The sequence below is a fragment of the Methylobacterium sp. TK31 genome (genome assembly GCF_055361545.1).
In genome coordinates this window covers 3610230-3832007 of record NZ_CM143964.1, presented here as the reverse complement: position 1 = coordinate 3832007, position 221778 = coordinate 3610230, and the positions used below count along the sequence as shown (strand labels likewise).

General features: G+C 70.9%; 198 protein-coding genes, 1 tRNA gene, 3 pseudogenes and 1 riboswitch (2 of these 203 running past the window's edge). Of the genes and pseudogenes, 101 read left to right on the top strand and 101 right to left on the bottom strand.

The features are described 5' to 3' along the window. From ACXJY8_RS17760 to ssuD, 4 genes are all read left to right on the top strand, one after another. Nucleotides 1–724, top strand: the 3' portion of a protein-coding gene (locus ACXJY8_RS17760) for an aliphatic sulfonate ABC transporter substrate-binding protein (RefSeq protein WP_463771439.1). It extends 245 nt beyond the left edge of the window; the window shows 724 of its 969 coding nt (coding positions 246–969); its start codon lies beyond the left edge, outside the window; its stop codon occupies nucleotides 722–724. Between the two features lie 5 nt (nucleotides 725–729). After that, entirely contained in the window at nucleotides 730–1512 is a 783-nt protein-coding gene (gene ssuC / locus ACXJY8_RS17755) for an aliphatic sulfonate ABC transporter permease SsuC (protein WP_463771436.1), read from the top strand. A 101-nt stretch (nucleotides 1513–1613) separates the two neighbouring features. Further along, the gene (locus ACXJY8_RS17750) at nucleotides 1614–2459 is read left to right on the top strand and encodes an ATP-binding cassette domain-containing protein (RefSeq protein WP_463771432.1); all 846 of its coding nucleotides are present in this window, start codon (nucleotides 1614–1616) and stop codon (nucleotides 2457–2459) included. Nucleotides 2460–2490: 31 nt separating this feature from the next. After that, nucleotides 2491–3654: an FMNH2-dependent alkanesulfonate monooxygenase gene (gene ssuD / locus ACXJY8_RS17745; RefSeq protein ID WP_463771429.1), complete on the top strand. Its 1164-nt coding sequence runs from the start codon at nucleotides 2491–2493 to the stop codon at nucleotides 3652–3654. A gap of 57 nt (nucleotides 3655–3711) precedes the next feature. Here ssuD and ACXJY8_RS17740 read toward each other — a convergent pair whose 3' ends face one another. Further along, on the bottom strand, nucleotides 3712–3894 hold the full coding sequence (locus ACXJY8_RS17740) for a hypothetical protein (RefSeq protein ID WP_463771426.1): 183 nt from the start codon (nucleotides 3892–3894) through the stop codon (nucleotides 3712–3714). Between the two features lie 34 nt (nucleotides 3895–3928). Between ACXJY8_RS17740 and ACXJY8_RS17735 the strand changes: the two genes are divergently transcribed. Further along, nucleotides 3929–4909 (top strand): sulfonate ABC transporter substrate-binding protein, encoded by a 981-nt coding sequence (locus ACXJY8_RS17735; RefSeq protein WP_463771422.1) that lies wholly within the window; start codon nucleotides 3929–3931, stop codon nucleotides 4907–4909. Between the two features lie 141 nt (nucleotides 4910–5050). Continuing rightward, nucleotides 5051–5455 (top strand): hypothetical protein, encoded by a 405-nt coding sequence (locus tag ACXJY8_RS17730; RefSeq protein ID WP_463771419.1) that lies wholly within the window; start codon nucleotides 5051–5053, stop codon nucleotides 5453–5455. 160 nt (nucleotides 5456–5615) lie between these two features. On the opposite strand, the gene ACXJY8_RS17725 is transcribed toward ACXJY8_RS17730, so the two are convergent. The 4 genes from ACXJY8_RS17725 to ACXJY8_RS17710 form a co-directional block, all read right to left on the bottom strand. Then, nucleotides 5616–6845 (bottom strand): oxalate decarboxylase family bicupin, encoded by a 1230-nt coding sequence (locus tag ACXJY8_RS17725; protein ID WP_463771416.1) that lies wholly within the window; start codon nucleotides 6843–6845, stop codon nucleotides 5616–5618. 112 nt (nucleotides 6846–6957) lie between these two features. After that, nucleotides 6958–10173, bottom strand: coding sequence for a helicase-related protein (locus ACXJY8_RS17720; protein WP_463780760.1), 3216 nt, complete (start codon nucleotides 10171–10173; stop codon nucleotides 6958–6960). A 513-nt stretch (nucleotides 10174–10686) separates the two neighbouring features. Further along, nucleotides 10687–12195 carry a DUF2252 domain-containing protein gene (locus ACXJY8_RS17715; RefSeq protein WP_463771413.1) on the bottom strand — a complete coding sequence of 503 codons (1509 nt, stop codon included), beginning with the start codon at nucleotides 12193–12195 and terminating at the stop codon, nucleotides 10687–10689. A gap of 238 nt (nucleotides 12196–12433) precedes the next feature. Next, nucleotides 12434–12510: transfer RNA gene (locus ACXJY8_RS17710), tRNA-OTHER, on the bottom strand. Nucleotides 12511–12782: 272 nt separating this feature from the next. On the opposite strand from ACXJY8_RS17710, the gene ACXJY8_RS17705 reads away from it, so the two are divergent. Both ACXJY8_RS17705 and ACXJY8_RS17700 read left to right on the top strand, forming a co-directional pair. Continuing rightward, nucleotides 12783–14414 carry an alpha-D-glucose phosphate-specific phosphoglucomutase gene (locus ACXJY8_RS17705; protein WP_463771409.1) on the top strand — a complete coding sequence of 544 codons (1632 nt, stop codon included), beginning with the start codon at nucleotides 12783–12785 and terminating at the stop codon, nucleotides 14412–14414. Between the two features lie 130 nt (nucleotides 14415–14544). Continuing rightward, nucleotides 14545–15333 (top strand): SDR family NAD(P)-dependent oxidoreductase, encoded by a 789-nt coding sequence (locus ACXJY8_RS17700; protein ID WP_463771406.1) that lies wholly within the window; start codon nucleotides 14545–14547, stop codon nucleotides 15331–15333. Between the two features lie 109 nt (nucleotides 15334–15442). Here ACXJY8_RS17700 and ACXJY8_RS17695 read toward each other — a convergent pair whose 3' ends face one another. Then, nucleotides 15443–16309, bottom strand: coding sequence for an SDR family oxidoreductase (locus ACXJY8_RS17695; protein WP_463771403.1), 867 nt, complete (start codon nucleotides 16307–16309; stop codon nucleotides 15443–15445). 117 nt (nucleotides 16310–16426) lie between these two features. Here ACXJY8_RS17695 and ACXJY8_RS17690 point away from each other — a divergent pair, with 117 nt between their 5' ends. Further along, a complete protein-coding gene (locus ACXJY8_RS17690) occupies nucleotides 16427–17317 on the top strand; it encodes a LysR family transcriptional regulator (protein WP_463780755.1) in 891 nt (296 codons plus the stop codon). A 34-nt stretch (nucleotides 17318–17351) separates the two neighbouring features. On the opposite strand, the gene ACXJY8_RS17685 is transcribed toward ACXJY8_RS17690, so the two are convergent. The 3 genes from ACXJY8_RS17685 to ACXJY8_RS17675 all read right to left on the bottom strand — a co-directional run bounded on the left by ACXJY8_RS17685 (nucleotide 17352) and on the right by ACXJY8_RS17675 (nucleotide 20244). Next, a complete protein-coding gene (locus ACXJY8_RS17685; RefSeq protein ID WP_463771399.1) occupies nucleotides 17352–17714 on the bottom strand; it encodes a hypothetical protein in 363 nt (120 codons plus the stop codon). 132 nt (nucleotides 17715–17846) lie between these two features. Next, complete coding sequence (locus ACXJY8_RS17680) at nucleotides 17847–19163, bottom strand: leucine-rich repeat-containing protein kinase family protein (RefSeq protein WP_463771396.1); 1317 nt, start codon at nucleotides 19161–19163, stop codon at nucleotides 17847–17849. 22 nt (nucleotides 19164–19185) lie between these two features. Further along, a complete protein-coding gene (locus ACXJY8_RS17675; protein ID WP_463771393.1) occupies nucleotides 19186–20244 on the bottom strand; it encodes a tyrosine recombinase XerC in 1059 nt (352 codons plus the stop codon). Between the two features lie 558 nt (nucleotides 20245–20802). Here ACXJY8_RS17675 and ACXJY8_RS17670 point away from each other — a divergent pair. From ACXJY8_RS17670 to ACXJY8_RS17660, 3 genes are all read left to right on the top strand, one after another. Further along, complete coding sequence (locus ACXJY8_RS17670; protein WP_463771390.1) at nucleotides 20803–22224, top strand: MBOAT family O-acyltransferase; 1422 nt, start codon at nucleotides 20803–20805, stop codon at nucleotides 22222–22224. Nucleotides 22225–22282: 58 nt separating this feature from the next. Continuing rightward, nucleotides 22283–23416 carry an SGNH/GDSL hydrolase family protein gene (locus tag ACXJY8_RS17665; protein WP_463771387.1) on the top strand — a complete coding sequence of 378 codons (1134 nt, stop codon included), beginning with the start codon at nucleotides 22283–22285 and terminating at the stop codon, nucleotides 23414–23416. A 101-nt stretch (nucleotides 23417–23517) separates the two neighbouring features. Beyond that, entirely contained in the window at nucleotides 23518–24891 is a 1374-nt protein-coding gene (locus ACXJY8_RS17660; protein WP_463780751.1) for an O-antigen ligase family protein, read from the top strand. 42 nt (nucleotides 24892–24933) lie between these two features. Here ACXJY8_RS17660 and ACXJY8_RS17655 read toward each other — a convergent pair whose 3' ends face one another. The 5 genes and pseudogenes from ACXJY8_RS17655 to ACXJY8_RS17635 all read right to left on the bottom strand — a co-directional run. After that, entirely contained in the window at nucleotides 24934–26304 is a 1371-nt protein-coding gene (locus tag ACXJY8_RS17655; protein ID WP_463771384.1) for an SGNH/GDSL hydrolase family protein, read from the bottom strand. A gap of 96 nt (nucleotides 26305–26400) precedes the next feature. Continuing rightward, nucleotides 26401–27093 carry an SGNH/GDSL hydrolase family protein gene (locus ACXJY8_RS17650; RefSeq protein WP_463771380.1) on the bottom strand — a complete coding sequence of 231 codons (693 nt, stop codon included), beginning with the start codon at nucleotides 27091–27093 and terminating at the stop codon, nucleotides 26401–26403. A 29-nt stretch (nucleotides 27094–27122) separates the two neighbouring features. Beyond that, nucleotides 27123–27827, bottom strand: a pseudogene (locus tag ACXJY8_RS17645) (transposase); the annotation flags it as partial. 605 nt (nucleotides 27828–28432) lie between these two features. Continuing rightward, nucleotides 28433–28891, bottom strand: a complete 459-nt coding sequence (locus ACXJY8_RS17640; RefSeq protein WP_463771376.1) for a beta-barrel domain-containing protein — start codon at nucleotides 28889–28891, stop codon at nucleotides 28433–28435. After that, nucleotides 28860–29160 (bottom strand): annotated as a pseudogene (locus tag ACXJY8_RS17635) (transposase family protein); the annotation flags it as partial. The gene ACXJY8_RS17640 and the pseudogene ACXJY8_RS17635, both read right to left, overlap by 32 nt. Between ACXJY8_RS17635 and ACXJY8_RS17630 the strand changes: the two are divergent. Both ACXJY8_RS17630 and dnaE read left to right on the top strand, forming a co-directional pair. After that, entirely contained in the window at nucleotides 29111–29275 is a 165-nt protein-coding gene (locus ACXJY8_RS17630; protein ID WP_463771373.1) for a hypothetical protein, read from the top strand. The pseudogene ACXJY8_RS17635 and the gene ACXJY8_RS17630 sit on opposite strands and share 50 nt — an antisense overlap. A 346-nt stretch (nucleotides 29276–29621) precedes the next feature. Next, nucleotides 29622–33119, top strand: a complete 3498-nt coding sequence (gene dnaE / locus ACXJY8_RS17625; protein WP_463771370.1) for a DNA polymerase III subunit alpha — start codon at nucleotides 29622–29624, stop codon at nucleotides 33117–33119. Nucleotides 33120–33191: 72 nt separating this feature from the next. Here dnaE and ACXJY8_RS17620 read toward each other — a convergent pair whose 3' ends face one another. The 3 genes from ACXJY8_RS17620 to ACXJY8_RS17610 form a co-directional block, all read right to left on the bottom strand. Beyond that, nucleotides 33192–35189, bottom strand: coding sequence for a methyl-accepting chemotaxis protein (locus ACXJY8_RS17620; RefSeq protein ID WP_463771367.1), 1998 nt, complete (start codon nucleotides 35187–35189; stop codon nucleotides 33192–33194). 244 nt (nucleotides 35190–35433) lie between these two features. Beyond that, nucleotides 35434–36147, bottom strand: a complete 714-nt coding sequence (locus tag ACXJY8_RS17615; protein WP_463771363.1) for a gamma-glutamylcyclotransferase — start codon at nucleotides 36145–36147, stop codon at nucleotides 35434–35436. A gap of 120 nt (nucleotides 36148–36267) precedes the next feature. Beyond that, nucleotides 36268–36684, bottom strand: a complete 417-nt coding sequence (locus ACXJY8_RS17610; protein WP_463771358.1) for a hypothetical protein — start codon at nucleotides 36682–36684, stop codon at nucleotides 36268–36270. 133 nt (nucleotides 36685–36817) lie between these two features. Between ACXJY8_RS17610 and recO the strand changes: the two genes are divergently transcribed. From recO to ACXJY8_RS17595, 3 genes are all read left to right on the top strand, one after another. After that, on the top strand, nucleotides 36818–37558 hold the full coding sequence (gene recO, locus ACXJY8_RS17605; protein WP_463771355.1) for a DNA repair protein RecO: 741 nt from the start codon (nucleotides 36818–36820) through the stop codon (nucleotides 37556–37558). Between the two features lie 53 nt (nucleotides 37559–37611). Next, nucleotides 37612–39861: a DNA topoisomerase IV subunit A gene (parC, locus tag ACXJY8_RS17600; RefSeq protein ID WP_463771352.1), complete on the top strand. Its 2250-nt coding sequence runs from the start codon at nucleotides 37612–37614 to the stop codon at nucleotides 39859–39861. Between the two features lie 149 nt (nucleotides 39862–40010). After that, complete coding sequence (locus tag ACXJY8_RS17595) at nucleotides 40011–40247, top strand: hypothetical protein (protein WP_463771350.1); 237 nt, start codon at nucleotides 40011–40013, stop codon at nucleotides 40245–40247. Between the two features lie 123 nt (nucleotides 40248–40370). Here the strand turns inward: ACXJY8_RS17595 and infA are convergent, their stop codons facing one another. Continuing rightward, nucleotides 40371–40643, bottom strand: a complete 273-nt coding sequence (infA, locus tag ACXJY8_RS17590; protein WP_055947419.1) for a translation initiation factor IF-1 — start codon at nucleotides 40641–40643, stop codon at nucleotides 40371–40373. A gap of 305 nt (nucleotides 40644–40948) precedes the next feature. Beyond that, a complete protein-coding gene (locus ACXJY8_RS17585; RefSeq protein WP_463771345.1) occupies nucleotides 40949–42106 on the bottom strand; it encodes a branched-chain amino acid ABC transporter substrate-binding protein in 1158 nt (385 codons plus the stop codon). A gap of 207 nt (nucleotides 42107–42313) precedes the next feature. Here ACXJY8_RS17585 and ACXJY8_RS17580 point away from each other — a divergent pair, with 207 nt between their 5' ends. The 4 genes from ACXJY8_RS17580 to ACXJY8_RS17565 are packed head-to-tail and all read left to right on the top strand — an operon-like array spanning nucleotide 42314 to nucleotide 44963. Further along, on the top strand, nucleotides 42314–42637 hold the full coding sequence (locus ACXJY8_RS17580; protein ID WP_463771340.1) for an XdhC family protein: 324 nt from the start codon (nucleotides 42314–42316) through the stop codon (nucleotides 42635–42637). A gap of 9 nt (nucleotides 42638–42646) precedes the next feature. After that, a complete protein-coding gene (locus tag ACXJY8_RS17575; RefSeq protein WP_463771338.1) occupies nucleotides 42647–43348 on the top strand; it encodes an XdhC family protein in 702 nt (233 codons plus the stop codon). Next, nucleotides 43345–44370: a molybdopterin-binding protein gene (locus ACXJY8_RS17570; RefSeq protein ID WP_463771336.1), complete on the top strand. Its 1026-nt coding sequence runs from the start codon at nucleotides 43345–43347 to the stop codon at nucleotides 44368–44370. The genes ACXJY8_RS17575 and ACXJY8_RS17570 overlap by 4 nt, the downstream gene beginning before the upstream one ends. Before the next feature lie 5 nt (nucleotides 44371–44375). Further along, complete coding sequence (locus ACXJY8_RS17565; protein ID WP_463771334.1) at nucleotides 44376–44963, top strand: nucleotidyltransferase family protein; 588 nt, start codon at nucleotides 44376–44378, stop codon at nucleotides 44961–44963. A gap of 6 nt (nucleotides 44964–44969) precedes the next feature. On the opposite strand, the gene ACXJY8_RS17560 is transcribed toward ACXJY8_RS17565, so the two are convergent. After that, complete coding sequence (locus ACXJY8_RS17560; RefSeq protein WP_463771330.1) at nucleotides 44970–45143, bottom strand: DUF2256 domain-containing protein; 174 nt, start codon at nucleotides 45141–45143, stop codon at nucleotides 44970–44972. A 50-nt stretch (nucleotides 45144–45193) separates the two neighbouring features. Continuing rightward, nucleotides 45194–46060, bottom strand: coding sequence for a formyltransferase family protein (locus tag ACXJY8_RS17555; protein WP_463771326.1), 867 nt, complete (start codon nucleotides 46058–46060; stop codon nucleotides 45194–45196). Nucleotides 46061–46243: 183 nt separating this feature from the next. Between ACXJY8_RS17555 and ACXJY8_RS17550 the strand changes: the two genes are divergently transcribed. Then, entirely contained in the window at nucleotides 46244–47992 is a 1749-nt protein-coding gene (locus tag ACXJY8_RS17550; protein ID WP_463771322.1) for a cryptochrome/photolyase family protein, read from the top strand. Here the strand turns inward: ACXJY8_RS17550 and bcsS are convergent. Next, nucleotides 47970–48647, bottom strand: a complete 678-nt coding sequence (gene bcsS / locus ACXJY8_RS17545; RefSeq protein WP_463771315.1) for a cellulose biosynthesis protein BcsS — start codon at nucleotides 48645–48647, stop codon at nucleotides 47970–47972. The genes ACXJY8_RS17550 and bcsS overlap by 23 nt on opposite strands. Nucleotides 48648–49026: 379 nt before the next feature. Between bcsS and ACXJY8_RS17540 the strand changes: the two genes are divergently transcribed. Then, nucleotides 49027–49629, top strand: coding sequence for an exopolysaccharide biosynthesis protein (locus ACXJY8_RS17540; RefSeq protein ID WP_463771313.1), 603 nt, complete (start codon nucleotides 49027–49029; stop codon nucleotides 49627–49629). Nucleotides 49630–49674: 45 nt separating this feature from the next. On the opposite strand, the gene ACXJY8_RS17535 is transcribed toward ACXJY8_RS17540, so the two are convergent. The 3 genes from ACXJY8_RS17535 to ACXJY8_RS17525 are packed head-to-tail and all read right to left on the bottom strand — an operon-like array spanning nucleotide 49675 to nucleotide 51568. Beyond that, nucleotides 49675–50499: a metal ABC transporter permease gene (locus tag ACXJY8_RS17535; protein ID WP_463780748.1), complete on the bottom strand. Its 825-nt coding sequence runs from the start codon at nucleotides 50497–50499 to the stop codon at nucleotides 49675–49677. A gap of 38 nt (nucleotides 50500–50537) precedes the next feature. Beyond that, nucleotides 50538–51440 carry a metal ABC transporter ATP-binding protein gene (locus ACXJY8_RS17530; protein WP_463771309.1) on the bottom strand — a complete coding sequence of 301 codons (903 nt, stop codon included), beginning with the start codon at nucleotides 51438–51440 and terminating at the stop codon, nucleotides 50538–50540. Continuing rightward, nucleotides 51437–51568, bottom strand: a complete 132-nt coding sequence (locus tag ACXJY8_RS17525; protein WP_463771306.1) for a hypothetical protein — start codon at nucleotides 51566–51568, stop codon at nucleotides 51437–51439. The genes ACXJY8_RS17530 and ACXJY8_RS17525 overlap by 4 nt, the downstream gene beginning before the upstream one ends. A 116-nt stretch (nucleotides 51569–51684) precedes the next feature. Between ACXJY8_RS17525 and ACXJY8_RS17520 the strand changes: the two genes are divergently transcribed. Further along, the gene (locus ACXJY8_RS17520; protein ID WP_463771303.1) at nucleotides 51685–52173 is read left to right on the top strand and encodes a Fur family transcriptional regulator; all 489 of its coding nucleotides are present in this window, start codon (nucleotides 51685–51687) and stop codon (nucleotides 52171–52173) included. Between the two features lie 25 nt (nucleotides 52174–52198). Here ACXJY8_RS17520 and ACXJY8_RS17515 read toward each other — a convergent pair whose 3' ends face one another. Together ACXJY8_RS17515 and hmuQ are read right to left on the bottom strand one after the other, a co-directional pair. Further along, nucleotides 52199–53701 carry an exopolysaccharide biosynthesis polyprenyl glycosylphosphotransferase gene (locus ACXJY8_RS17515; RefSeq protein WP_463771300.1) on the bottom strand — a complete coding sequence of 501 codons (1503 nt, stop codon included), beginning with the start codon at nucleotides 53699–53701 and terminating at the stop codon, nucleotides 52199–52201. A 489-nt stretch (nucleotides 53702–54190) separates the two neighbouring features. Continuing rightward, nucleotides 54191–54526: a heme-degrading protein HmuQ gene (gene hmuQ, locus ACXJY8_RS17510; protein ID WP_463780746.1), complete on the bottom strand. Its 336-nt coding sequence runs from the start codon at nucleotides 54524–54526 to the stop codon at nucleotides 54191–54193. A 468-nt stretch (nucleotides 54527–54994) separates the two neighbouring features. Here hmuQ and ACXJY8_RS17505 point away from each other — a divergent pair, with 468 nt between their 5' ends. Next, nucleotides 54995–55420: a helix-turn-helix domain-containing protein gene (locus ACXJY8_RS17505; RefSeq protein WP_463771296.1), complete on the top strand. Its 426-nt coding sequence runs from the start codon at nucleotides 54995–54997 to the stop codon at nucleotides 55418–55420. A gap of 17 nt (nucleotides 55421–55437) precedes the next feature. On the opposite strand, the gene ACXJY8_RS17500 is transcribed toward ACXJY8_RS17505, so the two are convergent. The 4 genes from ACXJY8_RS17500 to cbiE are packed head-to-tail and all read right to left on the bottom strand — an operon-like array spanning nucleotide 55438 to nucleotide 59199. Then, entirely contained in the window at nucleotides 55438–56748 is a 1311-nt protein-coding gene (locus ACXJY8_RS17500; RefSeq protein WP_463771294.1) for a cobyrinic acid a,c-diamide synthase CobB, read from the bottom strand. Continuing rightward, nucleotides 56745–57542 (bottom strand): precorrin-4 C(11)-methyltransferase, encoded by a 798-nt coding sequence (gene cobM, locus ACXJY8_RS17495; RefSeq protein WP_463771292.1) that lies wholly within the window; start codon nucleotides 57540–57542, stop codon nucleotides 56745–56747. Before cobM ends, ACXJY8_RS17500 begins: the two co-directional genes overlap by 4 nt. Continuing rightward, nucleotides 57539–57982: a cobalamin biosynthesis protein gene (locus ACXJY8_RS17490; RefSeq protein ID WP_463771290.1), complete on the bottom strand. Its 444-nt coding sequence runs from the start codon at nucleotides 57980–57982 to the stop codon at nucleotides 57539–57541. Before ACXJY8_RS17490 ends, cobM begins: the two co-directional genes overlap by 4 nt. Next, complete coding sequence (gene cbiE, locus ACXJY8_RS17485; RefSeq protein ID WP_463780743.1) at nucleotides 57961–59199, bottom strand: precorrin-6y C5,15-methyltransferase (decarboxylating) subunit CbiE; 1239 nt, start codon at nucleotides 59197–59199, stop codon at nucleotides 57961–57963. Before cbiE ends, ACXJY8_RS17490 begins: the two co-directional genes overlap by 22 nt. Before the next feature lie 28 nt (nucleotides 59200–59227). Between cbiE and ACXJY8_RS17480 the strand changes: the two genes are divergently transcribed. Further along, the gene (locus ACXJY8_RS17480; RefSeq protein ID WP_463771288.1) at nucleotides 59228–59959 is read left to right on the top strand and encodes a cobalt-precorrin-6A reductase; all 732 of its coding nucleotides are present in this window, start codon (nucleotides 59228–59230) and stop codon (nucleotides 59957–59959) included. Nucleotides 59960–59979: 20 nt separating this feature from the next. Here ACXJY8_RS17480 and cobJ read toward each other — a convergent pair whose 3' ends face one another. The 9 genes from cobJ to ACXJY8_RS17435 all read right to left on the bottom strand — a co-directional run bounded on the left by cobJ (nucleotide 59980) and on the right by ACXJY8_RS17435 (nucleotide 69619). Then, complete coding sequence (cobJ, locus tag ACXJY8_RS17475; RefSeq protein WP_463771284.1) at nucleotides 59980–60756, bottom strand: precorrin-3B C(17)-methyltransferase; 777 nt, start codon at nucleotides 60754–60756, stop codon at nucleotides 59980–59982. Next, nucleotides 60753–61544 (bottom strand): precorrin-2 C(20)-methyltransferase, encoded by a 792-nt coding sequence (locus ACXJY8_RS17470; protein WP_463771282.1) that lies wholly within the window; start codon nucleotides 61542–61544, stop codon nucleotides 60753–60755. The genes cobJ and ACXJY8_RS17470 overlap by 4 nt, the downstream gene beginning before the upstream one ends. Beyond that, complete coding sequence (locus ACXJY8_RS17465) at nucleotides 61544–62176, bottom strand: precorrin-8X methylmutase (RefSeq protein ID WP_463771279.1); 633 nt, start codon at nucleotides 62174–62176, stop codon at nucleotides 61544–61546. The genes ACXJY8_RS17470 and ACXJY8_RS17465 overlap by 1 nt, the downstream gene beginning before the upstream one ends. Continuing rightward, nucleotides 62173–63777: a ferredoxin-like domain-containing protein gene (locus ACXJY8_RS17460; protein WP_463771276.1), complete on the bottom strand. Its 1605-nt coding sequence runs from the start codon at nucleotides 63775–63777 to the stop codon at nucleotides 62173–62175. Before ACXJY8_RS17460 ends, ACXJY8_RS17465 begins: the two co-directional genes overlap by 4 nt. Before the next feature lie 68 nt (nucleotides 63778–63845). Beyond that, entirely contained in the window at nucleotides 63846–67199 is a 3354-nt protein-coding gene (gene cobN, locus ACXJY8_RS17455; protein WP_463771274.1) for a cobaltochelatase subunit CobN, read from the bottom strand. An 8-nt stretch (nucleotides 67200–67207) separates the two neighbouring features. Beyond that, entirely contained in the window at nucleotides 67208–68242 is a 1035-nt protein-coding gene (gene cobW / locus ACXJY8_RS17450) for a cobalamin biosynthesis protein CobW (RefSeq protein ID WP_463771270.1), read from the bottom strand. Then, nucleotides 68239–68667, bottom strand: a complete 429-nt coding sequence (locus ACXJY8_RS17445; RefSeq protein WP_463771268.1) for a DUF1636 family protein — start codon at nucleotides 68665–68667, stop codon at nucleotides 68239–68241. Before ACXJY8_RS17445 ends, cobW begins: the two co-directional genes overlap by 4 nt. Beyond that, nucleotides 68660–69415: a CbtA family protein gene (locus ACXJY8_RS17440; RefSeq protein ID WP_463771266.1), complete on the bottom strand. Its 756-nt coding sequence runs from the start codon at nucleotides 69413–69415 to the stop codon at nucleotides 68660–68662. Before ACXJY8_RS17440 ends, ACXJY8_RS17445 begins: the two co-directional genes overlap by 8 nt. A 27-nt stretch (nucleotides 69416–69442) precedes the next feature. Then, nucleotides 69443–69619 (bottom strand): CbtB domain-containing protein, encoded by a 177-nt coding sequence (locus ACXJY8_RS17435; protein ID WP_055947494.1) that lies wholly within the window; start codon nucleotides 69617–69619, stop codon nucleotides 69443–69445. Nucleotides 69620–69675: 56 nt separating this feature from the next. Beyond that, nucleotides 69676–69868: riboswitch (cobalamin riboswitch) on the bottom strand. Nucleotides 69869–69974: 106 nt separating this feature from the next. Here ACXJY8_RS17435 and cobU point away from each other — a divergent pair. The 5 genes from cobU to ACXJY8_RS17410 all read left to right on the top strand — a co-directional run bounded on the left by cobU (nucleotide 69975) and on the right by ACXJY8_RS17410 (nucleotide 74672). Continuing rightward, nucleotides 69975–70487 carry a bifunctional adenosylcobinamide kinase/adenosylcobinamide-phosphate guanylyltransferase gene (gene cobU, locus ACXJY8_RS17430; protein WP_463771261.1) on the top strand — a complete coding sequence of 171 codons (513 nt, stop codon included), beginning with the start codon at nucleotides 69975–69977 and terminating at the stop codon, nucleotides 70485–70487. Next, on the top strand, nucleotides 70484–71095 hold the full coding sequence (gene cobO, locus ACXJY8_RS17425; RefSeq protein WP_463771259.1) for a cob(I)yrinic acid a,c-diamide adenosyltransferase: 612 nt from the start codon (nucleotides 70484–70486) through the stop codon (nucleotides 71093–71095). The genes cobU and cobO overlap by 4 nt, the downstream gene beginning before the upstream one ends. Then, nucleotides 71095–71811, top strand: a complete 717-nt coding sequence (locus tag ACXJY8_RS17420) for a hypothetical protein (protein WP_463771255.1) — start codon at nucleotides 71095–71097, stop codon at nucleotides 71809–71811. Before cobO ends, ACXJY8_RS17420 begins: the two co-directional genes overlap by 1 nt. Next, nucleotides 71808–73262, top strand: coding sequence for a cobyric acid synthase (locus ACXJY8_RS17415; protein ID WP_463771252.1), 1455 nt, complete (start codon nucleotides 71808–71810; stop codon nucleotides 73260–73262). Before ACXJY8_RS17420 ends, ACXJY8_RS17415 begins: the two co-directional genes overlap by 4 nt. A 66-nt stretch (nucleotides 73263–73328) precedes the next feature. After that, the gene (locus ACXJY8_RS17410; RefSeq protein WP_463771250.1) at nucleotides 73329–74672 is read left to right on the top strand and encodes an MFS transporter; all 1344 of its coding nucleotides are present in this window, start codon (nucleotides 73329–73331) and stop codon (nucleotides 74670–74672) included. Here the strand turns inward: ACXJY8_RS17410 and ACXJY8_RS17405 are convergent. Then, on the bottom strand, nucleotides 74659–75801 hold the full coding sequence (locus tag ACXJY8_RS17405; RefSeq protein ID WP_463771247.1) for a DUF3616 domain-containing protein: 1143 nt from the start codon (nucleotides 75799–75801) through the stop codon (nucleotides 74659–74661). The two genes, ACXJY8_RS17410 and ACXJY8_RS17405, sit on opposite strands and share 14 nt — an antisense overlap. Further along, the gene (cbiB, locus tag ACXJY8_RS17400) at nucleotides 75798–76799 is read right to left on the bottom strand and encodes an adenosylcobinamide-phosphate synthase CbiB (RefSeq protein WP_463771245.1); all 1002 of its coding nucleotides are present in this window, start codon (nucleotides 76797–76799) and stop codon (nucleotides 75798–75800) included. Before cbiB ends, ACXJY8_RS17405 begins: the two co-directional genes overlap by 4 nt. Nucleotides 76800–76811: 12 nt before the next feature. Between cbiB and cobD the strand changes: the two genes are divergently transcribed. After that, nucleotides 76812–77816, top strand: coding sequence for a threonine-phosphate decarboxylase CobD (cobD, locus tag ACXJY8_RS17395; RefSeq protein WP_463771241.1), 1005 nt, complete (start codon nucleotides 76812–76814; stop codon nucleotides 77814–77816). A 7-nt stretch (nucleotides 77817–77823) separates the two neighbouring features. Here cobD and ACXJY8_RS17390 read toward each other — a convergent pair whose 3' ends face one another. After that, on the bottom strand, nucleotides 77824–79014 hold the full coding sequence (locus ACXJY8_RS17390) for an MFS transporter (protein ID WP_463771239.1): 1191 nt from the start codon (nucleotides 79012–79014) through the stop codon (nucleotides 77824–77826). A gap of 542 nt (nucleotides 79015–79556) precedes the next feature. Between ACXJY8_RS17390 and ACXJY8_RS17385 the strand changes: the two genes are divergently transcribed. The 3 genes from ACXJY8_RS17385 (at nucleotide 79557) to ACXJY8_RS17375 (ending at nucleotide 82956) form a co-directional block, all read left to right on the top strand. Further along, nucleotides 79557–79754, top strand: coding sequence for a hypothetical protein (locus ACXJY8_RS17385; RefSeq protein ID WP_463771237.1), 198 nt, complete (start codon nucleotides 79557–79559; stop codon nucleotides 79752–79754). Between the two features lie 147 nt (nucleotides 79755–79901). Beyond that, entirely contained in the window at nucleotides 79902–81308 is a 1407-nt protein-coding gene (locus ACXJY8_RS17380) for a malonyl-CoA decarboxylase (RefSeq protein ID WP_463771234.1), read from the top strand. Between the two features lie 118 nt (nucleotides 81309–81426). Continuing rightward, complete coding sequence (locus ACXJY8_RS17375) at nucleotides 81427–82956, top strand: malonate--CoA ligase (RefSeq protein ID WP_463771232.1); 1530 nt, start codon at nucleotides 81427–81429, stop codon at nucleotides 82954–82956. 94 nt (nucleotides 82957–83050) lie between these two features. On the opposite strand, the gene ACXJY8_RS17370 is transcribed toward ACXJY8_RS17375, so the two are convergent. Continuing rightward, entirely contained in the window at nucleotides 83051–84748 is a 1698-nt protein-coding gene (locus tag ACXJY8_RS17370; protein WP_463771229.1) for a methyl-accepting chemotaxis protein, read from the bottom strand. A 586-nt stretch (nucleotides 84749–85334) separates the two neighbouring features. Between ACXJY8_RS17370 and ACXJY8_RS17365 the strand changes: the two genes are divergently transcribed. From ACXJY8_RS17365 to ACXJY8_RS17325, 9 genes are all read left to right on the top strand, one after another. Beyond that, the gene (locus tag ACXJY8_RS17365) at nucleotides 85335–86420 is read left to right on the top strand and encodes a YihY/virulence factor BrkB family protein (protein ID WP_463780737.1); all 1086 of its coding nucleotides are present in this window, start codon (nucleotides 85335–85337) and stop codon (nucleotides 86418–86420) included. 115 nt (nucleotides 86421–86535) lie between these two features. Continuing rightward, nucleotides 86536–86937, top strand: a complete 402-nt coding sequence (msrB, locus tag ACXJY8_RS17360) for a peptide-methionine (R)-S-oxide reductase MsrB (protein WP_463771224.1) — start codon at nucleotides 86536–86538, stop codon at nucleotides 86935–86937. A 308-nt stretch (nucleotides 86938–87245) separates the two neighbouring features. Continuing rightward, entirely contained in the window at nucleotides 87246–88181 is a 936-nt protein-coding gene (locus ACXJY8_RS17355; RefSeq protein ID WP_463771222.1) for a hypothetical protein, read from the top strand. A 401-nt stretch (nucleotides 88182–88582) separates the two neighbouring features. Continuing rightward, complete coding sequence (locus ACXJY8_RS17350) at nucleotides 88583–89986, top strand: dicarboxylate/amino acid:cation symporter (protein WP_463771219.1); 1404 nt, start codon at nucleotides 88583–88585, stop codon at nucleotides 89984–89986. Nucleotides 89987–90010: 24 nt separating this feature from the next. Next, nucleotides 90011–90910, top strand: coding sequence for an ROK family protein (locus tag ACXJY8_RS17345; RefSeq protein ID WP_463780735.1), 900 nt, complete (start codon nucleotides 90011–90013; stop codon nucleotides 90908–90910). A 77-nt stretch (nucleotides 90911–90987) separates the two neighbouring features. Next, a complete protein-coding gene (locus tag ACXJY8_RS17340) occupies nucleotides 90988–92007 on the top strand; it encodes an ArsR/SmtB family transcription factor (protein WP_463771217.1) in 1020 nt (339 codons plus the stop codon). An 84-nt stretch (nucleotides 92008–92091) separates the two neighbouring features. After that, a complete protein-coding gene (metF, locus tag ACXJY8_RS17335; RefSeq protein WP_463771214.1) occupies nucleotides 92092–93009 on the top strand; it encodes a methylenetetrahydrofolate reductase [NAD(P)H] in 918 nt (305 codons plus the stop codon). A 138-nt stretch (nucleotides 93010–93147) separates the two neighbouring features. Then, nucleotides 93148–96900, top strand: a complete 3753-nt coding sequence (gene metH, locus ACXJY8_RS17330) for a methionine synthase (RefSeq protein ID WP_463771211.1) — start codon at nucleotides 93148–93150, stop codon at nucleotides 96898–96900. Between the two features lie 150 nt (nucleotides 96901–97050). Beyond that, nucleotides 97051–97497, top strand: a complete 447-nt coding sequence (locus ACXJY8_RS17325; protein WP_463771208.1) for a hypothetical protein — start codon at nucleotides 97051–97053, stop codon at nucleotides 97495–97497. A 48-nt stretch (nucleotides 97498–97545) separates the two neighbouring features. Here the strand turns inward: ACXJY8_RS17325 and ACXJY8_RS17320 are convergent, their stop codons facing one another. Continuing rightward, complete coding sequence (locus ACXJY8_RS17320) at nucleotides 97546–97761, bottom strand: hypothetical protein (RefSeq protein ID WP_463771204.1); 216 nt, start codon at nucleotides 97759–97761, stop codon at nucleotides 97546–97548. Between the two features lie 221 nt (nucleotides 97762–97982). On the opposite strand from ACXJY8_RS17320, the gene fae reads away from it, so the two are divergent. After that, nucleotides 97983–98522 (top strand): formaldehyde-activating enzyme, encoded by a 540-nt coding sequence (fae, locus tag ACXJY8_RS17315; RefSeq protein ID WP_463771200.1) that lies wholly within the window; start codon nucleotides 97983–97985, stop codon nucleotides 98520–98522. A 55-nt stretch (nucleotides 98523–98577) separates the two neighbouring features. Here fae and ACXJY8_RS17310 read toward each other — a convergent pair whose 3' ends face one another. From ACXJY8_RS17310 to ACXJY8_RS17300, 3 genes are all read right to left on the bottom strand, one after another. Further along, nucleotides 98578–99033 carry a hypothetical protein gene (locus ACXJY8_RS17310; RefSeq protein WP_463771196.1) on the bottom strand — a complete coding sequence of 152 codons (456 nt, stop codon included), beginning with the start codon at nucleotides 99031–99033 and terminating at the stop codon, nucleotides 98578–98580. Nucleotides 99034–99062: 29 nt separating this feature from the next. Beyond that, nucleotides 99063–100052 carry a sensor histidine kinase gene (locus ACXJY8_RS17305; protein ID WP_463780733.1) on the bottom strand — a complete coding sequence of 330 codons (990 nt, stop codon included), beginning with the start codon at nucleotides 100050–100052 and terminating at the stop codon, nucleotides 99063–99065. Between the two features lie 132 nt (nucleotides 100053–100184). After that, a complete protein-coding gene (locus tag ACXJY8_RS17300; RefSeq protein ID WP_463771191.1) occupies nucleotides 100185–103499 on the bottom strand; it encodes an error-prone DNA polymerase in 3315 nt (1104 codons plus the stop codon). A 204-nt stretch (nucleotides 103500–103703) separates the two neighbouring features. Here ACXJY8_RS17300 and ACXJY8_RS17295 point away from each other — a divergent pair, with 204 nt between their 5' ends. Next, complete coding sequence (locus ACXJY8_RS17295) at nucleotides 103704–104660, top strand: D-2-hydroxyacid dehydrogenase family protein (RefSeq protein ID WP_463771189.1); 957 nt, start codon at nucleotides 103704–103706, stop codon at nucleotides 104658–104660. 52 nt (nucleotides 104661–104712) lie between these two features. Here the strand turns inward: ACXJY8_RS17295 and nudC are convergent, their stop codons facing one another. The 6 genes from nudC to ACXJY8_RS17265 all read right to left on the bottom strand — a co-directional run bounded on the left by nudC (nucleotide 104713) and on the right by ACXJY8_RS17265 (nucleotide 109374). After that, the gene (nudC, locus tag ACXJY8_RS17290) at nucleotides 104713–105618 is read right to left on the bottom strand and encodes an NAD(+) diphosphatase (RefSeq protein WP_463771185.1); all 906 of its coding nucleotides are present in this window, start codon (nucleotides 105616–105618) and stop codon (nucleotides 104713–104715) included. Nucleotides 105619–105622: 4 nt separating this feature from the next. Then, on the bottom strand, nucleotides 105623–106039 hold the full coding sequence (locus ACXJY8_RS17285) for an HIT domain-containing protein (RefSeq protein ID WP_463771181.1): 417 nt from the start codon (nucleotides 106037–106039) through the stop codon (nucleotides 105623–105625). Nucleotides 106040–106088: 49 nt separating this feature from the next. Further along, nucleotides 106089–106865 carry a molybdopterin-dependent oxidoreductase gene (locus tag ACXJY8_RS17280; RefSeq protein ID WP_463771176.1) on the bottom strand — a complete coding sequence of 259 codons (777 nt, stop codon included), beginning with the start codon at nucleotides 106863–106865 and terminating at the stop codon, nucleotides 106089–106091. Continuing rightward, nucleotides 106865–107503 carry a cytochrome b/b6 domain-containing protein gene (locus tag ACXJY8_RS17275; protein WP_463771172.1) on the bottom strand — a complete coding sequence of 213 codons (639 nt, stop codon included), beginning with the start codon at nucleotides 107501–107503 and terminating at the stop codon, nucleotides 106865–106867. Before ACXJY8_RS17275 ends, ACXJY8_RS17280 begins: the two co-directional genes overlap by 1 nt. 67 nt (nucleotides 107504–107570) lie before the next feature. Then, nucleotides 107571–108176: a hypothetical protein gene (locus ACXJY8_RS17270; RefSeq protein WP_463771168.1), complete on the bottom strand. Its 606-nt coding sequence runs from the start codon at nucleotides 108174–108176 to the stop codon at nucleotides 107571–107573. A 340-nt stretch (nucleotides 108177–108516) separates the two neighbouring features. Next, complete coding sequence (locus ACXJY8_RS17265) at nucleotides 108517–109374, bottom strand: universal stress protein (protein WP_463771164.1); 858 nt, start codon at nucleotides 109372–109374, stop codon at nucleotides 108517–108519. Nucleotides 109375–109702: 328 nt separating this feature from the next. Between ACXJY8_RS17265 and ACXJY8_RS17260 the strand changes: the two genes are divergently transcribed. Next, on the top strand, nucleotides 109703–110413 hold the full coding sequence (locus ACXJY8_RS17260) for a DUF4142 domain-containing protein (RefSeq protein ID WP_463771161.1): 711 nt from the start codon (nucleotides 109703–109705) through the stop codon (nucleotides 110411–110413). Nucleotides 110414–110512: 99 nt separating this feature from the next. Here the strand turns inward: ACXJY8_RS17260 and ACXJY8_RS17255 are convergent, their stop codons facing one another. From ACXJY8_RS17255 to ACXJY8_RS17245, 3 genes are read right to left on the bottom strand one after another with little or no spacing between them, the layout of a single operon-like run. Then, complete coding sequence (locus ACXJY8_RS17255) at nucleotides 110513–111184, bottom strand: carbonic anhydrase (RefSeq protein WP_463771158.1); 672 nt, start codon at nucleotides 111182–111184, stop codon at nucleotides 110513–110515. Nucleotides 111185–111243: 59 nt separating this feature from the next. Then, nucleotides 111244–111759: an NUDIX hydrolase gene (locus ACXJY8_RS17250; RefSeq protein ID WP_463771156.1), complete on the bottom strand. Its 516-nt coding sequence runs from the start codon at nucleotides 111757–111759 to the stop codon at nucleotides 111244–111246. A gap of 7 nt (nucleotides 111760–111766) precedes the next feature. Then, nucleotides 111767–112561 carry a DUF429 domain-containing protein gene (locus ACXJY8_RS17245; protein ID WP_463771152.1) on the bottom strand — a complete coding sequence of 265 codons (795 nt, stop codon included), beginning with the start codon at nucleotides 112559–112561 and terminating at the stop codon, nucleotides 111767–111769. Between the two features lie 102 nt (nucleotides 112562–112663). Here ACXJY8_RS17245 and ACXJY8_RS17240 point away from each other — a divergent pair, with 102 nt between their 5' ends. Next, nucleotides 112664–113062 carry a DUF3775 domain-containing protein gene (locus ACXJY8_RS17240; protein ID WP_463771149.1) on the top strand — a complete coding sequence of 133 codons (399 nt, stop codon included), beginning with the start codon at nucleotides 112664–112666 and terminating at the stop codon, nucleotides 113060–113062. Between the two features lie 51 nt (nucleotides 113063–113113). Here the strand turns inward: ACXJY8_RS17240 and ACXJY8_RS17235 are convergent, their stop codons facing one another. Beyond that, complete coding sequence (locus ACXJY8_RS17235) at nucleotides 113114–113500, bottom strand: phospholipase A2 family protein (RefSeq protein WP_463771147.1); 387 nt, start codon at nucleotides 113498–113500, stop codon at nucleotides 113114–113116. A gap of 395 nt (nucleotides 113501–113895) precedes the next feature. On the opposite strand from ACXJY8_RS17235, the gene ACXJY8_RS17230 reads away from it, so the two are divergent. Further along, nucleotides 113896–114555, top strand: a complete 660-nt coding sequence (locus tag ACXJY8_RS17230) for a transglutaminase-like cysteine peptidase (protein ID WP_463771145.1) — start codon at nucleotides 113896–113898, stop codon at nucleotides 114553–114555. A gap of 92 nt (nucleotides 114556–114647) precedes the next feature. Continuing rightward, entirely contained in the window at nucleotides 114648–114986 is a 339-nt protein-coding gene (locus tag ACXJY8_RS17225) for a hypothetical protein (protein WP_463771141.1), read from the top strand. 53 nt (nucleotides 114987–115039) lie between these two features. On the opposite strand, the gene ACXJY8_RS17220 is transcribed toward ACXJY8_RS17225, so the two are convergent. The 3 genes from ACXJY8_RS17220 to ACXJY8_RS17210 form a co-directional block, all read right to left on the bottom strand. After that, nucleotides 115040–116173: an ABC transporter permease gene (locus tag ACXJY8_RS17220; RefSeq protein ID WP_463771137.1), complete on the bottom strand. Its 1134-nt coding sequence runs from the start codon at nucleotides 116171–116173 to the stop codon at nucleotides 115040–115042. 25 nt (nucleotides 116174–116198) lie between these two features. Continuing rightward, a complete protein-coding gene (locus tag ACXJY8_RS17215; protein WP_463771133.1) occupies nucleotides 116199–116639 on the bottom strand; it encodes a DUF4112 domain-containing protein in 441 nt (146 codons plus the stop codon). Nucleotides 116640–116750: 111 nt separating this feature from the next. Continuing rightward, nucleotides 116751–117905, bottom strand: a complete 1155-nt coding sequence (locus ACXJY8_RS17210; RefSeq protein ID WP_463771128.1) for an aminotransferase — start codon at nucleotides 117903–117905, stop codon at nucleotides 116751–116753. Nucleotides 117906–118654: 749 nt separating this feature from the next. Here ACXJY8_RS17210 and ACXJY8_RS17205 point away from each other — a divergent pair. From ACXJY8_RS17205 to zwf, 5 genes are all read left to right on the top strand, one after another. Then, on the top strand, nucleotides 118655–120139 hold the full coding sequence (locus ACXJY8_RS17205) for an MdtA/MuxA family multidrug efflux RND transporter periplasmic adaptor subunit (RefSeq protein WP_463771124.1): 1485 nt from the start codon (nucleotides 118655–118657) through the stop codon (nucleotides 120137–120139). Between the two features lie 4 nt (nucleotides 120140–120143). Beyond that, the gene (locus tag ACXJY8_RS17200) at nucleotides 120144–123269 is read left to right on the top strand and encodes an MdtB/MuxB family multidrug efflux RND transporter permease subunit (protein ID WP_463771120.1); all 3126 of its coding nucleotides are present in this window, start codon (nucleotides 120144–120146) and stop codon (nucleotides 123267–123269) included. Further along, a complete protein-coding gene (locus tag ACXJY8_RS17195) occupies nucleotides 123266–126571 on the top strand; it encodes an efflux RND transporter permease subunit (RefSeq protein WP_463771118.1) in 3306 nt (1101 codons plus the stop codon). Before ACXJY8_RS17200 ends, ACXJY8_RS17195 begins: the two co-directional genes overlap by 4 nt. Before the next feature lie 23 nt (nucleotides 126572–126594). Next, nucleotides 126595–128064 carry an efflux transporter outer membrane subunit gene (locus ACXJY8_RS17190; RefSeq protein ID WP_463771115.1) on the top strand — a complete coding sequence of 490 codons (1470 nt, stop codon included), beginning with the start codon at nucleotides 126595–126597 and terminating at the stop codon, nucleotides 128062–128064. Between the two features lie 137 nt (nucleotides 128065–128201). Next, entirely contained in the window at nucleotides 128202–129728 is a 1527-nt protein-coding gene (gene zwf, locus ACXJY8_RS17185) for a glucose-6-phosphate dehydrogenase (RefSeq protein WP_463771112.1), read from the top strand. Here zwf and ACXJY8_RS17180 read toward each other — a convergent pair. From ACXJY8_RS17180 to ACXJY8_RS17170, 3 genes are all read right to left on the bottom strand, one after another. After that, nucleotides 129708–130526, bottom strand: coding sequence for a restriction endonuclease (locus ACXJY8_RS17180; RefSeq protein WP_463771110.1), 819 nt, complete (start codon nucleotides 130524–130526; stop codon nucleotides 129708–129710). The two genes, zwf and ACXJY8_RS17180, sit on opposite strands and share 21 nt — an antisense overlap. 341 nt (nucleotides 130527–130867) lie before the next feature. Then, nucleotides 130868–131365, bottom strand: a complete 498-nt coding sequence (locus tag ACXJY8_RS17175) for a Ros/MucR family transcriptional regulator (RefSeq protein ID WP_463771108.1) — start codon at nucleotides 131363–131365, stop codon at nucleotides 130868–130870. 574 nt (nucleotides 131366–131939) lie between these two features. Then, complete coding sequence (locus tag ACXJY8_RS17170) at nucleotides 131940–132617, bottom strand: class II aldolase/adducin family protein (RefSeq protein WP_463771106.1); 678 nt, start codon at nucleotides 132615–132617, stop codon at nucleotides 131940–131942. Between the two features lie 167 nt (nucleotides 132618–132784). Between ACXJY8_RS17170 and ACXJY8_RS17165 the strand changes: the two genes are divergently transcribed. Both ACXJY8_RS17165 and ACXJY8_RS17160 read left to right on the top strand, forming a co-directional pair. Further along, nucleotides 132785–135415: a bifunctional acetate--CoA ligase family protein/GNAT family N-acetyltransferase gene (locus ACXJY8_RS17165; RefSeq protein WP_463771104.1), complete on the top strand. Its 2631-nt coding sequence runs from the start codon at nucleotides 132785–132787 to the stop codon at nucleotides 135413–135415. A gap of 591 nt (nucleotides 135416–136006) precedes the next feature. Then, complete coding sequence (locus tag ACXJY8_RS17160) at nucleotides 136007–137395, top strand: AAA family ATPase (protein ID WP_463771102.1); 1389 nt, start codon at nucleotides 136007–136009, stop codon at nucleotides 137393–137395. Nucleotides 137396–137613: 218 nt separating this feature from the next. On the opposite strand, the gene ACXJY8_RS17155 is transcribed toward ACXJY8_RS17160, so the two are convergent. Further along, complete coding sequence (locus ACXJY8_RS17155; RefSeq protein ID WP_463771100.1) at nucleotides 137614–138540, bottom strand: helix-turn-helix domain-containing protein; 927 nt, start codon at nucleotides 138538–138540, stop codon at nucleotides 137614–137616. A 514-nt stretch (nucleotides 138541–139054) separates the two neighbouring features. On the opposite strand from ACXJY8_RS17155, the gene ACXJY8_RS17150 reads away from it, so the two are divergent. From ACXJY8_RS17150 to ACXJY8_RS17140, 3 genes are all read left to right on the top strand, one after another. Then, on the top strand, nucleotides 139055–139264 hold the full coding sequence (locus tag ACXJY8_RS17150; protein ID WP_055947623.1) for a cold-shock protein: 210 nt from the start codon (nucleotides 139055–139057) through the stop codon (nucleotides 139262–139264). Between the two features lie 134 nt (nucleotides 139265–139398). Continuing rightward, a complete protein-coding gene (locus tag ACXJY8_RS17145) occupies nucleotides 139399–139761 on the top strand; it encodes a DUF6481 family protein (RefSeq protein WP_463771097.1) in 363 nt (120 codons plus the stop codon). A gap of 182 nt (nucleotides 139762–139943) precedes the next feature. Beyond that, complete coding sequence (locus ACXJY8_RS17140; RefSeq protein ID WP_463771095.1) at nucleotides 139944–140138, top strand: hypothetical protein; 195 nt, start codon at nucleotides 139944–139946, stop codon at nucleotides 140136–140138. Between the two features lie 99 nt (nucleotides 140139–140237). On the opposite strand, the gene ACXJY8_RS17135 is transcribed toward ACXJY8_RS17140, so the two are convergent. After that, nucleotides 140238–141161 carry a L,D-transpeptidase gene (locus tag ACXJY8_RS17135; protein WP_463771093.1) on the bottom strand — a complete coding sequence of 308 codons (924 nt, stop codon included), beginning with the start codon at nucleotides 141159–141161 and terminating at the stop codon, nucleotides 140238–140240. Between the two features lie 336 nt (nucleotides 141162–141497). On the opposite strand from ACXJY8_RS17135, the gene ACXJY8_RS17130 reads away from it, so the two are divergent. From ACXJY8_RS17130 to ACXJY8_RS17120, 3 genes are all read left to right on the top strand, one after another. After that, nucleotides 141498–141746, top strand: coding sequence for a hypothetical protein (locus tag ACXJY8_RS17130; RefSeq protein ID WP_463771090.1), 249 nt, complete (start codon nucleotides 141498–141500; stop codon nucleotides 141744–141746). A gap of 194 nt (nucleotides 141747–141940) precedes the next feature. Continuing rightward, on the top strand, nucleotides 141941–144691 hold the full coding sequence (locus tag ACXJY8_RS17125) for a PAS domain S-box protein (RefSeq protein WP_463771088.1): 2751 nt from the start codon (nucleotides 141941–141943) through the stop codon (nucleotides 144689–144691). Between the two features lie 275 nt (nucleotides 144692–144966). Beyond that, complete coding sequence (locus ACXJY8_RS17120; protein WP_463771086.1) at nucleotides 144967–146223, top strand: MFS transporter; 1257 nt, start codon at nucleotides 144967–144969, stop codon at nucleotides 146221–146223. A gap of 12 nt (nucleotides 146224–146235) precedes the next feature. On the opposite strand, the gene ACXJY8_RS17115 is transcribed toward ACXJY8_RS17120, so the two are convergent. Then, a complete protein-coding gene (locus ACXJY8_RS17115) occupies nucleotides 146236–147000 on the bottom strand; it encodes a ComF family protein (RefSeq protein ID WP_463771082.1) in 765 nt (254 codons plus the stop codon). A gap of 49 nt (nucleotides 147001–147049) precedes the next feature. Next, nucleotides 147050–147274: a hypothetical protein gene (locus ACXJY8_RS17110; protein WP_463771079.1), complete on the bottom strand. Its 225-nt coding sequence runs from the start codon at nucleotides 147272–147274 to the stop codon at nucleotides 147050–147052. 118 nt (nucleotides 147275–147392) lie between these two features. Between ACXJY8_RS17110 and ACXJY8_RS17105 the strand changes: the two genes are divergently transcribed. Then, nucleotides 147393–148271 (top strand): methyltransferase domain-containing protein, encoded by an 879-nt coding sequence (locus tag ACXJY8_RS17105; RefSeq protein WP_463771077.1) that lies wholly within the window; start codon nucleotides 147393–147395, stop codon nucleotides 148269–148271. Then, nucleotides 148268–148627: a DUF427 domain-containing protein gene (locus tag ACXJY8_RS17100; RefSeq protein WP_463771075.1), complete on the top strand. Its 360-nt coding sequence runs from the start codon at nucleotides 148268–148270 to the stop codon at nucleotides 148625–148627. Before ACXJY8_RS17105 ends, ACXJY8_RS17100 begins: the two co-directional genes overlap by 4 nt. Before the next feature lie 13 nt (nucleotides 148628–148640). On the opposite strand, the gene ACXJY8_RS17095 is transcribed toward ACXJY8_RS17100, so the two are convergent. The 4 genes from ACXJY8_RS17095 to argJ all read right to left on the bottom strand — a co-directional run bounded on the left by ACXJY8_RS17095 (nucleotide 148641) and on the right by argJ (nucleotide 152824). Then, entirely contained in the window at nucleotides 148641–150224 is a 1584-nt protein-coding gene (locus ACXJY8_RS17095; RefSeq protein ID WP_463771073.1) for a DUF6880 family protein, read from the bottom strand. Nucleotides 150225–150417: 193 nt separating this feature from the next. Beyond that, nucleotides 150418–150846 (bottom strand): 8-oxo-dGTP diphosphatase MutT, encoded by a 429-nt coding sequence (gene mutT, locus ACXJY8_RS17090; RefSeq protein ID WP_463771070.1) that lies wholly within the window; start codon nucleotides 150844–150846, stop codon nucleotides 150418–150420. Further along, nucleotides 150843–151577, bottom strand: a complete 735-nt coding sequence (locus ACXJY8_RS17085) for an SIMPL domain-containing protein (protein ID WP_463771066.1) — start codon at nucleotides 151575–151577, stop codon at nucleotides 150843–150845. The genes mutT and ACXJY8_RS17085 overlap by 4 nt, the downstream gene beginning before the upstream one ends. Continuing rightward, nucleotides 151574–152824 carry a bifunctional glutamate N-acetyltransferase/amino-acid acetyltransferase ArgJ gene (argJ, locus tag ACXJY8_RS17080; protein ID WP_463771064.1) on the bottom strand — a complete coding sequence of 417 codons (1251 nt, stop codon included), beginning with the start codon at nucleotides 152822–152824 and terminating at the stop codon, nucleotides 151574–151576. Before argJ ends, ACXJY8_RS17085 begins: the two co-directional genes overlap by 4 nt. A 435-nt stretch (nucleotides 152825–153259) precedes the next feature. Between argJ and ACXJY8_RS17075 the strand changes: the two genes are divergently transcribed. Beyond that, entirely contained in the window at nucleotides 153260–153694 is a 435-nt protein-coding gene (locus ACXJY8_RS17075) for a response regulator (protein ID WP_463771062.1), read from the top strand. 241 nt (nucleotides 153695–153935) lie between these two features. On the opposite strand, the gene ACXJY8_RS17070 is transcribed toward ACXJY8_RS17075, so the two are convergent. Next, a complete protein-coding gene (locus tag ACXJY8_RS17070; RefSeq protein ID WP_463771060.1) occupies nucleotides 153936–154448 on the bottom strand; it encodes a PRC-barrel domain-containing protein in 513 nt (170 codons plus the stop codon). 192 nt (nucleotides 154449–154640) lie between these two features. Here ACXJY8_RS17070 and ACXJY8_RS17065 point away from each other — a divergent pair, with 192 nt between their 5' ends. Beyond that, a complete protein-coding gene (locus ACXJY8_RS17065; RefSeq protein ID WP_463771058.1) occupies nucleotides 154641–155243 on the top strand; it encodes a glutathione peroxidase in 603 nt (200 codons plus the stop codon). Between the two features lie 4 nt (nucleotides 155244–155247). Here ACXJY8_RS17065 and ACXJY8_RS17060 read toward each other — a convergent pair whose 3' ends face one another. Next, the gene (locus ACXJY8_RS17060) at nucleotides 155248–155469 is read right to left on the bottom strand and encodes a hypothetical protein (RefSeq protein WP_463771056.1); all 222 of its coding nucleotides are present in this window, start codon (nucleotides 155467–155469) and stop codon (nucleotides 155248–155250) included. Nucleotides 155470–155599: 130 nt separating this feature from the next. Between ACXJY8_RS17060 and ACXJY8_RS17055 the strand changes: the two genes are divergently transcribed. Both ACXJY8_RS17055 and ACXJY8_RS17050 read left to right on the top strand, forming a co-directional pair. Next, nucleotides 155600–155830: a hypothetical protein gene (locus tag ACXJY8_RS17055; RefSeq protein WP_463771052.1), complete on the top strand. Its 231-nt coding sequence runs from the start codon at nucleotides 155600–155602 to the stop codon at nucleotides 155828–155830. 85 nt (nucleotides 155831–155915) lie between these two features. Continuing rightward, complete coding sequence (locus ACXJY8_RS17050) at nucleotides 155916–156155, top strand: hypothetical protein (protein WP_463771050.1); 240 nt, start codon at nucleotides 155916–155918, stop codon at nucleotides 156153–156155. 24 nt (nucleotides 156156–156179) lie between these two features. Here ACXJY8_RS17050 and ACXJY8_RS17045 read toward each other — a convergent pair whose 3' ends face one another. Continuing rightward, entirely contained in the window at nucleotides 156180–157517 is a 1338-nt protein-coding gene (locus ACXJY8_RS17045; RefSeq protein WP_463771048.1) for a GGDEF domain-containing protein, read from the bottom strand. Between the two features lie 271 nt (nucleotides 157518–157788). Here ACXJY8_RS17045 and ACXJY8_RS17040 point away from each other — a divergent pair, with 271 nt between their 5' ends. Together ACXJY8_RS17040 and ACXJY8_RS17035 are read left to right on the top strand one after the other, a co-directional pair. Continuing rightward, nucleotides 157789–158388 (top strand): nitroreductase family protein, encoded by a 600-nt coding sequence (locus ACXJY8_RS17040; RefSeq protein ID WP_463771047.1) that lies wholly within the window; start codon nucleotides 157789–157791, stop codon nucleotides 158386–158388. A gap of 10 nt (nucleotides 158389–158398) precedes the next feature. Continuing rightward, the gene (locus ACXJY8_RS17035; protein ID WP_463771045.1) at nucleotides 158399–160015 is read left to right on the top strand and encodes an AMP-binding protein; all 1617 of its coding nucleotides are present in this window, start codon (nucleotides 158399–158401) and stop codon (nucleotides 160013–160015) included. Nucleotides 160016–160018: 3 nt separating this feature from the next. Here the strand turns inward: ACXJY8_RS17035 and ACXJY8_RS17030 are convergent, their stop codons facing one another. Continuing rightward, nucleotides 160019–160426, bottom strand: coding sequence for a hypothetical protein (locus tag ACXJY8_RS17030; RefSeq protein WP_463771043.1), 408 nt, complete (start codon nucleotides 160424–160426; stop codon nucleotides 160019–160021). A gap of 242 nt (nucleotides 160427–160668) precedes the next feature. On the opposite strand from ACXJY8_RS17030, the gene ahcY reads away from it, so the two are divergent. From ahcY to addA, 6 genes are all read left to right on the top strand, one after another. Further along, on the top strand, nucleotides 160669–162069 hold the full coding sequence (gene ahcY / locus ACXJY8_RS17025; RefSeq protein WP_463771041.1) for an adenosylhomocysteinase: 1401 nt from the start codon (nucleotides 160669–160671) through the stop codon (nucleotides 162067–162069). Between the two features lie 326 nt (nucleotides 162070–162395). Continuing rightward, nucleotides 162396–164894: a sensor histidine kinase gene (locus ACXJY8_RS17020; protein ID WP_463771038.1), complete on the top strand. Its 2499-nt coding sequence runs from the start codon at nucleotides 162396–162398 to the stop codon at nucleotides 164892–164894. Between the two features lie 193 nt (nucleotides 164895–165087). After that, on the top strand, nucleotides 165088–166614 hold the full coding sequence (gene tsaE, locus ACXJY8_RS17015) for a tRNA (adenosine(37)-N6)-threonylcarbamoyltransferase complex ATPase subunit type 1 TsaE (RefSeq protein WP_463780730.1): 1527 nt from the start codon (nucleotides 165088–165090) through the stop codon (nucleotides 166612–166614). Nucleotides 166615–166705: 91 nt separating this feature from the next. Beyond that, entirely contained in the window at nucleotides 166706–167443 is a 738-nt protein-coding gene (locus ACXJY8_RS17010) for a nucleotidyltransferase family protein (protein ID WP_463771035.1), read from the top strand. A 67-nt stretch (nucleotides 167444–167510) separates the two neighbouring features. Beyond that, nucleotides 167511–170645 (top strand): double-strand break repair protein AddB, encoded by a 3135-nt coding sequence (addB, locus tag ACXJY8_RS17005; protein ID WP_463771029.1) that lies wholly within the window; start codon nucleotides 167511–167513, stop codon nucleotides 170643–170645. Beyond that, nucleotides 170642–174127, top strand: coding sequence for a double-strand break repair helicase AddA (gene addA, locus ACXJY8_RS17000; RefSeq protein WP_463771026.1), 3486 nt, complete (start codon nucleotides 170642–170644; stop codon nucleotides 174125–174127). Before addB ends, addA begins: the two co-directional genes overlap by 4 nt. 104 nt (nucleotides 174128–174231) lie before the next feature. Here addA and cobT read toward each other — a convergent pair whose 3' ends face one another. The 4 genes from cobT to ACXJY8_RS16980 form a co-directional block, all read right to left on the bottom strand. Further along, complete coding sequence (cobT, locus tag ACXJY8_RS16995; RefSeq protein WP_463771021.1) at nucleotides 174232–176133, bottom strand: cobaltochelatase subunit CobT; 1902 nt, start codon at nucleotides 176131–176133, stop codon at nucleotides 174232–174234. A 4-nt stretch (nucleotides 176134–176137) separates the two neighbouring features. After that, nucleotides 176138–176635, bottom strand: a complete 498-nt coding sequence (locus ACXJY8_RS16990) for a DUF29 domain-containing protein (protein ID WP_463771019.1) — start codon at nucleotides 176633–176635, stop codon at nucleotides 176138–176140. A 22-nt stretch (nucleotides 176636–176657) separates the two neighbouring features. Further along, a complete protein-coding gene (gene cobS, locus ACXJY8_RS16985) occupies nucleotides 176658–177641 on the bottom strand; it encodes a cobaltochelatase subunit CobS (RefSeq protein ID WP_056214992.1) in 984 nt (327 codons plus the stop codon). Nucleotides 177642–177896: 255 nt separating this feature from the next. Then, a complete protein-coding gene (locus tag ACXJY8_RS16980; RefSeq protein ID WP_055947709.1) occupies nucleotides 177897–178523 on the bottom strand; it encodes a J domain-containing protein in 627 nt (208 codons plus the stop codon). 133 nt (nucleotides 178524–178656) lie between these two features. Between ACXJY8_RS16980 and ACXJY8_RS16975 the strand changes: the two genes are divergently transcribed. Together ACXJY8_RS16975 and arfB are read left to right on the top strand one after the other, a co-directional pair. Then, nucleotides 178657–178941: a BolA family protein gene (locus tag ACXJY8_RS16975; RefSeq protein WP_463771010.1), complete on the top strand. Its 285-nt coding sequence runs from the start codon at nucleotides 178657–178659 to the stop codon at nucleotides 178939–178941. Between the two features lie 25 nt (nucleotides 178942–178966). After that, a complete protein-coding gene (arfB, locus tag ACXJY8_RS16970; protein ID WP_463771007.1) occupies nucleotides 178967–179386 on the top strand; it encodes an alternative ribosome rescue aminoacyl-tRNA hydrolase ArfB in 420 nt (139 codons plus the stop codon). Nucleotides 179387–179397: 11 nt separating this feature from the next. On the opposite strand, the gene ACXJY8_RS16965 is transcribed toward arfB, so the two are convergent. Together ACXJY8_RS16965 and ACXJY8_RS16960 are read right to left on the bottom strand one after the other, a co-directional pair. Continuing rightward, nucleotides 179398–180135, bottom strand: a complete 738-nt coding sequence (locus tag ACXJY8_RS16965) for a YoaK family protein (RefSeq protein ID WP_463771003.1) — start codon at nucleotides 180133–180135, stop codon at nucleotides 179398–179400. 194 nt (nucleotides 180136–180329) lie between these two features. Next, nucleotides 180330–181265: a class I SAM-dependent DNA methyltransferase gene (locus tag ACXJY8_RS16960; RefSeq protein ID WP_463771000.1), complete on the bottom strand. Its 936-nt coding sequence runs from the start codon at nucleotides 181263–181265 to the stop codon at nucleotides 180330–180332. 41 nt (nucleotides 181266–181306) lie between these two features. Here ACXJY8_RS16960 and ACXJY8_RS16955 point away from each other — a divergent pair, with 41 nt between their 5' ends. Genes ACXJY8_RS16955 through ACXJY8_RS16945 form a run of 3 tightly spaced genes read left to right on the top strand, consistent with a single transcriptional unit; the run spans nucleotide 181307 to nucleotide 184643 of the window. Then, a complete protein-coding gene (locus tag ACXJY8_RS16955; RefSeq protein WP_463770997.1) occupies nucleotides 181307–182350 on the top strand; it encodes a ligase-associated DNA damage response exonuclease in 1044 nt (347 codons plus the stop codon). Further along, nucleotides 182347–184176: a cisplatin damage response ATP-dependent DNA ligase gene (locus tag ACXJY8_RS16950; protein WP_463770994.1), complete on the top strand. Its 1830-nt coding sequence runs from the start codon at nucleotides 182347–182349 to the stop codon at nucleotides 184174–184176. Before ACXJY8_RS16955 ends, ACXJY8_RS16950 begins: the two co-directional genes overlap by 4 nt. After that, complete coding sequence (locus ACXJY8_RS16945; RefSeq protein WP_463770991.1) at nucleotides 184173–184643, top strand: secondary thiamine-phosphate synthase enzyme YjbQ; 471 nt, start codon at nucleotides 184173–184175, stop codon at nucleotides 184641–184643. Before ACXJY8_RS16950 ends, ACXJY8_RS16945 begins: the two co-directional genes overlap by 4 nt. 5 nt (nucleotides 184644–184648) lie before the next feature. Here the strand turns inward: ACXJY8_RS16945 and ACXJY8_RS16940 are convergent, their stop codons facing one another. Beyond that, nucleotides 184649–185095 (bottom strand): DMT family transporter, encoded by a 447-nt coding sequence (locus ACXJY8_RS16940; protein WP_463770987.1) that lies wholly within the window; start codon nucleotides 185093–185095, stop codon nucleotides 184649–184651. 96 nt (nucleotides 185096–185191) lie between these two features. Here ACXJY8_RS16940 and ACXJY8_RS16935 point away from each other — a divergent pair, with 96 nt between their 5' ends. The 3 genes from ACXJY8_RS16935 to ACXJY8_RS16925 all read left to right on the top strand — a co-directional run bounded on the left by ACXJY8_RS16935 (nucleotide 185192) and on the right by ACXJY8_RS16925 (nucleotide 187957). Beyond that, the gene (locus ACXJY8_RS16935; RefSeq protein ID WP_463770983.1) at nucleotides 185192–186103 is read left to right on the top strand and encodes a LysR family transcriptional regulator; all 912 of its coding nucleotides are present in this window, start codon (nucleotides 185192–185194) and stop codon (nucleotides 186101–186103) included. 84 nt (nucleotides 186104–186187) lie between these two features. Beyond that, nucleotides 186188–187360, top strand: coding sequence for a zinc-dependent alcohol dehydrogenase (locus tag ACXJY8_RS16930; protein ID WP_463770980.1), 1173 nt, complete (start codon nucleotides 186188–186190; stop codon nucleotides 187358–187360). A gap of 33 nt (nucleotides 187361–187393) precedes the next feature. Further along, on the top strand, nucleotides 187394–187957 hold the full coding sequence (locus ACXJY8_RS16925; RefSeq protein WP_463770976.1) for a cyclase dehydrase: 564 nt from the start codon (nucleotides 187394–187396) through the stop codon (nucleotides 187955–187957). A 67-nt stretch (nucleotides 187958–188024) separates the two neighbouring features. On the opposite strand, the gene ACXJY8_RS16920 is transcribed toward ACXJY8_RS16925, so the two are convergent. Then, complete coding sequence (locus ACXJY8_RS16920; RefSeq protein ID WP_463770972.1) at nucleotides 188025–189017, bottom strand: catalase family peroxidase; 993 nt, start codon at nucleotides 189015–189017, stop codon at nucleotides 188025–188027. Nucleotides 189018–189107: 90 nt separating this feature from the next. Further along, complete coding sequence (locus ACXJY8_RS16915) at nucleotides 189108–189950, bottom strand: outer membrane protein (RefSeq protein ID WP_463770969.1); 843 nt, start codon at nucleotides 189948–189950, stop codon at nucleotides 189108–189110. A gap of 534 nt (nucleotides 189951–190484) precedes the next feature. On the opposite strand from ACXJY8_RS16915, the gene ACXJY8_RS16910 reads away from it, so the two are divergent. Continuing rightward, complete coding sequence (locus ACXJY8_RS16910) at nucleotides 190485–191237, top strand: bacteriorhodopsin (RefSeq protein ID WP_463770966.1); 753 nt, start codon at nucleotides 190485–190487, stop codon at nucleotides 191235–191237. Between the two features lie 5 nt (nucleotides 191238–191242). After that, nucleotides 191243–192217: a Brp/Blh family beta-carotene 15,15'-dioxygenase gene (locus tag ACXJY8_RS16905; protein ID WP_463770961.1), complete on the top strand. Its 975-nt coding sequence runs from the start codon at nucleotides 191243–191245 to the stop codon at nucleotides 192215–192217. Here the strand turns inward: ACXJY8_RS16905 and queC are convergent. Genes queC through queE form a run of 3 tightly spaced genes read right to left on the bottom strand, consistent with a single transcriptional unit; the run spans nucleotide 192172 to nucleotide 193945 of the window. Beyond that, on the bottom strand, nucleotides 192172–192906 hold the full coding sequence (queC, locus tag ACXJY8_RS16900) for a 7-cyano-7-deazaguanine synthase QueC (RefSeq protein WP_463770958.1): 735 nt from the start codon (nucleotides 192904–192906) through the stop codon (nucleotides 192172–192174). The genes ACXJY8_RS16905 and queC overlap by 46 nt on opposite strands. Further along, nucleotides 192903–193268, bottom strand: a complete 366-nt coding sequence (queD, locus tag ACXJY8_RS16895) for a 6-carboxytetrahydropterin synthase QueD (protein ID WP_463770955.1) — start codon at nucleotides 193266–193268, stop codon at nucleotides 192903–192905. The genes queC and queD overlap by 4 nt, the downstream gene beginning before the upstream one ends. A 44-nt stretch (nucleotides 193269–193312) precedes the next feature. Beyond that, nucleotides 193313–193945, bottom strand: coding sequence for a 7-carboxy-7-deazaguanine synthase (gene queE, locus ACXJY8_RS16890; protein WP_463770951.1), 633 nt, complete (start codon nucleotides 193943–193945; stop codon nucleotides 193313–193315). A 383-nt stretch (nucleotides 193946–194328) separates the two neighbouring features. Here queE and ACXJY8_RS16885 point away from each other — a divergent pair, with 383 nt between their 5' ends. The 3 genes from ACXJY8_RS16885 (at nucleotide 194329) to ACXJY8_RS16875 (ending at nucleotide 198336) form a co-directional block, all read left to right on the top strand. Beyond that, entirely contained in the window at nucleotides 194329–195861 is a 1533-nt protein-coding gene (locus tag ACXJY8_RS16885; protein ID WP_463770948.1) for a D-alanyl-D-alanine carboxypeptidase family protein, read from the top strand. Between the two features lie 283 nt (nucleotides 195862–196144). After that, the gene (locus ACXJY8_RS16880; protein ID WP_463770945.1) at nucleotides 196145–197269 is read left to right on the top strand and encodes a CobW family GTP-binding protein; all 1125 of its coding nucleotides are present in this window, start codon (nucleotides 196145–196147) and stop codon (nucleotides 197267–197269) included. 113 nt (nucleotides 197270–197382) lie between these two features. Continuing rightward, nucleotides 197383–198336: a GNAT family N-acetyltransferase gene (locus tag ACXJY8_RS16875; protein ID WP_463770943.1), complete on the top strand. Its 954-nt coding sequence runs from the start codon at nucleotides 197383–197385 to the stop codon at nucleotides 198334–198336. A 16-nt stretch (nucleotides 198337–198352) separates the two neighbouring features. Here ACXJY8_RS16875 and ACXJY8_RS16870 read toward each other — a convergent pair whose 3' ends face one another. From ACXJY8_RS16870 to ACXJY8_RS16850, 5 genes are all read right to left on the bottom strand, one after another. After that, nucleotides 198353–198676: an HPr family phosphocarrier protein gene (locus tag ACXJY8_RS16870; RefSeq protein ID WP_463770941.1), complete on the bottom strand. Its 324-nt coding sequence runs from the start codon at nucleotides 198674–198676 to the stop codon at nucleotides 198353–198355. 107 nt (nucleotides 198677–198783) lie between these two features. After that, nucleotides 198784–199185: a PTS sugar transporter subunit IIA gene (locus tag ACXJY8_RS16865; RefSeq protein WP_463770938.1), complete on the bottom strand. Its 402-nt coding sequence runs from the start codon at nucleotides 199183–199185 to the stop codon at nucleotides 198784–198786. 125 nt (nucleotides 199186–199310) lie between these two features. After that, nucleotides 199311–199832: an HPr kinase/phosphorylase gene (locus ACXJY8_RS16860; RefSeq protein WP_463770936.1), complete on the bottom strand. Its 522-nt coding sequence runs from the start codon at nucleotides 199830–199832 to the stop codon at nucleotides 199311–199313. 19 nt (nucleotides 199833–199851) lie between these two features. Further along, nucleotides 199852–201576 (bottom strand): sensor histidine kinase, encoded by a 1725-nt coding sequence (locus ACXJY8_RS16855; RefSeq protein ID WP_463780727.1) that lies wholly within the window; start codon nucleotides 201574–201576, stop codon nucleotides 199852–199854. A gap of 100 nt (nucleotides 201577–201676) precedes the next feature. Then, nucleotides 201677–202387 carry a response regulator transcription factor gene (locus tag ACXJY8_RS16850; protein WP_055947774.1) on the bottom strand — a complete coding sequence of 237 codons (711 nt, stop codon included), beginning with the start codon at nucleotides 202385–202387 and terminating at the stop codon, nucleotides 201677–201679. Nucleotides 202388–202728: 341 nt separating this feature from the next. On the opposite strand from ACXJY8_RS16850, the gene ACXJY8_RS16845 reads away from it, so the two are divergent. From ACXJY8_RS16845 to ACXJY8_RS16830, 4 genes are all read left to right on the top strand, one after another. Further along, nucleotides 202729–203520, top strand: a complete 792-nt coding sequence (locus ACXJY8_RS16845; protein ID WP_463770932.1) for a HugZ family pyridoxamine 5'-phosphate oxidase — start codon at nucleotides 202729–202731, stop codon at nucleotides 203518–203520. A 201-nt stretch (nucleotides 203521–203721) separates the two neighbouring features. Continuing rightward, nucleotides 203722–205527 carry a translation elongation factor 4 gene (gene lepA, locus ACXJY8_RS16840; RefSeq protein ID WP_055948858.1) on the top strand — a complete coding sequence of 602 codons (1806 nt, stop codon included), beginning with the start codon at nucleotides 203722–203724 and terminating at the stop codon, nucleotides 205525–205527. A gap of 16 nt (nucleotides 205528–205543) precedes the next feature. Next, entirely contained in the window at nucleotides 205544–206398 is an 855-nt protein-coding gene (locus ACXJY8_RS16835; RefSeq protein WP_463770928.1) for a glycosyltransferase family 2 protein, read from the top strand. A 233-nt stretch (nucleotides 206399–206631) separates the two neighbouring features. Beyond that, entirely contained in the window at nucleotides 206632–207324 is a 693-nt protein-coding gene (locus ACXJY8_RS16830) for a L,D-transpeptidase (RefSeq protein ID WP_463770925.1), read from the top strand. A 10-nt stretch (nucleotides 207325–207334) separates the two neighbouring features. Here ACXJY8_RS16830 and ACXJY8_RS16825 read toward each other — a convergent pair whose 3' ends face one another. The 6 genes from ACXJY8_RS16825 to ACXJY8_RS16800 form a co-directional block, all read right to left on the bottom strand. Continuing rightward, a complete protein-coding gene (locus ACXJY8_RS16825) occupies nucleotides 207335–208771 on the bottom strand; it encodes a methyl-accepting chemotaxis protein (protein WP_463770921.1) in 1437 nt (478 codons plus the stop codon). 170 nt (nucleotides 208772–208941) lie between these two features. Next, nucleotides 208942–210036: a diguanylate cyclase domain-containing protein gene (locus tag ACXJY8_RS16820; RefSeq protein ID WP_463770918.1), complete on the bottom strand. Its 1095-nt coding sequence runs from the start codon at nucleotides 210034–210036 to the stop codon at nucleotides 208942–208944. A gap of 250 nt (nucleotides 210037–210286) precedes the next feature. After that, nucleotides 210287–210718 (bottom strand): hypothetical protein, encoded by a 432-nt coding sequence (locus ACXJY8_RS16815; protein ID WP_463770916.1) that lies wholly within the window; start codon nucleotides 210716–210718, stop codon nucleotides 210287–210289. Between the two features lie 147 nt (nucleotides 210719–210865). Beyond that, nucleotides 210866–211252, bottom strand: a complete 387-nt coding sequence (locus ACXJY8_RS16810; RefSeq protein WP_108038419.1) for a hypothetical protein — start codon at nucleotides 211250–211252, stop codon at nucleotides 210866–210868. 66 nt (nucleotides 211253–211318) lie between these two features. Next, nucleotides 211319–213178: a methylmalonyl-CoA mutase family protein gene (locus ACXJY8_RS16805; RefSeq protein WP_463770913.1), complete on the bottom strand. Its 1860-nt coding sequence runs from the start codon at nucleotides 213176–213178 to the stop codon at nucleotides 211319–211321. Nucleotides 213179–213368: 190 nt separating this feature from the next. Next, on the bottom strand, nucleotides 213369–214172 hold the full coding sequence (locus ACXJY8_RS16800; protein ID WP_463780725.1) for an undecaprenyl-diphosphate phosphatase: 804 nt from the start codon (nucleotides 214170–214172) through the stop codon (nucleotides 213369–213371). A 253-nt stretch (nucleotides 214173–214425) separates the two neighbouring features. On the opposite strand from ACXJY8_RS16800, the gene ACXJY8_RS16795 reads away from it, so the two are divergent. Genes ACXJY8_RS16795 through ACXJY8_RS16785 form a run of 3 tightly spaced genes read left to right on the top strand, consistent with a single transcriptional unit; the run spans nucleotide 214426 to nucleotide 217171 of the window. Further along, nucleotides 214426–215118, top strand: coding sequence for a glutathione S-transferase family protein (locus ACXJY8_RS16795; RefSeq protein ID WP_463770911.1), 693 nt, complete (start codon nucleotides 214426–214428; stop codon nucleotides 215116–215118). 50 nt (nucleotides 215119–215168) lie between these two features. After that, nucleotides 215169–216314, top strand: coding sequence for a tRNA epoxyqueuosine(34) reductase QueG (gene queG, locus ACXJY8_RS16790; protein ID WP_463780722.1), 1146 nt, complete (start codon nucleotides 215169–215171; stop codon nucleotides 216312–216314). Beyond that, entirely contained in the window at nucleotides 216311–217171 is an 861-nt protein-coding gene (locus tag ACXJY8_RS16785; protein ID WP_463770908.1) for an SDR family oxidoreductase, read from the top strand. Before queG ends, ACXJY8_RS16785 begins: the two co-directional genes overlap by 4 nt. Nucleotides 217172–217178: 7 nt before the next feature. On the opposite strand, the gene olsB is transcribed toward ACXJY8_RS16785, so the two are convergent. Further along, nucleotides 217179–218225, bottom strand: a complete 1047-nt coding sequence (gene olsB, locus ACXJY8_RS16780) for a l-ornithine N(alpha)-acyltransferase (RefSeq protein WP_463770905.1) — start codon at nucleotides 218223–218225, stop codon at nucleotides 217179–217181. 202 nt (nucleotides 218226–218427) lie between these two features. Next, nucleotides 218428–218892 (bottom strand): annotated as a pseudogene (locus ACXJY8_RS16775) (DUF2780 domain-containing protein); the annotation flags it as partial. Nucleotides 218893–219010: 118 nt separating this feature from the next. On the opposite strand from ACXJY8_RS16775, the gene ACXJY8_RS16770 reads away from it, so the two are divergent. From ACXJY8_RS16770 to obgE, 4 genes are all read left to right on the top strand, one after another. Beyond that, a complete protein-coding gene (locus ACXJY8_RS16770; protein WP_463770902.1) occupies nucleotides 219011–220546 on the top strand; it encodes a helicase HerA-like domain-containing protein in 1536 nt (511 codons plus the stop codon). A 223-nt stretch (nucleotides 220547–220769) separates the two neighbouring features. Further along, nucleotides 220770–221084 carry a 50S ribosomal protein L21 gene (gene rplU, locus ACXJY8_RS16765; protein WP_055947814.1) on the top strand — a complete coding sequence of 105 codons (315 nt, stop codon included), beginning with the start codon at nucleotides 220770–220772 and terminating at the stop codon, nucleotides 221082–221084. A 39-nt stretch (nucleotides 221085–221123) separates the two neighbouring features. Further along, nucleotides 221124–221390 (top strand): 50S ribosomal protein L27, encoded by a 267-nt coding sequence (gene rpmA / locus ACXJY8_RS16760; protein ID WP_463770897.1) that lies wholly within the window; start codon nucleotides 221124–221126, stop codon nucleotides 221388–221390. Nucleotides 221391–221539: 149 nt separating this feature from the next. Next, on the top strand, nucleotides 221540–221778 hold the start of the coding sequence (gene obgE / locus ACXJY8_RS16755) for a GTPase ObgE (RefSeq protein ID WP_463780718.1). It continues 796 nt past the right edge of the window; the window shows 239 of its 1035 coding nt (coding positions 1–239); it begins with the start codon at nucleotides 221540–221542; the stop codon falls past the right edge of the window.

The following is a 221778-nucleotide window of genomic DNA, read 5'->3' as shown; positions in this document are numbered from 1 at the left end:
CGATTTCGGCCAGACCGGCGCGCCGCCCCCGGTCTTCGCCCAGTCCGCCGGCAACACCCTGCTCTATGTCGCGGCCCAGGATTCCGGCGGCTCGGGCGAGGCGATCCTCGTGCCGCAGGGCTCGCCCCTGAAGACGCTCGCCGATCTCAAGGGCCGGCGCGTCGCCTTCGCCAAGGGCTCGAGCTCGCATTACCTCGTGGTCCGCGCCCTGGAGACGGCCGGTCTGACCTATGCCGACATCGAGCCCGTCACCCTGGCGCCGGCGGATGCGGCCGCCGCCTTCGCGCGGGGCGCCGTCGACGCCTGGGCGATCTGGGACCCGTACTTCGCCATCGCCGAGCGCCAGCCCGGCACCCGCATCCTGGCCAGCGCCGCCGAGATCGAGAAGCCCACCAACTTCTTCCTCGGCAACCGGGACTTCACCCAGGGCAACGCCCCCGTGGTCCAGGCGGCGGTCGGCGCCCTCGGCGCGGTCGCGGCCTGGTGCGAGGCGCATCGCCCGGAGGTCGCCGCGCTGCTCTCGAAGGGCACCGGCGTACCCCTCGACGCGACCCAGCGCGCCGTCGACCGCAGCGTCTACGTGATCGCGCCGCTCAGCGAGGCGGTCATCGCCGGCCAGCAGCGCGTGGCCGACCGCTTCCAGGCGCTGGGCCTGATCCCCAACCCCATCCGCGTCCGCGATGCCGTGTGGACGCCGCCGGCTCCCCCGGCGAGCAAGGGCTGAACCCCATGACGACCTCGTTCCACACCCGCACCCTGGAGCGCCTGACGCCCTGGCTCGTGCCCGCCGCGATCCTGCTCGGCTGGCAGGTCGCCGCCTCCACCGGCCTCGTCTCCACCCGCTTCATGCCGGCGCCCTCGGGCGTCGTCGCGGCGGGCTGGCAGGCGGCCCGCAGCGGCGAGCTCTGGACCAACCTCTCGATCAGCTTCGCCCGCGCGGCTGTCGGCTTTCTGATCGGCGGCGGCATCGGCTTCGCGCTCGGCCTCGCCAACGGCCTGTCGCGGCTCTCCGAGCGCCTCACCGACACGACGCTGCAGATGATCCGCAACATCCCGCACCTGTCGCTGATCCCCCTGGTGATCCTGTGGTTCGGCATCGACGAGGAGGCCAAGCTCTTCCTGGTGGCCATCGGGGTGTTCTTCCCCGTTTATGCCAACACCCTGCACGGCATCCGCTCGGTGGACCCGCAGCTCGTCGAGATGGGCCGGGTCTACGGCATGTCGCCCACCACCCTGTTCCTGCGCGTGGTGCTGCCCGGCGCGCTGCCCTCGATCTTCGTGGGCCTGCGCTATGCGCTCGGCATCATGTGGCTGACGCTCATCGTCGCCGAGACGATCTCGGCCTCCTCCGGCCTCGGCTACATGGCGATGCAGGCGCGCGAGTTCATGCTCGTCGACGTCGTGGTGCTGGCGATCGTGATCTATGCCGGCCTCGGCAAGGCCGCCGACGCCGTGACCCGGCTGCTGGAGCGCCGGTTCCTTGCCTGGAACCCGGCCTACCGGAACACCTGACGGAACGTGGGTTTCCTTCCCCGCAAGGGGGAGGGAGTGCCCGAATCTCGATGCCCCACGGCTTCTTTCCCAGACACTTCTCCCCTTCGACGGTCCGTCCCATGCTCGCCACCGCCCTTCGCGTCCCCGAGGACAGCCAGATCCGCGATCCGAAACCCCGCGAGGTCGCCGCCCCGAAGGCGTCGGCCCGGACTGCGCCCGCGCCCTCCGCCGCGGGCATCGGCGTCACCCTGCGCGACCTGCGCAAGGCGTTCGACGGCCACACCGTGATCGAGGGGCTCGACCTGCACATCCCGGCCGGGCAGTTCGTGGCCGTAGTCGGGCGCTCGGGCTGCGGCAAGAGCACCCTGCTGCGCCTGATCCTCGGCCTGGAGCAGCCGAGCGCCGGCCGGATCACCCTCGAATCGCAGGCCCTGCGCACCCCGCCCAAGCGGATCATGTTCCAGGAGCCGCGCCTGCTGCCCTGGGCCCGGGTCGTCGACAACGTGGCGGTGGGCCTCGGCGAGGACGGCCGCAAGGCGGAGCGCCGCGCCAAGGCGCAGGCCGCCCTGGGGGAGGTCGGCCTCTCCGAGAAGGCCGGCAACTGGCCCGCGACCCTGTCGGGCGGCCAGCGCCAGCGGGTGGCGCTCGCCCGCGCCCTCGTCAGCCGCCCGGGGCTGCTCGCCCTTGACGAGCCGCTGGGCGCCCTCGACGCCCTGACCCGCATCGACATGCAGGCGATGATCGAGCGGATCTGGCGGGCGCAGGGCTTCACCGCGATCCTCGTCACCCACGACGTCGCCGAAGCCGTGGCGATGGCCGACCGCATCCTGGTGGTGGAGGCCGGCCGCATCGCCCTCGACGTCGCCGTGGACGTGCCGCGCCCGCGCCGCCGGGGCGACGCCGACCTCGCGGCCCTGGAAGGCCGCATCCTCGACCACCTGTTGTCCGAGCGCGCGCCCGCCTGAGCGCTGCCGCCAACCGCGAGAAAGAACCCCCATGACCGGACAGACCGACGTTCTCTGGTTCCTCCCCACCCACGGCGACGGCCGCTACCTCGGCGCCCAGGAAGGTGCCCGCGACGTCTCGATCGCGTATCTGCGCCAGATCGCCCAGGCCGCCGACGAGCTCGGCTATTACGGCGTGCTCCTGCCCACCGGCCGCTCCTGCGAGGATTCCTGGGTGGTGGCCTCGGCGCTGGCGCCGCTCACGAAGCGCCTGCGCTTCCTCGTGGCCGTCCGGCCCGGCCTGCAGGAGCCGTCCATGGCCGCCCGCATGGCCGCGACCCTCGACCGGGTCTCGGACGGGCGCCTGCTCATCAACGTCGTCACGGGCGGCGACCCCGTCGAGCTGCGCGGCGACGGCGTCTTCCTCGACCACGACGAGCGCTACGTCGTGACGGACGAGTTCCTGCACATCTGGCGCGGGCTGATGTCGGGCGAGACGGTCAGCTACGAAGGCAAGCACCTCCGGGTGGAGGAGGGACGGGTGATCTTCCAGCCCGTGCAGAAGCCCTATCCGCCGCTGTATTTCGGCGGCTCCTCGCCGGCCGGCATCGAGGTCGCGGCCGAGCATTGCGAGGTCTACCTGACCTGGGGCGAGCCCCCGGCCGGCGTCGCCGAGAAGATCGCCCGGGCCCGGGAGGCCGCCGACCGCAAGGGCAAGACCTTCTCCTACGGCATCCGCCTGCACGTCATCGTGCGCGAGACGGAAGGGGAGGCTTGGGCGGCCGCCGAGAACCTGATCTCGCGCCTCGACGACGAGACTATCGCCAAGGCCCAGGCCACCCTGAAGCGCCAGGATTCCGTGGGCCAGAGCCGCATGATGGCCCTGCACGGGGGCGACCGCACCAAGCTCGAGGTCTCACCGAACCTCTGGGCCGGCGTCGGCCTGGTGCGCGGCGGCGCCGGCACCGCCCTGGTCGGCTCGGCCGATCAGGTGGCCGACCGGATGAAGGAATACATCGACCTCGGCATCGACCGCTTCATTCTCTCGGGCTACCCGCACCTGGAGGAGGCCTACCGCTTCGCCGAGCTGGTCTTCCCCAAGCTCCCCCTGCGCGCCACCACCGGCGTCGCGCCCTCGAACGCCCGCAACAACGGCCCGTTCGGCGAGGTCATCGCCAACGACATCGTGCCCGGCCGCCGCATCGCGGCGCATTGAGGGGGGGCTCGGGCGAAAGCCTTGCCGCCAAAAGCCTTGCCGCCGGGAGAGCGGGTGTCATTCCGGGGCGCCGCAGGCGAGCCCGGACCCGAAGGGGCGCGCCAGCGGCGTGCAATCCAGAGCCGCCGACAGCGTCAGGTTCGGCACCACCTGCGGATCTGTATCCCGGGCTCCGCCGCGCGGCCCCGGGATGACGGCCTGCAGGGGGAAGCCGATCGAGCTGGATGATCCATCGAACATCAAGTCCCATCACCCCAGCCCAGAGGACATCCCCATGCCCGCCGCCACCCGCGCGCTCGCGCTCCGCTCCGACGGCACCCGCCGCGCCTGGATCCTGCTCACCGCCCTGGCGCTCCTGACCCTCGGCGTCGTGCACGCCCGCGCGGACGAGCGGGTGATCCGGATCGGCTACCAGAAATACGGCACGCTGGTCCTCCTCAAGGGCAAGGGCCTGCTGGAGCAGCGCCTGAAGCCGCTCGGCTACCGCGTCACCTGGGCCGAGTTCCCCTCGGGCCCGCCCCTGATGGAGGCGCTGAACGCCGGGGCCGTCGATCTCGGCTCGGCTGGCGAGGCGCCCCCGATCTTCGCCCAGGCCGCCAACCCGGACCTGCTCTATGTCGGACACGAGCCGGCCGCCCCCAAGGGCGAGGCGATCCTGGTGGCGAAGGACAGCCCGATCCGGACGGTCGCGGACCTGCGCGGCAGGAAGATCGCCCTGAACAAGGGCTCGAACGTCCACTACTTCCTGGTCCGGGCCCTCGAGCAGGCGGGCGTGCCCTACGAGGCGGTGACGCCGACCTTCTTGGCGCCGGCCGACGGGGCCGCCGCCTTCGCGCGGGGCGCCGTCGACGCCTGGGCGATCTGGGACCCCTACCTCGCCTCGGGCGAGCGCAGCACCGGCGGGCGCATCCTCGTCGACGGCACCGACCTCGTGCCGAACCGCCAGTTCTACCTCTCGACCCGCGCCTTCGCCGCCGCCCACGGCCCGGCCCTCGACGCGACGCTCGCCGCCATCGGCGAGATCGACGCCTGGGCCAAGGAGAACACCGACGCGGTGGCGGCCGAGCTCGCCCCCTCCGTCGGCATCCCGGCGCCGATCCTCACGGTGGCCCTGCGCCGCCTCACCTACGGGGTCACGCCGCTGAACGCCGAGACCACCGCCGACCAGCAGAAGGTCGCCGACACCTTCCACCGCCTCGGCCTGCTGCCCAAGCCCCTCGACGTCGCCTCGGCGGTGCGGAAGCCCGGGAGCTAGATTCCCAATCCGGGCGTTCGGCGAGAGGCGGAGCGGCCGAGCCTGTCGAAAGCACACCTTTTGATTGAATAGGAGCGAATCGAGCGCTACCGTGAGGTCGTGTCGGACGTGGGCCGACGGTCCTCGATCCGAGGTGGCACGATGAGAGGCCGGTCGTTCGTCCACCTGTTCGTCGGAGCGATCCTGCTCGCCTTCGCCGCCCTGGTCGCGGTGCCGGTCTGGATCCTTCGGACTGCTTCGCCGGTGGTCGCGACGCCCTCCCTCGTCCGGGACCTTCCGCCCGGGCCCGCCGAGGCCGGCCTCGCCTTCCAGGCTCGCGTCGCGGATGCCTTCCCGCCCGGCTCTTCGGAGGCCGACCTGCTCGAGCGCCTGCGGGCCGAAGGCTTCACGCGGCGCATCTACGGGGAGGCGAACCCGCCGAAGACGCCGTGGGCGTTCTTCGAGGTTCCCCTGTCGGGATGCGTCGTGACCTGGCGCGTGCACTGGCAGGCACGGGGCGGCAGCATCGTCTCGGCCGCCGGAGATCAGGACGCCGTCTGCCTGTGAAGCGCGGCCGATCCGATTGGCTGACGACGGCCGCCATCATGGCCGTGACCGTCGCGCGCGCCGTCGTCCTGGTCCTGCACCGGCGCGATCCGAGTCCGCCCGGCTCGCTGCTCCACGGCCGCGCGGCATGCCGAACCTTGCCGCGGGCAGCGGCCCCGGATCAAGACCCCGGCAGCACCGGCGCCTTGACCCCCGGCAGGCGGTCGAGATCCGCTGCGCTGAGATGGGTGTGCGCCGCCACCAGGGTGTGCGGGGTGAGGGCGAGCCACTGGCGCAGGGAGATGTCGGCGTAGGTCGGGCTGCGGAACATCTCCAGGAAGGTCAGGGGCGTCGTGCCGGTGTTCTCGATGTAGTGGCCCATGGCGAAGGGCACGTAGCCGACGTCGCCGGCCTGGTAGTCGAAGGTGCGGGCCTTCGATTCCGAGCCGAACACGGTCATGCGGCCCTGGCCGGCGATGTAGAACTGCCACTCGTCGCCGTTCGGGTGCCAGTGCAGCTCGCGGATCGCACCCGGCTCCAGCTCCACCAGGGTGGCCGCGATGGTCTTCGAGGCCTTGAACACCGAGGAATCGGTGATGCGCACGGTGCCGCCCGGCAGGCTCAGGGGCGCCTGGGCCAGCATCCGGTGGCTGAAGGGCTCCGGCACCGGGCCGGCGCCGCCCATCCGGTCGGCGTCGAGGGGGCCGGGGGTCGGCCCGGGGAAGATGTAGAGCTCCTTCTCCGGCACGCCCGCGAAGGCGCTCTCCGGCAGGTCGAAGTTCTTGGCGAGGATGTCCCTCGGCGTATGCGCCAGCCAGTCCGTCAGGAGGAAGGTGGAATCCTCCGAGAAGCCGCCGTCGTCGAAGACCAGCAGGAACTCGCAACCGTCGACGCCGTCGGCGGCCAGGCCTTGGATCGAGTGCGGGATGCCCGAGGGGAAGTACCAGAGGTCGCCCTCGCCGACATCGTCCGCGAAGGTCCGGCCCTGCGCATCCACCGCGGTGATCCGGGCCCGGCCCTTCAGCATGTAGGCCCACTCGGCTTCCTTGTGCCAGTGCATCTCGCGCACCACCCCGGCGCCGAGCCGCATGTTCACCCCCGCCATCGCCTTCGACACCGGCAGTTCGCGGATCGTCGTCTGCCGGGCCCAGCCCCCCTCCTCGAGGCGCATGTGGCTGTCGGCGAAGGACCATTTCAGGTTCGGCATCGTGCCGTGGTCGGTCGCGGGCGGGCGCAGGGTGAAGGGGTCCTCGGCCTCCCGGGCGGGGTTGCGCGGCCCGAGGATCGAGGCGCCGTCCTTGCCCCGGATCGGGCTCTGCGCCGCGGGCTGGCCCTGCGCCCCGGCCACGGTGAGCAGCGATCCCCCGGCGGCGGTGGCGGCCAGCAGGCTTCGGCGGGACAGGTCGGTCATGGGCATCGGGTCTCGCGTGGCGTCGGGGGCGCCCCCCCGGGCGCCCCTCACCGTCGTCAATCGGCCCCCGCCGACGGCCGTTCCGTCCCTCACGGCCTCGTGCGGACCCCCGTCACGCCGCCGCCTCGACCACGGGCGGCGCCGGGCGCGCGCCCTGGGCCCGCAGGCGCTCCAGGAAGGCGGCGGCGAGGCGCCCGCGCGTCGCCGGGTCCTCGCTGCCCTGACGCAGCAGCACGCGGTTGTCCTTGCGCACGATGTGGGCGTGGACGGGGACCTGCAGCGGCGGCGCGTTCGGCCGCAGGTCGGCGGCCAGCCCCTGGGGCCCGCCGCTGAGGCGGTGGATGCCGAGCCCGAGGCAGCCGACCCGGAGCCGGGCCAGGGCGATCAGGTCCTCGAAGGGCGCAGGTGGCGGGCCGAAGCGGTCGACCACCTCGCTGCGCAGGGCCTCCACCTCCTCCGGGTTCGCGAGGCGCAGGAGGCGGGTGTAGAGGCTGAGGCGCACCTCCGGCTCGGGCACGTAGTCGGCCGGCACGGCGCCCGAGAGGCCCAGCCGGATCTCCGGGTTCCAGTCCTCGGCGGGCTCGCCCTTGGCGGCGCGCAGCGCCAGGTGCAGCAGGTGCTGGTAGAGCCCGAGGCCGATGAGCTTGACGTGGCCGGCCTGGTTCTCGCCCACGAGGTCGCCCGCTCCGCGCAGGTCCAGGTCCCGGGCGCTGATGGCGAAGCCCGCGCCGAGGCGGTCGAGGGCCTCCAGCGTCCGCAGGCGCTTCTCGGTGGCCGGCGTCAGCGGCCGGTCGGGGCGGCTGAGGAGGTAGACTACGCCGCGGCGCTGGCCGCGCCCAACCCGGCCGCGCAGCTGGTGGAGCTGCGACAGGCCGAAGCGCTCGGCGTCCCAGACCAGCATGGTGTTGGCGCGCGGCACGTCGAGCCCGCTCTCGATGATGCTGGTGGCGAGCAGCACGTCGCCCTCGCCGTCGGCGAAGCGCACCATCACGTCGTCCATCTCGGCGGCGTTGAGCCCGCCATGCGCCACCCGTGTCTGCAGGTCCGGCACCAGCTTGGCGAGGCGCGCCGCCATGGGAGCGATGTCCTCGATGCGTGGGCAGACCACGAAGCTCTGGCCGCCGCGCCGGTGCTCGCGCGTGAGGGCGTCGCGCATCGCCTCGTCCTCGAAGGGGGCGATCACGGTGCGGATGGGCTGGCGCACGGAGGGCGGCGTGGCGATGACGCTGAGGCTCTGGAGCCCCACCAGGGCACTCTGCAGGGTGCGGGGGATCGGGGTCGCGGTGAGCGTGAGCACGTGGCCCTCGCCCGCCGCCTCCCGCAGACCCTGCTTGATCTTGGCCCCGAAGCGCTGCTCCTCGTCGATGACCATCAGGCCGAGATCGGCGAAGCCCACGCCCTTGGCGGCAAGGCAGTGGGTGCCGACCACGAGGCGGATGGTGCCGTTGGCCAGCCCCGCCTTGACCCGCTTGGCCTCGGCCGGAGAGACGAGGCGGGACAGGTGGGCGACCTCGACGCCGAAGCGGGCGAAGCGCCGGGTGAAGGTCTGCACGTGCTGGCGCGCCAGCACCGTGGTGGGGGCGACGATCGCCACCTGCTTGCCGGCGAACACCGCCGCGGCGGCGGCGCGCAGGGCCACCTCGGTCTTGCCGAAGCCGACGTCGCCGCAGACGAGGCGGTCCATCGGCCGGCCCGAGGCGAGGTCCGCCATCACGCCGGTGACGGCGCTCGCCTGGTCGGCGGTCAGCGCGAAGCCGAAGCCGGCCGCGAAGCGCTCCATCTCCCGGTCGGGCGGCACCAGCACCGGCGCCCGGATCGACCGGCGCTTCTCGGCATCGGCCAGCATCACCCGGGCGGCCCGGGCCATGCAGGCCTCCGCCTCCAGGCGCCGGCGTCCCCAAGATCCCTTTGCCCAGCTTCCGCCTTCCAGCTTGTCAAGGGTCACGGCCTCGACCTCGGAGCCGTAGCGCCAGATCCGGTCGGCCTGCGAGACCGGCACCATCAGGATGCCGTCGCCGGCGAAGCGCAGGCGCAGGGCGTCCTCGCTGCCGCCGTCGCCGGTCCCGACCGGCTCCAGCCCCTCGAACACGCAGAGCCCGTTGTCGCGGTCGACGGCGACGTCGCCGATGCGCAGCTCGACCTCGCCGATGGGCAGGATGGCGCTCGGGCCCCCGGCCGCCACGGCGGCGGCACGGGCGCCGAAGAGGTCGGCGGCGGCGATCACCGCCACGCCCGCGCCCGGCACCCGGAAGCCCGCCTCGATCGGAGCCTCCAGCTGGAGGAGCGCGCCGGATTTCGCCGCCACGGCCTCGGCCCAGTCCCGCACCGTCCGAGCCTTGCGGCCGAGCGCCCGCTCGGCGACGCGCACCAGCCGCGCCAGGGGCTCGGCCGGCCCCGTCAGGAGGATGCGGTCGCCCGCCTTCAGGTGCTCGCGCAGGGTCTCGGCCAGGGCCGTGTTCGGCCGGGCCCTGCGCACGAAGACCGGCATGGTCAGGTCCTCGGCGCCGTCCGCCTCGGCCTCGGCGACGCGGCGCGCATCGAGCTGGGCCGCCCAATCCTCGGGGCTCAGGTAGAGGCCGCTGTCGTCGGCGCCGCCGCGCCGGGACCGGGCCGCGGCCTCGCGCCCTTCCGCGATCTGCTCGAAGAAGGCCTGCGCCCGCTCCTCGGCCCCACCCTCGACCACGAGGCGGGCGTCGGGCACCTGGTCGAGGACGGTGACCAGGGACGGGTAGTACCGGGCGAGGCCGTGCTCCTGGCCCGTGAAGGGCGCGAGCCGGCTCTCCGAGCCCTCGGGCAGGACGATCTCGGTGGCAGGGTCGATCACCAGCACTGCGGCATCGGCGAGCGAGCGCTGCGAGACCGGGTCGTAGGAGCGGATCGCGGTGACGCGGCCCTCCTCGTACTCGATGCGGCAGGGGCGGTCGGCGGCGGCCGGGAAGACGTCCACGGTCCGGCCCCAGACCGCGACCTCGCCGGGCTCATCGACCCGGTCGTCGAGGATGTAGCCGAGGCGCTGCAGGAAGGCCGAGACGGCCGTCGGGTCGAGGGCGTCGCCGACCCGGACCTCCAGGCGCGCCTGCGCCCAGGTCTCGGCCGGCGGCACGCGCTGGATCAGGGCCGGGCCGGTGGTGAGGACGATGTCGGGCAGGCTGGCGGTGTCGGTGAGCCAGCGCAGCACGCCGGTGCGCGCGCCCATCACCCCGCGCGAGGGCGAGGCACGGTCGTAGGGCAGGCAGTCCCATTCCGGGTAGATCGCCACGCTGCGCTCGGGCGAGAGCGCCCGCAGGATGCCCGCGATGGCCTCGAGCCGGTGGCTCTCGCGGGCCATGTGGACCAGCGGCTTCCCGGTTTTCGTCAGGTCCAGGAGGGCGACCGCCAGGGCGCCGGTGGGCACCAGCGGCGCCACGATCTCCGGGGCGGGCGCCGCCCCGGCCGCCGGCGCCGCTCCCTGGCCGGAGGCCGGCTTCGACGCCGATTTCGGGCCGGGCGTCTTGCTGCTCGATGCCTTGCTGCTCGATGTCTTGCTGCTCGATGCCTTGCTGCTCGATGACTTGGCGCCGGATACCTTGGTCACCGCAGGCTCGGTCCCCGCCGTCTTGCTCCCCGCAGTCTTGGCGGACGTCCGGGCCTTCGCCCGGACCGGCCCCTCCGCGGGCCGCTGGGCCGAATCTTTGGCCGATCCTCTTGCTGTCTCGGCCGGAGCGGGAGACGACGCGGTCCTGCGTTTTGCCATCTGGGGTGTGCGCTGCCCGGCTTGGAGGATGGGAGTCTGGAAACGCGGCCGGCGGGCGCGGGCTCCGCGCTTTCGGCGTCCGTCCCCAGTTTGTCGCAGGCCTGTGGATCACATCTCCGGGTCGGGCGCCGCCTCCAGGCGCCCCTGCGCGATGGCCGCCTGGAAGGCCGCGTAGTCGGCCTCGTTCTGGTCGCCGTAAGCGAGCGCCCAGGCGGCCAGGGCCTCGCGCAGGTCGCAGTGCCGGTCGCGGCCGCAATAGCCCGCGATGGCGGCGGCGTCCCCGGTGCGGGCATGCGCCCGTGCCAGCAGGGCGCCGTAGGCCCAGGAGAAGTAGATCAGCGGCTGGCCCGTCAGGCCGGCCACGGGGATGTCGCCCTTCATGTTCTTCATCTGGCGCACGTAGAACGGGCGGCCGTCGATGCTGGTCCAGCCCAGCAGCGGGTCGCCCACCGCCTGGAGCAGGCGCTGGCCGTAGATCACCCGCTCGCCCTCGTGGTCGCCATAGGCTTCGGGCATGCCCGCGAGGTAGGGGGCATGGGCCGGCGTCACCGCCTCCTTGACCTGGAGGAAGAGGACGTCCTGGTCCGAATTCCCGCACAGGAGCGCGACGTAGGCGCGGGTGCCGACGCTGCCGACCCCGACGACCCGGTGGGCCACGTCCACCACGTGGTAGCGGCTCAGCATGAACCGGCGCTCGCGCGGCAGGGTCTCGGCATAGTGCTCCAGCCCGACGATCACCGCCTCGCGGGTCTCCGCATCGACACCGGTGAGGATCGGGGGCTGCTCCTTGAAGCGCCAGCCGCCGTCGGTGCGGCGCTCGCCGACCCGGGCGAGCAGGCTCTTGTTGTGCTTCTTGCGCGCCTTCTCCACCGCCTTGGCGATGACCGCCTCGGAATGGGCGTCGATGGTGAGGCCGGCGAAATCGAGCTGGTCGGCCCGGGCGGCCTGGTGCCAGACGTCGAGGGGTCCCTGCGGCGCCAGCTCGGTCATGGTGTGCTGGTAGCCGGCCACCGCCGCGAGGGCGGCCTCGCGGCGCTCGGCCTTGGCGACCCCGTCGGTGCGCGCCGCCACCTCGATGCTGGCGACGAGGCGCTTCAGGTCCCATTCCCAAGGGCCGATCGTGACCTCGTCGAAGTCGTTGAGGTCGAGGACGATGTCGCGCTGGGGCGTGCCGAACAGGCCGAAATTGGCCAGGTGCGCGTCGCCGTTCATCACCACCGCGATGCCGCTGCGCGGGGTGTGGGCGAGGTCCCAGGCCATGACGTGGGCGGCCCCGCGCAGGAAGGCGAAGGGCGAGCTCGCCATGCGGGCGACCCGCAGGGGAATCAGGTGCTCCTGGCGGCCGGCATGGGCGGTCTCGATCAGAGAGACGGGGTCCGGCCGGCCGGCGGGCGGGTGCCACGGCGCGTGCGCCGCATGGGGCACGACCTCGCGCAGGGCCTTGCCGGCGTGCCGACGCTTGTCCCAGGGCTCGCCGGCCTCGCGCAGGTCGATGCGGGGGATGTCGGCCAGGGGCGCCAGGAGGATGTCGTCGGCCTCCTGCTGGATGGCCTCCTGCTGGGTCTCGGGCGTGTTCGAGCCGTCGGCGCGCAGGCCGACATCCTGGGGAATTTCCATGCACGGTCCTCACACGCGAATTCGTGAAGGACAAATCTTGACCGTTTCCGATCGTTCCCGGGGCAACACGTCTCATCCCGGGGTTTCATCCCAAGAAAAACCAAGGTGAACGATCTGGAAAGGGGCGTGCAAGTGGACGTTGCGCTGGCGGCCGTGACGGTCCAGTCGATCGTCCGTACACGACGAAGAGCGCTCACGTCCAATCCGCAAGACCTGGTAAAGACCTGGCGATGCGGCGTGGAGGCCGGGGTCCGGATTTGAACCGGACGTGCGAATCCTTGCGGGGATCCTGGCTGAACACTCACCCACCTGGCCGAGATCCACCAACCACGGATCTGTCGACGTGGCAAGCGGACTATAGTGTCGAGGCGACCGTTCCGTTAGCGATCTCTTAAGATCAGGCCCGTCGTCGCCGCATCCTTGAGCTGTGAGACCCTGCCTCGGATCGGCGCGATGCTTGCCTTACGGCCCGGCCGCGACGGGATGATCCCGGCCGCCGCCCCGCGCGGGCGCCCGGCGGGCGCCGCCGATTGACCCGCGGGGACAAACCGCGTTCTTGAGCGCGGCGATTCAGGAGTGCTTGAACGATGTCCGTAACGACCGTCCCGACGACGCCCTATGACGACCAGAAGCCGGGCACGTCCGGCCTGCGCAAGAAGGTGCCGGTGTTCCAGCAGGCGCGCTACGTCGAGAACTTCGTCCAGGCGATCATCGACTGCATCCCCGACCGGGCCGGCACCACCCTGGTGCTCGGCGGCGATGGCCGCTTCCTGAACCGCCAGGTGGTGCAGACCACCCTGAGAATCGCCGCCGCCAACGGCTTCGCCCGGGTGCTGGTGGGCCAGGGCGGCCTGCTCTCGACCCCGGCGGCCTCCTGCGTCATCCGCAAGCACGGCGCCATCGGCGGCATCATCCTGTCGGCGAGCCACAACCCGGGCGGCCCCGAGGGCGATTTCGGCATCAAGTTCAACACCGCCAACGGCGGCCCGGCGCCCGAGACCGTCACGGCGGCGATCTACGCGCGCACCCGGGCGCTGACCGAGTACCGCATCGTCGAGGGGCCCGACCTCGACCTCGATACCCTCGGCGAGACCCGGATCGGCGACATGACCGTCGCGGTGATCAATCCCGTGGCGGACTACCTCGCGCTGATGCGCGAGCTCATCGACTTCGACGCGATCACGCGCCTGTTCGGAGGCGGCTTCCGCATGCGCTTCGACGCCATGAGCGCGGTCACCGGCCCCTACGCCCACGCCATCCTGGAAGGCGTGTTCGGGGCCGAGCCCGGCACCGTCCTCAACGGCACACCGCGGGAGGATTTCGGCGGCCACCATCCGGACCCGAACCCGGTCCACGCCCACGACCTCTACGAACTGATGCTGAGCGACGCCGCGCCGAACCTGGGTGCTGCCTCGGACGGCGACGGCGACCGCAACATGATCGTGGCGCCCGGCCTGTTCGTGACCCCGAGCGACAGCCTGGCGATCCTAGCGGCGCATGCCCACCTCGCCCCCGGCTACGCCCGGGGCCTAGCCGGCGTCGCCCGCTCCATGCCCACGAGCCGGGCCCTCGACCGGGTGGCGGCGTCGCTCGGCATCAAGGCCTACGAGACCCCCACCGGCTGGAAATTCTTCGGCAACCTGCTCGATGCCGGCCTGATCACCCTCTGCGGCGAGGAGAGCGCCGGCACCGGCTCGAACCATGTCCGCGAGAAGGACGGGCTCTGGGCCGTGCTGATCTGGCTCAACATCCTGGCGGTCACGGGCAAGCCGGCCGACGCCGTGGTGCGGGACCACTGGGCCACGTTCGGGCGCGACTACTACACCCGGCACGATTACGAGGAGATCGACTCGGAGGCTGCCAAGCGCCTGATGGACGGGTTGCGGGCCAAGCTCGCCACGCTGCCGGGCCAGAAGCTCGGCGATCTCACCGTCTCGGCCGCGGACGACTTCCGCTACGTCGATCCCGTCGACGGCTCCGTCACCGAGCAGCAGGGCGTGCGCGTCACCTTCGCGGAGGACGCCCGGGTGGTCTACCGCCTCTCCGGCACGGGCACGGCGGGTGCGACCCTGCGGGTCTACATCGAACGCTACGAATCCGCCCCCGACCGGCTCGAACGGCCGGTGGCGGAGGTGCTGGCCCCGGTGGTGGCGGTGGCCCATGAACTGGCCGACATCGCCGCGCTCACCGGACGCTCGGAGCCGAGCGTCGTCACCTGAGTCGCGCAGGTCCGAGAAACACGAAGGTTCGCACGGGCGCCCGTGATCCGGCGTCGCGGCCCGGAACAGGGCCGGGCGCCGGGCCCTTGTCCCCGCATCGATTCGAACGGTGCGAGGAGACCGGTCCACCATGACATCGCAGGGCAACGGGACGCTGCACGGCAAGCGCGCACTCATTACGGGCGCGGATTCGGGGATCGGCCAGGCGACGGCCGAGCTGTTCGCGCGCCAGGGCGCCGATGTCGCCATCACCTACAACACCGACGCGGACGGCGCCCGCGAGACCGCGCGCCGGGTCGAGGCGACGGGCCGCCGCTGCCTCGTGATCCAGAACGACGTCGGCGACCCGGCCTCCGTGGAGGCGACCTTCGCGCGGGTCGCGCAGGAGCTCGGTGTCCTCGACATCCTGGTGAACAATGCCGGCCAGGCGATGAGCGGCATGCCGGTGGCCGAGATGGACGACGGCAAGCTCGAGCAGATCCTGCGCGTCAACCTGATGGCTCCGGTCTTCTGCGCCCGGGCCTTCATCAAGGTCCGCCGGGCCCAGGGCGGGCGCGGCAAGATCGTCATCGTCTCCTCGGTGGCCCAGCACCTGCCCACCCCGGAGAGCGCCCCCTACGGCATGTCGAAGGCGGGCGTCGGCTCCCTCTGCCGCAGCCTGGCACGGGAGCTCGCCGAGGACCGGATCAACGTCAACAACGTGGCGCCCGGCCTGATCGAGACGCCGATGACCGCCGACCGCTTCGAGAACCCGGACAAGCTCGCCCAATCCCTGGAGCGCATCCCGTGGCACCGGGCGGGCCAGCCCGACGAGATCGCCAAGGCGATCCTCTACCTCGCCTCGGACGATGCCGACTACGTCACCGGCCACACCCTGGTGGTCGATGGCGGCCTGACCATGCAATGGGGCGGCGCCTGACGGCATCGGGCGCGGGGTCCGGCCTCATCGCTGTCCGCCTGCGCGACGGCGGTCATCCGCCGGCCCCTCACGGGTCCCGACCATGGGCCGGGATCGGTGAGATCCGGGATCAGGCGGCCGCGATCTCGGCGGCGCGCTCGCGGTAGGTCCTCAAGGGGCGGCCCAGGAGCGCGGTCAGCCGCGCGACGTCGCCGGCCTCGGGGACCATGCCGTCGGAGAGGAAGCGCTCGGCCATCAGGCGCATGTCGTAGGCCATCCAGCCGGGCATGAACGCCTGCAGGTTCCGCTCGAACCCGGCGGTGTCGTCGCCGCCATAGGCGACCGGGCGGCCGAGCACCGCCGACCAGATCGCGGCCACGGCCTCGCCCGTCAGGGTCTCCGGGCCGACGACGTTGATCCGCTCGAGGGGGAGGGGTCCGTCGGACTGAGCCCCCCGGATCAGCGCCAGGGCCGCGACCTCGCCGAGATCGCGCTCGTCGACCATGGCGAGCCCCCTGGACCCGATCGGCATCGGGTAGATCCCGTGCTGGAGGACCACGTCCTTGATCGTGTGCTCGTTGCTCATGAAGTAGGCGGGCCGCAGGATGGTGGCCTCGAAGCCCATCGCCTCGATCATCCGCTCGACGGCGAACTTGCCGGCGAAGTGCGGCACGTTCACGTAGACGTCGCTGTGGATCACCGACAGGTAGACCACCCGCCTGATTCCGGCCTCGCGGGCGATGTTGAGGGCGATCAGCGCCTGGGTGACTTCGTCGGCCGCCACCGCATTCAGCAGGAACAGGGTGGAGGCGCCTGTGAAGGCCTCGCGCAAGGAGGCGACGTCGAGGAGGTCGCCCCGGACGACGGCAACGCCCGCCGGCAGGCCGGCCTTGGCCGGGTCGCGGACAAGGGCGCGGACATCGGCGCCGCGTTGCATGAGATGGTCGACGACCTGGCGGCCGAGGGTACCGGTGGCGCCTGTCACGAGGATGGTCATGGTGTCTCTCCGGGTTGCCGGGGGTGGCAGCCCGATAGGTAGTGATCCACACCTGTGCCGATAGCCGCTATATCGGGACAGTCCGTCTCACGGATGGAACACACCCGGGTGGACCCCATGGACCTCCTCGCCCTCGCGGATTTCAACCTCGTCGCCCGCCACGGCGGGTTCGGGCGCGCCGCCCGGGCGGCCGGGCGTCCGAAGGCGACCCTGTCGCGCCGGGTCTCGGAACTGGAGGCCGCCCTTGATCTGCGCCTGTTCGAGCGCGGCGCCCGCGCGCTCACCCTGACCGAGGAGGGGCGCGCCCTGCACGCGCGGACCGGGATGCTGCTAGCCGAGCTCGACGAGACGGCGGCGGCCATCGCCTCGGGCAGCGCGACGCCGCGCGGCCGGCTCCGGGTCAGCGCGCCGCTCCTGTTCTCGCAGATCGCCATGGGCAAGCTCGCGGCCACCTTCGCGCTGGCGCATCCCGAGGTCCGGCTCGAGGTCACCACGGAAGACCGGGCCGTCGACATGGTCGAGGAGGGCTACGACCTCGCGATCCGGGTCAATCCGGAACCCGATGCGAGCCTGATCGGGCGCATCGTGCTGCACGACCACCTGGTCGTGGTGGCGAGCCCGGGCCTCGCCCGGCCGGCCGCGCCCCGGGCCGCACCGGCCGTGGTGCGCGGGGCGGGCGGCGGCGGGGTCTGGACGGTGCGGAGCCCCGGCGGGGGTGCGGCCATTCCCTTCGAGCCGGTGCTGCGCCTGTCGTCGTTGATCATGGTGCGCGATGCGATCCGGGCCGGCGTCGGGGCCGGGCGTCTGCCGATCTCGCTCGTCAGCCGCGACCTGGCCGTCGGCACCCTGGTGCTCTGGGGCGACGTCGAGGGGCCGGACGTTGCGCTCTGGGCGCTCTATCCCTCGCGCCGGCTGCTCAGCGCCCGGGTCTCGGCCTTCATCGAGCACCTGAAGCGGGCCTTCCCGCACGGCACGCCGGACGAACTCGCGGCCTATGTCGGCGGGTGAGGGGCCGGGCCGGCGCCGGCCGCTCCGCGCGCCGCTAGCGCGGGTTCCGCCAGGTGGTCGCGGCGGGGGCGGTCGTCACCGGGGTGAGGCTGCCGGTGGCGACCGGGGCGACCGGGCGCATCGGCGCGGCGCGCTCCTCCGCCACACGCAGCTTGCGCGGGGCGAGGGCGGCCCGCCGGGCGGCTCGCACCCGGCGGCGGCGCGGCCGGGGGCTCTCCGAGGTGGCGCCGATATAGCCGCCGACGATGCCGCCCACGACCGCGCCCACCGGTCCGCCAACCAGGGCGCCCGCCACCGCGCCGGTGCCGACGCCGACCGTGGTCTTGCTCGCGGCCATCGCGGCCTGCGGGGCGGCGAGGGCGCCGACGAGCAGCAGCGCGGAGGTGAATGCCTTCATGATGACCGTAACCCCTTGATTCCGGCTGCGGTCCCTGGCGGTCCACCGTGACGAAATCTGGGCCGGGCCGGGCCGGGGCGTGGTTTCGATCCGTCGCGGCCTATCCCGGACGGCGCCTGTGCTTTCCGCACATCAGTCGGCGCGGCCGGTGTCGTCGGTCCCAGGCGGCAGCAGCGCGAGCAGGTCCGAAAAATCCGGCCGGCCCGCGATGTCGGGCCCCGTGCAGGTCCGCTCCAGGTCGCGCCAGGGGCCTGCTTCGAGGCCCGCCATGGTGAGGAGTTCGCCCAGGAGCAGCCCCCAGGCCCGCATCTCGACCCGGCGCAGGGCCGCGCCGGCGGGGCCTTTGGGCAGGATCGAGGCGGCGCCGAAATCGCTGACGACGGCGGCCCCCTCGGTGCCGTCCCACAGGATGTTGTGGCCGTAAAGGTCACCGTGCAGGATGCCGCGGGCGTGGAGATGGGCGCAGGCTTCCGCGGCGGCGCGGGCGAGGCGCAGGGCCGTCGCGGGCGCCAGGGTGAGGCCGGGCGCGTAGACGTCGCGGCTGCAGCTCTCCAGGCTCGGCGGGCCGGCGAGCACCCGCCACTCCGCCGGCAGCAGCGGCATCAGCAGGCCCTCCAGGCCCTCCGGGTGGTCGACGATGCGCCCGAGGGCGCCGGTGAGGTGCGGGTGCGCGCCGGCCGCGAGGCAGGCCGCCATCTCACGCTCGGGCAGGCCGTCGCTGGTCATCGCTCCCTTGAACAGTTTCAAGGCGACCGCCTCGGCCGGCGCGTCGCCCCGGCGCCAGAGCGCCCGGTGCACGCGGCCCGAGGCGCCCTCGCCGAGGAGGTCGCCCGGTTCGAGGGCGGCCCAGGATACCCCCGGCACGTCGGGGAGCCCGGGCTCGTCGCCGACGGGATTGCCCGCGAAGGAGGTCCAGGCCATGGCCGGCAGGCGGGTCAGCCAGGGCGGCAGCGCCTCCAGCCGGTTGGCGGCCAGCCGCACCAGTTCAAGGTTCGGCGCGCCCGCCAGGCTCTCGGGCAGCCGGGTCAGGGCGTTGCCGGACAGCATGAGCTTCTGCAGGCGCGGGCGCTGCCCGAGGGCGTCCGGCAGGGTCGCGATGCGGTTGTCCGTGAGGGTGAGCCAGCGCAGGGCGGGGGGCAGGGCCTCGCCCGGAACCTCCACGAGCCCGGTGCCGCGAAAGCCGACCTGACTCAGGGTCGGGCAATCCCCCAGCGCCGGCGGCAGGCGGGTGAAGCGGCTGCCCGAGCAGAACAGCACGCGCAGGTGCCGCAGGCGCCCGAAATCCGCCGGCAGCGCATCAAGGTGGCTGCCGCTCAGGTCCAGGAGTTCGAGGGTATCGGCGAGCCCGAAGATCTCGCGCGGGAATTCGGCGAGGCCGGGGGGGAAGCGCAGCGCCTTCGCTCCGGCGCAGTCACCCCGGCGCAGGGTGGCCAGCAGGTCCTGGGTCATCGCGAGGCGGCGGGAAGGCGGGTCATGCCGCCGGTCCTAGCGCGGACGGGGGGCTGGGCGCACGGCTTTTCTCGCGCAGGGCCGCCGCCCGGGCGGGGCCGGTACCGGCACGCGGATGGGCGGCGTCGAAGGCCTCCATCAGGCGGGTCGCATCGATCTTGGTGTAGAGCTGCGTCGTGGAGAGCGAGGCGTGGCCGAGCAGCTCTTGGATCGCCCGCAGTTCGCCCTGGCGCGCCAGCAGGTGGGTGGCGAAGGAGTGGCGCAGGGCGTGGGGCGTGGCGCTCTCGGGCAGGCCGAGCCCGCCCCGCATCGCCGCCACGGCGTACTGGATGACGCGCGGCGAGAGCGGGCCGCCCTTGGCGCCCACGAAGAGCGGACCCTCCGGCGCGAGGCCGTAGGGGCAGGTGGCGCGGTACGCCACCACCGCCGCCGCCACCACGGGCAGCACCGGCACCATCCGCATCTTGCCGCCCTTGCCGAGCACCGTGACGGCATCGACCCCCGGCACCGGCGCGTCCCGGGCGCTCAACCCGAGAGCCTCCGAGATGCGCAGGCCCGAGCCGTAGAGCAGGGCCAGCACGGCGGCGTCGCGGGCGAGGATCCACGGCTCGCGGGTCTCGCCGGCCCGCAGCTCCGGCCCGGTCATCGCCCGGGCGGCGGCGACGGGAATCGGGCGCGGCAGGCGCCGCTCGACCTTAGGCGAGCGCACGGCGCCCAAGGCCGCCACGCTGCCGTGGCCCTGGCGCTCAAGGTGGCGGGCGAAGGAGCGCAGACCCGCCAGCGCCCGCATCAGCGAGCGCCCGCCGACCCCATCGGCCCGGCGCGCCGCCATGAAGGCGCGCACGTCCCGGGGCTTGAGGGCGACGAGTTCTGCGATGCCGTGGGGGGCGTGCCGCCCGGCCCGATGGGCCAGGAACTGGCGCAGGTCCCGGGCATAGGCCTCGACGGTGTTGGACGAGAGGCGCCGCTCGCGGGCGAGCTCGTCCTGCCAGGCCAGGGCCTCGGCGCGAAGGTCCGCATCGCCGGGAAAGGCCAGGGCGTCGGCGGGCAGCGGGGATGGGCCGGATGCGGAGGATGCCATCCCGCCACTGAATCCTGAGAGGCGTTGACACTCCGTTGCGGCCCCCCGACAGGACCACGCCCGACAGCGTCGCGCCCGCCGCTCCGGGCGGCGTCCCGGCCACCCGGAGCGGGATCGGCGCCCCGGGCCGGAGGCCGCGTCCCTCCGGACGAGGCAGGTCTATTTCGACTGCGATCTCAACGCGTTGCTGAGCCCGGCGATCTCGCCGCCCGCACCCGCCGGGCGGCGAGATCGCCGGCTCGTCAGCATCGAGTCCGGCCTCCTGCAATATCCCGCCACGAGTTGCCGAACAGGCGCCCGATATGCTAGTCGGCACCGAAATTGCCAGAATGATCATCTCGATCATAGAAAAATCTTCCGCAGCTATAGCGGCATTCGGCAATGGAAGCGGGACTCTAGATGCTATTTAATAGCTGGACCTTCTTTGGATTCATCATAGTATTCTATCCAATATACTATGTAGTCCATAGTAAAGTCGTCTGGAGAAATATAGTATTACTGCTCGGCAGCTACCTCTTCTATGGCTGGTGGGATAGCCGTTTCCTGATACTTGTAGCAGTGTCGACCGCCGTCGACTATTGCGCCGCGCTGGGGGCGAGCGGCAAGCCTGTATTGTGGAATGATCGGCTGAAAAGTATTGGTTTTATGATCGCGACGACGGTCGCCGCACTGGCCGTCATACGATCCGATGCTTGGATTCTCTCCGTCGTCGCCGCCGGCATCGTTGCCTTCATCGTCCTCGGCGAGTTGATCGAGCGCGCGCCCGCGGCGCAGCGGCGGGCCTTCTGGCTGGCCATGTCCCTGTCGGTGAACCTGGGCATCCTGCTGTTCTTCAAATACTTCAACTTCTTCATCGACTCGGCGATCGGAGCGGCGGCGCTCTTCAGTCTCACGCTCGATTTCCCGACCCTGAAGATCCTCCTGCCGGTCGGACTGTCGTTCTACACCTTCCAGGCGATCAGCCGGACGGTCGACAGCTATCGGGGTTCGTTCGACCCGCAGCGCAGCCTGCTGAATTACGCCGCCTACCACGCGTTCTTCCCCCAGCTCGTCGCCGGACCGATCGAGCGCGCCTCCCATTTCATGCCCCAGTTCGAAGGCGCGCGCGCGATCACCCAACAGATGGTCAGCTCCGGGGTGCTGCTGTTCCTGTGGGGCATGTTCAAGAAGGTGGTCATCGCCGACAACATGGCTCCGATCGCCGATACGGTCTTCGGCAGCGGAGCCGGAAACTATACCTCGGCCGAGGCCGTGGTCGCGGTGATCGCCTTCACGTTCCAGATCTACGGGGATTTTTCGGGATACTCGGACATGGCCAGAGGTCTGGCGAGGACCTTGGGCTTCGATCTGATGAACAACTTCAACCTGCCCTACTTCTCCCGAAGCCCGCAGGAATTCTGGCGCCGCTGGCACATCAGCCTGTCGCGCTGGCTGCGCGATTACCTCTACATACCGCTCGGGGGGAATCGGCGTGGCCACCTGGCCATGTACCGCAACCTGATGCTGACCATGATCCTGGGCGGCCTCTGGCACGGCGCGGCCTGGACGTTCGTGATCTGGGGGGCGTTCCACGGGGCCATCCAGGTCGCCTACAGCGCCCTCGGGATCGACAAGGTCCTGACGCGGGTCTCGTCGCACCATCCGGCCGGTTTCGCGGTCCATCTCGCGGCCTGGGCCGTGACGATGGTCTTGGTGATGATCGGCTGGGTGTTCTTCCGGGCGCCGACGATCGGGTCGGCGGTGACGATCATCCATCGCTGCTTAGGCCTCGACGGGTATTCCTACGCGCTGCTCCAGCCTTTGCTGTTCTACATACTGCCCCTGATCATCGTCGAATTGTATCAGCGTGCATCGGGCAACATCGAGTTCATGACTTCGGGGCCGCGGATCGTGCGGTTCCACATGGTCATGATGGTCACATTGGCAGTCGTCGTGCTAGGAGCTTCCGGTGGCCAGCAATTCATTTACTTCGACTTCTAAGGCGGCGGAACCGGGCAGGACGCGGGGGCTGCCGGCACGGGCCCTGCGGTCGGGCGTCGTGGCGCTCCTGTGCGTCGCCTACGGCCTGATCTTCGCGGAAGGCTTCATCCGGCTGCTCGATCCGCAATCCCTCATGCCGCGCTACATCACCGGGACCGCCTGGGGCGTCCGCGGCAACATCCCCAACGCCCGCTACCACCACACCACGCCGGAAACCGCCGTCGATTTCCGGATCAACGCCCAAGGCATGCGCTCCGATCGCGACGCCGCGATCGCCAAGCCGCCCAACACCTGCCGGATCGAGCTGTTCGGCGACAGCTTCTTCATGGGCTACGAGCTCAACATCGAGGACACGTTCGCCCGGCGGATCGAGCAGCTGATCCAGGCCCGCGGTGTGAACGTCGAGGTGCTGAACCTGGCCGTGAGCGGATTCAGCACCGCCGAGATGCTGCGCACCTACGAGAAGTTCGGAGCCCAGTTCGAGCCCGACCTGGTTCTGTTCTCGTGGCACTCGAGTGATTTCGCCGAGAACGGGGCTTCCAATCTCTACCGGATCGCCGGCCAGACGCTCGAGGAGGACCGGGCGACCTATCTCCCGTCGGTGCAGCTGCAGGACCGGCTGATGGGCTACTCGCTCTATCGCTGGCTGGTGAACAACAGCCACCTCTACAGTTTCGCCCGCGAGACGGCGTCGCGGCTGTTCAAGGGTCTGGTGGCGACCTATCAGCGCCTGCTCCGGCCGGCGCTGGATCAACCCGCGGCGGCGGCGGCGAAAGGCTCGGACTCGATCGGGTTCCTGACCACGCCCTACAACACGGCCCTGTCCGCGGCCCTGCTCGAACAGGCCCGGGCGGAGATCGCGGCGCACCAGGCCGGGTTCGCCCTCGTGGAGATCCCGTTCCGCCTCACGAACCAGATCCTCCGGAGTTCCGCGAACCTGCTGCCTCCGGAGCTCTGGCGGACCATCCTGCGGGTGAACCCGACGGAGCCGATGCAGGCGGTCAACACGCCGTCCGACCCGATCTACTACAAGCGTGGGCAGGGTCATTTCACGCCCAAGGGCACGGACCTGCTGGCCAACGTCACGATCGACGCGCTCTGGGACTCGCAGCCCTTCGCCAGGTGCCGCGCCGTGGGGAAGCGCCAGGGGAGCAGCGCGCTGGGATCCGGGCCGCGCCACCCTTCAAATTGACGTAAACCCCGGCTCCAATGGGGATCGCGACGTCGCGCGCCTCAGCTTCCTGACGATGCTGCTCGATCCCAGGCCGATTCGATGTGTGCAGAGTGATCGACATGAACAGATACAAAGCTGGCTCCATCTCTGCTGTCGGTTCGGTCGATCAGGGCAGGGTAAATTCTAGGGTGGTGAATAAATCTACCCCCCAGGAAGAGACCTCATCGCTCGATATCTTTATCTTCTCGACCCTGTTCATCGTATTGCTGGTTTCCTACGCTTCGCTCGGCAAGAACATTTTCCTGAACGCATCGGAGGTCGAGGTCGCCAACGACCCGATCAGCGCGAATATCGGCTACGTGCGAATGCTCGTCAGCTTCACGATGCTGGTCTACGTGACGGTTCGCTTCGGCCTGTACAGCATCCTGGAGGGCGTACCCTGGAGCCTGGCACCCTTCGTCGCTTGGGCGACCGTCTCCGGGACATGGGCCGACGATGCCTGGACGACCTACCGGAATGCTTTCTTCCTGATCCTGATCTTCTTCACGCTGCCCGTCTTCCTGCGATATCTGGGCATCGTTCGCATGATCGGGCTTCTGCTGCACCTGATCGCGGTCGTCCTGATCGCCAGTACGCTGTTCGCCCTCCTGGTTCCGTCGATCGGCACGCACACCGATACGACGGTCTGGGCGGCGCATGCTGGCCGGTGGCGGGGGATCTTCGGCCACAAGAACGGTTTGGGACCCTGGGCCGCCTACGGCGCCATTCTGCTGACCTTCTATTCCTGGATGGCGCGGGGACCGCGGGTCTACTGGTGGATCGCCCGCGTCTGCGCGGTGGCCTGCCTCCTGTTCTCGGGATCGGCGACATCCGTCGTCGCGGCCGTCTTCATGGTCGTGTCCATCGCGGCGTTCCACCTGCGCCGCAAGATCTCCGACGGGCTCATTGCCGTTGGCTGCAGCGTGGTGATCGTCGTGTTCGTCGGGAGCTACGTCTCTCTTCGTCCCATCATCTTCGAGCTGCTGGGCCGCGATGAGTCGTTCACGGGCAGAACGGAGGTCTGGGCGCTGGCCGCCGACTTCATCGCGCAGCACCCGTTCCTCGGCTCAGGCTACCTGACCGTCGGCGGCCCGCAGTTCCAGGCCAGCATCTTCACCCTGCTCCAGCAGGAAATTCCCGGCGCCGAGAACGCCTATCTGACGGCCATGCTCGAGCTCGGGGTGACGGGGCTGGTGCTGTTCTTCGTGCCGCTCCTGTTCGGGATGGCGCGCGCGCTCTCGATCTGGAACGAGGTTGGGGCAAAGGAAAAAGCCGCCCTGGAGGTGATCGTGACGGTGATCGCCGCGGCTCTGTTGATGGGTTTCACCGAGTCCACGCCGTTCATCTGTACGGGATATGACGGGATCCTGACCTTCCCGGCGGTGTTCGCCCTCACGGCCCTGTCGACGTACTTTCCCGCGCATCGCCGCGTCGGCCGGGTCTCCTACGCCTGAGCGTCCGGCCCCGGGCGTCCGCGTGAGCGGGGGCCGGGGCCGCTATTCGCCGACCTCGACGACTGGATGGGTCAGGGCGACGGCGCCGGCGGGCGCATCGCCGTCACCCTTCCAGCGCAGCTGAAAACTCCAGGTCACCCGCGACGTCGTCCCGCCCACGTCCAGCCACGGCGTCAGGAACTGCAGGACGGAGGACGAGCGCGGCTCGAGCGGAAGCGTGTCCCAGCCCGTCCAGCCGTCGTAGCTTTCCGGGGCGCCGTCCCCGGCCGTGCTCACCTTGAGGCCGATCGACGTCAGGCCGACCACGTCCCGCAGGTCCAGCCTGACGCCGGCGCGCACCCGTCGGCCGGCCGGGGCGTCGAGCGGGACGGATTGCTGGACCCCGATGATGGTGTTGCGCACGCCCTGCAGCCTGGAGAGGGGGGCGATCACCAGCGCGGTGCCGGCCGGCGAGGCTTCCGTCGCGACCTGGATGCTGCCCGCCAGGTTGGCGCCGCCGTTGACGGTGACCGCGAACGGCGCGGGGAGGACGTTCCCGTTGCGGTCCGGCTGGCCCCCTGAGAAATCCGGGTTGGCGATCCGGTTGGGCCGGTCGGATCGATGCGCGACGAACGCCGTCCCGCGGTTCAGGAGGCGCGCGGCGAGGCTGTCCTTGACGGCCTCGGCGAATTTGAGGCCGGCCGGCGCGGCGAAGTGGATCTGATCCGGCGACCATTTCAGGTCCATCTCGGCGCCGCGGGAATCCTTGCGGACCAGCAGGGGAAACGGGTCGAGGACGACGAGCTTGTCGTTCCTGGCCTGCCCGGCCCAGGCGAGCAGCCGCCGGCGCAGCTCCCCGTAGCCCTCGCGTGCCTGGTCCGGGCTCTGCGCCACGCCCTGGGACACGGCCGGATTGGTGAAGTCGACCGGTTGCGGCAGGACGAGGACCACGCGCTTGCCGCGCCCGATCTGGTCCTGCGTGAAGAAGACGAGGTTCTCCGCGGCCTGGGCCGGGCTCAGCCCGTGGCGGATGTCGTTGACGCCCCCCTGCAGGAACAGGACGTCGTACTGGTCGGATCGCGCCAGAATGCCGTCCGCATAGCGCGACCGCATCTGCTGGGTATCGTTGCCGGCGATGCCGGCGTTGAAGGCGATCTCGAAGGGCGCGCCCAGCACGCGGTTGATCCAGTTGAAGTAGCCGAAGTTCGAGAGCTTCCGGCTGTCCCCGGACTGGAAGACGAAGGCCGAATTCGAATCGCCGAACAGGGCGGCCCGCAGGGGCCGGTCGGCGGCGCGGGCCGGGCTCAGGCCGGCGACACAGACCGGCAGGGCGAGGATGAGGGCCAGGGCAAGCGCAAAGGCATGGGCAAAGACATCGGCCGAGCCCCGGCCGAAGACGCGAAGCGCCGTCCTGCGTTCGACGGACCTGTTCATGCGCGCTCTCCAGACGACCGGTTGCGGAGAGGACCCATACCGCACTTCAGGCTCGGCCGCGCCACGAAGCCGCGCGATCCCCGAAAGGACGGAAGCTCATCCCTGCCCGGGCGGGCAGTCGGGCGCGATCGCCTTCAGCAGGGTCGGGACGATGATGCGCGCCGCCGCGTCCTCCCGGGGATGGACGCCGTCCGGGATGCTGGCCGAGAGCGCCTCCTTCGACAATCCGTTCCAGGCCGGCCGGTGATCGACGAACGCGACGCCGAGTTCCGCCGCGAGGGCGACGTAGCTGTCGTAGAACGTGCCGAGGCGGGGTCGAAGCCAGTGGCCGCGCAGCCCGTGCATCGGGTTCATCGCCATCAGGACGATGCGGACCGTCTTCGTGGTCTGCCGGAGCCGGTGCACCATCGCGCGGATGTTCTCCTGGCTCCGGGAGAAGGTGATCAGGTTGTGGAGCGCCGCGTCGTTGGCGGAAAACTCGATCGTGACCAGGTCCGGATTCTGCGCCGCGACCTCGTCGATGTGCCGCAGGCCCCAGTTCGAGTTCTCGCCGCTCTTGGCGAGGTTCTGCAGGGCGACGGGCCGCCCGAGGCAGGCGCCGAGACGCTCGGTGAGCGCCCTGGGCCATTCGTCGCCGGCGGTCAGGCTCGTGCCGAAGGCCACGAACCGCAGGTCCGGGGCCTGCGCGGGCGCGCCGGACCCGGTCGAGGCGGCGGCCAGCGAGCCGGCCATCGGGATGAGCAGGAGAACGGCCTTCCGGATCGTTCCTGTCGATCTCCGTGCGGTCATGGATGCAGTCCTCGCTCGGTCCGTCTGAAGCGCGCGCCGGGATCGGTCCGAGAGACCTGGCCGTTGGGGCTTGCCTCGATCTGCCGGCCCCTCGCCTGGAGAGCCTGCATTTGCTCACGCAGGCCCGCGATCTGCTCGGTGAGCCACGTCGTGCGCGTCTCGGCGATGTCGCTCGGCTCGCGGTCGGCCCGATCCCGCGCCGCGAGGTAACGGCCGATGCTCGCCTCGACCTGCGCCATGCGGGCCTCGACCTTGGCGGCGCTGAAGGTCATGTCGCGGTTGTTGACCGCCTTGAACTTGCTGCCGTCGACCGCGACGACCGCTTTGCCGAGCAGGTTCGACCGGCGGGACAGCACCACGAACTGCGCGCGGGCCGCCTGGATGGCAGAACCGTTGTCCTTGCGGAAGTTGGCCAGCGTCTCGAAGTCGGGCATTCGGCGGCCGGTCAGCCAGATCAGCTCCATGCTGCGGTGGCTCTCGCGTTCGAGGCGGCGGCTCGACGGAATGCGGTTGAGGTAGCCGGAGAGGTAAATCTTGAGCACCGTCGCCGGATGGTCGACAGGACGACCCGTTGCCTCCGGCATCGCGCCTGCGAAGCCGAGCGCGGTCAGATCCAGCTCGTCGATGAACACTTCGACGAGGCGAACCGGATTGTCCGCGGTGATGTCGTCGTCCAGGCAATCGGGAAAGAGCGTGATCTGCCGACGATCCTCGCCTGCAATGAAACGCTTCATCCCGACCCCCTCAGATCGGACTTTTCTACCAGACTAGCACGTTCTCACACAGCCTGGACCCGTTGCAGATCTTCGGCTCGGCATCAGGATATCGTAGTCCATCGTCGATGGGCCAGCGCAGGATAGCCGCTGCGGACTGGGATGGCTGCGGTGGTCTCCTGACCCTGGCTTCACGCTCACCAAGGGCCAGAGACGTTCGCGGTTCAAGCGTGCCGGTGAGCTTGGGTCGAGGGGTCGACCCCCGGGGGGAAATGGACTGGCTGATTCATTGCCGTCATCTGTGTATCGGCCGTTGGCGTGGCTCCGAAGGTTGCCATGGCGGAAACGAATTGTGATGCCTGCGTGGCGGCTTGCAGGTTCGCCGTCGCCCCCGAGTCTCCCGCCTATCCCTGGTTCGCGCTGCTTGGGGCGGTGCGGAAGTCCACGTCCGTTTCATTGAAAGAACGGCCAACATTAAATTTCTGAAGTTTATCTTGATTGGCAGGTATTTTCAAGAACTCTCCAGGAGGACATTTTGTAGGAATATCAAACGGCAAAGGAATGCTAGCATTACGAATTGCGGTAACTACAACATAAATCAATTCAATATTTTAGAAAGCATGTATTCAATGCTCATGCGCCGCTTCCATCATGTGTTTAGCAATGGGATCAAGCAAGAATTCTAACACTTGACGTCGGCCGGTGGCAACGTCGACCTGGGCGGCCATGCCGGATCGCAGCGGCACGGCGCGGCCGTCGACCTCGATGGTGGACAGGTCCAGCTGCACGGCGACCCGGTATCCGCCCTCGTCCGGTGTCGCCCCGGCCGAGGACTCGGCGGGCGCACGCCCCCGAGCAGGCGCCGTCTGCCCCGGGCCGGTCGCTTCCCGGCTCACGAGCTGCACGGTGCCCGGCACGGTGCAGTAGCGGGTGAACGGGAAGGCTTCGAGCTTGACCTCCGCATGCTGGCCCTCGTGCACGAACCCCGCCTCCCGGTGCGGCAGGAAGGCCTCGGCCTCCAGGCGCGCATCGTCCGGCACCAGCGTCAGTAGGCAGAGCGAAGGCAGCCGGTCGGCCACGACCATCGGCCAAACAATGGATTGGGCCTTCATGTGGGAAGCGTCGAGCGTCAACCCGTCTGGAACGGGGCCTGTGGCCGCGATCCTGGCAAACAACCGCTGCCAGATCCCGCGCTGGGACCGCCTGTTGTCGCAGCTGTAGATCGTCGTGTGCGGGGGGGGGGCGTAGGCGGAGGGCGTGTCCGGCCAGTGGTTGCCACCTTCGGCACGTGCAGGATGCCGCTGATGACCCATCTGTCGTCGACCCGGAGTTTGCCGGGTTGGCCATGCGGCAGGTGCGGCTCGATCCGCGCCCATGCTTCATCCGAGAACCAGAACAGCCGGGCCATCGCGATCCTCCTGCGCCCGAAACCCCAAACTCAGGAAGAAAACGCAAGCGCCAGCAATTGATTGTATGAGTTCCCTACCTAGTCATCGTCCTGCCGCCCGCCGATTGACGATCCGTTTACCCTGTCCTTCGCCCGTTTCAATCTGGGCTTTACATAGAACAAATCAGGAACAAAACTCGGGGCGACAACGAAAGGCGATGCCCATGTTCAAGCGGATGATCCTGACGGGTGCGGTCGAGTTCATGGCCTTCGGGCTCCTGGCGGTCTCCATAGCTGCCTGGGCTGTCGCACTGGCGCCCTTGCGATAGCGTTGCGGCGGAGTCACAGGGGTCGTGCGGTCCACAGGGAAATGAGTCCGACCGCCGGTTTCTCATGGATTGGAAACCCCGACTCGGGCTGTTGGTCTTATGGCGCGCATCCTCAAAGACCCGGCTTACGTCCACCTCCACGTTCACTCGTCGTTCTCCCTGCTCGAGGGCGCCCTCAAGGTCGCCGACATCGTCAAGGCGGCGCTGGCCGACCGGCAGCCGGCCCTGGCGCTCACCGATACCAACAACCTGTTCGGCGCGCTGGAATTCTCCGAGAAGGCCGCCGGCGCCGGCATCCAGCCCATTCCCGGCCTCCAGCTCACCGTGGCCTTCGAGGCGCCCGACCCGACGGCACGCGTCGGGCAGGCACAGGCCGGCTGCGCCAATATCGTGGTGCTGGCGCAAGACGAGACCGGCTACGGCAACCTGCTGCGGCTGGCGAGCCGGGCCTATTTCGACGGGGCCCTCGGCGACGCCCCCCGGGTCGGGGTCGAGGCCCTGGCCGAGTCGAGCGCCGGCCTGATCGCCCTGACCGGCGGCTCCACCGGGCCCCTCGACAGCGCCCTGCGGATGGGCCGGGCCGAGCTCGCCGCCGGCCGCCTGGCGCAGCTGCGCGCGGCCTTCGGCGAGGACAACCTCTACGTCGAGATCCTGCGCCATGGCCTGCCCGACGAGCGCATGATCGAGCGCGAATTGCTGCGGCTCGCCGACGGCCACGGCCTCTCGGTGGTGGCGGCCAACGAGCCGTTCTTCGCCCGCGAGAGCGATTACGACGCCCACGACGCGCTCCTGGCCATCGCGGACGGCCGCCTCGTCTCGGACGACCGCCGCCGCAGGCTGACTCCGCGCCACGGCTTCAAGACCCGCGCGGAGATGGCGACCCTGTTCGCCGACCTGCCCGACGCCCTCAACGGCACCGTCGAGATCGCCATGCGCTGCGCCCACCGCGTGCGCACCCGCAAGCCGATCCTGCCGAATTTCGGCGTCGTCGCCGCCCTCGACGCCGCCGCCCCCGAGGCCGAGGCGGCGCCGCCCCTCGACGAGCCGGCGGAGTTGCGCCGGCAGGCGGAGGCCGGCCTCGAATTGCGCCTCGCCCAGCACGGCACCGCGCCGGGCATGTCCGAGCAGGTCTACCGCGACCGCCTGGCCTTCGAGCTCGACGTCATCGTGGGCATGAAGTTTCCCGGCTACTTCCTCATCGTGTCGGACTTCATCAAGTGGGCCAAGGACCACGACATCCCGGTGGGGCCGGGCCGCGGCTCCGGCGCCGGCTCCCTGGTGGCCTGGTCGCTGCTCATCACCGACCTCGACCCCTTGCGCTTCGGCCTGCTGTTCGAGCGCTTCCTCAACCCCGAGCGCGTCTCGATGCCGGATTTCGACATCGATTTCTGCGTCGAGGGCCGCGAGCGCGTGATCCAGTACGTGCAGCAGCGCTACGGCGAGCGGCAGGTGGCGCAGATCATCACCTTCGGCACGCTGCTCGCCCGCGGCGTGCTGCGCGACGTCGGCCGCGTGCTGGAGATGCCCTACGGGCAGGTCGACAAGCTGACCAAGCTCGTGCCGCAGAACCCGGCCAACCCCGTCACCCTGGTCCAGGCCATCGAGGGCGAGCCCAAGCTTCAGCAGGCGATCGAGGAGGAGCCGATCGTAGCCCGCCTCATGGAGATCTCGAAGAAGCTCGAGGGCCTGCACCGGCACGCCTCGACCCACGCCGCCGGCGTCGTCATCGGCGACCGTCCCCTCGAGCAGCTGGTGCCGCTCTACCGCGACCCGAAGACCGGGATGCGGGTGACCCAGTTCAATATGAAGTGGGTCGAGGCCGCGGGCCTCGTGAAGTTCGACTTCCTCGGCCTGAAGACGCTGACGCTGCTGCGTTGCTGCACCGACTTCCTGGCCAAGCGCGGCATCATCGTCGACCTCGCCTCGCTGCCCCTCGACGACCCGGCGACCTACGCGCCGATGAAGCGCGGCGAGACGGTGGGCGTGTTCCAGGTGGAATCGGCCGGCATGCGCAAGGCGCTGGTCGAGATGCAGGCCGACCGCTTCGAGGACATCATCGCCCTGGTGGCGCTCTACCGTCCAGGCCCGATGGCCAATATCCCGGTCTATTGCGAGCGCAAGCTTGGGCGCGACGCCGGCAACGAGGCGAGCTGGTACCCGCACGAGAAGCTGGAGCCGATCCTCAAGGAGACCTTCGGCATCATCGTCTACCAGGAACAGGTGATGGAGGTGGCCAAGGTCCTGGCCGGCTACTCCCTGGGTGAAGCCGACATGCTCCGCCGCGCCATGGGCAAGAAGATCAAGGCCGAGATGGACGCCCAGCGCGACCGCTTCGTGAAGGGCTGCGTCGAGCGCAACCTGACCAAGGCCAAGGCCAACGAGATTTTCGACCTGCTCGCCAAGTTCGCTGATTACGGCTTCAACAAGTCGCACGCCGCGGCCTACGCCCTGCTGACCTACCAGACCGCCTACCTGAAGGCGAACCACCCGGTGGAGTTCCTGGCCGCCGCGATGCAGCTCGACATCGACGTCACCGACAAGCTCGCGGAGTTCCGCCAGGACGCCCAGCGCCTGAAGATCACCGTCGAGCCGCCCTCGATCAACACCTCGGGCGTCGGCTTCGAGGTGCACGAGGGCCGCATCTCCTACGCCCTGTCGGCGATCAAGGGCGTCGGGCGCGGCGCCGTCGAGAGCATCGTGCAGGCCCGCGGCGACCGGCCCTTCAAGGACCTCGCCTGCCTCGCCCGCCGCATCAACCCGCGGATGATCAACAAGCGCACCCTGGAGAACCTCGTGGCGGCCGGCGCCATGGACCCGATCGAGCCGAACCGGGCCCGGGCCTGCGCCGCCATCGAGCCGATGATGAAGCTGGCGCAAGGGGCGGCCGAGGCCGAGAGCACCGGCATCGTCGACATGTTCGGCGGGGTCACCGCCGCCGACGTCACCCTGCGGATCCCGAACTACGATCCCTGGCCGATGGCCGACAAGCTGAAGAAGGAATACGACGCGATCGGCTTCTTCCTCTCGGGCCATCCCCTGGACGAGTACGGCGACCTGCTGAGCAAGCTTCGGGTCCAGACCTGGGCCGAGTTCTGCCGGGCGGTGCGCGCCGGCACCACCAGCGTGGGCCGCGTGGCAGCCTCGGTCCTCGACCGCTCGGAGCGCCGGACCAAGACCGGCAACAAGCTCGGCATCGTCATCCTCTCGGACCAGACCGGGCATTTCGAGGCGATCATCTTCTCGGAAGGCCTCGGCCAGTACCGTGAGATCCTGGAGCCCGGACGCCCCCTGGTGCTGCAGCTCCAGGCCAACCTCGAGGGCGAGGACGTGCGCGCCCGCATCATGACCGCCGAACCCCTCGACGTGGCGGTGGCCCGCCACCAGAAGGGCATGCGCGTCTACCTGCGCGATGAGCGCCCGATCCCCAGCGTGCAGCAGCGCCTGCAGGTGCGCGGGGAGGGTGAGGTCTCCCTCATTCTCCTCCTCGACGGCGCCCGTGAGGTCGAGGTCAAGCTGCCCGGCAAGTACCAGGCGACGCCCCAGATCGCCGGAGCGCTCCGGGCCGTGCCGGGGGTGGTGCAGGTCGAGGTGAACTGAGGCGCCGGCCCGGCTTCCGGGATGGGCACCTGAGCGTCGGCCGGGCAGGAAGGGCCCGACCGAAGCCCCCTCTCACGCGGCGCGGATGGCGGCGAGGAAGCCTTCCACCTCCTGGCGCACGTTGACCGACTGGACCGAGAGTTCGCCCGCCGCCATCAGCACCTGATGGGCTGCCGAGCCAGTCTCACCCGTGGAGGCCAGGACCCGGGCGACGTTCATCGAGACGTCCTGGGTCCCGCGCGCCGCCTCGGCGGCGTTGCGCGAGATCTCGCCGGTCGCCGCGGTCTGCTCCACCACCGTCGCGGCGATGCTCTCCGTGATCGCGTTCACTGAGACGATGGTCTGGCCGATCTGGCGGATCGCCGCGACGGCCTGCGCCGTGGCCTGCTGGATCGCCGTGATCTGGCCGCCGATCTGGTCGGTGGCGCGAGCGGTCTGGCCGGCGAGTTCCTTGACCTCGGCGGCGACCACCGCGAAGCCGCGCCCGGCTTCCCCGGCGCGGGCCGCCTCGATGGTGGCGTTCAGCGCCAGCAGGTTGGTCTGGCCGGCGATGCTGGAGATCATCGTCACGGCCTCGCCGATGCGGTCGGCGGCCTGCATCAGGCTGCCCATGGCGACGTCCGTCGCCTGCGCCTCGCGGGCGGCGGTCCCAGCGGCGGCGTTGGATTGCTGAACCTGGCGCTCGATCTCGTGCAGGGAGGCGACCATCTCCTCGGCGGCGGCCGCCACGGTCTGCACGTTCGCGGAGGTCTCCTCCGCGGCGGCGCTGGAGGCGACCGCCTGGCCGTTGGTGCTCTCGGCCACCTGGCTCATCGAGCGCGCGGTCGCGTCGAGTTCGGTCGCCGCGGAGGTGACGATGCCGATCGCGCCGGAGATGGACTGCTCGAAACTCTGCACGAGCCCGTCGACCCGGTCGGCCCGGCGCTGGCGCGCCGACTGCGCCGCGACCTGCTGCGCCTCCAGTTCGAGGCGCGCGATCGCGTTCTGGCGGAACACGTCGACGGCCTTGGCCATCTCGCCCATCTCGTCCACCGCATCCTGCGACGGCACCGTGACCGCCGTCTCGCCGGCGGCCAGGCGGCTCATCGCGCCCGTCATGCCGGTGATCGGGCCGATGATGCTGCGCGCGATCAGGAAGGCGAGGGCGCCGCCGAGGGCCAGCGCCAGGGCGACGAAGGCCATCTGCAGGGTACGGGCGCGGCCGACGCTGGCCTCGGTGGCCGCACTGATCTCGGCGACCGCCGCCTCGATCTTCGTCCGGATCACCAGGCCCGCCTGCATCAGGGCCGCCGCGTGCGGCTTGAGCTTGTCGTCGTAGGCGACCCGGGTGCCGTCGATCGCGGCGGCGGCGGCGTTGAAGGCACCGACATAGGCGCCGACCGTCTCCTGCAACTGCTTGATCGGCCGCGTGAATTCGGCGGCGGTATCGAGCTCCCGCAGCACCTTGAGGGCGGCTTCGGCCTTCTGGCTGTTGGTGGCGAAGGTCGCCGGACCCTGGGGATCGCGGGTGGCGAGGAAGCGCCAGTTCGCCACCCGCATCAGCAGGACCGCGCTCTCGACCTGCGCGGCCTGGGCGACCTGCGCCGCCGATCCGCTCCGGCGGATCTCGGTGGTCAGGGCGCCGGTCACGCGGGTCAGCTCGTCGCCGGTGCGGAACAGCTTGCCCCGGCTCTCCGCCAGCGCCTCGCCGGCCTGGCCGAGGCGCTGGATGTCCTCCTTCAGCACGGCGGACTCGTCGCGCATGGCGGCATACGTCGCCCGGCGCTCCTCGGAGACGGCGATGTCGACTTGGCGCTGGAGCAGGGTCGCGATGCCCTGGCGCGTCTGCTCCATCTGGCCGACCTGCTCGGACTTCTGGTTCGCCTGGTAGTCCAGGGCCTGGCCGAACAGGCGTTCGCCGAGCCCGTTCACCGAGAAGACGTTCCGAGCGCCCTCTTCGAGGCGGGCGAGCTGGGCGTAGTCGGCGGCGACGGAGGCGAGCTGATACTGTGCGGTGGCCCCGATTCCGGCGGTGATGACGATCAGACTGCCGAAGCCGGCATAGAGGCGCGTGCGAATACCGAATTTCATCGACGTTGTCCGATCGAGGGAAAAGCTGTGCCTCCTCACTGTATACAGTGGGGGATAAATAAGTATTAAGCCTGAGGTTAGCCACTATCACAGTCGCGCTTTGAGCTGTTTTTGTTCAACTCAGTCTTCACCCCTATAGAGCCGTGATCGGATTTCGTCCGGTACGGGGATCATAGGTTGTCGTCTCTTCCGCATTGCTCGGGCGCCGGGCTGGCTCGATCCCTCGGTTTGCCGGCCCGTGAACTCAGGCGCCGAGCGGAACCGAGATTCCGGCGGCGACCCGCGCCTGCAGCCGCTGCGCCACCATCGCCTGCAGGGTCATCAGGTGCGGGCAGCGGATGCCTTCCGCGAGGCAGGCGGACACGGTGCGGAACAGGTATTCGGCACTGGGGCCGAGATGTCCGGCCCCGGCGGCGATCCGATCCGCGATCGTTTCGTCTGCGATTGGGCCGGTGTAGCGGTCGCTCTCGGGGTTCACCAGGAAGGTCAGGGCCTGGATCGTGCCGGCGGCCGTCTCCACCGGCACCCAGCGCCCGATATAGCCGTTGCCGCGCATCTCGCGGCGCCAGACCGGCAGCAGGGTCTCGGCGGCCTCGGGGCCGGTCAGCCGGAAGGCGACCCCCTCGCAACTGCCGCCCGCGTCCAGGGCCAGGACGAGGCCGGGATTGTCGGCGCTGCCGCGGAACCGGCGCTGGAGCAGGCAGAAGCGCCGGTGATAACCGTGGACCGTGCCGACCCGGCGCTCGGAATAGGTGAATTCCGGCTGCCAGATCAGCGAGCCGTAGCCGAACACCCATAGGCCCTCGGCGGGCATCGGCCGGGCGGCGAGGGCGGCGGCGAGGCCCGGTGCCAGCTCGGCATCCGTCATCAGGGCCAGGGCGGTGGCGTCGTCCGCCACCGGCATCGGATGGGCGCGGGCGATCAGGTCGAGGTTCAGGTCGAGGGGCTGGTCCGGCATGGCCCCAGCGAACCATCCCGGCGGGCGGGGTGCAAGAGTCGCGACCCTGAGAAGACTCCCGAAATGGCTCTGCTTGAAATGGCTCTGCTTGAAATGGCTTGGCTTTGAATGGCTTGGCTCTCAGGTTTTGGCGCCGGCCATCGTCTCGAGTTCGGGCAGCGGCTCGCTGCGGTGGAAGTCGCAGACCTCCTTGTCCTCGTCGATGACGCTGAGGACTCCGGCCTTCTCCTGGATGACGATCTTGAGTCGCTCGGCCCGGCCGAACGTGCGCCCCCGCATCCGGCTCGACACGCAGTAGAGGGCTCGTCCCTCGTCGAGGAAGGGTCCGGAGACCCGGCTCTGGACGAACCGGACCGGGATCAGCGAGATCGATCCGAATTCCGGCTGGCGCAAGGCGAGGGCGGCGAGGCGCTCGTGCATGGGCGCGGTGGCGGACGGCGTCGGGATCGCCGCGCGGACGCCGCAGCCGGCGAGGCCTACGCCCGCGAGGCCCGCGAGAAGGAGGCCAGGGCGCGGCAGGCGGCAGGTGCGGGGCATGGCGGGATGGCCTCGGTTCGTTTCGGATCGGATCGAGTCTAGCATGATTCGCGTCCCGCGAGAGTCGATGTGGAGATGCAACCGGATTCGTCGGCGGCATTTGCAAGGGACGGGCATCGCCGTAAGACGACGCATGCAATGGACCGACGAGGCCCTGGTGCTCGGTCTGCGCCGACAGGGCGAGACCAGCGTCATCCTCGAACTCATGACCCGGAACCACGGCCGCCATCTCGGGCTCGTGCATGGCGGGCGCTCGCGCCGGATGCAGCCGGTGCTGCAGGCCGGCAACCGGGTCCAGGCCACCTGGAGGGCGCGCCTCGACGAGAGCCTGGGCGCCTTCGCGGTCGAGCCCGTCGAATCCGTCGCCGCCCGGCTGATGGGCTCCGGGCTCGCCCTCTACGGCATGAGTTACCTCGCCGGCCTGCTGCGCCTGCTGCCCGAGCGCGATCCCCATCCCGAGCTGTTCGCGGCGGCCGGGCTCCTCGTCGCCCACCTGCACGACCCGGACATCGCCCCGCCCCTGATGGTGCGCTTCGAACTCGCCATCCTGGCCGAGCTCGGCTTCGGGCTCGATCTGGCGGCCTGCGCCGCCACGGGGGGCAACGACGCCCTGATCTACGTCTCGCCCCGCAGCGGGCGGGCGGTGAGCGCCTCGGCCGGCGAGCCCTACCGCGACAAGCTGCTGGCGCTGCCGGACTTCCTGCGCGGGCGCCCGCCCGACGCCCCGCTGCCGATGACGCCGGACGCCCGGGACGTTACCGAGGGGTTTACCTTGACGGGGTATTTCCTCGACCAGCACATATGGGGGCCGCGCGCGATCCCCGTGCCCGAGGAGCGCGCGCGCTTCGTTGCATTGGGCACGCGGAACGCCTAAATTCCGTTCGTGGTTTGTTCTGATTTGGGTCCCCTGCGGCCCGGGAGTTCGTGATGGGCCAGCCCTTCGAGCCGCCATCGGGTCCCGATGGCATCGAGAGCGTCGAACTGAAGACCGCGCTGGAGGATCGCTACCTCGCCTATGCGCTGTCGACGATCATGCACCGGGCGCTGCCCGATGCCCGCGACGGGCTCAAGCCCGTCCATCGCCGCATCCTGTTCGCCATGCGGCTCCTGAAGCTCGACCCGACCTCGGCCTTCAAGAAATGCGCCCGCATCGTCGGCGACGTCATCGGCAAGTATCACCCGCACGGCGACACGGCGGCCTACGACGCCCTGGTGCGCATGGCGCAGGACTTCGCGCAGCGCTACCCGCTCGTCGACGGGCAGGGCAATTTCGGCAACATCGACGGCGATAATGCCGCCGCCCAGCGCTACACCGAGGCCCGGATGACGGAGGTGGCGCGCCTCCTCCTCGAAGGCCTCGACGACGATTCGGTGGATTTCCGCCCGAACTACGACGGGCAGGAGGAGGAGCCGGTGGTGCTCCCCGCCGCCTTCCCGAACCTGCTCGCCAACGGCTCGCAGGGCATCGCGGTCGGCATGGCGACCTCGATCCCGCCTCACAACGCGGCCGAGCTCTGCGACGCGGCGCTCTACCTCATCACCCACCCGGAGGCGACCTCGGCTCAGCTCCTCACCTTCGTGAAGGGGCCGGACTTCCCCACCGGCGGCATCCTGATCGACAGCGCCGAATCGATCACCGAGGCCTACCGCACCGGGCGCGGCGGCTTCCGCGTGCGCGCGCGCTGGGCCAAGGAGGATCTTGGGCGCGGGACCTGGACCATCGTGGTCACGGAGATCCCCTACGGCGTGCAGAAGGCGCGCCTGATCGAGAAGCTCGCGGAGCTGCTGCAGGAGCGCAAGCTGCCGCTGCTCGCCGACGTGCGCGACGAATCGGCCGAGGACGTGCGCATCGTGCTGGAGCCGCGGGCCCGCAACGTCGACCCCGTCATCCTGATGGAATCGCTGTTCCGGCTCACCGAGCTCGAGTCGCGCATCTCGCTCAACATGAACGTACTGGTGGGCGGGCTCGTGCCCCGCGTCATCGGCCTCGCCGAGGCGCTGCGCGAGTGGCTCGACCACCGCCGCGTCGTGCTCCAGCGCCGCTCGCGCCACCGCCTCGCCCAGATCGACCGCCGCCTGGAGATCCTCGGCGGCCTGCTCATCGTCTATCTCGACCTCGACGAGGTGATCCGCATCATCCGCGAGGAGGACGAGCCGAAGCCCGCCCTGATGAAGCGCTTCGAGCTCACTGAGATTCAGGCCAACGCCATCCTCGACACGCGCCTGCGCTCCTTGCGCAAGCTCGAGGAGATGGAGATGAAGCGCGAACTCGACGCGTTGACCCAGGAGAAGGACGGCATCGAGGGCCTGCTCGGCTCCGACAAGCTGCAATGGGCCGACATCACCAAGCAGATCCGCGCGGTGAAGAAGACCTTCGGCCCCGAGACCAAGATCGGCGCCCGGCGCACCACCCTCGAGAACCCGCCCGACACCGCCGGCATCGACTTCGCCGCCGCCATGGTGGAGCGCGAGCCCGTCACCGTGATCGTCTCCAACAAGGGCTGGATCCGCGCCCTCAAGGGCCACGTCGCCGACCTGTCGGGCGTGGCCTTCAAGGGCGACGACGGCCTCAAGCTCGCCTTTCCGAGCGAGACCACGGCCAAGCTGCTGGTGCTGGCCTCGAACGGCAAGGTGTTCACCCTGGAGGCGTCCAAGCTGCCGGGCGGGCGCGGCTTCGGCGACCCGATCCGCCTGATGGTGGATTTCGACGACGGCACCGAGATCGTCGCGGCCATCCCCTACCAGCCCGGCGCGAAGGTCCTGGTCGCGGCCACCGACGGGCGTGGCTTCCTGGCGCCGGCCGACGCGCTGGTCGCCAACACCCGCAAGGGCAAGGGGATCATGGGCCTCGACGCGCCGGCGACGGCCGCCGTGCTGGTACCGGCGGCCGGCGACCACATCGCGGTGTGCAGCGCCGACCGGCTGATGCTGGTCTTCCCATTAAGCGAGCTGCCCGAGATGGTGCGCGGCAAGGGCGTGCGCCTGCAACGCTGCCGCCAGACGACGCTCACCGACGCCCACGTCTTCACCCTGGCCGAGGGCCTGCCCTGGCGCGAGGCCGGTGGCGAGGCGCGGCTCGCCCAGGCGAGCATCCTGGAGAAGTGGATGGGCCACCGTTCGGACGCGGGCACGCTGATGACCCGGAGCTTCCCGAAATTCGAGCGGTTCGGGAAGTAGGGTGGTTCGGAAAGTAGGGCCGGGTCGAGCGGAGGGCGAAGGCCGCGCAGTCCGCTCGATCCTTGCCGCTCGATCCTCGCCGCTTGATCCCTGCCGCCAGGGTTGCGATATCTCAGTGGTGTGATTCAGCGCGACGAGAGACGGCTCCGATGGCCGAGGGTGCAATACCGCTGACGCCCGACCTCGAGGAGCAGATCGGCCGCATCCGTCGTACGCGCGAGGAAAGCGAAAAATTCGTCGCCGAGCAGCGGAAGTTGATGGCTGAGGCCATGAAGCGCGAGCGCGACCGGATGCTCGCACCCTGGCAGGTTGCCCTATCCGGTATGGCAGCCGGTGCCGCCCTCTTCGGGGCGGGGGCGGCGTTCATCAAGATCATCGGTGGGTGACGCGGGATCACCTGCACGCGAATGGTTTCGGCCGAGTCACGCTCGGACGCCACCCTCTTCGTACCCATGCCTCTCAGTCAAGGGAGGCATGGAGCAGGATGCGGACTCCCCGGCGCAGGAGGGTCAGCGGCGGCGGAACTGGCCGCGCATCGGCGGGCGCGGGCCGGCGGAGCGCTCGTCCTTGTGTCGGAACACGAGACGGCCCTTCTCCAGGTCGTAGGGGGACATCTCGACGGTGACCCGGTCGCCGGCCAGAGTCTTGATGCGGTTCTTCTTCATCTTGCCGGCCGTGTAGGCCACGATCTCGTGGCCCTGATCGAGCTGCACGCGGTAGCGCGCGTCCGGCAGGATCTCGATCACGAGACCGTCGAACTGCATCAACTCTTCTTTCGCCATCCACACTCTCCAGCCGGACGGCCTGAAAGGGGCGACCCGGGACACAAAACGAAGCCGTTCGGCAAAACGCAGCGGGCGGCGGGTCCGATCCCATCGGATGCGCAACACCGGCGAGCGTTGCCCCGACATAATGTCCGGACCGGCCGGAAGCAAGCTTTTCCCGATGCAGACCGGTGATGAACCCGGCACAGGCCGCACGAAGATTCGGAAAGATCAAGATTCGGCGCGCGATTCACACCGTTCGGCCCGCGATTTCGTCGCGCGGCGCGTCCCACCCTGCCGTGCGACGGCGCTGAGGGCCGCCTTCAGGGCGTGACGTCGTTGCCGGCATAGTCGATCCGTCCGTCCGGGGTCCGCTTCCAGGCCTGCAGGATGGTGCCCGGCCGTCGGGGATCGGGCCTGAGGTCGCCCCGGGCATCGTAGGCGAGCTCGCCGAGAACCGTCCGCAGGGCGCGGCCCTGGTGCAGGTAGGCGGCGACCGCCCGACCATCCGCCACGCCGGCCCCCAGAATGCCCTGGCGCAGGACTTCGACGGCCGCATAGGCCTGGGCGGCCACCGCGTTCGCCTCCGGGTTGCGCGGCAGCCTCGCGGTTTTCGCCTCTGGCCCCTTGGCCTCGGGCAGCCGGGGCGGATCGGGGGTCAGGGTCATCACCGTGCCCTCGGCCGCGGCGCCGGCCGCCTGCGGAAAGGCCGGATCGAGGAGGCCGTCGCTGCCCACCAGGGGCGCGTTCAGCCCGGCCTCGCGCAGGCCGCGCAGGAGCACGGCCGCATCCGCCGCGAGGCCGCCGAAATACACGACCTCGACGCGGGCCCGCTTCAGGCGCGCGACCAGTCCGGAGAGGTCGCGCTCGCCGCGGGTCAGGGTCTCGAAGGCCGCCTCCGGCTGGCCCGCGGCCTTCAGGGTGCGGCTCACGCCCTCCGCGAGCCCGCGGCCGAACGGACTCTTGTCGTGCACGAGGCCGACGCGCTGGCCGCCGTGACGGCCGAGGAGGTAGGCCCCGGCGAGCGTTCCCTGCTCGGCCTCGTTCGGCACGGTGCGGAACACGTTCCACCAGCCCCGGGCCGTCAGCCCGGGATAGCCGCTGCCCGGCGTCACGGCGACGATGCCGGCCTCCTCGTAGACCGGCAGCGCCAGCCCCGCGACGCCGGCATTGAAGGGGCCGACCACGAGGCCGATACGCTCGGTGGCGAACCGCCGGGCGACGGCGAGGCCCTGCTTGCCCTCGCCGGCATCGTCGGCGATCACCAGGACGAGGCGCTGCCCGTTGACGCCGCCGGCCCGGTTCAGATCGGCCACCGCCTGCTCGGCCCCGAGGCGCAGGCCCTGTCCGAAGGCGGCGTCCGGGCCGCTCAGCGGCGCCGACAGCCCGATCCGGACCTGCGCCTCGGCGCGGCCGGACGCCGGACCGGCCAGCAAGCCGGCGAAGGTGAGGGCGCAGGCGGCGGCGCGGAGGCTGGGCATCGAGGCGCGAATCCATCGGGGCGGGTGAGCGGGGCCGCACGATAGGGCCGCTTGGTCGGTGCGGAAAGTCACGCCGGTTGGTGCGGCACGTCACGGCCCGGCATCGGCGTCCGCCGGATCGCATTGCCACGGCCGCGCGGGACCTTACCTCGTGCTCTCGGGTTCCCCATTCGCGGGTCCGATCCCGCGCCGGAGTTCGTCAGGGCCATGCTCTCCACCGACAACGACATCCTCGGGGCCGCCGAGGCCTGGCGCCGGGCGGGCCGCACGGTGGCGCTCGCCACCGTGATCGAGACCTGGGGCTCGGCCCCGCGGCCGGTGGGCAGCCATCTCGTCGTGGACGGCGAGGGCAACTTCCTCGGCTCGGTCTCGGGCGGCTGCGTCGAGGGCGCGGTGATCACTGAGGGCCTGGAGGCGATCGCGGACGGGCGCGCGCGGGTGATCGAGTTCGGCGTGGCCGACGAGACCGCCTGGCGGGTCGGCCTGTCCTGCGGCGGGCGCATCCGCGTCTTCGTCGAGCCCGTGGCCTGAGGCGCCGGCATGCAGCTCGAAACCCTCGCGATCCTCAATGCCGAGCGCGCCGCGCGCCGTGCTGCCATCCTGGTGACCGACCTCGGTGGCGGTGCCCAGCGGGTGGTGCGCGAGGCCGAGATCGCCGGCGACCCCCTTGCCGACCTCCTCGCCCGCCACCTCGCCTCCGGCAAGAGCGGCCTCGCGGAGGTGGAGGGCCGCTCCGTCTTCCTCACCGTGCAGGCGCCGCCGGTGCGGCTGGTGGTGATCGGCGCCGTGCATATCAGCCAGGCCCTGTGCCCGATGGCCCTGGCCCTCGACCTCGCCGTCACCGTCATCGATCCGCGCACCGCCTTCGCGACGCCGGAACGCTTTCCCGGCATCGACCTCGTGGCCGAATGGCCGGACGATGCCCTGGTCGGGCCGGTCCCGCCCCTCGACCGCTACTGCGCCGTGGCGGCCCTGACCCACGACCCGAAGATCGACGATCCGGCCCTGGCGGCCGCGCTCCGGGCTGGGTGCTTCTATGTCGGGGCCCTCGGCTCGCGCAAAACCCACGCGGCCCGCGTCGCCCGCCTCGCCCAGGCCGGGTTTTCCGAGGCCGAGATCGGCCGGATCGCGGCGCCGATCGGCCTTCCCATCCAGGCCGTCAGCCCGGCCGAGATCGCGGTCTCGATCCTGGCGCAGATCGTCGCCGCGCAGCGCACCCCCCGCACCGGAGCCGGCGCGTGAAGTTCGGCGCCGTCCCGACGCGCGAGGCCGCCGGGCTCATCGCCGCCCATACGGTGCGGTCCCACGACGTGACCCTGCGCAAGGGCCGGGTGATCCCGGCCGAGGACGCCGCGCGCCTCGCCGCCGCCGGGCTGTCCGAACTCGTGGCCGTCGCCCTGGAGCCGGGCGACGTGGCCGAGGACGCGGCAGCCGAGCGCCTCGCCGCGCATCTCGCCGGCCCGCACTTGCGCCGCGAGCCGCCCTTCACCGGCCGCTGCAACCTGCACGCGGCCACTGCCGGGCTCCTGCATATCGACCGGGCCGCCGTCGACGCCGTCAACGGCATCGACGAGTCGATCACGGTGGCGACGCTCGCGCCCTACAAGCCGGTGGTGGCCGGCGAGATGGTCGCCACGGTGAAGATCATCCCCTACGCGGTCCCGGGCGCTGCCCTCGACCGGGCCTGCGGCGCCGCGCCCGTCGGGGCGCTCGCGGTCGCGCCCTACCGGTTGAGCCGGGTCGCCGTCGTCTCGACCCTGCTGCCCGGCCTCAAGCCCGCGACCATCGACAAGACGCTGGCCAACCTGCGCCACCGCCTCGCCCCCACGGGCGCCGAACTCGTCACCGACGCCCGGGTGCCCCATCGGCGCGAGGCCGTGGCCGATGCGATCCGGGCGGCCGTCGCAGAGGATCGCGCCGAGCTAGTGGTGGTGTTCGGCGCCTCGGCCATCGCCGACCGGCGCGACGTGATTCCCGCCGCGATCGAGGCGGCGGACGGGCACGTGGAGCATCTCGGCATGCCGGTGGACCCGGGCAACCTCCTCCTCGTCGGACGGGTCGCCGCGGTGCCGGTCATCGGCGCACCGGGCTGCGCGCGCTCGCCCAAGGAGAACGGCTTCGACTGGGTGCTGCACCGGCTGCTCGCCGAGCTCGCCGTGACCCGGGCCGACATCGTCGCCCTCGGCGTCGGCGGCCTCCTCATGGAGATCGTGTCGCGGCCCCAGCCCCGCTCCGGCGGCGACCCCGCCGAGGAGGAGGCCTGAGGCCGATGCCCGAACTCGGACTCATCCTGCTCGCGGCGGGGCGCGGGACCCGCTTCGGCGCGGAGCCGAAGCTGCTGCAGGCCCTGGCCGGGCGGGCCCTGGTGCGCCACGCAGCCGAGGCCGCCGTCGGCTCCGGGCTCGGCCCGGTGGTGGCGGTGCTCGGCGCCCATGCCGACCGGGTCGGAGCCGCCCTCGACGGGCTCGACCTCGTCCGGGTCGTGAACCCGGCCTATGCCGACGGCCTCGCCACCTCGCTCCAGGCCGGGCTCGCGGCCCTGCCGAGGGGTTTGGACGGTGCGATCGTGCTCCTCGGCGACATGCCCCGGGTGAGCGCCCGCCACCTGACGGCCCTGGCCGACGCCTTCCGTGCGGCGGACCCTTCCCCCTCTGCCGTGGTGCCGGTCCATGCGGGCGTGCGCGGCAACCCGGTCCTGCTGAACCTGCGGCGCTTGGGGCCGGCGCTTGCCGGCCTCTCCGGCGACCAGGGGGCGGGACGCCTGCTCGCCGGACGCGACGACGTGCTGGACTGCGCGATGGACGCCGGCGTCACCCAGGACGTCGACACGCCGGACGGCCTCGCCGCCCTGGCCTGAGGCGGCTCATTCCTGCCCCGCCGCCCGTGCCGGAACCCGCTTGGCCTCCGCCCGGCACCGGTCCGAGCAGTAGCGGACCTCGTCCCAGACCCGCTCCCACTTCTTGCGCCACGCGAACGGCTTGCCGCACTGGACGCAGATCTTGGTGGGGAGATCGGCCTTCTTGCGCATCCGCGCCATGGGATCTGCTCAATCGCTCGGGTGACGATATCGCCCTGATATAGGGCAGCCTACCGCCCGAGCTGGCCGGCCTCGCTGGCCGGGACGGGGCTCCAGCGGTTGAGCTGGATGTAGCCGTCGCGGGCGGCGATGACGACGTGGCGGCGGTAGCGCTGCACCACCGTCCCGGGCGTGTGGCGATGCGCCTCCCGCCAGCCCTCCGCCGCCGCCACGTAGACCCGGGACTCGCCGACCCGGGCGATTGTCTCGATCGTGCCGAAGGCCCGGACCCGGCGCAGGATCGCCTCGACCTCGGAGCGGAAGTCGAGGGTGCGGTCCGCATCCGTCACCCGCGGCCAGTAGGAACCGGTGCCCTGGGGCGTCGGCGTCCGCCAGAGGCCGGGCAGGTCCCGGGCGATGGGGCCCGCGGCGATGCGGCGCGCCGCCATCTGGCACTTGGCGAGCAGGGTCTCGTGCGATTCCAGGGGCGAGAGCGGGAAGCGCTCCTGGGCCAGGATGTCGCCGGTGTCGAAGCCGTCCTCGGCGAGGACGTGCGCGGTGACGCCCCAGTCCGGCTGCGCGTCGCTGATCGCCTTGAAGAGCGGGTAGGGGCCGCGGCCGAGGGGCAGCGGGGAGGGGTGGAAGTTGAGCCCGTAGGCGGCTTGGCCCCGCCAGCCCCGGATCAGCCAGGGATAGCCGGCCACCACCAGGGCCCAGTCCCGGCCGTGCGCCTCCGCCAGCCCGGCAAGGTCCTCCGGCCGCATCCGCGAGATCTGCATCGGCACGCGGTAGCGGCGGGCCTGGGCCACCACCGCCTCGTTGTGGTCGTAGAGCCCGTCGCAGGGCCGGGTGAACAGTTTGATCGGCGTCCAGCCCGCCCCGAGCAGGGCCTCGAACACGCCGCCGAGGAAATCGATGCCGGCAAAAGCGAACTTCATGAGGCTCCCGACGGTCCTGCGACGTCACGGATCGGTCGATCCCGCGTGACGACGGCTCCCCGCCTCCCGCTTTCGCCATACCTATCCGATCTAGAGCGATTTGGGAGCACGCATGAGGCGGGACATCGTCGCCGGGGGAGCCGAAGGCGGAATGCCGGGCCGGGATCCGGCCGGCGCGTGCCCATGGGCCGGAGGCTGAGTCTCATCCACACGCTCCGCTTCCTCCTCGGCGACCAGCTCACCCGCCGCATCGCCACCCTGACCGACCTCGATCCAGAGCACGACGTGGTGCTGATGGTCGAGGTCCGGGCGGAGGCGACCTATGTCCGCCACCACAAGCAGAAGATCGCGTTCCTGTTCTCGGCGATGCGCCACTTCGCGGCAGAGCTGGAGGCGGAGGGCATCACCGTGGATTACGTCCGCCTCGATGCCCCGGGCAACACCGGCAGCTTCACCGGCGAGCTGGAACGCGCGGTCGCGCGCCACGCGGTCGACCGGGTCGTGGTCACCGAGCCCGGCGAGTGGCGGGTCTGGGAGATGATGCAGGGCTGGCGCGACGATCTCGGGCCGCCCGTGGAGATCCGCGACGACAACCGTTTCCTCTGCCCGCGGGCGGAGTTCGCCGCCTGGGCCGGCGACCGTCGCAGCCTGCGCATGGAGACCTTCTACCGCGGCATGCGCCGCCGCACCGGCCTGCTGATGGAGGGGGGCGAGCCCGTCGGCGGCCGCTGGAACTTCGACGCCGAGAACCGCAAGGGCCTGCCCAAGGGCCACGTCGTGCCCGAGCGCATCGGCTTTCCGCCCGATGCCATGACCCGGGAGGTCATCGCCCTGGTGGAGGCTGCGTTCGGCGACCATTTCGGCGAGACCGCGGCCTTCGCCTGGCCGGTGACGCGGACCGAGGCCGTCGCCGCCTTCAAGCACTTCCTCGCCGTCGGCCTGCCGACCTTCGGCGACTATCAGGACGCGATGCGCACGGATGCGCCGTTCCTGTACCACGCCCTGATCGGGCCGGCGTTGAACGCCGGGCTCCTGACGCCGGAGGAGGTCTGCCGGGCGGCGGAGCGGGCCTACCGCGCCGGCGACGCCCCGCTCCACTGCGCCGAGGGCTTCATCCGCCAGGTCCTCGGCTGGCGAGAATACGTGCGCGGGCTGTACTGGGCGCGGATGCCGGACTACGCGGCCTCGAACGCCCTCGAGGCAGGGCGCGACCTGCCCTGGTTCTACTGGTCCGGCGAGACCGAGATGAACTGCCTGGCGCAGTGCATCGGCGCGACCCGGACCCACGCCTACGCCCACCACATCCAGCGCCTGATGGTGACGGGCAACTTCGCGCTGCTCGCGGGCCTCGCCCCGGCGCAGGTGGAGGAATGGTACCTCGTCGTCTATGCCGACGCCTACGAGTGGGTCGAGCTGCCCAACGTCCACGGCATGGTGCTCTGGGCCGATGGCGGCGTGATGGGCTCGAAGCCCTATGCGGCCTCGGGCGCCTACATCAACCGGATGTCGGATTACTGCCGGGGCTGCAGCTACGACGTGGCGAAGAAGACCGGCGGCACGGCCTGCCCGTTTAACTACCTTTATTGGGACTTCCTCATCCGTCACGCGGAGCGGCTGGCGGACAATCCGCGCCTCGCCATGCCCTACCGCACCCTGGCGCGCATGGACCCGGCTAAGCGGGCCGCCATCGTCGACGATGCGGCCCGCTTCCTCGACGGGCTCGACGCCGCGCCCCCGATCCCCAGGGTCGAGCAGGGCAGCCTGGACCTGACGTCGCCCGGCGCGGGCGAGAGCCGCCGCCCGGCCCGGCGGCGCGAGGTCGCCGAGGACAAGGTCGCCGAGGACAGGCGTGCCAAGGGCAGGCACGCCAAGAACGAGGTCATCGAGGACAAGGTCCCGAAGGAAAAACTTACCAGGGCGTCCAGACGGTGAGGCCGAGATAGGGGCCGGGCTCCCCGTCGCCGGCGAGTTGCAGCCCGGCCGAGAGCCGCAGCCCGAACCGGCCGACGGCGAAATCGGTCGCGTGCAGCCCGAGGTTCCACTTCCGGTACCCGGTCTCGTCCAGATAGAGGGCGGCCTCGGGTCCGAGATAGGCCCCCGCGGCCCGGTAACCCCAGGCGAGGCGGCCCCAGGCGCTCATGCGGAGCGTGCCTGTAACTAGCGTCGCGGTGAGGAGGGTGTCGTCCGTGGGCCTAGCCCAGACCTCCCCGTGCAGGCGCAGGCCGAAGCGGGGCGGCAGGGCCTGCACGCAGCCGCAGCCCGACACCACCTCCATCGAGACTTCGGGACCCAAATGGGCCGCGACGACGCCCCAGTCGCGAAACCATTGATAGCCGAGCACGACCGCGGCGATCGCGGAATCACGGATGACCGGTCCCTCCCGGCGCCGTTGGCCTCCGAGGCTCGCGAGAGCGACGAACCCTTCGCGGTCGATCCGGTCCAGCGCCACCTTGGCGCCGGTGGTCACGAAGACGGAGGGGCTGGCCTCCAGGCTTCCGAACAGGAGGAGCGAGGCGGGCGAGGATGCCGGGGCGGGTGCCGCGAAGAGCGCCGTGGACCAAGCCGCCGCCCCAGCGAGGCTCGCCAATCTTCGGGATCTGCTGCGATCGCTCCCGGCCCTCGATAGCATGGGCTCCCTGCCTCGATGCCGATCAGAGCCCTAGTCTTCCGGCGGCGCGGGCAGAAATCAATCTTCGATGCGTATAATCTGAAACAGATACAAGTTTAGGTGTTAATCCTATCTCGGATGTCTCGATATTCCTAAGCTTCGACGACCTCAGCGAAACTAACCCGCCGAACGGCATCTCTAGATTGACGCGGTGTCGGTCGACATTCTTCGTATCGAGGGTCCTGTCCGCACCGCCCGTGTGATTCGACGCCGTCCGGGCGTGCGGATGCGCCGCTTGGCCTGGGCCCCCATCTCGGCTACAGCCCGGCCCAGGACCGTCGCCAATGGCCGAGCTTTCTTGTCACCTGCTGCCAGAACTTCCGAGGTTCTCACCGTGCTCGCCGAGCAGGAAGGGGAACGGCTGACCGTCGGTGACATCGTCGCCGTCCTGAAGGACCGCGCCTTCGCGCTCCTCATCGTGATCCTCGGGTTGCCGAACTGCCTGCCGATGCCGCCGCCGATCCCACTGGTCTGCGGGCTGCTACTGCTGCTGGTGGCGATCCAGATCACCGCCGGCATGGCCTCGCCCTGGCTGCCGCGGGCACTGCTGCGCCGGTCCGTCGCCCGCAGCGACGTCGAGCGGGCGGCGAACCGGGCCGTCCCGCTCCTGCGCCGCCTGGAGCATTGGTCGCGCCCGCGCATGAGCCTGTTCGAGACCGCCCTCGGCATGCGCGGCGTCGGCCTCATCCTGCTCACCCTGTCGCTGGCCCTGATCGTGGCCGCGCCGATCGTCGGGCAGATTCCCCTCGGCCTCGCCATCTGCCTCGTCGGCCTCGGCCTCGTCGAGCGCGACGGCGTCGTGGTGCTGGGCGGCCTCGCGATCGGGACGGTGGGCGTCCTGCTCAATGCCGGCTTCGTCTACGCGATCATCTCGGGCCTGATGAGCCTGTTCAATCTCTGAGGCGCCCGCTCCGAGCCTCTGATTCGAGGCTTCGGCCCCCGTCGATCACGCTTCCAGGTGGCGGGCCCGGACGAGCCGGTAGACCAGCCCGCCCCGGCGTCCCACCAGCATCGAGACGACGTAGAAGCAGCCGGCCGCGAGCACGATCGCGGGTCCGGTCGGCAGATCGGCTTGGTAGGACACGATGAGGCCGACCACGCTCGACAGCATCGCGATCAGCACCGAGACCGGGATCATGCCCGACAGGTCCGCTGCCCAGAAGCGCGCCGCGATGGCCGGGAGCAGCATCAGCCCCACCGCCAGCAGGGTGCCCAGGGCCTGGAACCCGCCGACCAGGTTCATCACCACGAGGCCGAGGAAGGCGTAGTGCACCGGTCCGCCGGCGCGGCTCACCGTGCGCAGGAACAGCGGGTCGACGCATTCCATCACCAGGGGCCGGTAGATCGCCGCCAGGCCGAACAGGGTCACGGTGGCGATGCCCCCGAGCAGCCAGAGGGCCGGATCGTCGAGGGCGAGCACGCTGCCGAACAGGATGTGCAGCAGGTCGATCTGCGATCCGCGCAGGGACACTAGGAGGACGCCGCCGGCGAGCGAGATCAGGTAGAAGGCCGCCAGGCTCGCATCCTCCTTGATCACGGTGGAGCGGGTGACGAGCCCTGCCATTAGCGCCACCGCGAGGCCGGCCGCGAGGCCGCCCAGCGTCATGGCCGGCAGCGACAGCCCCGCCACCAGGAAGCCAACGGCCGCCCCGGGTAGGATCGCGTGGCTCATAGCGTCGCTCATCAGGCTCATGCGCCGCAGCATCAGGAACACGCCCACGGGCGGCGCCGAGAGCGACAGGGCGAGGCAGCCCACCAGCGCCCGGCGCATGAAGCCGAACTCGACGAAGGGACCGAACAGGAGATCGATCACGCGGCGTGCCCCCGGTCGTGCGCAGGCCCGTGTTCATGCTCCTGATCATGCGCGGGCTCGTGATCGCGGGGATGCGCGGGCTCATGCGGGTGCGCATGACCCTGGCCGTGGTCATGGCCGTGCTCGTGATCATGGCCTTGGGACGGTCCGGTCTGCGCGTGGCGGCCGCAGACCGCCGCATCCTCGTCCCAGGCCTCCGACAGGCTCTGGGCGCGGGCGAGGTTCCGGGGCGTGAGCACCCGCTCGGTCGGTCCCCAGGCCACCGCCTCCCGCGCCAGGAGGAGGGTGTGCGGAAAGTGGCTCCGGACCTGTCCGAGATCGTGCAGGGCGGCCACGATGGTGCGTCCCTGCCCGTGCCAGGCGCGGACCAGGGCCAAGAGGTCGGAGGTGGTGCGCCCGTCGACGCCGGTGAACGGCTCGTCTAGGAGCAGCACGCGGGCATCCTGCACGATCAGGCGGGCGAACAGGGCGCGCTGGAACTGGCCGCCCGACAGGGTGCCGATCAGGCGCGTCTCGAACCCGGCGAGGCCGACAGCGGCCAAGGCCTGCAGCAAGGTCGCCCGGTGACGCCGCGCGCTCCGCCAGGGACCGAGGCGGCGCCACAGGCCCATCGCCACGAGATCGAGGACGCTGAGGGGAAAGCTGCGGTCGATCTCCGCCGCCTGGGGCAGGTAGGCGATGGCGTCGTCGAGCCCGGGCCGCGCGATCCGGCCCTCGAGGCACGGGATCTCGCCGACGATGCCCTTCAGGAGGGTCGACTTGCCGGCGCCGTTCGGCCCGACCAGGGCCAGGAGGGCGCCGGGGGCGATGATCCCGTCGAGGTGATGGACGGCCGGATGGCGGTCGTAGCCGAGGGTCAGCCCCTGGAGCGCGATGGCGCCGGGCAGGTCGCCGCTCATCGGGAGGCCCACAGGATCGCGACCCAGAGCAGCAGGGTCAGCGCCGACGCCACCGCGAAGCGCAGGGACGCACCGGCCTGAAACAGCGAGTGGCGGAGGGAGACGGGGGGACGCGGGTTTCGGGTCACGGATGGATCATTTGCCCGAACGGGAGCGCCAGCTTATGTTGGCGGTGATACACTGTAACACTCGGGCAGTTCAACGGGCCGGCTCGATCCAACATCCCGGGCTGATGGGGCAGACCATGCACGACCATGCGGCGGCGCATGACCACGGTTGCGGCGGGGCGCCGGAAGCGATCGCCCGGGCGGAGCGCCTGTGCCGCGAACGCGACCTGCAGTTCACACGCCTGCGCCGCGACGTGCTGGCGGCGGTGGCCGGGCAGACGCGGCCGATGGGCGCCTACGATATCGCCGAGGCCCTGAGCGAACCGGGGCGCCGCGTCGCGGCGGTCTCGGTCTACCGCGCCCTCGACTTCCTCACCGAGCACGGGCTCGTCCACCGGATCGCGAGCCGCAACGCCTTCGTGTCCTGCGGTCACTCGCACACGGACGGCGCCGGCCTCGTCTTCCTGATCTGCCGCAATTGCGGCTCGATCGACGAGACCACCTCGCCGGAGGTGGAAGACCAGCTCGGACGCACCCTGGCCAAGGCCGGCTTCAAGCCCACGAGCCGCATCCTCGAGGTCGAGGGCGAGTGCGGCGCCTGCCTCGGCCGGTCCGGCGCGGACTAGCGTCCGGGCCGGGCGCGCCTCCGGCTCAGCCGGCGTTCCTGTAGGCGCGCGGCGAGAACACGGTCATGAACATGATCCGCAGGTCGAGCCAGATCGACCAGTTGTCGATGTAGTGCAGGTCGTGCTGGACCCGCCGCTCCATGTCGAGGTCGGTGAGGGTCTCGCCGCGCAGGCCGTTCACCTGCGCCCAGCCGGTGATGCCCGGCATGACGTTGTGGCGGCGGGCGTAGAGGGCGATGCGGTTCTCGAAGCTGCGGTCGTGCGCCAGGGCGTGGGGGCGCGGCCCGACGAGGGACATCTCGCCCAGCAGGACGTTGATGAGCTGGGGCAGTTCGTCGATGTTCGAACGGCGCAGCACCCGGCCGATCCGTGTGATGCGGCTGTCGTTGCGGGTGGCCTGCCGGAAGACCGTCTCCGGCTCGGCCCTCATGCTGCGGAACTTGAAGACGCCGAAGGGCTGCTGGTTGAAGCCGTAGCGCTTCTGCCGGAAGAATACCGGGCCCGGGCTGTCGATCTTGATCAGGGCCGCGACCACGAGGAAGAGCGGCCCAAGCAGCACCAGGGCCGTCAGGGCGAGGGCGAGATCGAGGCTGCGCTTCAGGAAGAGCTCGCCCGCCTGGAGCGGCCGGCGCCCGATATTGATTCCCGAGAGGCGGCCGACCCGGGCGAGGGTGAGATCGGGGAAGCGGTCCATCACCGAGCCCGGGCGCAGATGCAAGGCCGCCGGCACCCGCAGGAAGGCGTCGATGCAGCGCTCGATGTCGGAGGCCTCCGACCACGGCACCAGGATGAACACGTCGTCCGGGCGCAGGAAGCGCACCACGGAGACCGCGAGATCAAGATCTTCCGACATCTGGGCGCGGCGGGCTTCGGCGTCGCCCGCGGGGTCGAGCGGGCGCAGATAGCTGGTGCCGATGACGCGCAGGCCGAGGGCCTCGGGGTCGTTGTGGCCGTAGAAGCGCGCGATGTCCTCCTCGTAGCCGACGAGATGGACCCGGTTGGTCTGGCCGGAGGTCGAGGTCGCCGCGCTGCGCACCAGGCGCAGCATCACCCCCCGGGTCAGCAGGATCGCGGGCAGGCCCACCAGGAAGAACCCCACCGAGACGAGGCGCGAATACTCGTGGGTCGTCTTCGTGGCGAAGCCGATCAGCAGGACGACGGCCCAGGCGCCGGTCCAGACTATGGCCGCACGCCGCAGGTGGGGGCGCCGCGCGAGCAGCGTCTCGATGTCGTAATCCTCGCGGACGAGATTCGTCAGCAGGACGAAGATCGCCACCAGGGCGGCGAGTTCGAAGCTGCCGCTATGGACCACCACCGGCTGGGTGGCGTCGAAGGCGGCGTGGTAGGCGAGATCGATCCCGGCCGCGATGCAGAAGATGACGAGGACATCCGCGACGGCGGTCGCGGCCGATAGGCCGAGGCGGAAGGCGGCACGGCTGCGGCGGGGGAGAAGGGCCGCCCAGACGTCGCGGCGCGGACGGAGGACCGGAAATTTCTCGAGAGCGGCTGGGATGCGATCATGAAACATCTGGAGCGCCGTGTCCCGTCCTGATGCGATGACTGTGCGGGATTGAGCCGAATCCCGAATCAGTCATGGTGACAGAGAATAGCCGTGCAAGACACGGGCCTGAAGTCCTCGGACCGTTCGACCGGCCCGGACTCAGTCCTCGTTTCGTGCACTGTTTCGCGAGCCGCGACGGAGCCGCGGTTTCGACAAGGTTTCGCGAGGCCAGAGATGTCCGCTTCGGCGTCACGCATGGATCGCGCGCATGAATCGACGGTCGCGCAACCGCCTGATCTCGCGCACGGCCTCACAACGTCGATCCGACGAAGAGGGTTGCGCAGGAAATTTCACGCGTGACTGCGCGAAGACTGTCACGTGCCCGATGCGACCGAACCTGCGGTCCTCGGCGGGGCGGTCCGGCCGCGTCGCGAAGACCCGCGTAGGCCGCGGCCCGGCGTGGTGCGCCGGGCCGGCCATTTCGAATTGCGGCCCAGCGCCGGGCCGCGCCGCGAATCAGGCGGCCGTCTCCGAATCAGCCCGCGCGACGGTCTGGATCGTCTCGAATCCCTCGAATTGCGGATGGCCCAGATAGAGGGGCTTGGTCGACGGCACCCGGCCATGGGCCTTTCGAAACTGCTCGGAACGGGTCCAGGCCTCGAAATCGGCCTTCGACGACCAGATCGTGTGCGAGGCGTAGAGGACGTGATCCTCGGCTTCGGGACCGCGCAGCAGATGGAACTCGACGAAGCCCGGCATCTCGCCGAGATGACTGTCGCGCCCGAGCCAGACTTGCTCGAAATCTTCCGTGGCGTCCTTGACTACTTTGAAGCGATTCATAGCGATATACATGATCCACCTGGGTTTTTCGGCGTCGCGAACGATCCGGTCCGACAGTCTAGACCTGGGGCGGCGCTGCACGAAAGCCATCGCCCCGGCGCATGCGTCGCGCTTCGTCCGATGCGGTGCGGCCCGGAACGGGGCCTCTCCGCGCGCCGTCCGCGGGCTCCGACCCGTGCGGCGCAGCGAAAACTGGCGAGGGACGGTTACAACGTCAGGCTTGCAATTTATGCCGGCTTTGTGGTCAAGCTCTCAGAACGGTCACGTCCGATGCTGATGCGGAGTAAACATCCAGTGGCATTTGACTGCAGACAAGGATAGTCTCTCCCGTCCGGTTCTATCGACGGTCGACTGCCCTGGTTTCGTAGGGAATGAACTTAAGGAATCCTGCACGCCTCCGTACGAAAGCGTTCAAACCTCATCGCCCCGGGGCTGGTCCGGGCGGGGGCTGAGAAAATTCTTTAGGGACTGAAACGAGAGATGATGCCGAAGCAGACTACCGACGTCGATCGCCTCGTCGGATTGAGGATCACCGCCCTGCGCAAGGCGCGCGGCCTGAGCCAGACCGCGCTCGGGACCGCCGTCGGCGTGACCTTCCAGCAGGTCCAGAAGTACGAGAAGGGTCAGAACCGCGTCGGCGCCGGGCGCCTGCGCGAGATCGCCCGCCTCCTGGAAGTGCCGGTCTCGGCCTTCTTCGAGGAGGACGAGGTCGGCGGCACGCAGTCCGACGTGTTCGGCTTCCTCAGCGCGCAGGGGGCGATCGAACTTCTGCGCGCCTATGCGCTGATCGAGGACGATCAGCTGCGACGCGACGTGCTCGCCATCGTGCGGACGGCCGCGAAGATGGGCAAGCAGGCGCCCGAGCCCGCCGCGGCTCCCGCCGCACCCGCTGCCGCAGCCGGTTAGGGGCTCTCGGTGAGTCCCTAACCGATCCAGTGGAAGAAGCTCCCGGTGACGCAGCCGCGCCGATGCCCGGCGATCCCGAGGGGCACGCCTTCGGCATCGGTCACCGCCGCAAGCCCCGTCTCGGGCGTCGGCGGCGCGCTCCGCTCGCTGGCATAGTGGAACTCGTGCCCCACAAGGCGCGCGTTCACTCCCCCGAGGGGGCCGTCGGCTAGTAGCGTCGCGACCCGGTAGCCAAGATGCAGGCGGCGCGTCCTGTAGGAGGTCGCCACCGGCAGCAGGCCTGCCATGGCGTGCGTCACGCCCTCCGCATCCTCCAGGCTCTCGCCCAGAACCATGTAGCCGCCGCACTCGCCGTGCACCGGCTTGCCGCGCGCGAAATCCCTGAGGCCGGCAAGGAAGCGATCCGCCCGCGCCAGGGGGGCGGCATGAAGTTCGGGATAGCCGCCGGGCAGCCAGCAGGCATCGCAATCGGCCGGGGGCGGCTCGTCGGCCAGGGGCGAGAACGGGACGAGTTCGGCCCCCGCCGTCCGCCAACCCGCCGCCATGTGCGGATACAGGAACGAGAACGCCGCATCGGACGCGATAGCGATGCGCTGGCCCGGCGGGCGGGGCAGGAGGCCGGCGCCGGGAGCGGGGGCCGCCCCGGCCGCGACCGCCAGGATCGCGTCGAGGTCGAGGCCCGCCTCTGCGAGGTCGGCGAGGCGGTCGAGGCGGCTCTCGAGGTCGTTGGTCTCGCGGGCCTGGACGAGGCCGAGATGGCGCTCGGGCAGGACGAGGCTCGCATCCCGCATCAGCGCCCCGAGCACCGGCATGCCGATGCGGCTCAGGCCCGTCTCGACGAGGCGGCGGTGGCGGGCGCTCGCGACCTTGTTGAGGATCACCCCGGCGATGCGGATGCGTGGGTCGTAGGCCCTGCAGCCGAGGGCGAGGGCGGCGGCCGATTGGGCGGCGCCGGAGACGTCGAGGACGAGGATCACGGGCCAGCCGTAGCGCGCGGCGATGTCGGCATTGGCGCCCGTGCGCCCCTCCGCCGCCACGATGCCGTCGAACAGCCCCATCGAGCCCTCCGCGACGACGAGGTCGGCGCCCGTGGCCGCGAGGGCCGCCACCGCGTCGAGCATCGGCTCCGGCATGGCGAAGCTGTCGAGGTTGAAGCTCGGATGGCCGGTGGCGGCCTGGTGGAAGGCGGGGTCGATGTAGTCGGGCCCGCACTTGGCGCCGCGCACGGCGAGGCCCCGGCGGGCGAGCGCCCGCATCAGCGCCAGGGTCACGGTGGTCTTGCCCGAACTGGAGCGCGGCGCCGCGACGAGGAGGCCGGGCACGCTCATGCCCGCTCTCCGTCCACGCGCTCGGCCAGCACGGTCTCGCCCGTCGGGCGGAAGCGCCGGTCATAGTCGGGGGAATACAGGGCGCTCTCCCGGAACTCCGCCGGGTCGAGGGCGGGGCCCACCAGGATCAGCGCCGTGCGCTCCAGCCCGGCCTCGGCCACCTGGCCGGCGATCGTCGCCAGGGTTCCGGTGAGCACCCGCTCGTCGGGCCAGGTGGCGCGAAACACCACCGCAGCCGGGCAGCTGGCCCCGTAAAACGGCGTCAGCTCGGCGACGACCGCGTCGATGACGTGGATCGAGAGGTGCAGAGCGAGGGTGGCGCCGGTGGCCGCGAAGGCCGCCAGGGTCTCGCGCTCCGGCATGGCGCTGGCGCGCCCCGAGGTGCGGGTGAGGACGACCGACTGGGCGAGGCCCGGCACGGTGAGCTCGCGCCGCAGGAGCGCGGCGGCGGCGGCGAAGGAAGGCACGCCCGGGGTCACGGTGAAGGGAATGCCGGCCTGGGTGAGGCGGCGGGTCTGTTCGGCGAGCGCGCTCCAGATCGAGAGGTCGCCCGAATGCAGGCGCGCCACGTCCTGGCCCGCCGCGTGGGCGGCCGCGCATTCGGCCACGATGGCGTCGAGGTCGAGGGGCGCGGTGTCGACGATGCGGGCGCCCGGCGGGCACCAGCCCAGGATCTCGGGCGCGACGAGGGACCCCGCATGCAGGCAGACGGGGCAGCGCGCGATGAGGTCGCGGCCGCGGACGGTGATGAGGTCGGCGGCACCCGGTCCGGCGCCGATGAAGTGAACGGTCATGGCCCCTGCGTGACGGATTGTGCGCGAAGCGCAAGGGCGCAGGTCGCCCCCGCACTGGCGATTCGGGGTGCCAGCAGCGTCGCACCGGCCCCGGCGGCGGCGAGGGCTGCGGCCTCCGCGACCGAGCCGATCCGGCGAGACGTCTCGATGCGCTGCGAGCGGGTGGGAACGCGGGCGTCCACGGCGATCAGGGCGTCGGGGTCGATCGCATCCAAGGGGCAATCCATGGCCTCGGCGACGGCACGAATCGCCGGCTCCCCCGCTCGGTCGGCGGCGGTGGCCAGGCGCGCGAGGCGCGCGCGCGGCAGGCTGGCCTCCGTGAAGGCCCGTTCGATCAGGGTGACGATCTCGACGGCCGTGGTGGCGTGGCGGAAACCAAGTCCCGCGACGATGTCGGGCGTGCAGGATTGGCCTGGTATCACCGCTTGACCCACGCCCATTGCGTCACCGGCATCGCGGCGCGCCAGCCATGCAGGTGCCCGACCGGATCGGCATGGGCCACCGTCAGGCGCTTGAGGGTCCCGCCGCGCTGCGCGAAGGCCGCGAGCAGCACGGCCTCACCCTCTAGGGTTACCACGTTGGCGACGAGGCGTCCGCCCGGGGGGAGGGCGGCGAGGGCCGCGTCGAGGACCCCCGGCGCGGTGACGCCGCCGCCGATGAAGATCGCGTCCGGCGCCGGCAATCCGGCGAGCGCCCCCGGCGCCCCGCCTTCCGCCACGCGCAGGTCCGGCACGCCGAGGCGGCCTGCGTTGCGGGCGATGCGGGCGGCCCGGGCCGGATTGCCCTCGACGGCGATGGCCCGGAGGCTCGGATGGCGCAGCATCCATTCGATGGAGATCGAGCCGGCCCCGGCACCGATGTCCCACAGGATCTGGCCGGCGCGCGGGCGCAGGGCCGCCAGCGTCACGGCCCGGATGTCGGCCTTGGTGAGCTGGCCGTCATGTTCGAACCAGGCGTCGTCGAGGCCGGGGCTGAGGGTGACGACCTGCGCCGTCGGCGGGCCGACGACCTCGATGCCGAGGGTGTTGAGCGGGTCGATCCCGGTGAGGTCGAAGCCCTCGGCGGTCGCGCTGCGCCGGCGCTCGCGCGGGCCGCCCATGGCCTCCAGGACGGTGAGGCGGGACGCACCGAGGCCGCGCTCGGCCAGGAGCGCGGCGACCGCCGCCGGGGTGGTCTCGTCCCAGGTCAGGACCAGGAGGCGGGCGCCGGGCTGGAGATGCGGGATCAGCCGGGGCAGCGCCCGGCCGTGCAGGGTGAGGCAGCCCGTCTCCGCCAGGGGCCAGCCGAGGCGGGCACCCGCGAGGCTGAAGGCGGAGGGCTGGGAGAAGACCCGCATCTCTTCGGCCGGGACGAGGCGGGCGATCTCGGCGCCGATGCCGTAATGGAACGGATCGCCGGTCGCCAGGATGCAGGTCGGTGTCCCGCGCCGGGCCAGGAGGCCCGGATAGGCATCCGCGATCGGGCTCGGCCAGACCTGCGTCTCGGCGGCCAGCGGCGCGGCCAGGGCAAGGTGCCGACGTCCGCCGTAGACGAGGCGCGCGCCGTCGAGGGCTGTGGCGGCGGCGGGGCTCAAGCCGGCGCGGCCATCCTCGCCGATGCCCACGATGGTGAGCCAGGGGGCGGCCGGCGGGGCGGTGGACAGGCTGTCACCGGTCATGGAGAACGGCCCCGAGGGTGGGGGGAGCATGCGGATACTGATCCTGGGCGGCACCGGCGAGGCGAGCGCCCTGGTGCGCGGGCTCCTGGCCATGGGTCGCCGCGACGCAATCACCCTGTCGCTCGCCGGCCGCACCAGCCAGCCGAAGGCGGAGCCCGTACCGACGCGGATCGGCGGGTTCGGCGGCGCGGCGGGCCTGGCTGCCTGGCTGGCCGAGGACCGCACCGACCTCGTGGTCGACTCCACGCATCCCTTCGCGGCCCGGATGAGCGCCAACGCCGCCGAGGCCTGCGCCCGGACCGGGACGCGCCTGCTGGCGATCCGCCGTCCGGCCTGGACGCGGGTGGCCGGCGACCGCTGGACGGAAGTGCCCGACATGGCCGCCGCCGCCCGGGCGCTCGGCCCCGAACCGCGCCGGGTCTTCCTCACCATCGGCCGGCAGGAGGTCGCGGCCTTCGCCGGCGCGCCACAGCACGACTACGTCGTGCGGGCCATTGAGGACATCGTCCTGCCGGTGCCGCGGCTGACGTCCATCCAGGCCCGCGGTCCGTTCGACGAAGGCGCCGAGGCGGCGTTCCTGGCCGAGGGGGCGATCGAGATCCTGGTCAGCAAGAATTCCGGGGGCAGCGCCACCTACGGCAAGATCGCCGCCGCGCGGGCGCTGGGCCTGCCGGTCGTGATGGTCGACCGCCCGGAGAAACCGGACGTGTCGAGCGTGCCGGACGCCGCGGCGGCCCTCGCGGGGATCGCCGCGCTCTGAAGCCTGCGCCGACCCGCGCATCACGCCGCCGGCACGCTGCGCGGCGTGTAGACGAAGGGCGTCGCGTCGCCGCGCGGGATCAGGCGGGTGGCCGAGGCGCCGATGATCACCATCGTGGCCATGTCGGCCGTCGCCGTGCGGGCCTCGTCGAGGGTGAGCACCCGGATCGCCTCGTCGGGCCGCGAGACCGCGCGCGCGAAGATCACCGGCGTGTCGCCGCGCCGGATCTCGGCGGCCAGGTCGAGGGCCTTGCCGAGCTGCCACGGCCGGGCGGAGGAGATCGGATTGTAGAGGGAGATCACGAAATCCGCCCGCAGCACCGCCTCCAGCCGGGCGGTGATGACCTCCCAGGGCTTGAGGTTGTCCGAGAGCGACATCGCGCAGAAATCGCCGCCGAGCGGCGCGCCGAGGCGGGCGGCCGCGGCCAGCATCGCGGTGATGCCGGGCTCCACCGTGATGGGGAGCCGAGCCCAGGCCGGGTCGCCGGCCTCCACCGCCTCGAACACGGCCGCAGCCATGGCGAACACGCCGGGATCGCCGCCCGAGACCACCGCGACGCGCCGGCCGGCGGCGGCGAGTTCGAGGGCGTGGCGGGCCCGGTCGACCTCGACGCGGTTGTCGCTGGCGTGGCGGACGAGCCCCGGCCGCTCGGGCACGCGGGCGACGTAGGGGATGTAGCCGATGAGGTCCTGCGCCTGGGCCAGGGCCTCCTGGGCGGCGGCCGTCAGCAGGCGCGGATCGCCGGGGCCCAAACCGATGACCGTGACCGAACCGGTCCCCGCAGACGGGCCGCTCACGGCCGGCGTCCCTCGCCGGGCAGGAGCACCATCGAGAAATAGGGCGCTACGTCGTCGGGCTTGTCCTTGAGGGCGATCACCTGCTCGCCCGCCATGGTGCCGCGCTCGACATAGACCGCGCGCTCCAGCACGCCGGCCTCGGCCAGCGCCGCCCGCACCTTCGGCAGGTGGCGGCCGAGCTTCATCAGCACGGCGGCGTCCGTGGCGCGCAGGCGCTCCACCAGGGCGGCGTGCGGCAGGGTGGCGGGAAGCACGGTGAGCACGTCGTCGCCCCAGGTGATCGGGGTGCCGGCCCGGGTCCAGCAGCCGGACATGCCGGTGACGCCGGGCACCACCTCCACGGGGAAGCGGTCCTTCAGGCGGCGCCACAGGTGCATGAACGAACCGTAGAAGAACGGATCGCCCTCCGACAGGATCGCCACGTCCCGGCCTGCGCCGAGATGGTCGGCGAGGCGCCCGGCCGCGTCGTCGTAGAAGGCCGCGAGCGCCGCGACGTAGTCCGGGTGCTCGGGGTGCAGCTCGGTGGTGTAGGGATAGACCAGAGGGTATTCGCGCCCCGGCTCGGCGGCGAGCACGGCGTCCGCGATGGTGCGGGCATTGCCGCGCCGGCCCTTCTTGCAGAAATGCACCAGCACTGGGGCCCGCTCCAGCACCCGCATGGCGCGCACGGTGAGGTAGTCCGGCTCGCCCGGGCCCATGCCGACCCCGAACAGGGTGCCGGTGGTCGCCGCGCGCGGGATCTCGGTCCGCTCCGCCACCTCGAGGAGACGCCGCTCGCCCGACTCCATCACTCGATCTCTTGCGCGAGCGCGTTGACGGCCGCGGCCGTCATGGCGCTGCCGCCACGCCGGCCATGGACCACGATGAAGGGCACACGGCCGTCGCGGGCGAGCGCTTCCTTCGATTCGGCGGCGCCGACGAAGCCCACCGGGATGCCGATGACGGCCGCCGGTGGCGGCACGCCCTCGTCGAGGAGTTCGAGCAGGCGGAACAGCGAGGTCGGGGCATTGCCCACCGCCACGACGCTGCCGGGCAGGTGCTCGCGCCAGAGCTCCATGGCGGCGGCCGAGCGGGTGGTGTTCATGGCGGCGGCGAGCTCCGGCACGCGCGGGTCGCTCAGGGTGCAGATCACCCGGTTGTCGGCGGGCAGCCGCGCCCGCGTGACGCCGTCGGCGACCATGCGCACGTCGCACAGGATCGGCGCGCCGGCCTTCAGGGCCGCTTCGCCGGCTTGCGCGAAATCGGGCGAGGCCTCGACGTCGCGCGGCAGGTCGGTCATGCCGCAGGCATGGATCATCCGCACCACGACACGCTCGGCGGTGCCCTGGAAGCGCGCGAGATCGGCCTCGGCCCGGATCATCGCGAAGGAGCGGGCATAGATCGCCCCTCCGTCACGCAGGTAGTCGAGGCGGGAACTCATGACGGTCGTGGTCCTGGCGGGTGTTCTGGGACGATCTGGGCGAGGGATAATGCCGAATCCGCCCTCCTTACGCGCTCCAGCGCGGCCTCGAAAGGGAGGCGCGTCGCCGGCAACGCATCGGGCCGCCCGGACAGCACCACGTCGTACTGTCCGTCCCGCCCGACGAGGGTAAGGTCGGCGGCCCCCGGATGGGCGCAGCCCTTGGGGCAGCCCGAGACATGGGCGCGCAGGCCGCGGGCCGCGAAGGGCCGGAACGCCTCCGCCAGGCGGGCGGCGTCGCGCAGGGTCGGCGTCGAGCCCGAGGCGCAGGCCGGCGCGCCCGGGCAGGCGGCTACCGCCCCGCGCGGATCGTCGGCCCGCGTCAGGAAGCCGGCTTCGGCGAGGGTCTTTCGCGCGATCTCGGCGGTTCCGGCGTTTCGGCACACGAGAAGGAAGCCACGCGTCGGCGAGAGGCGCAGATCGTTCGCACCGGCGGCATCCGCCGTGTCGGCGAGACTGTCGAGGGCATCGGCGGTGCAGCGCCCGAACGGGGCGTCGACGAGGAGCGCGACGGGCCCCTCCGCTTGAGAGCCTGAAGCGCGCCTGCGCTCCCTCTCCTGGAAGGAGAGGGTTGGGGTGAAGTGTGTGAGCTCTCCGGATGATCCACGCACCTCACCCTGTCCCTCTCCTTTTGGGATTTTGCCTTCCAGGAGAGGCGATTGCGGATGGCACCACTCCATCATTCCGGAGCGCCGCAGGCGAGCTCGGAATCCAGAGCCGCTGACGGTGTAAAATCTTGCGCCGCCAGCGTTTCTGGATCCCGGGTTCCGCTGCGCGGCCCCGGGATGACGGGGGGCTGCATGTGGGTTTTCAACGGGCAGACCCGTAACTGCGATCGCCCTGCCTTCCAGGAGAGGGGACCCGCGCTCGGACCTGACAGGGGTGGTGGGCGAACTGTTCTCAAGAACGAACAAGCCTGGTTGCGGGATTCCCCGAACGGCCGGGGCCGGGACGCGGTGCAGGCCGAAGCGCGCCAGGGCGTCCGCGCGAACCTCGGCGGAGACATCGCGCATCCGGCGTGCTCCGCTCGCCGCGAGCAGGCGCATGGCTGCCTCCACGACGGTCTGGGCGTCGGCGGCGGGCAGGTGCCACCAAGCTGCATTGCCGGCCAGATGCAGCGCCAGGTCTCGCCCGGTCACGACGCAGTGAAGGTCGGCCTCCGCCGTGCCGAGGGTGATCCCGTGCGCGTCTGCCTCGACCGCGACGAGCGTCTTCGGCGGCAGGCCAGGGATCGCAAGCCCGATCGCCTCGATTCGTCGCGCTAGGGCCGGCACATCGATTGGCGCGCCGGATTCGAGCCCCGCTAGCGGCGTGGTCAGGGTCAGGCGCTGCGGGCCTCCGTCATGGCGGACATCGCCGAGCCCGACGGCCGCCAACGCCTCGGAGAGACCGCAGCGGGTCGCCTCGGTGACGCCGCGGATCTGCAGGTTGGCCCGGGCAGTGACGTCGACATGGCCGTTGCCGAAGCGGCGCGCCCCCGCCGCGACCGCCCGGGCCTGGGCTGATGTGAGGCGTCCGAGAGGCGGGTGGACGCGGGCGAGCAGGCCGTCGCCGGTGGGCATCGGCCGGGCGAGGCTCGGGCACCAGCCGCGCCGGCTCGGCGCCTCCGGGGCGACGCGGCGGGGCGCGCTCATTCCGCCGCCTCGCGCAGCAACTCGTCGGCCGCCATCTCATCAGAAGCCATGGCGTTGCGCCGGGTGGTCCAGAGGCCGCGCCGGCGGGCTTCGTCGAAGCGCTCGAGGATGGCGCGGGCCGCCTCCGGATTGGCCGCCCGCAGTGTCTCGAAGGTCTCGAGGTCGGCGATCATCGCCCCGTAGAGCCGGTCGAGATCGGCGTCCGAGACCGCGTCCGTGGTCGCGGCAAGAACGAACACCGCGTCGACCCCTTGCGCCAGTTCCTGGGCGCCGCGATAGCCGTGCCGGAGCTGCGCCGCGATCCAGCGCGGATGGGCGAGGCGCCCCCGAATCAGGCGGGCGGCGTCCTCGCGGGCGGTCCGGGCCTTCGGGGTCTCGGACGTAGCGACGTCGAGACTGTAGAGCGCGGGGCTCGCCCCTGTCAGCGCGGCGGCGGCCGAGAAGCCGCCCATCGCCTCCACGGCGGCGTCGCCGTCGAGGAGGTCGCGCTCAGCCACGTCGAAGGCGTGCACGTAGGCGTCGGCCGCCGCCACCCGGGCGGCGAAGCCCGCATCCGCCGCATCCGCCGCGCCGCCATAGGCGTGCGACGTGGCGTCGAGATAGGCGCGCCCGAGATCGTCGCGGCTGTCCCAGGCCCCGTCGAGTGCGAGGCCGCCGGCCCCCGCGCCGTAGCGCCCGGGCGCCGCGCCGTAGACGCGAGCCGGCGCCTCGCCCCGCCGGCGGGCGGCGGCCAGCGGGTTCTCGTCGTCCTCTTCCTCGCGGGCGGCCACCGCCTCGGAGGCGCGCGCGAGCAGCGACAGCGTCTCGGGAAAGGTATCCCGGAAGGCGCCGGAGACCCGCACCGTCACGTCGATGCGCGGCCTGTCGAGGAGCGCCAGCGGCAGCACCTCGAAACCGGTGACCCGGGTGGAGGCATGGTCCCAGACCGGGCGCACGCCCATCAGCGCCAGGGCGTGCGCAATGTCCTCGCCGCCGGTGCGCAGGGTGGGCGAGGCCCAGAGGTCCATGACGATCCGGGCCGGGTACTCGCCCTCGTCCTGCAGGTAGCGCAGCACCACGGCGTCTGCAGCCCTGGCGCCCAGGGTGGTCGCGGCCCGGGTCGGCAGGCTGCGCGGGTCGAGGGTGGCGAGGTTGCGCCCCGTCGGCATCACGTCGGTGCGCCCGCGCGACGGCGAGCCGGCCGGACCGGGCGCCACGAAGCGCCCGTCGAGGGCCCGCAGCAGGCCGAGGCGCTCGCCCTCGGCGCAGGCCGCCACGGCGGCGGGCGCCTCCGGGTCGGCGCGGCCGAAGACGTGCAGCCCGTCGCGGGCGGTGACCTCTCCGAGGTCGCAGAGATGCGCGTCGAGGGCCGCCAGCGCGTCCGGCATCGGGGTGTCGGCGTCGATTCCGGCGCCGGCCAGGAGCCCGGCCGACATCGCCTCGTCGAGGATGGTGCGGGCCAGGATCGCGGCGCGGCGCGGATCGAGGACGCTGGCGGCGGAGTATTCCTCCACGAGCTCGCGCAGGCGCGCCGCGTCGGGGTCGAGCCCCGTCACGCCGGTCTGCGGCGTCAGGTGCCCGAGGGCGACGCCGCCCAGGCGCCGCTTCAGGGGCGCGGCCTCGCCCGGATCGTCGACGATGAACGGATAGACCACCGGGAGCGCCCCGACGGCGCGGGCCGGCCAGCATTCCGGCGACAGCGCGACCGCCTTGCCCGGCAGCCACTCCGTGGTGCCGTGGGTGCCGAGATGGACCAGGGCGTCGAACCGGGTGCGCAGGCCGAGATGGAAGGCGAGATAGGCGTGGGTCGGCACCGCGTCGGGGTCGTGATAGGCGGCCTTCCGGTCCGCCGACCGTCCGCGATCGGGCTGGAGGAACACGGCGAGGCGTCCGCCCTCCGGGGCCACGCTCGCGAAGCGGAACGCGCCGTCCCGGCAGGCCGGGTCGGCCTCGGGCGGACCCCACTCGGCGTCGAGGGCCGCACGGGCGGTCTCGGGCAGCGTGCCGAGCCACTCCCGATAGGCTTCGAGGGCGACCGCGAAGTCCTTCGCTTCCCCCGTCAGCCCCCGCATGAGGGCATCGGCCTCAGGCAGCGCGCCGACGCCGTAGCCCGCTTGGCGCAGGTCCGCGACGATCGCCCGTGCGCTCTCCGGGGTGTCGAGGCCGACGGCGAAGCCCGCGCGTCCGCCGCGGGCGGGATAGTCCGAGAGCACCAGGGCGAGGCGGCGCTCGGCCGGGGGCAGGCGCGCGAGGCGGACCCAGGCGGCAGCGCGCTCGGCGAGCGCCGCGATGCCCTCGGCATGGGGCACGGCCCGGCGCCCGGCGAAGCCCTCGGTCTCCGGACCCTCCTCCTTGAACGAGATCGGAAACCCGGAGAGCCGCCCGTCGAATTCCGGCAGGGCGACCTGCATGGCGAGGTCGGCCGCACCCATGCCCCGGGCCGAGGCACTCCAGGCGTCCCGCGCCGCGCCGATGCTGAAGGCCTGGATCACCGGGCAATCGGCGCCGTCGAGGACGAAACCCGCATCCTCCCGGGCCGAGAAGGCGGTGGCGGCGATCACGATGGCGGGCCGATGCGCCGCGATGGCGGCCCGCAGGGGCTCGGTCGCGGCGGGGTCCTTGAGGCTCGACACCGCCACGGCCAGCACCGCGAGGCAGCGAGCCTGGAGCGCGGCGCCGAGGGCGGCGATCGGCGCGGTGTCGCCGGAGAGCACGCTCGACCGGTAGACCACGAGCAGCGCCAGCGGCGCCGCGTGGGGGACGGTCTGGAACGGCCGCCCGGCGGACAGGGCCTGACCGTCCGCGACGGGGCCGCAGCCCGGGCAGCAGACGAAGCCGCGCGGCAGGGGCAGGGGCGGCTCGACCGCCGTGCCGTATCCGATCTCGGCGGCGATGCGCCCGACCAGGCGCCGCAGGTTCGCCGCGCCGCCGGCCCGGAAATAGGCGTTGAAGGCGGGGGCGAGGTCCGGCTTCGTGGAATAGGCGTCGAGGCGCGGGTCGGGCCGGTCGTCGCCCGGCAGCACCACGAGCACGACCCCGGCGGCGCGGGCGGCCGCGCCGGCGCGCTCGAGGCCGTAGCGCCAGTAATCGAGCCCGCCGAGGCAGCGGATCACCACGATCCGCGCCCGGGCGATCACCGATTCGACGTAGAGGTCCACCGACATCGGGTGGCGGAGCTTGGCGAGCTTGGCGAGCCGCAGGGTCGGGATTTCGGCCGAACCCGACGGGAAGGCCGCCGCGTGAGCGCCGGCCATGCCGAAGAGATCCGAATCGGTGAAGGACAGGAACACGATGTCCCCCGGCGCCTGACCGAGATCGACCGCGGCTTCGCCCTCGTCGAGGGAGACCGTATCGATGCGGATCAGGTGCATGGGGGAGCTTATCCCGCCAGGGCGGCGGCGACGGCGCCCTGGTCGAAGCCCTTGAGGCCGATGACCACAAGGCGGCCGTCGCGGGGCTCGGCGGCCTTCCAGGGGCGGTCGTAATGGTGACTGATGCGGGCGCCGACGCCCTGGACCACGAGGCGCATCGGCTTGCCGGTGACCTCGGCGAAGCCCTTGATGCGCAGCACGCCCTCCGTCTCCGCGGCGCGCGCGACGCGGATGGCGAGGTCCTCGGCGGAGGCCGTCGCCGTCACCGGCAACGCCACCGAAGCGAAGTCGTCGTGGTCGTGGTCCTCGCCCTCGCCGTGGTGGGAGGGGCGCGCGTCGAGATCGTCCTCGGCCGCCGCCTGGATTCCCAGGATCACGCGCGGGTCGAGGCGGCCGTGCTCGGCCTCCACCATCTTCACGGCGCGGGGCAGGTGCCCGGCGACCTCGGCGCGGACCTTGGCGCGGCCCGCCTTGTCGAGGAGGTCGGCCTTGTTCATCACCACGAGGTCGGCGCAGAGGAGCTGGTCCTCGAACACCTCTTCCAGCGGATTGTCGTGGTCGACGCTGGCGTCGTCCGCGCGCTGGGCGGCCAGCGCCGCCGGGTCGTCGGCGAAGAAGCCGGCCGCGACCGCGGGACCGTCGATGACCGCCACCACGCCGTCCACGGTCACTCGCGAGCGGATCGCCGGCCACTGGAAGGCCTGGACGAGGGGCTTTGGCAGGGCGAGGCCCGAGGTCTCGATCAGGATGTGCTCGGGCGGATCGGCCCGGTCGAGGAGCTTGTTCAGGGCCGGCACGAAGTCGTCGGCCACGGTGCAGCAGATGCAGCCGTTGGCGAGCTCGACGATGTCCTCGTCGCCGCAGCCCTCGATGCCGCAGGCCGCCAGGAATGAGCCGTCAAAGCCGATATCGCCGAACTCGTTGACGATGATGGCGAGGCGCCGGCCGTTCGCGTTCTCCACGAGGTGGCGCACCAGGGTGGTCTTGCCTGCCCCGAGGAAGCCCGTGACGATGGTGCAGGGGATCTTGGCGACGAGGGTCATTCGGCGGCGTCCGGATGGGGTGTCGCCGCGACCGGCGGCAGGGGAGCGGGGAACGGCGGGATGCGGGCGACGACGCCCTTGCGGAATTCCTGGGGTCGCGCCTTCCACGGCACGAGGCCGTCTGGCGTCTCGGCATAGAGCGCGACGCCGTCCAGGATGGTGCCGGCGGAGGCGACCGGGTCGAGGTCGCCGTAGACGTAGGTCCAGCGGCCTTGCGAGGCCACCGCCACGGTGCAGGGGCGCTTGCAGACCGAGAGGCATTCGACGCCCTCGACCGTGATGCCCGGATGGGCGCCCGTGCTCACCGCCTCCTGGAGGGCGGCGAGCAGGCGGGCGCCGGCGCGCGGCTCGGAGACGTCGCCGGCCGCCCGGCAGGTGGCGCAGACGTAGAGCGTGACGGGGGCGATGGATTCCGGCTCAGGCATGGACCGGCCGATTCCGGCCGAACAGGCCCCAGGCCCAGCCATAGGCCAGCCCGATCACCGCCCAGAACACGAAGGCGATGCCGAGCGAGCGAGCGGCGAACTGCGCCGCGTAGGACGCGGGCAGGTTCGAGGCGGCGTGGCTCGCCTCCGGCGCGCCGGCCAGGTGTGGTGCCACCAGGAGGACGATGCCGCCCGCGATGGTGATCGGCGCCCGCCGGATCGCGATGAGGTAGAGGCCCATGGCGGTGGCGGCGGCCGTCATCAACCACCAGAACTGGCGGTCGGCCAGGGGCGCGGCCTCCATGCCGGGCAGTTCCGGCGCGAGGCCCAGCGCCGGGGCCAGCGCCACCGCGAGGAAGCCGCCGATGGCGAAGCGCAGGCCGGCCTCGGGGCTGGGCTCGCGGTTGCAGGCGAGGAGCACGGCGCCGAGCAGCAGCGCGTAGCCGACGCCGCCCACCAGGGTGGCGAGCGCCGTGAAGGCCATGCGCGGCAGGCCGGGGCCGGGCTGCCATTCGGGCGCAACCTCGCCGCCCGCCACAGAGGGGTCGCGGGGGCCGTGATAGTGCCCACCATGGACGCGCACGATCAGCGAGGCGGGGGTCGGCAGGGCGAACGCCGCGGAGGCCTGCGTCTCGTAGCGCTCGGCCGCGATGATGAGCGGCGAGGTGAGCGCGAGTTGCAGACCCGTCGCGACGACGGCCGCGAGGAAGCCGGCGACCAGGGCCGCCGACACGAGCCGGATGATCATGGGATTGTCTGCCTTAAGCGCAGGCGCTCAGTGGCAGGGGAAGTTCTGGCTGTGGCGGAAGTCGTGCGCCGCGTTGTGCAGCGCCATCGCCGGGGCGAAGCCCGCCATGAACACGAGGCCGAGGCCGAGGAAGGCGGCCACGAGGACGGCGCCGAGGCGCTCGTTGGTGCGGGTGCCGGTCAGGACGAGGGTGTTGGTCGACATCGGGTCATCTCCTGGCCGCCCCGCCGGCGGCCGTCAAGCATCGAGCGGGTGGACGGCAGGTCCACTCTCGGGCGGCAGGTCTCCTGGCTCGCGGGTCGCTGGTCCTGCCGCCTTCCCGGATGGCTCCAGTGGCCGATGGCAGTCCCGTCTCCGCTCACAGTTGCGGGGGCAGCCGCGGTTTCAGGGTCGCCCCCTCACCGCATTCCCTTTTCACCCCGTTGCCGGGGCACCGTCCGATCCATGCTTCTACGCGCTTGCCGGTGCGCTGACAACGCGGCCCGCGCGGGTTTCCCGCCTTTGACCGGAGGCCCCGAATTCGGGCACAGCGTTCTGCATGCCGCACCCGACTCCCCGTATGACCCTTGTGCTCGGCGGCGCGCGCTCGGGCAAGAGCGCCCATGCCGAGGCGCTGATCGAAGCCTGCCCGGCCCCGTGGCTCTACCTCGCCACCGCCCAAGCCTGGGACGACGAGATGCGGGAGCGCATCGCGCTCCACCGCGCCCGCCGCCCGGAGGGCTGGATCACGCAGGACGTGCCGCTCGCCTTGGCCGAGGCGGTCGCCGCCGCGACCGGGCCGGTGCTGGTCGATTGCCTGACCCTCTGGCTCACCAATCTGATTCTGTCCGAGGCCGACATCGAGGCCGCCACCGTCGCGCTGCTGGCGGCCTGCGCGGCGGCGCCCGGCCCGGTGGTCCTGGTCGGCAGCGAGGTCGGGCTCGGGATCGTGCCGGAGAACGCCCTCGCCCGCCGGTTTCGCGATGCGGCCGGGCGCCTGCACCAGCGCCTCGCGGCCCGGGCCGACCGCGTCGTCCTCATGGTGGCAGGCCTTCCCCTGGTCGTGAAACCCCAAACCGGAGCCACCCCATGAACGACGCTGAGACGGAGGCCGTGCGCCATCGCGAGAAGATGGAGAAGCGCAAGGCCGTGCAGGACGCCGAGGTCGCGGAGAAGACGATCGAGAAGGGGCTCCTCATCGTCAATACCGGCCCGGGCAAGGGCAAGACCACGGCGGCCCTCGGGCTGATGCTGCGGGCGCTCGGCCACGGCTGGCGCGTCGGGGTGGTGCAGTTCATCAAGGGCGCCTGGGACACCGGCGAGAAGCACGCCCTGAAGACCTTCGGCGACCGGATCGACTGGCACACGCTGGGCGAAGGCTTCACCTGGGAGACCCAGGACAAGACCCGGGACATCGCCGCTGCCGAGCACGCCTGGGCCAAGGCCCTCGACCTCATGGCCGACCCGACGATCCGCCTCGTGGTGTTGGACGAGCTCAACATCGCCCTGCGCTACGATTACCTGGACCTCGCCGCCGTGGTGGCGGCCTTCCGGGCGCGCCGCCCGGACCTCCACGTCGTCGTCACCGGCCGCAACGCCAAGCCGGCCCTGATCGAGGCCGCCGATCTCGTCACCGAGATGACATCCGTGAAGCACCACTTCGCCGCCGGGGTGAAGGCGCAAGTGGGGATCGAGTTCTGATGCGGGCGGCCACTGTCGCGCTCGCGCTGTCCATGGTGATCGGCGCGGACGGGATCCGTGCCGATCCGGCGCCGTCCTGGCCCGCGACCTATCTCAGCCGCGTCGAGGCCCTGGCGGTGATGGAGGGGCTGAACGCCCGCCTGCTCGCCAGCCGCTCCGCCACCGCGACTCTCGAGGGATGGTGCGCCGAGCACGGCATGGCCGCGACGCCCCGGGTCGTGGCGAACTTGGCGCGCAATGCGGACAAGCCGGCCTCGGAGGAGACGCGCCGGCGCCTGAATGCCGGGTCCGACACGGTCCTCCGCTACCGTCGGGTGAGGCTCGCCTGCGGCGACCACGTCCTGTCGGAGGCGGACAACTGGTACGTGCCCGAGCGCCTGACGCCGGAGATGAACCGTCTCCTCGAGACCACCGACACGCCGTTCGGCCGCGCGGTCCAGGCCCTCCACACGACTCGGCAGACCATCGGCGCGGAGTTCCTGTGGCAGCCCCTGCCGCAAGGGTGGGAGCAGGCGCCGCCCCCGGCGGCGACCTGCGGCGACCTCGCGATCCCGGCCCATCTGTTCCGGCACCGGGCCGTGCTGTTCACGGCGGAGCGGGTGCCGTTTTCCGAGGTCGTCGAGACCTACGGCGCCGCGATCCTGGCCTTTCATCGCGCCGCGCGGCCGGCCGATCCGGCCTGCGCCGCGCCCGCGGCAGCTCGGCCTTCGCCATGACCCGCGCCCTCATGATCCAGGGCACCGGTTCGGATGTCGGCAAGTCGCTGATCGTGGCCGGGCTGTGCCGGGTCTTCGCGCGGCGGGGGCTCGCGGTGCGGCCGTTCAAGCCGCAGAACATGTCGAACAACGCCGCCGTTACCGCGGATGGCGGCGAGATCGGCCGGGCCCAGGCGCTGCAGGCGCGGGCGGCCGGGGTTGCGCCCTCCGTGCACATGAACCCGGTGCTGCTGAAGCCCCAGAGCGAGACCGGGAGCCAGATCGTGGTCCAGGGCCGCATGGTCGGCACCGCCAAGGCGCGGGACTACCAGGCCTGGAAGCCGCGCCTCCTCGCCTCCGTGCTGGAGAGTTTCTCGCACCTGAAGGCCCAAGCCGATCTCGTGGTGGTGGAGGGGGCGGGCTCGGCCTCAGAGGTGAACCTGCGGGCCGGCGACATCGCCAATATGGGGTTCGCCCGCGCCACCGGCACGCCTGTGATCCTGCTCGGCGACATCGACCGGGGCGGCGTCATCGCCAGCCTCGTCGGCACGAAGGCGGTGATCGACCCCGCCGATGCGGCGATGATCCAGGGCTTCCTCGTCAACCGATTCCGCGGCGACCCGAGCCTGTTCGCCGACGGCATGGCGACGATCGCGCAGGCGACCGGCTGGCCGAGCTTCGGTCTGATCCCGCATTTTCCCGACGCGGCCCGCCTGCCGGCCGAGGACGCCCTCGGGCTCGCCGGCTCGGGCGCCGGGGCGGCCCGGCGCAAGGTCGTGGCGGTGCCGGTGCTGCCGCGCATCGCCAATTTCGACGATCTCGACCCGCTCCGGGCCGAGCCCGACGTGGCGGTGGTGCTCGTGCGCCCGGGTGAACCGATCCCGGTGGCCGACCTCGTGCTGCTGCCGGGCTCGAAGACCACCATCGACGATCTCGAGGCCTTTCGCGCCGAGGGCTGGGACATCGACCTGCGCGCCCATGTCCGGCGCGGCGGGCGGGTGCTCGGGCTGTGCGGCGGCTACCAGATGCTCGGCCGGCGCATCGACGACCCGCACGGCATCGAGGGGGCGCCGCGCTCCGTGCCGGGCCTCGGGCTCCTCGACATCGAAACCGTGATGACGCCGGTCAAGCACCTCGCCGCGGTCACCGGCACCAGCCTGCCGGATGGCGTGCCCTTCTCGGGCTACGAGATGCATGTGGGCGACACCACCGGGCCGGATACGGTGCGCCCGGCGATCCGGCTCGCGGACGGGCGCTTCGACGGCGCGGTCTCGGCCGACGGCCGTGTGACCGGCACCTACGTTCACGGCCTGTTCGCCGACGACCGGCAGCGCGGCGCCTGGCTCGCCCGTCTCGGGGCGGCTCCGAGCGGGCTGGCCTACGAGGCCGGTGTCGAGGCGGTGCTCGACCGGCTGGCCGATCATCTGGAGGCGCATGTCGCCTGCGACGCGCTGCTCGCCCTGGCGTTGTAGCGGCCGAACGGATTAGGCTCGGCTCCGGAACGCCCGCACCGAACGGGCGCGATGAGGAAGCATCCGATGAGCCCGGCCCCTCCCCAGGTGGATGCGCGCGTCGCCGAGGCGACGATCCGCATCGTGACGCTGCGGCTGATGCCGCTCCTCGGGGTGATGTACCTGATCGCCTATATCGACCGGCAGAACATCTCCTACGCCAAGTTGCAGATGGTGGGCGATCTCGGCCTCAGCGAGAGCGTCTACGGGCTCGGGGCGTCGCTGTTCTTCCTCGGCTACTTCCTGTTCGAGGTGCCCAGCAACGTGATCCTGGAGCGGGTGGGCGCCCGGCGCTGGTTCACCCGGATCATGCTCACCTGGGGGCTGATCACCATCCTGCTCGGCTTCACCCGGAACACGACGATGTTCTACATCCTCCGCTTCCTGCTCGGGGTGGCGGAGGCGGGGTTCTTCCCCGGTGTCCTGTTCGCCCTGACCCTATGGTTCCCGCAATCGCACCGGGCGCGGATGATCGGCTGGTTCATGATCGCGAGCGCGCTCGCCAACGCGGTCGGCGCGGCCATCGGCGGCGCGCTCCTCGACCTCGACGGCACCCTCGGCCTCAAGGGCTGGCAATGGGTGTTCGTGGCCACCGGCCTACCCGCCCTGGCGCTGGCCGTCATCGTCCTGCGCATCCTGCCCGACGGGCCGGAACAAGCACCCTGGCTGAAGCCGGAGGGACGCGACTGGCTGAGCCGCACCCTCGCGGCCGAGCGGGAATCGGGCGGGAAGGTCGAGCACGGCAACCCCTTCGCGGCCCTCCTCGACCGGCGGGTCTGGATGCTCGCCTCCGTCTACGTCGCCTTCCCGCTGGCCGCCTACGGCCTCAGCTACTGGCTGCCCACGGTGGTGCGCAGCTTCGAGGTCTCGAACACCGTCAACGGTTTCATCAACATCATCCCGTGGCTGATCACGGCGCTGGCCCTGTGGTGGGTGCCGCAGCGGGCGGCGCGCACGGGCGACCAGGTCTGGCACGTGGTGGTGCCGGGCCTCGTCGCGGCGCTGGCGCTGGTGCTCAGCGTCCTGCTGCCGGGCTCGGTGCTGAAGTTCGCCTGCCTCTGCGTCGCCGCCGCCGGCGTGTTCTCCGCCCAGCCCGTGTTCTGGTCCCTGCCGGCGACCTTCCTCAAGGGCGCGAGCGCGGCCGCCGGCATCGCGGCGATCAATTCCGTGGGCAATCTCGGCGGCTTCGTCGCGCAGAACGCCGTGCCGTTCATCCGCGACCAGACCGGCAGCAACCTCGCGCCGATGTACTTCCTGGCGGCCTGCCTCGGCCTCGGCGCGAGCCTGATGTTCGTCGTGCTCTCGGCCCTGCGCCGCGACGCCGCGCGCCGGGTGGCGGCGGAGGCCGGCCCGAGCCTCAAGGGGGCGTAGGCGCTCCGATCTTCGGGATCGGCACCGCGTAGGCGTGCGGCGCCCCGTTCCGGAGGCTGTCGAACAGAATGAGGACCCGGCCCGGTCCGAGCGGGACCACGGCCTCGGCCTTGCCGTCGATGACCTTGCCCTTCTCGTTCTCGCCGCTGACCGGGGCGAGGGTGGCGACGGGGGTCAGCGTCCCGGAGGGCAGTTCGGCGAGGGACAGCCGATAGGGCACCGGCAGGCCGTTGCGGGACGAGCCCGTCAGCACCAGCAATCGACCGTCGGGCAGGACGGAGAGGTCGCGGATGCCCGCATCCTGTCCGGCCTCCAGTACGATCGTGGTGACCTCGGCCGACAGGGGGCCGGGACCTTCCGCGAACAGCGCCTCGACAGGCACGGAGACGAGGAAGGCCTTGCCGTTGAGGCTCGGCGCCCGCAGGCCCGCATAGAGCCGGCCGCCCAGGACGGCGAGGCCCTCGACGTTCAGCCCGTTCGGCTGCGGCGTGCCCTCCGGCGGCAAGGCGTTCCAGTCGAATTCGAGGTCGCGCAGCACGAAGTCGCGCACTGGTCCGGCGGCCATCAGGGCGTCGAACAGGCGGTAGGTGCTCACCGTCTCCGCGGCGGCGGTGCCGTCGGCGTTCGGGCGTAGCCGCGTGAGGATCATCGACGACAGCTTGTACTTGCGCTTACCCCGGGTGCAGCCATGCGACCCGGTGACGTAGAAGTAGGGCTCGGCATAGGCGACGGCCTCGCCGTCGAGCTGGTTGAACTTGCCGGCGCCGCCGCTGCACCAGGACTGCGCGGGGGGCGTGCCGCGGATGTCGGGGGAGGGCGTCGTTCCGAGGTCGTAGGCCGTGGCGCCGGGCGTCAGCGTGGTCTCGCCGAGGCGGGCGAACTGCGCGCCGCGGTTCTCGTCGTTGACGACGACGCAGAGGCGGGTGCCGTCCGCGTCCGCCGGGCGGCAGGCCATGCCGCTGAGGTCGTAGGCCCTGTCGCCCGTCGTCTCGCCGTCGAAGTGGCGCGTCACCGCATAGGGGGTGGGCGCGGTCTCGGCCGCGCGGACGGGTATCGAGAGCGCAACGCCGAGGGCGGCCAGCGCCAGGACCCTGGATCGCCCGGGGCGCGTCGTCTTCGACCGGATCATGCGAGGGCAACCTTGAGGGGGACGAGGATCAGGAGGGCGAGCCCGAACAGGAATCCGCACGCCGTGCGGTAGAGCGCAAGTGCCCGCTCCACGTCGGCGGGGGTCGCCTCGGCGCGCCCGTCGCCCATCCAGCCATCCTCCACGCGGGTGGTGCCGTAGGTGCGGGGGCCGGCGAGGCGCAGCCCCAGCGCGCCGGCCATGGCGGCCTCCGGCCAGCCGGCATTGGGCGAGCGGTGGCGGCCCGCGTCCCGCCGGACCGCGCGCCAGGCATCGCCGGGCGAGGCGCCGGGATGGAGGGTGGCGGCGGCGACGAGGAGCAGGGCGGTCAGCCGCGAGGCCGGAAGGTTGACGAGATCGTCGAGGCGGGCGGCGGCCCAGCCATAGGCCTCGTGGCGCGGGGTGCGGTGGCCGATCATGCTGTCGGCGGTGTTGATCGCCTTGTAGAGCGCGCCGCCCGGCAGGCCGCCGACCCCGATCCAGAAGGCCGGCGCCACGATGCCGTCGGAGAAGTTCTCGGAAAGGCTCTCGATGGCCGCCCGGCAGATGCCGGCTTCGTCGAGGCTCTCGGGATCGCGCCCGACGATCATCGACACCGCGACGCGCCCGCCCGCGAGCCCGTCGCGCCGGAGATCGGCCGCCACCCGGGCGACGTGCGTGTGGAGGCTGCGCTGCGCCGGCAGGCTCGCCGCCAGCAGGGCGAGAACGAGGAGCGCGGGCAGGAAGCCGGCGGCCCCGGCGAGCGCGGTCAGCGCGAGGGCGAGGCCGCCGACGATGGCGAGGAGCACCAGGAGACCGGCCACGCCCGCGCGCCGGCGGCGGGCGGGCCCGCCCCGGTTCCAGTGCCGGTCGAGGGTCCCGATCAGCGCGCCGATCCAGGTGACAGGATGCCCGAGCGCCCTGTAGAGCCGGTCCGGATAGCCGGCCGCCGCCTCGACGGCGAGGGCGAGCACCAGGACGATGAGCGTATCGGGCGGATGGGTGAGGGCGGTCCAGGACATGCGGTCTCGGTGATGGCGCGCGGCCCGGGGACGGGGGAGGCGATCGCCCATGGCGGCGACCTCGATGCCGCCCGGCGCGCATTCCCGCGGGCGCCCGAGCCCTGGATCGATCTCTCCACGGGGATCAATCCGGTGCCCTATCCGTGTCCGGCCCTCGACGCCAGCGCCTTCCGGCGCCTGCCCTCGGCCGCCGACCTCGACGCCCTGCACGCGGCCGCCGCCGATGCCTACGGCGTGGCCGATCGGCAGCGGATCGTCGCCGCGCCCGGAACCCAAATTCTGATCGAGACCCTGCCGCGCCTGGCGGCGCGCGCCCGCGTCGCCGTGGTCGGGCCGACCTATGCCGAGCACGCCGCCGCCTGGGGCCGGGCCGGCCACGACGTCGCGACGGTGCCGGGGCTCGGGGCGGCCCGCGAGGCGGACGTGGTCGTCGTCGTGAATCCCAACAATCCGGACGGGCGAACCTGGGAGACGGGAACGCTGCGGGCGCTCGCCGGCGAACTCGCCGGCCGCGGCGGCCTTCTCGTGGTCGATGAGGCCTTCGCCGATCTGGAGCCGATCGAGACCCTGGGGCCCTTCCTCGGTCCGGGTCTCGTGGTCCTGCGCTCGTTCGGCAAGACCTACGGGCTCGCCGGCATCCGGCTCGGCTTCGCCCTCTGCGAGCCGGCCCTCGCTGCCGCCCTTGCCGAGGCGCTCGGGCCCTGGGCGGTCTCGGGTCCGGCACTGGCCATCGGGCGCGCCGCCCTCGCCGACGTCTCCTGGCGCCGGGCGGCGGCCGTCGCCCGGGCGGCGGATGCGGCGCGCCTCGACCGGATGATCCTGCGGGCCGGTGGGACGCCCGTCGGCGGCACTTGCCTGTTCCGCAGCGCCGACTTTCCCGACGCGGCAGGACTCTACGACCGCCTCGGCGCGGCCGGGATCTATGTCCGGCGCTTCCCCGAGGCACCGGCGCGCCTGCGCTTCGGCCTGGCGGCGGACAGGGCGGCCTGGTGCCGGCTGTCGCGCATCCTCCGGTGAAGGGGGATCAGGCGCCTCTCGGCTCCAGCACGTTCACGAGGAAGCCCGCACCCGCCAGCAGGATGCCGACGGCACAGACGCCGGACCAGCCGGCCAAGAGGAAGGCCTGGGAGCCGGCGAAGGCCCCGAGCGCCCCGAACACGAACATCACGGTGAACAGCACGGTGTTGATCCGGCCCCGGGCGCTCGGCACCAGGGCGTAGACCCGGGTCTGGTTGGCGATGAGCGCGGCGTTGAGGCCGATGTCGATCAGGAGCACCCCGAGCGCCACCGCGACTAGGGACCAGGCGCCCCCCGCCCACAGCACCACGAAGGCCGCGACCACGAAGAGGGCGCCGACGACCACCATCGGCCGGGGACCGCGCCGGTCGGTGAAGCGGCCGGAGAGCGGGGCCACGAAGGCGCCCGCGACACCGATGACGCCGAACAGGCCGGCGCCGGCCGCCGTCAGGTTGAAGGGCGGCGCCTCGACCAGCAGGGCGAGCGTCGCCCAGAAGGCGTTGAAGCTCGCGAACAGCAGGCCCTGCGACAGGCTCGACCGGCGCAGCACGGGCTGGATGCGCACCAGGTGGAGGATCGACAGCATCAGGGCGCGGTAGCGCAGGGGCCGGGTCTGCGGGATCTTCGGCAGCGTGGCGGCGGCGATACCGGCCATCGCCAGTGCCACGAGGGCCGCGGCGAAGAACACTGCACGCCAGCCGTACTGGGCGCCGACGAGGCCGCTGGCGGTACGCGCCAGCAGGATGCCGGTGAGGAGGCCGGTCATCACCTGGCCCACCACGCTGCCGCGGGTGGCGTCCGGGGCTAGTTCTGCTGCGAAGGGCACCGCCTGCTGCGCCGCCGAGGCGAGGAAGCCGATGACGAGGCTGGACAGCGCCAGGCAGGCAAGGTTGGGGCTCAGCGCCGCGGCGAGGAGCGCCAGCGCGAGCCCGAGGGTCTGGCCGATGATCAGGGTGCGGCGGGACAGGCTGTCGCCCAGCGGCACGAGCCCGAGGATGCCGAGCCCGTAGCCCACGAGGGAGGCGGTCGGGACCCAGAGGGCGGCGCGCTCGCCGAAATCTCCGACGAGGAGCCCGAGCAGCGGCTGGTTGTAGTAGATGTTGGCGACCGCGCCGCCCGCGATCAGGGTCAGCCCGAGCCGCGCGCGCGGCGTGAATCCGTGACTCCCGGTCGCGCCGCCCGGCGTGTCGCCGGTCATGCGGCGTTCCCTGCGCGACGGCCCCCGCCGGATGATCGGCGCGCGTGCGGGCGTGACGACGGACAGATGTCGATGGACATGAGTAAGATCTCGGAGGTCGGCGGAGCCGGTGGCGCAACGGGATCGAAGCGCCGGTGTCGGCATCCGCAGCCCGGTTAAGCCTGCGGGCCGGCTTCGGCAACCCGGCTCGGTCTAGCGCGAAGCCCTCGGCCGGCCGTGACCGTCACCGCCGTCCGGTTCGATCTTGCCCTTCTCTTGCCGAAGTCCGGGGTTTGTCTTGGTAGACCGGGCGCGGCCATGTCGTCGCGGGGTGGTTTTCGCGGGATTTCAGGATTCCCATATACCGTATGTTATGGGCGACCTGAATTGCGAAGGTTCCGCGTGCGGCCTGCACTTGGAATCCGTCGCGACTTGCGCTCTGATTGCAGTGGGAATCGGTGAGTCGCAGCGTTCAGGGAGGTCGTGTCGGCGTCCGGCGGGACTTCCGGATCGGCAAGCCTTTCAGAGAGTCAACGCTTCGCTTATCGACCAGGGAGTTCCGAATGGCGACCTACCGCGTCAACTTTGCCAAGCAGATCCTCGGGGTGCCGTTCACGGTCGGCTCGGTGGACATCACCCGCGCCCGCGACCCGATGCGGGCCCTGCGCGCTGCCGAACTGCGCTTCGCCCGTCAGCACGGCGTCGTCGACTGGCGCGAGCGGGCCGACCAAGCGGAGATCGCCACGTCCGGGGAGGCGTGAAGGCTCATGCCGGGTACCGCTTTACGGCCACGGTCTCTGGTCCTGCGCGCGCCGCCGCCCTAAGGTAGCGGCCGAGCCGAGACCCCACGACGTGCGGGGCTCCGGCGCGCCCGGGTCGGGCGCCAGCGAGGGGGCAGGCAGCGGGCCATGGCGGCGATCTCTTTCTTCGGTGATCTGCTCCAGACGATCAGCGACCGCGGCCGGGATCTCATCGGCATCGGGCGCGGCGACCTCGCGGTCCGCGCGAGCGCGCAGGAACTGGTCAAGCTCTGCGAGGACCTGATTTCCCGCCGCGGCGAGGCCTCCGGCGTCGCGCTGGCCCGGCTCATCCTCGAGCGCTACGCCACCCTGGCGGCCCCGGAGCGCGCCAGCTTCCTGCGGCTCGTCGCCACCGAGTTCACCGCCGACCATGCCGCCGTGGACGAGGCGATCGCCGCCTACCGGGCCGATCCGACCCGGGCGGCCCTCGGAGCTCTCCACGACGCGGCCGAGCCGCGCAGCCAGGAGCTCATCCGCCGCCTGAACCTCGCCCGGGACGGCACCCGCGCCCTGGTGCGGATGCGCGAGGACCTGTTCGGCCTTCGCCGCGAGTTGCGGCGCGAGGAGGCCGATCCCGACCTCATCGACGCCGCCGACAGCCTCGACAGCGATTTCAAGCACTTGTTCGCCTCGTGGTTCAACCGCGGCTTCCTGGTGCTGCGCCACATCGACTGGACGACGCCGGCCCACATCCTTGAGAAGATCATCCGCTACGAGGCGGTGCACGAGATCACCGGCTGGGACGATCTGCGCCGCCGGATCGAGCCGACCGACCGGCGCTGCTTCGCCTTCTTCCATCCCGCCCTGGTCGACGAGCCGCTGATCTTCGTCGAGGTCGCGCTCACCGCCGGCATCGCCCCCGCCATCGCGCCGATCCTGGCGCACGAGCGCGAGCCGCTGCCCCTGAAGGCGGCCACCACCGCAATCTTCTACTCGATCTCGAACTGCCAGAAGGGCCTGGCCGGGGTCACCTTCGGCAACTTTCTGATCAAGCAGGTGGTCGAGGACCTCGCCCGGGAGATCCCGAGCCTCAAGACCTTCGTCACCCTCTCGCCGGTGCCCGGCTTCTCGGCCTGGCTCGACCGTGAGCGTCGCTCCGACGCGCCGCAGGGGCTGACCCGCGAAGACGTCGAGGCCCTGCGCGTCATCGACGAGCCGGATTGGCAGAGCGACAAGGCCAAGTGCGAGGCCGTGCGCAAGGCGATGATCCCGGCGGCGGCGGCCTACTTCCTGCGCGCCAAGAACGAGCGTGGGCGGCCCCTGGACCCCGTGGCCCGCTTCCACCTCGGCAACGGCGCCCGGCTGGAGCGCCTGAACTTCCTCGGCGACGTCTCGGCCAAGGGCCTCGCCCAGTCGCGCGGCCTGATGGTGAACTATCTCTACGACCTCTCGGCCATCGAGAAGAACCACGAGACCTACGCCAATCTCGGCACCGTCGCCGCCTCCGGCGCGGTGAGCCGCGAGCTTCGGAGCAACCTGCCGCCGATGCGGGCGGTGGCCCTGGCCGAGGCCTGATCCACCCGGGCCGCGCTCGAGCGGCGCCGCATGTCCTGCCATTTCGATGGAGCGAACCGAAGATCGTAGGAAACCGACGATCGACAGCGTATCCGTCCCCACCATGTCCGAAACGCCGATGACCAATCACCTCTTCGACCTCGTTCGCCAGAACCTGCCGGCCGATCCCGCCGCGAAGCTGTTCCTGGAGACCGGCGAGGGCGCCCGCTATTCCTACGCCGATCTCATCGTGCGCTCGGGCGCCTACGCGGCGGCCCTGGCGGCGGCCGGGGTGAAGCCCGGGGACCGGGTGGCGGTGCAGGCCGAGAAGAGCCCGGACTTCCTGTTCCTCTATCTCGGCGCCGTCCGCGCCGGAGCGGTGTTCCTGCCGCTCAACACCGCCTACACGCCCACCGAGATCGCCTACTTCCTCGGCGATGCGGAGCCGGCGGTGTTCGTCTGCGATCCGGCCAAGCGGGAAGCCCTGGCGCCCGTGGCCCGCGATGCCGGCGTGCCGGTGCTGCATACCCTGGACGGGAAGGGACACGGGAGCCTGCCTGAGGCCGCCGACGCCGAGACGGAGGCCTTCTCCGACGTCGCTCGCGGCCCGGACGACCTCGCCGCCATCCTGTACACCTCGGGAACCACCGGGCGCTCCAAGGGCGCCATGCTGAGCCACGAGAACCTGGCCTCCAACGCCCGCACCCTGGCGGAGACCTGGCGTTTCACGGCCGAGGACGTGCTGCTGCACGCCCTGCCGGTGTTCCACACCCACGGCCTGTTCGTGGCCACCAACACCGTGCTGGCCACCGGCGGCACGATGCTGTTCCTCGGGCGGTTCGACCCGGCCCAGGTGCTCACGCTGATGCCGCGCGCCACCGCGATGATGGGGGTTCCGACCTTCTACACCCGTCTCCTGAAGGAGGCCGGGCTGACGCCGGAGGTCACCGCCGGCATCCGCCTCTTCGTGTCCGGCTCGGCCCCGCTGCTGGCCGAGACCCATCGCGACTGGGAGGCCCGCACCGGTCACGCGATCCTTGAGCGCTACGGCATGACCGAGACCAACATGAACACCTCGAACCCCTATGCGGGGCCGCGGGTGGCCGGCACGGTCGGTCCGGCGCTCCCCGGGGTCAGCGTCCGGGTGGTCGATCCCGAGACCGGCGCGCTCCTCGGCACCGCCGCCGTGGGGATGGTCGAGGTGAAGGGCCCGAACGTGTTCCAGGGCTACTGGCGCATGCCGGAGAAGACGGCGGCCGAGTTCAAGGCCGACGGGTTCTTCGTCACCGGCGACCTCGGCAAGATCGACGGGCAGGGCTACGTCCACATCGTCGGACGCGGCAAGGACCTCATCATCACAGGCGGCTACAACGTCTACCCGAAGGAGATCGAGAACGAGATCGACGCCCTCCCGGGCGTGATCGAATCCGCCGTCATCGGCCTGCCCCACGCCGATTTCGGCGAGGGCGTCACCGCGGTGGTGGTGGGAGGCTCGGGCGTCCCCGACGAGGCCACGATCCTGCGCACCCTCGAGGGCCGCCTCGCCCGCTACAAGTGCCCCAAGCGCGTGCTCTTCGTCGAGGAACTGCCGCGCAACACCATGGGCAAGGTGCAGAAGAACCTCCTTCGGGAGGCCCATGCCGGCCTCTACGGCGCGCCCCGCGGATAACCTCCGCGCGGGCCGGCCCGAAGGCCCGGGCCAGGCCCGGAACCGCCGTGTCCGGCGGTTCTTGCCCGGAAGCGGCGGCGGCGGAGGCGCGATCCTAGGCGGCCCGCACCGTCGCGAGGAAGCGATGCACCTCCGTGCTCAGGTGCTCCGACTGGCGGGACAGTTCCCCGGCGGCGCCGAGCACCTGTCCGGCGGCCGCGCCGGTCTCCTCGGCCGCGCTCGCCACGCCCGTGATGTTGCTGGTGACCTCGGTGGTGCCCGCCGAGGCCTGGGCGACGTTGCGCACGATCTCCTGGGTGGCCGCGCTCTGCTGCTCGACGGAGGCCGAGATCGCCGCCGCCACGCTGTTGATGTCGCGGATGCGCGCGGTGATCGAGCCGATCGCCGAGACCGCCTGCCCGGTGGCGCCCTGGATGTGGCCGATCTGCTGGGAGATCTCCCCGGTGGCCCGGGCGGTCTGGTTGGCGAGTTCCTTGACCTCGGCGGCCACCACGGCGAAGCCGCGGCCGGCCTCGCCGGCGCGGGCCGCCTCGATGGTGGCGTTAAGCGCCAGCAGGTTGGTCTGGCTGGCGATCGTCGAGATCAGGCTCACCACGTCGCCGATCCGGCTCACCGCACCGCTGAGCTCCTGGACGAGGCCGGCCGTCGCATCGGCCTCCGAGACCGCGGCCTGCGCCAGCGAGGCCGAGTTCGTGACCTGGCGTCCGATCTCCTGGACCGACGAGCCGAGCTCCTCGGCCGCCGCCGCCACCGTGTTGACGTTGACCGCGGCCTCCTCGGCGGCGGCCGCCACGCTGGTGGATTGCGAGGCGGTCTGCGTCGCCGTCGCCGTCATGGTCTGGGCGGTCGCCTGCAGCTCGGTGGCCGAGGAGGAGACCATGCCGATAATCCCGCCGACGGCGCCCTCGAAGCTGTCGGCCAGTTCGATCATCGTGCGGCGGCGCTCCGCGGCCGCGGCCTCCTCGGCGATGCGCCGGACCTCGGCGTCCTCGGCGGCTTTCCGGGCGACCATGGTCTTGATGCCGTCCACGGCCTTGCCGACCGCACCGATCTCGTCCCCGCGCCGAGCTTCGGCGATGTCGGCGTCGATCTCGCCCTGCGCCATGCGACGCAGGATCGCGACGAGGCGCGCCAGCGGCCGGGTGATCCCGAAGACGACGATGCTGCCGCACAGGATGGCGGCGAGCCCCAGGCCGATGACCGTGAACGCGATCAGGCGTCCAATCGTGCTGGACACCTCTGCGTCGAGGGCCTGTTTCCCGGCCTGCATCTGTTCCGCGATGATCCGCGTGCGCTGGTCCACCAGCGTGTTCAGCCGGGCTCGGGCGGCCGGAGCCTCCTGCAGGAGGATCTCGGTCGCGACGGCGTTGTCGTTGCGCAGCCCGTATTCCACGGAGCGGTTCAGCACCGACAGATAGGAATCCGTCAGCCCGCGCAGCTCTTCGGCAATCTTGCGGCGCGCCGGCGTTTCCGCCAGGTTCGCCAGCGTGTTCACGGACTGGTAGGCCCTCTCGCTGGCGGCCTGGTACAATCCCTTGTACCTCGCCATCTCAGCCTGCTTCGTCTCCAGGATTATGTTCCGTGACATCAGGCCGGCCTCGGAGAGGTTCATCTGATACCGCAGATAAGCCTCCTGGCGTACGCTGAGGACTTCGATGAACTCCCGCGTCTGGGCCGCGACCGCCTCCAGCTTGACGCGTGCGTAGAGGACGAGTCCGATCGCCAGGATACCCAGGGCGACGAGGGGAATGGCGATCTTGACCAGCACGCTGGCTTGTCTGACGAGTCTCACGTTCTCAACTCCGAGGACTGATGAATCTGGAGGAAATTTGGATGAACGGAGGATTTCATAGGGTATGATCGTTAAAAATCCGATATAATTATAGATTTATAGTGGTGTAAGATTTGATATTGTGATTGTTTCGAATATCTCGATCGGGATTTGTATCGCGTCATGCACTGCAAGATCTTCGAATGATTGCAGACGATTCGTTCTCGTATCTGCGTGACCAATCCTCGTTCAGGCACGACAACCGTAAACTGAGATCATGGTCCGAGGGCGTTTCGTCTCCGAACGACCGGTCGATACTTCCATGGGCCGCTGATTGATGATGTCGGGGATCGCCTGACCGCTCTGTTTCAGCGAAGCCGCCCGTCCCCGTGGAGATCGCCGCCCGAGGCACTCCGCGAACCCGTCGCGCCCCGTCGAAGCGCGAAATAGAGGCGGGCATCGCCGCCGAATCTCGGAACGGCCAAGCCTGCCTCACGTTGAGCGATCGCGCCGAATCGACGCGTCTCTCTTGTCCGGTGTTCCGATGTCGTCCACGCCCCGCCCCACGTCCGATTCCGGCGCCACCGGCTCCGTGCTCTGGACGCTGATGCTCGGAACGGCCCTGATCGCCCTCGCGGCCGCTCCGAAGGGACCGCGTCGCGCCGGGCCGGTGCCGCCATCCTCCACGCCGTCTTCCGGCCAGGGCGCCCGCTCGTACGAAGGGGCGGCGGCGGAAGAGGCGGCGGTGACCCAGGTCGCGCGCGGCCGGGCCGCCGGCTCGCCCACCGAGATCACCGCCGCGGGCTGGAAGGACATCCTCTACAGGGTCTATCTGGAGTTCAATCAGGACCGGGTCCTGTCGGTCGCGGCGGGCGTGACCTTCTACTCGCTGCTCTCGCTGTTCCCCGCCATCGCGGCCCTGGTCTCCTGCTACGGCCTCGTCGCCGATGTCGGCTCGATCAACGAGCATCTGGCCAGCATGCAGGGGGTGCTGCCCTCCGGCGCCATCGAGATCATCGGCGATCAGGTCAAGCGCATCGCAGCCAAGGGCACGGGCACCCTTGGCCTGACCTTCTTCACCAGCCTCCTGCTCTCGCTCTGGAGCGCCAATGCCGCCATGAAGGCGATGTTCGATGCCCTGAACGTGGTCTACGAGGAGGAGGAGAAGCGCTCCTTCGTCATGCTGAACCTGCGCTCCCTTACCTTCACCATCGGGGCGCTCGTCTTCACCATCCTGGCGCTCACCGGCATCGTGGTGCTGCCGGTGGTGTTCAAGTTCGTGGGCCTGAGCGACACCGCCTGGGTCGTCGCCCTCCTGCGCTGGCCGGCCCTCCTCGTCGTACTGCTCGGAGGACTTTCCCTGCTCTATCGCTACGGCCCAAGCCGCCAGCGGCCGCGCTGGCGCTGGGTCGGGGTCGGCGGCGCGGTGGCCGGCCTGCTCTGGCTCCTCGCCTCGATCCTGTTCTCCTGGTACGTCTCGAGTTTCGGCAACTACAACGAGACCTACGGCTCCCTGGGGGCCGCCATCGGCTTCATGACCTGGATCTGGATCTCCACCACGATCGTGCTGCTCGGCGGCGAGATCAACGCCGAGATGGAGCACCAGACCGCTCGCGACACCACCACCGGCCCCGAACGGCCCATGGGCGCACGCCGGGCGCGCATGGCCGACACCCTCGGGGCGGTGGCCTGAGGGTGGCCTCCCCGCGGCGGCACCGGGCGCCTATCTAAGGGGCAGCGTCCCGGCCCCTTTCAGGAGTGCAAGCCCGATGTCTTCTCCCTCGACGTCATCCCCCGCGAGATCTTCGATGCCCACGGACGATGTGCAGACCCGCAGCGAAGCCGAATGGCGCGAGATCCTCACGCCGGACCAGTACCGCGTGCTGCGCGAGCACGGCACCGAGCGGGCCGGCACCAGCTGCCTCAACGCCGAGAAGCGGCCGGGCGTCTTCCACTGCGCCGGCTGCGACGCGCCGCTCTTCGTCACCGGCACCAAGTTCGAGAGCGGCACCGGGTGGCCGAGCTTCTTCGATCCCCTCGACGATGCGGTTGAGACGACCGTCGACCGCAGCCACTGGATGACCCGCACCGAGGTCCATTGCGCCCGCTGCAAAGGCCATCTCGGCCATGTCTTCGACGACGGGCCGCCGCCCACCGGCCTGCGCTACTGCATGAACGGCCTCTCGCTGCGCTTCGAACCGGAAGCGTGAGAGGCGCACCGGCGGGTTTCGATGGGGACGGATCGGGAGACGAGGCGGGGCGACGGCGGCGGTGGTCTTGATTTCGCCGTCGTTTTGCTTAGTCCAAGATGAAGAATTATTGTCCGATCCGTCCCGGCAACGCTGGGAATGATCACAGATCGTATCCTATGTCATCGTTCCGCGCGGAGGGCCGCCGGGTCCGGTGCGGGGAACCACCTGGAAGCCGGCCTGTCCGCCCCGCGGGCGGCCGGTGGCCCTGACGTCAGCGTCCACCCGGACCCACGCCCCCGGGTTGACCGACCTCGCGGAGAATGTCGATGAGCCTCGTACGCCGGTTTCTCGTGGCCCCGTCCCTGGTGCGCCTGATCCGCAAGGAACGCGGCGGCGCCCGGATCAGCGAGGGCTACTTCGCCCCCCAGGCCGGCCGCGTCTCCTACGTGCGGGTCGACGGGCAGACCTGCCACCTCGTCCTGGTGACCACGGCGCCGGACGGGAGTTCGAGCGAGGAGCGCACCGACGTGCCGCGTGCCCACGGCGACGCGCTGATGGATGTCTGCTCGGGCAAGGCCGCCTATGACCGCACGGCGCTGGCCCTCGGCGGAGGCCGCGAGGCCCTGGTCGATCGCTACGTCGCCCCGGGGGAATTCGACCTCGTCAGCGTCTCCTTCGACGGGGCCGACGAGGCTCAGGGCTTCGCGGTTCCGGCCTGGTTCGGCCCCGAGGTCTCCGACGATCCGAGCTACGAGCGCCATGCCGTCGCGCTCCAGGGCGTCCCGCAGCCCGGCGAGATCGGCCTCTCCAACGCCGCCCTCGAAGCGGTGCTGGACCTCATCGAGCCGCGCTTCGGCTTCGGCCGCTACGGTGCTCCGAAGGCCAGCGCCAATGTCAGCACCGGCGACGGCGACGGGATGATGAAGGCCTTGCGCCGGGTCGCGGGCGGCAGCGCGGTGGCGGCTCCCGTCGCCGCCGAGGCCGCGCCCGCACCGGCGCCGCCGGCCGATGAGCCCGCCCCGGTGGAGGCGTCACCCGAGCCCGAGGCCGCCGAGGCCCACGGGCAGCCCGACGGCGGAGCCGAGACGCAGGCCGAGACCGCACCCCACATCGACTCGCGCATCGACGACGTGATCGAGAGCCTGTCGCAGGCCCTCGGTAATCCGCAGCCCCAGCCCAAGGGCGGCGCGCGCGGCGAGGACGACATCGCCGCCGAGTTCGAGCGCTGGACCGTCCGTCCGCGCCGCACGCAGCAGACCTGAGGCCCGCGAGGTCCGAGCCGACCTGCTGACCGCCCGCTCCGAAAGGAGCGGGCGGTCGCTTATCTGGCGCCTCGTGCGGGAAACCCGCGCGCCGGATCGGAGGATCGAGGGGCCGCGCGGCCGAAGGCCCGGATCCGGAACTGCGCGGCGCGCCGGACTTCCCGCCGTCGCCGGCCCGGGATGGAAAGCCGTCGGGGTCTCGAGAGTCCGGGTGCCACGCCTGCGTGCACCCTCCTGCGCCGGCCCGCCCGTGGCCGCGCGGACCCTTTTCCCCGCGAAGAGCATGTAAGCGCCCGCCGTTTGTCATCGCAGCCCACCGCCTGCGATTGAGCGGCGCGAATAAACTGGCTAGCGTCGGGATTAACAATCAGTGGGTTGCGCAGAGCGCATCGGGAGGGATCATGGCCCAGGCGACGACCTATGGAGCGGCACCAGCCGCGATCCCACGTCCGTCCAAGGAGCCCTGGTACAAGGTGCTCTATATCCAGGTGCTGATCGCGATCGTGCTGGGCGTGCTTCTCGGCTGGCTCCATCCCGAATGGGGCAAGTCGGTCAAGTGGCTCGGCGACGCCTTCATCGCCCTGATCAAGATGATGATCGCACCGATCATCTTCTGTACCATCGTGCACGGCATCGCCTCGATCGGCGACCTGAAGAAGGTCGGCCGCGTCGGCCTGAAGGCATTGGTCTACTTCGAGGTGGTCTCCACCATCGCGCTGCTCATCGGCGTCCTCGTCGGCGAGGTCGTCAAGCCGGGCGCCGGCTTCAACGCCGACGTGACGAAGCTCGACGCCAAGGCGGTCGAGAAATACGCCAAGATGGCCGCCGACGATTCGGTGACCGGCCACATCATGGCCCTGATCCCGAAGAGCTTCTTCGACGCCTTCGCCACCGGCGACCTGCTGCAGGTGCTGCTGATCTCGATCCTGACCGGCGTCGTCGTCACCGGCATGGGCCAGCGCGGCGAGGCCATCACCCACGCCATCGACACGGCCGGGCAGATCTTCTTCCGCATCATCGGCCTCGTGGTGAAGCTCGCCCCTATCGGCGCCTTCGGCGCCATGGCCTTCACCATCGGCCAGTACGGCATCGGCAAGGTCATCGACCTCGCCTGGCTCGTGGGCACCTTCTACGTCACGGCCTTCCTGTTCGTGGTCCTCATCCTCGGCGGCATCGCCCGGGTGGCCGGCTTCTCGATCTTCAAGTTCCTGGCCTACATCAAGGACGAACTCCTCATCGTGCTGGGCACCTCGTCCTCCGAGACGGTGCTGCCGCACATGATGACGAAGATGCGCCGCCTCGGCGCCTCGGATTCCGTGGTCGGCCTGGTGATCCCGACGGGCTACTCGTTCAACCTCGACGGCACCAACATCTACATGACCCTGGCGTCGCTCTTCCTGGCCCAGGCGGTGGGCGCCGACCTGTCCTTCGGCCAGTATGCCACCATCATCCTTGTGGCGATGCTGACCTCCAAGGGCGCCTCCGGCGTGACCGGCGCGGGCTTCATCACCCTGGCGGCGACGCTCAGCGCCATTCCGAACAACCCGGTGCCGGTGGCGGCCATGACCCTGATCCTCGGCGTCGACAAGTTCATGTCGGAGTGCCGCGCCATCACCAACCTCATCGGCAACGGCGTCGCCACGGTGGTGGTCAGCCGCTGGGAAGGCGAACTCGACACCGAGAAGCTGCGCCAGGTCATGGCGCACCCGGTCTCGATCGGCACCGACATTTCCGACCACGCCCCGGAAATGGATTCCGGCAGCGCCGCGAGCCCGGCGGGCCCGGTCCCGGCCGCGGCGCGCTGACGGAACCCGGACCTGTCCGGACCCCTGCGCATCGGCATCGATCTCGGCGGCACCAAGATCGCCGGGATCGCCCTCACATCCGATGGCGCGACCCGGGCCGAGCACCGGGTCGCCACGCCGCGTGACGATTATGCGGCGACCCTCGCGGCCATCGCGGACCTCGTGCGGGACCTGGAGACGCGGGCCGGTGCCACCGGGACGGTCGGTATCGGCATGCCGGGGGCGATCTCGCCGCGCACCGGCCTCATCAAGAACGCCAACTCGGTCTGGCTGAACGGCCGGCCGTTCGGCCAGGATCTCGAACGCGCCCTGGCCCGTCCGGTGCGCCTGGAAAACGACGCCAACTGCCTCGCGGTCTCGGAGGCCGTCGACGGGGCCGGGGCGGGCGCATCCGTCGTCTGGGCGATCATCCTCGGCACCGGCGTCGGCTCCGGCATCGCGCTGCAGGGCCGCGCCCTCTCGGGGCGCGACCGCATCGCCGGTGAGTGGGGCCACAACCCGCTGCCATCCCCCCGCGACGACGAGCGCCCCGGACCGGCCTGCTATTGCGGCCGGCACGGCTGCCTCGAAAGCTGGGTCTCCGGCCCGGCGCTCGCCGCCGACCACGCCCGCCGCGCCGGTGCGACGGGCAGCGGCGAGGCCGTTATCGCGTCCCTGCGGGCCGGCGACGCGGAGGCGGAGGCGACCCTCGACCGCTACCTCGACCGCCTCGGACGCGGGATGGCCCAGGTGATCAACCTGATCGACCCCGATGTCATCGTCATCGGCGGCGGTCTCTCGCGCGTGCCCGAGATCCTCAGCGGACTGCCGTCGCGGGTGGCGCCGCACGTGTTTTCCGACGCGTTCGATACGCCCATCCGCCCGAGCCGGTACGGCGATGCCTCCGGCGTCCGCGGGGCCGCCTGGCTCTGGAACGCGCCGTGAGGCGCCCGTGTCCTCGCGACCGCGACTGATGTCGGAGACGCTTGTCAGAGCTCTCGTTTTCACATAAAGATATCTTTATGTCTAACGCGGGATCCTCTCCAGCCACGGCCCTGCCGTTTGCCGACGCCCTCGCCATCCTGCGGGCGGCGGCGGAGGAGACGCGCCTACGCATCCTGGCGCTGCTGGCCGCCGGCGAACTCTCGGTCTCCGACCTCACCGACATCCTGGGTCAGTCGCAGCCGCGCATCTCGCGCCATCTCAAGCTGCTGGTGGAGGCCGGGCTGGTGGAGCGGCACCGCGAGGGTGCCTGGGCCTTCTTCCGCCTGGTGGAGGATCGCGCCGCCCTGGTCGAGCCGCTCGTGGCCGGGCTCGATGCCACCCGGGCGCCGCTCTCCGAGGATTTCGCCCGCCTGGAGGCCGTGCGCACCCAGAGGGCCGAGGCCGCCCAGGCCTTCTTCGCCCGCCTCGCGCCCAAATGGGACCGCCTGCGCTCGCTGCACGTGCCGGAGGCCACCGTCGAGGCCGCGGTGCTCGACGTGCTCGGCAGCCGGCCGATCCAGAACCTGGTCGATCTCGGCACCGGCACCGGACGCATGCTCGGATTGCTGGCCGGACGCGCCGTCCGCGCGGTCGGGCTCGATTCGAACCACGCCATGCTCTCCGTGGCACGGGCGAACCTGGAGCGCCTGGGCCTGTCCCGGGTCGACCTGCGCCAGGGCGACATCCACGCGCCACCCTTCGGGCGCGGCGGGTTCGACCTCGTCGTGGTCCATCAGGTGCTGCACTACCTCGACGATCCGGCCCGGGCCCTGCGCGAGGCCGCCCGCCTCGTCGCCCCCGGCGGGCGCCTGCTGGTGGTGGATTTCGCCCCCCACGACCTCGAATTCCTGCGCGAGGCCCAGGCCCATCGCCGCCTCGGCTTCGCGCCCGAACAGGTGACGGGCTGGCTCAACGATGCGGGGCTGCCCACCGTCACCACCCGGGACCTCGCCCCCACGGGCGAGGTCGAGGACCAGTTGACCGTGACGCTCTGGCTCGCCACCGATGCGGCCGAGATGGCCGCGTCCGACCCGATCCCGGAGCGGGCTGTCGCCTGAGGGCGACTGTCCGCTTCCACCAGAATCCTGCCTTCGAACCCTGATCGACGACCGTCTGAACCGATCGACATAGAGGACGACCCGATGCCATCCGCCTCCCACCATCGCGCCAGCCGCGACAGCTACCGTCCGATCCGGGTCTCCATCGAGTTCTTCCCTCCGAAGACCGAGGAGATGGAGAAGATCCTCTGGTCCTCGATCGAGCGCCTCGCGCCGCTGCAACCGAAGTTCGTCTCGGTGACCTACGGTGCCGGCGGTTCCACCCGCGAGCGCACCCACAACACCGTCGCCCGGATGGTCAAGGAGACGAGCCTCCAGCCGGCCGCCCATCTCACCTGCGTCGACGCCACCCGCGAGGAGATCGACGCCGTCGTGCAATCCTACTGGGATGCCGGCGTGCGCCACATCGTGGCCCTGCGCGGCGACCCGCAGGACGGCATCGGCACCGCCTACCGGCCGCATCCGGGCGGCTACGCCCAGACCTCCGATCTCGTCGCCGGCATCAAGCGCATCGGCGACTTCAAGGTCTCGGTCTCGGCCTATCCGGAGAAGCACCCCGAGGCGCCCTCCCTCGATGCCGACATCGACGCGCTGAAGGCCAAGGTCGACGCGGGCGCCGACCAGGCGATCACGCAGTTCTTCTTCGAGAACGACATCTACCTGCGCTACGTCGACAAGGTGCGGGCCGCGGGCATCGACATCCCGATCATTCCCGGCATTCTGCCGGTGCAGAACTTCAAGCAGGCGGCGAACTTCGCCCGCCGCACGGGCGCCTCCGTGCCGTACTGGCTCGCGGCCCGGTTCGAAGGCCTGGACAACGACGTCGAGACCCGTCGCCTCGTGGCGGCGGCGGTGGCGGCCGAGCAGGTGCTCGACCTCGTCGATCACGGCGTCAACGACTTCCACTTCTATTCGATGAACCGCTCCGACCTCGTCTACGCCATCTGCCACGTGCTCGGCCTGCGGGCTCAGGCCCCGAAGGTTGCCGCCAAGGCGGCCTGACCCCACGTCGTCCCGGGGCGCCGACAAGCGGGCCCGGGATCCGACACGCCGACCCTGTCGAACTTCACTCTCCGGACCCGTCGCGGTTCTGGATTCCGGGCGCCGCTCCGCGGCCCCGGAATGACGCGTGAGAAACCCATGACCGACCTGCGCCCCGTCGACGGAAAAGAGATCGAAGCCGCCCTGCGCCAGCGCGCGGGCGAGAAAATCCTCGTTCTCGACGGGGCGATGGGGACCGTGATCCAGCGCCTCGGCTACGGCGAGGAGGATTTTCGCGGATCGCGGTTCCTGGATCACGGCCACGACCAGAAGGGCAACAACGACCTCCTGATCCTGACCCAGCCCGACGCGATCCGGCAGATCCACCTCGACTACTTCCTGGCCGGTGCCGACGTCTGCGAGACCAACACCTTCTCGGGCACCACGATCGCCCAGGCCGATTACGGCATGGAATCGATTATCCACGAATTGAACGCCGAGGGCGCGCGTCTCGCCCGCGAGGCCGCCCGGCTCGCCGAAGAGCAGGACGGCCGCCGCCGCTTCGTGGCCGGCGCCATCGGCCCGACGAACCGCACCCTGTCGATCTCGCCGGACGTCAACAATCCCGGCTACCGGGCCGTGACCTTCGACCAGGTCAAGCAGGCCTATGTCGAGCAGGTCCGCGGCCTGATGGATGGCGGCGCCGAGCTCATCCTGATCGAGACCATCTTCGACACCCTCAACGCCAAGGCGGCCGTGGCGGCGGCCTGGGCGGTGTTCGAGGAGCGGGGTATGGTCCTGCCGATCATGATCTCGGGCACGATCACCGACCTCTCCGGCCGCACCCTCTCGGGCCAGACTCCCGAGGCGTTCTGGAACGCCCTGCGCCACGCCAACCCGCTCACCATCGGGCTGAACTGCGCGCTCGGCGCCAAGGAAATGCGCGGGCACATCTCGGAGCTGTCGCGGATCGCCGACACCCTGGTCTGCGCCTACCCGAATGCGGGTCTCCCCAACGAGTTCGGCCTCTACGACGAGAGCCCGGAAGCGATGGGCAAGCTGGTGGGCGAGTTCGCCACCGCCGGCCTCGTCAACATGGTCGGCGGCTGCTGCGGCACCACGCCGGACCACATCCGCGCCATCGCGCAGGCCGTCGAAGGGTGCAAGCCCCGCGCGATTCCCGAGGTGCCCCGGCTGATGCGCCTGTCGGGCCTGGAGCCCTTCACCCTGACGAAGGAGATCCCCTTCGTGAACGTGGGCGAGCGCACCAACGTCACCGGCTCGGCCAAGTTTAGGAAGCTGATCACCGCCGGCGACTACGCCGCCGCCCTCGACGTCGCCCGCGACCAGGTCGCGGCGGGTGCCAGCATCATCGACGTCAACATGGACGAGGGCCTGCTCGATTCCGAGAAGGCGATGGTGGAGTTCCTCAACCTCGTGGCCGCCGAGCCCGACATCGCCCGCGTGCCGGTGATGATCGATTCCTCGAAGTTCCACGTCATCGAGGCCGGGCTGAAGTGCGTCCAGGGCAAGGCGATCGTGAACTCGATCTCCATGAAGGAGGGCATCGAGAAGTTCATCGCCGACGCGCGGGTGTGCCGCTCCTACGGCGCGGCGATCGTAGTGATGGCCTTCGACGAGCAGGGCCAGGCCGACACGCTCGAGCGCAAGGTCGAGATCTGCACCAAGGCCTACAAGGTCCTGACCGAGGAGGTGGGATTCCCGCCGGAAGACATCATCTTCGATCCCAACGTGTTCGCGGTCGCCACCGGCATCGAGGAGCATAACGGCTACGGCGTCGCCTTTATCGAGGCGACGAAGACCATCCGCGAGACCCTGCCGCACGCCCACATCTCGGGCGGCATCTCGAACCTGTCCTTCGCCTTCCGGGGCAACGAGCCCGTGCGCGAGGCGATGCACGCGGTGTTCCTCTACCACGCGATCCAGGTCGGCATGGACATGGGCATCGTGAATGCGGGCCAGCTCGCGATCTACGACGAACTGCCGCCCGAACTCCGCGAGCTCTGCGAGGACGTCGTCCTCAACCGGCGCGACGATTCCACCGACCGCCTGCTGGAGGCGGCCGAGCGCTTCAAGTCCGGCGGCGGCGTCCAGGCCAAGACGGCCGACCTGTCCTGGCGCGAGGCGCCGGTCGAGAAGCGGCTGGAGCATGCACTGGTCAACGGCATCACCGAGTTCGTGGTGGCCGACACCGAGGAGGCGCGCCTGAAGTCCGAGCGCCCGCTCCACGTCATCGAGGGGCCGCTCATGGCCGGCATGAACGTGGTCGGCGACCTGTTCGGCTCCGGCAAGATGTTCCTGCCGCAGGTGGTGAAGTCGGCCCGCGTGATGAAGCAGGCGGTGGCCTATCTCGAACCCTTCATGGAGGCGGAGAAGCTCGCCAATGGCGGCGACGGCAAGCGCCAGGCCGCCGGCAAGATCCTGATGGCGACCGTGAAGGGCGACGTCCACGACATCGGAAAGAACATCGTCGGCGTCGTGCTCGCCTGCAACAACTATGAGATCATCGATCTCGGCGTGATGGTGCCGGCGGCCAAGATCCTCGACGTCGCCAAGCGCGAGAACGTCGACATCGTCGGCCTGTCCGGGCTCATCACCCCGTCGCTGGACGAGATGGTGCACGTCGCGGCCGAGATGGAGCGCGAGGGCTTCGACGTGCCGCTCCTCATCGGCGGCGCCACCACGAGCCGCGTCCACACGGCGGTGAAGATCCACCCCTCCTACAATCGGGGCCAGACCGTCTACGTCACCGATGCGAGCCGGGCGGTCGGCGTGGTCTCCAGCCTGCTCTCGAAGGAGACGCGGGATTCGACGATCGCCAACATCCGCGCCGAGTACCGCAAGGTCTCGGACGCCCATGCCCGCTCGGAGCTCGACAAGCAGCGTCTGCCGCTGGCGAAGGCCCGCGCCAATCCGTTCCGGATCGACTGGTCGGGCTACCAGCCGAAGAAGCCGAGCTTCACCGGCGTGCGGGTCTACAGCTCCTACGAGGTCGCAGATCTGGTGCCCTACATCGACTGGACGCCGTTCCTGCAGACCTACGAGTTCAAGGGCCGCTACCCGGCGATCTTCGAGGACCCCAACCAGGGCCCGGCCGCCAAGGCGCTGTTCGACGACGCGCAGGAGATGTTGAAGCAGATCGTCGACGAGCGCTGGTTCAACCCGAAGGCGATCATCGGCTTCTGGCCGGCGAACTCGGTCGGCGACGACATCACGCTGTTCACCGGCGAGAGCCGATCGGAAAAACTCGCGAGCTTCTTCGGCCTGCGCCAGCAGCTGACGAAGCGTGACGGGCGCGCCAATACCTGCCTGTCCGACTTCGTCGCGCCGGCCGAGACCGGCATCGCCGATTATGTCGGCGGCTTCGTCGTCACGGCGGGCCTGGAGGAGGTGCGCATCGCCGAGCGCTTCGAGCGGGCCAACGACGATTACCGCTCGATCCTGGTCAAGGCGCTGGCCGACCGCATCGCCGAGGCCCTGGCCGAGCGCATGCACGAGCGGGTCCGCCGCGAGTTCTGGGGTTACGCCGCCGACGAGACCTTCGCGCCGGAAGACCTGGTGCGCGAGGAATATGCCGGCATCCGTCCCGCGCCCGGCTACCCCTCGCAGCCCGACCATACCGAGAAGGTCACGCTGTTCGACCTGCTCAAGGCGGAGTCGCGCATCGGCGTGAAGCTCACCGAGTCCTACGCCATGTGGCCGGGCTCCTCGGTCTCGGGCCTCTACATCGCCCACCCGGAGGCGCATTACTTCGGCGTCGCCAAGGTGGAGCGCGATCAGGTCGAGGACTACGCGATCCGCAAGGGCATGGACCTGCGGGAGGTCGAGCGCTGGCTCGGCCCGATCCTGAACTACGATCCGGCCCGCTACCTCGCGGCCGCCGCCGAGTAGGGCCCCGGCGCCGCCGTCTCCCTCACGGGGAGGCGGCGGGCTTCGAAACCGCTGGAGTGTGGCCGGGCGAGGCTTGACCGTGGGCGCGCCTGCGCTTCAATGCCGATCCGGCCCAACCATGGCCCGAGACCAGCGAAGGGCGCCCGAAACGTGTACCGGCTCACTGGCTCCCTCGTCGCCACCGTCGCGCTCGGGCTCGTCGCCTCGGGCTGCACGGGCTTCGCCTACATCTCGAAGACCTATGTCAGCCTGACGCCCCAGGTGGTGACCATCGGCTGCAAGGACCCCTACGAGGTCTACGACCAGCGCCGGGTGCGCAAGATGCTGATCGTCTCCAACGCCCTGCGGGAGACTACGGGCTGCGGCATCGACGATGCGTTCGCCGGCGGCGATCCAGCCCTGACCCGGGTCAAGCGCTTCCGCGAGGCGGCGCGCACCTACCTGAACGAGACGGGGCGCGAGGATTGCCGGGTCCGCGGCGAGACCGTGTTCACCGACCTGCAGACCGAGTTCACCTATACCTGTGCTGCGCCGGTGGAGCCCCGCGACACCAAGGTGCAGACCCTGCCGGGCCGCAGCAACCGCGTCGGTCTCTAGGCTCCCTCCGCGGAGATGTGTTTCGGGCGTGCGGTCGGAGCCTCTGGCTCAGCGCTCGTCCGGGCCGGAGGCGCGTGGGAAGGTGCGCTCCATCGCGTCGCCGGAGGCCGCCAGCAGCGCCCGCGCCAGGGTGCGGGCCTCCTCCCGGTCGAGGGCCAGGATCGCCGTGACCGGTGTCCCCTCCAGCCCGGGTAGCCCGATCTCGATCCGGACTCCGTCGGGTGCCGCTGCCACCGCGATGCTCCAGTCCCGTTCTCCGCCCATGGGCTTTCGCACCTCTCCCGCGTTGCCGTCGCTCCCGATCGCCCGCGAGCTTGCCTGATTGGCCTTGCATGATCCGTCTTGCATGACCGATCCGGTGGCACGAGGCCAGGGGTCGGGGGGATGCGGCCTGCGATTGACGTCGTGCCACCCCCTGGTGTTTGTGCGCCCCGACCCATCCCGGCCCACCGGGCGCGGAAAAACATTCAGTGGAGGAAGACCCCATGTCCGAGATCTGGTTCCGTACCGGCGAGGCGACCGTGCTCGCGGCGGAAGGGCAGTACACCGACGCGATGCCGGAGGTGTTGATCGGCTCGACCCGCGGCCCGGTGGGCCAAGCCTTCGCGGGCATGATGGGCCAGGTCCAGGGCCACACCCGGATGTTCGTGGTGCGCGACCTCAACCAGCTCGTGCGCCCGGCCACGATGATGACCACGAAGGTCACGATCCATACGGCCGAGTATGCCGAATTGCTCGGCGGTGTCGTCCAGGCCGCCACGGGGGACGCCATCATCGACTGCGTGATCGAGGGCGTCCTACCCAAGGACGGGCTCGACGAGCTCTGCATGATCATCATGATCTGGCTGGACGAGCGCTGTGGATCTGACCCGAACGTCGACCGCAAGGATCTCTACCGGACGAATTACGAGGCGACGAAGCTCGCGATCGCCCGCGCCATGAAGGGCGAGCCGACGATCGACGAGCTCATCGCCAATCGGAAGACGGTGAAGCACTACGCCCTGGAAGACGTGATCGAATACTGATCCGTTCGAGACGCGACGGCGCGCGGATCCAGTCGAGCCGCGCGTCCGGCGACGGCTAACCTGACGGGATCCGCCCCACCGAGCACAGCGTGCGGATCGAGCCGCCGGCATCGGTGTAGCAGCTCGCCGACCAGCCGTTCTGCTGGATGAAGGATTTGCGCCTGTCCTTCAGGGCGGTGGCGTAGGCTGTGGCGATGGCGCCCTGCACGGCGCTCGCGCTTTCGCCCACCACGATCTCGGCCGCCAGGGCAAGGTCGGCGAAATAGGCCGCCGAGGGCGTCGGGTCCGAGGAGGCCGCCTGCACGATGGGCTCGGCCCGGCAGGTGAGGTCGAGTTTCAGGCCGCCGGAGACCCGCAGATCGATGCTGGGACCGGTGCGCCGGCCGACCTTGCCGCCCATCGCGCCGGCGATCTGCGCGGCGAGGGCATCGCACGTGTCGGCCCGCGCGAGGCTGGGGCCGATCAGGCTCGCGCCGAGGAGAAGCGGGAGGAGGGCGTCGCGCAGTCGCATGTCGGGTTGTCCGGGAGAGGGGAGGCGCCTCAGGGCTTGAAGGCGAGGCGGACCACCGTGCCGCCCGCGTTGATGTAGTCGAGCTGGCCGCCGAGCTGACCCGCGAGACCCTGCGCGATGCGAAAGCCTAGACTGCGGGTGGTGTCGGGGTCGAAATCCGCGGGCATGCCGCGACCGTCATCCGCGATCGTGAGCTGCAGGCGCTCCGTGTCGAGCCGTTCGATCCGGATCGTGATGGTGCCCCGCCGCCCGCCCGGAAAGGCGTGCTTCAGGGCGTTGGTCACCACTTCGACCATGAGGAGCGACAGGGTCGTGAGCTGGGTCAGGTCGAAGCGCACCGGTGGCGTGTCGACGAGACATACGATGTTGTGCGCCCCCGTGGCGTCGAGGAGATCGGTGCAGAGTTCGCTGAGGTACTGTCCGACCGGGCGCTCGATGCTGCTCGGATCGTAGAGGCGGCGGTGGATGCGCGAGATCGTCTCGAGCCGCACCCGCGCCTCGTCGAGGGCGGCGAGCGCCGCCTTCGGATCGTTGCCGACCTTGCGCTTCTGCAGGGTCAGCAGGGCGGCCACGAACTGCATGTTGTTGGCGACCCGGTGCTGCAGCTCCTGGAACATGGTGCGCTGCTGTTCGTAGAGCCCCGCCGAGACCTGCCGCTCGGCGCGCAGCCGCTCGCCCGCCCGGTGCATGACGTGGATCAGCGCGATGTCGACCGCCACGATGAAGACGTAGAAGGCAAGGGCGAGCGCGGTCGGTCCGTCGATGATGAAGGTGCCGGCCGGTGGGATGAAGAAGTACCAGGCGGCGAGGCCGCTGAGCCCCGCGCAGGTGATGCCCGGCCGCAGGCCGAAGAAGAAGGTCGTGAGGATCACGGCCGGGAAGAACGTCAGGTAGGGAAAGCCCGGCGGCAGCACCTCGTCGAGGGCGAAGCGCAGGCCGAGGGCCAGCGCCGACGCGATCAGCGCCGCGCCGTCGCCCAGCCAGGGATGCGTGCGCAGGCGCTCCGTCGCATGGACGATCTGCCAGCCTTTCCAAACAGGGGCGCGTATCGATGATCGGGGCAGTGTCGTGGTCTCGGTGAAGCAAGCCCAAGGTCTAATCCGGGTCGGCACCAGTCACCAGCCCGCCAGGCAAGCTGCCGCGATTCGGCCTCAATGGAAGTCGCGGCTGCGGTAAATCCGCCGATCCTCCGGGACGCCGAAATCGGTGGTCTCGGGCGGCAGCCGCAGGCCCCCGGCCCGCAGGTCGCGCAGGGCCGCCGAGAGGTCGCGGAACTGCTCGGCTAGCAGGTGCACGACGAGACCCTGGCGCTGCACCCGGCCCCGCACCGCGAGGAAGCGGGCGCCCATGGCGGTCGCGCGGTTGGCCTCGAACACGTCGCGCCAGACGATGACGTTGGCGATGCCGGTCTCGTCTTCCAGGGTCAGGAACACGGTGCCGCGCGCCGTGCCCGGTCGCTGCCGGGTGAGCACGAGGCCCGCCACGGTGACCCGGGCGTTGTTCGCGACCCGGGTGCCGTCATGATGGTCGCGCGCGGGAATCGCGCCGATGCGGGCGAGCCGGGTCCGGAAGAACGCCACCGGGTGGCCCTTCAGGGAGAGACCGGTGGCGGCGTAGTCCTCCGCCACGTGCTCGGAAGCCGCCATGGTCGGCAGGGCCACGGCGGGCTCGGCCCGGAACAGCCCGTCATCGGCGTGGAAGGCGAAGAGCGGCATCGGCGTGTCGAGGAGATGGGCCCGCCGGTCGCCGGCGGCCCGCAGGGCGGCCTTGCGGGCCGAGGTGCCCTCCAGGGTCCGCACCGCCCAGAGGGCGGCCCGCCGGTCGAGGTCGAGGGAGCGGAACGCATCCGCCTCGGCCAGCCGCTCCAGGGCGTTGCGCGGCAGGGCGAGGGCCGCCTGCAGGCCCTCGATGCTGGCATAGCCGTTGCCCCGCAAAGCGACGAGACGGTGCATGGCAGCCTGCGGCACCCCGCTCACCTGGCGCAGGCCGAGGCGCACGGCGAAGCGCCGCGGGACGCCGGGCGGTGGTGGTTCCAGGGCCGGTTCGAGGGTGCAGTCCCAATCGCTGGCATTGACGTCGACGCCGCGCACCTCGACCCCGTGGGCGCGGGCGTCGCGCACGAGCTGCGCCGGCTGGTAGAAGCCCATCGGCTGGGAGTTCAGGATCGCCGCGAGGAAGACGTCGGGGTGCCGGCACTTCATCCAGGCCGAGGCGTAGACCAGCAGGGCGAAGCTCGCCGCGTGGCTCTCGGGGAAGCCGTAGGTGGAGAAGCCCTCGATCTGCTTGAAGCAGCGCTCGGTGAAGTCGCGCGGATAGCCGCGCCCGACCATGCCCTCGACGAACTTGGTGCGGAAATTCACGATCTGACCGTTGTGCCGGAAGGTAGCCATGGCCCGGCGCAGGCCGTCGGCCTCGTGCGGTGCGAACCCGGCGGCGGTGATGGCGATCTGCATCGCGTGCTCCTGGAACAGGGGCACGCCGTAGGTCCGCGCGAGCACGCTCTCGAGCTCGTCTTTCGGCCCGTGATCGGGATGGGGGGAGGGGTAGACCACGGGCTCCAGCCCCTGGCGCCGGCGCAGGTAGGGGTGGACCATGTCGCCCTGGATCGGCCCCGGCCGCACGATCGCCACCTGCACCACGAGGTCGTAGAATTCCCGCGGCTTCAAGCGCGGCAGCATCGACATCTGCGCCCGGCTCTCGACCTGGAACACCCCGACGGAATCGGCCTTTGCCAGCATCGCATAGGTGGCTTCGTCCTCGCGCGGCAGGTCGGCCAAAGTCGGGTAGTCGTGGCCATAATCGCGCGCCAAAAAGTCCACGCCCCGGCGTAGGCAGCTCAGCATGCCGAGCGCCAGCACGTCGACCTTCATCAGGCCGAGCACGTCGATGTCGTCCTTGTCCCACTCGATGAAGGTCCGGTCCGCCATGGCGGCGTTGCCCACCGGCACGGTCTCGTCGAGGCGCCCGCGGGTCAGCACGAAGCCGCCCACATGCTGCGACAGGTGGCGCGGGAAGCCGATCAGCGCGTGGGCGAGTTCCAGCGCCTGCCGGATCGACGGGTTGTCCGGGTCGAGGCCGGCCTGGGCGATATGCGCGTCGGGTAGGTCCTTGCCCCAAGAGCCCCAGACCGTGTCGGCCATCACCCCGGTGATGTCGGGGGGCAGGCCCAGAACCTTGCCGACCTCCCGGATGGCGCTGCGCGGGCGATAGTGGATCACCGTGGCGCAGATCGCGGCGCGGTCGCGGCCGTAGCGGTCGTAGAGGTATTGGATCACCTCCTCGCGGCGCTCGTGCTCGAAATCCACGTCGATGTCGGGGGGCTCGGCCCGGTTCTCCGAGATGAAGCGGGCGAAGAGCAGCCGGATCTCGGTGGGGTCGACCGCCGTGATGCCGAGGCAGTAGCAGACCACGGAATTGGCCGCCGAGCCGCGCCCCTGGCATAGGATGCCCCGCTTGCGCGCGAACTCGACGATGTCGAACAGGGTCAGGAAGTAGCGCGCATAGTCCATCTTCGCGATGAGGCGCAGTTCGTCCTGGATCGTGTTCACGATTTGTTCGGGAATGCCATCGGGGTAGCGCCAGCCCGCGCGCTCCATGACCCGGTAGGCCAGGTAATCCTGCGCACCGAAGCCGGGCGGGACCGGCTCGTCGGGATACTCGTACTTGAGCTCGTCGAGGGAAAAGTCGCAGGCCTGCGCGATCTCGATCGTGCGGGCGACGGCCTCGGGATGGTCGGCGAACAGGCGCGCCATCTCTTCCGCTGGCCGCAGGTGGCGCTCGGCATTGGCCTCCAGGCGGTAGCCCGCCGCATTCAGCGTGCAGCCCTCGCGGATGCAGGCGACGATGTCCTGCAGGGGGCGCCGATCCGGGTGGTGGTAGAGCGCATCCGACACCGCCACCAACGGCGCACCGAGGCGCAGCCCCAGTTCGGCGAGGCGCCCGAGGCGGCGTCGCTCGTCGCCGCGCCGGTGGTGGCTTCCCGCCAGGGTGACCCGGCCGGGGGCCTCGGCGGCGAGTTGGCGGACATGGCCGAGGAAGGGGTCGTCGTCGCCGAGCCGCTCCGGCGGAACCGCGATGAGCATCTGGCCTTCACTGGCGTCCAGGAGTTCCGGAAAGTCGAACCGGCACTGGCCCTTCTCGGAGCGGCGGTTGCCGAGGGTGAGGAGCCGGCACAGGCGGCCATAGGCGGCCCGGTCCATCGGGTAGGCCATGGCCTCGAAGCCCTCCTGCGTGACGAGGCGCACGCCGGGCAGGAAGCGGATGCCGGGCTCGCCGGCGGCGGCCCGCCGCTTCGCCTCGGCATGGCCCCGCACCACGCCCGCCAGGGTGTTGCGGTCGGCGATGCCGATGGCGTGCAGCCCCAGTTCGGCGGCCTGCCCCACCATCTCGCCGGGATGCGAGGCCCCGCGCAGAAAGGAGAAGTTCGTGGTGACGGCGAGCTCGGCATAGGCGAGCGGCCCGGACATCGACGTCATCTCCTTTCCGGCTCCGCTGCACCCGACTCGTGGCTGGGAACGAATCTTCGCTAAGAACAAATCTTGGCTGAGAACGAATCGTGATCGTTTCGGATCCCGGGGTGCCGGTTTCGTGTCGAGGAGTCAAAGTCCCGAGGGCGGCTGGCCAAGCTGTTCGGCGTGCGCTAGCCCAGTCCTCCCCAGACAGGATGTCTCATGCTCACCTGCGCGATCCTCGACGATTACCAGGGCGTCGGCCCGACCCTGGCCGACTGGTCGGGTTTGGCGGACCGCCTCACCCTGCGGGACCTGCGCACCACCTTCGCGACGCAGGACGCGCTCGTCGACGCGATCGGGGATTGCGAGATCGTAGTGATGATGCGCGAGCGCACGCCGTTCCCGGCCGAGCTCTTCGCGCGCCTGCCGAAGCTGCGGCTCCTCCTCACCAGCGGGATGCGCAACCTGTCGATCGACCTCGCCGCCGCGAAGGCGCACGGCGTCACGGTCTGCGGCACCGCGAGCCACCCCGAGCCGCCGGTGGAGCTGACCTGGGCGCTGATCCTGGGGCTGGCCCGCCACCTCGTGCCCGAGGTGCAGGCCCTGCGGACGGGCGGCCCCTGGCAGTCCAGCGTCGGCAGCGATCTCGCGGGCCGCCGCCTCGGGTTGCTAGGCCTCGGCAAGACCGGTGCCCGCGTCGCCCGGATCGGGCTAGCCTTCGGTATGGAGGTCAGTGCCTGGAGCCGGAACCTCACGGCCGAACGGGCCGCGGCCGAGGGCGTCACCCTGGCGCCCTCGCTTGAGGCGTTGCTGGAGACCAGCAATGTCGTCTCGATCCACCTCGTCCTCGGCGAGCGCACCCGCGGCCTCGTCGACGACGCGGCGCTGCGCCGGATGCGCCCCGACGCGTTCCTGATCAACACCTCCCGCGCCGCGATCGTGGACGAGGCCGCGCTGCTGGCGGCCCTCGGCGAGAACCGGATCGCCGGTGCCGGCCTCGACGTCTTCGAGACCGAGCCGCTGCTGCCGGATTCACCCTGGCGCACCCTGCCCAACGTGCTGGCGACGCCGCATCTCGGCTACGTCACGGAGCGGAACTACCGCACCTATTTTCCGGAGATCGTGGAGGACATCCGTGCCTACCTCGACGGAGCACCGATCCGCGTGCTCGGCTGAAACCATCGCCGGGCTGAAACCTTCCCCGGCCTGAGGATAGGCCGGGCGGTCCTCAGGCCCGTCCCTCGACGAAGGCCCGCATCAGCAGGTTCGCGATCGCGAGCGGCGGCGGCGTGGTCAGCCCGTCGGGATGGCGACCTTCCAGCATCGCCGCGACGGCATCCCGCGAGAACCAGCGCGCGTCGGCGAGCTCTTCCGGATCGAGGGTGATGGCCTCGTCGAGGCTTTCAGCCACGCAGCCGATCATCAGCGAGGACGGGAACGGCCAGGGCTGCGAGGCGTGGTAGCGCACCGTGCCGATGGTCAGGCCGACCTCCTCGAAGGTCTCGCGCCGCACGGCGGCCTCGACGGTCTCGCCGGGCTCCAGGAAGCCGGCGAGGCAGGAATACATGCCCTGGTTGAAGCGCGGCGAGCGGCCGAGCAAGCAGGCGTCGCCCCGGGTGATCAGCATGATCACCACGGGGTCGGTGCGGGGGAAGTGGTGCGTCCCGCAGGCCGTGCATTCGCGCCGGTAGCCGCCGGCCGCGACGACCGTCGGCGCCCCGCACTGGGCACAGAAGCCGTTGCGCGCGTGCCAGCCGAGCAGGGATTTCGCCGTGGCGAGGAGTCCGAGTTCGTGGGGCGCGATCCGGCCCTCGCCGGCGAGGCTGCGCAGGTCGTTGGTCCGGAAACCCGGATCGGCGTCGAGGGTCTCGGCCATCTCCGCCGGGACGGCGGCGGCGAAGACCGGCTCGCCGTCGAGGCGGCCGAGATAGAGCGTCAGGCTACGCGTACCCGTCTGGACGGCCGTGTCCGGCAGCAGGAGCGCCGTATCGCCTACGAGCACGACGCGGTCGCCGGCCAGGATGACGATGCGCGCGCCGGGCGCGTCGAGGTCGGGGATCGGGGCGGCGCTCTCGGCGGAATGGCGCACGAGGCGGCTCTGGACGTAGCCGAGCTGATCCAGGGAATCGGTCATCGCCTCAGGCCGCCGCGAACAGGGCGCCGATGCGCTCGATCATCTGGGCGCGGGCATGGTGGGGGTAGGGGGTGGCCGTGCCGATGCCCCAGACCGGCTTCGGCCAGGCGGGATCGGAGTGGAAGCGCCCGATCACGTGGACGTGGAGCTGGGCCACGACGTTGCCGAGTGCGGCGACGTTGACCTTGTCGGGCTTGGCCAGCGCCAGCATCACGCCCGTCGCGATCCGCATCTCGTCCATCAGGCCGCGCGCATCCTCCGGCGACAGGTCGGTGATCTCGCTGGCGCCGGCCCGGCGCGGCACGAGGATCAGCCAGGGGAAGCGGGCATCGTCCATGAGGAGGACGCTGCACAGGGCGAGGTCGCCCACATGCACGGTGTCGGCGACCAGCTGTGGGTCGAGGGTGAAGTCTGTGCTCATCGCGACGCGATGTAGAGCGGAACCGTGGCCGATGCGAGGGGCGCGTCCCTCAGATCCCGCTGAACCAGTTGTAGCCCTGATCCTCCCAGTAGCCGCCCGGATAATCGTTGGTCACGAAGACCGCCGCGATGTGCTTGGGGCTCTTGAAGCCGAGCTTCGTCGGCACCCGGACCCGCAGGGGGTAGCCGTACTCGGGCGCGAGGGGCTGGCCGGCGAAGTCGAGTGCCAGGATCGTCTGCGGGTGCAGGGCGCTCGGCATGTCGAGGCTGCCGTAATAGCGGTCGGCGCATTTGAACCCGACATATTTCGCGGTGAGGTCCGCGCCGGTCCGCTCCAGGAAGGTCCGCAGCGGCACGCCGCTCCACTGCCCGATCTGGCTCCAGCCCTCGATGCAGATGTGGCGGGTGATCTGGCTCTCCTGCGGCAGGGCCCGCAGCTTCGCCAGGGTCCAGGGCGACTTGTCGGCGACGAGGCCGGAAACCTCCAGCTTCCAGGTCGCCTCGTCGATCTCCGGGATGTTGTCCGGCGGATAGAAGGCGTTGAAGCGGAAGGGACTGTCGATCATCGAGGCCGGGTAGGTCGGCGCCAGGGTCTTGGGATCGAACAGCCATTGCTGGACCTGGTCGTTGGCCCGCGACATCGCCCAGAGCACCCGGTCGGCCAGGGTGCCGTTGCTGCCCGTGGAGAGGTCGCAGCCCGAAAGCAGGGTCAGGGCTCCCAGCGAGAGGCCGCCGCGCAGCACCATCCGGCGTTCCAGACGGGCGAGGTCGGGGGCGAGGTCGTGGCGCAGGGCCTTGAGGCGGGCGGCGGCGGGATCGCGGGGCATCAGCGGGCGGTCTCCTCGGTGATCCGGGCGCGGCCGGTGATCATCGCCGGCAGTGTGCTCGGGACGACGAAGACGAGGGCGAGGTGGATGAGGATGAAGCCCCCCAAGCCCGCCATGGCGCCGAAATGGACCCGCCGCGCCCATTCGTAGCCGCCGAACAGGTTTGCCAGGACCTGCCATTGGACCGGCTTCCACAGGGCGCAGCCCGAGGCGACGAGGAGGAGACCGAGGACGATGGCGACCACGTAGGCGAGGCGCTGGACGGCGTTGTAGCGGCCGACCCGGTGGCTGAGACGCAGCGCCAGGGCGGCGCGGGCGTCGCGCCAGATCGCCCCCGGGCTCAGGGGCAGGAAGGCGGCGGCGAAGTGGCGGGCGAGGAGACCGTAGACGAGATAGGCGAGGCCGTTGAGAGCGAAGAGCCACATGGCAGCGAAGTGCCAGGCGAGCGCGCCGCCGAGCCAGCCGCCGAGGGTCGCCCATTTCGGGAAGACGAAGGGGAAGAGCGGCGAGGCGTTGTAGATCGCCCAGCCGCTGAACAGCATGCAGAACACCGCGACCGCGTTGATCCAGTGGGTGATCCGCACCACGAGGGGATGGACCACCACGAGCCGCGAGTGGGGGGCGGGGACGATCGTCAACTGGACCTCGGCTTCTCGGGACGGGAAACCCGGCCCGTCCGCCGCGGCGGACAGGGCCGGGGAGGGATCACATCGACGGAACGGTGCCGTTGCGGCCGACGATCAGTACGGCGGCGTTGAGCTTGCCGTCGGCGCCCGCCTTGGTGAAGGCCACGACCTTGGCGCCCGGCACCACGATGCTCTTTTCGCCCGGATCGACGAGCGTCACCGGCACGTCCTCCGGCACCATGACCTTCTTCTCGCCGCCCTGGTACTTGACCAGCATGGTACGGCCCTCAGTGCCGGACAGGCTGCCGATGGCGCCGTTGGTCATGGTGGAGTTGGAGCCGAGGTCCCACGGATAATGGCCGTCGGCGGTACCGCGCAGGGAGGAGGCGAACACCGTCACCTGCAGGGCCTTCTGGGTGCCGTCGGGCTGCGGAATCGCGGCGGTGCCGATGTAGCTCTCGGACTTGATGTCGGAGAGCTTGCCGGTGCTGGCGGCCAGGATCTTGGTGTCGTCTCCGAAGGTCACGGTCTTGGTCTCGCCCATGCGGGGCTTGATCGTCACGGTCGAGCCGTCGACGGACTCGATGGTGCCGCGGTAGCGCACCACGTCTGCGGCGCGCGCCGGTGCGGCGGCGAGGGCGAGGCCGACGGTCAGGCCGGTGAGCAGCGTCTTCATCATGATCATGGCGTTCCTCCTTGTTGGATCTCGAGCGGGACCGGATCGTGAGCGGACGCGGTACGTCCGGCTTGCCGCGGGTGGTTCGACCGGGATGGCGCCCGGGTTACGTTGGCGGGACGCCGCCGTTTCCGCTCGCGATCATCCGGTCGGCCACGCCATCGCAGGCCTCCGGCTCGCCCCGCGGACGCCGGAGAGGGCAGGTACGAAGGGCGGCGACGTCATGCAGGCGTTCCCGGCGGCCGATCGGCGCCGGTGAACAGAACGCTGCTCCCAATCCTGCCAGCGCGCAAGTCAATTGCGCGCGATCCGGATCTGTCGTGGTGCCGGAGGCCCGGTGCGCCGGACTTCAGTGCGCCATCAGCATCGGGATCGCCGCATGGGCGAGGAGATGGCTCGTGGGACCGCCGAAGATCATCTGGCGCAGGCGACTCTGGGTGTAGGCGCCCTTGATCAGCAGGTCGCAGCCGAAGGATTCGGCCTCGGCGACATAGACCTCGCCTGGCGTCCGCCGGCCGGCCGAATAGGCTCGGAAATCCGCGCTGATGCCTTCGCAGGCCAGGGCGCGGGCCAGTTCCTCGGCGGTGGGGCCGGGCACCATCCCGCCCTCGACACTGATGACGCGGATTCGCTTGGCCTGCCGCAGGAACGGCATCGCGAAGGCCACGGCCCGGGCCGTCTCGGTGGAGCCATTCCAGGCGATCAGGATCGCCTCGCCCAGGGTCGCCGGTGCGATCGGGGGGGCCAGCAGGATCGGCCGCCCGCTCTCGAACAGGGCGGTCTCGAAGGTGGTCATGCGCGGGGCGGAATCCTCCGTGCCGGGCCTTCCCACCACCGTGGCGGTGAAAAGGCGCGCATACTGGCCCAGGAAGCCATCGCCCGCCGGCACGTCGGCCCGCCAGCGGTAGCGCGGACCGGCGGCGAGGGCCTCGGGATTGCACGGGCCCTCGGCCGCGAGCGGCACGCCGGCCCGGTTCATGAAGTCGACGAACTGGCTGCCGGCCCGGTCGGCCTCGACCTTGTCGGCCTCCTCGTCGCGGAGCCAAGTCATGCCCCCGACCATGTCCACGGGCACATACTCGGCCAGGGCCGGACGCAGGGAGACACCCTCGATGAGGCTGCTGAAGCGGCGGGCGGTGAGGATCGCGGTCTCGAAGACCGAGGGCAGGGCGTCATGGGACGCGACGGGAACGAGCAGGGTCTTCATCGGGGAGCCTTCCTCGCAGCGGCACGATGGCGTCAGGCTAGTGCGAAACGCGGTCCCGGAAAACAGGACGGCCGTCGTCCGAGAGAGTTTTCCCGGCGTGCCTGCGTCGAGCCGCAGAAATGCATGGCCCTCAGGCTAAACCTCCAGCAAGCTTGGCCTTTGCCAAGACCAGGCTCGATCGCAAAAAGTTCAGATCGGAGATTGTTTACCTTTGGAACCCTATCCGAACTTCGTCGTTGGCCCCCCAACCGTGACAGGCAGGCTCAACCCCGGCGCGAATAGCCTGAGGGTATTCAGGCTGTGCTGTCTCATCGGCTTAGAGGAACCCATGATCAAGAAGACTCTCGCTCTCACCGCCATGATGACCGCCCTCTCCGCTCCCGCCTTCGCGCAGGGCATGGGCGGAGACTTCCGCATGGAGGCCATGCAGGCCAACGCCTTCGAGATTCAGTCGAGCCAGATCGCGCTCAACAAGAGCCGCAACCCGCAGGTGCTGCGCTTCGCCCGCGAGGCGATCCGTGATCACCGCGCCGCCAACGTCGCCCTGGCCGGCGGCGAAGGCAACTACGCCGCGGTGCGTGCCAATGAGGGCCTCGGCGGTCTGATCACGGCTCCGCTCGCGGTGGCGGGTGGCGCCGTCGGCGCTGCCACGGGCGCGGCCGCTGGTGCGGTGGGTGGGACCTTGAGCGGCGGCCCCGTGGCCGGCGTCGAAGGAATCGGAACCGGCGCGGCGCGCGGCGCGGCCACGGGCAGCCAAGCCCTGCGCGGCGACGTGGACACCACCGCCGGGACCACCATCATCCAGCCGAACCCGCAGCAGCAGGCGATGCTCGCCGAGCTGTCGCAGACCCCGGCCGGCCCGCGCTTCGATCGTCTCTACGGTCGCATGCAGGTCCAGTCGCACGAGATGACCATCGGCATGTTCCGCTCCTACGCCGCTTCGGGTCCGAACCCGGCCCTGCGCGCGCATGCCGAGCAGGCCCTGCCGGTCCTGCAGTCGCACTACCAGATGGCACAGAGCCTGCCGGGCGCCCGCTGAGGCTCGCCGACATGCGCCGGGCTCATCGCCTGGCGTGATGCCGGAAATGGGAAGGACGCCGAGCCCCGGGCTCGGCGTCCTTCTTCGTTCCGGGGTGCCTCAGGCGTCGGCGCAGCCGATCATCGAGGCGGGGCTCAGGCTGCGGCCGGCCTGATCGACGGCCGGCTCGAACGCGCCGGTCTCGGGGTTGCGCAGGAGCAACTCGCCGCGCGCGATTCCGAAATGGGCGCCGTGGAGGCTCAGCTGTCCGCTCTCCACACGCTTGCGCACGAACGGGAAGGTCATCAGGTTCTCGAGGCTCTGGGAGACCATCGCGTATTCGAGGCGGGTCAGGTAGTCGGGCGCCTGCGGATCGCCGGCCTTGCTGGCGGCGGGCTCGACTAGAGAGACCCACTTGCCGATGAAGTCGCCCTTCGACAAGGGCTTCGCGGGATTGGCGTAGGCCTTGATGCCGCCGCAGGTGGCGTGACCCAGCACCACGATGTGCTTGACCTCCAGGCCCTCGACCGCGAACTCGATCGCCGCGGAGGTGCCGTGGAAATCGCCGCCCGTCTCGTGCGGGGGCACGATGTTGGCGACGTTGCGGATCACGAAGAGTTCACCGGGCCCGGTGTCGAAGATAACCTCGGGAGACACGCGGCTGTCGCAGCAGCTGATCATCAGGACTTCGGGGCTCTGCCCCTCTGCCAGCTTGGCGTAGCGCTTGGCCTCGTCGGTGAGGCGACCGTCGATGAACGAGCGGTAGCCGGCCTTCAGCGTTTCTGGGAACATAATCGGTTTCTCCTCATGGGTGTCGTTGGCGGCGCGCCACCCCGTGGCGCACCGGATGGCTAGGGCTGCTCTCGCCAGTTTAGGACGATGGGCGTGCCGGGTATCGTCCCGGCAATGATGTCGCGGGCGACCGCGGCCAGCCCTTGCGGCTCGATGTGCTCGGAGGTGGCCTCGAGTTCGGCCAGCGTCCACCAGCGCGTGCCAAGGACCGGATTGTCCTCGGTCTCGGCGAGGCGGCTCGTGTCCACGGTCGCGTCGGGCAGGTGGACGACGAAGTAGCGCTCGCGAGCGTAGCGTGAGGTGCGGAACAGGTGGAAGGGGCCGTCGCAGGCCGCGACCTGCGGCCCGATCTCGGCATCCGCCACGCCGATCTCCTCGGAGAGTTCGCGGCGGCAGGCTTCCACATGCGTCTCCCCGGCCTCCAGCCCGCCCCCGGGCATGAACCAGAAGGTGCGGGCCTCCGGCTTGGCGGGATCGATCGGGCGCACCGACTCGTAGGCGATGAGCAGGAGGCGCTGATCGGGATCGAACACCAGGGCCCGGGCGATGTCGCGAACGGTCAGATCCTGCGTCATGTCCCTCTCACGGCTCCGCTTCGACCTCCGATCTAGCAGGGAATCCGCCTGCGGCCAGGGGGCGACCCGACGGAGCGGCCGGCATCCAGATCACGATGGGAAGACCCTGGTCATCCGATCCGGGCGGATCGGGCAGGGGGCGGGCACGGCCGTCGGCGAGATCGCGGGCGACCACGAGGGCGGCCAGCGCATCGAGATGGTCGTCTGCGCCCACGCCCGGGGGGCGCGCCGCGATCAGGCCCTCGGGCAGGCCGGCGCCCGCCAGCAGCGCGCGGCGCTCGGCGAGGCCCGCCTGGCGCGCCGGGCCCTTCTTGCCCGCCGCCAGCGGGTGCCCGCCGTTGAGGCAGCGGAAGACGATCTCGGGATGGACCTCGTGGAGGCGCGCGACGAGATCCGGGCGTGCGCGCAGCGTGGCGTCGACCGCCCGGATCGCAGGCAGGATATTCCAGCACTGGATCGAGGGGGCGAAGGACGGTGTGCTGTGCGCGCGCGACAGCGCCTTCGCCTCCTCGTAGGTCGCCGCATAGACCGCCGCGCGGGCCGGCACCGGAAACACGCTGGCTCGTCCGGCGCCCAGGAAGGCGCGCGCCGCCCGGTCCGCGCTTCGCCCGCCGCCCGTGACGTGCGCCTCCAGGCCGATGGGACAGTCGATCCCGACGCGGATCGGCACCTCGGGACCATCGAGAAGGTCGACCGGCCGGGCAACGCGCACGGCACGGAAGCGGGCGGGGTCGTCGAGGTCGAGGAGCACGCCGGCCCAGGCCCCGCGGCACCCGTCGAGGCCGCCGATCCAGCGGGTCATCGACGCGGGCCGGACGCGGCCGGCGCGAACCGGATCGGGCCTGGCCCGTTGTCGCTGCTCAAGGCCGCCGCAGCCGGCGGCCGCTGAAACGGGAATGCGTTCATGGACATCGCCGTCGACAAGGTCACCGAAATCATCCTGCGCGTGCGCGCCGTCGATGTGAAGGAAGGGCCGACCGACCCCGATTCCGGCTCGAACCCCATCGATGACGGGGCCACCGACGTGCTGATCTCGGGCACGGACGACGCCACCGAGGAGGAACTGCGGTCGATGATCGGCGCCCTCAACGACGACGAGCGCGCCGACCTCCTGGCGCTCCTCTATATCGGGCGCGGCGACATGGAGCCGGAGGAATGGTCCGAGGCGGTTCGCTTCGCCCGCGAGCGCGAGGCCGCCGGAGAGGGCGCCGCGCACGAAATCCTGGGCATCCCCAACGCGGGCGACCTCCTCGACGAGGGGTTGGCCAACCTCGGCATCACGCCGGACCTGCCTCAGGCCTGATCCGGCGGCAAGAACCCGGGGCGGGCCTCCGGCTCGCCCCGAAGCGTGATCTCAGCGGCAGGGCAGGGCGAGGGCGGTGTCCGCCACGAAGCTCGCCGTGTCCCGCAGGCTCTGGGGCTGGCTCGGATCCTCCGATACCGTCTCCGCTTCCGCATGAAGGCGATCGTTGCAGGCGCAGGTGGGAATCTGGCCTCGCGGCGGCGAGCAGATGTCGTGATGCATGCAGGCGACATCGAGGGCGTCGATGGGCGGCCGGGGACTGCGGTTGCCCGGCCCGCAGTAATTGCCGTGGATCAGGAACGTCCCGCGCTCCGGGTTGACGTAGGGCATCTCCTGCGCCCGAGCGCCGGGCACAAGGGCGGCCGACAGGGTCGCGGCGAGCGCTAGGCGGACCGCCATGGGCCGGACGGTCGAGAACATGCGATCTGCGTCAATCATCAAAGCCTCGTCTTCTCGGTCTGATTGCGCCCTCGCCGGGGGAAATGGGGCCCCGCCCGCGGAGGACAAGCGTCGGGCTGTTGCCGCTGAGGGCGGACAGGAACGACAAGACCAGACCGCATCGCGTGGGCGTCATACCGGTATATCGAGGAAGCGGTAGGACAAAGCGTCGGTCAAAGACTGTTTATCGTCGAACTTTGTTCGGCCGGATGCTGGCCTTGCGTATTCGGGCTCGACGCTGCGGCGGAGGCGGGGGCAAACCTCGGCCAGAGGCGGGGACGACGGCCGGCGGGCCCGTCATCCACACCGTTAACCTTTTCTTAACCCGCCGATTGTGGTGCAACGCCGGGCGTGGGACATTCGTTAACAGAAGCTTAACGGGGCCAAGGGCGGTCATGCGGTACGGGTTTTCCCAGCGTTTCTCGGCTCTGACGTCCCGCCTCGCCGCCCTCGGCGCCGCGGCGCTGGTCGCGGGTCTCGCCACCCTGCCGGGCGCACAGGCGCAGACCCTGGCCGCCCTGCCCACCGTGCCGAGTGCCATCAGTGCCGGCGCCCAGACCCGTCCGATCGCCGCCTGGGTCGATTTCTGCGCCGCCTACGCGACCGAGTGCGCGGTGAACACCGCCGAGCCCGCTCAGATCACCCTCACCCCGGCCATCTGGAATACCATCGTCTCCATCAACCGCCGGGTGAACAAGTCCCTCGTCGCCGTCACCGACATGGACCACCTCCACGTCGCCGACCGCTGGGATCTCGCCGAGGACGGCTCGGGCGATTGCGAGGACTTCCAGCTCCTCAAGCGCAAGCTCCTGGCCGAGACCGGCCTGCCGCGCCGGGCGATGCGGATGACGGTCGTCATCGACGAGAAGGGCGAGGGCCATGCCGTGCTGACCCTGATCACCGACCGCGGCGACCTCATCCTCGACAACAAGACCAGCACGATCCTGCCCTGGCGCCAGACCGGCTACACCTTCATCAAGCGCGAGAGCCAGGATGCCGTGGCCTGGGTCTCCCTCGGCCGCGCCGCCTCGCCCGTCACCACCGCCAACCGCTGAACCGTCCCGGCACGGGATCGTGGAAAACCCGATCCTTTAAGGCGCGGCTAAGCGTGGCGGCGCGAGGGTGATCCCGCTCCGGGATACCCGCCATGACGCTCCGCAACCGCCTCCGCACCGGCGCAGTGCCCGCGCTGCTGCTCCTCTCGGTCGCCTCCGCCGCGGCGCAGGAGGCTCCGAGCGTGGCCGAACGCCACGCATCGTGGCGCGCCTGCCTCAACCGCAACTTCACGCTCCAGGCCGCCCTGTCCAGCCGCGTCGTCGCGGCCGATGCGGCCCTGCGCACCTGCCGGCCGAGCGAGCAGGCCTACCTCACCGCCCTCTCGACCTCGCCCCTCGTCGATGGCGACGACGTCGCTCGGGTCCGTCCGGCCCTGCTCCTACGTGCCAGGGGATGGCTCCTCGAGGGCGGGCGTCAGCGGCCGCTCTGACGGGCCACGTTCGTCCGGGATGCCCTCGTTCGGCCCCGCGGGGCGGGCGCGTCTCAGGCGAAGGATTTCCGCGGGTCGAAGGCGTCGCGCACGGCCTCGCCGGCGAAGACCAGCAGGCTCAGCATCACCGCCACCACGAAGAACCCGGTCAGCCCGAGCCAGGGCGCCTGGATGTTGTCCTTGCCCTGCGCCAGGAGCTCTCCCAGGGAGGCCGAGCCGGGCGGAAGTCCGAAGCCCAGGAAGTCCAGGGAGGTCAGCGTCCCGATCGACCCGTTGAGGATGAAGGGCAGGAAGGTGAGCGTCGCCACCATGGCGTTGGGCAGGAGGTGCCGGCTCATGATGCGGATGTTCGAGAGCCCCAGTGCCCGGGCGGCGCGCACATATTCGAAGTTGCGGGCCCGCAGGAACTCCGCTCGCACGACCCCGACGAGGGAGACCCACGAGAACAGCAGCAGGATGCCCAGCAGCACGAAGAAGCCAGGCTCGATGAAGGCCGAGATGATGATGATGAGGTAGAGGGTCGGGATGCCGCTCCAGACCTCGATGAAGCGCTGCAGGGCGAGGTCGACCCAGCCGCCGAAATAGCCTTGCACGGCCCCCGCGATCACGCCGATCACCGAGGAGATCAGGGCGAGGATCAGCCCGAACAGCACCGAGATGCGGAAGCCGTAGATGATGCGCGCCAGCACGTCGCGGGTGGTGTTGTCGGTCCCGAGCCAGTGCCTCTCCAACTCGGCGCAAGGCTTGCCGACATTCTGGCACTGCGCCTCCGTCAGCATCCAGGTCGGGGGCGAAGGGGAGGGCGTCGGCAGGCCATCGATGATGGTGTCGTAGGAATAGGGGATCGGCGGCCAGATCGCCCAGCCGTTGTCGGCGATCTCCTTGCGCGTCTCCGCCGAGCGGTAGTTCGGCCGGGCGTAGAAGCCGCCGAACTTCTCGTCCGGGTAGTCGATGATCACCGGAAACAGGATCTCGCCCTTGTAGGAGACCACCAGGGGCCGGTCGTTGGCGATGAACTCGGCGAACAGGCTCGTTACGAACAGGCCCGTGAAGATCAGGAACGACCAGTAGCCGAGCCGGTTGCGCCGGAAATTGGCGAGTCGCCGCCGGTTGAGCGGTGACAGGCCGCGACTCGGCGGGGGCAGGGCGACCGCCTCGGCGGCGTCGGGACGCACGATCTCGTTCATCGGGCGCTCCCTGGTCCGGCCGATGTCAGCCGTCGATGCGCGTCGCCGTGCCCTCGATCTCGTTCGGGCGCAGGCCGCCGCGGCGCTCGAGATGGCGCCGCAGCAGGCGCACGTTGCGGCGGTTGGCCTTGAACGCCGCATCGAACAGGTCGCCCGCCAGGGGGACGGCACCGAGCGCCCCATCGGCCGCGATGTTCAGCGCCATCCGGGCGATGAGCCAGCGCGGCGCCCCGAGCCGGCGCGCCTCCACCACGATGTAGGAGGCCAGCAGCATGCCGGCGACGTCGCCCACCACCGGGACGAGGCCGACCAGGGCGTCGAGACCCACCCGGCGGTTGATGCCGGGGATCACGAAGGCCGAGTCCATCAGGTGCGCGAACGCCTCCAGGCGCAGCAGCGTCGCCTCGCGGTCGTCCGCCTTGGGCCGGAAGCGGGTGGTGGCACCGGCGGTCTGGGTGAAGTCCATGGTCGGGCTCCGGGGCAAGTCCAGCCTGTGGGATCGGCGCGGCGTGGGCCTCCGCCGGGATGTGGCCCCGGCCCCCCGCGCCCGCAAGCGCCGCCCGTACGGACCCGCCCATCAGGCCGCCTGCCGCGCGACGGTGGAGAGCCGGTCGAGGGCTCGGTCGAGGACGTCGTCCGCCTTGGCGAAGCACAGCCGCACCAGGTGGCGTACGGAGGCGTCGGGATAGAACGCGCTGATCGGGATCGCGGCCACGCCGTGCCGGCGCACCAGATCGTCGCAGAACGCGACATCGTCGTCGCAGCCGAGCGGCGCGAGATCGACGTTGAGGAAGTAGGTGCCGTAGGAGGGCAGCACTCGGAAGCCGCGTTCCGCGAGGCCCGTCGCGAGGCGGTCGCGGGAGGCCGCGAAGCGCGCGCGCATGCCGGTGAAGTAAGTCTCGTCCTTGGCCAGACCGTAGGCCACCGCCTCCTGGAGGGCGGGGGGCGTCGTGAAGGTGAGGAACTGGTGGGCATTGGCTGCCACGCGCATCAGGGCCGGCGCCGCCATCACAAAGCCGACCTTCCAGCCGGTGAGACCGAAGATCTTGCCGGCCGAGCCGATCTTCACGGTCCGGTCACGCATGCCGGGCAGCGCCATCAGCGGGCAGTGCCGCGCGCCGTCGAAGACGATGTGCTCCCAGACCTCGTCGCAGACCGCCACCACGTCGTGCCGCGTGCAGAACGAGGCCAGCAGCGCCAGGTCCTCGCGCCCGAAGATCGTGGCGCTCGGATTGAGCGGATTGTTGAGGACGACGAGCTTCGTCCGGTCCGAGAAGGCTTCCGCGAGGGCGTCCGCGTCGAGGCGGAAATGCGGTGGCTGGAGCGGCACGATGCGGGCGACGCCGCCGGCCCGGCGCACCAGCGGCAGGTAGGCATCGTAGAGGGGTGCGAACAGCACGACTTCGTCGCCCGGCGCGATCAGGGCGAACAAGGCGGCGGCGATGGCCTCGGTGGCACCCGAGGTCACCATCACCTCGCTCATCGGGTCGAGGTCCAGCCCCTGATGATGCGCGTAATGCGCCGCAATCGCCCGGCGCAGGTCGGGCAGGCCCATCATCGGCGGGTACTGGTTGTCGCCGTGAAGCACGGCCTCGGCGGCCTTGCGCCGGACATCCTCCGGACCCGGATCGTCCGGAAAGCCCTGGCCGAGGTTGATCGCGCCGAGTTCGCGGGCGAGGCCCGACATTACCGTGAAGATGGTCGTCGGCAGATCGGCGAGAACGGGATTCATGGAGCAGGATTCATAAGGAACGGAATTTCGCGGAAACGTTCGCGGGACCGGAAGAATGGCTTGCCGTGGCGTAGCACGCCGCTTCGTCCCGGTGAAATGTGCGTCCTCGCACGCGGCTTCGATACCTCTGCTCGCCGTCGCCTGACGATTGTTGACTTTCATCATCCATCACGTAACTCTCTGCTCACGGCTGGAGCGGTGATTGCCAGCGCGGGACTTCGCCCCCTCGTTCCGTACACGTGTCGTCGCCGCTCCGGTCCGTCTCGAGAAAAGGTCGTCGCTCCCCCCAGCGACGGCCTTTTTCGTTTCGCCGCCTCGGACGAATTGGGCGGAATACGTGTTCTGAACAACGGCATCCGGCATTCGGCATTGCAGCAATACGCCGGAAACGCGAAGGCCCCACTGGAGTCGCATTGGTTCCCTAGGACGTCTCCCATGCCGTGCCGCGACTGCCTTCGAGACCTGGGACCGGCCAGGGCTGCGACCCGATCCCGAGCCGCTCGATCCAGGGTGATCGGGCGTCGGCGAGGCGCCGACGGCGAGGCGGATGGGGTGCGACGTCGTTCGATCCTGTCCCGACGGGCCCGGGGAGCTTATCTCCCTTCGGTTGGCAGCCCGCGCCGGTCCGATTCGGCGCAAACCCGGCGCGCGGCCCGGGATTGCGGCGCGTCCGGGACTGTTGGTCACGGGAAGGCTTTGCGGTTCGTCGCCTCGCATCGCCGACCGCAACACGCCATGATCGTCAGGCCATGAACGAAACCTCGCCCATCCGCACCGAGACAGCGCGTGAATATCCCGGAGCGCTCCCGGGCGAGGCATTGCCGCGCGAGACCCGGAGCGCGCCGCCCGTCCGCCGCCGCAGCCGGGCCCGGTTCTGGTTCGTCCTGCTCCTGATCCTCGCGGGTGCCGGCTATGCCGGATACCGTTACTATCTCGCGCCGAAATCGGAGACCCAGGTCGCGGCCACCCCCGGACGCGGCAAGGGCGCGGGCGGACGCGGCGGCCATGGCGAGCCGCCCCAGGCGGTCGGCATCGCCACGGTGGCACCGGGCGACGTACCGATCGTACTCGCCGGCCTCGGAACCGTGACGCCCCTCGCCACCGTGACGGTGCGCTCGCAGATCAGCGGCTACCTCACCGAGATCGGGTTCCGCGAGGGCCAGACCGTGAAGAAGGGCGATTTCCTCGCCCAGATCGATTCCCGGCCCTACGAGGCCCAGCTCGCCCAGTATCAGGGCCAGCTCATGCGCGACCAAGCGCTGCTGCAGAACTCGAAGCTCGACCTCGCCCGCTTCCAGCGGCTCTCCCAGCAGGATTCGATCTCGAAGCAGAACGTCGACACCCAGGGCGCCCTCGTGAAGCAGAACGAGGGTACGGTGGCGGCCGACCAAGCCCTCGTCGACCAGCAGAAGCTCAACATCACCTACACCCGCATCGTCTCGCCGGTGGAGGGCCGCGTCGGCCTGCGCCAGATCGACCAGGGCAACTACATCACCGCCGCCTCCACCAGCATCGTGGTGGTCACGCAGCTGCATCCGATCTCGGTGGTCTTCACCTTGCCGGAGGACGACGTCGCGCGGGTGATGCGGCGCGTGCGCGCGGGCGCCAAGCTCGCGGTGACGGCCTACGACCGGGGCGATACCAACGTCATCGCCACGGGCGTCCTCGACACCGTGGACAACCAGATCGACACCACCACCGGCACCGTGAAGCTGCGGGCGATCTTCGAGAACCAGGACGACGCCCTGTTCCCGAACCAGTTCGTCAACGCCAAGCTGACCGTCGACACCGTGCGCGACGCGCCCATCGTCCCCACGGCGGCGATCCTGCGGGGCACGCCGGGGACCTACGTCTACCTGATGCAGGGCGACGACAAGGTGGTGGTCCGGCCGGTCAAGCTCGGCGAGGCGGACGGCCCGCGGACGGTGGTCACCGAGGGGCTGAGCAACGGCGACCGCGTGGTCGTGGACGGCACCGACCGCCTGCGCGACGGCGCGCCGGTGCGCGTCACCGAGGAGGGCGGCAAGCCCCGGAACGCCCCGCACCGGGACCATGCGGCCGACGCCCAGGACAAGCCGCCCGGTGGTCCAGGCGCACCCGCGGATGCTCCGAGCACTCCGGCCGCCGCTCCTGTGACCGAGGGGGCCAAGCCCGACGCCGCCAAGGCCGACGCGGTCGCTCCCGAGGGCCAGAAGCGCGAGCGGCGCCGGCAGCGCCCGGCCGAGGCGCAATGACCCGATGAACCCGTCCCGCCTCTTCATCCTGCGGCCGGTCGCCACCACGCTGTTCATGCTGGCGGTTCTCCTGGTCGGCATGGTGTCGTACCTGAACCTGCCGGTCTCGGCCCTGCCGTCGGTGGATTACCCGACGATCCAGATCCAGACCTTCTATCCGGGCGCCAGCCCCGAGGTGATGACCTCGGCAGTGACGGCCCCCCTCGAGCGGCAGTTCGGGCAACTCGCCAACCTCAACCAGATGACCTCGCAGAGTTCGGCGGGAGCCTCCGTCATCACCCTGCAGTTCAGCCTGGATCTCGCCCTCGACATCGCCGAGCAGCAGGTCCAGGCGGCGATCAACGCGGCCGGCAACCTGCTGCCCTCCGACCTGCCGGCACCGCCGATCTACGCGAAGGTCAACCCGGCCGATGCGCCGATCCTGACGCTGGCCCTGACCTCGAAGACCCTGCCGCTGACCGAGGTGCGCGACCTCGCCGAGACGCGGCTGGCGCAGAAGATCTCCCAGGTGGCCGGCGTCGGCCTCGTCAGTACCGGCGGCGGCCAGCGCCCCGCCGTGCGCATCCGCTTCAACGCCCGGGCGCTCGCGGCCTACGGCCTCAACATCGACGACCTGCGCACCACGGTCACCAATCTCAACGTCAATACGCCCAAGGGCACCATCGACGGGCCGACCCAGTCCTATTCCATCAACGCCAACGATCAGATCCGCGACCCGAAGGCCTATGACGACGCGATCATCGCCTACAAGAACGGCGCGCCGGTCCGGCTCTCGGACGTGGCCGACGTGGTCAACGGGCCCGAAAACACCAAGCTCGGCGCCTGGATGGACGAGACGCCCGCCGTCATCCTGAACATCCAGCGCCAGCCCGGCGCCAACGTTATCGCCACCGTCGACAAGATCAAGGCGCTGCTGCCCCAGCTCCAGGCGACCCTGCCGGCCGCCATCGGCGTCACCGTGCTCACCGACCGCACAACCACCATCCGCGCCTCGGTGCACGACGTGCAGGTGGAACTGGCGCTGGCCATCGGCCTCGTGGTGCTGGTGATCTTCCTGTTCCTGCGCAGCGTCTCCGCGACCCTGATCCCGAGCCTGTCGGTGCCCCTGTCGCTCATCGGCTCCCTGGCGATCATGGACCTCTACGGCTTCTCCCTCGACAACCTCTCCCTGATGGCGCTGACCATCGCGACGGGCTTCGTGGTCGACGACGCCATCGTGGTGATCGAGAACATCGCCCGCCACGTGGAGGAGGGCGACTCGCCCCTGGAAGCCGCGCTGAAGGGCAGCCGCGAGATCGGCTTCACCATCATCTCGCTCACGGTCTCGCTGATCGCGGTGCTGATCCCGCTCCTGTTCATGGGCGACGTGGTCGGGCGCCTGTTCCACGAATTCGCGATCACGCTGGCGGCCACCATCATCATCTCGGCGGTAGTCTCGCTCACCCTCGTGCCGATGCTGTGCGCCCGTCTGCTCAAGGCCCACGTGCCCGGGAAGGCCGAACGCCGCGAGGGCTTCATCGCCCGCACCGCACGCCGCGGCATGGACGGCATCATCGCGGGCTACGGCCGCATGCTGCGGGTGGTGCTGCGCCACCAGACGCTGACCCTCGTCGTGACCCTCGGCACGATCGCGCTCACCGCCTACCTGTTCGTGGTGATTCCGAAGGGGTTCTTTCCGGTGCAGGACACCGGCGTCATCCAGGGCGTGACCCAGGCCGACCAGACCGTGTCCTACGCCGCCATGGCGGAGCGCCAGCAGAAGCTCGCCGCCATCGTGCTGAAGGACCCGGACGTGCAGAGCCTGTCCTCCTTCATCGGGGTCGACGGCCAGAACGTCACCCTGAATTCCGGCCGCTTCCTCATCAACCTGAAGCCGCAGGAGCAGCGCACGGCGCGCGCGCCCGAGATCATCGAGCGGCTGAAGGCGGCCACCACCGATGTGGCGGGCATCCGCCTCTACCTGCAATCGGTGCAGGACCTCACCATCGATACGGCGGTGGGGGCGACCCAGTATCAGGTCATCTTGGAGAACCCGAACCTGACGGAGTTCGAGACCTGGGTGCCGCGCTTCGTGCGGGCCCTGCAGGCCTCGCCGCTCCTCATGGACGTGGCGAGCGACCTGCAGGCAAGCGGACTCGCCGCCTACATCACCATCGACCGGCCCACCGCCGGGCGCTACGGCATCACGCCGGCCACCGTCGACAACGCCCTCTACGACGCCTTCGGCCAGCGCATCATCTCGACGATCTTCACCCAGTCGAACCAGTACCGGGTCATCCTCGAGGCCGATCCCGACCTGCACAAGACCATCGAGAGCCTCGATCACATCTACCTGCCGTCCTCGACGGTCGCCTCGGGGCAGGTCCCGCTCTCGGCTGTGGCCCAGGTCAGCGAGCGGCGGGCGCCGCTGCTGATCAGTCATCTCGGCCAGTTCCCGGCCACCACCGTGTCGTTCAACCTCGCGCCCGGCGCGGCGCTGGGCGACGCCGTCTCGGCGGTGGAGGCGGCGCGCCAGTCGATCGACCTGCCGCCGAGCTTCCGCGTCGTGCCCCAGGGTTCGGTCTTCGCCTTCCAGTCGGCGCTCTCGAACCAGCTCTTCCTGGTGCTGGCCGCCATCGTCACCGTCTACATCGTCCTCGGCGTGCTCTACGAAAGCTTCATCCACCCGATCACCATCCTGTCGACCCTGCCCTCGGCCGGCATCGGGGCGCTGATCGGCCTGATGCTGTTCGGGCTCTCGCTGGACATCATCGCGATCATCGGCATCGTGCTCCTCATCGGCATCGTGAAGAAGAACGCGATCATGATGATCGACTTCGCGCTCCAGGCCGAGCGCGAGGAGGGGATGAGCCCCCGCGACGCGATATACGAGGCCTGCATCCTGCGCTTCCGGCCGATCCTGATGACGACGCTGGCGGCCCTGTTCGCCGCGGTGCCGCTCATCGTCGGCACCGGCGTCGGCTCCGAGCTGCGCCAGCCGCTCGGCATCGTCATCGCGGGCGGCCTCATCGTCAGCCAGGTGCTGACCCTGTTCACCACCCCGGTGATCTACCTCGCCTTCGACCGCCTGGAGCGTCGCCTCTCCGGACGCCGCGAAGGTGGCGCCGGCAGCGTCGAGGCGCTGCCGTGAACGTCTCCGAGCCGTTCATCCGGCGGCCCGTCGCCACCACACTGCTGACCATCGGCGTACTGCTCGCCGGCATCTTCGCCTTCATGAAGCTGCCGGTGGCCCCGCTGCCGCAGGTGGATTTTCCCGTCATCCTGGTCCAGGCCCAGATGGCCGGCGCCTCGCCGGAGACCATGGCGACCACCGTGGCGGCGCCCCTGGAGCGGCGCCTCGGCGCTATCGCCGACGTCACCGAGATGACCTCGACGAGTTCGCTCGGCTCGGTCCGCCTCGTGCTGATGTTCGGCCTCAACCGCGACATCGACGGCGCGGCCCGCGACGTCCAGGCGGCGATCAATGCCGCGCGGGCCGACCTGCCGACGGCTTTGCGCTCGAACCCGACCTACCGGAAGTTCAACCCGGCCGACGCGCCGATCCTGATCCTCGGCCTCACCTCGAACACCCTGACGCCGGGCCAGCTCTACGATTCCGCCGCCACGGTGGTGCAGCAGAAGATGTCCCAGCTCCCCGGGGTCGGGAACGTCGATATCGGCGGCTCGTCCCTGCCGGCGGTCCGGGTGGCCCTCGATCCGACCGCCCTGTTCAATTACGGCATCGGCCTGGAGGGCATCCGCGCGGCCCTGGCCTCGGCCAACGCCAATTCGCCGAAGGGCGCCATTGAGACCGAGACGCGCCACTACCAGCTCTACGCCAACGACCAGGGCCGGGTGGCCGCCGACTATCGCGACCTCGTCGTCGCCTACCGGAACGGCGCCGCCGTGCGCCTCACGGATGTCGGCACCATCGAGGATTCGGTGGAGGACCGGCGCAACCTCGGCCTCGTCAACGGCAAGCCGGGCGTGATCCTGTTCATCTACAAGCAGCCGGGCTCGAACGTCGTCGAGACGATCAAGGGGCTGAAGGCCGCGATCCCGCAGGTCAAGGCGGCGCTTCCCGGCGACATCGACCTCACCGTCACGGGCGATCGCAGCGCCACCATCCGCGCCTCGCTGGCCGAGACTGAGGAGACGCTCCTCATCGCGGTCGTCCTCGTCATCTTCGTGGTCTTCCTGTTCCTGCGCTCGGGCCGCGCCACCCTCATCCCGGCGGTGGCCGTGCCGATCTCCATCGTCGGCACCTTCTCGGCGATGTACCTGCTCGACTACAGCCTCAACATCCTCTCGCTGATGGCGCTGATCATCGCCACGGGCTTCGTCGTCGACGACGCCATCGTGGTGCTGGAGAACATCCAGCGCTACATCGAGAAGGGCAGGCCCCGGGTCGAGGCGGCGCTCCTCGGCTCCCGCGAGGTCGGCTTCACCGTCATCTCCATGAGCCTGTCCCTGGTGGCGGTGTTCCTGCCGATCCTGCTGATGGGGGGCATCGTTGGGCGCCTGTTCCAGGAATTCGCCGTCACCCTGTCGCTGGCGATCCTCATCTCCCTGGTGCTGTCGCTCACCACCACGCCGATGATGTGCGCGCTCTTCCTGCGGCCCGAGGCGGCGCACGGCGCCGCCCGCCCCAACGGGTTCGTGCGCGCCCTGGAGACCGGGTTCGATCGCATGCTGGCGGGCTACGAGCGGACCCTGCGGGTCGCCATGCGGCACCGGCGGCTCGTGGCCCTCTCGCTGCTGGCGACCGTGGGGCTCAACGTCTACCTCTACGTCATCGTCCCGAAAGGCTTCTTCCCCGAGCAGGATACGGGGCAGATGATGGGCGGCATCCAGGCCGACCAGCGCATCTCGTTCCAGTCGATGAAGCAGAAGCTGGAACAGGCCACCGCCATCGTGCAGGCCGATCCGGCCGTCGACAGCGTGGTCGGATTCACCGGCGGCCGCGGCACCAACTCGGCCAACGTCTTCGTCGGCCTGAAACCCCGGGGCGAGCGCGATTCGATCACCGCCGTGATGGCGCGCCTGCGCCCGAAACTGTCCCGCGTCGCCGGCGCCCGGCTCTACCTGTTCCCGCGCCAGGACCTGCGCATGGGCGGGCGCCAGAGCTTCGCGCAGTATCAGTACACCCTGCAGGGCGACACCGCGGAGGAACTGTATCAGGCCGCGCCGAAGCTGGTTCAGGCCCTGCAAAAGAACCCGATCTTCGCCGACGTGACCTCGGACCAGCAGGAGGGCGGCCTCGAGAGCCGCCTCGTCATCGACCGGGCCAGTGCGTTCCGCTACGGCCTGACCCCGGACAAGATCGACAACACGCTCTACGACGCCTTCGGCCAGCGCCAGGTCTCGACGATCTACAACCCGCTGAACCAGTACCACGTCGTGATGGAGATCGCCCCGCGCTACCTCCAGAGCCCCGACACCCTGAAGATGCTCTACGTCTCGACCTCGGGCGGCAAGGCGCGGGGCTCGGCCACCACCAACGCGGTGGCGGGCACGGTGGCGGGCGCGCCGGCCGCGACGGCGACCACCGGCGCCGTGGGTGCGGCGGCGACGGCCGATGCCAGCGCCGCCTCCATCGCCACCGATTCGGCCCGCAACGCCGCCGCCAACGCCATCGCGGGCGGCAAGGGAGGCGCCTCCTCCAGCGCGCCGGTATCGAGCGCGAAGGAGACGATGATCCCACTCTCGGCCTTCGCCCGCCTCGAGACCGGCAACGCGCCGGTCCAGGTGAGCCACCAGGGCCTGTTCGTCGCCACCACGATCTCGTTCAACCTCGTGCCGGGCAAGAGTCTGTCGGACGCCACCGCCGCCATCGACGCGGCGATCACCGACCAGCGCCTGCCCGCCACCATCCACGGCGAATTCGCCGGCTCCGCCAAGAGCTTCCAGGAATCGTCCTCGCGCCAGCCGCTGCTGATCCTGGCGGCGTTGCTGGCCGTCTACACGATCCTCGGTATTCTCTACGAAAGCTTCGTCCACCCCGTCACGATCCTGTCGACCCTGCCCTCGGCCGGCATCGGCGCCCTGCTGGCGCTCCTCGTCTCGGGCACCGAGTTCACCGTCATCGCGCTAATCGCGGTCTTCCTCCTCATCGGCATCGTGAAGAAGAACGCGATCATGATGATCGACTTCGCCCTCGATGCCGAGCGCACGCGGGGCGCGTCCCCGCAGGAGGCGATCTTCGAGGCCTGCCTCTTGCGCTTCCGCCCGATCATGATGACAACGCTCGCCGCGATGCTGGGCGCCCTGCCCCTCATCCTCGCCGGCGGGGAGGGCTCCGAGTTGCGCCGGCCCCTCGGCATCGCCATCGTCGGCGGCCTCATCGTGAGCCAGATCCTGACCCTCTACACCACCCCCGTCGTCTATCTGTACCTCGACCGGCTGCGCCGCCGCGCGCCGGCGGCCGGCGCCGCCCTGAGCCCCGCCGAATGAGGCTGCACCCCGGACTTTTCGCGATGCTGGGCCTGCCCGGGCTCGTCTCGGGCTGCATGGTCGGGCCGGATTACGCGCGCCCCTCGGTGGAGACGCCCCTGGCGTTCAAGCAGGGGGGGACGCGCGAGGACAGCGCGGCCTCCGTGGCGAGCCGCAAGGGCTGGCGCCCGGCCGCGCCCAATGACGGCGCCGAACGCGGCGATTGGTGGCGGGTGTTCCGCGATCCCACCCTCGACCGGCTGGTCCGCCTCGTCGACGTGGACAACCAGACTCTGCGGGCCCAGGTGGCCGCCTACGAGCAGGCGCGCGGCTTCGTTGCCCAGGCCCGCGCCGCCCTGTTCCCCACCGTCACGGGCGCCCCCAGCATCTCGCGGTCGCGCTCCATCGGAATCGAGCGGACGAACGTCTCCCTGCAGGGCCAGGCGAGCTGGGAGCTCGACCTCTTCGGACGCATCCGCCGCAACATCGAAAGCGAGGTCGCCACCGCCCAGGCCAGCGCCGCGGAACTCGCCCTGGTGCGTCTGACCATCCAGTCCGAGGTGGCGAACAACTACCTGACGCTGCGCTACCAAGATTCGCTCCAGCGCGTGCTCAACGAGAACATCGAGGGCTACAAGAAGAGCCTCGCAATCACCGAGAACCAGTACAATGCCGGTGTCGCCGCGCGCTCGGACGTGATCACGGCCCAGACCCAGCTCCAGACCACCCAGGCCCAGGCCATCGCCGTCGGCCTCCAGCGCGCCACCTTCGAGCACGCCATCGCGCTCCTGGTCGGCCGGCCACCTTCCGAGTTGAGCCTGCCGGTGGCGCCCCTCGCCGCCCGGCCGCCCGCGGTCCCGGTCGGCATTCCCTCCGCCCTCCTCGAGCGGCGCCCCGACGTCGCGCAGGCCGAGCGCAACGTCCAGGCCCAGAGCGAGCAGATCGGCGTCGCCGTGGCGGCGTTCTACCCCACCGTGACCCTCTCGGCCTCCGGCGGCATTTCGGGCAGCCCGGCCAACGGTCTGTTCTCCGCCGTCAACCAGGTCTGGTCGGTGGCGGCCGCCGGCACGGAGGTGTTCTACGACGGGGGCGCCCGCGCGGCGGCCCTGCGCATCACCCGGGCGGCCTACGACGCCAGCGTGGCGAACTACCGCCAGACCGTGCTCACGGCCTTCTCGGAGGTGGAGAACGGGCTTGCCGGCGTGCGCATTCTCGCCCGCCAGCAGGTGGCTCAGGACGAGGCGGTCGCCTCGGCCCGCCGCGCCGTGGAGATCACCCTGAACGAGTACCGGGCCGGAACGCAGAACTTCACCACCGTGGTCACGGCGCAGGCCCTCGCCCTCAACAACGAGGTCACCGCACTGCAGATCCGCCTCAACCGCTTCACCACCGCGGTCTCGCTGATCCGGGCCCTCGGAGGCGGCTGGGACGTGCGCAGCCTGCCGAGCGGGGACGAGTTGAAGGAAGCCCGCCTGCCGGTGGATTCCGGTCAGGCCGTCCGCACGGACGAATAGAAGCTCGCCCCACGTACCAATCGGGTCGGCCCGTGCGCTCCAGCACGACCTTGGCCGGAACGTCGCCGGACGCCGCAGGTTGACGAGCGGATTTTGCCGGCGCGCCGCGCCGCAGCCGCGAGTGGAGGCCGTGGGCCATGGACCAGACACCCCCCGCCAAAACACCCGACCCGACACCCGATCAGGGAGCGGTTCCGGCGGCGCCCCCCTGCACCCTGGTGATCTTCGGGGCCGGCGGCGACCTTACCAAGCGGCTTCTGATGCCGGCCCTCTACAACCTCGCGGCCGGCGGCCTCCTCGATCTGGGCTTCCGCATCGTCGGCGTCGACCACAACGCCAACACCGACGAGGGCTGGCGCGACGACCTCTCGAAGACGATGCAGTCCTTCACCACGGACCGCACCTCGGAATTCCACCCGGAGCGCATCGATCCCCGAGCCTGGGGCTTCGTCCGCGAGCGCCTGCACTTCCGCCAAGGCGATTTCACCGCCGCCGAGACTTTTTCCGGCCTCGCCCAGGCGGTGTCCGGCAATGCGATCTTCTACCTCGCAGTCTCGGCCCGCTTCTTCGGGCCGATCGTCGACGCCCTGGGTCAGGCGGGCCTCCTGAAGGAAGCGGAGGGCGCGTTCCGCCGGGTGGTCATCGAGAAGCCGTTCGGCAGCGACCTCGCCTCGGCGCGGGCGCTCAATGCGCGCATCCTCAAGCAGGGCACCGAGAGCCAGTTCTTCCGCATCGACCATTTCCTCGGCAAGGAAACGGTGCAGAGCATCCTGGCGATCCGCTTCGCCAACGGCCTGCTCGGCCCGGTCTGGCACCGCGATCACATCGACCATGTCGAGATCACCGCCGCGGAGACCATCGGCGTGGAGGCGCGCGGCGCCTTCTACGAGCCCACCGGAGCGCTGCGCGACATGGTGCCGAATCACCTGTTCCAGCTGCTCTGCATGGTGGCGATGGAGCCGCCCAGGAGCCTCGACGCCGAGGATGTCCGGGACGCGAAGGCCCGCCTGATCCAGGCGGTTCGGCCGGTCCAGCCCGCCGAGGCGGTGCGCGGCCAGTACGGCGCCGGCCAGGAGCACGGGCATGCGGTGCCGGCTTATCGCGACGAGCCGAACGTCTCGAAGGAGTCCCGCACCGAGACCTACGTCGCCCTGAAGCTGGCCATCGACAACCCGCGCTGGAAGGACGTTCCATTCTACCTGCGCACCGGCAAGCGGATGACCGACCGCGTCACCGAGATCGCGCTCCACGTCCGGCCCCCCGCCGCATCGCCCTTCGCGACCCCCGACGCGCCCGTGACGCCCGATGTCCTGCGCTTCCGCATCGATCCCGAGCAGGGCATGGACATCGTCATGAATGCCAAGCGGCCCGGGCCGCGCCTGGATCTCGGACGGGTCACCGCGGCCTTCGATTACGGCGACTTCTTCCGCGAGACGCCGAGCGTCGGCTACGAGACGCTGCTCTACGATTGCCTCACCGGCGACGCGACCCTGTTCCAGCGCGCCGACAGCATCGAGGCGGCCTGGGCGGTTGTCGATCCGCTGCTCGAGGCCTGGGCCGACGCCCTCGTGGAGCCCTATGCCGCCGGCAGCGACGGACCGGAGGGCGCCACCGCTCTGCTGGCCGCGCAGGGCCATCGCTGGCTACCGCTCGGCGAGGGATGAGCGCGGCGGACGGGTCGGTCGCCGCCGGCCGCCCGTCGCGGAGACGACCGGCGGCCGCGGCTGCAACTCGGCCAGGGCATCGTGATGCAGCAGCAGGACGCCGGTCGCGGCGGCGAGCTTGCGCGCCGCCGGCGTGAATCCCGCATTGGAGACCACCGCGGCCATGTCGCCCGACCAGTAGCGCATCGCCGCGGCGATCTCCTGGACGGCGCCGTTGCCCACCGGCCGGGCGTAGCGCTTGCACTGGACCACGAGGCGCGTCCCGGCCCGCTCGGCCACGATGTCGGCGCCCTGGTCGCCGCTGGCCTGGGTCGCGCGGGCGTTCCAGCCCGCCTCCCGCAGGCGCTCCGCGCAGTAGCGCTCGTAGGCGATGCCCTCCTCGGGCGCCTCGCTCTCATCCGGAAGGCGCACGGCATCGGCCACGCGCTCGATGATGGCGAGGATGTCGTCCCAGGCCCCGTCGATCGCCTCGCCGTGACCGCGCGCCTCAAGTTGAGGCACCACGGTGCGCCCGGCGAAATAGGCGCGCTCGCGCTCCCAGCCGTCGTTGATCAGGTTGCCGTAGGCGTCGACGAAGCATTCCTGGCGTCGCCGTAGGGCCAAGGTCGCCGCATGCGGCCGCGCGATCCTGCGGATCAGGCGACGCAGGCGCCGGGGCCGGTCGAGATGGTGCAGGACGAGGCCGGCGAGCGCGAGGCCAGCGCCGATGGCGCCGGGTTGCCCGAACCACAGGGCGCAGCCGCCTCCGATCACGGAAGTCCAGAACAGGCGCGCCACGAGGCGCGATCGGCCCGACATGCGGTGGTCCCAACCCGAGGGGCGCCGCGATCGTCCGACCGCCGGCATCGTCGGGCGCCACCGTGGCAGCGGCGGGTTGCGCGATCTCTAACGCGGGACGACTGCGGGGCCACCGCCACCCGCGCCCCGGCTCGACGTTGCTGGGATTGAACGGGGCGAAATCTGGACAATCGGGGGGCTGTCGCTCCGAAGACCGGCCTGATCTGTGGGCGCCACAGCATTCGTCGGAGGACGGAAGGTCTGTGCAAGAGCCGTCGACAGCCTGTGGATAAGACCGCTGAAAGGGCCTGGGCGCTCGGCCCCGGCCCATTCATCAGTCTGACCCCGACCCGGTCCGGGCCTCAGGCCTGGGCGACGACGCGGGGACGGCGTCCGCGCGGGGCCGATGCGGCCTTGGCCTCGATCTCGGCGGTGGGGGCGGTCTCCTGCTTCCGGCGTTGCTGGCCGAGGCCCATGTTCTTGGCCAGTTCCGAGCGGGCCGCGGCGTAGTTCGGAGCGACCATCGGATAGTCGCTCGGAAGGCTCCACTTGGTGCGGTACTGCTCGGGCGTCATCTCGTAACGCGTGCGCAAGTGGCGCTTCAGCGACTTGAACTTCTTACCGTCTTCCAGGCAGACGATGTAATCCGGCGTAATCGAGCGCTTGACGGACACGGCCGGGGTCAGCGGTTCCGCCTTCTCCTCGGTGCCGACCTGATTCAGCTTGCCGAGGGTGGCGTGAACCGACCCGATCAGCGCCGGTAGGTCTGCGATCGGAACCGAATTGTTGCTCACAAACGCGGATACGATGTCTGCCGCGAGTTCGATGTAGTCCGGCAGGATTCCGTTCTCAGCGCTCATCTCTGAATCTCTCTTTGTGTTCTGAATACCGCCATCCCCGAGGCGACCCGCCGTTTGGGAGGTTTGTAAGGTGACGTCACTGTTGTGACTTGCTGCTAGCTATGATGAAGACAAGAAAAACGCAAGAGCGCAAGCAGGTCTCGTATAGATCGCGTTCGGTTAATGTTTGGTGGACTGGAATAGACCAGCCGCGACTGCCATTCCGGAAATCCGGCCTAAATTTGCAGGATTTTCCCCGTTCCTGCACAGGCGCTCAGCGCTGGCATCTCTAGTGCCTGCGGGATTATGATGACGAATTGGAGAAATAATTTCTTGCTCGCAGTAGAATGATCTCCCAAAGATCATTCTTGCAAAAACTCAGGAGCTAAAGAGGCTCTATTGAGCGAATATCCAGCAAGATCGCACCAAGAGCTAAAATAGCTCTTGAATACAAAATCCGTTCACATTTATGCGCGCGCAGGCTGTGGATGCGATGCGTTCCCGCCCGCATTCCCCCGAAAATTTTTACGTAGATCAATCTCGAATGGCCCCGACGGCCGATTTCAGCACGCGCTCAGGTCGCTGTCGGCCAAATCTACCCATCCGTCCGGTTGCGCGGACCGTAAGACTTGAATCGCTCCACCGTTCGCCAGATCTCGTCGTCCGGCAGCACGGCAGGCGTTCCGACCTGAAGCGCCACGGCGTATTGTCGGCACAGGGCTTCGACCTCGACCGCCAGCCAGAGAGCCTTCGGCAGGTCCGGTCCGATGGCGATCATCCCGTGATTCGCCAGGAGGCAGGCCGTTCGCCCGTCCAGGGCCGCGACGGCCGCTTCCGACAGGGCTTCGGTGCCGTAGGGGGCGTAGGGCGCGCAGCGCACGGTCGGTCCGCCGGCCGCCGCGATCATGTAATGCACCGCAGGGATGTCCTTCCCGCACATCGCGAAGGCGGTGCAGTGGGTCGGGTGCGCGTGGACGACCGCATTGATCTCCGGTCGCGCCGCGAGGATGTCCCGGTGGAAGCGCCACTCGGAGGACGGGGCGAGGGGATGGGCGTGGCTGCCGTCAAATCCCATCGCCACGATGTCCGCCGGTTCCAGGGTCTCGGCCGGGATGCCCGACGGCGTGACGAGGAGGCCGGCGCCCGCCCGCACGGACACGTTGCCGGAGGTGCCCTGGCTCAGGCCGAGGGCGATGAGGTCGCGCATCGTGGCGACGATGCCGGCGCGGGCCGCCGCATCCGCGGATCCGGGAGGGGAGGGGGGCTTCGCCATGTGGGGTCTCCTGGGAGCGAACGCCCTACCGGTCGGGCGCAGGCGGTCTATAACACCGCCTGCCGGGCGCGCTCGTCGTCCGGACCGGTCTGCCGTGCCGCGGTCCCCAGGCGCACGGACTGGTCGAGGGGCGGCTGCCCCGTCACCCGAGCTGAGGCGTTCGGCCGATGAGTACGTACCGCTTCGAGGCGCTGGTTGCCCCGCGCGTGATCGCCCTGGCCGGCCTCGGGTCGGGGCTGGACGGGCTCGCCGAGGCTGTCCTGGCCAATCTGCACCGCGGCGGCTTTTCCGGGCCGATCCACCGGCTCGGTCCGGACACGGCCGCCGGAATGCTCCCGGGCTTCGCCGATCTGCCGGAGGCGCCGGACCTCGTGGTCCTGGCGACGCCCGCTGCGGAGATTCCCGACGGGGTCGCGCAGGCCGGTGCGCGCGGCGCGGCCAGCGCCGTCATCCTGACGCCGGACGTCAGCGACACCGTCTGCGAAGCGGCCCGGGCGGAGGCCCGCCGCCATGGCCTGCGCCTCCTCGGGCCCGGCAGCATCGGTTTGTCCGTTCCGGGCGCCCATCTCGATGCGAGCCTTCTCGCCCGGGCGCCGAAGGTCGGTGACCTGGCCCTGGTCTCGCAATCGGGCACGGTCGCCGCCGGGATCGTCGAATGGGCGGCGCGCCGGGACGTCGGCTTCTCGGCGGTGCTCTCCCTCGGCATCGCCTGCGATATCGACGTGGCGGACTGCCTCGACCATTTCGCCGCCGATCTGCGGACCCGGGCGATCCTGCTCTCCCTCGACGCGGTGGTGGATGCGCGCAAGTTCATGTCGGCGGCGCGGGCCGCTGCGCGCGCCAAGCCGGTGGTGGTCCTGCGGGCGGGGCGGTACCGGGCGCCGACCCGGCACGCCGCAACCCATACGGGCGCGCTCGCCCGGCCCGATACGGTCTACGAGGCCGCCTTCCGGCGCGCCGGCCTGCTCTCGGTCGAGAGCCTGGATGCGATGTTCTCCGCCGTCGAGACCCTCGGGCGCCAGCGTCCCTTCCCGGGTCACCGCCTCGCGATCCTCGGCAACGGGCGCGGCATCGGTGCCCTGGCGGCCGACCGGCTCGCCGATCGCGGCGGCACCCTGGCGGCGGCCGGCACGCTCGGCAACCCCGTGGATCTCGGGGTCGCCGCCGGACCGACGCACTATGCCGAGGCCCTCGCCCCGCTGCTGGCGGACCCCGGCAACGACGCGGTCCTGGCCGTGCACGTGCCGACGGCGCGCTCGGACGGCACCGAGGTCGCCGCCGCGATCGCCGACACCGTCACCCGGGTCCGCCGCACCGGCGCACGCAAGAAGCCGGTCTTCGCCGTTACGATCGGCGAGGAGACTGAGGCCGTCGGCCGTCTGGCCGCCGCCGGCATCCCGCGCTTCTCCACCGACGACGCGGCCGTCGAGGGTTTCCTGCACCTCGTGCGCTATCGCGAGGCGCAGGACGACCTGATGCGCACGCCGGATTCGCTGCCGCGCGACTTCTCGCCGGATGTCGAGGCGGCCCGTGCCTTGGTCGCGCGGGCGGTGGCCGAGGGCCAGACCTGGCTCGATCCGGTGGCGGTGGCCGACCTCCTCGCCGCCTACCGCATCGACAGCGTGCCCCTGACGCTCGCCCCCGACATCGATGCCGCCGCGACGGCCGCTTGGCCCGTCATCGCCCAGGGGGGTGCGGTGGCCCTCAAGGTCGTCTCGCCGGACATCGTGCACAAGTCGGACATCGGTGGCGTGCGCCTCGACCTCACCAGCGAGGCCGACGTACGCGCAGCGGCGGCCGACATCCTGGCACGGGCCCGCCGGCTGGCGCCGGAGGCGCGGATCACCGGTTTCGCGGTCCAGCCCATGATCCGGCGCGGCAAGCAGCGCGAGCTGATCGCGGGGCTCGCCGAGGACCCGACCTTCGGGCCCGTGGTGGTGTTCGGGCGCGGCGGCACCGCGGTGGAGGTCATCGACGACCGGGCCCTCGGCCTGCCGCCCCTCGACCTTCGCCTCGCCTCCGAGTTGATCGACCGCACCCGCGTCGCCCGGCGCCTCGCGGCCTACCGCGACGTTCCGGCAGTGAACCGGCACGCGGTCGCCCTGGTCCTCGTGAAGCTGGCGCAGCTCGCGGCCGACTGCCCCGAGGTGCGCGAGCTCGACATCAACCCCCTCCTGGCGGACGAGACCGGCGCGCTCGCCCTCGATGCCCGCGTGATGGTGGCGCCCGAAGCCGCGACCGGCCGGCGGGCCCGGGGCACCTACCATCCGCGCTTCGCGATCCGGCCCTATCCGGTGGAGTGGGAACGCACCCTCCATCTCCGAGGCGAGACCATCACGGTGCGCCCGGTGCGGCCGGAGGACGAGTCCCTGTTCCTCACCTTCTTCCAATCGGTCAGCGCCGAGGACCTGCGCCTGCGCTTCTTCGCGCCGGTGCGGGACTTCAACCACGCCTTCCTCGCCAAGCTCACCCAGCTCGACTACGCCCGCGCCATCGCCTTCGTGGCCATCGATGCCGCCACCGGGACGATGCTCGGCGCCGTGCGGCTCCACGCCGATGCCAATCACGAGAGCGGCGAATACGCGATCCTGATCCAAGGCGACCGCAAGGGTACCGGCCTCGGCCATGCCCTGATGAGTCTGATGATCGACTGGGCCCGCATCGAGGGGCTCTCCCGGGTGGAGGGGACGGTGCTGCGCGAGAACCGGCCCATGCTCGCGGTCTGCCGCCAGCTCGGCTTCACCGCCCGGCCGGACAAGGAGGATGGCGGCGTGATCAAGGTCTCGCTCGCCTTGTAGCGCATCCGCCCGGTCCGTTTTCCCAGTGGGGGGCCCATACAGGTCCATGCGATGACACAGGAGACGAGCGCGAGGGCGGCCAGATTGTTGCAGGACAAGCGATCCTAGCGGGTCGCGACGCGGCGCCAATTCTTGAGACGGCCGGACCAGCGTTCGATCCGATTGCGCCGCCGATATGCCATTCGGCTATGCATGCAGGGCGCCGGGCACCGTCCAGATCGCCGTGGACTGTGCGTCCGAGAGCCGGAACAGATCCGTCGTCGCGGCCGCCGTGCTGCGAATGGCGGTCTTGAATCACACGGTCATAGCGCTCGCAACGCTTTGGTTCGGTTTACATCCTCGCGGCTCGAACAGGCTCACAGGTGGATACGACAGGGTCGATACCGCGCCGGCAAAACAGTCGCGCCCTTCGACGGATAGCTATATTGCATCATGGCAATCGAAGTTTACCATTTATATTAAAATTAGTCGAAAATCATAAGGAATAATTTATTCTACTTCGTATTGGTGTGAATTTTGTCCGCTCAAGACACATGCTCAGTGAGGCTCTTAGCCAATCGGTGGCTACGGCGCCGTTCGAGAGCAGGATCGATGTCGAAGCATTTCAATCTCGCTTGGGAAGCACTGGTCGCCCATTTCGGCGCTGAGCGGATCAATGGGATCGCCAGTTCGCGGCGTCAGTTCGGCGCTCACCTCCTTCCCGACCTTCAGGCGGCTACGACCGCGCTGACAGCCCCATTCGCGCCTATCTTGGTGGGTGTTCATCAGCTCTACGACCAACTCCCGCTCACGATCTCGAGCCTCCTGGTTCGCGGTGGGCAGTTCGAGGTCGCTGTCACGCCGCTTCAGTATCAGGACATGGACGTCGGAGAGGCAGAAACCTTCGCCGCTCTGAACAACGGGCTATGGTTGTTTCAGGTGGAAGATCGCCCGATTGCCGTCTTGCTGTCGCAGTACACCAAGCCTTTGATGGGGTCGTTCGCCCAAGTTGAAATTGCGACGCTGTCCGATCCCGCCTCGATTGCGTTCTCGCGCAGCTTTCTCACCTCCGTCCAAGCGGCTGGCGCGACATCGACGCTCTACCGCGGGAAAGTCCTCTCCTTTGAAGCAGCCTCTGGTTACTCCGGCATGCGTGCCGCCATGCAGGTCCATAAGCTGCCGCCCGTCACCCGCGATGCCGTCGTCCTTGATGATGCAACGATGGCTCGACTCGACCGTCACGTCTTCGAGTTTGATCGTCATCGCAAGGAGCTGAACAAACTCGGTCAATCCACCCGCAAAGGCTTGCTGCTCTATGGCCCACCCGGCACCGGCAAGACCCATGTCATTCGCTATATCGCGTCCAACCTGCCCGAACGCACCACGGTGCTGATCACCGCAGAAGAGGTAAGGAACCTCACCCAGTATATGCTGCTCGCCAGAACCTTGCAGCCGAGCATCGTCGTTCTGGAAGACGTCGACCTCGTGGGGCGTTCTCGCGAGGGCATGAACAGCCCGAACACGGAAGTCCTGCTCAACCGGTTACTCAACGAGATGGATGGTCTGCGCGATGATGCCGACGTGCTGTTCATCCTGACGACCAACCGGCCCGATGACATCGAGGAGGCGCTGGCCTCCCGACCGGGGCGCGTGGACGAAGCGATCGAGATTGCCAATCCCGACCCCCTATGCAGGGGACGCCTCGTTGCTCTGTACGGTTCGGCGCTCGCTTTCGAGGAGGGGGCGATCGATGACTTCGTGGTGCGGTTGGAAGGGGCAAGCGCAGCCTTCGTGAAGGAGATGGTTCGCCGCCTCGCTCAAACCGCTTTGGCGGGTGGCAAGGGCAACAGGATCAGCTGCGAAGAGGTCGCCCTGGTCCTCGGTGAGGCCACCCAAGCCGACGCTCGGATCGGTCGCCGGATCATCGGACTCCCCGATACGGCACCGCGCCGAGATGGCAGAAAGGCGCCAGCCTTCGATGGGTGTGGCGAGGATCTGTAGTGCCATTCGCCCAGCGTCTCGCTGCCGGTAGAGGAACAGGATATCGAGCGAGGTCGTAATCGGAAGAAATCTCTCAGGAGTTGTATGTTTGGCGCACATATACAGCTCCGATCAAATTTTTAGTTTCCTGAAGCGGATAGGGCGAATCTCTCATTTGGCATTCGTCCGCACCGGTGAGCGGGCGTTGCTTTGGTTCAGAGCAGACCCTGAAATTCGCTTCACGCCTTCCCGGCGATCCGCCGGACTCCGCCGGGATCGGCGCTGGCGCTGAACTGCGACGGAGTCATCCCGTAATGCTGCCGGAACAGGCGGCTGAGCTGGGCCGCACTCCGGAACCCGACTTCCTCGGCCAGCACCGCGATCGGGTGCGGCTGGGCCGGTGCGCTGAGGGCCGCCCGGATCCGCTCGAGGCGGAGCGAGCGGATGAAGGACTCGACCCCGCCCACCGTCTGGAACACCGCGAACAGCTTCGAGCGGGAGGCGCCGATGCTGCGTGCCACCTCGGCCGCGCTCAGGTTCGGATTGCGGAGATTCGCCTCGATATAGAGGCAGGCCTTCTGGAACAACCGGGCCGGATCGCTGAGCGAGGTGCCGTGCCCGAGGGCGGTGGTGACGGCCTGGGCCATCAGCGTCGCGGTCTGGGCCACGGTCTCGGCATCGAGGGCGGACAGGTGCGGCAGGCGCTCGCGCATCCGCAGCAGGTGCGTGGTGTAGGAGGAGGCGACGTCGGGTGGGATGACGAGGCCGTGGATGCGATCCAGCGGACCGAACCAGCGCCGGGCGAAGGCGCGCGGCATGCCGACGAAGTTTCGCCGCTGGCGCGGAATGCCCTGGGCGTCGCGGATGATCGTCGGGCGGGAGAAATCGATCACGTAGACCGAGCCGGGTCCGGTCCGTACCTCCCGGCCGTCGAAATTGCCGATGATGTCGCCGGTCTCGACATGCTGCAGGACGATGCCGTCGAGGCCGTCGTAACCGAGCTTCTGCGCCGGCCGATGAAAGACGAACGGAACGCCGTCCATGAAATGAAACCGCAGGTGCTCGGACCAGAAGCTGGAAATCTCCACGTGGAACGGCTCGACCAAGGGCGTCACCAGGGCCGAGCTGGCGAACATCAGCTGGTAGACCTGCGCAGCGTCTTCCACGGGGTAGTCGCGGCTGGAGAAATGCACCCGCCGCAGGGGGAACGTCCCGGCCGCAGCCTGTTGGTCCAAGAGCGATGCGTGCAAGGCCGGGTTCACGACGATGGGGCGTGGGGTCGAAATCATTAAGGATATCGGCGTCGTCCGGTTCCGCCGCGATCGCGGGATCGATGCGCCGACGCTACCCCGTCGGCGCGGCCGGAGAACGGGAACGGGGAGCTGATATTGCTCGACTTTCGAGCATGATCACGGGCGGAAATAACGAATCCGAACCCGTCGCCACAGCTGTTTTTTCCGTCGAATCTCGGAAATTGCGGCGCCTGATTTGACTTTCGATTTGCTAATCGGCCGCTGAGCGCGTACAGATGAAATATCAACTCAACGGCAGAACCCCGGTGGCGCGGTTTCGTGATGAAATCGCGCGCCAGATTCTTATGTTTCGTGTTGATGACGGAGACGGCCGCGCATGATCGCGTGGACCTCCGGTAGATGAAGCCCGCAAGGGCAAAGGAATACGATGGCTGTCGGTACTGTTAAGTGGTTCAACGAGACTAAGGGTTTCGGTTTCATCCAGCCGGATAACGGCGGAAGCGACGTGTTCGTGCACATCTCGGCCGTCGAGCGCGCCGGCATGCGCGGCCTCGCGGAAGGCCAGAAGGTCTCCTACGAGATGGAAACCGACAAGCGCAGCGGCAAGCAGTCCGCCGGCAGCCTCCAGACCGTCTGATCATGGCGGGCTCCCGCGTGGGGCCCGACCTGTTTCGAGAGCCGCTTCCCGGATGGGAGGCGGCTTGCTTGTGTTCTGAGACCCGATTCCAGGGGAGCGCGCCGATGGCGGCCTCCCGCATGACAGGATCCTGTGTGAGCCAATTCAACCCGAACTCGATGACCGACCGCCTCAAGGCCGCGACCGAAGCCCGCGCCGCAGCGCTGGCCCGCTTCCGCGACCGACCGGCGGCGGATGATCCGGTCGTGCTCGCCCGCAAGGCAGAGCGGGCCCAGATCGCCCGGGAGCGCGAGATCCGCGTGGCGGCCCGCGAGCAGGCCCGGCTCGAGGCCGAGGCTCAGCGTGCCGCCGAGGCCGAGGCCGACCGCGAGCGCCAGGCTGCCGAGGAAATTCGCGCCGCCGAGGAGAGGGTGGCCCAGGCCGCTGCCGCCCGCCTGGAGCAGAAAGCCCAGCGCGACGCCCGCTACGCCGCCCGCAAGGCCAAGGCCCGCCGCTGAGCGCCGTGCGTCGCTGACCTCGTCCGTCGCCGGGATGCCGCGACGCCGCGGCGGGTTCGGTGCGCATCCGTGCGACGGCGCGTCCCACGGGACGGGCCCGCATCATCGGAACCGCCGGCACCGGCGGAACCAGCCTCGGCGCGACGTCCGTCCGCCGGACCTCCACCGAGGAGACAACCACCATGTCCCACAAGTTCAAGATCGGCCAGCGCGTGCGCCGCGCCCAGATCGGCTACACCGCCCCGAAGTCCGACATCACGGACGTGTTCGAGATCGTCCGCCTCGTTCCCGAAGACCAGACCGGAGAGCCGTTCTACCGCATCAAGTCCGGCAGCAGCGAGCGTGCTGTGCGCGAGGGCGAGATCACCGAGGCCTGAGCGGCGGCGGCTCCGCGCGCCCGGCGCGGAGCGCACGCTCCACTGCGATCGGAAGGCCGCGGCCTTCCCTCTCGGGCATGAGGGGGGAGGCCGTTCGCGTCAGCTCAGCACCACCACGCGGGACCCGATCTCGACGCGGCCGTAGAGGTCGATGACGTCTTGGTTGATCATCCGGATGCAGCCCGACGAGACGCTCTTGCCGATCGACTCTGGCTCCAGGGTGCCGTGGATGCGGTAGAGGGTGTCCTTGTTGCCCTGCCACAGATAATGCGCCCGCGCGCCCAGGGGGTTGTGCGCGCCGCCGGGCACGCCGAGGCCGCTCTGGAGCTGCGAGACGGAGCGCGCCAGCTTCGGCGTACGCGCGATCATCTCCTTGGGCGGGTACCAGTCCGGCCACATCTGCTTCGAGTTCACCGTCGAGGCGCCGGACCACGAGAAGCCCTGCTTGCCGACGCCGACACCGTAGCGCCGCGCCCGGCCGTTTGGCTGGACCAGGAACAGGTGGTGGGCGCGCGGATCGATCACGATCGTGCCCGGGGTCTCCGAGCCCGTATACGCGACCTCCTGGCGGAGGAAGGACGGGTTCGCCTTGCGCCAGTTGAAGGCATAGACCGGGAAGGGCTCGTCGGTGATCGCCGCGTAGGCGCGGTTGAAGTCGATCGGGCCGTTGTCGACGGGCTTGGCCGGAGCGGCCTGCTGGGCGGAGGCCGGCGGGACCTGCCGCGGAGCGTAGAGATCCGCATCCGGATCGTCCGCCACGGCGGCGCGGCCGCGCTGGCTCCGGACCGGGTCGAGATCACGCTCGGAGCCACGCTCGGAATAGGGCACGTACTGGCCGCCCCGGCGCCGGTAGAGCCGCCCGTTCTCGTCGCGATAGAGGCGCTCGTCGTCGTAGGGACCGTCGCCGTCGATGGCGCCGCCGAAGAGGCCACGCCCCTGCGCGAGGGCGGACCCGACGGGGGTGAGGAGCGCGAGGCTCGTCGTCGCCCCGGAAAGAAGCGTGCGGCGGGTCGTCTGGGACATGGGACGGTGCTCGGGAAGTCGTCGGAGAAGGGGCGTTCAAGCCCGGGCCTAGCAAGTCGAAGCAGGTCCGTCACGCCATGTGGACGTAGGGCAGCCCTGCAGCGGCGCTAAAGTTTGCGGGCGATGCAGTCCGGGCACAATCACGGGCTCCAGAAACCATTCGGAAATGCTTTCGGAGGCGAAGGTGAATACCCCGGCAGCGCGCTTTCACCATGTCGGCGAAAAAACGGCGGCCGGTGCCGCGATCCGGTTGTTGGCCGGTTGCAAAACGCCGGGCCGTGCCGACATAGGTTGACACCCGCAAATCCCTCCTCTCGAAATCATGGAACGCGACCCGTGCCGGTCCCTCCGCGTCCCCGTAACCGCGCGCCCCACCTGGCGCTCGCGGCGTTGCTGCTGGTCGCCCTGGTGCCGGCGGAGGGGCAGGCCGCCCGCAGCCGGACGGCGCGCCCGTCCGAGCCCGCCGCTCCGGTGACGAGCTGGACGTCCACCGAGCCCGAGAACCCCGTCTGCCAGCGCACCCGGCGCAAGCTCTGGCAGGGCGAGGAGGGCTGGGTCGTGCGCAGCGTCACGGTCTGCCGGTGAAGGCACGGCGCGATCCAGGTCGTGCAAAACCGGGTTGCGCGAAATTGATGATCGACGGGCGGTTGAATGTAGGACAATCGCGCGCGCAGGAGTAAAGCTGGTCGGGCCAGACGTCGGTTCGTGGATCGGGTTCGTGGATCGACGGCCTCGGTCGTCGGCGAGGCGCATCGGCCGGAGTGTGGCCGGAGGAACGATTGAATAGGACCGGCGACGCGCCCGAGACGGGACCGGAAGCCCTCGCGCGCTACGATATCCTGGACACCGCGCCTGAGGATGCGTTCGAGGACATCGTCTCGCTGGCCTCGCGGCTGCTGGAGATGCCGGTCTCCCTGGTCTCCCTGGTGGATGGCGACCGCCAGTGGTTCAAGGCCCGCATCGGGTTTCCGCGCTCCGAGACCGCCCTGACGGAATCGATCTGCGCCCATGCGGTGGGGCATGACGGGCTCTTCGTCATTCCCGATACCACCCGCGACCCGCGCACGGCCGCGAATCCCCTCGTCACCGGCGCGCCGCACGTGCGCTTCTATGCCGGCATGCCCCTGCGCACGCCGGAGGGGGTAGCCCTCGGCACCCTGTGCGTGCTCGACGTCAGGCCGCGCGAACTGACCGAGGCGCAGGCCTTCATCCTGCGCACCCTGGCCGGCCGGGTAATGACCGAACTCGAGCTGCGCCGCGCCCTGAAGGAGCGCCGTGCGGCCGACCGGCACAACGCGGCGATCATCGGCAGCGCCATCGACTACGGCATCGTCGCCGTGGATCTCACCGGCGCGGTGACGAGCTGGAACGGAGGGGCCGAATGCGTCCTCGGCTGGAGCGAAGCCGAGATGCTGGGCCGGTCCGCCGACGTCATCTTCACGGCCGACGACCGGACCCGCGGCGTGCCCGAGCACGAGATGCGCCTCGCCCGCGAGCTCGGCCGGGCCAACGACGAGCGCTGGCACGTCCGCAAGGACGGTTCGCGGTTCTGGGGCATGGGCGAGATGATGCCGCTGCGGGACGACGCGGGCCGCCAGATCGGCTACCTCAAGATCCTGCGCGACCGCACCGCCCAGCGCCAGGCGGACGAGGCCCTGCGCAAGCAGACGGCCCTGCTCCAGACCGTCACCGACCATCTCAGCGAAGCGGTGGTCCGCCTGACCGAGGACGACGTCGTCACCTTCGCCAACCCCGCCGCCGAGGCGATGCTGGGCTGGCCGCGCGGCAGCCTGATCGGCCGCAACCTCCACGACACGGCCCATCACCACCATCCCGACGGCCGGCCGTTCCCGCGCGAGGATTGCGAGGTCGTGCGCTCCCTGCGCAGCGGCGTCGCCCTGCGCGACCGCGAGGCGACGTTCTTCCGCCAGGACGGATCGCGCATCGAGGTCATCACCAACAACGCGCCCATCGTGGAGGACGGCGTGGTGCAGGGCTCCGTCCTGACCCTCACCGACGTCACCGAGCGCAAGGCCGCCAACACCCGCCTGCGCCGGAGCGAGGAGCGCCTGAGTCTGGCGCTGAACGCCTCCGGCATGATCGGCACCTGGGACTGGGACCTGCGCGCGGACGTGGTCTACGCCGATCCGAACTTCGCGCGGATCTACACCGTCGATCCCGAGCGCGCCGCCCTCGGGGTGCCCCTGGCCGACTACATCCGCAACTTCCATCCCGACGACATGCCGCGGTTCCAGGAGGAACTCGACCGCCTCTTCGCGGGCGCCAAGGAATTCGCCTGCGAGTACCGCATCCTCCAGCCGGACGGCTCCCATCGCTGGGTGATCGCCCGCGGCAGCCTGGTGCGTGCCGCCGACGGGACGCCCCTGCGCTTCCCGGGCGCCTCGGTGGACATCACCGAGCGCAAGCGCGCCGAGGAGCGCCAGGCGGCCCTGGTCGAACTCGGCGAGCGCCTGCGGGAGTTGCAGGACCCCGGCGAAATCGCCTTCGTGGCGGCCGAGATCGCGGGCCGCACCCTCGGGCTGACCCGCGCCGCCTACGGCGTCCTCGACGATACGGGGATCTATCTGGACATCGTCCGCGACTGGACCGTGGCCGGCGCGGCGACCCTCGTCGGCCGCCACCACTACGCGGATTATGGCTCCTACCTGCCGGAACTGCGGCAGGGACAGGACGTGGTCATCGCGGACGTGGAGACCGACCCGCGCACCGCCGACCGGTCCGGGGCCTTCCGCGCCCTCGACGTCCGCACCGTGATCAACCTGCCGCTGATGGAGCGCGGGCAGCTCGTCGCGGTGTTCTGCCTGCACGATTCGAAGCGGCGCGACTGGAGCCCGGACATCCTCGACTTCGTGCGCAACGTCGTCGACCGCACCCGCGCCGCCGTGGCCCGCCTCCGTGCCGAGGAGCAGCAGGAGCTGGTCAACCGCGAACTCAGTCACCGCATGAAGAACCTGCTGGCCATGGTGCAGTCGATCGCGACCCAGACCATGCGCACGGCCGTCGACGTCGATACGGCGAAGGAGGTGCTCGCCGGCCGCCTCATCGCCCTGGGCCAGGCCCACGACCTGCTGATGGGCGGCGCCCTCGGCAGCACCCTGATCGGCCCGGTGGTGCGCGGGGCCCTCAAGCTGCACGAGGACCGCGACGGCCGCTTCCGCCTCGACGGGCCCGAACTCGAGATCGGCGCCAAGCCGGCCCTTTCACTGGCGCTGATGCTCCACGAACTCGCCACCAACGCCGCCAAGTACGGGGCGCTCTCCGAGGAGAACGGCCACGTGTCGATCCGCTGGGAAGTCCGCGACGAGGCCGGCGAGGCCAGCCTCGCCTTCTCCTGGGCCGAGATCGGCGGCCCGCCGGTGACGCGGCCGACGCGCAAGGGGTTCGGGTCGCGCTTCATCGAGCGCGGCCTCGCCGGACAGGTCGGCGGCACCATCGCCCTCGATTTCCCCGTCGACGGCGTCACCTGCGTCATCGCCGCCCCCCTGGCGGCCTTCCAGGCGGACGGCTGAGGGCCGGCGCCGGACCCGCGTCCTCAGCATCGTTTCTAGGCAGTGCCGCCTCGCGCGGCAGCCGGATGCCGTCGCGTTCGGCAGGCGGAGACCTGCCTCCGGGGCGGGCACGGCCGGGACGCCGCGTTCCGAATCTCTGGCACGTTCGGTGCTTGGCCCGGTCCGTCGCCGGTCGGCGACGCGCGGAGCAAAGGCGCTCCGCATGCGGACGGCGTGAGTCCGGATCCCTTGGCACGAACGGCCGCCCCGCGGCCGCGAACCTCGAGACGCACTCCATGGCCAGCTTCAAGACCGTGATGAAATCCGGTCATCCCCCGACCCTGTTCGCCGCCTTTCTGTACTTCGACTTCTGCTTCGCGATCTGGGTGCTCAACGGCGCCATGGGCCCGTTCATCACCGAGACCTACAAGCTGACCCCCGCCCAGACCGGGTTCATGATCTCGCTGCCGATCCTGGCGGGCGCGATCATGCGCTTCCCGCTCGGCGTGCTGGCCCAGTATATCGGCCGGAAGAACGCCGCCATCACCGAGATGACGGTGATCATGGTCGCCATGGCCTTCGGCTTCTTCTACGTGAACACCTACGACGAGGTGCTCGCCATGGGCGTGCTCCTGGGCATCGCCGGCGCCTCCTTCGGCGTCGCCCTGTCCCTCGGCTCGGGCTGGTTCCCCAAGGAGCACAAGGGCCTCGCCATGGGCATCGCGGGCGCCGGCAATTCCGGCACCGTGCTCGCCGTGCTGTTCGCGCCGCCCCTGGCCCAGGCCTATGGCTGGCAGACCGTCTACGGCTTCGCCGGCTGCGTCATGGCGATTCCGCTGATCGTGATGATCGTCTTCGCCAAGGAGCCGCCGGACGCCGAGCACCAGTCCTTCAAGGAGCACGTCTCCTGCCTGTTCCAGAAGGACGGCTGGGCCTTCAACCTCATCTACATCATCACCTTCGGCGGCTTCATCGGCCTGTCGAACTTCCTGCCGACCTTCTTCTACGAGCAGTTCGCCGTCACCAAGGTCGAGGCCGGCCGTCTGACCATGCTGGCGGCCCTGATGGGCTCCGGCATCCACGTCGTCGGCGGCTATTTCGCCGACCGGCTCGGCGGCATCCTGGTGCTGTCGGTGGTGCTCCTCGCCGCCGTGGGCTCGTTCCTGCTCCTCACGGCCTCGCCCTCGCTGGCACTGACCACGGCCCTGTTCATGCTGTGCTTCGCCGCCCTCGGGGCCGGCAACGGCGCCCTGTTCCAGCTCGTGCCCCTGCGCTGGCCCGCCAACACGGCGGTGGCCGGCTCGATGATCGGCGAGGTCGGGGCCCTCGGCGGCGCGATCCTGCCCAACGTGATGGGCCTGTCGAAGCAGTATACCGGCTCCTTCGCCCTCGGCTTCGTCGGCTATGCCGTCTTCGCCGCGCTGGTGCTGGTCTGCCTGCTGGTCTGGCAGCGCAAATGGGTCGGCACCTGGGTCGGCCCGCGCGGCAAGGTGCTGGCGCCGGCCACGCCCGAGCGTCCCGAGACGGGACGCCTCGATCCCCTGACCGCCTGAGCGAGGGGTCGCTCATCCGATCTCCTCGGCCACCAGCGCGAAGGTCAGGACATCCACCGCCGCCGCGCCGCCGCGCAGGAGCACCCGCGCCGCGGCGTTGGCCGTCGCGCCGGTGGTCATCACGTCGTCGATGAGGAGGATGCGGCGGCCCTGCAGCCGGGGCCGCATCGCCTCCGGCACCCGGAAGGCCCCCTGGAGGTTCGTCGCCCGGGCCACCCGGCTCAGGCCGACCTGCGGGCGCGTCGCCTTCACGCGGGCGAGATAGGCCGCTTCGGCGGGCCGCCCGGCGATCCGGCCGACCCGCCGCGCCAGGAGCGCGGCCTGGTTGAAGCGGCGCCGCCACAACCGCCAGCGGTGCAGCGGCACCGGCACGAGGCAATCCGCCCGGGACAGGAGCTCCGCACCGGCGCCCGCCATCATGCCGGCGAGGACGGGTGCGAGGTCCAGGCGATCCTCGTATTTCAGGCGGTGAACGAGGTCGCGGGCGACGCCCTCGTAGAGCGCCACCGCCCGGGCCTGTCCGAAGACCGGCGGGTCCGCGATGGCCCGCGGGGAGAGCAGCGCGCCGGTGCCGTGGTCGACCGCGAAGGGCGTGCCGAACCGGGCGCAGCAGGGCTCCTCGATCAGGCGCAGGCCCGACCAGCAGCGAGCGCAGAGGGCGTGCGGATCGGCGATGGCGCCGCCGCAGCCCGGGCAGGTCGGCGGGTAGACCAGCGCGAGGGCACCGCGGAGCGCGGCACGGAGTCCGAGGGAGACGACGCGGGCGGCGGGGGCCATGACGGCCACCCTACCACCCGCATCGCGGCATTGCGATCTGTGATTGTGATCAGCGGGCCGGCTGCTGCGGCTGGGCCTGCTCGCGGTCGCGCTTGTTGGCCTGGTGGCGGCCTACGGCGCAGCCCGCCGCGGCGCCCAGCACGCCATGGCCCGCCACATGGCCGGCAAGGCCGCCGACGAGAGCGCCCTTGATGCAACCCTTGGCCTCGGCCCCGGTGGTGGCGAGGCTGATCCCCGCGAGGGTGAGGGCCGCGCCGAACAGGATGGACTTCATGGCGTCTGATCTCCTCGATTCATCGTCGAATCGCTGGCTCTCAACAGCGAGGGTCGGAATCACGTTCCGTCGCCGGTGCCGCTGGCGCGCGCGCTTCCGGCGCGCCATCTAGAATGTGATGACCGCGCCACCGCTGTTCGATACGGGCCTCGCCCGCCGCCGCCTCGCCCGTGCCCACCGGGCCGGCTATGCCGACTTCCTGCTGCGCCGGGTCGTCGACGATCTCGACGACCGCCTCGGGGCTGTGCTGCGGACCTTCTCCGAGGCCGTCGACCTCGGCACCCCGTCCGCCCTCGCCGCGCAGCGCCTGCGCGCCTCCGGCCGGGTCGGGCACCTCACCCGCCTCGCGCCCCGGGCGGAGGCCGGCGCGGTGCTGGCCGACCCCGAGGCCCTGCCGCTGGCACCGGGCCGGTTCGACCTCGCCGTCTCGCTCCTCGCCCTGCAGCACGTCAACGACCTGCCCGGCGCCCTGGCGCAGCTGCGCCGGACCCTGCGACCCGACGGGCTGTTCATCGGCTGTCTCCTCGGCGGCCGGACCCTGACGGAGCTGCGCCAGGTCTTCGGGCAGGCGGAGAGCGAGGTCGAGGGCGGCGTCAGCCCGCGGGTCGCCCCCTTCGCCGAGGTCCGCGAGATGGGCAGCCTGCTGCAGCGGGCCGGCTTCGCCCTGCCGGTCACCGATGTCGAGACCGTCACCGTGCGCTACCGCGACCCCTTCGCGCTGATGCACGACCTGCGCGCCATGGGGCTGACCAACGTTCTCGTCGACCGCCGCCGCACCCCCCTGCGCCGCGCCACGCTCCTGCGGGCCGCCGCCCTCTACGCCGAGCGCTTCGCCGATCCCGACGGGCGCCTGCGCGCCAGTTTCGAGATCCTGTGGCTCTCCGGCTGGGCCCCGCACGAGAGCCAGCAGAAGCCCCTGAAGCCCGGCAGCGCCCAGACGCGCCTCGCCGAGGCCCTGGGCACCACCGAACGCAAGCCCGAGGGACAGGATTCATGAGACAGCCCGGCCCCGACCATCCGATCACCCTCGCGCCGCATTCGGGCCGCCTGCGGCTCCGACTCGCCGGCACGCTCCTGGCCGAGACCGAGGCGGCCCTGGTCCTCACCGAGGCGAACTATCCGCCCGTGTTCTACGTCCCGCGGGCCGATGCGCGCTGGGCGCATTTCACCCCGAGCACCCGCCGCAGCCACTGCCCCTACAAGGGCGATGCCAGCTACTTCACGCTGACGACGCCGGAGGCCACCCGGCCGGATGCGGTCTGGAGCTACGAGACGCCCTATCCTGCGGTGGCCGCCATCGCCGGATACCTCGCCTTCTATCCCGACAAGATCGACCCGATCGAACAGGACTGAGGGCGCCCGTCCGTCAGTCCCGCACCTGGGACCAGAACGCGGCCTTGCGCCCGTGCAGCCGGCGCAGCGACGCGCGGTAGGCCTCAGGATCTTCCGTCAGGCCGTCGAGGGCTGCGAGGTAGCGGGCGGCGTGGCCGTAGGCGGCGCTGCGCCCGTGCTCCAGGATGGAATCGATGAGCAGGCGGTAGAGTTCGGCCGCGGCCTCGGGCTGCGTCCGCTCCAGGGCCTCGGCGGCGGGCGCCAGGACCTCGTAGCGGCTCCCGTCCCAGCTGCCGCCATGGGCCGCCACCAGGCGAGCCGCACGGGCCGGGTTCGGCCAGTGGATCAGGAAGGCGAGTGCCCGGTAGCGGTCCGGATGCGCCTGCGCATGGTCGAAGGCGCGCTCCAGGGCGTCGTCGTCCTCGAAGTCGGGCAATTTGGCGAGGTAGGCCCGTAGCATCGCGGGGTCGAGGCTGCGCCCGAAGGCGTCCCAGCGCAGGGCCTGCGCGGCCTCCGTCTGGCCGAGGCTCTCGAGGATGCGGATCTCCACGGCCTGGCGCGCCCGCTCCGGGGCATCGTGGTCGAAATGCCCTGTGAGCAGGGCCTCCCGGGTGACCACCACCGGACCGCGCTTCTGCGGCCGGCGGATCCAGGTCAGGGCCTCCGGTGCCCGGCCCGCCGCCAGCAGGCGCTCGGCGATCCGGACCCGATCCGGCTGCTCCGGGGACACCGACTGCTCGAAGGCGATGAAGGCGTCGACGTCGCCGACCCGGTCGGCCAGGGCCTGGCGCATCCGGACGAGGCGGCCGCGGGCGAGCTGCTCCGCCCAGGCCTTCTGGCCGCCGGTCCGGCCTTCGGACGTCGGGGGTGTGGCGTCCGCGAGGGCCGCGTCGAGGGGCGCCAGCGCTGCCTCGGGCAGCCGCGGAATGAGATCGTGCATCAGGGTTTCGACGAAGCCGTACCCGTCGGCGCCGAGGCGGGCCACCAGACCCGTCGCGACCCCGGCCGCCTCCTCCGCGGGCAGGTCGACGATCAGCGCGGCGGCCGCATCCGCCGCCCGTTCGAAGACGCCGTGAATGCGCCCGCTCGAATCGTCGGCGCGCGCCAGGACGTCGCCGGCGCCCCCGAGGAAGCGGATCAGCCGGTCCAGGGCCGCCCTCGGGTCCAGGGCGGCGAGCTCGGTCACCACCGTGGTGAGCATGGCGTCGAGGTCGGCCGCGAAGGCGCGCTGCTTCTGCCAGTCGATGTAGCCCTGGGCCCGCTCCAGGGCGGTGAGGCGCCGGTCGATCAGCGCCGCGATGACGTCCGGCCCCTGCAGGCTCGCCACCGCCGCGGTCACCAGCTTCTTGAAGGTCGGGTTGCGCGCCGTCTCGGACAGCACGAGGCCGATCAGGCGCTCCAGGCCGAGTTCGGTCAGGGACTCGGGGCTCGGCGTCGCTCTTCGCGATGGGCGCTTCGGCTTGGCTGCAACGGGTTTGCCGGCTCCGGATTTGCTGGCCTCGGAGCTGCCGGCTCCCGACTTGCCGGTTCCGGACTTGCCGGCTCCCGACTTGCCACCGACGGACGGCGGAACGGCGCCCGCTCGCGTTGCCGGTTTCGCCGCTGCCCTGCGTGCCATGCACCGCCCTCCCTCTCCCGACGGGGCGGGTCGCGCCGGACGGGATCCGCCTCTCGTACCAACGCCGATGGACCCCTTCCCAACTCCGATGAATCCTTCCGGACTGGCGGATCTGGGCTTCGCGCGAGCGGCGCGCGGGCTTGGCCGATACAGGCGCCGCTTCGATCCAGCCGGTGCCCGTATCAGAACTGGATCAGGGGCCGAGCAGATCCAGCAGGAACGGGATCAGCGGCGCGTCGGCCGGCGGCATCGGCTGGTCCTTGAGGTCGCGCGGGCGCACCCATTTCAGGGCCTGGCCCTCCATGGAGCGCGGCAGGCCCTCCCAGCGCCGGCAGATGTAGAGCGGCATCAGGAGGTGGAAGTCCGGATAGGCGTGGCTCGCGAAGGTAAGGGGTGCGAGGCAGGCCTCCTGCACGGTGATGCCGAGCTCCTCGGACAGCTCGCGGATCAGGGTCTCCTCCGGACGCTCGCCCGGATCGACCTTGCCGCCCGGGAACTCCCAGAGACCGGCGAGCTGCTTGCCCGGCGGGCGCTGAGCGAGCAGCACGCGCCCGTCGGCATCGACCAGCGCGACCGCGACCACGAGGAGGATGCGCAGGGGCGCAGGCGTCGCGGCGCTCACGGGGCGATCGCGAAGGTCGCGGCGACGTCGGCGGCGGTCTCGATGGTGCCGGCGACCAGGGGCACCGGTGTCCCGCCGCGCTTGACCCCCATCGGGGCGGGCGCCGCGAAGGCGACCGGCGAAGGCGCCGTAGTGGCCGGGGACTGGATCGACACCACCCGCCCGAGAGTGACGCCGGCCGCCTCGGCCAGGCGCTCGGCCTGGGCCCGCGCGTCCTTCATCGCGGCGCTGCGCATGGCGCTCTCGGCCGCTTCGGGATCGCGCAGGCCAAAGCCGACGCCGTCGATCCGGTTCGCGCCGCCGTCGAGGGCCCGGCGCATCAGGTCGCCGAGGCGTCCCATGTCGGACAGGCGCACCCGCACCGTGTTGCTGGCCCGGTAGCCGTCGGGCTTCTCGGTGAAGGTCCCATCGGCCTGGCGGACCGAGCGGGTGATGGGCTGCAAGGTCACGGCGGAGGTGCCGAGATCCGCCTCGGGCACCTGGAACTCGGCGGCCAGGACCAGGATCGCCTTGGCGGCGGTGCTGGCGCCGTCGAGGGCGACGGCCGGGGTCGCGCCCTTGGCCTCGACGCCGATCTCGACCGCGGCGAAGTCCGGCGCCACCTCGGAGCGGGCACGCCCGACGACGCTGATGCGGCCCTCGGCCGGCCCCATCCTGTCCTCGGCCCGGGCCTCGGCACCGGCGCCGAGCAGCGCCAGGGCGAGGAGGATGGCGGTGCCGGTGCGCCTCACGAGCGGTAATCCCCGTTGATCTCGATGTAGAGCTTGGTCAGGTCGCAGGTCCAGACGCGGGCGGTGCCCGCGCCGAGGCCGAGATCGACCCGCACGGTGATATCCGATTCGCGCATCACCGCGCTCGCCGCCGCCTCGCTGTAGTCCGGATCGCGGGCGCCTTCGGAGGCAACGCGCACGTCGCCGAACCAGATCGAGAGGCGGTCGCGGTCGGCCGGTTCGCCGGCCTTGCCCACCGCCATCACCACGCGGCCCCAGTTGGCGTCCTCGCCCGCGATGGCGGTCTTCACCAGGGGCGAGTTGGCGATCGACAGGGCGATGCGGTGGGCCGAGGCGTCGGAGGTCGCCCCCGTGATCCGAACGGTGACGAACTTGCGGGCTCCCTCGCCATCCCGGGCGACGAGCTGGGCCAGCTCCACCAGCAGGTCGTCGAGGGCGGCGCGGAACGCGGAGAGACGCGGATCGTCGGCGCTCGCGATCGCGGCGTTGCCGGCCGTGCCCGTCGCGAACAGCATCAGGGTGTCGGAGGTGGAGGTGTCGCTGTCGACCGTCACGCAGTTGAAGCTCGTGGCCGTGCCGGCGCTGAGCAGGCCCTGGAGCACGTCCTGGGGCAGGGCGGCGTCGGTGAAGACGAAGCTCAGCATCGTCGCCATGTCGGGCGCGATCATGCCGGCGCCCTTGGCGATGCCGTTGAGCGTGACGGTGACGCCGTCGATCGTGGCCCGGCGGGTGGCGAGCTTGGGGAAGGTGTCGGTGGTCATGATCGCCTGGGCGGCGGCGGCCCAAGCTTCCGCGCCGTCCTGGGTCCGGCCGGCGCAGTCGGCGAGCACGCCCTCGAACTTGCTGGCGTCCAGGGGCTCGCCGATGACGCCCGTCGAGGCGATGAAGACCTCCTCCGGCCGGCACTGCGCGGCCTCGGCGGCGATCCGGGCCGTCAGCGCCACGGCCTCGCGTCCGCGCAGGCCCGTGAAGGCGTTGGCGTTGCCGGAATTGACCACGAGGGCGCGGGCCCCCGCGCTGCCCAGCGCCTCGCGGCACCAGTCCACCGGGGCGGAGGGGCATTTCGAACGGGTGAACACGCCGGCGGCCTGCGTGCCCGCGGCGAGGGCCACGTAGAGCACGTCCGTGCGGCCCGAATACCGGATGCCGGCCTGGGCGGTCGCGAGCCCGACGCCGCGAATCGCCGGCAGCTGCGGTTGCGTCCGGGGCGCCAGCGGCGAGACGGGGGGGCTCTTGGCAGACGACATCGACAGGGTCTCCGGATCTCTGCGGGCCGTCTCGGGCGCGCGGCGAGGCCGGTGTTGCCCCGCCCGCGCGGTCTCCGTCAACCGCGACGACCGTCATCCGTCCGTCGCATCGGGGCCGTGGGTGCTGAGCCCTTGCGCATCAGGCACTTGCCGCATCCGACGCCGCTCTGCTGCAGCGCGGCATCGCGGCGTTCGGGCGGGGAACCGGACGGGCGCGCGGCAAGGCCACGCGCAAATCCACCGCCGATCCGGGATGAGATCCGGATCGCGTCGGGCAAGAGGGGTCGGGCAAGAGGGGTCGGGCGAGAGGGGTCGGGCGAGAGGGGGCGTGCAAGAGGGCTTGTCTGCGCGAGCGAACGTGACATAGCATGCTGCGACGCACAGTTTCCGAGGTGATCGGCACGCATGTCCAGGCGCCAGGGGGGAGTCTCGACGATGGAAAGACCGACTTCGCCATGTGGCGCCTACGGCGTCCAGGTCCTGATCGCCGGTCGCCAGAAGCATTGGCGCGACGAAGTCTCCTCTCAGATCCGGCGGGCGGGTTTCGCCGCCACCACGGTGGATTGCGGCGTCGATGCCATGACGGTCCTGGCCCTGGGCCTGCCCGTCGATGTGCTCGTCACCGACGTCAGCCTGCAGGGCAAGCTCTGCTGCCAGAGACTGGCCCTGGAAGCCCGCGCGCTCCGGCCCGACCTGCGCATCGTCTTCGCCAGCGATCTCGAATCGCTCGCGAGCGAGGAAGACCCGACGCAGTGGCTCGAGGAGCTGTTCGACACGCAGTTCCCGGACGACCGCGACGGCCTGGTCGCGGTTCGGCGCATCGACAACGTCGCCAGCACGGTCTGGGACGCGCTGCGCAGCCCGGCCTGACCCGAACCGCCAGCGCGACGCCCGGTCTCCGACATCCACCTCCACCGCCGGGATCGACCGGTGATGTCCTCCGGCCCCGCTCGGCGCGCCGGATAGCGCACCGACGTGACGGTTGTCTGACGGTCCGGCGCGGATGACCGGCATGCGGGTCCGAAACACGAAAGCCTTCGCATCTCTGCGAAGGCTTTCGTCGGCCGGATCACCGAGCCCCGATGATCGAGGCTCGGTCAATGTGTTTTGGTCACTGTGCCTTGGGGGCGTCGGCCGGCTTCGTCTCGGTGCTCGTCTTGCCGTCCGTATTCGGCTTGGCCTTGCCGAGATAGACGTATTCGGGCGCGGCGCGGAGCTGGTCCTTGTTGGTGTCGATCGTCGCCTTCAGGGTGGCGTCGTCGACGCGCACCAGCTTCAGGGCGCTCGGATCGATCGCGACGTACTTCGTGCCGATGCCGAGGAAGCCGCCGACGCCGACCACCCAGGACTTCACGGTGTTCTTCTCGTCGAGCACCACGTCGGCGATCTCGCCGATGGTCTCGTTGGCGCCGTTCTGGATGGTGAGGCCGACGAGCTTCGAGGTGACCATGTCGCTCTTGTTCTGCACCACGAAGGTGGGGCGCAGGTCGTTGGCGAGGGTCGCGGGCGCGGCCTGGACCGGTGCCGACGACGAGCCGGCGGGCGCGGCGGCATCCGGCGACTGAGCGAGGGCGAGGGTGGCGCTGGCAGCGAGGAGAAGCGTGCCGAGCAACAGGCTGCGCATGGGCGAAGTCTTTCGAAAGGTCGAGCCGAAGGTCGAGCGATGGGGCGCCGTGATGGCACACGCTCAAGTTCAGGCCTCCGCGAAAGGTTCCCGCGATACGGCATGGTGAATGGACGAACGCCGCGCCGGCCTTAGGTTCCCGGGGACAGGGGCGGCGGAACCGGTCCGCGCGCCCGTCAGGGGTGCCGCTGCATGTCGAACGTCCTGTCGAACCGTTTGCCGCCCGAGACCGGGCTCTCGCTGCCCCGCCGCCACGCCCTGGCGGTCCTCGGCGGGGCGCTGGCCTGGGGCGTCCGCCCGGCCCTCGCCGATACCGTGAAGGCGGGTGCCTTCGCCTTCGAGAAGCCGGAGGGCGGTACCCTGCCGCTCTCGGCCTATGCCGGCCGGCCCATCCTGGTGGTCAACACCGCCACGGCCTGCGGCTATGCGGGCCAATTCACCGGGCTGCAGGGATTGTGGACCCGCTTCGGCGACCGGGGCCTCACCGTCATCGCGGTGCCGTCGCCGGATTTCGGCAACCAGGAGCCCCTGGACGGCGTCGCCATCGCGGAGGCCGCCCGCAGGAACCACGGCGTCACCTTCCCGGTCACCGCCAAGACCCATGTCCGGGGCCCGGCCGCGCATCCGTTCTACCGCTGGGCCGCCGCCGAGAAGCCCGGCAGCACACCGGGCTGGAACTTCCACAAGTACCTCGTCGACCGCGACGGCAGCCTGATCGGCGCCTTCCCGTCCTCGGTCGAGCCCAACGATCCGCGCATTGTCACCGCCGTCGCCAACGCGCTGCCCGCCGCCTGAGGCGTCAGCGCGAGATGTCCCGCGGCGGCCGCAGCGCCTCCGGCTTCTGCGGCGGGCGCCGGAGGCGCCGCGGCCGCTCACCCGCGCCGCGCACCGGCGGCGAGGCGTAGTTCGAGGCGAAGGGGTTGGCCGGCGTCCGCTCAGCGCTGCCGAACAGGCTGAACTCGGCCCGGGCGCCGCCCGCGTACAGCGTCGTCATCAGGAGGGCGAGAAGAAGGGGGCGCATGCGGTTCCAGGCGTTCGGCTTCGGTCGGCAGTCTCTCTTGCTCCGATATCGCAAGCCCCCACATCCGCCGAGGGGCCGATCTCGGATCGTCGGGACATCCGGGCTGCCAGGGACGGGATCGAGGGACGGAATGATGAAGCCGCACCGGTTCGAGCAGGCGGGCGCCGTCTTCGAGATCGCCTTTGAGCGGGCGCCCGAGGGCTGGGTCGCCCATATCCGCCGCGAGGACAGCGAGACCACCCATGCAATCGGCTTTCCCGATGGGCCGGGCTACGACCCGACGGACGTGCGCGGCTCGCTGATCGCGGGCTGCGAGGCGGCCCTTCCCAACCTGTCCTGGGCCAGCCCGACGCGGCATTGAGGGGAACCTCCCGAACCGCCCCGTGTTCGCCCTCCCATATGCGCTTCGCACCTGCGCTCGCGCGCGAAACGGGAAGGAACAGCCGATGTCCGAGGTCACCTATCGCATCGTCGAGCACGACGGCGGCTTCGCCTACAAGGTCGGCGACGTGTTCTCCGAGACCTATCCGAGCCACGACGAGGCTCTCCAGGCGGCCCAGGCCGCCGCGGCCGAGCAGCAGGTTCCCGGCTCGACGGAGGGCATCCGCTACCAGGACGGCAAGGGCGAGTGGCACGACGAGACCGCCCAGGGCAACGACCGCCCCACCGCCCGCGTGGTCGACTGAGGCCCGGCTCCGTCCCGGCGGCGTTCAGGCCGAGCGCCGCCGGGGCGGATCGCCGGCGACCGACCAGGCCGCCAGGGCCGGCTCGGCTCCGGAGCCGGGCGCCGCCTCCGGGCGGTTTCGGGTGCCTTCGCAGCCGGCGCGATTGCGCCCGGCCGATTTCGCCCGGTAGAGCGCCGCGTCGGCGGCCTCGACCAGGGCGTCCGGTGTCTTGGCACCGTCCGGGCTCGCGGCCACGCCGATGCTGACGGTGACGTGGCCCAGGCCGTCGCCGCGCCCGGCATGGGGCAGGGCGCGGGCGTTGAGCGCCAGGCGGATCCGCTCGGCCAGGGCCATGGCGGCCCTGCTGTCGAGGCCCGGGAGGAGCAGCGCGAATTCCTCGCCCCCGTAGCGCGACACCAGATCGGCGCTGCCGCCGGCCCGGGCGGTCAGCAGGCGCGAGATCTCGCACAGGCAGGCATCGCCGGCCCCGTGCCCATAATGGTCGTTGAAGCGCTTGAAGTGGTCGACGTCCACCAGCATCAGCGCGAAGGGGTCGCCGTCCCGCGCGGCTTGCCACAAGGCGTCGAGGCGCTGCGCGAAGGCGCGCCGGTTGGCGAGGCCGGTCAGCGGGTCGGTGGTCGAGAGGCGGGTGAGGCGCGCATTGGCCACCCTCAGCTGCTGGGCCCGAAGCGATTCCCGGAGGGTATAGAGGTAGTTGCGCCGGTTGGCGCTCTCGATCTTGTGCGCGGCCCCGAGGCTGAAGGCGATGCCGATCAGCATGTCGAGCCGGACCAGGCTCGCGAGATCGCGGGGGATCTCCGGATGGGCCGCGATCGCGAGGCCGCCGGCGAGGGCGGTCGTGGCCGAGACGATGCAGGCCCAGGAGAAACGCAGCGCCAGGGAGACGTTGGCGAAGATGACCGTCAGCCAGATCGCCGTGGTCGCGTGGGCGGCGTTCGGTCCGTGCCCGAGCCAGAGGATGATGGCCGGAATCATCGCCGCGGCCAGGACGCCGAGGCCGCACAGGGTCTCCCGGGTCCGGGGGCGCACCCGGCTCATGGCCACGTAGATTCCGATGGCCAGCGGCGTCATCACGCCGATGCGCAGGACGAGGTTGAGGGTCGCCACGTCCGGTGTCGTGACGTAGGCCGCCCAGGCATAGAGGTAGAAGACCGAGAGGCCGATCAGGGTGGCCCGGCGCAGCTGCCGGACCCTCCGGCGGCCGGTCTCGGCCTCGAACCGGGCCTCGAGTTCGGCCGGAAAGGCGAGCCGCCAGCGGGTCGCCTGCAGGGTCCGTTCGATGAGCGCCAGCAGGCGGTCGCTGGCGTGAAACGACAGGGAGCCCGGATCGTCGAACGATCGGGCAGCAGGCGGAGCGGTCACGCGCGGGGAGATCCATGGCTGGGCGGGCGACGACGGCCCCTGGACGAAGAGTGCCCCCAACACATGTGGGCATGCTTTCCCCGGTCGTTAAAATGCGATCGATCCGACCCGCAAGGCCCTCACCACGCCGGGGATGTGCCCGCGCGGCGGCGGGGGGACCGAATGAACAATTGCCACCCCGGCCCCACCTCGTGCATGCCTCGCGGCCATCGGGGCCGGCCACGCCGATCCTTGACCGTCCTCCCGGACCTTTGCCGACTGGAGCCTGCCCGTGACCGCCTCGAACCCGCGCCAGCCCGACCACGCCATCGACCCGCTCTTCATCGAGCGCTGGTCGCCCCGCGCCTTCACCGGCGAGGCGGTGCCGGAATCCGAGCTGCTGCGGATGGTCGAGGCCGCGCGCTGGGCCCCGTCCTCCTACAACTCTCAGCCCTGGCGCTTCGTCTACGCCCTGCGCGGCACCCCCGCATGGGAGACCTTCCTCGACCTCCTGGTGCCGGGAAACCGCAAGTGGGCGGAGGGTGCCGGCGCCCTGGTCATCCTGGTCTCGAGCAAGCTGATGAAGACCGGCGACGGTCTGAAGCCCTCGGCCAGCCATTCCCTCGACGCCGGAGCCGCCTCGGCGAACTTCCAGCTCCAGGCGATCCACCAGGGCTGGCACGTGCACGGCATGGGCGGGTTCGACAAGGAGCGCTCCGTGACCGTGCTCAACGTGCCGCCGGACCACCAGGTCGAGGCCGCCTACGCGGTCGGGCGGGCGGCCGACCCGGCCGACCTCACCGAGGAGCAGCGCGCCAAGGAGGTGCCGAACGGTCGGCGTCCGATCACCGACTTCGCCTTCGCGGGTGCCTTCAAGGCCCGCGAAGCCTGAGCCGTCCGCCGTGCTGAGACCCGCCCCCGACTATGCCGGGCTCGTCGCCGGCTTCGCCTGGGACATCCCGGAGCGCTTCAACATCGGCGTCGACGTCTGCGACCGCTGGGCCGCGCGCGAGCCCGGCCGGGTCGCGATCCAGGAGGTCGTCGGGTCGCGGGTCTCGGAGATCACCTTCGGCGACCTGCGGGACCGCTCCGACCGCCTGGCGGCCGGGTTGCGGGCCCGGGACGTCGGGCCCGGCGAGCGGATCGGCGTGCTGCTGCCGCAATCGGCCGACGTGGTGATCGCCCATGCGGCCGCCTACAAGCTCGGGGCGATCGCCCTGCCGCTCGCCGGCCTGTTCGGGCCGGACGCCCTGCGCTACCGCCTGACCGATGCGGGCGCCCGCGTCCTGATCACCGATGCGGCCGGCCTCGCCAAGATCGACGCCCTCCGCGCCGACCTGCCGGACCTCGCGCTCGTCGTCTGCGTCGACGGGGCCCGGGGGCAGGCCCTCGGCTACGATGCCCTGCTCGCCGAGGCGCCGGAGGGGTTCGTTCCGGTCGAGACCCGGGCCGACGATCCCGCCCTGATGATCTACACCTCCGGCACCACCGGACTGGCCAAGGGCGCCCTGCACGCTCACCGGGTGCTCCTGGGGCACCTGCCGGGCTTCTGCATGATGCATGATTTCCCGCCGAAATCCGGCGACCGGATGTGGACGCCCTCGGACTGGGCCTGGGCCGGCGGCCTCCTGAACGCGACGCTGCCGAGCCTGCATTTCGGGCTGCCGGTGGTGGCCTGCCCGAGCTTCCGCTTCGAGCCGGAGGCGGCGTTCCGGCTGATCGCCGAGCGGGCCGTCACCCTGGCGTTCCTGCCGCCGACCGCCCTGCGCATGCTGCGCGGCGTCGCCGACCCGCGCCGGCGCTTCGACCTGACGCGCCTGCGCAACATCGCCTCCGCCGGCGAGGCCCTGGGCCCCGAGACCTTCGACTGGGCGCGCCGCGAACTCGGGCTCACCATCGGCGAGGCCTATGGCCAGACCGAGTGCAACCTCGTGCTCGCGGCCTGCCGGTCGGCCGGGGTGGCGCGGTCCGGCTCCACCGGGCGCCCGGTGCCGGGACACCGGGTCGCGATCCTACGGCCCGACGGGTCCGAGACCGCCGACGACGAGCCCGGCGAGATCGCCATCGCCCGCCCCGATCCGGTGATGTTCCTGCGCTACTGGAACCAGCCCGAGGCGACGGCGAAGAAGTTCTCCGGCGACTGGATGCTGACCGGCGACACCGCCCGGCGCGACGCGGACGGCTACGTCCACTTCGTCGGACGCGAGGACGACCTCATCACCTCGGCGGCCTACCGCATCGGCCCCACCGAGATCGAGGATTGCCTCGGCGCGCACCCCGCGGTCGCGCTGGCCGCCGCGGTGGGCAAGCCCGATCCCCTGCGCACCGAGATCGTGAAGGCCTTCGTCGTCCTGCGCGCGGGATTCACCGCCTCCGATGCGCTGGCGGCCGAGATCCAGGCCTTCGTGCGCACGCGCCTCTCCGCCCACGAGTACCCGCGCGAGATCGCCTTCCGCGACAGCCTGCCGATGACCACCACGGGCAAGATCATCCGGCGGCAGCTCCGGGACGAAGCGTGAACCCTATCGGACCGTGACGCGGTAGCGCGCACGCCCGACGTTTCCCCGCGGATCGACGAGTTCGATCGAGAACTCGTCCGGTCCGGTATAGCCGGGCGTCGCGGTGTAGAAAATCACGGTCGCGGGCCGCTTGCGGGTGTTGCAGCGCGCGCGGACGTTGAACACCGAGAAGTTCGAAAAATCCTCTCCCTGCCCGACCTGGACGTGGCCGTCATGCGGCGGATCGATGAGGCTGATCGTGAACTGACCGAGGGACCGGCAGGTCGGGTCGAGCGACGAGAACGACCCCACGAGGAGCCGGCTGCCCGACAGGGCGACTTTCTCGAAGGTGGCCATGCGCATCGGGGTGGCCTCTGCCGTGTCGATCGGGGCGAAACCGAGGGCGATAGCCAGGACGAGATGCCGATTCATGAGGGGCCGCTCCGCTCTTCGTGCGCCTGCGCCGGAGCATGGCCGAGTCGCGTCCAAGCGTAAGCTACAACCGATCCCGATCAATACACGTCCAGGGTGATTTGTCGGCTGGCGTCAGCCATCCCCCCGGGAGCGCCGGCTGGAATCATTCGCATAAAGACATCTTTATATCTTGATTGCCTCCGGTCCGGTGCCCTGCTATAGGCCTCGCCGACACGCAACGAGAGACGGAGCGAACCCCCATGGCCCAGGATTACATCGTCAAGGACATCGGCCTCGCCGAGTACGGCCGCAAGGAGATCTCGATCGCCGAGACCGAGATGCCGGGCCTGATGGCCACCCGCCAGGAGTTCGGCCCGTCGCAGCCGCTCAAGGGCGCCAAGATCGCCGGCTCGCTCCACATGACGATCCAGACGGCCGTGCTGATCGAGACCCTGAAGGCGCTCGGCGCCGACATCCGCTGGGTCTCCTGCAACATCTACTCGACCCAGGACCATGCCGCCGCCGCCATCGCGGCCGCCGGCATCCCGGTCTTCGCCATCAAGGGCGAGACCCTCGAGGAGTACTGGGACTACACCTCGAAGCTGTTCGACTGGCATGACGGCGGCATGCCGAACATGATCCTCGATGACGGCGGCGACGCCACCATGTTCGTGCATCTGGGCCTGCGCGCCGAGAACGGCGACACCGCCTTCCTCGACAAGCCGGAATCCGAGGAGGAGGAGATCTTCTTCGCGCTCCTCAAGAAGAAGCTCGCCGAGAAGCCCAAGGGCTGGTTCGCGGGTCTCGCCGACTCGATCAAGGGCGTCTCGGAAGAGACCACCACGGGCGTGCACCGCCTCTACAACCTCGCCAAGGAGGGCAAGCTGCTCTTCCCGGCGATCAACGTGAACGACGCCGTCACCAAGTCGAAGTTCGACAACCTCTACGGCTGCAAGGAGTCGCTGGTCGACGGCATCCGCCGCGGCACCGACGTGATGATGGCCGGCAAGGTCGCCATGGTCGCGGGCTTCGGCGACGTCGGCAAGGGTTCGGCCGCCTCGCTGCGCAACGCCGGCTGCCGCGTGCTGATCTCCGAGATCGACCCGATCTGCGCCCTCCAGGCCGCCATGGAAGGCTACGAGGTCGTGACGATGGAGGACGCCGCGCCGCGCGCCGACATCTTCGTCACCGCCACGGGCAACAAGGACATCATCACCATCGAGCACATGCGGGCGATGAAGGACCGCGCCATCGTGTGCAACATCGGCCACTTCGACAACGAGATTCAGGTCGCCGGCCTGAAGAACCTCACCTGGTCGAACATCAAGCCGCAGGTGGACGAGATCACCTTCCCCGACGGCCACCGCATCATCCTCCTGTCGGAGGGGCGCCTGGTGAACCTCGGCAACGCCACGGGCCACCCGTCCTTCGTGATGTCGGCCTCGTTCACCAACCAGACGCTGGCCCAGATCGAGCTCTGGACCAACCCGGGCAAGTACGAGCGCCAGGTCTACACCCTGCCCAAGGCCCTGGACGAGAAGGTGGCGCTCCTCCACCTCGAGAAGATCGGCGTGAAGCTCTCCAAGCTGCGCCCCGACCAGGCCGCCTATATCGGCGTCTCCGAGAGCGGCCCGTTCAAGCCCGACCACTACCGCTACTGAAGACCGCTCCGGCGCCCCGCGCGGGGCGCCGCGACCCGGCCCGACCACCCTTGCCCCGACCACCCTTGCGAAGCCCGGCCCCGTGCCGGGCTTCTGCGCGTCCGGGGCCCTCGGGTGCGCCTACGCAGTGTGGCTTTTCTGCGCCCTTGCGCGGCCATCGTCTCCGAAGCCTCTAAAGTTAAGCTTAACCCTCTTCCGGGACGATTCCGCCTCGCGCTAGTGTGGGCTGATTCCTCAGATGGAGTGGCTCGCAGCCGGCCTCCGGCCGGTTGCGGGATGGGCGCCTTTCGGCGTCTCATCGAAGATTCGTGGAGGCGGGACGGATCATGAGGGTCGAACGAACGGCGCGCGCCCTGCTGTGCGCCGGCTGTCTCGTCGTCGCTGCGGCCGGCCGCCCGGCCTCGGCGGCCGGGATGGGGATGGACGCCAACGCTGCCGTCTCGGGGTTCGGGCAACACACGCACAACGCGGCCGGTCTCGCGATCCTGATCGGGCTGACGGTGTTCTCCACCATCGTGGCCCTGCTGCACATGCGCGAGCGCGGCCGCTGGACCCGGCGCGAGCGCGACCTCGTCACGGAGCTGTCGGCCCTGCGCGAATCGCACGACCGCGCCGAGATGCTCCTGAACGCCGAGCGCCAGCTCCTCGTCACCTGGTCGGGCCGCGGCGTCCCGAGCATCGAGGGCGACGTCGGCCTGATCGAGGGACGCCACGCCCCCGGCGACGCCGATCCCGGCCTGCCCGCCTTCGAGACCTGGCTGCATGCGGTCGACGCCGATGCCCTCAACACGGCCGTGGAGGCGCTGCGCGCCCGCGGCGCCGGCTTCCGCCTAAGCCTGCGCAGCCAGTCCGGCCGCTTCATCGACGCGCATGGGCAGGCGCTCTCCGGCCGCGCGATCCTGCGCCTGCGGGAGACCACGGACGAGAAGCGCGAACTCATCGACCTGCGCCTCACCCTCTACGAGGCCAAGCGCGGCCTCTCGGCCCTGGGCAGCCTGCTCGACGCGATTCCGCAGCCGGTCTGGCGCCGCAACCGCGACGGCGCGCTCGCCTGGGTCAACCTCGCCTACGTGGCGGCGGTGGAGGCGGGCACCCGCGAGCACGCCCTGGAGGGCGGGGTCGAACTCCTCGACCGGCAGGCCCGCGAGCTCATCGCCCGGGACGAGACCACGCGCTCGACGAGCGGCGGCCGTGCCCCGCACCGCCTCTCCGCCGTCGTCGCGGGCGGACGCCGCACCCTCGACGTCACCGAGAGCGCCATCGAGACGGGCCGCGTCGGCATCGCCGTCGACGTCTCGGAGCTGGAGAGCGTGCGGGCCGACCTGCAGCGCCAGATGGACGCCAACGTCCGCACCCTCGACCAGCTGCCCACCGCCGTGGCGATGTTCGACGCCCGCCAGCGCCTGATCTTCCACAACGCCGCCTACCGCCAGCTCTGGGGCCTCGACCCGGCCTTCCTCGACGGCCGCCCCCTGGACGGCGAGATCCTCGACCGGCTCCGCGCCGCCCGGAAACTCCCCGAGCAGGCCGATTTCAAGTCCTGGAAGGCCGACGTGCTCGCCGCCTACCGCGCCGTGGAGGCCAACGAGGCCTGGTGGTACCTGCCCGACGGGCGCTCCCTGCGCGTGGTCGCCGATCCCAATCCGCAGGGCGGCCTGACCTACCTGTTCGACGACGTCTCCGAGAACATGAAGCTCGAGTCCCGCTACAACGCCCTGATGCGGGTGCAGGCCGAGACCCTCGACACCCTCAAGGAGCCCGTGGCGGTGTTCGGCGCCGACGGCCGCCTCACCTTCGCCAACCGCGCCTTCGCCACCCTCTGGCGCCTCGACCCCGAGACCCTGCGCGAGCGTCCCCGCGTCGATGCCGTCATCGCCGCCTGCCAGACCCTCTCGCCCGACGAGGACCCGTGGATCGACATCCGCGGCGCCATCACGGGCCTCGAAAGCCGCGCCGGCCTGACCTGTCGCCTGGAGATCGTCGACGGCACCGTGCTCGACTGCGCCGCCCAGCCGCTGCCCGAGGGCGCGACGCTGCTCACCCTGATCGACGTCACCGCCAGCGTGAACGTGGAGCGCGCGCTCACCGACAAGAACGACGCCCTGGAGCGCACGTCGCAGCTGCGCGACACCTTCGTGAACCACGTCTCCTACGAGCTGCGCTCGCCGCTCACCAACATCATCGGCTTCACCCAGCTCCTCGGCGACGAGACGGTGGGCGCCCTCAACGAGCGCCAGCGCGAATATTCCGGGCACATCATGCGCTCGTCCGGCGCGCTGCTCGTGATGATCAATGACATCCTCGACCTCGCCTCCATCGATGCGGGCTCCCTCGAGCTCACCCGCGAGGTGGTCGACGTCCGCGCCACCGTCGATGCCGCCGTGCGCGGCCTCGAGGACCGGCTCGCCGATTCCGCGATCGCCCTCGACCTCGACGTGCCCGACGACGTCGGCAGCTTCGTCGCCGACGGCAAGCGCGTCCGCCAGATCCTGTTCAACCTCCTGTCGAACGCCGTCGGCTTCTCGGCACCGGGCCAGCAGGTCCGCGTCGAGGTCCGCCGCAACGCCTCCGAACTCACCCTGGCGGTGGTCGACCAGGGCCAGGGCATGCCGCCCGACGTGGCCGCCCGGGTCTTCGACCGGTTCGAGAGCCACACCCTCGGCACCCGCCATCGCGGCGTCGGCCTCGGCCTCTCGATCGTGCGCTCCTTCGTGGAGCTGCATGGCGGGCGCGTCGGCCTGGAATCGGCGCCCGGGGCCGGCACCCGCGTCACCTGCACCTTCCCCATCACGGAGCCGACCGCGCGGCGGGATGCCGCCGAGTAGGACGGGCCCGCCGACCCCATGCCGCGGGAGCCTTGGGCCGGCCCGCGATTTGGTTAAGGATGCTCCGCTATGACAGCGGTGCTCCGCGCGATCCGGATCCGGCCGCGGCGGCACACGGCCAGGGAGGAATTGGGCGTTGAACGAGGATGGTGCCGACACGCCCCAGCGTGAGGTGAAATCGGCCTGGGAGATCATGCTCCCGGAGGAGGGCGCAACCGAGGATCTCGGCCGCTTCCTCGCGGGGCTCCTCGTGCCGGGGGACATCGTCGCCCTGTCCGGCGGCCTCGGCGGCGGCAAGACCACCCTCGCGCGCGCGCTGATCCGCGAACTCGTCGGCGACCCCGACCTCGACGTGCCGAGCCCGACCTTCACGCTGATCCAGCCCTACGAGGCGGCCGACGGGCGGGCCATCGTGCATGCCGACCTCTACCGTCTGCGCAGCCCCGACGAACTCGTCGAGCTGGGCTTCGACGAGATGGCCGAGACCGCCATCACCCTGGTGGAATGGCCCGAGCGCCTCGGACCCCGCGACGCCCCGATGCTCACCGTCGACCTCTCCCTGCGGGCCGAGTTCGGCGACGGCGCCCGCTTCGCCCGCATCGACGGCAGCGGCGGCATGGCCGCCCGCCTGAAGCGGGCCCGCGCCCTGCGCATCCTCCTCGTGCGCAGCGGCTGGGACGAGGCCACGCGCATCAACATGCAGGGCGACGCCTCCTCGCGCGCCTACGAGCGACTGGTGAAGCCGGACGGCAGGAGCGCGGTGCTGATGATCTCGCCGCCCCGCGCCGACGGGCCGCCGGTGCGCAACGGCCGCCCCTACAGCGCCATCGTCAAGCTCGCCGAGAGCGTCCACGCCTTCGTCGGCATGGATCGCGGCCTGCGCGCCCTCGGCTTCTCGGCGCCGCGCATCTACGGCGAGGACCTCGCCGAGGGCCTGCTGATCCTGGAAGACCTCGGGTCCGAGCCGGTGGTCGACGCCAACGGGCCCCGGCCCGAGCGCTACGCCGAGGCGGTGCGTCTCCTCGCCAAGCTCCACGCCACCGAGCTGCCGGGTGTCCTGCCCGTGGCCGACGGCATCGACCACGTGCTGCCGCCCTACGACCTCGAAGCCCTGGTGTTCGAGACCGAATTGCTGCCCGACTGGTATTGCCCGGCGATCCGCGGGGCCGAACTGCCCCACGCGGCCCGATCCGAGTTCGTGGCCCTGTGGGCGGAGGTGCTCGACAGCATCAAGCCCGACCGCCCGACCTGGACCCTGCGCGACTACCACTCGCCGAACCTGATCTGGCTGCCCGAGCGCGAGGGGCTGGAGCGCATCGGCGTCATCGACTTCCAGGACGCGGTCCTCGGCCATCCGGCCTACGACGTCGCCTCGCTGCTCCAGGATGCGCGGGTGGACGCGAGCGCCGAGTTCGAATTGCGCCTGCTCGGCCTCTACGTGCGCGAGCGCCGGGCCCGCGAGCCCGATTTCGACATGCACGCCTTCGCCCGTGCCTACGCGGTGCTGGCGGCCCAGCGCGCCACCAAGATCCTCGGCATCTTCGCCCGCCTCGACCGGCGCGACGGCAAGCCGGCCTACCTCGCGCACCTGCCGCGCATCGAGGGCTACCTCGCGCGCAACCTCAACCACCCGGCCCTGACCCACCTGCGGATCTGGCACGAGGCCCACCTGCCGCACCTCGTGCCGAAGGCCGCCACCGAGCCGGGCGAGGGCGCCTGACGGACCTGCGAGACCCGGGCGCGGCCGCCGGACGGCGGTCCGCGCCCGCCCGAGATCGTCCAACAAGACTCCCCGACGAGACGAAGCCGCCATGTCCGACACAGCCCCCATCACCCGCGCCTTCGTCCTCGCGGCGGGTCTCGGCAAGCGCATGCGCCCGATCACCGCCACGGTGCCCAAGCCCCTGGTGGAGGTGGCCGGCCGGGCACTCCTCGACCACGCCCTCGACCGGGCGGCCGAGGGCGGCATCACCGAGGCGGTGGTGAACGTCCACTACCTCGCCGACCTGATCGAGGGGCACGTGCGCAAGCGCCGGACCGCCCCGACGATCGTGCTCTCGGACGAGCGCGAGGCCCTGCTGGAGACCGGGGGCGGCGTGAAGAAGGCCCTGCCGCTCCTCGGCGACGATCCGTTCGTGGTCTTCAACGCCGATTCGTTCTGGCTGGAGGGGCCGGACTCCAATCTCGGCCGCCTGATCGCCGCCTGGGACCCGGAGCGGATGGACATCCTCCTCCTCGTCGCGCCCACCGCGACCAGCCTCGGCTACGAGGGCAACGGCGACTTCGTGATGGATTCCTCCGGGGCCCTGGAGCGCCGCGGCGAGCGCGAGGTGGCGCCCTTCATCTATGCCGGCGTCGCCATCCTGAAGCCCGGCCTATTCGCCGACACCCCCGAGGGCGCCTTCTCCCTCAACATCCTGTTCGACCGCGCCATCGCGGCCGGCCGCCTGCACGGCCTGCGCCTCGACGGACAATGGCTCCATGTGGGCACGCCGGAGGCGATCATCGCGGCCGAGGCGCGGGTGAAATCGACGGCACCGACGCCCTGAGGACCGATCGGCGATTCGGCAGGGCGCCGCATTCCAGCCCACGGGATTTGGTGGCATGGAGGGTGGGATGCCGACCTCAGACGTCCCGACCGCCCACGTCTTCTCGATCCCGCCCGGCGCGCCCTTCCTGCCGACCCTCGCCGATGCCCTGATCTCGGGGCGCCTCGTGGGCGCGATCGGCGACGATCCCTTCGCGCTCGCCTCCGTCACCCTCTACCTGCCGACCCAGCGGGCGGTGCGGGCGCTGGCCGCGATCCTCGCCGCCCGCCTCGGCCACGCGGCCCTGCTGCCCCGGATGGTTCCCCTCGGCGAGGCCGACGAGGCGGAGCTGGATCTGGCCGCCAACCCGCTCCTCGAGAACGGCCCGGAGCTGCTCGCCCCGGCGATGCCGCCCCTGGAGCGCCGGCTCATCCTCGCCCGGCTCGTCCAGGGCTGGGCCGAGGCCGTGGACCGCACGCTGCTGCCCATCGACGACGACGTGCCCTTCCTGGTGCCGTCCTCCCCCGCCGACGCGATCGGGCTCGCCGCCGACCTCGAACGCCTGATGGACGCGCTCACCGTCGAGGGCCTGCCCTGGACCGAGATCGGCGGCGCCGTCGAGGCCGAGTATTCGCGCTATTTCGGCCTGACCCTGGATTTCGTGAAGATCGCCGCCGAGGCCTGGCCCGAGATCCTCGCCGAGCGCGGGATGAGCGACCCGGTCTCGCGCTCGCGCCGCCTCGTCCTGGCCGAGGCCGACCGGCTGATCCGCGACCGCCCCGCCGATCCGGTGATCGTGGCCGGCTCAACCGGCTCGGTGCCGGCCACCGCCCGCCTGATCGCCGCGGTGGCCGGGCTGCCCCGCGGCGCCGTGGTCCTGCCGGGCCTCGACGCCGACCTCGACGCGGCCGGCTGGGACGCCATCGAGACCGGCGAGGGCGCCTCCCGCGAGATCGCGCACGGCCATCCGCAGGCCATCCTGCACCGTCTCCTCGGGCCCACCGGCCTGAACCGCGACCGGGCGCAGGTGGCGACCCTCGGCGACCCGTCCGACACCGCCCGCGCCCGCTTCGGGCTGCTGTCGCAGGCCCTGCGCCCGGCCGAGACCACGGAGGCCTGGGCCGCCCTCGACCCCGCCGACCGCGCCCGGCTGGCGGAGGAGGGCATGCAGGGCCTGGCCGTGGTCGAGGCCAGCGACGAGCGCGAGGAAGCGCTGATCATCGCCCTCGCCCTGCGCGAGACCCTGGAGACCCCCGGCGCGACGGCGGCCCTGGTGACGCCCGACCGCGCCCTGGCGCTGCGCGTCGCGGCCGAACTCGCCCGCTGGGACATCGTCGCGGAGGATTCCGGGGGCGAGGCCCTGTCGCGTAGCCGGGCCGGGCGCCTGGCGCGCCTCGCCGCCGAAGTCGCGGCCGATCTCGAACCGGCGCGCCTGATCACGCTGCTGTCCCATCCCTATGTCCGTCTCGGGATGCCGCGCAGCGACGTGGTCCGGGCCGCCGCCGCCCTGGAGATCGGCGCCCTGCGCGGACCCGCGCCGGCGCCGGGCTTCGCCGGGCTGCGGCAGGCCCTGGCCGACCAGCGCGCCGCCACCGGGCGGCGGCCCCGGGCCAAGCGCCGCCTCACCGAGCTCGACTGGGATCTGGCCGCCGGCCTCCTCGACCGGCTCGAACTGGCCTTCGGCGGCTTCCTCGACACGGACCACAGCGGGGTCGGCAACCTCGTCGCCTACGCCGCCTCCCACCGCGCCACCTTCGACAGGCTGATCGACGCGGCCGAGGGCGAGGCCGTCGACGATGCCTCCCTCGGCGTGCTCGACACCCTGTTCGACGACCTGGAGATGGCCGAGCCCGGGCTGCTGCCCGGCCGCTTCGGCGACTATCCCGCCTTCTTCACGGCGCTCGCCCGCGAGCGGCTGGTGGCCTGCAGCGACGGGCGACCGCATCCGCGCCTGCGCATCCTCGGCCTGCTGGAGGCGCGGCTGATGAGCGTCGATCGGGTCGTGCTCGGCGGCCTCGACGAGGGCGTCTGGCCGATGCAGACGACCACCGACGCCTTCCTCAACCGGCCCATGCGCGAGCGCATCGGCCTCAACCCGCCCGAGCGCCGCATCGGCCAGAGCGCCCACGACTTCGTCCAGGCGCTGGGCCACCACGACGCCCTCGTCACCCGGGCGGCCAAGCGCGAGGGCGCGCCGACCGTGCCCTCGCGCTTCCTGCAGCGCCTGCGCGCCTTCACGGGCGATGCCTGCTGGGCCCGGGCGCTGGCCGCCGGGCGTCGCTTCTCGGCCTATGCCGCCGCCCTCGACCAGGGCACCGGCCCGGCGCAGGCCCGCCTGAAGCAGCCGCGGCCGAAGCCCGATCCGGCCCTGTTCCCGCGCTCCCTGAGCGTCACCGAGGTCGAGACCCTGGTGCGCGACCCCTACGTGATCTTCGCCCGGCACGTTCTCGGCCTCGATCCGCTCGACCCGGTGGCGTCCGAGCCGGGGGCCGCCGACCGCGGCACGCTGATCCACGAGATCCTGGGCCGGTTCGCCCAGGACCATCCCGAGGCGCTGCCCGGGACGGCGGTAGAGCGGCTGCTCGACCTCGCCCTCAACGCCTTCCAGCCGATCTCCGACACCTACCCCGAGCTCTACGCCGAGTGGTGGCCGCGCTACGAGCGGCTGGCCGCGCACTTCCTGGCCTGGGAGGTCGAGCGCCGGGCGCAGCTGGCGCGGGTGCATCCGGAGATCTCCGGAAAGTGGGTGATCCCGATGGGCGCCGAGAGCTTCACCCTGCGGGCGCGGGCCGACCGGATCGAGCGGCGCCGCGACGGCGGGGCCTGCATCGTCGACTTCAAGACCGGTCTGCCGCCGAGCAACAAGGAGGTCTTCGCCGGCTTCTCGCCCCAGCTCACCCTGGAGGCGGCGATGCTGATGGCCGGCGCCTTCGACGGCTTCCCCGCCACCACGCTGACGCCGGACCTCCTCTACGTCCACGCCTCGGGCGGCCGCAAACCGTTCGAGCCCCTCGCGGTGAAGCCGCCGCGCGGGGACGAGCGCGAGGTCGCCGCCATCGTGGAGGAGCACGTCGCGCGCTTCCGCGGCCTCGTCGCCCGCTTCCTCACCGGCGAGGCGGCCTACACCTCGCGGCCCTACCCGAAATACGCCAAGTCCTACGGCGACTACGACCACCTCGCCCGGGTGCTGGAATGGTCGCTCGGCGGCGAGGGAGACGCATGATGACCGTCCGCGAAGCCTTCGTCGTCGACGACCTCACCAAGGCGGCGCAGCGCCGGGCCGCCGATCCGCGCGCCTCGGCCTGGGTCTCGGCCAATGCCGGCGCGGGCAAGACCAAGGTGCTCACCGACCGGGTGGTGCGCCTGCTCCTCGACGGGGCGCCGCCCGCCCGCATCCTTTGCCTGACCTTCACCAAGGCGGCGGCGGCCAACATGTCGATCCGGGTGTTCCGGGTGCTCGGCCGCTGGGTGACGCTGGACGATGCCGCGCTCGCGGCCGAACTCACGGAACTCACCGGGGAACGCCCCGCGCGCAAGACCCTGCAGGTGGCCCGGCGCCTGTTCGCCCGGGCGGTGGAGACGCCGGGGGGCCTGAAGATCGAGACCCTGCACGCCCTCTGCGAACGCCTGCTGCACATGTTCCCCTTCGAGGCGAACGTGCCGGCGCGCTTCGTGGTGCTGGACGAGACCCAGGCCGCGGAGGCCTTCCGGATCGAGACCGGGAACGTGCTGGCCGACGCCATCGGCGGCCGGCATCCGCATCTCGGCGAGGCCCTGGCCGTCGTCGGCCCCGAGGCGACGGGGGACACCCTGAGGAAGGCGATCCGCAGCGCCATGCGGGCGCGGGACGTGCTCGACAGCCGCTTCGGCCTCGACGGCCCCTTCGCCGCGCTGGCCGACACCCTCGGCGTCCGGCCCGGCGACGGCGCGGCGGCGATCGAGGCGCGGATGCTGGACGGCGTCCTGGGCGACCTCACAGACCTCGCCGGGCGGCTGCGCACCGGCAAGGCCACCGACGACGGCATCGCCGACAGGCTCCTGGCGGTGGCGGCGACGGACTCGCCCGCCGAGGCCCTGGAGACTTATCTCTCGATCTTCTTCACCAAGGAGGGCGCGCCGAAGGCTGACAAGAGCCTCGGCACCAAGGCGGTGCCGGAGGACGCCAAGCAGGCCCTGCGCGACGAGCGCGACCGCCTGGAGCCGCTGCAGGACGCCCTGCGCGGCGTGCGCGCCCTCGAGCGCACGCGCGCGCTCTTCACGCTGGCGGGCGAGATCCACCGCCGGGTCGAGGCGCAGAAGGCCCGCCTCGGCGCCCTCGATTTCGACGACCTGATCCACAAGACCCTCGACCTCCTCGGCCGGGTCGATTCCACCTGGGTGCTGTACAAGCTCGACCGCGGCGTCGACCACGTGCTCATCGACGAGGCGCAGGACACCAACCCGCACCAGTGGGAGATCCTGCGCCGCATCACCGCCGAATTCGCCTCCGGCGAGGGCGCCCGCGAGGTCGCCCGGACCCGCTTCGCCGTGGGCGATCCCAAGCAGTCGATCTACAGCTTCCAGGGGGCCGAACCCCGCGAGTTCGAGACCACCCGGCGCGCCTGGCAGCGGGCGGCCGCGGGCGCCGACCTTGCCTTCGAGGACGTGCGGCTCGAGCTCTCGTTCCGCTCGGCCGGCGGCGTCCTGCGCGCGGTCGACGCCACCTTCGGGATCGCGGAGCATTACGAGGGCCTGTCCTTCGACGACACGGCGGTCGGCACCACCCACAGCACGGCGCGGACCACGGCGCCGGGCACGGTGGAACTCTGGCCGATCGAGGAGCCGGCCGACGAGCCCGAGCCCGATGCCTGGGCCGCGCCCGTCGACGCGCCCGAGACCAATGCGCCGGCCATCGTCACCGCCCGCCGGGTCGCCCGCGCGGCGCTCGCCTGGATCACCGCGGGCGACGAGACCGGCCGGGTCTGGCGCCCGGGCGACATCCTGATCCTGGTGCGCAAGCGCTCGGCGGCCTTCGAGGAGGTCATCCGCGCCATGAAGGCCCTCGGCGTGCCCGTCGCGGGCCAGGACCGCCTCGACATCGCCGCCCATATCGCCGTCAACGACCTCGTGGCGGTGGGCCGCGCCGGGCTGCTGCCGGCCGACGACCTGACCCTGGCCGGCGCCCTGAAGACGCCCCTCGTCGGCTTCGACGACGACGACCTCGTGCGCATCGCGGCCCGCCGCGACCTGCACGAGACCCTGGAGGATGCGCTGGCCCGGCACGCCGCCGCCGGCGACCCGGCGGCGATCCGCGGACACGCGGCCCTGACGTCCTGGATCGCGCTGGCGGCCTGCGAGGGGCCGTTCGGGTTCTACGCCACGCTGCTCGGCGCGCGCGGTGGCCGGCGCGCCCTGGTCTCCCGCCTCGGCGGCGAGGCCGGCGACGCCATCGACGTCTTCCTGATGACGGCGGCCCAGGCCGAGCAGGCGCCCGACGCGCCCTCCCTCGGCGGGTTCCTCGCCCGCTACGACACCGTTCCGGGGCGCGGGGAGGGCGGCCACACGGTCAAGCGCGACCTCGATTCCGGCCGCGACGAGGTCCGGGTGATGACCGTCCACGGCGCCAAGGGTCTGGAGGCGCCGGTGGTGGTGGTCATCGATGGCTGCGAGGCCCTGGGGCGCAACGACCCGCCGCTCCTGCCGCTCCTTCCGGGGGCGCAGCGCTTCGGCCAGGGCGGCGCACCGCTGCCGCCGATCTGGGCCGGGGCCAAGGCCGGCGACTGCGAGGCTGTGACCCAGGCCCGCGCCGGCCTGCAGGCCCGCGCCCGCGAGGAGCACAACCGCCTGCTCTACGTGGCGATGACCCGCGCCGCCGACCGCCTCGTGGTCGCGCCCTATCGCGGGCACGAAGCCCCGAGCGAGGCGGCCTGGTGCGAGATGATCCGCACCGGGCTGGAGCGCGCCTTCGGCTCCGGGGAGGGGCTGGAGACGCCCTACGGCCCCGCCACCCTGTGGCGCGACGGCGGCGCGGCGGAAGCGGCGGCCCCGGCCCCCTCCGCCGTTTCCCCGCCGCCGGAGCTGCCGGCCTGGCTGGAGGCCCCCGTTCCGGCCGAGGTCGAGGCTGCTCCGCCGGTGACGCCGTCCGGCGCCCTCGGGGCCGCCGACACCCGCCGCGAGCCGGGGCAGCGGCAGGCCGATAGCGAGGCGCGCCGGCGCGGGACCCTGATCCATTCCCTGGTGGAGCACCTGCCGCGGATCGAGCCGGCCCAGCGGAAGGCCGCGGCGACCGCCTTCGTGCGCGCCCGCGCCCCCGGTTTCGACCGGGCCAGGCAGGACGCGATCGTGGCCGCGACCCTGCACCTGTTCGCGGAGCCCGACCTCGCGCCGCTCTTCGCGCCGGAGGCCCGGGCCGAGGTGACGCTGTCGGGGCAGGTCGTGGTCGGCGGCGTCTCGCGCCCGGTCTTCGGCCGCGTCGACCGCCTGGCGATCACCGGGGACACGGTCTGGGTCGCGGACTTCAAGACGGGCCGGCCCCCGCGGGACGGAGCGCCGCTGCCGCGGGCGGAAGCCGGGCAGATCGCCCTCTACGCCGCACTCCTGGCGGAGATCTACCCGCGCCACCGGGTGGTGCCGATGCTGGTCTGGACCTCGGGACCCGTGATCCGCCGGCTCGATGCCGAGGCGATCGCGGCCGTCCTCGACGCGCTGGCCCAGAGGGCGGCGTGATCGCGAGAGTCCGTCAGGTTCATCCTGAACCCGACGGGCTCTCAATTGCTTTCCTGGCGTCTGTCTTTTCGGGATAGCCGGTTGCGACTTGTCCCTGACGAACGCTAGCGCCGCCCGCCGGCGGCCCGCTTCTGCGGCGCCGGCGTGCCGGAATCCTCGTCGAAGAGCTCGGCGAGCTTCTCGGTCATGGCGCCGCCGAGCTCCTCGGCGTCGATGATCGTCACGGCGCGGCGGTAGTAGCGCGTCACGTCGTGGCCGATGCCGATGGCCAGCAGTTCCACCGGCGAGCGGGTCTCGATGTCCTCGATCATCCAGCGCAGGTGGCGCTCGAGGTAGTTGCCCGGGTTCACGGACAGCGTCGAATCGTCGACCGGCGCGCCGTCCGAGATCACCATCAGGATCTTGCGCTGCTCGGGCCGGGCCAGCAGGCGCTTGTGCGCCCAGTCGAGCGCCTCGCCGTCGATGTTCTCCTTGAGCAGGCCCTCGCGCATCATCAGCCCGAGGTTCTTGCGGGCCCGGCGCCAGGGCGCGTCGGCGCTCTTGTAGACGATGTGGCGCAGGTCGTTGAGCCGGCCCGGGGTGTTGGGCTTGCCGCCGGCGAGCCACGCCTCGCGCGACTGCCCGCCCTTCCAGGCCCGCGTGGTGAAGCCGAGGATCTCGACCTTGACGCCGCAGCGCTCCAGCGTGCGCGCCAGGATGTCGGCGCAGGTCGCCGCCACGGTGATCGGGCGCCCGCGCATGGAGCCGGAATTGTCCAGCAGCAGCGTGACCACCGTATCGCGGAAATTCGTGTCCTTCTCGCGCTTGAACGAGAGCGGCTGGAACGGGTCGGTGACCACGCGCACGAGGCGGGCGGGGTCGAGCTGGCCCTCCTCGAGGTCGAAGTCCCAGGCGCGGTTCTGCTGGGCCAGCAGCCGGCGCTGGAGCCGGTTGGCGAGGCGCCCGACCACGCCCTGGAGATGGGCGAGTTGCTTGTCGAGATAGGTGCGCAGGCGCGCGAGCTCCTCCACGTCGCAGAGGTCCTCGGCGTGGATGATCTCGTCGAAGCGCGGGTTGAAGACCTTGTATTCCGGGCCCCGCGGCTCGTTGGTCTTCTGCGACGGCGGCCGCCACGCTTCCGAAGCCTCCTCCGAATCGGCGTTCTCGGCCTCGTCCGGCAACTCGCCCGAGGGGGCGTCGGCGGCCTCGGTGGCGCCTTCCTGCAGCTCGTCGGTGGCCTCCTGCGAGGTCTCCATCTCGGAGCGGTCGCCCTGAGACTGCTCCTCGGCCTCGCCCTCGCTCGGGGTCTGCTCGTCGTCCTGCGATTCGTTCTCGTCCTCGTTCTCGTCGTCCTCGGGGTCGAACGGCGTCTCGTCCGCCATGTCGAGGGAGGTGAGGAGATCGCGCACCGAGCGGGCGAAGGCGCGCTGGTTCTCGATGGAGCCGATCAGGCCGTCGAGGTTCGTGCCGGCCTTCTCCTCGATGTGGGAGCGCCAGAGATCGACGATCTTGCGGGCCGCCTCGGGGGGCGCCGCCCCGGTCAGGCGCTCGCGCACCATCAAGGCGACGGCATCCTCCATCGGGGCGTCGGCCCGGTCGGTGATGTCCTCGTACTTGCCGCCGCGATGGTAGCGGTCCTCCAGCATCGCCGAGAGGTTCGAGGCGACGCCGGCCATGCGCCGGGAGCCGATCGCCTCGACCCGTGCCTGCTCGACCGCGTCGAAGACCGCCCGGGCGCCGGCATTCTCTGGCGCCAGCCGGCGGTGCACGGCGACGTCGTGGCAGCCCAGACGCAGGGCCATCGAGTCGGCGTTGCCGCGCAGGATCGCCACGTCCTCGGGGGTCAGCTTGCGCGGGGGCTCGGGCAGCCGCGCCTTCTCACCCGTCAGGGCCGGACGGTCGCTGGCATAGACCACCTCGATCTCGGAGCGCTTGGCGATGGCGCGCAGGCAGCCCGCCACCGAGCGCTTGAGCGGTTCGGCGACGGGCTCGCGCCGGTCGCCGGGCTTGCGGTTGGAGATGCTCACAGGGCTATGTCTTCACCGAATCGAAATCGAAGGGCCGGTTCAGGATATCGTCCCATTCGTAGGGACATTCGGGCGGAAACTCGTCGACGGGGAGATGGCATTCTTCGGATGCCCAATCCCGTGCATTGGGGTAGGCGGCATCGCGTGCCTCTTCGAGACTGGACTTCAACCCGGGGTTTTTCCGAAGCAGGCGGGCATACCGACGGCGCTGCTCACGGATGGAGAAAATCCAACTCGGCGTACGCTTTTCCGGCTGCTGGTCCCATTTGAGCATATGCATCATGAGCACACGTAACGCGCTTTCGAGTTGATTGTATTGCGCGTTCCCCACGTCGCTCAGTTCCTCGGCGATATGATCGAGATCGAGCGCATCGACCCTCCCGGCACGGAGCAGGGCAACCTGCTCCTGAACCCAGGTGTAGAGGTCGTCCTCGTAGCGTGTCTGACCGGCGCGGGAGGTCGCCACCGCGTTGGCTTCGCCCGTCAGAGCCCGCTCACCCATTGCACCCTCCGCCAGACATTCCTTAGCTCAACGCGACGTTCGAGGCGCTCTCCGGCAGGTCCTTGCCGAAGGCGCGCTGGTAGAATTCCGCCACGAGGGTGCGCTCCAGCTCGTCGCACTTGTTGAGGAAGGTCACCCGGAAGGCGAAGCCGATGTCCTGGAAGATGTCGGCGTTCTCGGCCCAGGTGATCACCGTGCGCGGGCTCATGACGGTGGAGAGGTCGCCGTTCATGAACGCATTGCGGGTGAGATCCGCCACGCGCACCATGCGGTTGACGATGTCGCGGCCGCCGTCGCGCTGGTAATGCGCCGCCTTCGACAGCACGATGTCGACCTCGCGGTCATGGGCGAGGTAGTTCAGGGTGGTGACGATCGACCAGCGGTCCATCTGGCCCTGGTTGATCTGCTGGGTGCCGTGATAGAGGCCGGACGTGTCGCCGAGGCCCACCGTGTTGGCGGTGGCGAACAGGCGGAAGGCCGGGTGGGGGCGGATCACGCGCTTCTGGTCGAGGAGCGTCAGGCGCCCCGAGAGCTCCAGCACGCGCTGGATCACGAACATCACGTCGGGCCGGCCGGCATCGTACTCGTCGAAGACCAGGGCGACGTTGTTCTGCAGCGCCCAGGGCAGGATGCCGTCCTGGAAGGCGGTGACCTGCTTGCCGTCCTGCAGCACGATCGCGTCCTTGCCGACGAGGTCGATGCGCGAGACGTGGCTGTCGAGGTTGATCCGGATGCAGGGCCAGTTGAGGCGGGCGGCGACCTGCTCGATATGGGTCGACTTGCCGGTGCCGTGGTAGCCGGTGACCATCACGCGGCGGTTGCGGGCGAAGCCCGCCAGGATCGCCAGGGTGGTCTCCCGGTCGAAGATGTAATCCGGGTCGAGGTCCGGCACGTGCTCCTCGCTCTGCGAGAAGGCCGGGACCCGGAGGTCGAGGTCGATGCCGAAGGCCTCTCGGACGGAGACTTCCCGGTCGGGGAGCGAGGCGGGCGAGACGTCAGAAAGCATAAGGACCTCGTCGGGGCGCGGGTGCCGTGGGGGTGTCACGGAACACGCGGGCTGTGTCGGACTTCGGGGTCTGGCGGTCCGGGGAGGATGAACCGCGCGCGACCGCCATCTAAAGGTCGGCACCGGGCGGCGCCAAGGGGTGTCAGCGCTGCATATAGGGCCTCGCCCGGCAATTGCCGCCCCACCGGGAGCAGGGGAGCCCCGGAAAACGTGCATCGATCGTGCCGGAACCGCGCGGGCGCGGCGGCCGCCGCGTCAGCAGAGCCCGGCGGCGCGCAGGGCATCGTGGGCCCGGATGATGTCGCGCAGGCGCTCCTCGAACGAGCGGTCGCCGCCATTGGCGTCGGGATGGAAGCGCTTCACCAGGGTCTTGTACTGCGCCTTGATGGCGGCTGAATCCGCGTTCTCGTCGAGGCCGAGCACGTCGAGGGCCTTCAGGGTCGCGGCCGAGTGGCGGGGCCGGCGCGGCTCGGGCGCGGCCTTGCGCCGGGCGGTCTCGCCGACGCCCTCGGCGCGCAGGATGTCCAGCGGGTCGACATAGGCCCAGTCGCGCTTGGGCGCCGCCTTGCCGCGCTCGCCGGCGGTGGCCGGGTTCACGCCCATCGCCCAGGTCGGGCGGTGCCCGATGATCGCGTCCTTCTGGAAGGCCTGCACGGCGGCATCGTTCATGCCGTCGAAGTAGTTGTACGTGGCGTTGTAGGCGCGCACGTGGTCCATGCAGAAGCGCCAGTACTGCCCCTCCGCCTTGCGGCCCTTCGGCGCGCGGTAGAGCCCGGGGTTCTTGCACCCGGGGGTCTCGCAGGTCTGGGTCGCAGCCGTCTTCGGCTCGTCGCAGGACGGCTTGATGCGGATGCTGTCGAACAGGGGCGAGTTGAGATCCATGATGGGGCGATTATGAGGGGGCGGGTCGGAGACACAAGAGCGGCGGGCCTGATGCCGCATGCGGTGTTCGGGGGTTGACGCGCGAGGCCGGGCGCCGGAGCCCGGCGACGAAGAAAACGAGGAGACGCCCGCGATGACCGAGACCGTGACCCTGAAGGACTGGATCACCGACACGCTGCGGGCGCAACTGGCGCCGCAGGACCTGGCGGTGGTCGACGAATCGCACCTGCATGCGGGCCATGCCGGGGCGCGGCCCGAGGGCGAGACGCATTTCCACCTGGACGTGGTTGCGGCCGCCTTCGAGGGCAAGAGCCGGGTCGAGCGCCATCGCCTCGTCAACGCCGCCCTTGCTCCGGCCTTCGCGCGCGGGCTCCACGCCCTGGCGGTGCGCGCCCGCACGCCGGCCGAAGCGTCCTGAGGCCGAGACCGCGAGAGACACCGCCGTGGCCCTGCAGTGCACGCCCCACATCGCCATCGACGAGGCGGAGCTGGAAGAGACCTTCGTGCGCGCCTCGGGCCCCGGCGGGCAGAACGTCAACAAGCTCTCGACCGCGGTGCAGCTGCGCTTCGATGCCCGGCGCTCGGCCTCCCTGCCGGACGCGGTGGCGGTGCGCCTGATGCGACTGGCGGGGCGGCGCCTCACCGTCGACGGGGTGATCGTAATCAGCGCCCAGCGCTTCCGGACCCAGGACCGCAACCGGGCCGATGCCCGCGCGCGCCTGGCCGAGCTCGTGGCCGAGGCGGCGGTGCCGCCGACGCCCCGGCGCGCCACGCGCCCGACGCTCGCCTCGAAGAAGCGCCGCCTCGACGAGAAGTCGAAGCGGAGCGCCACCAAGCGGCTGCGCGGCAGCAGCACGGACTAGATCGGCCGGCCCTAGATCCTGGCGGCCGCCGTGCCGTCCGGCGGATGCGTCTCGACCTCGCCGCTGACGTAGCGGCTGCCCGGCTTCAGGATGGTCAGCACCAGGGCGATCACGGCCAGGAGCGCCGAGACCGCGGCGGGGAACAGGAAGGCATCCTCGCCGTAGCGCATCTGCAGGAAGCCGCCGATCACCGCGCCGGTGCTCAGGGCCGCCCAGAGCGGCGCCTGGAGCCAGAACGAGGGCGCCACCGTGCCGAGCATCAGGTTGGCGAGCCCGGTGCCGAACCGCACCACCGCGCCGGTGACGTAGGTGAGCGCGAGGCTGCGCCCGCCTTCGTCCTGCAGGGTCGCGTTCTGCAGGCCGAGCGCGATGACGATCGGGTAGGCGTGGAGCGGGAACGCGAAGGTGCCGTGGGGCACGATGAGCCCGATGGTCAGCAGCACCGATTGCAGCAGGAGCAGCACCGAGAGGCGCCAGCGCCCGACCCAGGCCGCGATCAGCGTGCCCGCGAAGGCGCCGAAGCAGAACAGCACGATGACCGAGGCGACGCGCGACGTGCTCTCCCAGTCGAACCGGCTGACCGAGACGCCGAAGCGCGTCGTGTTACCGCTCATGAACGACATGAACAGCTGCGAGAATTCGAGGAAGCCGATGGAATCGGCGCAACCCGCCACGGCCGAGAGTGCCAGCGCGAAGGGGATGCGCGTCGCGGCACTCGCTGGAAACGACTTGTTCTGCGTCTCTGCCATAGGTCTGCTGTCCTCCGTCCCGTGCGGCGGCTGAATTACGGTGGCGTAAGGCCGGTGCGCCCGGTGCGGAGCCGGGCCTCCCGTGAGAGGCCGCGGGCGGGGTGCACCGATGCGTCCGGGGCAACAGTCACGCTCCCGTTTGGTTCAACCGCGTCGTGCGCCAGCGCTCAAGGGCTGCAACGGAAACGTGAACGTCACGGCCGCCGGGCCACGATCACCCGGCCGGGGACGTCGGCGCCGTTTTCCCGGCGCGCGGCGGCCGGCTCGGAGCGTTCGAGGGCGAGGCCCGCCGCCGCCAGGATGTCCCGCACCAGCGCGTCGCCGTGGGCGTAGCGGGCGTCCGGACCCAGGATCAGCCCGTCGCCGGGATGCGACTGCACCGTGAAGGCGAAGCGCCCGCCCGGGCGCAGGACGCGGGCGCCGCCCGCGACCATGCCGGAAAAGTCGCCCACGTAGATCATGACGTCGGCGGCGGTGACGCAATCGGCCGAACCGGCCTCCTCGGCACCGAGCGCGGCGACGAGTTCGCCCTCCACCAGCCGGTGATAGAGGCCGCGACGGCCGGCCTCGGCCAGCATGCCGGGCGAGAGGTCGATCCCGGTCAGGTGTTCCGGCCGGCCCGCGAGGGCGGCCCCGACGAGCCCCGTGCCGCAGCCGAGGTCGATCACCCGCCCGAGGGCCGCCCCGGGGCCCGCCACGGCCTCGAGGGCTTCGACGACGAGGCCGTGCCCGCGATAGGACAGACCTTCGACGAGGTGGCGGTCGAAGCGCGGCGCGTAGGCGTCGAACAAAGCCCGGACGTAGCCCGGCGAGATCGCGGTAGCGGCCTCGCCGGCGCCGATCCGCACCAGGGCGAGGCGGGCGCCCTGCGCATCCTCGGGATCGATGTCGAGGGCGGCGGCGTAGGCGCGCAGGGCCGCGTGCTGGTCGCCCGCCCGTCCGCTGCGCAGGTAGCGGGCCTCGCGGGCCCGGCCGAGGAGGAACCAGGCCGGGGCGAAACGGGGGGCGATTTCCAGGGTCTGCTCCGCCATCTCGGCGGCGCCGTCCGGGTCGCCGTCGTCGAGGCAGCCCTGGGCGTAGGCGTAGCGCCGGTCGGCGCGGAGGTCGCCGGAGGTGATCGTGCGGGACATGAGGCTGCGCGGGTGCGTCGGGCGCCCTATATGCCGCGCCGATGAGTTTCAGCGCCAGCGATCTTCTCACCCTGACCCGCGAGGGCCTGTACTGCCCCCTCGGCGGCTTCCATGTCGATCCGACTTGGCCGGTGCCGCGCGCCCTGATCACCCACGGGCATGCCGACCACGCCCGGGCCGGGCACGGCCGCGTGCTGGCCACGGGCGAGACCCTGCGGATCATGGCGGTGCGCTACGGGGCGGATTTCTGCGAGAGCCGGCAAGAGGCGCCGCTGGGCCGGGAGATCCGCATCGGCGACGTCACCGTGCGCTTCGCGCCCGCCGGGCACGTGCTCGGCTCGGCCCAGATCGCGATTGAAGCCCAGGGCGTCCGGGTCGTCGTCTCGGGCGACTACAAGCGGGCCTATGATCCGACCTGCCTGCCCTTCGAGGTGGTGCCCTGCGACGTCTTCATCACCGAAGCGACCTTCGGCCTGCCGGTGTTCCGGATGCCGGACACCCGCGACGAGGTCAGGAAGCTCCTCGATTCCGTGGCCCTGTTTCCCGAGCGCGCCCACATCGTCGGCGCCTACGCGCTGGGCAAGGCGCAGCGCGTGATGGCGCTCCTGCGGGAGGCCGGCTACGACCGGCCGATCTACCTGCACGGCGCGATGGAGAAGCTGACCGAGCTCTACAAGCAGGAGGGCATCCCGCTGGGCGAGACGCCGAAGGTGGTGGCGGCCGAGCGGGCCAAGCTGCACGGCGCCATCGTGCTCTGCCCGCCCTCCTCGATCCAGGACGTCTGGTCGCGCAAGTTCCCCGACCCGGTGACCTCCTTCGCCTCGGGCTGGATGCGGGTGCGCGCCCGGGCCCGCCAGAAGGGCGTCGAGCTGCCCCTCTGCATCTCCGACCATTCCGACTGGCCGGACCTCTGCCGCACCATCCTGGAGACCGGGGCCGGCGAGGTCTGGGTCACCCACGGGCAGGAGGACGCCCTGGTGCACTGGTGCGGGACGAAGGGCATCAAGGCCAAGCCCCTACACCTGCTGGGCTACGGCGACGACGGGGAGGCCGAGCCGGCCGCCGCACCGGAGGAGGCCGCGTGAACGACTTCGCCCACCTCCTCGACCGCCTCGCCTACGAGCCGCGCCGCAACGCCAAGCTGCGCCTGCTGCAGGACTACTTCGCCCACGCCCCCGACCCGGAGCGCGGCTACGCGCTGGCCGCGATGACGGGCGGCCTGACCTTCCGCGAGGCCAAGCCCGCGATGATCCGGGGTCTGGTCGAGGCGCGCGTCGACCCGGTGCTGTTCGGGCTCTCGCACAACTACGTCGGCGATCTGGCCGAGACCACGGCCCTGATCTGGCCGGCGCCGGGTTCCAGGTCCTCGAATAGCGGCGGCTTATCCGAAGCGGGCCGGCTGCGCGGGTCCTCTCTCTTGGAAGGAGAGGTCACACACCTCACCCCAACCCTCTCCTTCCAGGAGAGGGAGCCTCTGGCGGCCGCTCCCATCGGCCACAACAACCCGCCGCCGCACGTGCCCACCCTGGCCGAGGTGGTCGAGACGCTGGGCACCGTGAAGAAGGCCGATCTGCCCGCCCGCATCGCCGAGTGGCTCGACGCCCTCGACGAGACCGGGCGCTGGGCCCTCCTGAAGCTCATCACCGGCGCGCTGCGCGTCGGCGTCTCGGCGCGGCTGGCCAAGACCGCCATTGGGGCGCTCGGCGGCCACGAGGCCGACGCCGTCGAGGAGGTCTGGCACGGGCTGGAGCCGCCCTACGCCACGCTGTTCGCCTGGGTCGAGGGCCGGGCGACGCGCCCCACCACCCTGAACCCGGCCCCGTTCCGGCCGCCGATGCTCTCCCACCCGATCGACGAGGAGGGCGATTTCGAGAAGCTCGACCCGGCCGCGTTCTCCGGCGAGTGGAAGTGGGACGGCATCCGCGTCCAGCTCGTGGGCGGCCGCGACGAGGCCGGCGCGCAGGTCGCCCGGATCTACTCGCGCACCGGCGAGGACATCTCCGGCGCCTTCCCGGATCTGGCCGAGGCCATCACCTTCTCGGGCGCCCTCGACGGCGAGCTGCTGATCCTGCGCGAGGGCCGCGTGCAGAGCTTCAACGTGCTCCAGCAGCGCCTCAACCGGAAGGCCGTGACCCCGAAGCTCCTGGAGGAGTTCCCCGCCCATGTCCGCGCCTACGACCTGATGCAGGCCGGGGGCGAGGACCTGCGCCCGCTGCCCTTCACCGAGCGCCGGGGCCGGCTGGAGGCCTTCGTGGCCGCCCTCGACCATGCCCGGATCGACCTCTCGCCCCTGGTGCCGTTCGCGACCTGGGAGGATCTGGCCGCGGCCCGCGCCGACCCCGCCGCCGTGGGCGCGGGCGAGGATGCCGACGCCATCGAGGGCATCATGCTGAAGGCCCGCGACAGCGCCTACCTGCCCGGGCGCCCGAAGGGCCCGTGGTGGAAGTGGAAGCGCGAGCCGTTCCGGGTCGACACCGTGATGATGTACGCCCAGCGGGGCCATGGTAAGCGCTCGTCGTTCTACTCCGACTACACCTTCGGGGTCTGGCGCGCGCGGGAGGACGGCACGCCGGAACTCGTGCCCGTCGGCAAGGCCTATCACGGCTTCACCGATGCCGAGCTCCAGAAGCTCGACCGCTACGTCCGCAACAACACCACCAAGCGCTTCGGCCCGGTGCGCGAGGTCGCCTACGGGCTCGACCACGGCCTCGTGCTGGAGATCGCCTTCGAGGGCGTGCAGCGCTCGACCCGGCACAAGTCCGGGGTCGCCATGCGCTTCCCCCGGGTCGCCCGCATCCGCTGGGACAAGCCGGCGGCCGAGGCCGACCGGATCGACGCCCTGGAGACCATCCTGGCCCGGGGCGAGCGTGAGATCGCCCCGGGCGAGACCCTGAAGGAGGCGGAGGCATGAGGACGGCAGCCAGGATCGGCGCGCTGGAGGGGTTCTCCGCCGGGCCCGTGGAGCGGCAGGCCGGCGCGACCCTCACGGTCTCGACGCCCGGCCAGGGCTTCACCGACATCACCCGCGCGGTCGCGGAGTTCCTGGCCCGCAGCGGGATCGCGACGGGGCTCGTCACCGTGTTCTGCCGGCACACCTCGGCCTCCCTGACCATCCAGGAGAACGCCGACCCCGACGTGCAGACCGACCTCCTCACCGCCCTCGACGGGCTGGCGCCGCGCCATGCCGGCTACGTCCACGGCGCCGAGGGGCCGGACGACATGCCGGCCCATATCCGCACGATGATCACGGATTCCGCCCTCGTCGTGCCGGTGCGGGCGGGGCGCCTCGCGCTCGGCACCTGGCAGGGGATCTACCTCGTCGAGCACCGCGACCGGCCCCATGCGCGCACGATCGTGCTCCAGGCCGCCGGGGCCTGAAAGCCTCAGCGCCGGATCAGGATCACCCCGCCGATCAGGAGCGCGACGCCGAGGAGGCGCGGCCCGTCCACCGCGCGCTGGGCGAGGCCGAGCCAGCCGAAATGGTCGAAGGCCACCGAGGCCAGCATCTGGCCGGTGACGAGGAGCGCCAGGAAGGTCGCCGCGCCGAGCTGCGGCACCAGGATGGTGGCGAGCGCGATGAAGACCGCGCCGAAGAACCCGCCGCTCCAGGCCCACCAGGGGATGCGCGCGGCGAGATGGGCCGAGGGCAGCGGATCGCGCAGGGTCAGGGCCAGCACCACCATGGACAGGAGGCCGACGAAGTAGCTCGCGAAGCCCGCCCAGGCGGCGGAGTTCAGGCCGATCCGCAGATTCGCGATCAGGGCCTGCTGCACCACGATGCTGGCGCCCGCCATCACGGAGAGAGCCAGGGGAAGCAGGAGGTTGAGCATGGGCCTCGGGACCTGTTCGGGGGACGGGTTCCTTGACAACCATCCCGCGCCCATGCCGTCAAATGACGGGACGGTGCGTTTCCATGCGGGCGAGGCATGATCAACCCGGCCCATCTCGACCTTTTCCGCGCCGTGATGCGCCATGGCGGCATGACCCGGGCCGCTGCGGCCCTGGGCATCGGCCAGCCGCATGTGAGCCGGGCCATGGCGCAGCTCGAGGCCGAGACCGGCCTGGCGCTGTTCGTGCGCGGCCATGGCACCGCCCGGCCGACTCCGGAGGGGGAGGCCTTCGCCCGCGAGGTCGAGCGCAGCTATGCCGGGCTCGACCAGCTCCGCCACGCCGCCCGGCAGATCCGCGAACTGGGCACCGGGCCCCTGCGCGTCGCCTGCCAGCCGTCCTTGGCCTCGCGCCTGCTGCCGCGGGCGATCCGGCGCCTCGTGGCCGAGCATCCAGGCGCCCGCGTCGCCGTCCACGTGCCGAGCCCGGACACGATCTGGGCCTGGGCCGCCTCGGGCCAGTGCGACCTCGGCCTCGCCCGCCCGCGCTCCGGCCATGCGGGGGTGACGGCGGAGCGCTTCCTCACGGTCGATGCGGTCTGCGCCGTGCCGCGCCGGCACCGGCTGGCCCGCCGGCGCGCCATCGGGGTGGAGGACCTCGTCGGCGAGACCCTGATCGCCGGCGGGCCGGGCCTGTTCCAGGAGGCCGTCGAGGCGCGCTTCGCGGCGGCCGGCCACGTGCCGCGCTTCCCCCTGATGGCCCAGTACACGGCGGCGCGCTGCGGCCTCGTCGCCGAGGGGCTGGGCCTCGCGATCGTCGATCCGGTCCCGGCCGGCGAGCTCACCGGCCTGCCGATCGTGCTGCGCCCGTTCCGACCGGCCCTGCCCATCGAGACGACGCTGGTCCGCCCGGCGGGGCGGCCGCAGGGGCGCCTCGCGGAACGCCTGGTCGACCTCCTCCGCCTGGAGCGCGACGCGCTGGTCTCGGAGCCGACCCTCGCCGGCGATTGAGACCTGCGATCCGGACCGAACTCACGTCCGATCGCCCGGTTCTCAGAAGATCGGCGATCCCCAACCGTACGTGGGAGAGATGCGATGAAAGCCCTCGTCTGGCACGGCACGCAAGACATTCGCTGCGACTCCGTCCCCGATCCGCGGATTGAGGACGACCGGGACGCGATCATCAAGGTCACGGCCTGCGCGATCTGCGGCTCGGACCTGCACCTCTACGACCACGTCATGCCCGGCATGGAGAAGGGCGACGTCATGGGCCACGAGTTCATGGGCGAGGTGGTGGAGACGGGGAAGGGCGTGAACGGCGCCCTCCGGAAGGGCGAACGGGTGGTGATCCCGTTCACGATCATCTGCGGCCAGTGCGACCAGTGCAAGCGCGGCTTCTTCTCGGTCTGCGAGCGCTCGAACCGCAACAAGCACCTGGCCGACAAGGCCTTCGGACACACCACCGCGGGCCTGTTCGGCTACACCCACCTCACCGGCGGCTACCAGGGCGGACAGGCCGAGTACGTCCGCGTGCCCTTCGCCGACAAGACCCACATCAAGGTGCCGGAGGGGCTCACCGACGAGCAGGTGCTGTTCCTCGGCGACATCTTTCCCACCGGCTGGCAGGCGGCGGTGCAGGCCGACATCCAGCCCACCGACACCGTGGCGATCTGGGGCGCCGGCCCGGTCGGCCAGATGACGATCCGCTCGGCGGTCCTGCTCGGCGCCCGGCAGGTGGTGTGCATCGACAGCGTGCCCGAGCGCCTGGAGATGGCCCGGGCCGGCGGCGCCATCACCATCGACCACACCCAGGAGAGCACCGTCGAGCGGCTGAACGAACTCACGGCCGGCAAGGGTCCGGAGAAGTGCATCGACGCCGTCGGCATGGAGGCCCATTCACCGCGCGCGCTTGAACAGGTCTACGACCGCGTCAAGCAGGCGGTGATGCTGGAGAGCGACCGCGCCACGGTCCTGCGCGAGATGATCTACGTCTGCCGTCCCGCCGGCATCCTGTCGATCCCCGGCGTCTATGGCGGCCTCGTCGACAAGATCCCGATGGGTGCCCTGATGAACAAGGGGCTGACGGTCCGCACCGGGCAGACCCATGTCAACCGCTGGACCGACGACCTCGTGAAGCGGATCGCCGACGGGCAGATCGACCCCTCCTTCGTCATCACCCACCGGGTCGGGCTCGAACAAGGGCCGGAGATGTACAAGACGTTCCGCGACAAGAAGGACAACTGCATCAAGGTCGTGCTCCGGCCCTGAGCGCGTCCGTCCGCCCCGATCGAGGAGGTCCGCATGACCACATCCGCGTCCCGACCGAATCCGCCCGCCCGGCTGTCCTCGGACCGGCGCCGCCGGCCCGACCCGGCCACCCGCCAGGTGGCGCAGGGTCTCGGCTGGTTCTCCCTCGCCCTCGGCGTCACCGAGCTGACCTGCGGCGACGCCATCGCGCGCTGGCTCGGCATGCCCCGCGCCGGGGCGCTGGTGCGCGCCTACGGCCTGCGCGAGATCGTCCAGGGGGCCGGCATCCTGGGCTCGCACGATCCGACGCCCTGGATCTGGGCCCGGGTGGCCGGGGACGGACTCGACGTCGCCACCGTCCTGCCCGGCCTCACCGGCGATCCACGCCATCGCGCCAACACTGCCATCGCCCTCGGCGCCCTGGCGGGCGTCGGCGTGATCGACGTGCTCTGCGCCCAGGCCCTGTCCGACGCTCCGCTGGCACCCTCCGAGCGCGTCCGGGCCGATTACCGAAGCCGGAGCGGCTATCCGAAGAGCATCGCCGCGGCCCGCGGTGCCGCGCGCGACGTCCGGCCCCCGGACTTCACGACGCCGGAGGCGCTGAGGGCCTGGACTTAGCCGTCGGCGCCGGCGCGCTGGCCGGTCCGCCTTCGCGGCCCGGCCCCTTGCTTCGGTTCACCGGCGTTCAGTTCGCGCGGCGCGAGAGCGAGATCGCGTAGGCCGGCGAGCGGATCGCGAACATCGGGTCGTCGGCCGGTCCGGCGACGCCCTCGGGAAGGTCGGCGACCGGGTCGAAGGTGGCCGCGTCGCAGGTCGCGGCCGGCTCGAGGGCGGCGATCGCCAGGGTGCCGAGCTTCACCGACTTCCGGTTCTCCTCGGGCCAGAGGACGGTGGGGTCGTTGGTCGGGTCGCCGGCTTCGCCGAGGATCGCCACGAGGTCGAACGTGGCCGGCCCCTGCGCCAGCCGCTCCTTGAGTTCGTCGGCGTAGAAGGCGTCGGGCTTGGCCTTGGCCTCGTCGTCGCCGAGGCCGAGCTGGCCCGCCGTCGCCACCGTCTTCAGCTTGGCCACCGTGGCTTTCCCCGCGCCATCGGTGAGCGTGTAGGCGTGGACGCCCCAGTAATCGACGCCGGCATAGCTCGCCGGCACCGGGCGCGCGTTGAGCCAGGCGGCCTGCCGGGTCGTCTCGGGGTTGGCCGCGCCGAACGCCTTGATCTTCTCGGCATCGGGCTTCCCGTCCGGTCCCGGTGCCCGCACGGTGGCGAAATCGAGCAGCTGCTGCGGGGTCCTGGTGCCGAAGACCGGGGCCGAAATGAAGACGAACACCATGTCGCCGGTCGGGTGGTTGATCCGCATGGAGAAGCCGCGCGTCACCGGCTTGGCCTTGTCGGAGACCTTCGGGTTGCTGCCGCCCATGGAGAAGCGGGCCGTCACCGGCAGGGATGCTCCGGGGCTGGCCTTGGCGAAGTGCGCGGCCTTGGACAGGCCCGCGGCCTCCGCCGAGGGCGTGAAGCTGCCCTTGACGCAGACGCCCTTGGCGCCGCTTCCCCGCACGTTCGGCTGGTTGCCGCCGGCCTTGAACAGGGCGTCCACGATCGCCTGGGTCTCGGGCTCGGCCGCTGCCGGCGTGCCCCAGGCGAGGCCGGCGACGCAGCCGAGGATCAGGAGGTTCGGTCTCATCGTGGCACGGGCCTCGCGCAAACGGATCGGTGTCGGGAGACGACGGGACCGGCACCCCGGGAGCGTTCCCGGGGGCCGGCCGGGTCGGGCCTAGTAGCTGCCGAACTTGTAGTTCAGGCCGGCGCGGGCGATGCTGCCCTCGGTGGAGATGCGGCTGTTGTAGCCGACACCGGGCCCGCCGACGCTGGCGACGAGCAGATTGCGGCTGCCGAGATCGTAGCGCAGGTATTCGGCCTTGAGGGTGACGGCGCTCGACTTGAAGAAGTTGAAGAACGAGTCCGTGGGCAGGGCGTACTCGATGCCGCCGCCATAGGCGTAGCCGGTCTCGATGTTGGAGCGCGACCCCGCATAGGTCACGGGCACGCCCGTGGTGAAGGTGATGCGCTGGCTAACGTCGCCGTAGGCGAAGCCGCCGGTCCCGTAGACCAGGAACTTGTCGAAGGCGTAGCCGATCCGACCGCGGACGGTGCCGAGGAACGACAGTTCGGTGCGATAGGTGTTGGTCAGCTGGTTCGGGTTGAAGACCGGGTTGAAGATGACCTGGGTCGTGGTGCGCTGGAGGTCGGTGTACTGCGCATCGGCCTCGAGGCCGACCACGATGCCGTTGCCCGGCGTGAACTGGTAGTTGTAGCCGACCTGGCCGCCGCCGGTGAAGCCTTCGGTGGCATTCCGCACCGAGGCCTGACGCAGGCCGTTGATGACGTTGTTCTGCAGCTGGGCGCCGCCGGGGGTGTTGATGCCCGTGGTGCGGATCGTGTCGTTCTCGCTGAAGACGTAGCCCGCATTGATACCGAAATAGGCGCCCGTCCAGGTGAAGACCGGGATGGGCGTGAAGACCGGCGGGGGCGCCTGGCGGCGAGGCAGATCGGCGGCAGCGGCGGCGCTGGTGAGGAGGGCCGCGGCACTGCCGGCGAGGAGCAGCGTCTTGAGCATCGGACAGGGCCTTCGGGTTCAGGACTCTTGGGATGAAGGGACGGTGGCCGCCCACCCCCGGGATGCCGATGTCCGACGGCTCTGCATAGATCCGAACGCAATGCGATTTCATATTTCGAAGCAGATCGCTCGCTTTCCGGCGCTGCAGTGATGCATCTGCAACAAAAAATTCAATGTATCGCTCAATTATAAACTTTACGTGATGACGGATTAAAGGCGAAAGCTCAATTTTTCTGGACTATCGCCTGTCGCTTTGCCTGCGAGTGCGGTCCACGGCCTTCGTGGTTTCGGGCCTCCGGTGTTTCGGGTTTTGCGCTCGGTCCGGCTTGTCGGAGGAGCTGGGATCGCTTCGGGACAGCCGGCCTGCGCGACAGTCGCTGCCGTGCCCCTGCGCATCGCGCATGGCTCGACCGGGGCGGCCCGGTTTCACCGGACTGTGACCGGATGGCCCAGAAACATTTCGCGAAGCGGCCGATTGGGCAGGCATGCCGATACGTTCGAGGCATGCCTTTCATCCCTGATCACGAGATAACGATGACGCCTCAATTCTGGCTCTGGCTCGGCTTCGCCGGCATGGCGGCGGGGGCCGCCGCGATCCTGTTCCTCGGCAAGCGGCGGACGCCCGCCGAGGAGGCGGATGGCATCATCCACGGGATCGTGCCGATCATCGCGGCCTGCTCCTACTTCGCCATGGCCACGGGGCAGGGGAGCATCGCCCTGCCCGCCGGTCCCGACGCCGCCGAGGCCGCGCGGCAGTTCTACTTCGCCCGCTACATCGACTGGACCTTCACCACGCCGCTGCTGCTCGTCGGCCTCGCCCGCACGGCGATGCATTCGGGCATGCGCCGGCCGGCCATCGTCTGGGGCCTGATCGGGTCCGACCTGATCATGATCGTCACCGCCCTGGCCTTCGGCCTGTCGACGGTCGCCTGGATCAAGTGGACCTGGTTCGCCATCTCCTGCGGCGCCTTCCTGGCCGTGTTCTACGGGATCTTCGTGCAGCTGCGCGAGGAGAACGCCGCGGAGCGGGCCGACGTGCGCGCCGCCTTCCTGCGCAACGCCGTGTTCCTCTCGGTGGTCTGGTGCGCTTATCCGGTGGTGCTCCTGGTCGGCCAGGACGGCCTCGGCATCCTGTCCCCGGCCGTGGCCCTGGCCGTGGTGGCGATCCTCGATCTGACCGCGAAGGTGGTCTACGGCGTGATGGCGACCCTGGAGACCACGCGGGCCGTCGACCGCGACCTCGCCGAGGGCAGGGGCAAGCCGACGCCGCTGCGCCGGGCGGCCTGACCCGGATGGCGGCTCGCGCGTCCCTTCCGGATCTCGCGGTCCCTGCGCGGGCGAGCCGCCGACGGCGCGCTCCGGCGTGGCGCCTGCCCCTGGCGGGCGCCGGCCTGGCCCTCGCCCTGGCGGCCTCCGCGGCCCTGCCGCGCGAGGCCTCCTGGCTCGTCGCCCTCGCGGTGGTGATCGGGCTCGGCGTGCCGCACGGCGCCCTCGACGGGGCCGTCGCCGCGCCCCTGCTGCGCCCGCGCTGCGGGCGGGCCTGGTTCGGCGTCTTCGCGCTACCCTATCTCGGCCTGTCCGCCCTGGTGCTGCTGGCCTGGCAGGTCGCCCCGCTCGCGACCCTAGCGGGCTTCCTCGCCCTGTCGGTCCTGCATTTCGGCGAGGAGGATGCCGGCCCGGGCCGGCCGCTCGAGGCCCTGGTGCGCGGCGGCCTGCCGGTCGCCCTGCCGGCCCTGCTGCGGCCGGAGGAGACCGCCGGACTGTTCGCGGCCGTCACGCGGGTGCTGATGCCCGAGCTTCCCGGCTGGTGGATCGCCGCCGCCTGGCTCTGGCTCGCGCTCGCCGCCGTCTGGCTATCCGCGCGCCGACGCCCGGGCGCCGTGCCGGTCGAGATGGCCGCCCTGGCCGCCGCCTTCTGGCTGCTGCCGCCGCTCACCGCCTTCACCCTGTACTTCGTCGGCCTGCACGCCCCCCGGCACATGCGCGCCCTGGTGCGCGACCCGCTCCGGGCGCCCGGCATCGACACGATGGCCAAGGCCGTGCGCGCGTCGCTGCCGGTGTTCGGGCTGACGCTCCTGCTCGGCGCGGCCCTCTGGCCGCTCTACGCGGCCGGCACGGACGATGCCGCCGCCACCCTGCTCTGCCTGACCCTGCGGATGCTCTCGGCCCTGACGGTGCCGCACGTCCTCCTCGACCGGATCGCGGGCCGCTGGCCGGCGGTTCAGGCGACCGGGGTCGCCACGGCCTCGGCCACGAACCGGGCGTAGCCCTGGGCGCGCAGGTCGCAGGCCGGGCATTGGCCGCAGCCGTGGCCCCAGGCGTGGCGTTCGCCGCGGGTGCCGAGGTAGCAGGTGTGGCTGTCCTCGACGACGAGGTCGACCAGGGCCCGGCCGCCGAGGTCTTCGGCCAGCCGCCAGGTCTCGGCCTTGTCGATCCACATCAGCGGCGTGTGCAGGACGAAGCGGCGGTCCATCCCGAGGTTGAGCGCCACCTGCAGGGCCTTGATGGTGTCGTCCCGGCAATCCGGATACCCGGAATAATCGGTCTCGCACATGCCGCCGACGATGTGGGTCAGCGAGCGGCGATAGGCCAAAGCCGCCGCGAAGGTCAGGAACAGGAGATTGCGGCCCGGCACGAAGGTGTTGGGCAGGCCCCCCGCCTCGAAGGCGATGGCGGTGTCGCGGGTGAGCGCCGTGTCGGAGACCTGGCCGAGCGCGTCGAGGGCCAGGGTGTGGTCCTCGCCGAGCCGCGCCGCCCATTGGGGTTTCAGGGCCGCGAGGCCCCGGCGCAGGGTGTCCCGGCAGTCGAGCTCGATCCGGTGGCGCTGGCCGTAGTCGAAGCCCAGGGTCTCGACCCGCTCGAAGCGCTCCAGGGCCCAGGCGAGGCAGGTGGTGGAATCCTGCCCGCCTGAGAACAGGACCAGGGCGCCGCCGCCGCTCATCGCAGGGTCCTTCATCGAAGAGCCTCGCCCTCGTACTCGGCCCAGGACATCGGCGTCTCGTAGACCTTCACCGAGGACAGGGCCGGCAGCGCCGCCTTGGTGCGCGCCCAGATCCAGGCGGCGATGTGCTCGGCCGTGGGGTTCTCCAGCCCCTCGATCTCGTTGAGGCAGTAATGGTCGAGGCGGGCCAGCACCGGCGCGAAGGCGTGCTCCACGTCGAAGAAATCCACCACCCAGCCGGTGGCCGGGTCGACGGCGCCCGAGAGGGTGAGCTCGACCCGGTAGGAATGCCCGTGCATCCGGTGGCAGCGATGGGTCTCGGGCACGTTCGGCAGGCGGTGGGCCGCCTCGAAGGTGAAGGCTTGGGTGATCTTCATCGAGCAATCTTCATGGTGCGAGCGGGCGGGATCCTCCGGGATCCTCAAGGAATCCCGATGATCTTGTGCGTCTGGAGCGAGAGGCGCCAGCGCGCGTCGCGCCGGCAATAGGCCACCGCCGCGGCCGTGTGGGCGAGCCGGTCCGGCCCGTCCATGGGCTGGAGCCAGTGGTGGCGGAAGTCGAGCTCCGCGAAGGCCTCCGGCGCGGCCTCGGCCTGCGGGAAGACGAGCTTCAATTCGTGGCCGCTGCGCTGGACGATCGGGTTGCCGGCCTTCGGGCTGACGCAGATCCAGTCGATCCCGGCCGGGGCCGCCAGGGTGCCGTTGGTCTCCACCGCGATCTCGAAGCCCTGCGCATGGACGGCCGCGATCAGGGCGTCGTCGAGCTGGAGCAGCGGCTCGCCGCCGGTGAAGACGACGTAGCGGTGGCGCGGCCCGCCGGCCCAGGTTTTCGCGATGGCGTCGGCCAGGTCCTGCGCCGTGGCGAAGCGCCCGCCGCCCTCGCCGTCCATCCCGACGAAGTCGGTGTCGCAGAACCGGCAGGCCGCGTCGGCCCGGTCCTCCTCGCGGCCGGACCAGAGATTGCAGCCGGTGAACCGGCAGAACACCGCCGCCCGGCCCGCCTGCGCGCCCTCGCCCTGCAGGGTGTGGAACAGTTCCTTGACCGCGTAAGCCATCACGTCCTCGGCGCCCGCCCCGGCGAAGGGTCCGGGCGGGTGCAGTTCTCCTCGAACCGATCGTGTCTCCTCGAAACGATCGTACCGCGGGGCGGCCCCTGCGCACATAGGGGGTCCGGCCCGCCGGCACCACGGGGCCGCGGCGGAGGTCACCCCTGCGGGCGGGCGGGTTATACCACGAAATCGCCCCGCTTCTCGCATCTGCGAAGGCCTCTGCCATGCTCCTGCCACGGAGCGCGGCTTTGTGGAGACCGTGTCACGATCCGGCGAGACGCGCTTGCCGCCGCTCCCGGAGGAATGGCATGCGAGCTTGGCCGTTGACCGGCTTCCCGCCAGGGGCGATCATCGATCGGGCCGGGGCGTTCCTTCTTGAGACAGGCCTGATGTCGAACGGATTGTTGAGGCGCCTCGTCGTCGGTCTCGCGGTGGCGGCGGGCCTGCTCGGCGCGGGTCCGGCGAGCGCCGCCACCGCACCGATCCTCGTGGTCGATGTCGATTCCGGCAAGGTGATCTACGGGCAGGCGGCCACCGATCCGTGGTTTCCGGCCTCCATCACCAAGCTGATGACCACCTACGTCGCCCTGGACCTGGTGCGGCAGGGCAAGCTCTCCCTCGATTCGCTGATCACCATTTCGCCGGCCGCCGCCGCCGAGCCGCCCTCGAAGATGGGCTTCCGCCCGGGCACCAAGCTCACCCTCGACAACGCCCTGAAGATCATCATGGTCAAGTCGGCCAACGACGTGGCCTGGGCGATCGGCGAGAATCTCGGCGGCTCCGTCGAGGGCTTCGCCCAGATGATGAACGAGACCGCGCAGCGCATCGGTATGCGCGAGAGCCGCTGGACCAACCCGAACGGCCTGCCCGATGCCCGGCAATGGACCTCGGCCCGCGACATGGCCATCCTCGGCCGCGCCCTGATCCGCGACTTCCCCGAGAGCCGCGGCCTGTTCTCGATCAGCGCGATCCAGTTCGGCCGCTCGGTGATGGCCAACCACAACGGCCTCCTCGGCCGCTATGCCGGCGCCGACGGCATGAAGACCGGCTTCATCTGCTCGGGCGGCTTCAACGTCGTGGCCACCGCGACCCGGAACGGACGCCGCATCCTCACCGTGGTGATGGGCCAGCCCAGCGCCCGCGAGCGCGACCTTAAGGCCTCCGACCTGTTCGATTATGGCTTCAGCCAGTCCCCCGGCTGGGGCGCGCAGACCCTGGACGCCCTGCCGGTCTCGAGCGTCGACGCGCCGCCGGACATGCGGCCCTACATCTGCGACCGGAAGAAGCCGATGCCGGTGGACGAGGGCCAGGGCGCCATCACGGCGAGCGCCGGGGCCGCCGGCGCCAGCGCCGACAACGCCAACGCGCAGCTGATGGCCGCCGCCGCCCCGCCCTCCGCGGCGCTGGCCTTCGCCACCATGAACAGCGCCGCCCTGCGCAGCCGGGCCCTGCCGCCGCGCGCGCCGCTGCAGCCGATCCTGGTCTGGATCGGCCGCGACCCGGCCGAGGGCGCCATCGCCCTCAACGAGCAGGAAGAGGCCGAGAAGGCGGAGAAGGCCGCCAAGATCGCCGAGGCCCGCAAGGCCAAGCTCGAGGCGGTCGCGGCCAAGCGCGAGGCCGCCCGGCAGGCCAAGGCGGCTGCCCCCGCCCCGAAGTCCGCCGCCAAGGCGACCGGCAAGCCCGAGCCCAAGCCCGAGCCGAAGAAGGCCCTCGCCCGCGGCAAGGCCGGCGTTCCGGCCGCCGCCAGTGCCTACGCTTCCGCCGAATCGACCCCCGTGATGGAGGGCGCCCCGAAGCTCAAGGTCGGCGCCGTCAAGAAGCCGGCGGCGAAGGCCGCCCCGAAGGCCGAGCACAAGCCCGCCGGGGCCGCCGCGAAGGCGAAGGCGAGCAAGTCGGCCAGCAAGGCCCAGGCGGACGAGTAGGACGGTTTCCAGACCGTCCCCTTCATTCAGCACACCGTCATTCCGGGGCCGCGCAGCGGAGCCCGGAATCCAGACACGCCGAGGGTGCAGGACTGTCCACAGTCAGCGGCTCTGGATTCCGGGCTCGCCTTCGGCGCCCCGGAATGACGGTGTGCGTTACATCAGGCGTTCCGGTGCGACGGCCCTGCTCCAGCCCCATGCGCCACCCCACACGCGTGTGTTCTGTAACATTATAACACTCTTGAGGATTGAGCGCCGCCGCCCGGAGGGCTAGGTCAGGGGGATGACCGACCTGTCCAAGCCCGATCCCCGCGCGCCCGAGCCGATCCCGCTCACCGTCCTCACCGGCTTCCTCGGGGCCGGCAAGACGACGCTGCTGAACCGGATGCTGCGCGATCCGGCGCTCGCCGACACCGTGGTCATCGTCAACGAGTTCGGCGAGATCGGCCTCGACCACCTCCTGATCGAGCGGATCGACGAGGACATGGTCCTGCTCGGGGCCGGCTGCCTGTGCTGCACCGTGCGGGGCGACCTGATCGCCACCCTGGAGGACCTGCTGCGCAAGCGCGACAACGGCCGCATCCAGCCCTTCCGCCGGGTGGTGATCGAGACCACGGGCCTCGCCGACCCCGCCCCGATCCTGCACGCGCTGATCTACCACCCCTATCTCGTGATCCGGTACCGGCTCCAGGGCGTGGTCACCGTGGTCGACGCGGTCAACGGCGCCGCCACCCTCGACGCCCATGCGGAGGCCGTGCGGCAGGTGGCGGTGGCCGACCAGATCGTGGTCACGAAGCGGGATCTGGCCGAGGATGACGGCCGCGCCCTGGCGGCGCGCCTGCGGGCCCTCAATCCCGCCGCGCCCCTGCGCGAGGCCGCGGTCGCCCCCGCCGATCTCCTCGGCGGCCTGTTCGGCCTGGAGGGCAAGAGCGCCGACGTGCGCGCCTGGCTCGGCGCCGAGGCCGAGCGCGAGGCCCATCACGGCCACCACGACGGCCACCACCATCACGGCCACCACCATCACGACGTGAACCGGCACGACGCCTCGATCCGGGCCTTCAGCCTGACGAGCGACGCGCCCGTGCCCCGCGCCGCCTTCGAAATGTTCCTCGATCTGCTGCGCTCGGCCCATGGCCCGAACCTGCTGCGCCTGAAGGGGCTCGTCGCCCTGGCCGAGGCGCCGGACCGGCCGCTGGTGGTGCATGGGGTCCAGCACGTCATCCACGCGCCGGTGCATCTCGACGCCTGGCCCGATGCCGACCACCGCTCGCGCCTCGTGCTGATCCTGCGCGACCTCGACCCGGCCTTCGTCGCCCGGCTCTGGGACGCCTTCCTGGGACGGCCGCGCATCGACGGGCCCGACGCGGCGGCGCTCACGGACAATCCCCTCGCCATCCCGGGCGGCTGAGCCGCGCTGCCGTCCGGAAACGGGCGGCCCCGATCTTGAAACCCGAAGACCGACAGGCGCCTGCGGGCGCCCCCTTGTCCCGGAATGGGACGCCGACGGGATCGGATCGAGACATGAGACAGCGCTTCACGGTGATCGAGGGCGGCGCGGCGGCACGGGCTCCGGCGACGGGCCTTCCGGCAGCCGAGGCTCTGCGCACGGCCGAAGTGTCCGTATCCCCGGTCGAATCCCTGATCTCTTGCCCGATCTCTTGCCCGATCTCCGAGGCCTCCGCCTGGCGCGTCGACCTGCGCCGGGCGGCGGCGGTGAGCGAGGGCGAGATCGCGGCCTGGCGCGCGCTGCTCGTGCGCGCCCGGGTGGCAGACCCAGTGCTCTCCGATCCCGACTACCTGCTCTCGGCGGCCCAGCATCAGGCGGGCGGGCGCGACCTCGTCTTCGCATTGGCCTGGGCGACCGGCGCCGGCCCCGACCGGCTCGCCGCCGTCCTGCCGCTCGCTCTGCCCCACACCCTCTGGGGCCAGGAGCGGATCGGCCTGTGGCAGCCCCACGGAACCGCGCTGGCGCCCACGATCGCGCCCGGCGCCGCCGAGCCCGTGCGCGCGGCCGTGGCCGAGCGCCTGCGCGTCCTGCGCCCCCGTGCCGTGCTGGTGCTGGAGGCGCCGGCCGAGCCGGCCGCGCGGGCGGCCGCGGCGCCGCTCCGGGCGGTGACGCGCCGCGCCGGCATTCCGGCCCACAACCTCGTCGGCGTGCGGCCGAGCCCGGCGCCGTCCCGGGTCGAGCGGATCAGCGAGCCCGGCCGGGTCCGCGACGCGGTGGAGGAATTCCTGCTCCTCGACGCCGCGGTCTCGGCCGCGCCGATCATCGGCGATCCGTCGGAGGCGGCCCTGGTGCGGGTGGTGACGCGGCTCTTCGCGCAGCGCCGGCAGGTCACCGTGGCGCTGACCCGGCGGGAAGGTGCGATCGTCGCCGCCGCGATCACCCTCGGGCACGGGGCGCAGGCCGTCACTTGGCGTCAGGTCGCCGGCGAGGCCGCGCCGGAGCGGATCGGGCGCTCCGCCCGAGGCTGAGGGCCCGGGGGCCGCGCTACTCGTCCTCGCCGAACTTGTTGGCGAGGAGGTCGGTGATCGCCGTCATGCAGGCCTCGGCATCGTCGCCCGAGGCGACCACCGCGATCGAGGTGCCCTGCGCGGCGCCGAGGGTGAGCAGCCCCATGATCGAGCGCCCGCCCACCGTCTCGCCGGAGCGGGTCACGGTGACGGCGGCATCGAAGCGCTCGACGGTTTGGACGAACTTGGCCGAGGCCCGGGCGTGCAGGCCGCGCCGGTTGATGATCGGAAGCACCTGGATCAGGCCGCCCTCGGGCACCGGCGGCAGGCTGTCCTCGGTCTCGTCGTCGTCGTAGCTCATGGGCGTCGGCCGTCCCCTCGCTGGCGCCCCGCGCCGCATCGGCGGGCCCGCCGCTCACGCGCGCGGCCCGAGATTGCCTGTAAGCCGTGGATGCGGGGGAAGAAAGCCTATTTGCCGGCCAGCACGCGCGAGGCGACGTTGATGTATTTCCGGCCCGCCTCCTGGGCGTGCAGGACGGCGTCGCCGAGGGGCTCGGCGTCGCGCACGCTGGCGAGCTTGATCAGCATCGGCAGGTTGATGCCGGCGACGACCTCGACCTGGCCGCCGTTCATGCAGGAGAGGGCGAGGTTCGAGGGCGTGCCGCCGAACATGTCCGTGAGCACGACGACGCCCTTGCCGGTGTTCACGCGGCCGACCGCATTCATGATGTCGAGCCGACGCAGCTCCATATCGTCCTCGGGACCGATGGTGATGGTCTCGATCTGTTTCTGCGGCCCGACGACGTGTTCAAGGGCAGCCTTGAACTCGGTCGCCAACAGCCCGTGGGTGACGAGCACCATTCCAATCATCGACGCGGGTTCCAACGCCTTGTGAGCGGAGCCGCCATTTTGTGCAGCGCAAGGTCGAGCGCAAGGTGAATGCGGCATTTTGTGTGCTCGAACGTCATCATCATGCCACGGTGGTGGCCCCCGCGCTACGGTCTCGGCAACGGCGGCAGGCGCAAGACCGGGCGGTGCGTCCCGGGCGCCACGCCATGGCACTGCGCCAGGGCGTCGAGCACGAGCCGGGGCGCGAGCCCGGAGCGCAGCAGGGCCGCGTCGAGGCGCAGGGCCGGCAGGTCGAGCCCGAGCAGGTCCGTGCGGGCCAGGGGGCCGTCCGGCAGGCGCGGCGCGTCGGCCACGAGGTCGACCACGAGGCGGACCGGCACCGCCGGCAGGCATTCGGCAACCGCGAGCAGGCCGAGGCCGCGCACCTCGATCCGGTCGCCGAGATCCGGATTGGCATGGGCGATCAGGGTGGCGTCCACGCGGCCGAGGCGGACCCGGTCGTCGGCCACGAGGCTCGCGGGCCAGTCCATCAGCGAGGCCCGGTCGAGGAGGAGGAGCGCGAGGGTCGACTTGCCGGCGCCCGAGGGGCCGCGAATCAGGAGCCCCGCCGCGCCCAGCGCGATGCAGGTGGCGTGCACCGAATCGGTGCGGCTCGCGGGATCGCCCATGGCGCGGCCGGTCCCCGGCTCAGCGGGTCGCGGCCGGCAGGCGCACGATGAAGCGGGCGCCGCGCACCGTCGGCTCGCCGTCCTCGTCCGCCGGCCCGGGGCGGTTCTCGGCCCGGATGGTGCCGCGATGGGCCTGGACGATCTGGCGCGAGATCGAGAGGCCGAGGCCCGAATTCTGGCCGAAGCCCTGCTCCGGGCGGTCGGTGTAGAAGCGCTCGAAGATCCGCTCCAGGGCGTGCTCGGGGATGCCGGGGCCCTCGTCCTCGACGATGAGCTCGACGTCGCCGCGCAGGCGCCGCAGGGCCACCCGGACCTTGGCGTCGGGGGGCGAGAACGAGCGGGCGTTGTCGAGGAGGTTGTTGACCACCTGGCCCAGCCGGCTGTCGTGCCCGAAGATCGTGAAGGGCGCGTCCATCTCGCCGGCGGGCGCGTCCACGTCGAACTGGATCGGGGCGTCCTTCGGGCGCCGGCGCTCGTTGGCCACCGAGACCACGGTGGTCATCAGCTTGCGCATGTCGACCCGGCGGGCCTCGGCCCGGGCGAGCTCGGCATCGAGGCGCGAGGCGTCGGAGATGTCCGAGATCAGCCGGTCGAGGCGCTTCACGTCGTGCTGGATGATGGCGAGCAGGCGGCTGCGCGAATCGTCGGACTTCGCCAGCGGCAGGGTCTCGACGGCGCTGCGCAGCGAGGTCAGCGGGTTCTTCAATTCGTGGCTGACATCGGCCGCGAAGCTCTCGATGGCGTCGATCCGCCGGTAGAGCGCCTGGGTCATGTCGCGCAGGGCCCCCGAGAGGTGGCCGATCTCGTCGGTGCGCCCGGTGAAGTCGGGGATCTCCTCGCGGGACTTGATGCCCAGCCGCACCTTCTCGGCCGCGTCCGCGAGGCGCCGCACCGGCCCGGCGATGGCGCCCGCGAGCAGGATCGAGAGGACGAGCATCACGGCGGCCGCGATCAGGAAGACCTGGAGCAGGCCGAAGCGCTCCGAGGCGATGACGCGGTCGATGTCGCCGCCTTGCGTCGACAGCATCAGGGCGCCGCGCACGGAATTGGCGCGCTGGATCGGCACCGCCACGGAGACGATGGTCTCGCCGGCCGGGTTGCGCCGGACGATGGTGCCGCGGGCGCCCCCGAGGGCCACCTGCACCTCCTTGAGGCCGTGGCCGCTGGCCGGGCCGACATCCTCGGTGACGCCGGGGGCGGCGCCGTCGCCGCCGGGCCTCGCCCCGAACTGGGCCTGCACGGTCTCCCAGGCCTTCTCCAGCCAGGTGCGTTTGCGCGGCCGCACGTCCGGGTCGCTGCGGCTCATCTCGCCCCGGGCCGAGAGGGTGCGGGTGTCGAACAGGAGGCCGCCCTCCTGGTCGTAGACCCGGGCGCGGTTGCCGGTGGGGGTGATCAGCCGGCGCAGCAGCGGGGCCACCCGCTCGGGGTTCAGCGAGAAGGTGAGGGGGGAGGAGGGCTCCTCGGCCTCGCCGGCCTGGAGCTGGAGCAGCTTGTCCGGGTCGATCCGGATCGCGTCGGTCTCGACCGAGGCCGAGGAGGCGATGGCGCCGGCGATGATCTCGCCCTGGATCAGCAGGCTCTGCACCCGGGCCTGGATCAGCCCCTGGCGGAACTGGTTCAGGTAGAGGAAGCCGAACAGCAGGGCGATGAGCCCGACGAGGTTGAGCACGACGATGCGCCGCGTCAGGCTCGACGAGGCCCGCTGACCGATCCCGTTCCAGATCTGGCGCGGCCAGCCCAGCATGCCGCGCGACGGGATTTCGGCTTGGTCTGTGGTGGCCACGGGCGTCCGGTGGTGAGGGAACAGCGTTGCGGGGAGGGGGCGCCTGAGGCCCGGGCGGGCCTCAGCTTTCCTTGAAGCGGTAGCCGACGCCGTAGAGCGTCTCGATCATGTCGAAGCTCGTGTCGGTCACCTTGAACTTCTTGCGCAGGCGCTTGATGTGGCTGTCGATGGTCCGGTCGTCGACGTAGACCTGGTCGTCGTAGGCCGCGTCCATCAGGGCGTTGCGGCTCTTCACGACGCCGGGCCGGTGCGCCAGGGCCTGCAGGATCAGGAACTCCGTCACCGTCAGGGTCACGGGCTCGCCCTTCCAGGTGCAGGTGTGGCGCTCGGGGTCCATCATCAGGAGGCCGCGCTCCAGGGAGCGGGCGGCGGCATCGGCCTCGCGGGCGGCCGCACCCGGGCCGTCCTTGGGGGCGAAGCGCCGGAGCACGGCCTTCACGCGCTCCACGAGGAGGCGCTGCGAGAACGGCTTATGGATGAAGTCGTCGGCGCCCATCTTGAGGCCGAACAATTCGTCGATCTCCTCGTCCTTCGAGGTCAGGAAGATCACCGGAAGGTCGGATTTCTGCCGCAGACGCCTGAGAAGCTCCATCCCGTCCATGCGCGGCATCTTGATGTCGAAGATCGCGAGGTCCGGCGGGGAATGCTTCAGGCCGTCCAGCGCCGAGGCGCCGTCGGTGTAGGTCTGGATGCGGTAGCCTTCGGTCTCGAGGGCGATCGAGACGGAGGTGAGGATGTTTCGGTCGTCGTCCACGAGGGCGATGGTCGGCATGCGCGTGTCCTGTTGCTCGGATGCGGCTCGGCGGACGTCTGATGGCGCCAGCCCCTCCGCATCCCACCCCGTCCCCCGTCGCGGACGGCGGGCAGGGATCGGCAAAAACGCGGTGGCGACCGTGCCGGGGAGGCGGGCCGCGTTCGCGCGGAGAGTCAGGCTGTGTAAAGGCTATGTGCTGAAAAAGCGAGCGACCTCGGTCGTTTGTTCGTTTGCGGCTTGACTGATGCCAACGGGCCGCAGTCCGGCGCCCTCGTGCGGAGCCCGGAACCCTGGCTATGATCGCCCGGCTGAACGCGGCCTGAGCGCCGGTTCGCGGGCGTCGAATCGAGGGGTGATCCATGGCCGAGGGCGAGACCAGGACCGGGGGTGAGCGGCGCGGGCCGGCGGTGCCGCTGCCGGCGGCCGAGGCGCCGTTCGACGCGATCGGGCTGGCCCGCCACCTCCTGCGCACGATCCGCTCGGGCGCCCTCGCCACCCTCGACCCGGAGGACGGCACGCCCTTCGCCTCCCTGGTGACCATCGCCACGGACGTCGACGGCACGCCCCTGATGCTGCTCTCGCGGCTCTCGGCCCATACCCGCAACCTGCTGGCCGACCCGCGCGCCTCGCTGCTGTTCAGCGCCGGCGGCAAGGGCGATCCGCTCGCCCATCCGCGCCTGACCGTGACGGGGCGGGTGACCCAGACGGCCGAGCCGCGGGCCCGCGCCCGCTTCGTCGCCCGGCACCCGAAATCCAAGCTCTACGCCGACTTCCCCGATTTCGGCTTCTTCGCCCTCACGCCCACGGCCGGGCACCTCAACGGCGGCTTCGCCAAGGCCGCCGTGCTCACCGCCGACGAACTGCGCCTCGACCTCGCCGGCGCCGAGGGGCTGGTGGCCGGAGAGGCCGGCGCCGTCGAGCACATGAACGCCGACCACGCCGATGCGCTGGCGCTCTACGCGGTGGCGGCCGGGGCCGAGCCGGGCCCCTGGCGCCTCACCGGCCTCGACCCGGAGGGCCTGGACCTCCTGACCGGCGACCGGACCGCGCGGGTGCTCTACCCCGAGCCGGTCCGGGAGATGGGAGCCCTGCGCAAGGTGCTGGTGACGATGGCCGCGCAGGCGCGGGCGGGGGATGCCCCCGGATCCTGACGCGAGAGCCTGACGCGAGGCCTCACGGGTTCCCGCCGGGTCCCCAAGCCCTGGACCGGCGCCGTCGCCCTTCCCGCCCCGCGCTTGGCGCGAGGGGCGGGCGCTGCTATCTGCGGGCGATCAGTTTCCCTCACCCATGAGACCGTGCGCCGGGTTCGTCTGCCAGACGGCGGGCCGCGCGCGCCGGAGATCGCATCCTCGATGACAACGACGCCCATCGACAACATCCGCAACTTCTCCATCGTCGCGCATATCGACCACGGCAAGTCGACCCTCGCCGACCGGCTGATCCAGACCACCGGCACGGTGGCCTTGCGCGACATGAGCGAGCAGATGCTCGACTCGATGGACATCGAGAAGGAGCGCGGCATCACCATCAAGGCGCAGACGGTGCGGCTCGAATACAAGGCCGAGGACGGCAAGGACTACGTCCTCAACCTGATGGACACGCCCGGCCACGTCGATTTCGCCTACGAGGTGTCGCGCTCGCTCGCCGCCTGCGAAGGCTCGCTGCTGGTGGTCGACGCCTCCCAGGGCGTCGAGGCGCAGACGCTGGCCAACGTCTACCAGGCGCTCGACGCCAACCACGAGATCGTCCCCGTCCTCAACAAGATCGACCTGCCGGCGGCCGAGCCCGAGCGCATCCGCGCCCAGATCGAGGAGGTGATCGGCATCGACGCCTCCGAGGCGGTGGCGATCTCGGCGAAAAGCGGGCTCAACATCGAGGCGGTGCTGGAGGCGATCGTGACGCGCCTGCCGCCGCCCAAAGGCGACCGCGACGCGCCCCTGAAGGCCCTGCTGGTGGACAGCTGGTACGACGTCTATCTCGGCGTCGTCGTGCTGGTGCGCATCGTCGACGGCGTCCTCAAGAAGGGCATGAACATCCGCATGATGCGGGCCGATGCCGTGCACGGCGTCGACAAGATCGGGGTGTTCCGGCCCAAGATGGCCGATATCGGCGAGCTCGGCCCGGGCGAGGTCGGCTTCTTCACCGGCTCGATCAAGGAGGTGGCCGACACCCGCGTCGGCGACACGCTCACGGAGGACAAGCGCCCCTGCAAGGAGATGCTGCCGGGCTTCAAGGACGTGCAGTCGGTGGTGTTCTGCGGGCTGTTCCCGGTCGATGCCGCCGAATTCGAGACCCTGCGCAGCGCCATGAGCAAGCTCCGGCTCAACGACGCCTCGTTCTCGTATGAAATGGAGACCTCCGCGGCGCTCGGCTTCGGCTTCCGCTGCGGCTTCCTCGGGCTGCTCCACCTCGAGATCATCCAGGAGCGCCTGGAGCGCGAGTTCAACCTCGACCTGATCTCCACGGCGCCCTCCGTGGTCTACCGCCTGCAGATGACGGACGGCACGATCAAGGAGCTGCACAACCCGGCCGACATGCCGGACGTGATGAAGATCACCGCCATCGAGGAGCCCTGGATCCGCGCCACCATCCTCACCCCCGACGAGTATCTCGGCGGCGTGCTCAAGCTGTGCCAGGACCGGCGCGGCACGCAGGTCGACCTGAACTACGTGGGAAAGCGCGCCATGGTGGTCTACGACCTGCCGCTCAACGAGGTGGTGTTCGACTTCTACGACCGCCTGAAGTCGATCTCGAAGGGCTACGCCTCGTTCGACTACCACATCTCCGACTACCGCGAGGGCGACCTCGTCAAGATGTCGATCCTCGTGAACGCCGAGCCGGTGGACGCCCTCTCGATGCTGGTCCACCGCACCCGCGCCGAGCATCGCGGCCGGGCCATGTGCGAGAAGCTGAAGGACCTGATCCCCCGCCACCTGTTCCAGATCCCGGTCCAGGCGGCGCTGGGCGGCAAGATCATCGCCCGCGAGACCATCAAGGCCCTGTCCAAGGACGTGACCGCCAAGTGCTACGGCGGCGACATCTCGCGCAAGCGCAAGCTCCTCGACAAGCAGAAGGAGGGCAAGAAGAAGATGCGCCAGTTCGGCAAGGTCGAGATCCCGCAGGAGGCTTTCATCGCCGCCCTGAAGATGGACGACTGAGCCGGGCCGCCCGAACGTGGACCGAAATCCGGACCAGACCGCGCCCATCCCGCTCACCGTCCTGATCCGGACGCTGAACGAGGCGGACCGCATCGAGGCGGCGATCCGCTCGGCGCTGCCGTTGCGCTGCGAGATCCTCGTCATCGACGCGGGCTCGACGGACGCCACCGTGGCCATCGCCGAGTCCCTCGGCGCCCGGGTGGTGGTCAATCCCTGGCCGGGGTTCGGGCCGCAGCGGCGCTTCGGCGAGGATCTCTGCCGCCACGACCACGTCTTCAGCGTCGATGCCGACGAGATCCTGACGCCGGAGATCGTGCGCGAGATCCGGGCGATCTTCCAGGCGCCCAGGGTCCCGGCGCTGATGATCGTCCGCAAGGCGATGGTGCTGCCCCACCACGCCCGGCCCTCGCCCTGGGCCTTCTGCACCGAGAACGTCTACCTCTACGACCGGCGCGTCGCCCGCACCACCGACAACCCGAACTGGGACAAGCTCGCGATCACCACGGACGAGAAGCCGGTGACGATCCGGTCCGTGGTCTGGCACCACACCTTCCGCGACTGGAACCACGCCATCGCCAAGTCGAACTACGTGGGGCAGCTCGCCGCCGACACGCAGCCCATCGGCTCGCGCTTCGAGACCGGCCTGCGGCTGGTCTTCGAGTACCCCCTGAACTTCCTGAAGTTCTACATCCTGCGGCGCTTCTTCCTCGCGGGCCTCGACGGCTTCGTGATGGCGAGCGTGCTGGCCTATGGCCGCTTCATCCGGATCGCCAAGATGCACGAGGCGACCCGCGGCCAGCCCTCGACGGGGCTGCCCTTCCTGCGCCGGGCCAAGCGCGCCGCCCCCGACACGCAGGCCGGGCCCGGCTGAGGCGCCGCCGAAGCCGGCCAGGTCAGATCCACCAGGTCAGATCCGCCCGGCCCGATTCGCCCGGCCACATCCGCGACGCAATCGGCCGGCTCCTGTTGGCCGGCGACGTCCGCCCCCGGCGCCCGGCTTGCCAGGCGCACCGGGGACCGGCACTGTCAGCTTGGCTATAGGGGCCGCGCGGACCCGGGCGAATGGTCGGCCCGTCGCGCGGCGGTGAAGACGGGACGCCTGCGATGACGAGGGACACGAGGGACATCGAGTCCGGCACGCCGGACGGGCGCTTGGGCCGCCTAAGCCGCCGGTCCTTCCTGGTCGGCACGGGGGCCGGCCTCGGCGCCTGGGGCCTCGCCGGCTGCGTCTCGTCCGACGGCGCGCTGCGCGCCGAGGCGGCCAAGATCTACGGCCCGATGCCGGAGGAGAAGTTCCCGATCCCGGCGACCGACATCAGCAAGGTCGATCCGAAATACTTCCGCCGCACGGTGCCGTACCCGACCCAGGAGGCCGCCGGCACGATCATCGTCGATCCGGCGAACTACTACGTCTACCGCGTCGAGGGCGACGGGACCGCGACCCGCTACGGCGCCAATGTCGGGCGCGACGGGTTCCGGTGGAGCGGCGACGCCTATGTCGGGCGCAAGTCCGAATGGGCGACCTGGACCCCACCCGCGGAGATGATCCGGCGCCAGCCCGAGGCGGCCAAGTACGCCCGCGGCATGCCCGGCGGCCTCGACAACCCCCTCGGCGCCCGTACCCTGCACCTCTACCAGAACGGCGCCTACACGCTCTACACGATCTACGCCTCGAGCGAGCCCGACACGATCGGCTCGGGCATCACCAGCGGCTGCGTCGGCCTGCTGAGCCAGGACATGATCCACCTCTATGCCCGCACGCCGGTGAAGACGAAGGTCGTCGTCCTGCCGGCCTGAGAGGCGCGTCCTAGCGCTCGGACCCCGCGAGGTGCCGCGTGGCCAGGCCGAGGTCCCGGCCCTGGTCGCGCAGGCGCACCGAGGTGGTCTCCAGGGTCCGCGAGGAGGACAGGGCGTCGGCGGTGGAGGTCCGCAGGGCGTCGAGATGGTCCGCGGCGCGGGCGATGGTCGCCGCGGCGCGGCCGATCCCGTCGGCGATCTCCCCGGCGGCGGCCTGGTGGGCGCCGCTGACGGCGCCGATGTCGGTGGCCATGTGCTGGACGGTCTCGATCTCGGAGCGCACCTGCGTGAGCGAGCCGGTGGATTGGGCCGCCACCGTCCGGAGCTGGTCGACCTGCGCGGCGATCTCCTCCGTCGCCCGCGCCGTCTGGGCGGCCAGTTCCTTGACCTCGGTGGCCACCACCGCGAAGCCGCGTCCGGCCTCGCCGGCCCGCGCCGCCTCGATGGTGGCGTTCAGCGCCAGCAGGTTGGTCTGGCGCGCGATGGTCCCGATCAGCGCGCTGATCTGGCCGACGCCGGCGATCTTGTGCTGCAGGTCGGTGAACACCGCCACCGCCGCCTCCAGGGCCCGGGCCGAGCCGCCCGCGACGGTCTCCACGCGCGCGGCCTGGGCGCCGGCCTCCCGGGACAGGGCGACGAGGTCCTGCGCCGACCGCGCCACGCCCGCGATCTCCCGCGAGGCCTCCGCCGAGCTCCGGTCGACCTCGCTGCGGCGCGCCTCCACGTGCCCGGCGACGCCCAGCACGGTGCGGGCCCCGTCCTCCACCGCCACGGTGGTCTCGCCGAGCTGGCGCGCGATGCCGTCGAGGGCCGTCGTCAGGGCGCGGGTGCGCGCCTGCCGGGCCTGCTCGGCGAGGGCGAGGGCGAGGCGGTCGGCGACGTAGGCCATCAGGGCCAGGAGGTCGTCGTCGAGCTCCGCCGCCTCCCGCGAGAAGAATTCCAGCACGATCTCGACCCGGCCGGCGCAGGAGACCGGGAACATGAAGCAGCCGCGCACCCCGTTCTCCCGGGCGGAATCGGCCCGGACGAAGCCGGGCAGCACGGTCACGTCCGCGCAGGACACCGGCGCGCCGCCGGCCGCGACCTTGCCGACGAGGCCCTGGCCGGGGGCGAACACCGCGCGCTCGGAGATCGCCATGAAATCCGCCGCCCGGCGGCCGTCGCCCGCCGGGAGGGACCAGGTCCGCATCGAGGTCATCGCGCCGCTGTCGTCGGCCAGGCGCCGGTAGGCGTGCCCGATCGGCCAGTTCGTGAAGCCGGCGACGATGCCGAGGCAGTCGCGGGTCGCCGCCTCGGGCGTCGCGGCCGTCGTGCAGGCCCGCGAGATCGCGTCGAGGAAGCCGAGGATCGCCGCGAGATCGTGCGGCCGCGCCGCGGGAGCGGCGCCGGTCCGGCGTTCCGCGGAGTCGAGCCAGGGGGCGAGCCGGCGCAGGATCGTTCGGCTCATGCAGGCCTCATCGGGCGGACCTCGTGGCGGTGATGGACGCAAGACCGGGCCGGCGGCGATCCGGGCCTCGATGCCGTCGCGCGCCGCCGAAATCCGGACAGGGCGTCAGGATAGATTCGGCGCGCTTGCCAGAACCTTCGCGGACCTTCGCCGCGCTGCACGAAGATTCGTCAGGTCCCGCACGAATATTCGCCAGGCCCGCTGGAAGTTAGGCCGGGCAGGGCCACCCGCAGGGTGCCGCGGCCGGCGGCCTTGGCGGCGTAGAGGGCGGTATCGGCCCGCCCGAACAGGTCCCCGGGCTCCGCGCCCGCCGCCCGGGCGACGCCGACGGAGGCGCCCAGCCGGAGGTGGAGGCCGCGATGGTGGAAGGGCTCGCGCAGGGCCGCCACGATGCGCCGGCCGAGGCCCTCGCACAGGGCCGCGTCGGTTCCCGCTCCGAGCAGGACGGCGAACTCGTCGCCGCCGATCCGCGCCACGAGGTCGGCCCCGTGGCAGACCTCGCGCAGGCGCCGGGCCGCCTCCTGCAGGCAGGCGTCGCCCACGGCGTGTCCGTGCGTGTCGTTGATCGCCTTGAAGCCGTCGAGGTCGACCAGCACCAGGGCGCCGGTCTCCGGCAGCTCCGCCAGCCGGCCCTCGAAGACCGACCGGTTGGCGAGGCCGGTCATGCAGTCGAACTCCGCGCGGTGGCGCATGCGCTCCGCCAGCAGCGTCTGCTCGGTGATGTCCTGCTTGAAGCCGAACAGGCGGACAAGCACGCCGTCCCGGGCCTCCACGGACGCGGTGATCCGGATCCAGCGCCGGCTGCCGCGCCGCCCGACGATCTCGGACTCGAGGGCGAAGGACGAGCCCCGGGCGATCGCCTCCGCCCGGACGGCGTCGAGGTGGCGGCGCGCCTCCGCGGTGTAGCAGGCGAGGGCGGCCGCGCGGCTCGGCACGCAATCGTGCGGAAACTCGAACAGGTCGTGGACGCCCGCGCTCCAGCGCAGGGCCCCGGTCGTCAGGTCGCACTGCCAGAGCCCGATCCGGGCCTCGGCCGAGGCCGCCTCGAACAGCCGCGTCGTGTCGGCGAGTGTATCGGCCTGCCGCTGAAGCCGCGCGGCCTGCGTGGACAGCTCGGCGCGCAGGGCGAAAATCGTCGCGGTGTCCCGCCCGCGCTGGGCGACGGCGGCATCGACCGCGTGCGCGGCCAGCCGGAGGGCGGCGGAGGCCAGGCGTCCGCGGCGCGACAGCGGCAGCGGGTCGGCGGGATCACCGGAAGAGCTCAAGAATCCTGTCCCGTTCGAGCCGAGGCGCTCACCCCGCATCGCACCGGGCTCGTCATCCGCGTCTCTCCCGGTGCCGCGTCGTCCGCGCGCGTCCCACGATAGGGGAGACCCGGTTAACGGATGTCACCCGCGGCGCCGGGACCGCGCACGATCGCGTGATCCGGCGCGGGCAGGCTCGTCCGAGGCACGGATGTCCGTCCGGCGGCCGCGCCGATGCCTCGGCGGGCACGTCTTGCTCGGCGGGTCTGCCTTACTCGGCGGGCTTGTCGGCGTCCTGCGCCTCGGCCTTGTCGGCCGGGGGCTCGGCGCTCGCCACCGCCTTGCGCTCCAGCATCGGCTGCAGGCGCTCGGCGAGCTGCTGCCCGAGATGGCGGGTATAGGCCTTCTCGAAGTAGCGGGTGCCGGTGCCGCGGCCGTAGAGGCGGTCATGCGCCTGGATCATCGCGTCCACCTCGGGCCGGCACAGGAAGCCGGTGACGCCGGCGGCCTCGTACCAGCGGCCCGCGCGGGCGTGCCGGATCGCGGCCGGGTTCGCCAGCACCGTCTCGGCGAAGCAGTCCGTCGCCGCCCGTTCGAGGGGCGACATCACGGCGTGGGGATGGGTCGGGTTGCGCCCTGCCGCCTCCGCCGCGGCGGCCCATCCCAAGGTCGTCACCAACGCGCCGAACAGCAAAGCCTTCATCGTGGGAAGCCCCGTGCGAAATCGATCCCGATTCGACGCGAGTATTCACCAGTGATTCGGTCCGGAGAAGGGCAGAAGTCCGGCACGCCGGCGTCCGACGGCGATCGGCGCGCCGTTGTGGCGCGCCCATCACAGGCCGGCGGCGCGTCAGCCGCGGCGCTCGGCGTTCCAGCGCCCGCTGCAGGCGATCAGCCCGGTGGTGTTCCAGGTGCCGTTGCCGGTGCCCGCGCGGCCGAGCCGGCCGACCACGTCGGCGGCGTCGTTGCCCCGGGTGATCACCGCCCGCACCGCGCCGCTCTGCGAGACCCGCCCGTTGATGTTGAACTCGCCGCCGGCATAGCTCGCCTCGCCGCGCCGGATCTGCACGCCGTAGCGGTAGGCCCGGTCGCAGGGGCCGTCGAGGGTGACCACCTCGATGCTCCAGGTGCCGTCGTAGCGGTTGGGCACCTGGACCTTCTTCTTGGCGGCGTCCGCGACCCCGGCGGAGGCGGTCAGGAGGGCGAGGGTGGTCACCGCGAGGGCTGCGCGTCGCATGGCATTCCGTTCGTGTTTCGACTCGACTGGGCCGAGAACGAGCGTGGCCGCCCCTGGGTTGCGCGCCTACGCGTTCGTCGCGTGCGCCAGCGCTCCCGTCAGCAGCGCCAGAACGTCGCCGCCGGCATGGAGAGTGCCGTCGACCCCGGCCGCCTTCAGGGGCTCGGCGAGGTCGCCCGCCTTGCCGGCGAGGTACAGGGTGGTGGCGCCGGCCGCCTTCAGGGCCCGGGCGGCCTCCACCGCGTGGCTGGCATAGAGCGCGTCCGAGGAGCACAGGCAGGCGATGCGGGCGCCCGAGGCGCGGAACGCTTCCGCCAGCGCGGCCGGATCGGTGAAGCCCTCCTGGTTCACCGCCTCGAGGCCGCCGGCCGCGAAGGCGTTGGCCGCGAAGGTCGAGCGGGCGTTGAAGACCGCCACCGGGCCGAGATTGGCCAGGAACACCGTGGGGCGTCGGCCGCTCGCCGCGAGGGCCGCGTCGGAGGCGTCGCGCAGGGCCTCGTAGGGCTCGGCGAGGCGCAGGGAGGGCAGGGGCGCGCCGGTGAGGGCCGGCCCGCGGCCGAAGCCGGCGGCCGGGGGCGCCGCCACGGGGGCGACCTCCAGCACGGTGACGGGCTTCTCGGCGAGGTAGGGGAACTCGCTGGCCCCGGTCAGCGCCTCGCGCCGGGTGGCGACGTTGCGGGCTCGCGTCGCCTGGGTGGCGGCGATCCGCCCCTGGATCGCGCCGGCCCGCAGGCTCGCCACGAGCCCGCCCTCGCGCTCGATCTCCTGGAAGGCCGCCCAGGCCGTGCTGGTCAGCTCGCCCGTCAGGGTCTCGAAGCTGCCGGCGCCGGCGGCCGGGTCGGCCACCCGGGCGAGGTTCGATTCCTCGATGAGGACGATCTGGCTGTTGCGCACCACCCGGCGGGCGAAGGCGTCGCTCAGGCCCAGGGCGGCCGTGTAGGGCAGGGCGGTGATCGCGTCGGCCCCGCCGAGGCCGGCCGAGCAGGCGGCCATGGAGGTGCGCAGGATGTTCACGAAGGGGTCGCGCCGGGTCATCATCCGCCAGGCGGTCTCGGCATGCAGGCGCAGGGGCCGGGGGTCGAGGCCGCAGGCCGCCTCCACCCGTGCCCAGAGCCGGCGCATGGCCCGGAACTTGGCGATGGTCAGGAACTCGTCGGCATCGGCGGTGAGCAGCACCGCGACGGCATCCCGGGCCCGCTCCAGCGCGTGCCCGTTGGCCTCCAGCGCGCGCAGGTAGGCCACGGCGGTGGCGAGCACGGCCGCGAGCTCGGTCGCCTCGCTGGCCCCGGCCTCGTGGTAGGGGCGGCCGTCGGCGAGGCAGGCCCGGCCCGTGAAGCCCTCGGCGTCGAAGGCCGCGAGGGTGCGGCCGAGCTCGGCCCCGTAATCCTCCGCCAGGGACCCGCCGGCCGCGAGGGTGCCGATGGGGTCGAGGCCGAGGTCGAGGTCGAGGCCCTTCAGGGTCTCGCCGCGGGCCGCGACCACGTCCCGGATCAGGAAGGCGGCCTCGATCCCGCGCGCGCCCGCGTCGAGCCGGGTGGCGATCAGCGGCAGCATCACGTTGCCGAGAGCCGCGTCGAGGTCGGCAGCATTCGTGGCGGTCAGGCCGTAGCCGCGGGCGGCGGGCGCGCCGGCGAAGACCAGCACGAGGGCGTCGGCGCCGCCCTCGAGGTCGGCGAGGGCGAGCGCGCTCGCCTCGGCGCCGTCCGGGTGGTCGACCCGCTGCGACACCCGCCAGGGGCCGGGGGCCCGCACCGGCTGCGCCACGGGCGCGGCGGCGTCGTAGAGGGGTTCGATGCGGATGCCGTCGGCGGTCTTCGAGACAAGGCGCTTCTCGAAATCTCCGCCTTTCAGGACTCCGTCGACGAGGCCGAGCCAGCGCTCGCGGGTCGCGGGCGGGAACAGGTCGGCGAGGGGACGGTCTTCCATCGGGGCTGGCCTCCGCTAGTGCCTGGCTCGGGCCGGGCTGCTTGGCTCCGGCCGAGCGCGGCCGGGCTGTCTTTCCGGACAGCCCTTGCACGCGGCGGCGGGCGGACGCAATCGCCCGCCCACGCTGTATTCTTTATCTCGACCGGTCTCCCGGCTGGCATCCCGGCGAGCCCGGAGCCCGGCGCGCGCGTCAGCCGAACAGGATCAGGCCGGCGAAGCCGAGGGAGCCGACGATGATGCGCCACCAGGCGAACAGCCGGAAGCCGTGGGAGGCGACGTAGTCGAGCACCGTCCGCACCACGATGAAGGCCGAGATGAAGGCCACGATGAAGCCGATGACGATCAGGCCGGTGTCGTCCCGGGAGAGGTTCTTGTAGTTGTCGAGCAGGTCCTTGGCGAAGGCCCCCGCCATGGTGGGGATCGCGAGGTAGAACGAGAACTCGGTGGCCGAGCGCTTGTCGGCGCCCATCAGCATCGCGCCCACGATGGTGGCGCCCGAGCGCGACACGCCGGGGATCATCGCGATGCACTGGAACAGGCCGATCTTGAAGTCCATCGGCAGGGTGAAGTCGAAGACGTCGTGCTTCTTCACCTCGAGGTCGGTCTCGTCGAGAACGAGGAGGACGATGCCGCCGGCCACCAGGGTCGCGCAGACGATCCAGGGGTTGAAAAGGTAGTACTTGATGTATTTCGAGAAGAGCCCGCCCACGATCGCCGCCGGCAGGAACGCCACCAGGATGCCGAGCACGAAGCGGCGCGCCCGGGGGTCGTTGGGCAGCGCCAGGGTGATGCCGAGGAGCCGGCGGAAATAGACCGCCAGGATCGCCAGGATGGCGCCGAGCTGGATCAGCACCTCGAAGGTGTTGTTGGGTGATTCGAAGCCGATGAAGTGGCCGACGAGGAGCTGGTGCCCGGTGGACGAGACCGGGATGAACTCGGTCGCCCCCTCCACCACGGCGAGCACGACCGCCTTCGCGATGCCCATCGCATCCATCATCTCAGCGCCTCGACGGTTGGGGGTGTTTCGTGGGACCGGGCCGGCCCGAGCAGGTGGTGCCTCCACCCCGCGCGGCCTTCGCGGATCGAGGCTGATCCGTCAAGGTTGACGGATGGTTATCGCGTTCGCCGCGAGCGTGTTAATGAGGCGGCAATCATCGGGCCATACATGTCATGGCTGCCGACCATCCTCCGCGGGGCATCGACGCGACCCGTCCCCCGGCAAACCCTTCCCGTGCGAAACGGCCTCGATGGCGACGCTTTACCACTCCCCCTTCTGCCCGCACTCCCGCTTCATCCGCCTCGTCCTGTCCGAGATGGGGATGGAGCCGACGCTGATGGAGGAGCGTGCCTGGGACCGGCGCGAGGCCTTCCTGCTGATCAACCCGGCCGGGACGACGCCGGTGCTGGTGGAGCAGAGCGGCCTCGCCGTGCCGGGGGCCGGCATCATCGCCGAGTATCTCGACGAGACCCGGGGGCTCGGCCTGAGCGGCCGGCGCCTCCTGCCTGAGACCACCGGCGCCCGGGTCGAGGTGCGCCGCCTGCTCGACTGGTTCCTGGTCAAGTTCAACGCCGAGGTGACGGAGTATCTCGTCACCGAGAAGATCTCGAAGCGCTTCATGAACAGCGCCAACGGCGGCGGCCCGCCGGACATGAACGCCATTCGCGCGGCGCGCACCAACGTGCGCTACCACATGAAGTATATCGGCTACCTGATGTCCCGCCGGAAATGGCTGGCGGGCGACCATCTGACCTATGCGGATCTCGCGGCGGCGGCCCACCTGTCCTGCGTGGATTATCTCGGCGACGTGCCATGGGAAGAGGACGAGACGGCGAGGGACTGGTACGCGCGGGTGAAGTCCCGCCCGTGCTTCCGCACCCTGCTGGCCGACCGGGTGCCCGGCATGGCGCCGGCGGACCATTACGCGAACCTGGATTTTTGACCGCGCCGCGCGGGCCGAAGCCGCCGCGGAAGATCCTGGCGGGCGCGGACCTGCGTCGCGCCGTCGAGGCCCGCGCCCGGCTCCTCGGCTTCGAGGCCGTCCGCGTCACCCGGCCGGACGCCGTGCCCGAACTCCGGGACCGGCTGCCCGCCTGGCTCGCCGCCAACCACCACGGCAGCATGGATTGGATGGTCGAGCGGGCCGACCACCGCGCCGACCCCGCCACCCTGTGGCCCGGCGTCCGCAGCGTGGTCATGCTCGGCATGAATTACGGCCCCGAGGGCGACCCCCTGGCGATCCTGGCGCGGACGGACCGGGGCGCCATCGCGGCCTATGCCCGGCGGCGGGACTACCACGAGGTGGTCAAGGGCAAGCTGAAGGAGCTCGGCGGCTACCTCTCGGCCAAGGGCGACGTCCGGGTGAAGGTCTTCGTCGACACCGCGCCCGTGATGGAGAAGCCGCTCGCCGCCGCCGCCGGCCTCGGCTGGCAGGGCAAGCACACCGTGCTGGTCTCGCGGGACCTCGGCAACTGGCTGCTGCTCGGCGCGATCTACACCTCGGCCGAGCTGGAGCCGGACGCGCCGGAGGCCGACCATTGCGGCTCGTGCCGCCGCTGCCTCGACATCTGCCCGACCAACGCCTTCCCGGCGCCCTACCAGCTCGATGCCCGCCGCTGCATCGCCTACCTCACCATCGAGCATGCCGGGCCGATCCCGACGGAGTTCCGCGCCGCCATCGGCAACCGGGTCTTCGGCTGCGACGATTGCCTCGCCGTCTGCCCCTGGAACAAGTTCGCCGCCGTGGCCGCCGAGGGCCGCATGGCCGCGCGCGCGGAACTCGCGGCGCCGCCCCTGGCCGAGCTGGCGGCCCTCGACGAGGCCGGCTTCCGCGCCCATTTTGCCGGCACGCCCGTCAAGCGCACCGGGCGCGACCGCTTCCTGCGCAACGTGCTCATCGCCATCGGCAACTCCGGCCGGCCCGACCTCGCCCCCGCGGCGGAAGCGAACCTGTCCGATCCCGCGCCCCTGGTGCGCGGCATGGCGGTCTGGGCCCTCGGGCGCCTCGTCGCCCGGCCCCGCCTGCGGGACCTTTTCAACGCCCGGGGTTTCGGCGAAACCGACGACGCCGTCCGGGCCGAGTGGCGCCGCGCCCTCGACCCCGGCGGCCCCGAGACGACAGGACACGCCGCCTCATGAACCTCTTCGTCTTCGGCCTCGGCTTCACCGGCCGCCGCTTCGTGGAGCGCGCCCGGGGCCGCTTCGACACGGTGCGCGCCACGGTCACCGATCCGGCGCGGACCGGACCCGGCGACATCGCCGAGATGCGGGCCTTCGGTCCGGACCGCGACGACCCGCGCATCGCGGCCGACCTCGCCGACACGGACGCGCTCCTGGTCTCGGCGCCTCCGGTCCGCGACCTCGACACGACCCTCGCGGTATACCGTGACGCCATCGCGCACAGCCGCATCGGCTGGATCGGCTACCTCTCGACCATCGGCGTCTACGGCGACCACCAGGGCGCCTGGATCGACGAGGACACGGCCCCGAGCCCGGTGAGCGGCCGCTCGCAAGGGCGCCTCGCCGTCGAGGCGGCCTGGCTGGCGCTCGGCCGCGAGACCGGCAAGCCCGTGCAGGTGTTCCGCCTGTCGGGCATCTACGGCCCGGGCCGCAACCCGATCGTGAAGCTGCGCGAGGGCAAGTCGCAGCGGATTATCAAGCCGGGCCAGGTCTTTAATCGAATCCACGTGGACGACATCGCCACGACCCTGCTGGCGTCGCTCGACCGACCCCGGAACGGCGCGGTCTACAACGTCACCGACGACGAGCCGACGCCGCCGCAGGTGGTCACCGAGTACGCGGCCAAGCTCGCCGGCCTGCCGCTGCCCCCGGAGATCGATTTCGAGACCGCCGACCTCAGCCCGATGGCCCGCAGCTTCTACGGCGAGAACAAGCGCGTGCGGAATCACCGGATTCGCACGGAACTCGCGGTCGACCTCGCCTATCCGACCTATCGCGAGGGCCTCGCCGCCCTCGTGGCGGACGCCCGCGCCTGAGAATCCCTCAGGCCGCCTGCCGGTTCGCCGGCACGCCGAAATGGTCCCGGTAGCGCGCCGCGATGGCCGAGACCGGCAGCACCACGAAGACGTCGGTGGTGCCGAACTGATGGTCCACCACCGCCCCGTCGCCGAAGGTGGCGCCGACGCGCAGGTAGCCCTTGATCAGCGGCGGCAGCGCCTGCAGCGCCGCCTTCGGGTCCACGGCCTCGCGGGCGAGGCGGTCCATCGCGACGTAGCGCTCCGGCAGGGCGCGGGCGCACCAGCCCTCCGCCGCGCGGGCGTGGTGGTGGAGGAAGCTCAACGGCAGGGCGAGGCGCTCGGGGTCGGTCCCCTCCAGGCTGGCGCAGCCCAGCATCGCGTCGATGCGGTGGTGCTGGACATAGGCCCAGATTCCGGCCCAGAGCATCTCCACCGTCCGCTTCGTCCGGTAGGGCTTCAGCACGCAGGAGCGCCCGAGTTCGAGGAAACGCGCACCGGGATTGGCCGCCATCATCGGGGCGATGTCGTACTCAGCCGCGGTATAGAACCCGAAATGGCGGTCGGCCGCCTCCTGACGCAGCAGCCGGTAAGTGCCGACCACCTTCGGCCGGGCCCGGCGGAAGGGCTTGGCGGCGAAGGGCGTCGTGTCCACCGCCGCGTGATCGATGACGAGGAGATGGTCGCAGACCGCGTCGTACTCGTCGATGTCCCGGCGCGACAGCATGGCGAGGCCGCTCGGGACCGCCGACATCTCCTCGTAGAACACCCGGTAGCGCAGGCGTTGCGCCCGGCGGATCTCGGAGACCGTGGTGGCGAGGCGCACCTCCAAGCTGCCGATCCGCCCGAGGGTCGGGGCGAGTCCGGGCGCGGCCAGCGGCTTCTTCAGCCGGGGCTTGAACCGGATCGGCGCCGCGCCCGGCGGGAGCAGAAGGCCGCGCGGATGGAAGGCGGGGAGGCCGGCGCGGCCGGCTTCCGCGGTGCGCTGCTTCAGCCGGGCGAAGGGGGCGTGCACGTGCGCCTCCCAGCCATTGAGCCACGCCGTGGAGGCATCGCGCGCGAAGTTCGGGACCATCGTCCAATCCGCCCTGTCCGGACATCGAGGCGGCTCCGCGGGAGCCCCGGGCCTCGTGCCTTCGGGAGGTCACAACATCACGAAGCGCACACGCTTTTATGACACGGATTGCTGTATTGCCAGAGGGGTTTGCGCTGGACTCATACCGGCCCTCCGGCGACGTTCCGATGGATAGTCGCCGAAGGACCGGACCTTCGAAAACTTAGACGAACTGGTTCAGACCCGGGATCGAGCCGACGATCGGACCCATCACGTCCTCGCCGGCCTTCTCGCGTCCATAGGCGAACAGCTCCTGGCCGAGGGGCTGCATCTGACCCATGGGCACACCGGCCGACATCAGCTTCTGGCCCAGCGCCATGACGCCACCGCCGCCCATCATGCCGCCGAGCATACCCATCAGGCCGCCGCCGCCTTCGCCGGCATTGGACTCAGCGATCGCGGTCTCGGACCCGGGCAGGGCACTGAGCAGCTGACTCACCTCGGTGGAGGGCCCCTCCTTCTGGAGGAAGGCCAGGATGTGGCCGATGGCGGTCTGGGCCGTCGCGGCATCGAGGCCGGTCCGGTTCGTGACGCGGGCGATCAACTCTTCCATCTCAAACGGGCTCCTGGGTGACCGGGCCTTCTGCGCGGCCGGTATCGCTGCTCGGTCGGGATCTTGTCCTTCCGGCCTCGCCGCCGCGAAATCAAGGCCGCTCCGCGAAGCGCTGGCAAATGCCGCGGGCGCGACCCATAACCGTCATCGTCGATGCTGGCGCGTTCTGCCCGGCGAAGAGGAGTGGACGGTCATGCAGGACGACGGCACGATCCTGGTCGGCAAGGCGCCGCTCAAGGATGGCGGCTTCAAGCCCGAAGGCCTGACCCTTCGGCTGGCCAACCGCCACGGCCTCGTGGCGGGTGCCACGGGCACCGGCAAGACGGTGACCCTGCAGGTGATGGCGGAGGGCTTTTCCAACGCCGGCGTCCCGGTCTTCGCCGCCGACATCAAGGGCGACCTCTCTGGCCTCGCGGCGGCCGGTGAATCGAAGCCGGTCTTCGTCAAGCGCGCCGAAGAGCTGGGCATCCCCTACGAGCCCGACCGGTTCCCGACCGTGTTCTGGGACCTGTTCGGCGACCAGGGGCATCCGATCCGCTGTACCGTCATCGAAATGGGACCGCTGCTGCTCGCACGCCTGCTGGAGCTCAATGACACCCAGGAGGGGGTGCTCAACATCGCCTTCCGGGTCGCCGACGACAACAAGTGGCCGGTCCTCGACCTCAAGGACCTGCGCGCGCTGCTCCTCTATCTCACCGAGAACCTGAAGGCGGTCTCCGGCCAGTACGGCAACGTCTCGGCGGCCTCCGTAGGCGCCATCCAGCGCCAGCTCCTCATGCTCGAGAACCAGGGTGCCGACCGGTTCTTCGGCGAGCCGGCCCTCGACCTCAACGACTTCATGCGGGTCGACCGCGAGGGAAGGGGCATCGTCAACATCCTGGCCGCCGACAAGCTGATGCAGCGGCCCCGGCTCTACGCCTCGTTCCTGCTCTGGATGCTCTCCGAGCTGTTCGAGCAATTGCCCGAGGTCGGCGACCTCGAGAAGCCGAAGCTGGTGTTCTTCTTCGACGAGGCGCACCTCCTGTTCGACGACGCTCCGAAGGCTTTGCTCGATGCGGTGGAACAGGTGGTCCGCCTGATCCGGTCGAAGGGGGTCGGCGTCTACTTCGTGACGCAGAACCCCCTCGACGTGCCGGAGTCGGTGCTGGGCCAGCTCGGCAACCGGGTGCAGCATGCGCTGCGCGCCTTCACGCCCCGCGACCAGCGCGCGGTGAAGGCCGCCGCCGAGACGTTCCGCCAGAATCCCGGCTTCGACGTCGCCAAGGCGATCACCGAACTCGGCGTCGGCGAGGCGCTGGTGTCCTTCCTGGAGGCGAAGGGCACGCCCTCGGTCGTCGAGCGCGCCCTGATCGCCCCGCCGCAGGGCCGCGTCGGCCCGATCACCCCAGCCGAGCGCGCCGACCTCATCGCGAAAAGCCCGGTGCGGGGCAAATATGACCAGTCGGTCGACAACGAGAGCGCCTACGAGATGCTCGCTGCCCGCAAGGGCCTGGACGGCGGCGGAACCGACGGTGCCGAGCCTGCCGAGGGCGGTCTGGGCGGGATGCTCGGCGGCTGGCTCGGGGGTGTGCTGGGCGGCAAGCCCGCCGGCAAGGGCGGCCGCCGTCCGGCCCCGGGCCTCGCCGAGCAGGTGCTGGGCAACGCCGCCCGCTCGATGGCACGCAAGGTCGGCACGGAGGTCGGCAACGCGATCCTGCGGAACGTGCTGGGCGGACTGACCAAACGGTAGGCCGCCGGGCGTCGACGCTTCGCCCAGCATTGACAAATCACCCCGTCCCCGCATATCCACCGCCTCTCGCGCGGCTTCCTCGACGAAGTCCGCGCGTTTCGCGTTCGCGCTCGGCACAGACGACAAGTCCCGATCCGGTGTCGCGGATGACCTGAACAAGAAGACGGTCCAGGCATTGCCGAAAGGCGCGCCGGAGGCCGGCAGAGAACACGAAGAGAGAACGATGTTCGCAGTCATCAAGACGGGCGGCAAGCAGTATCGCGTTGCCGCCAACGACACCATCACGATCGCCACGCTCGAAGGCGAGGCCGGTTCGGCCGTTACCTTCGGGGACGTGCTCCTGTTCACGAACGGCGAAGGCGCGACCCAGGTCGGCGCACCGCTGCTCTCGGGCATCAGCGTCACCGGCGAGATCGTCAGCCACGGCCGCGACGCGAAGGTCATCGCCTTCAAGAAGCGCCGCCGTCAGAACTCCCGGCGCAAGCGGGGCCACCGCCAGCACCACACGGTGGTCCGCATCACCGGCATCAGCGCCTGACGATCCGACCTGAGATTCAAGAATTCGGAGTAACTCCCCATGGCCCATAAAAAAGCAGGCGGCTCGTCCCGCAACGGCCGCGACTCGGCCGGTCAGCGGCTCGGCGTGAAGAAGTTCGGTTCCGAGGCGGTCATCGCCGGCAACATCATCGTGCGCCAGCGCGGCACCAAGTGGCATCCCGGCACCAATGTCGGCATGGGCACGGACCACACCTTGTTCGCCAAGACGGACGGCCGCGTCCTGTTCGAGACGAAGCGCGGCCGCGCCTTCGTCACCGTCGTGCCGGTGCAGGAAGCCGCCGAGTAAGGCGTTTTGCCAGGGCCTTCCTCCAGGCGGGCCCGACCACCAGATGATCCCGGGGAAGATGGGAAACCGTCTTCCCCGTTGTCGTTTCTCATCACGATATCCCGGTGGTGCTCCTGCATCCCGACATCCAACCTGATCTGGGCCCGCCCGTGAAATTCCTCGACGAAGCCAAAGTCTATGTCCGCTCCGGCGACGGTGGCGCCGGCTGCGTGGCTTTCCGCCGTGAAAAGTTCATCGAGTTCGGCGGGCCGAACGGCGGCGATGGCGGTCGCGGCGGCGACGTCTGGGTCGAGTGCGTCGACGGCCTCAACACCCTGATCGACTACCGCTACCAGCAGCACTTCAAGGCCAAGAAGGGCGAGCACGGCATGGGCTCGAACCGCCATGG

What these genes read in the sequence shown, in the direction of transcription:
- ACXJY8_RS17020 (WP_463771038.1), top strand. Translation starts at nt 162,396, where the DNA reads ATGAGGGTCGAACGAACGGCGCGCGCCCTGCTGTGCGCCGGCTGTCTC.
- ACXJY8_RS17695 (WP_463771403.1), bottom strand. Translation starts at nt 16,309, where the DNA reads ATGACCATCCTCGTGACAGGCGCCACCGGTACCCTCGGCCGCCAGGTC.
- cobS (WP_056214992.1), bottom strand. Translation starts at nt 177,641, where the DNA reads ATGCTTTCTGACGTCTCGCCCGCCTCGCTCCCCGACCGGGAAGTCTCC.
- ACXJY8_RS17135 (WP_463771093.1), bottom strand. Translation starts at nt 141,161, where the DNA reads ATGTCCCAGACGACCCGCCGCACGCTTCTTTCCGGGGCGACGACGAGC.
- ACXJY8_RS16965 (WP_463771003.1), bottom strand. Translation starts at nt 180,135, where the DNA reads ATGGCAGAGACGCAGAACAAGTCGTTTCCAGCGAGTGCCGCGACGCGC.
- ACXJY8_RS17520 (WP_463771303.1), top strand. Translation starts at nt 51,685, where the DNA reads ATGCACGACCATGCGGCGGCGCATGACCACGGTTGCGGCGGGGCGCCG.
- ACXJY8_RS16800 (WP_463780725.1), bottom strand. Translation starts at nt 214,172, where the DNA reads ATGGATGCGATGGGCATCGCGAAGGCGGTCGTGCTCGCCGTGGTGGAG.
- ACXJY8_RS16980 (WP_055947709.1), bottom strand. Translation starts at nt 178,523, where the DNA reads ATGGATCTCAACTCGCCCCTGTTCGACAGCATCCGCATCAAGCCGTCC.
- cobM (WP_463771292.1), bottom strand. Translation starts at nt 57,542, where the DNA reads ATGACCGTTCACTTCATCGGCGCCGGACCGGGTGCCGCCGACCTCATC.
- ACXJY8_RS17405 (WP_463771247.1), bottom strand. Translation starts at nt 75,801, where the DNA reads ATGATCCGGTCGAAGACGACGCGCCCCGGGCGATCCAGGGTCCTGGCG.
- cobW (WP_463771270.1), bottom strand. Translation starts at nt 68,242, where the DNA reads ATGACCCTCGTCGCCAAGATCCCCTGCACCATCGTCACGGGCTTCCTC.
- addA (WP_463771026.1), top strand. Translation starts at nt 170,642, where the DNA reads ATGATGACCGTCCGCGAAGCCTTCGTCGTCGACGACCTCACCAAGGCG.
- ACXJY8_RS17060 (WP_463771056.1), bottom strand. Translation starts at nt 155,469, where the DNA reads ATGCGCCCCCTTCTTCTCGCCCTCCTGATGACGACGCTGTACGCGGGC.
- ACXJY8_RS17585 (WP_463771345.1), bottom strand. Translation starts at nt 42,106, where the DNA reads ATGCCCAGCCTCCGCGCCGCCGCCTGCGCCCTCACCTTCGCCGGCTTG.
- cobU (WP_463771261.1), top strand. Translation starts at nt 69,975, where the DNA reads ATGACCCTTGTGCTCGGCGGCGCGCGCTCGGGCAAGAGCGCCCATGCC.
- nudC (WP_463771185.1), bottom strand. Translation starts at nt 105,618, where the DNA reads ATGACCGATTCCCTGGATCAGCTCGGCTACGTCCAGAGCCGCCTCGTG.
- ahcY (WP_463771041.1), top strand. Translation starts at nt 160,669, where the DNA reads ATGGCCCAGGATTACATCGTCAAGGACATCGGCCTCGCCGAGTACGGC.
- ACXJY8_RS17095 (WP_463771073.1), bottom strand. Translation starts at nt 150,224, where the DNA reads ATGGCACGCAGGGCAGCGGCGAAACCGGCAACGCGAGCGGGCGCCGTT.
- ACXJY8_RS16825 (WP_463770921.1), bottom strand. Translation starts at nt 208,771, where the DNA reads ATGAGCCGAACGATCCTGCGCCGGCTCGCCCCCTGGCTCGACTCCGCG.
- ACXJY8_RS17465 (WP_463771279.1), bottom strand. Translation starts at nt 62,176, where the DNA reads ATGAGTTCCCGCCTCGACTACCTGCGTGACGGAGGGGCGATCTATGCC.
- queC (WP_463770958.1), bottom strand. Translation starts at nt 192,906, where the DNA reads ATGAAGGACCCTGCGATGAGCGGCGGCGGCGCCCTGGTCCTGTTCTCA.
- ACXJY8_RS17160 (WP_463771102.1), top strand. Translation starts at nt 136,007, where the DNA reads ATGTCGAAGCATTTCAATCTCGCTTGGGAAGCACTGGTCGCCCATTTC.
- ACXJY8_RS16845 (WP_463770932.1), top strand. Translation starts at nt 202,729, where the DNA reads ATGGCCGAGGGCGAGACCAGGACCGGGGGTGAGCGGCGCGGGCCGGCG.
- ACXJY8_RS17245 (WP_463771152.1), bottom strand. Translation starts at nt 112,561, where the DNA reads ATGACCCGCTGGATCGGCGGCCTCGACGGGTGCCGCGGGGCCTGGGCC.
- ACXJY8_RS17675 (WP_463771393.1), bottom strand. Translation starts at nt 20,244, where the DNA reads ATGGCATCCTCCGCATCCGGCCCATCCCCGCTGCCCGCCGACGCCCTG.
- parC (WP_463771352.1), top strand. Translation starts at nt 37,612, where the DNA reads ATGGGCCAGCCCTTCGAGCCGCCATCGGGTCCCGATGGCATCGAGAGC.
- ssuD (WP_463771429.1), top strand. Translation starts at nt 2,491, where the DNA reads ATGACCGGACAGACCGACGTTCTCTGGTTCCTCCCCACCCACGGCGAC.
- ACXJY8_RS17010 (WP_463771035.1), top strand. Translation starts at nt 166,706, where the DNA reads ATGTCCGACACAGCCCCCATCACCCGCGCCTTCGTCCTCGCGGCGGGT.
- ACXJY8_RS17380 (WP_463771234.1), top strand. Translation starts at nt 79,902, where the DNA reads ATGGCGGCGATCTCTTTCTTCGGTGATCTGCTCCAGACGATCAGCGAC.
- ACXJY8_RS17420 (WP_463771255.1), top strand. Translation starts at nt 71,095, where the DNA reads ATGCGGGCGGCCACTGTCGCGCTCGCGCTGTCCATGGTGATCGGCGCG.
- ACXJY8_RS17580 (WP_463771340.1), top strand. Translation starts at nt 42,314, where the DNA reads ATGCTCTCCACCGACAACGACATCCTCGGGGCCGCCGAGGCCTGGCGC.
- ACXJY8_RS17375 (WP_463771232.1), top strand. Translation starts at nt 81,427, where the DNA reads ATGACCAATCACCTCTTCGACCTCGTTCGCCAGAACCTGCCGGCCGAT.
- ACXJY8_RS17680 (WP_463771396.1), bottom strand. Translation starts at nt 19,163, where the DNA reads ATGACCCAGGACCTGCTGGCCACCCTGCGCCGGGGTGACTGCGCCGGA.
- ACXJY8_RS17320 (WP_463771204.1), bottom strand. Translation starts at nt 97,761, where the DNA reads ATGGGCGGAGAACGGGACTGGAGCATCGCGGTGGCAGCGGCACCCGAC.
- ACXJY8_RS17150 (WP_055947623.1), top strand. Translation starts at nt 139,055, where the DNA reads ATGGCTGTCGGTACTGTTAAGTGGTTCAACGAGACTAAGGGTTTCGGT.
- ACXJY8_RS17050 (WP_463771050.1), top strand. Translation starts at nt 155,916, where the DNA reads ATGTCCGAGGTCACCTATCGCATCGTCGAGCACGACGGCGGCTTCGCC.
- ACXJY8_RS17030 (WP_463771043.1), bottom strand. Translation starts at nt 160,426, where the DNA reads ATGAATCGGCATCTCGTCCTGGCTATCGCCCTCGGTTTCGCCCCGATC.
- ACXJY8_RS17610 (WP_463771358.1), bottom strand. Translation starts at nt 36,684, where the DNA reads ATGCCCCGCACCTGCCGCCTGCCGCGCCCTGGCCTCCTTCTCGCGGGC.
- ACXJY8_RS17550 (WP_463771322.1), top strand. Translation starts at nt 46,244, where the DNA reads ATGGGCCGGAGGCTGAGTCTCATCCACACGCTCCGCTTCCTCCTCGGC.
- ACXJY8_RS17300 (WP_463771191.1), bottom strand. Translation starts at nt 103,499, where the DNA reads ATGTCCGGGCCGCTCGCCTATGCCGAGCTCGCCGTCACCACGAACTTC.
- zwf (WP_463771112.1), top strand. Translation starts at nt 128,202, where the DNA reads ATGGACCAGACACCCCCCGCCAAAACACCCGACCCGACACCCGATCAG.
- ACXJY8_RS17470 (WP_463771282.1), bottom strand. Translation starts at nt 61,544, where the DNA reads ATGGAGTCGGGCGAGCGGCGTCTCCTCGAGGTGGCGGAGCGGACCGAG.
- ACXJY8_RS16915 (WP_463770969.1), bottom strand. Translation starts at nt 189,950, where the DNA reads ATGCTCAAGACGCTGCTCCTCGCCGGCAGTGCCGCGGCCCTCCTCACC.
- cobN (WP_463771274.1), bottom strand. Translation starts at nt 67,199, where the DNA reads ATGCACCTGATCCGCATCGATACGGTCTCCCTCGACGAGGGCGAAGCC.
- ACXJY8_RS17200 (WP_463771120.1), top strand. Translation starts at nt 120,144, where the DNA reads ATGAACCCGTCCCGCCTCTTCATCCTGCGGCCGGTCGCCACCACGCTG.
- ACXJY8_RS16930 (WP_463770980.1), top strand. Translation starts at nt 186,188, where the DNA reads ATGAAAGCCCTCGTCTGGCACGGCACGCAAGACATTCGCTGCGACTCC.
- ACXJY8_RS17100 (WP_463771075.1), top strand. Translation starts at nt 148,268, where the DNA reads ATGAGACAGCCCGGCCCCGACCATCCGATCACCCTCGCGCCGCATTCG.
- olsB (WP_463770905.1), bottom strand. Translation starts at nt 218,225, where the DNA reads ATGGTCCCGAACTTCGCGCGCGATGCCTCCACGGCGTGGCTCAATGGC.
- ACXJY8_RS17065 (WP_463771058.1), top strand. Translation starts at nt 154,641, where the DNA reads ATGTCGAACGTCCTGTCGAACCGTTTGCCGCCCGAGACCGGGCTCTCG.
- ACXJY8_RS17445 (WP_463771268.1), bottom strand. Translation starts at nt 68,667, where the DNA reads ATGCCTGAGCCGGAATCCATCGCCCCCGTCACGCTCTACGTCTGCGCC.
- ACXJY8_RS16925 (WP_463770976.1), top strand. Translation starts at nt 187,394, where the DNA reads ATGACCACATCCGCGTCCCGACCGAATCCGCCCGCCCGGCTGTCCTCG.
- recO (WP_463771355.1), top strand. Translation starts at nt 36,818, where the DNA reads ATGCAATGGACCGACGAGGCCCTGGTGCTCGGTCTGCGCCGACAGGGC.
- ACXJY8_RS16855 (WP_463780727.1), bottom strand. Translation starts at nt 201,576, where the DNA reads ATGCTGGGCTGGCCGCGCCAGATCTGGAACGGGATCGGTCAGCGGGCC.
- hmuQ (WP_463780746.1), bottom strand. Translation starts at nt 54,526, where the DNA reads ATGTATATCGCTATGAATCGCTTCAAAGTAGTCAAGGACGCCACGGAA.
- cbiB (WP_463771245.1), bottom strand. Translation starts at nt 76,799, where the DNA reads ATGTCCTGGACCGCCCTCACCCATCCGCCCGATACGCTCATCGTCCTG.
- ACXJY8_RS17235 (WP_463771147.1), bottom strand. Translation starts at nt 113,500, where the DNA reads ATGATTGACGCAGATCGCATGTTCTCGACCGTCCGGCCCATGGCGGTC.
- ACXJY8_RS17575 (WP_463771338.1), top strand. Translation starts at nt 42,647, where the DNA reads ATGCAGCTCGAAACCCTCGCGATCCTCAATGCCGAGCGCGCCGCGCGC.
- ACXJY8_RS16905 (WP_463770961.1), top strand. Translation starts at nt 191,243, where the DNA reads ATGGCGGCTCGCGCGTCCCTTCCGGATCTCGCGGTCCCTGCGCGGGCG.
- ACXJY8_RS17750 (WP_463771432.1), top strand. Translation starts at nt 1,614, where the DNA reads ATGCTCGCCACCGCCCTTCGCGTCCCCGAGGACAGCCAGATCCGCGAT.
- ACXJY8_RS17715 (WP_463771413.1), bottom strand. Translation starts at nt 12,195, where the DNA reads ATGGAAATTCCCCAGGATGTCGGCCTGCGCGCCGACGGCTCGAACACG.
- ACXJY8_RS16875 (WP_463770943.1), top strand. Translation starts at nt 197,383, where the DNA reads ATGAGACAGCGCTTCACGGTGATCGAGGGCGGCGCGGCGGCACGGGCT.
- ACXJY8_RS16945 (WP_463770991.1), top strand. Translation starts at nt 184,173, where the DNA reads ATGAGGACGGCAGCCAGGATCGGCGCGCTGGAGGGGTTCTCCGCCGGG.
- ACXJY8_RS16880 (WP_463770945.1), top strand. Translation starts at nt 196,145, where the DNA reads ATGACCGACCTGTCCAAGCCCGATCCCCGCGCGCCCGAGCCGATCCCG.
- ACXJY8_RS16990 (WP_463771019.1), bottom strand. Translation starts at nt 176,635, where the DNA reads ATGGGTGAGCGGGCTCTGACGGGCGAAGCCAACGCGGTGGCGACCTCC.
- queD (WP_463770955.1), bottom strand. Translation starts at nt 193,268, where the DNA reads ATGAAGATCACCCAAGCCTTCACCTTCGAGGCGGCCCACCGCCTGCCG.
- ACXJY8_RS17105 (WP_463771077.1), top strand. Translation starts at nt 147,393, where the DNA reads ATGACCGCGCCACCGCTGTTCGATACGGGCCTCGCCCGCCGCCGCCTC.
- ACXJY8_RS17530 (WP_463771309.1), bottom strand. Translation starts at nt 51,440, where the DNA reads ATGAGCGGCGACCTGCCCGGCGCCATCGCGCTCCAGGGGCTGACCCTC.
- rplU (WP_055947814.1), top strand. Translation starts at nt 220,770, where the DNA reads ATGTTCGCAGTCATCAAGACGGGCGGCAAGCAGTATCGCGTTGCCGCC.
- ACXJY8_RS17120 (WP_463771086.1), top strand. Translation starts at nt 144,967, where the DNA reads ATGGCCAGCTTCAAGACCGTGATGAAATCCGGTCATCCCCCGACCCTG.
- ACXJY8_RS17460 (WP_463771276.1), bottom strand. Translation starts at nt 63,777, where the DNA reads ATGCCCACCGGCGACGGCCTGCTCGCCCGCGTCCACCCGCCTCTCGGA.
- ACXJY8_RS17630 (WP_463771373.1), top strand. Translation starts at nt 29,111, where the DNA reads ATGACCCATCTGTCGTCGACCCGGAGTTTGCCGGGTTGGCCATGCGGC.
- ACXJY8_RS17365 (WP_463780737.1), top strand. Translation starts at nt 85,335, where the DNA reads ATGCTCGGAACGGCCCTGATCGCCCTCGCGGCCGCTCCGAAGGGACCG.
- ACXJY8_RS16865 (WP_463770938.1), bottom strand. Translation starts at nt 199,185, where the DNA reads ATGATTGGAATGGTGCTCGTCACCCACGGGCTGTTGGCGACCGAGTTC.
- ACXJY8_RS17110 (WP_463771079.1), bottom strand. Translation starts at nt 147,274, where the DNA reads ATGAAGTCCATCCTGTTCGGCGCGGCCCTCACCCTCGCGGGGATCAGC.
- ACXJY8_RS17505 (WP_463771296.1), top strand. Translation starts at nt 54,995, where the DNA reads ATGATGCCGAAGCAGACTACCGACGTCGATCGCCTCGTCGGATTGAGG.
- metH (WP_463771211.1), top strand. Translation starts at nt 93,148, where the DNA reads ATGACCGACCTGCGCCCCGTCGACGGAAAAGAGATCGAAGCCGCCCTG.
- ACXJY8_RS17535 (WP_463780748.1), bottom strand. Translation starts at nt 50,499, where the DNA reads ATGCGCCGGGCGCTGGTGGGCTGCCTCGCCCTGTCGCTCTCGGCGCCG.
- ACXJY8_RS17265 (WP_463771164.1), bottom strand. Translation starts at nt 109,374, where the DNA reads ATGAAGACCCTGCTCGTTCCCGTCGCGTCCCATGACGCCCTGCCCTCG.
- ACXJY8_RS17260 (WP_463771161.1), top strand. Translation starts at nt 109,703, where the DNA reads ATGATCAAGAAGACTCTCGCTCTCACCGCCATGATGACCGCCCTCTCC.
- ACXJY8_RS16860 (WP_463770936.1), bottom strand. Translation starts at nt 199,832, where the DNA reads ATGGGCGATCCCGCGAGCCGCACCGATTCGGTGCACGCCACCTGCATC.
- ACXJY8_RS17415 (WP_463771252.1), top strand. Translation starts at nt 71,808, where the DNA reads ATGACCCGCGCCCTCATGATCCAGGGCACCGGTTCGGATGTCGGCAAG.
- ACXJY8_RS17565 (WP_463771334.1), top strand. Translation starts at nt 44,376, where the DNA reads ATGCCCGAACTCGGACTCATCCTGCTCGCGGCGGGGCGCGGGACCCGC.
- queE (WP_463770951.1), bottom strand. Translation starts at nt 193,945, where the DNA reads ATGGCTTACGCGGTCAAGGAACTGTTCCACACCCTGCAGGGCGAGGGC.
- ACXJY8_RS17140 (WP_463771095.1), top strand. Translation starts at nt 139,944, where the DNA reads ATGTCCCACAAGTTCAAGATCGGCCAGCGCGTGCGCCGCGCCCAGATC.
- ACXJY8_RS17720 (WP_463780760.1), bottom strand. Translation starts at nt 10,173, where the DNA reads ATGGCCCGCGAGAGCCACCGGCTCGAGGCCATCGCGGGCATCCTGCGG.
- ACXJY8_RS17640 (WP_463771376.1), bottom strand. Translation starts at nt 28,891, where the DNA reads ATGGTCGTGGCCGACCGGCTGCCTTCGCTCTGCCTACTGACGCTGGTG.
- addB (WP_463771029.1), top strand. Translation starts at nt 167,511, where the DNA reads ATGCCGACCTCAGACGTCCCGACCGCCCACGTCTTCTCGATCCCGCCC.
- ACXJY8_RS17190 (WP_463771115.1), top strand. Translation starts at nt 126,595, where the DNA reads ATGCTGGGCCTGCCCGGGCTCGTCTCGGGCTGCATGGTCGGGCCGGAT.
- ACXJY8_RS17310 (WP_463771196.1), bottom strand. Translation starts at nt 99,033, where the DNA reads ATGCGACTGCGCGACGCCCTCCTCCCGCTTCTCCTCGGCGCGAGCCTG.
- ACXJY8_RS17205 (WP_463771124.1), top strand. Translation starts at nt 118,655, where the DNA reads ATGAACGAAACCTCGCCCATCCGCACCGAGACAGCGCGTGAATATCCC.
- ssuC (WP_463771436.1), top strand. Translation starts at nt 730, where the DNA reads ATGACGACCTCGTTCCACACCCGCACCCTGGAGCGCCTGACGCCCTGG.
- ACXJY8_RS17070 (WP_463771060.1), bottom strand. Translation starts at nt 154,448, where the DNA reads ATGCGCAGCCTGTTGCTCGGCACGCTTCTCCTCGCTGCCAGCGCCACC.
- ACXJY8_RS16935 (WP_463770983.1), top strand. Translation starts at nt 185,192, where the DNA reads ATGATCAACCCGGCCCATCTCGACCTTTTCCGCGCCGTGATGCGCCAT.
- ACXJY8_RS17340 (WP_463771217.1), top strand. Translation starts at nt 90,988, where the DNA reads ATGTCTAACGCGGGATCCTCTCCAGCCACGGCCCTGCCGTTTGCCGAC.
- cobO (WP_463771259.1), top strand. Translation starts at nt 70,484, where the DNA reads ATGAACGACGCTGAGACGGAGGCCGTGCGCCATCGCGAGAAGATGGAG.
- ACXJY8_RS17350 (WP_463771219.1), top strand. Translation starts at nt 88,583, where the DNA reads ATGGCCCAGGCGACGACCTATGGAGCGGCACCAGCCGCGATCCCACGT.
- ACXJY8_RS17075 (WP_463771062.1), top strand. Translation starts at nt 153,260, where the DNA reads ATGGAAAGACCGACTTCGCCATGTGGCGCCTACGGCGTCCAGGTCCTG.
- ACXJY8_RS17700 (WP_463771406.1), top strand. Translation starts at nt 14,545, where the DNA reads ATGACATCGCAGGGCAACGGGACGCTGCACGGCAAGCGCGCACTCATT.
- ACXJY8_RS17250 (WP_463771156.1), bottom strand. Translation starts at nt 111,759, where the DNA reads ATGACGCAGGATCTGACCGTTCGCGACATCGCCCGGGCCCTGGTGTTC.
- ACXJY8_RS16870 (WP_463770941.1), bottom strand. Translation starts at nt 198,676, where the DNA reads ATGAGCTACGACGACGACGAGACCGAGGACAGCCTGCCGCCGGTGCCC.
- ACXJY8_RS17655 (WP_463771384.1), bottom strand. Translation starts at nt 26,304, where the DNA reads ATGAACAGGTCCGTCGAACGCAGGACGGCGCTTCGCGTCTTCGGCCGG.
- ACXJY8_RS16805 (WP_463770913.1), bottom strand. Translation starts at nt 213,178, where the DNA reads ATGGAAGACCGTCCCCTCGCCGACCTGTTCCCGCCCGCGACCCGCGAG.
- ACXJY8_RS17390 (WP_463771239.1), bottom strand. Translation starts at nt 79,014, where the DNA reads ATGACCGGCGACACGCCGGGCGGCGCGACCGGGAGTCACGGATTCACG.
- ACXJY8_RS17115 (WP_463771082.1), bottom strand. Translation starts at nt 147,000, where the DNA reads ATGGCCCCCGCCGCCCGCGTCGTCTCCCTCGGACTCCGTGCCGCGCTC.
- ACXJY8_RS16955 (WP_463770997.1), top strand. Translation starts at nt 181,307, where the DNA reads ATGAGTTTCAGCGCCAGCGATCTTCTCACCCTGACCCGCGAGGGCCTG.
- ACXJY8_RS17685 (WP_463771399.1), bottom strand. Translation starts at nt 17,714, where the DNA reads ATGAAGGCATTCACCTCCGCGCTGCTGCTCGTCGGCGCCCTCGCCGCC.
- ACXJY8_RS17295 (WP_463771189.1), top strand. Translation starts at nt 103,704, where the DNA reads ATGCTCACCTGCGCGATCCTCGACGATTACCAGGGCGTCGGCCCGACC.
- ACXJY8_RS17650 (WP_463771380.1), bottom strand. Translation starts at nt 27,093, where the DNA reads ATGACCGCACGGAGATCGACAGGAACGATCCGGAAGGCCGTTCTCCTG.
- ACXJY8_RS17210 (WP_463771128.1), bottom strand. Translation starts at nt 117,905, where the DNA reads ATGAATCCCGTTCTCGCCGATCTGCCGACGACCATCTTCACGGTAATG.
- ACXJY8_RS17225 (WP_463771141.1), top strand. Translation starts at nt 114,648, where the DNA reads ATGACGCTCCGCAACCGCCTCCGCACCGGCGCAGTGCCCGCGCTGCTG.
- cbiE (WP_463780743.1), bottom strand. Translation starts at nt 59,199, where the DNA reads ATGACCGGTGACAGCCTGTCCACCGCCCCGCCGGCCGCCCCCTGGCTC.
- ACXJY8_RS16885 (WP_463770948.1), top strand. Translation starts at nt 194,329, where the DNA reads ATGTCGAACGGATTGTTGAGGCGCCTCGTCGTCGGTCTCGCGGTGGCG.
- ACXJY8_RS16940 (WP_463770987.1), bottom strand. Translation starts at nt 185,095, where the DNA reads ATGCTCAACCTCCTGCTTCCCCTGGCTCTCTCCGTGATGGCGGGCGCC.
- ACXJY8_RS16975 (WP_463771010.1), top strand. Translation starts at nt 178,657, where the DNA reads ATGACCGAGACCGTGACCCTGAAGGACTGGATCACCGACACGCTGCGG.
- ACXJY8_RS17615 (WP_463771363.1), bottom strand. Translation starts at nt 36,147, where the DNA reads ATGCCGGACCAGCCCCTCGACCTGAACCTCGACCTGATCGCCCGCGCC.
- ACXJY8_RS17255 (WP_463771158.1), bottom strand. Translation starts at nt 111,184, where the DNA reads ATGTTCCCAGAAACGCTGAAGGCCGGCTACCGCTCGTTCATCGACGGT.
- ACXJY8_RS17690 (WP_463780755.1), top strand. Translation starts at nt 16,427, where the DNA reads ATGGACCTCCTCGCCCTCGCGGATTTCAACCTCGTCGCCCGCCACGGC.
- fae (WP_463771200.1), top strand. Translation starts at nt 97,983, where the DNA reads ATGTCCGAGATCTGGTTCCGTACCGGCGAGGCGACCGTGCTCGCGGCG.
- ACXJY8_RS17270 (WP_463771168.1), bottom strand. Translation starts at nt 108,176, where the DNA reads ATGATCATGATGAAGACGCTGCTCACCGGCCTGACCGTCGGCCTCGCC.
- ACXJY8_RS16795 (WP_463770911.1), top strand. Translation starts at nt 214,426, where the DNA reads ATGGCGACGCTTTACCACTCCCCCTTCTGCCCGCACTCCCGCTTCATC.
- ACXJY8_RS17215 (WP_463771133.1), bottom strand. Translation starts at nt 116,639, where the DNA reads ATGGACTTCACCCAGACCGCCGGTGCCACCACCCGCTTCCGGCCCAAG.
- ACXJY8_RS17055 (WP_463771052.1), top strand. Translation starts at nt 155,600, where the DNA reads ATGATGAAGCCGCACCGGTTCGAGCAGGCGGGCGCCGTCTTCGAGATC.
- ACXJY8_RS16850 (WP_055947774.1), bottom strand. Translation starts at nt 202,387, where the DNA reads ATGCCGACCATCGCCCTCGTGGACGACGACCGAAACATCCTCACCTCC.
- ACXJY8_RS17735 (WP_463771422.1), top strand. Translation starts at nt 3,929, where the DNA reads ATGCCCGCCGCCACCCGCGCGCTCGCGCTCCGCTCCGACGGCACCCGC.
- ACXJY8_RS17285 (WP_463771181.1), bottom strand. Translation starts at nt 106,039, where the DNA reads ATGAGCACAGACTTCACCCTCGACCCACAGCTGGTCGCCGACACCGTG.
- ACXJY8_RS17280 (WP_463771176.1), bottom strand. Translation starts at nt 106,865, where the DNA reads ATGCCCCGCGATCCCGCCGCCGCCCGCCTCAAGGCCCTGCGCCACGAC.
- ACXJY8_RS17230 (WP_463771145.1), top strand. Translation starts at nt 113,896, where the DNA reads ATGCGGTACGGGTTTTCCCAGCGTTTCTCGGCTCTGACGTCCCGCCTC.
- ACXJY8_RS17740 (WP_463771426.1), bottom strand. Translation starts at nt 3,894, where the DNA reads ATGTTCGATGGATCATCCAGCTCGATCGGCTTCCCCCTGCAGGCCGTC.
- ACXJY8_RS17595 (WP_463771350.1), top strand. Translation starts at nt 40,011, where the DNA reads ATGGCCGAGGGTGCAATACCGCTGACGCCCGACCTCGAGGAGCAGATC.
- ACXJY8_RS17490 (WP_463771290.1), bottom strand. Translation starts at nt 57,982, where the DNA reads ATGGGCGTGGGTCAAGCGGTGATACCAGGCCAATCCTGCACGCCCGAC.
- ACXJY8_RS16960 (WP_463771000.1), bottom strand. Translation starts at nt 181,265, where the DNA reads ATGTCCCGCACGATCACCTCCGGCGACCTCCGCGCCGACCGGCGCTAC.
- ACXJY8_RS17355 (WP_463771222.1), top strand. Translation starts at nt 87,246, where the DNA reads ATGAGCCTCGTACGCCGGTTTCTCGTGGCCCCGTCCCTGGTGCGCCTG.
- ACXJY8_RS17725 (WP_463771416.1), bottom strand. Translation starts at nt 6,845, where the DNA reads ATGACCGACCTGTCCCGCCGAAGCCTGCTGGCCGCCACCGCCGCCGGG.
- tsaE (WP_463780730.1), top strand. Translation starts at nt 165,088, where the DNA reads ATGCTCCCGGAGGAGGGCGCAACCGAGGATCTCGGCCGCTTCCTCGCG.
- ACXJY8_RS17240 (WP_463771149.1), top strand. Translation starts at nt 112,664, where the DNA reads ATGGACATCGCCGTCGACAAGGTCACCGAAATCATCCTGCGCGTGCGC.
- cobD (WP_463771241.1), top strand. Translation starts at nt 76,812, where the DNA reads ATGGCGCGCGGCCCGGGGACGGGGGAGGCGATCGCCCATGGCGGCGAC.
- ACXJY8_RS17220 (WP_463771137.1), bottom strand. Translation starts at nt 116,173, where the DNA reads ATGAACGAGATCGTGCGTCCCGACGCCGCCGAGGCGGTCGCCCTGCCC.
- ACXJY8_RS16920 (WP_463770972.1), bottom strand. Translation starts at nt 189,017, where the DNA reads ATGAGACCGAACCTCCTGATCCTCGGCTGCGTCGCCGGCCTCGCCTGG.
- lepA (WP_055948858.1), top strand. Translation starts at nt 203,722, where the DNA reads ATGACAACGACGCCCATCGACAACATCCGCAACTTCTCCATCGTCGCG.
- ACXJY8_RS17410 (WP_463771250.1), top strand. Translation starts at nt 73,329, where the DNA reads ATGAGCCCGGCCCCTCCCCAGGTGGATGCGCGCGTCGCCGAGGCGACG.
- ACXJY8_RS17730 (WP_463771419.1), top strand. Translation starts at nt 5,051, where the DNA reads ATGAGAGGCCGGTCGTTCGTCCACCTGTTCGTCGGAGCGATCCTGCTC.
- ACXJY8_RS17705 (WP_463771409.1), top strand. Translation starts at nt 12,783, where the DNA reads ATGTCCGTAACGACCGTCCCGACGACGCCCTATGACGACCAGAAGCCG.
- rpmA (WP_463770897.1), top strand. Translation starts at nt 221,124, where the DNA reads ATGGCCCATAAAAAAGCAGGCGGCTCGTCCCGCAACGGCCGCGACTCG.
- ACXJY8_RS17555 (WP_463771326.1), bottom strand. Translation starts at nt 46,060, where the DNA reads ATGAAGTTCGCTTTTGCCGGCATCGATTTCCTCGGCGGCGTGTTCGAG.
- infA (WP_055947419.1), bottom strand. Translation starts at nt 40,643, where the DNA reads ATGGCGAAAGAAGAGTTGATGCAGTTCGACGGTCTCGTGATCGAGATC.
- ACXJY8_RS17165 (WP_463771104.1), top strand. Translation starts at nt 132,785, where the DNA reads ATGAGTACGTACCGCTTCGAGGCGCTGGTTGCCCCGCGCGTGATCGCC.
- ACXJY8_RS17175 (WP_463771108.1), bottom strand. Translation starts at nt 131,365, where the DNA reads ATGAGCGCTGAGAACGGAATCCTGCCGGACTACATCGAACTCGCGGCA.
- ACXJY8_RS17440 (WP_463771266.1), bottom strand. Translation starts at nt 69,415, where the DNA reads ATGATCATCCGGCTCGTGTCGGCGGCCCTGGTCGCCGGCTTCCTCGCG.
- ACXJY8_RS17385 (WP_463771237.1), top strand. Translation starts at nt 79,557, where the DNA reads ATGGCGACCTACCGCGTCAACTTTGCCAAGCAGATCCTCGGGGTGCCG.
- msrB (WP_463771224.1), top strand. Translation starts at nt 86,536, where the DNA reads ATGCCCACGGACGATGTGCAGACCCGCAGCGAAGCCGAATGGCGCGAG.
- ACXJY8_RS16785 (WP_463770908.1), top strand. Translation starts at nt 216,311, where the DNA reads ATGAACCTCTTCGTCTTCGGCCTCGGCTTCACCGGCCGCCGCTTCGTG.
- argJ (WP_463771064.1), bottom strand. Translation starts at nt 152,824, where the DNA reads ATGTCGTCTGCCAAGAGCCCCCCCGTCTCGCCGCTGGCGCCCCGGACG.
- ACXJY8_RS17435 (WP_055947494.1), bottom strand. Translation starts at nt 69,619, where the DNA reads ATGTCGACCAACACCCTCGTCCTGACCGGCACCCGCACCAACGAGCGC.
- ACXJY8_RS17560 (WP_463771330.1), bottom strand. Translation starts at nt 45,143, where the DNA reads ATGGCGCGGATGCGCAAGAAGGCCGATCTCCCCACCAAGATCTGCGTC.
- ACXJY8_RS17660 (WP_463780751.1), top strand. Translation starts at nt 23,518, where the DNA reads ATGAACAGATACAAAGCTGGCTCCATCTCTGCTGTCGGTTCGGTCGAT.
- ACXJY8_RS17480 (WP_463771288.1), top strand. Translation starts at nt 59,228, where the DNA reads ATGCGGATACTGATCCTGGGCGGCACCGGCGAGGCGAGCGCCCTGGTG.
- ACXJY8_RS17500 (WP_463771294.1), bottom strand. Translation starts at nt 56,748, where the DNA reads ATGAGCGTGCCCGGCCTCCTCGTCGCGGCGCCGCGCTCCAGTTCGGGC.
- ACXJY8_RS16910 (WP_463770966.1), top strand. Translation starts at nt 190,485, where the DNA reads ATGACGCCTCAATTCTGGCTCTGGCTCGGCTTCGCCGGCATGGCGGCG.
- ACXJY8_RS16830 (WP_463770925.1), top strand. Translation starts at nt 206,632, where the DNA reads ATGACGAGGGACACGAGGGACATCGAGTCCGGCACGCCGGACGGGCGC.
- ACXJY8_RS17620 (WP_463771367.1), bottom strand. Translation starts at nt 35,189, where the DNA reads ATGAAATTCGGTATTCGCACGCGCCTCTATGCCGGCTTCGGCAGTCTG.
- ACXJY8_RS16815 (WP_463770916.1), bottom strand. Translation starts at nt 210,718, where the DNA reads ATGAAGGCTTTGCTGTTCGGCGCGTTGGTGACGACCTTGGGATGGGCC.
- ACXJY8_RS16810 (WP_108038419.1), bottom strand. Translation starts at nt 211,252, where the DNA reads ATGCGACGCGCAGCCCTCGCGGTGACCACCCTCGCCCTCCTGACCGCC.
- ACXJY8_RS16770 (WP_463770902.1), top strand. Translation starts at nt 219,011, where the DNA reads ATGCAGGACGACGGCACGATCCTGGTCGGCAAGGCGCCGCTCAAGGAT.
- ACXJY8_RS17180 (WP_463771110.1), bottom strand. Translation starts at nt 130,526, where the DNA reads ATGTCGGGCCGATCGCGCCTCGTGGCGCGCCTGTTCTGGACTTCCGTG.
- ACXJY8_RS17515 (WP_463771300.1), bottom strand. Translation starts at nt 53,701, where the DNA reads ATGTTTCATGATCGCATCCCAGCCGCTCTCGAGAAATTTCCGGTCCTC.
- dnaE (WP_463771370.1), top strand. Translation starts at nt 29,622, where the DNA reads ATGGCGCGCATCCTCAAAGACCCGGCTTACGTCCACCTCCACGTTCAC.
- metF (WP_463771214.1), top strand. Translation starts at nt 92,092, where the DNA reads ATGCCATCCGCCTCCCACCATCGCGCCAGCCGCGACAGCTACCGTCCG.
- ACXJY8_RS17170 (WP_463771106.1), bottom strand. Translation starts at nt 132,617, where the DNA reads ATGGCGAAGCCCCCCTCCCCTCCCGGATCCGCGGATGCGGCGGCCCGC.